The organism is Nocardia sp. NPDC047038 (assembly GCF_040644075.1).
In the GTDB taxonomy this organism is placed as follows: Bacteria; Actinomycetota; Actinomycetes; order Mycobacteriales; family Mycobacteriaceae; genus Nocardia; species Nocardia sichangensis.
The window spans coordinates 449885-680570 of record NZ_JBEYVQ010000003.1 but is presented as its reverse complement, the minus strand read 5'-3'; the positions used below and the strand labels follow the sequence as shown (position 1 = coordinate 680570).

Below are 230686 nucleotides of genomic sequence, written 5' to 3'. Positions count from 1 at the left end.
TTCGGCGCGCCGCGTCGCTATCCGCCCGCCGAGCAGCGCCGGACGGTGCGCGCCGCGACCGACGAGTTGATGCGCGAACTGGCCGCCCGCTCCGGCCGGTGCTACGTCGATCGTTACGCCGCAACCTTTCCGACCGCTGTTTCGCGCCCCTGACCTGCGCCCCTGGAAATGGGGTTAACGCTGGGCCACTATGGCGTGATAGTCGGGGGAGGCCGGTTCCCGGCAACGGTTGGTGATGGAGGAGTTGGGACTTTGAGCAGATTCACCGACGAGATGTATGCGACCGCACAGACCTCCGAGCGCGGCCTGGTGACCGGCGAGCCCGGCGCCCCGCTGCGGCGCACATGGTCGGAGATCCACCGGCTCGCCCGGCGCATGGCGGGCGGGCTGGCCGAAGCCGGTATCGGGCACGGTGACGCGGTCGGCGTGCTCGCGGGCATGCCGGTCGACATCGCCCCGGCCTGCCAGGCCATCTGGATGCGCGGCGCGTCGATCACCATGCTGCACCAGCCGACTCCGCGCACCGATCTGGTGGTCTGGGCGCGCGACACCGAAACCGTGCTGACCATGATCCGGGCGCGCGCGGTCGTGCTCGGCGCGCCGTTCGAGGCGGCCGAGCCGCTGTTGCGCGAACGCGGCATCACCGTCGTGCGCATCGACCAGCTGCCCGGCGGCCCCGACATCGATCCGGTGCCCACCGCCGAGGGCGATATCGCGTTGCAGCAGTTGACTTCCGGCTCGACCGGCTCGCCCAAGGCGGTGCGGATCACGCACGAGAATTTCTTCGTCAACGCCTACGCCATGTTCGACCGGGTGAAATTCCAGCTCGCGGACGATGTGATGGTCAGCTGGCTGCCGCTGTTCCACGACATGGGCATGGTCGGATTCCTCAGTGTCCCCATGCAATTCGGCGCCGAAGTGGTGTGCGTGACGCCGCTGGACTTCCTCACCAAGCCGCTGCTGTGGGCCGAGCTGATCAGCAAGTACCGTGGAACTGTCACCGCCGCACCGAATTTCGCCTATTCACTGCTCGCCCGGCGGCTGCGGCAGGCCGACGAAGGCGCGTTCGACCTCAGCAGCGTGCGATACATGTGGAACGGGGCCGAACCGGTGGACCCGGACACCATGGAGGCGCTGGCCGCGGCCGGAAAACGCTTCGGACTCAACCCGATGGCGCTCACCCCGGTCTACGGCATGGCCGAGACCACGCTCGCCGTGTCGATCCCCGACCCCGGGCACGGACAGGTGCTCGATGTGATCGACGCCGACCTGCTCGAGGCGATCGGCAAGGCGGTGCCCGTGCCGGTGGAGCACGGCCAACCGGCCAACATCCGGCGATTGCCCACCCTCGGCTATCTGGTCGACAACCTGGAGGGCCGGATCGTCGACAGCGAACGTCAACCGTTGCCCGCCCGCTCGGTGGGCGTGATCGAATTGCGCGGTCCCGCGGTCACTTCCGGCTATGTGACGGTGGACGGATTCCAATCGGCCCGGGACGACGAGGGCTGGCTGGACACCGGCGACATCGGCTACTTCACCGACGAGGGACTGATCGTGGTGTGCGGCCGGATCAAAGACGTCATCATCATGGGCGGCCGCAACATCTACCCCACCGACATCGAGCGCGCGGCGGCCAGGGTGGCAGGCGTCCGGCCGGGCAACGCGGTGGCGGTGCGCCTGGACGCGGGCCAGAAGCGGGAGAGTTTCGCCGTGGTGGTGGAGAGCGGCAGCCACCAGGATCCCGACGAGGTCAAGCGCATCGAGCGCGAGATCGTGCACTCGGTGTTCGCGGAGGTCGGCGCGCGGCCACGCACCGTCACCGTGCTCGGTCCCGGCGCACTACCGAAGACGTCTTCCGGCAAACTGCGCAGGGCCGCGACCGCGATGCATCTGCCGCGCGGCTGAATACGTCCGGAGCTACGGTCATCGAACGGCTTTTCAGCGGTTGCCCCGCCGATCGGCACGACGTCCGACGGCTTGGACCGCCGGGAACCGTTCGGCGAAACCGCGCAGTAGCTCGAGTGCGCCGGTCATGGGTTTGCCGACCGTGAGCTCGTCTATTGTTCGGTACAACCGCTCTTCGACCTCGGCGACACGGGAGGAGAGCTGCTCTCCGGCAGGCGTCAGCGAGAGCGTGACTCGCCGACGATCGTCCGTCGCGGATTCTCGCTCGATGAGGTCCATGGCGACGAGGCGATCAACCAGCCTGCTGGGACTTCCACCGGTCTCGCAGACCAGAAGTTCCCCGAGTCCGACCAGAGTCAGGGGTTGATGGTCGGCCAGCACCCGCAGAACCTCGGCCTGAGAGGGAGTCAGCCCCAACGGCCGCAGTTCGGCCGCGAGCATTCGATTACCTTCCCGCTGGACAGCCAATACGAGGTAGCGCAACTCTTCGGCCTGCCGCATCGAAAGGCCTCCTCACCACGTGACTCGAAGTATTGATGCCGTGTAATCGGATCACACGGCACCCACCGCCTGAGACCGGCCCCTCGCGACGGCGGACATCGGCCGCGCCACGAACACCCTTCCTCAGCGACAGTCCGGGTAGTACCGCGGCTGCGGCACTACCCAGCGCCGGATCCTTCCGACTCATGCGGGTGTGAAACTCCGCCGGGTCAGGCCGACCTCCTGGAGGAACTTCTCGACTGTCTGCGCGTAGGTTCGCGGATGAGAGAAGCGGAACATGTGTCCGGTGCGGTCCAAGACGACCTCGCGGGCGTCCGGGATTCCTTCGCGCAGAATTGTCGCGGCTTCCGGACCGATCAGCACGTCGTGCGAAGGAGTCAAAATCAGCGTCGGCACCTGGACCCGACCGAGACCAGCGGTGTAGTCGGCGTTCAGTGCGGCGACCGCGCGGGCGCCGAACGAGGCTGCGGGCGTGTTCTCCAGGAAGAACTGGCGACTATCGCTTTTACTCCAGGGGATCTGACCTTCGTTGTCATGCGGCGATGCCAGATTGTGCGCGTGCGCGCGAAGCGCCACCTGACGATAGAGGGGGCCGCGCATCTTCCCCATCACGCGCATGGCCGCCTTCAGCACCGGGGAGGAGATGGGATTGGCCGCGAATCCACCGGACAAGACCAGGCCCCGCAGGCCCCGGGGTCGGCGCACCGCGAGCGCCAAGGCGACATTGGCCCCGAACGAGTCGCCGACCAGCACGTACTCATCCAGATCCGCCACTTCGGCGGCGACCGCGTCGGCATAGATTTCCATGTCCGCCACGGCCTCGGGAAGTCGCATCGTGCGCATGGGCCGGTCGGCCAGCGGGACGAGCTGTTCGAGCTCCCACGGTGCGCCGGAGAAACAAGGAACGAAAACAAGCGTTGGATTACTCATGCCATTAGATTACACGACATACATGTCGTGTAATCTAATATGTGAGCAGCGTCATGCCCGGCGTCCCGCGAGATTGAGTGTCGGATAACTTAATGACACGACATGCAATTGGGGGATACGCGTCCCCGGATCGGATGCAACGGACGTCATCGTGCGCGATCGACACGTTCGCGATCCTCGGTGGAACCGGAAGGTCCGCTCAGCGGCCACTCGCGGTTACCGGAGCCGCCGTCATCGGCGTCTCGAACGGTGGATCATCGCGAAGTGCCGTCGGCCTTCATCGCCGAGGTCGGCAAGAAAGTCCACGAGCCGAGGGCGCCGCAGGACGATCGCTCCCCTGTCGTGATCATGCGGCCGAGTCCTTGCGAAGGTTGACCCGTTCCCGGTCCACAGCGCTTGCGGCTCAGTGCAATTGGTTTTGCGCGGTCTCGAGCCCGACGCGCAGCAGCAGTTCCACCGCGTCGGCGGCCTGCTCGATGATCACCGGGACCTCTTTGCGCTCCGGCGTGGAGAACGGCTTCAACACGTAATCGGCCGGGTCCTGGCGGCCCGGCGGACGGCCGATGCCGATGCGGGTGCGCAAGTAGTCCTTGGTGGTCAGGGCGCTGGAGACGGAACGAAGACCGTTGTGCCCGCCCTCACCGCCGCCGCGCTTGAGCCGGATGGAGCCGAACGGCAGGTCGAGTTCGTCGTGCACGACGATCACCTCGGTCGGCGGCACGGAGAAGAATTTCGCCAGCGCGGCCACCGGCCTGCCGGACAGGTTCATGAACGAACGCGGCTTGGCGATCAGCACCTGACGCCCGTCCAGCCGCGCCTGCAGCAGGTCGGCGCCGGATTTCTTGTGCACACCGAAACGGCCGCCGACGCGCTCGGCGAGCACGTCGGCGACCAGGAAACCGACATTGTGCCGGGTGCGCTCGTATTCGGGACCTGGGTTGCCCAGTCCGACGACGAGCGCGGGCCCGGCGGACGATTCGGTACTACTCAGCGCTCTCGCCCTCGGCCTCGCCCGCACCCTCGCCCTCGACGGGCTCGGCGGCCGGGGCGGCGATGACGTTGACGATCAGGGTCTCGGCATCGGCGGCCAGGTCGACGCCCTCGGGCAGCTGCAGCTCGCCCGCGGTGATCTGGGTACCGGCCTCGACGCCCTCGACGGAGACCTCGATGGCCTCGGGCAGCTTCAGCGCGTCGGCCTCGACGGAGACGGTGGTGGCTTCCTGGGTGACCAGGGTGCCGGGGGCGGCGTCGCCGGTGACGGTGACGTTCACGTCGGCGGTGACCTTCTCGCCGCGCTTGATGATCAGCAGGTCGGCGTGCTCGATGTAGCGGCGGATCGGGTGCACCACGACGGACTTGGTCAGCGCAAGCTGCTTCTTGCCGTCGATGACGAGGTTCAGCACCGCGTTGGTGCCGTGCTCACGCAGGATGGCGGCGAAGGCCTGGGCGTTCACCGACAGATGCTGCGGGTCGGCCTGGTGGCCGTACAGCACGGCCGGGACGTTGCCCGCACGACGGGTGCGGCGCGCTGCGCCCTTACCGAACTCGGTGCGTACGGATGCTTCGAGAAGGTTGACGTCGGACATGACTGGATCTACTCCTACGGCTCTTCCGGGCTGTCAGTTACACGTCAGGGGTGCTGCACACCTGACGGATGGTCTATTCGTCGGGGCGAAGACCGAACAGGGACGGCCGGAAGCCGCGCCGCGTCGATCACGGTGTCGCAAAACTGGTCTGCGGTCACCCTCGCCGAGACAACCCGAACACCATACCCCAGCGCAGAGGCGCTCTTTGAATCGGGTGGTCACCGGCGGTTCGGCCCGCGCTCGAGCGAGTCGCGTACGCTGGCGGGGTTGCCGATCGGTCGTCTGCGAAAGGTTGTCTTGCGTTGAGCGCCTCCCCTGAGGGTGTTGTCGCGCCCGCACCCCGTGGGTTATCCGCCGAGGTAGCCCGCCGGCGCACGTTCGCGGTGATCTCCCATCCCGACGCGGGCAAGTCCACGCTCACCGAGGCGCTGGCCCTGCACGCCAGGATGATCTCCGAGGCGGGCGCGATCCACGGCAAGGCCGGGCGCAAGTCGACCGTCTCGGACTGGATGGAGATGGAGAAGGCGCGCGGCATCTCGGTCAGCTCGACCGCGCTGCAGTTCAACTACCGGGCCAAGGGCTCCGATGTGGACAGCGTCATCAACCTGGTCGACACCCCCGGCCACTCCGATTTCTCCGAGGACACCTACCGGGTGCTCACCGCCGTCGACGCCGCGGTGATGCTGATCGACGCGGCCAAGGGCTTGGAGCCGCAGACGCTGAAACTGTTCCAGGTCTGCCGCCACCGTGGCATCCCGGTGATCACCGTGATCAACAAGTGGGACCGGCCGGGGCGGGCGCCGCTGGAACTGCTCGACGAGATCAACGAGCGGATCGGACTCACCCCCACCCCGCTGTTCCTTCCGGTCGGCATCGCGGGGGACTTCCGCGGCCTGCTGCGCCGCGGCCCGGACGGCGTCCCGCTCGAATACATCCACTTCACGCGCACGGCGGGCGGCGCGACCATCGCGCCCGAGGAGTCGATCACCCCGGAGGCCGCGGAGGCGCGCGAAGGCGAGCCGTGGAGCACCGCCGCGGAGGAGAGCGAACTGCTCTCGGCCACCGGCCAGGACCACGACCAGGAACTGTTCCTCGCCGGGCAGACCTCGCCGGTCATCTACGCCTCGGCGATGTTGAACTTCGGCGTGCGGCAACTGCTGGAGACCTTGGTCGCGCTCGCGCCTGCGCCCGGTTCGCGTCGTGACGTCGACGGCAAGCCGCGCGAGACCGGCGACCCGTTCAGCGCGGTGGTGTTCAAGGTGCAGGCGGGCATGGACGCCGCCCACCGCGATCGCCTAGCGTTCATGCGGATCGTGTCCGGCGAATTCGAACGCGGCATGGTGGTCACCCACGCGCAGACCGGTCGGCCGTTCGCCACCAAGTACGCGCTGACCGTGTTCGGCCGTGAGCGCGCCACCGTCGACACCGCGTACCCGGGTGACGTCGTCGGCCTGGTCAACGCGACGGCGCTGGCACCGGGGCACACGCTGTTCGTGGACAAGAAGGTGGAGTTCCCGCCGATCCCCTCGTTCGCACCGGAACACTTCGCGGTGCTGCGGGCGCGCAGCGCGGGCAAATACAAGCAGTTCCGCAAGGCCGTGGACCAGCTCGATTCCGAGGGCGTCGTGCAGGTGCTGCGCAACGACATCCGCGGCGACGCGTCTCCCGTGCTGGCCGCGGTCGGCCCGATGCAGTTCGAAGTGGTGACCGCGCGCATGCTCGCGGAGTTCAACGTCGAGACCACGATGGAACACCTCGCCTACACGCTGGCCCGGCGCACCGACGCCGCGTCGGCGGACGAACTCGGGCGGCAGCGCGGGGTGGAGGTGTTCACCCGCTCAGACGGTGCGCTGCTCGCGTTGTTCAGCGACAAGTGGCGGCTGCAATACATCGAGAAGGAGCACCCGGCGCTCACCCTGGAGCCCCTGGTCGCTACGGCCGACTGAGTCAGCCGGCCTCGGACTCCGGCCGCAGCGGCGCGGCGCCGGGGTCGCGTTCGATCGATGAGATGCCGTCCTCCTTGGCGATCAGGCCCCAGCGGCTGGAGGTCAGGCGCAGGCTGGGCAGGTCGCTGAGGGAGAGCACCACTTCGTAGGTGCGTTCGTAGCCGGTGTGCGAGATCCGCCACCGCCCGTCGTCGCAGCGCACGTAGCGGTCGGTGTAGAAGGCCGCGCCGCGCAGCAGCATGTTGTGGCCCGGAATGAGCACCGTGTCGGCGAGGTACCAGGTGCCGGTGGCGGTGTCGCCTTCGACATCGATCTCGGGGTGGTCACAGCGGTGTTCGGTGATCACGTGCGGCCCGAGCGTGTTGCGCATGAACGCGATGAAAGCCTCGCGCGATTCGAACTGGAGATATTCGCTGTAGGTCGCGGTCGCCTCGGGGATCATGGTGTCGGCGAAATCATCCCACGACTTGGTGTCGAGAGTCCGTAGGTACCGGTATTTCAACCGCGAGATCGCCGACACGTCGTCCGGCTCCCGCTCCTCGCCGCGAGTCAGGCGCGGGTCGTCGCGCACCCGCCCGAAGTCGATCGGCCCCGCGTCGAAGGGCAGCCGCTCGTCGGCGCGCAGGTCGCCGGGATCTCGTTCGCCGGTGCTCGCCGCCCGCTGACCACGGCTCGGCGCGGGACCGGCCGTGCCGATATCTCGCTCCTCGGGCTCTGGTCCGCTCGAATCTATGTCCACCCCGCCGCGCTCCTGCCGGCCCGGGGGAAAACCCGGGTCGTCGCGCTGCTGATTACCGGGACCCTTGCCCCGGTCGTTACGCGTTTGCCCAGCGATACCCAAACCTGGGTCGCCGCGCCCCTGCCCGCCGGTTCGCTGATCCATACCCTCAACAATCCCATCCCGAGTGCCGGATTGGGAGAGTTGTATCAGATTGCTATCGCGACGAGAGAGAACATTCCGACGAAGATCAACTTCGGGGTGTCAGCTTCCGATCGTGAAGCAGGTGCGGCAGAAGTCCTCACCGAACTCGGTCAGCCGGAGACTCTTGCGGACGATCTTCGGCGCCCGGCCCGCCTTCTTCAGCGCCGCCTCCACCACGGGCTGCACCTCCAGCACCATGTAGCGGCTCAGGACCACCGGATCGTCCGAGGTCAGCGTCAGCCCGAGGCGATTGAGGTTGATCAGGTAGGACCGCGACCGGTCCGGGTAGCGCACCCCGGCCTGCTCGGGCACCGAGGTGAGGTCGCCCTGCACCAGTTCCGAGCCGATCCCCAGCGGACGGTTGGTGCGCACGTCGACCGACGGCTGCGGGCCGTTGAGCGCCATGAAGCGCAGGATGCGCGCCTCGTCGGGAGCGATCTCGTCGAGGATGCGGTCGTAGGCCGGGTGCACGTCCTCGGTGAAGTAGACGTCGGCGGACCTGGCCAGCAGCGCGTCGCCGCGGCGGCGCAACTCCTCCGTGCTCGCCGAGCGCAGGTACGGCCCGACGGCCAGCGCTTGCTGCGAGGTGGGACCGTTGGAGGTCGGGACATAGCTGACGATCTCCCGGACCGACCCCTCGGTGACGCCGAGCGCGCTGCGAGCGATGGAGCGCAACGCGTTTCCGGTCCGCTCGGCGATCTCGGCCGAGGACTCCCCGTCCAGCGCGGCCTGGGTGATCTCCCTGGTGACCTCGTAGGTCGTGCCGACCGCCCATTGGCTTCCGCGCACGACGGTGCCCGCGGCCACTCCGGCCGCGCGGAACACACCGCGGATCAGCCGTGCCTCATTGCTGATCTGCCGCTGTTCGACATCCGAACTGCGCTCGACGGCGCGGGGACCTGGCCTTACCACGTCCTGTCCGGTCCTGTCGTCTGCCACGTTTTCTCCGATATCGCCGGGGGGAAACGAATCCGTCCCACAGATTACTTCCCCTTGTGTCGCGGGGCATTCGCACCGCCTGACTCGGACAGTGCGACCGGCACGCGGCGCGCAATAAGGTTTCTTCGCCGAGGGGGTGCTAGTTTTGGTTGCCGGTGAGGCGGCGATCACCGGTGTATCGGCAGGAGGGTGTCGTGTTAGAGAGCGTTTTCGGAATCCACCCGACGATCCTCCTCGAGCTCGTGACCATACCGCTTTTCACCGGCGTGATCGGCTACATCACCAACTGGACCGGCGTGCTCATGCTGTTCAAGCCGGTCGCCTTCCACGGCATCCGAGTTCCCGGTCTGCGCGCGCTGTATCCGTTCCTTCCCAAGCGAATTCAAGTTCTCCCGCTACTGAGCTACGACGGCCGGTTCGGCTGGCAGGGCATCGTCCCGTCGCGCGCGGACAAGATGGCCAGCATCGCGGTCGACAAGGGCCTGGCCAAACTCGGCAGCGTCGCGGACTTCTATCGGGAACTCGAGCCGGACAAGCTGGCCGAGCACCTAGCGAGCATCGCCGACGCGCAGATCAAGGACATCGTCGAGGACATCCTGCGCCGCGAGCATCCGCAGCTCTGGTACAACCTGCCCGCCCAGGTGCGCGACATGGTGCACGCCAGGGTGCGCCAGCAACTGCCGGAGATCCTGCGCGAGCTGACCGAGGAATTGGGCGCGAATATCGATCAACTGCTCGATGTGAAGCAGATGGTGATCCGCTACTTCCAGGCCCGGCCGCATCTGCTCAACACGCTGTTCCAGGTGCTCGGCGCGAAGGAACTGCGTTTCATGCAGAACTTCGGTTTCTACTTCGGCGCGCCGATGGGTGTGCTGCTGGTCGCCATCCTGCATCTGACCGGCTGGTCCAGCCTGGTCGTGCTGCCGATCGGCGGCGTGATCATCGGCTGGGTGGTCAACTGGATCGGCATCAATATGATCTTCGCGCCCGCGTATCCGAAGTGGTGGGTCCCGTGGCGGCAGGGCCTGCTGATCAAACGCAAGTCCGAAATCACCGACGGATACGCGGAATTGGTTTCCAGCCAGGTGATCACGGTGGCGAATATCGGCGACGAGTTGCTCAACGGCCCCCGATCGGACCGCACCATGCAGATGCTGGAGGACACGCTGCGCCCGGCCGCCGACCGCGCGCTCGGTCCCGCGCGTCCCGCGGTCAAGTTCGTGCTCGGCAGCCGCGAATACGACTCGCTGCAATCGACGTTCACCAGCGAAGCCATGGCCATCGCGCCGATCGCGTTCGCCGACCCGGAATTCAACGTCCGCCAGGGCAGGCAGATCAACGAATACATCGCGAGGCAGATGGCGATGTTGTCGCCGCCGGACTTCGTCGACATGCTGCGCGCGGCCATCAAGCAGGATGAATGGCTCCTTTTCGTCCATGGCGGCGTGTTGGGGCTGTTCGCCGGATACGCTCATATCCTGATCTTCGGAACGGGAGTGGCGACATCATGGCTGTAGCGGGTCCGGACGACGGCGATATCCAGGCCGTCGAGCACCTCGACGCGACGGCGGCGAATGCCGAGCCATCGCGGGAGATCGCCCGGCGGCCGGCTTCGGACATCGCGCACACCGACGAATTACCCAGACGGGTAACGGTTCCCCTCGCCACCGTGCGTGCGGCGACAGGCGTCGCGCGGGTCGCGTGGACCGCGGTCACCGGGGTGACGTCCTGGAGCGTCGGCACCGCGGTCGGCGTCACCTCGACCGTCGTACGGCGCAGCATCGAGGGAGCGCCGCCGCGAGAAGTGCTGGCCGAGGCCGAGTCCGAGGTCCGTGACGCGATGCGCAAGGCGCTCGGGATGCCCGCCGCCACGGAACCGTCCACGCAGGAAACGGTGCCGACGCTGCGCGAGCAGGGAGCCGCGCTGTTGCGATTGTCGGCCAGCCCGCACGGCGAGGACGACAACCATCCGGCCTTCGCGGGCATGCTCGCCGAGCTGACCCCGGACGAAGCGCGCATCCTGCGCTTCCTGCATCTGGACGGGCCACAGCCCTCGATCGACATCCGCACCGGCCGCCCGCGCGCGCTCGGCTCCGAACGCCTGGGCTCGATGCTGACGCTGATCGGCGAGCACGCGGGCCTGCGCTTTCCGAACCGGATCCAGCAGTACCTGACCAACCTGCGCAGGCTCGGTTTGATCGAGCACGCGCGCGAGCCGGTCGGCAATCCCAACCGGTACCAGCTGCTGGAGGCGCAGTCACCGGTGCGGGAGATGCTGAAGCGCTCCGGCTTCGGCACCAAGGTGATCTACCGCAGCGTGGTGCTCACCGACTTCGGCGCGGACTTCGTGCGCACCTGCCTGCCGGTGGTCGTGCAGGACGGACGCGCCTCGGGCCACTAGGGCCCCCAGCCGCGCAGCGCCATCTCGGCCACCCGCTCCAATTCGCCCCGGCCTGCTCCGTCGCGCGCCGCCTGGGACATACCCTGCATCACCGTGCCGACGTAGCGGGCCAGCGTGCGCGCGTCGAGGTGGCTCGGCAGGACGCCCGCGTCGATGTCGGCCTGGATGCGCGCGGCGAACGTGTCGATGTTCCGATTGCGCATATCGCGCAGGAGATCGGCGATCTCGGCGCTGGTGGTGTTGACGCCCGCGCTGATCACCAGACAGCCGTGCGGGCATTCCGGCCGGGTGTATTCCGTCGCCGCCTCGCGCAGAATCCGCCGTACCGCCGCCTCCGCGGTGTCCTCCTCGGCCAGCGCCCGCGCGACGAATCCGCCGTAGCGGTCGCCGAATTTCGCGACGACCTCGCCGAACAACGTCTTCTTGTCCCCGAACGCCGCGTACAGGCTGGGTGCGCCGATGCCCATGGCCGCGGTCAGGTCCCCGATCGAGGTGGCCTCGTACCCCCGGGCCCAGAACAGCCGCATGGCCTTGTCCAGCGCCGCGTCCCGATCGAAGGATCGCGGCCGCCCTCGGGTCGTCGTGCTCATGGCGCAATTTTATAGCGATCACTAGAGAATGTGCTACCTTACTTTCTGTAGCGGTCGCTAGAGAAAGGGGCGCGCCATGGGCGCACTGACGGGCAAGACGGCACTGGTCACCGGGAGCAGCCGGGGCATCGGGCGAGCGATCGCCGAACGACTGGCGCGTGACGGCGCACGCGTCGCGGTCCACTACAACCGCGACGAACAGGCGGCGAAGGCGACCGTGGCCGCGATCGAGGCTTCGGGCGGCGCGGCATTCGCGATCCGCGCCGAACTGGGCGTGCCAGGCGACGCCGAGACGCTGTGGGCGGCCTTCGACGCGCACGCCGACGGGCTGGACATCCTGGTGAACAACGCGGGCACCGACGGGATCAGGGAGCCGATCGCCGGAACCGACGAGGCGGCGTTCGACCGGGTCTTCGCGATCAACGCCAAGGCCCCCTTCTTCATCACCCGCCTCGGCTTGGACCGGTTGCGCACAGGCGGGCGGATCGTCAACATCTCCACCGGACTGACCCACGGCGCGTACATGCCGCAACTGATCGCCTACACCATGACCAAGGCCGCGCTCGATAGTTTCACCAGCGTGCTCGCGAAGGAGGTCGGCGCGCGCGGCATCACCGTGAACGCGGTCGGGCCGGGGATCATCGACACCGACATGAACGCGAACTGGCTGCGCAACGCCGAAGCCCAGGCGTCGGTGGCGACGATGTCCCCGCTCCACCGCGTGGCGCAGGCCGACGACGTCGCCGACGTCGTCGGGTTCCTCGCCTCCGACGACGCCCGGTGGGTGACCGGGCAGTGGATCGATGCCACCGGCGGCGCGCTGCTGTAAGCGCCTTTCTCGCGCGCGAGCTACGGACCCGCATCGCCCGGCCGCTCCTATCAGGCGTACCTCCGCCTTCGCTGCGGCCATGCGCAGGCTGAGGACGGACTCCGTCCCACTGCACCTATTAGGCGTACCTTCGCCTTCGCTGCGGCCATGCGCAGGCTGAGGACGAACTTCGTCCGACTGCTCCTATCAGGCGTACCTCCGCCTTCGCTGCGGCCATGCGCAGGCTGAGGACGGACTCCGTCCGGCTGCAGCTATTAGGCTTTAGCACCGTGCTGTCAGTTGTGCCGAGTCCCGTCACCGTGCGGGCGCCGTCGAAGGTGAACCTCCATCTCGGAGTGGGCGACCTGCGGGCCGATGGCTACCACGACCTGACCACGGTGTTCCAAGCACTGTCCCTGAGCGACGATCTGGAGATCGCGCCGTCGGCTTCGCTGGCCGTCCGGGTCACGGGCGAGGGCGCCGCGGAGGTGCCGACCGACCGGACGAATCTGGTATGGAAAGCCGCCGTCCGGCTGGCGCACCTCGGCGGCCGCGCTCCCCTGGTGGAAATCGCCATCACCAAAGGCATTCCGGTGGCAGGGGGCATGGCGGGCGGCAGCGCCGACGCCGCCGCCGCGCTGGTCGGGCTGAACGAACTGTGGGACCTGGGACTGTCCAGGGAGGAACTCACCGCGGTGGCGGCCGAACTCGGCAGCGACGTGCCGTTCGCCCTGCACGGCGGCACCGCGCTGGGCACCGGCCGCGGCGAGCGCCTGTTGCCGGTGCTGTCCCGCAACACGTTTCACTGGGTGCTCGCGTTCGCCAAAGGCGGCTTGTCCACTCCCGCGGTGTTCGCCGAACTCGACCGGTTGCGCGAGCACGGCGAACCGCCCCGGCTCGGCGAGCCGCAGCAACTGATGCAGGCGTTGGCCTCCGGCGATGCGCGGCAGCTCGCACCCCTGCTCGGCAACGATCTCCAGGCGGCGGCGGTCTCGCTGAAGCCGGAACTGCGCCGCACGTTGCGCGCGGGCATCACCGCGGGTGCGCTGGCCGGATTGGTCTCCGGTTCCGGGCCCACCTGCGCGTTCCTCTGCGAGAGCGAGGAGTCGGCGATCTCGGTGGCCGCCGAACTCGCGGGCGCGGGCGTCTGCCGCAGCGTGCGGACCGCCAGCGGACCCGTGCCGGGCGCGCGCGTCCTCAGCGGCGACGCACCCGGTAAGCACTGACCGCCATTGGCCGCGAACGGGCGCGGCGGCTTGCGGCCGACGCCGCAAGCCGCCGCGCGGGCACTTCAGGCACGGTCCCTGCCGAACCGTCCGTAGCTCCGGCGGGGTGTCCACTGCGCGGTGGCGATGCCGACACTGCGGCGAGCACGAAACCCTACGTGGCCTGCCGATACGCGCGGGAACGCTCGGCATCACGGCCCTGCGCGCGACCGTTGCGGTACGCGGGTCGGCGAGCCGATCAAGCGGGAACGCTCGGCATCGCCGCATCCGTGTGACCGATGCGCGGCCTCGCTCAGGCCAGCAGGTCGGCGAGCCGATCGACCTGATCGGCGTCGTGACCGTAGCAATAGAACATCACCTCGTCCGCGCCGAGATCGCCGAATTGCGCCATGGCGGTGCGGATCCGCGCGGGCGTGGTGAGCATGCCTTCGAGCATGCCTTCGGCGCGGCCGGTGAACGCGTAGTAGGCGCCCATCGACGCGCGTGCGTCTTCGATGACGTCGTCCGGACCGAGCGCGACGTTGACCTGGGCGACGATCCGCGGCGCGCCCGGTCGGCCGTGGTCGGTCCAGGAACGGCGCACGGTGTCGAACAGCCCGCCCGCCCACGACGGCGGTGCGGCGGCGAGAAAGCCACCGCCCCAACGGCCGACGCGCTCGAGTGCGGCGGGCTGGAAACCGCCGAACAGGATCTCGGGCCCTTCCGGGCGCAGTGGCGCGGGGCCGATCGGCCCGCACTCCTCGCCGTAGGGCTCACCGGCCCACAGGCGGCGCATGAGCGCGACTTGCTCGTCGAGGCGGCGGCCCCGGGTGCGCAGGTCGGTGCCCGAGGCGAGGTGGTCGTCGGCGCGGCCGCCGACGCCGAGGCCGAGCACCAGCCGCCCGCCGGACATCCGGTCCAGCGTGGCGGCCTGTTTGGCGAGCAGCACCGGGTCGCGCAACGGCGCGAGCAGTACTTCGGTTTGCACTCGGACGCGGCTGGTCGCGCCGGCGATCGCGGCCAGCGCGATCAGCGGTTCGGGATTGTCGTAGACCAGCCGGTCGAGCAGGCCGAGCGTGCGGAACGGGCCCGCGTCGGCGCGCCGAGCCCAGTCGAGCAACGCGGCGGGATCGGAGATGGGCAGGCCGAGGCCGACGTGCATGAGAATCCTCCAGAGAGCATGCGGAATGGGAATAGTGCCGCCCGCCGACGCCTTCGGATAGGAGGCGGGCGTCCCACTCTGCGGCTGTACTTCTGGGGAGCGCCGATTCGGTTGCATGAGAACGAACAGCGTTCGTTCGCGATCAATCTAAACGAACATTGTTCGTACCGCAAGCTCGCCGCCGTTCGCCGGGACGACAGGCGGTCCGCCCCCATCGGTACGCTGGCCCGGGGCCCCAGGGCCGCGACAGGTAGGTCTCATCGGACCGCCCCCGCAAGACACGGAAGGATCCATGTCCAACCTGATCAATCTCGAACAGGTCCACAAGAGCTTCGGGATCAAGCCGCTGCTGGACAACGTCTCGCTCGGCGTGCACGCGGGCGAACGGATCGGAGTCGTCGGCCTCAACGGCGGCGGCAAGACCACCCTGCTCGAGGTGCTCACCGGCATCGAGGAACCCGACAGCGGCCGGGTCAGCAGACTCGGCGGCCTGCGCATGGCTGTGGTGACGCAGCGCGGTGTGCTGCCCGCGGGCGCGACGGTCGGATCGGTGGTGCTGGCAGGGCTGGCCGACGACGCCATGACCGACGAGGTCGCCGAACACGAATGGGCCGCCGACCCGCGCATCCGCTCGGTGATGGACGGCATCGGCATCGCCGGCCTCGGCATGGACACCCTGGTGGACAACCTCTCCGGCGGCGAGCGCCGCCGGGTCGCGCTCGCCGCCGCGCTGGTGCGCGAACTCGACCTGCTCGTGCTCGACGAGCCGACCAACCACCTGGATGTCGAGGGTGTGCAGTGGCTGGCCGCGCACCTGCTCGGCCGCCGCAGCGCGCTGGTCGTGGTGACCCACGATCGCTGGTTCCTCGACACCGTCGCCACCAACACCTGGGAAGTGGTCGGCGGCAAGGTCGAAAGCTACGAGGGCGGTTACGGCGACTGGATCTTCGCCCGCGCCGAGCGCGCCCGCCAGGCCGATGCCTCCGAGGCCCGGCGGCGCAATCTGGCCCGCAAGGAACTGGCGTGGCTGCGGCGCGGCCCGCAGGCGCGCACGTCCAAGCCGCGCTACCGGGTCGAGGCCGCCGAAGCCCTGATCGCCGACGTGCCGCCGCCGCGCGACAGCGTCTCGCTGGCCGCCTTCGCGCGCAAACGCCTCGGCCGCGTGGTCGTCGAGCTGGAGGACGTCACGCTCACCACGCCGGACGACCGGGAATTGGTGCGCGACCTGACCTGGCGGCTGGCGCCGGGCGAGCGCGTCGGCCTGGTCGGCGTCAACGGCTCGGGCAAGACGACGCTGCTGCGCGCCCTTGCGGGCGACGCCGACGCGACCTTGGCCGCGGGCAAGCGCATCCAAGGCCAGACCGTCCAGATCGGCTGGCTGCGCCAGGAACTCGACGACCTGCCCACCGACCTACGCGTGCTGGAGGCGGTGCAGCAGGTGGCGCAGCGAATCATGCTGGGCGACAAGGAGATCTCGGCGGGACAGCTGGCCGAGCGACTCGGTTTCACCCCCGCCCGCCAGCGCACGCCGGTCGGCGACCTGTCCGGCGGCGAGCGGCGACGCCTGCAGCTGACCCGCATCCTCATGTCCGAACCGAACGTGCTGCTGCTCGACGAGCCGACCAACGACCTGGACATCGACACCCTGCAACAGCTGGAGGACCTGCTCGACAACTGGGCCGGCACGCTGGTCGTGATCAGCCACGACCGGTACCTCATCGAACGGATCTGCGACTCGACCTGGGCGTTGTTCGGCGACGGAAAGCTCACCAACCTTCCGGGCGGCATCGAGGAGTACCTGACCAAGCGCGCGGCCCTCGCGGCGAACCAGACCCGCACCGCCGCACCGGATGCCAAGCCCGCCGACGCCCCGGCCACCGATTCCGCGGCCTACCGCGCGGCCCGCAAGGAGCTGACCCGGTTGGAACGCGCCATCGACAAGCTGTCCGAGCGCGAGCAGCGCTTGCACGTCGCGCTGGCCGACGCCGCCACCGACCCGGACAAGCTGGTCAACCTGGGCGCGGAGCTCAAGCAGGTGCTCGCGGAGAAGGAAACGGCCGAAGAGCGCTGGATGGAACTGGCCGAAGGCGTGTGAGGCCCGGCCGCCTCTTGCGGACTATACCCTGAGGGGGTATCTTTCGAGTGTCGGGGTACCCCCCGCCCGTATGAATGATATGGATGTGAAGGAGTCGGACATGCCCACCACCACCACTTACACCGTCACCGGGATGACCTGCGGGCACTGCGTCAGCTCCGTCAAGACCGAGATCGGCAAGATCGACGGCGTGACCGGCGTCGATGTGGATCTCGCCAGCGGCGCCGTCCGCGTCGACAGCACCGCGCAGATCGCCGACGCCGACATCGTCGCCGCCGTGGACGAAGCGGGCTACGAAGTCGCCGTCTGACCGGTCGCCACCAGTGGTTCCGCGCACCGGCCGACGCCGGTAGCGGAGCCACTGTTCTGTGCGACGCGCTACGCCTGGGCCGCCAGCCGGACGAAGGCGGCGGTGTCGAGGGTTTCGCCGCGAGCCGTGGGAGCGATGCCCGCGGCGAGCAGACGGCGCTCGGCTTCGGCAGGCGAACCGGCCCAGGCGGCGAGGGCGGCGCGCAGCGTTTTGCGCCGCTGCGCGAATGCGGCGTCGACGACTTCGAAGACGCGGCGGCGGTGCTCGTCGTCCATCGGCCACGGCGGCTCGGCGAAGCGGTCGATCCGGACCAGGCCCGACTCGACCCGCGGCACCGGCCAGAACACTTGCGTGCCCACCGCCCCCGCACGCCGGACGGTCCCGAAGAAGCCCGCTTTCACGCTGGGCACGCCATAGATGCGGCCGCCGGGCTCGGCGGCCAAGCGATCGGCCACCTCGGCCTGCACCATCACCAGAGCGACCGCGATGCCGGGCAGTTCGGCGAGCAGATGCAACAGCACCGGGACGGCCACGTTGTACGGGAGATTGGCTACCAGCGCGGTCGGCGCGGCGGGCAGGTCCGCCGCGGTGACGCGCAGCGCGTCCGCCTCCACCACCGACAGTCGCTCCGCGAGTTGCGGAGCCCGGTCCGCGACGGTCACCGGAAGATGGCGCGCCAGCACGGGATCGATTTCGACGGCGACCACCGAGTCCACCACGTCCAGCAGCGCGAGGGTCAGCGAACCGAGACCGGGCCCGACCTCGAGCACCACGTCCCCGCGCCCCACCCCGGCGGCCGCGACGATCCGCCGCACCGTGTTCGCGTCGTGCACGAAGTTCTGCCCGAGCTGCTTGGTCGGCCGGACCCCGAACCGCTCGGCGAGCACCCGCACTTCGGCGGGCCCGAGCAGCGCCGCACTCCCGCGGGCGGAAATATCAGGTTCGGACACCTCGAGAATCTATCAACCGGCATACCCGGCCTGCCGCGACGTCTCCCCCGCGTCAGCTGATGCCGAGGCGACCGGTGCAAGCGGGCCAGGCGCCCCAACCCTGCCGCTGCCGGGTGATCTCCGCGATGGCGATCTGTTCTTCCCTGGTGGCCAGGTCCGCGCGGGGGGCGTACCGCAGCCCGCCCTGCCGCTCCCAAGTGCCTTGGTCGAACTGCACACCGCCGAAGTAGCCGTTGCCGGTGTTGATCGACCAGTTGCCGGTCGACTCGCAGCGGGCCAGCGCGTCCCAGATCGCGCCGTCGCGCACCGGGGGCACCTCGGTGCCAGGCTTGGCGCCCTTGCGGACGGTCTTCGGCTTCGCCGCCACGGTGACGGTCGAAGCGACCGGTTTACGGTCCACTTCCTGGCCGTTGACCATGGTGACCGCGAAGGTGACGTTCTGCACGCCGGGAGCGCCGGGCGACTCCACCACCGTGCGGCTCATGTTCATCTCCGGGTCTTCGATGACGTTCTCCGGCGGGTCCAGCGGCATCGTCTCGGTCTGCTGTTCGACCCGCTTGCGCGTCACGGTGACGTGCAAGCCGTTCGTCAGGGGCGTGGCCGCGGCCGGTTCGACGGAGTCCTGCTCGAGCAGCGGGATGCCGGTGACCTCGAGGAATTTGCCGACGGTGGGCGCGGCGGCGCGCACGTCCACCGGATTGCCGATGCCGTCGACCAGCGAGACCACGCGCGGAGTCGCGATGGTCAGCGTCCCGCCCTGCAGCGGGAGCCGCTCGTCGCGGGCGGGCGAGACGTACACCTCTTTCGGGATCTTCAGCTGTTCGAGCGCCTCCCCCGCGGTCACCCCGGTGGTCCAGACCTTCTGCGTCATACCGTCGACCGACAGGTCGACCTCTTTCGCGCGGTTGAGCGTGATGGTCGCGCCGTCGGCGATGTGCGCGGCCAGTGCGGGCGCCACCTTGTCCCGGTCGGTCACCGCGAAGCCCGCGGCCTTCAACACGCCGCGCACGTCACGCGACATCGTGGTCTGGAAGAGCTTCTCGCCGTCCACGACGACGGTCACCGTCTTGCGATTCACGATCGCGAGACCGGCGCCGACGATCAGCGTCAGCAGCAGTGCGCCGACCGCGATGTACAGCAGCGGCGAACGCGACTGGTTGATCCGCATGAAGGGGGACATGGTCACAGCACGATAACGAGGGGGCAGGGCGCCGACAACAGCAAGCTCCGGAACAGGGCCTTTTCAATGTCACGATCGAATATCGACCCCGCAGGTAAATCACAAAACGGAACGCCGAAAGTGACATAGGACACATTTCGCATACAGCGATGCATTCCGGGCATCCGTGACGCCCTCGGGTACGCGCCCCTTGGCGGGCGCCCCGCTCAGATCCGGTAGACGCGACGCGCGTTGGCGGTGGTGATCTCGGCCAGTTCCAGCGGATCCTGCTCGCGCACCTCGGCCAGCGCCCGCACGGTGTACGGCAGGCAATACGGCTCGTTCGGCGCTCCGCGGAACGGATGCGGGGTCAGATACGGCGCGTCCGTCTCGACCAGAATCTGGTCGTCGGGCACCACCTTGGCCGCCTCGCGCAGTTCGTGCGCGTTCTTGAAGCTCACCGTCCCGGAGAAGCTCAGGATGTAGCCCTCGGCCACGCACGACAGGGCCATGTTCGTGTCCGAGGAGAAGCAGTGGAAGATCACCCGCTCCGGCGGACCCTCGTCCAGCAGCACGGTCAGCAGGTCGTGGTCGGCCTCGCGGTTGTGGATCATCAGCGGCTTGCGCACCCGCTTGGCCAAGTCGATGTGCCAGCGGAAGCCCTCGATCTGGGTCTCGATGTCGGCGCAGCCGTCCAGCTTGCCCGGCCAGTAGTAGTCCAGGCCGGTCTCGCCGACAGCGACCACCCTCGGGTCCTCGGCCAAGCGCTCGAGCTCGGCCTTCGCCTCGTCATCGAGCGCGTTCGCCCTGGTCGGATGCAGCGCGACAGCGGCGAACACCCGATCGTCCCAGTGCGCGGCCCGCACCGCCCACCGCGCGGCGTCCAGATCGTCGGCGACGGTGACCACCCGGCCGACCCCGACCGAGGCGGCCCGGTCGACGATCGCGACGGTCGACGCCGCGTCGGTCGCGCCGCAGGCGTCCAGGTGGGTGTGTGCGTCCACGATCGGCGCCAGCGGCTCGGGCAGCTCCGGCGCGGAACGCTTCGCGCTCATCGGCGGCCACCCCGCGGCGCGGACGCGGGGACCCGCGAATCGACGAGGGGCATATTCACGCGAGCGGAAGAATGCACGCGCATTACAGTAGACACACCATGAGCGAAGTCGACCGCCCCGCCTTCTACATCACCACGGCCATCGCCTATCCGAACGGCGCGCCGCATATCGGGCATGCGTACGAGTACATCTCGGCCGACGCCATCGCCCGCTTCAAGCGCCTCGACGGCTACGACGTCTTCTTCATGACCGGCACCGACGAGCACGGCCAGAAGATGCAGCAGGCCGCGGCCGCCGAGGGCATCCCGGTGGAAGAGCTCGCGGCCCGCAACTCCGACGTGTTCGAGGCGCTGGACAAGACGCTCGACATCTCCTTCGACCGGTTCATCCGCACCACCGACGCCGACCACCAGGCCGCCAGCGTCGCCATCTGGGAGCGGATGCTGGCCAACGGCGACATCTACCTCGGCAACTACTCCGGTTGGTACTCGGTGCGGGACGAGGCGTTCTACACCGACGAGGAGACCACGGTGCTGGAGGACGGCACCCGCATCTCCACCGACTCCAAGACGCCGGTCACCTGGACCGAGGAGTCGAACTACTTCTTCCGGCTGTCGGCCTACCAGGACAAGTTGCTGGCGCTCTACGACGAGCATCCGGAATTCATCGCGCCGGCGACCCGGCGCAACGAGATCGTCAGCTACGTCAAGGCGGGTCTGAAGGACCTGTCCATCTCGCGCACCACCTTCGACTGGGGCGTGCCGGTGCCCGACCATCCCGACCACGTCATGTACGTGTGGGTGGACGCGCTCACCAACTACCTCACCGGCGTCGGCTTCCCGGACACCTCCTCCGCCGCCTTCGGCAAGTATTGGCCCGCCGACGTGCACATCATCGGCAAGGACATCACACGCTTCCACACGGTGTACTGGCCCGCGTTCCTGCTCTCGGCCGGAGTGGAGCTGCCGAAACGCGTATTCGTGCACGGATTCCTGTACAACAAGGGCGAGAAGATGTCCAAGTCGGTCGGCAACGTGGTCGACCCGCTGGAGCTGGTCGACAACTACGGCTTGGACGCGGTGCGGTTCTTCCTGCTGCGTGAGATCTCCTACGGCCAAGACGGCAGCTACAGCCACGAGGCCATCGTGAGCCGGATCAACAGCGACCTGGCCAACGAGTTCGGCAACCTGGTGCAGCGCAGCACCAAGCTGGTCGCGCGCGACTGCGGCGGCGTGGTGCCGACACCCGGCGAGTTCACCGACGACGACCGCGCCCTGCTGGATCTGGCGGGCGGTCTGCTGGAGCGCTGCCGGGCCGAATTCGACGCCCAGCAGATGCATTTGGCGCTGGAGGCGATCTGGCTGACCCTGGGCGAGACGAACCGGTACTTCTCCGCGCAGGCGCCGTGGGCGCTGGCGAAGTCGGGCACCCCGGAGGATCTCGCTCGCGAGGCCACCGTGCTGTACGTGACGCTGGAGGTGCTGCGCATCGTCGCGATCCTGGTGCAGCCGGTGCTGCCGGGGTCGGCGGGCCGCATCCTCGACCAGCTGGGGCAGCGGAGCCGGACGTTCGCGGACATCGCGACGCCGATCGAGCCCGGGTTGGCGTTGCCCGCGCCGGAACCGGTGTTCCCGAAGTACGTCGAACCGAAGGACTGACCGCCTCCGGCCTGCCGTAACGGTAAGGCGCACAACACTTTAGCGGTGTTCCACGGCGACATGCCCACGAGTGGATCCACCTGCCTTCCCGCCGTGGAATGTGTTGTCGGATAATGAAACACCGGTTCGCGGCCTGGCGACGCCCCGGACCGTGTGCGATCGGTACGACGACGTTCCGTTCGGAATCGGTTCCGGCACAGAGAGGGCACACATGGGCCAGCAGCACGCGACGGCATCCGTTCACCGGTCCGGTTTCGCCGAGCGGCATCGGGCGGCACGCGAAGCCGTGCTCACGTCGCAGCGCGGCAGGCTGGTCGAGGCGATGGTGGAGTCCGTCGACAACAAGGGATACCCGGCCACCACCCTCACCGACATCGTTGCCAGGGCCAGGGTTTCGCGGACGACCTTCTACGACCACTTCGCGAACAAAGAGGAGTGCTTCGCCGAGGCGGTGCACACCGGCGTCGACATCATGGCGACCCGGATCGTGGACGAACTCGCCCAGCTGCCGCCGGACGCCGACGCCTACGCGAAGATCGAGTCCATCGTGGTCACCTTCTGCCAGACCGTCGCCACCGAGCCCGATTTCGCCCGATTGGTGCTCGTGGAGTCGTTCAAGGTGAACCAGGAGGCCGTCGGCTACCGCGACTTGGCCGTCGACCGGTTCGCCCAGCTGTACCGGGTGTTCTACGACCAGGCGCGGGCGGCGGACCCGACGCTCCCCGAACTGTCCGACGGGCTGATCGCCCTGATCCCGGACGCGATCGGCGAGCGCACGCGGCGGGTCATCGTCTCGGACGGACCCGCGCGCGTGCCGGATCTGGCGCCGCTGTTCGTCCAGTTCGTCATGAGCGCCCTGGGGCTTCCGGTTCCCTCCTAGAAGGCACGGCGACCGTCACCGGGATGGCGTCTTCGCCGCTACCCGACGCACCGCCGCCCCACCGGTCACCCGGTGGGGCTCGGGCACCGTCGTCGCGGCGACCGGATACCGCTCACACAGCTGTTCCGCGATGTCACTTCCAGCGGTCGAGCAGGGTATTGATCTCCTTGGTCAGCGCGGCCTGCAGGAACGGACCGAAGGTGATCCGCGCGACGCCCTGGTCGGCGAGGGCGGCCTTGTCGGCCTGATCCGGGAGGACGGTCGCGCTGATCGGCAGCGGCAGCTCGCCGGTCAGGCGGCGCATGTCGGCGTCGGCGTGGCGGCCCACCGGGAACAGCACGTCCGCACCCGCCTCGGCGGCCAGCCGCAGCCGCTCGATGGCGCGGTCCACCCGGTCGGCCTCGTCTCCGTCCTGGCGCAGGAGCAGGTCGGTGCGCGCGTTGATCACCAGGTGCACACCCGTCTCGTCGGCGGCCTTGCGCAGTCCGTGCACGAGGTCGGCGTGTTCCTGGCCCGTGCGCAGGCGCTTGCCCTCGCTGTGCACGGTGTCCTCGATGTTCAGTCCGATCGCCCCTGCCTCGAGCAGGCCCTCGACCAGCCGCGCGGGCTCCTGTCCGTAGCCGGACTCGATGTCGACCGACACCGGGACGTCCACCGCCGCCGTGATCTGCCGTACCCGGGTCAGCGACTCGTCGAACGTCATCCCTTCCCCGTCCGAGCGGCCGATCGAATCGGCCAGCGGATGACTGCCCACCGTCAAGGCCGGAAAGCCCGCCGCCACGGCGACTTTCGCGGACCAGGCATCCCACACCGTCGGGAAGACGCCCGGATCACCCGGCACGTGCAACCCGAGAAACGTCGTGGCCTTGCTCTCCAGAGAAGTCATACCGATGATCATGCCCGCCACCCCGCTTCGGGTCGACCACCCGCGCGGAGCGAACCGCACAGCCGAAGTCGCGGTCGGCTAGGAAGTGCGGCGCGCGGCGAGAACCGCGTCGTAGAGCTCGCGACGCGACACGGCGTGGGCGGCGGCGACCTCGGCGCAGGCGTCTTTGAGGCGCAGGCCCGCGGCGGTTCGGGATTCCACGGCGTCCACCAGGTCCGCTGGATCGGCGGCGGCGGGCTGGGCGCCCGCGAGCACCACGGTGATCTCGCCGCGTGCGCCATCGACGGCCCACTCGGCCAGTTCGGCCAGGGTCCCCCGGATCACTTCCTCGTAGGTCTTGGTCAGCTCCCGGCAGACGGCGGCGCGGCGGTCCGGGCCGAGGATCTCGACCGCGTCGGCCAGGCAGTCGGCGAGCCGATGCGGCGCCTCGAAGAAGACGCAGGCGCGTGGTTCGGCGGCCAAGGTACGCAACCATTCCCGGCGCTGGCCGGATTTGCGCGGCGGGAATCCGTCGAAGCAGAACCGCTCCACCGGCAGGGCCGACAGTGCCAGCGCCGTGGTCACCGCCGAGGGACCGGGCAGGCAGGTCACCGGCAGATCCCGCTCGACGCACGCCGCCACCATGCGGTAGCCGGGATCGCTCACCGACGGCATGCCCGCGTCGGTCACCAGCAGCACCGTACGGCCGTCAGCGATCTCGTCGAGCAGCATCGGAATCCGGGCGGTCTCGACGTGATCGTAGAAACTGACCACCCGGCCGGAGATCTCGACACCGAGCGCCTTGGCCAGCGCCCTGGTGCGGCGGGTGTCTTCGGCGGCGACGACATCGGCCGTCGCCAGCGCTTCGCGCAGGCGCTGCGAGGCATCGCCGACATCACCCATCGGCGTCGCCGCGAGCACCAGCCCGCCCGCCGTCTCGTAAGCCACCGCACTCCTGTCCGCATCACGTATCCGGCGACAACCGCCAACCCGCAGCCTATCCACCGACGCCACCGGCCCCAGCAGCTACCGGCGGCAACGAGGTTCGGCCGCACCGGCGGAAGCGATCCCGCATGCCTTCGAGACGAATCTCACTCACGCCGGCAGCCGACCGCGAATCCGCCGGGCTCGTTCTCGACACGTACAGCCGATCTCGTGAGCACATGGGTAACTCACCGGGTACGCCCAAAACTACAGCGGCACTCACGCAGGACCTGAACGCGAATCCCGAACCACCCAACTAGTACGGCCTGAAGACCCGGAGAGGCGGAGGAGCATACGATCGGGGCGTGACCCAGGTGACCGACCAGCGCGCGACCGCACGGTTCGGAACCGTGCCATCCTGGTCGAGCCCGGGGCCGCTGCGGCCGCCACGCGACTTCGGGCCGACCGACCGCGCGCGCGGCTGGCTGGTGACCGCGTTCCTCACCGCGATCGCGGCGGTGACGCGCTTCACCATGCTCAACTACCCGACCGACGCGGGCACCCCCGTGTTCGACGAGAAGCACTACGCTCCGCAGGCTTGGCAGATGCTCACCGGCGGCTGGGTGGAGGACAACCCCGGCTACGGGCTGGTGGTGCATCCCCCGGTCGGCAAGCAGTTCATCGCGATCGGCGAGGCGATATTCGGCTACAACGGCTGGGGCTGGCGTTTCACCGCCGCGCTCGCCGGAACGGTGCTGGTGCTGCTGGTGATCCGGATCACCCGGCGGATGACACGCTCCACCCTGATCGGCGCGATCGCGGGCATCCTGCTGATCGCCGACGGGCTGACCTTCGTCTCCTCGCGCATCGGCATGCTCGACATCTTCATGGCGTTGTTCGTCACCGCCGCCTTCGGCTGCCTGATCGTCGACCGCGACGAGGTGCGTGCTCGGTGCGCGCGCGCCGACGCGGAGGGCCGGATCGGCGTGACCGACTGGGGACCGCGCCTCGGGGTGCGCTGGTGGCGCTTCGGCGCGGGCCTGCTGCTCGGGCTGGCCTGCGGAACCAAATGGTCCGGCATCTATTTCATCGCCGCCTTCGGCTTGATGAGCGTCTACTTCGACCTCTCGGCGCGGCGGCTCTACGGGGTACGCCGTCCGTGGCTCGGGGTCGCGCTGCGGGACATCGGGCCCGCGCTGTACGCGCTGGTGCTCGTGCCGCTCGGCATCTATCTGGCCAGCTACTGGGCCTGGTTCGCGAGCGAGACCGGCGTGTACCGGTACATGCCCGGCAATCCGTCCGCGCCGACGGACCCGATCGGCACCGGAGGATTCTGGTCGCATGTGGTGCCGGGCGCGCTGCGTTCGCTCTGGTACTTCAACGCCAGGTCGCTGGAATTCCACACCGAACTGACCAATTCGGCGGGCAACCATCACCCTTGGGAATCCAAGCCGTGGACCTGGCCCATGGGCCTGCGCCCGATGCTGTACTACTACGCAGACAGCGGCGTCACCGGTTGCGGGCAGACCCAGTGCGTGAAGGCCGTGATGCTGATCGGCACGCCCGCCATTTGGTGGGTGGCTTTTCCGGTGCTGGCCTGGATGCTGTGGCGCGCGGTGGTCCGTCGCGACTGGCGCCACGGCGCGGTGCTGGTCGGCTACGGCGCCGCGCTGCTGCCCTGGTTCGCCACCCTCGACCGGCAGATGTACTACTTCTACGCCGTCCCGATGGCTCCGTTCCTGGTGATGGGCGTGGCGCTGGTGCTCGGCGACGTGCTGGGCCCCGCGCACCCCAGCACCATCCCGCGCAGCCCCGCCGGGATCTACCTGCCCACCCCGCCGAACGAACGGCGCAGCCTCGGACTACTCGCGGTCTGTCTCTACCTGGGCCTGGTGATCGCCAACTTCATCTGGCTGTGGCCGATTCTCACCGCGCTACCGATCACCCCGGGCAACTGGCACGACCACCTCTGGCTCCCCAGCTGGAGATAAGAGGTCAGGCCTCGAGTGCCGCCTGCACATAGCGCAGGGCGGTGGCGTCGTCCAAGCCCAATCTGCGCACCGTCGCGACGTAGGCGGTGGCCGCGCGGCCCGCCACGTCGCGGGTCGGGTCGCCCGAGGAGGCGATGAACGAGCCCTGCCTGCCCCGGGTTTCGACCACGCCGTCCGCCTCCAGCTCGCGGTAGGCGCGTGCCACCGTGTTGGGGGCGAGGCCGAGTTGAGCCGCAAGGGCGCGGACGGTCGGGATCTTGGTTCCGGCGGTCAGTTCGCCGGAACGCACTTGGGCGATGATGCCGAGGCGTAGCTGCTCGTAGGGCGGCACAGTCGAGTCGTGCGAGACGGTGATGGTGAACATGCCCGCGCTCACAACTCGTCGCGGGACAGCGGGCAGGACAGGCAACGCGGGCCGCCCCGGCCGGAGCCGAGTTCGGAGCCGGGGATGCGCAGCACCTCGATGCCTTCGTCCTCCAGCCTGGCGTTGGTCATCTCGTTGCGCTCGTAGGCGACCACCACGCCGGGCGCGAGCGCGAGGGTGTTGTTGCCGTCGTCCCACTGTTCCCGTTCGGCGGTGACGCCGTCCAGTCCCGTGTCGATCACCCGCAGCTTGCCGATGCCCATCGCCTCGGCGGCCGCGGGCAGGAACGGGTCGGGACCGCTGATGCCGACCCGGCCGCTGCCGAGCCGTCCGCCGTAGTCGTCGGCCTTGCGAATGGTGAAGGCGCACAGCGATTCGCGCACCGCCGGATACATCACGACGGCGTCCGCGTCGACCATGGTGCACACCGTGTCCAGGTGCATCGTCGCGCGGGTTTGCGCGATCGGCACGACGAGCACGGTGTGGGCGAGGTCATCGTCGAACAGGCTGCGCGCCAAGGCTTCCGCGCCGGCGGGCGAGGTGCGCTCGCCGACGCCCACCGCGACGACGCCCTCCGAAAGCAGCAGCACGTCGCCCCCTTCGATCGGCGCGGTGTGCGATTCGTACGCCCGGCGCACCCCGAGGAAACGCGGATGGAACGCGTAGATGAGATCGGTCAGCGAGGTCTCCCGGCTGCGGGCGGGCAGCGCGAGGGAGGTGATCGCCACGCGCGGACCGACCCAGAACGAGGAATCCCTGGTGAACAGCAGATTGGGCAGCGGATCGATGACGAAGTCGCCGCCGTGGTGCATGCGGCGCACCAGCGAGGTGGCGTCGGGCCCGAACGGCAACTCGTCGAAGGTCATCCCCGCCATGAGGATGTCGGCCAGTTCCCCTGCGGGCACGCCGCGCAGGAAGGCGGCCAGTTCGTCGGCCAGCGTGTGTCCGAGCCTGCGCGCGTCGACGGCGGCCGAGATGCCCTGGATCCGGGCGGCGCCGCTGACCTGGATGGTCTCGGCGAGCAGGTCCGACAGCAGCAGCACCTCGGTGCCGCGGCCACGCAGGACTTCGGCGAACGCGTCGTGCTCCTGCTGCGCGCGCTCCACCCACGGGATGCCGTCGAACAACAGCTGATCGTTGTTGCGCGGGGTCAGCCTGCGCAGCTCGTTGCCCGGCCGGTGCAGCAGCACCGTACGCAGCGTGCCGACTTCGGACGTGACGGCCAAACGCGCACCCTCCCGCGCGGACACAGCATCTGCTCCCATGATCGAACCGTAGTGCGCCGCGGCCGGAAGAGCACGGAAATCCCGGCTTCGGCGTGCGGATCGGTGCGCGATCGCCGAATCCGGTCCCAGCACACCCTAACCTCAAGTATTGTTGAGGTGATTGGGAGGAGCGTGCATGTCGACAGCAGCCGATTGGCGGGCGAAGGAGCTGACCCCCGGGCAGCTCTCCGAGCGTAGTGGAGTCGCGGTCTCCGCGTTGCACTTCTACGAACGCGAAGGGCTCATCACGAGCAGACGCACCAGCGGGAATCAGCGCAGATATGCCCGCGAGACCTTGCGCCGCGTCGCGTTCATCCGCATCTCCCAGCGCGTCGGCATACCGCTGAGCGAGATCAGGGCAGCCCTCGATCAACTACCGGAAGGCCGCACGCCCACCCGGCGCGATTGGGAGACCTTGTCCACCACGTGGCGCGCCGACCTGGACGACCGGATCACCCAGCTGATCCGATTGCGCGACAGCCTCACCGGCTGCATCGGCTGCGGCTGCCTGTCCCTCGGCACCTGCCGCTTGGTCAACGAGCACGACCGGCTCGGCGCCGAAGGTCCCGGCGCGCGCGTGCTCGACGTGCAGCTCAATTGCCCGTCGAAGCCAGCAGCCTGCTGAACCGGGCGCTGGTGCGCCGCATCGCGAACTCGTAGGGAAAGGCGAACTTGCGCTTCCACCAGTAACCGAAGCGGATGTCGAACGAGCTGTAGATCAGGAACCGGTTGCGTTCGATCCCGCGCAGGATCGCCGTCGCCACCCGCTCCGGCGGCACCGCGTGCTCGGTGAACGCGGCGGTGAGCCGCTTGATCTTCGGGTCCTCTTTGTTCACTCCGACCAGCTCGACGCTGCGCACCAGCGGCGTGTTCACCGCGCCGGGCGCCACCAGATGCACCGTGATGCCGTGTTGCGCCAGATCCACCCGCAACACCTCGGATACGCCGCGGATGCCGAATTTGCCCGCGCTGTAAGCCGCGTGCCAGGGCAGCGCGAGCAGGCCCGCCGCCGACGACACGTTCACCAGCGCACCGCCCTTGCCCGCGCGCACCATGGGCGGCACGAAGGTCTCGATGACGTGGATCGGCCCCATCAGGTTGACCTCCACCATGCGCCGCCAGTGCTGGTGCTCCAGGTTCTCCACGGTCCCCCAGACCGACGTGCCCGCGATGTTCATGACGACGTCCAGGCTGCCGAGTTCGGCGTGCGCCCGGTCGGCGAAGGCGCGCACCGCGTCGTAGTCGGTGATGTCCAGCGCTTGCGCCAGAGCCACACGTCCGCCCGCGGCGCGGATGTCCGTCACCGTGGCGTCCAGGCCCTCGGCATTGACATCGGTGAGCACCAGTTCGGCGCCGTCCGCGGCGGCGGCCAGCGCGGTGGACCGGCCGATGCCGCTCGCCGCGCCCGTGACCAGAACCTTCGCATCGCGCACCGTCGTTCGACCCGCTCGCCCGCGACCTCTACCCAGCACTGCGCATCCCATCTCGAATCGCCGAATCGGTTCCCCGCAGGGTAGTCCAGTCGGCGGCCGCCGACCGGGACGCCGCTAACGACCCAGAACCGCGAGCATGCCCGCGACGGCTCGCGGCCAGGTGAATTGCTCGGCCCGGCTGCGCGCGGCGCTGCGCCTGCGGGCCTGCGGCATGGCCAGCACGTCGCTGACCGCCCGCGCGAACGCGGACGGATGGTCGGCGGCCACCGCGCCGCAGTCGGCGGTCACGATGTCGGCCAGCGCGGAGGATCGGCTCGCCACCACGGGCGTGCCCGCCGCGAGCGCTTCCAGCGCCGCGAGGCCGAAAGTCTCGTGCGGACCGGGCGCCAGCGAGACATCCGCCGTGGCGAGCAGTTTGGCGACCATCGCGCGCTCGGCGATGAAGCCGGTGAAGTGCACGGCGGGCACCCCGCCGGGCAGCGGGGCCAGCGTGCGGGCCCGCCGCTGCAACGCGTCGCGGCGCGGGCCGTCCCCGGCGACGACCAATCGCGCCTCGATACCCGCCTCGCGCAACGCGCCGACCGCCTCGATGCTGCGATCCACCCGCTTCTCGACCGACAACCGGCCGCAGTGCACCAGCAGCGGATGACCCGGCACCCCCAGATCGGCGCGCAGCCTGCGATCGCGCCGGTGCGGGTTGAACAGATCGAGATCGACGCCGAGCGGGACCAGCTCCACGTTCCGCGCGTCGATGCGCAGGAACTCCTCGCGAGCGAAGCTGGTGGTGCACACGACGATGTCGTAGTCGGTGGCGGTGTGCCGGTTGGCCACGTCGGCGCAGCGCCGCGCCACCGGGCCGGGCAGCACCTGCCCCAGCAGCCGGTCGAGCCGCTCGTGCGAGATCATCACGCCTGCCACGTCGCGCCGCCGCGCCCAGCGGCCGAATCCGCGCAGCGTCAGCCGGTCGGAGACCTCGAGCACGTCGGGCCGCAATCCGTCCAGGACGTCGGCCACCCGGCGTGGATCCGCGGCACGATAACCCCCGGTCCACGGAATGGCCAACGCGGGCAGTGTGATCCGTACGACGCCGGTGGGCAGGATCTCCTCGGACCGGCGCGGGCCCGGCACGATCAGTACCACGTCGTGTCCCGCGGCGACGTAACCCTCGCCCAGATGGTGCAGCGCCGTGCGCAGCCCACCCGACCGCGGGCCGTAGAAGTTCGCAAGCTGAACTATGCGCACGTGGCCGATCGTGCAGCGGATCGGGTTACCCGCGCCCAACGGCGCGTGAACGGCCGTGAAAGAACCGGATAACCGGCGGCTGTCGCGGTGATCTCAGTGCGCGGGCAGCCCGCGCCCGGCCCGCGGAAGATCGAGATCAAGCGGGATCCGGCCCGCGGTGAGGTGCGTCTCGACCTGCTCGGCGGGCATCGGCTTCGCGATCAGAAAGCCTTGCGCGCGGTAGCAGCCGAGGCCGACCAAGGTGCGCGCGGCGACCGCCGTCTCGACGCCTTCCCCGACGACGCCCAGCCCGAACGAGCCGGCCAGGCCGATGATGGATTTCACGATGGCCAGATCGTCGGTGCTGGCGCCGAGGCGCTGCACGAAACCCCGATCGATCTTCACCGCGTCCACCGGCAGCGCCTTCAGATGCGACAGCGAGCTGTAGCCGGTGCCGAAATCGTCGATGGCGATCTGCACGCCCATCCGCTTGAGTCCGCGCAGCGTGACCTGGGTCCGGGCCAGGTCCTGGACCACGACGTGCTCGGTGATCTCCAGGCACACCGAGCTGCCGTCGATGCCGAACAGGCGCAGGATGTCCTCGATGCGCTCGACGAAATCGAGGCTCACCAACTGCACCGGCGACACGTTGATCCGCATCACGACGTTGCCCGCCAGACCGCGCCTGCGCCATTCGGCGAATTGCGCGCACGCCGACCGGATCACCCAGCGGCCAAGTTCGCCGGCCAGGTTGGTGGCCTCGGCGACGGTGACGAACGCGGCGGGCGGCAGCAATCCCCTGGTCGGGTGCAACCAGCGAACCAGCGCCTCCAACGCGACGATGCGGCCCGTGCGCAGATCCACCTCGGGTTGGTAGTGCAGCAGCAGCGAGCCGTCCGACACCGCGCCGCGCAGGTTGAGCTCCACGTCGTCTTGAAGTTCGAATTGCGCGCGCATGGTGTCGGTGAACACCGCGACGCCGTTGCCGCCGCCCGATTTCGCCGACAACAACGCGTGATCGGCGCGGCGCAGCACGTCGGCGACCGTCGTCTCACCGGGGAAACCGAGCGCGACGCCGACGCTGGCGCCCCGGCTGACCGACTCGCCGCCGACGGTGACGCGCCGCGCGATCAACTGCTGGATGCGGTTCGCCTCGTACTCGGCGGCCACCGCATCCATCGGCTTGGCGGGAACGATGACGAATTCGTCGCCACCCAGTCGGGCGATCATGTCGTTCGGGTCCAGGTTCTCCCGCAGGCGCGTCGACAAGGTGCGGATGAAGTTGTCCCCTGCGGTGTGACCGAGGAAATCGTTGAGTGCTTTCAAGCGGTCCAGGTCGAGGAAGAAAGCGGCCACCGGGCCGGGGCTTCCCGCGCGTAATCGCTCCTCCATGTGCTCGAGCAGCGCGCGCCGGTTGGCCAGGCCGGTCAAGTCGTCGTGCAGCGCGATGTATCGGAGACGTTCCTCCGCGACCACCCGCGCTTGCAGTTGCGCGAACAGCGCCGCGATGGCTTTGAGCACGTTGAGTTCGCGATTGCTCCACTCCCGATCGCCCGACTTGACGAACCCGAGCACACCGGTCGGCTCGCCACGCGACATCAGCGGTACCGCCGCCGAGGTCACCCCGACGATGCCGGAGCCGCGGCGCACGGTCTCCTGGTAGTCGGCGAATTCCGGCGTCGGGCGCGCGACCATCGGCTCGGTCGCGTTCTCCAGGGCGCGGAACACCGGGTCGGCGCCGTCGAAGTAGATCACGCCGAGCGGATCGGGATCCGGAATGTTCTGCCGGTGCGGCCACTCGGCGATGAGCACGGTTGCCCGGCGTTCGCGGTCGGTGTGCCGCACGTAGCTGAAATCCACGTCGAAGTACTCGACCAGTTGCGCGAGCACGCGTTCGGTGGCGGCGACCATGGTCGTGGCGTCCACACCCATGAGCTCAGAGGCGACCTGGGTCACCAACGAGTCGAGTGTCCGCCGTGGCACATTGTCTCCGATCGCGCTAACTACTGGTGTCCACACCGAGCACCGGACGCCGCCTGCTGCGTACGGTGGCGGCGGAGGCGTAGCTCAGGCGAAGCACCAACGCCATGGTCTCATGCTCGGGCACTTCCAGCAGGTCCAGGAAACGGCCCTGAAGTGACGTTAGTGTATCCGTGAAGTCGGGGGAAATCGCTGCAAGTTCCGCATGGCGTCGGGCGTAGAGGTATACCGGGGAAATCGGCTGCACGCACAATCCGAGGCGCTCGGCCCGCACCCAAACCCGCGCGACCGCCGCGCCCGCCGCCGCGTAGTCGGTCAATCGAGGGTCGGCCGCGTCGAATGTCACGGCCAGAATGGCGGAGCTGGACCGCACCCGGTCACCGGTGTATTTCCCCAGCGCCGCTCCACCCGACCAGGACCGCAACTGCGCCATGACGTCGGCGCGGGTGGTGATCTGGAATGCCGCCCATTCGTCGTCGGTCAGTTCCAGGCTGCGCGCATCGATTCCGGTCTCCGGCGTGTCGTCCGCCCAACGGACTTCGGCGAGCATTTCCTCGTATAAGCGGGGCGTGAGATAGCGGACCCGATCGGAATCCCCCAGCAACCTCGCAGCTTCCTCAATGTCCTCCCGTTCCACGACGGCGCGCACATGCGCACCGGCCGCTTCGGCGGCCGCCGTGAGCGCGTCGAGTACGCCGTCTGCCAGCGGGGCCCCGGTGCCGACCCTGCGGTTGGTCTCGCGTCGCAGGACGGCGGGATAGTCGGCCGCCAGCTCGGCACTGCGATCGTTCCCCAGCCGCAAGCTGGCGACGAGACGACCGGACCCCGGCGCTCCTTCGACGAACTCGTGCGGGCCGAGGATTCCGTGCGCGGCCGCGGCGACCCGCGCGTTGTAGACGGCCGCGCCGAGTGCGACGGCGCTGCCGCGATAGCCGATGTCCATCGCCGTGCTGCACTCGGGCGCCAGCTCGATGGCGATGTGCTCCGCGCCGGCCCGCAACGACCAAGGCTGCATGTTTCCCCCGGATGGAGCCCGTTGCGCGCAGGCGAGGACGCTTGCGATGGGCCCGGTGACGGGCTCGGGCGGCGCATCGGCCCACACCGGCTCGTCGTTCGGCGGCGGGTCGGCCAGCTCGTCGAGATGCCGTTCCACATCGATCCGGACGCGACCGGAATCCAGCTTCAGCCCCAGTCCGATGCGCCGCACGGCGGCGGCCACGCTCGCGGCGCCGAGGCCGACGTCACCGGCCAGCTGCGGCCAGCTGTTCACCGTCTCGCCGACTTCGACCAGGCTCGCGCCCAGCCGCGGCGACAGCCCGGAGGCGCCGAGCAGCTTCACCACGTACGGCGCCTTCTCCCGCGAGGTCAGCCCCCGCAAATCCCGGGCGCTGACCTCGCCGAGTAATCCGTGGAACGCGGGACGGCGGGCTTCGAGATCGAAACGCTCGACGTCCAGCAAACCACGGTCACTGGTTTCCATCAGTACGGGAATGCGATGCCGGGCCGCCGCCTCGCGAATCACGAGTTTCATATCGAGCGAATCGCATTCCTCGACCACGATCGCGAGTCCGTCCAGGAATTCGTCCACCGAATTCTCGTCGACCCCGGTCGCGAAGATCTGCACCGGGAGATAAGGGTCCAACTCGGCGATACGGCGTGCGGTTACCACCGCTTTGTTGACGCCGATGTCGAACAGCGTCCCGGCGACCCGGTTGAGATTCGACAACTCGATATCGTCCAGGTCCGCCAAGCGCAATCCGCCGCAAACGCCCTCCATGGCGAGCAGATGCGCGATCGCGTGCCCGGCGCTTTGTCCCACGATCCCGATCGTGCGTTCGGCCAGAAGGTCCTGTTCGGCTCTGGTCAGTTTGTTCCGATTACGATCCAGCCGGATCATCCGGAAAGTACGCGGCCCCGGCAATCCGACCACCGCGGCGCGCCACGGATAGTAGATCCAGCGATCCGCTTCGGGCCCCTCCGGAATATCGGGCGCGGCAACCATTCTGCTGTATTCGGCGCGCAACGACGCACGCAGATCGAGGATTTCGATGCGCGGGTCGGCGCGCAGGGCGGCGAGTATCCGCGCGTCCTCCGGATCGGCGGGGTCGATGATCAGCGGCCGGTGGTCCGCCGCTCGGCTCCGGTCATCGCCCATGTCCGCGCCGGCCCTCCGTCGGCCGCCCGATCCCGCATCGCACATCGGGCGTACGCGCGGTCGACAGGCCGAGCGCGTCCTGTTCGCGCTGGGTCAGGGATCGCTGCGCTTCCTCGGCTGAGGCGGCATAGCTCCGGGTATCCCACCACAGCGGAACGGTTCGGTAGCGCTCGTCCGGATACGGCACCGCGGGAATGCGCTCGGCCGCAACCGCACCGCACGCCTCGTGGCGGGCCACGGTGAAGGAGGCCACCGTCGCGAAGCCGTAGCGGGCGCCGAGCAGGCGCGCGCCGTGCAGCACGGTGCGCGAGATCGCCGCGCTGAGTTCGCCCCGGTTGGCGGCATCGCGAGCGACCCACGCGCCTTTGGCCTCGATCACGCCCTGCGGTATCCGGTCGGCGATCATCTGTCGCAAGTCGTCCGCGCCCGGCTGACCGGCCCATTCGACCAGCGCGTGCGCCTGCCGCGCGTCGGTGTACGGACCTTGCATCCGCACCCCGGCGACCATGTCGCCGTCGGCGTCGAGCGCGGCGAAGAACAGCGCCGATGACGCACCGTCGGCGACCGTTTCGTATTCGAGCGCGTGTTCGACTCCGAAATGCCGGTAAACGTCACGCGCCCCGTGCAGATACCGGTCCCAGAGTTCCGGCTGCACGCCCGGTTCGGAGACAAAGAACGCACACTCGGATTGCGCGTCGTAATACCGTCGCACTCCCCGCCCACGGGAGTTCCTCGGCACGACTGCAATCAGATCCACAGTCATGTTGTTCCTACTCCATCGCCGCGCTGCCATGCGCGATAGTCCAGCCCGATGCAGCCCTCCGCGGCCCCGAGCCGAGACGAAGTTGCCCAGGGCAGTATCCGTCATCGGACAGGAATTGACCAGCCGTCCGGTTAATCTTCCGAAAACTCTGTGGTACACGCCATATTTTCGCAGGTCAGAACCGGCGTATTCGAAATCGGAAATAACATGGAGACCAGTCGGTCCGAGGCCAGTTACCGATTAGCAATTTAAACGAGGATAGAAATGAACAACTCGACCGATTCCGGGGCGTGCCAGATCTCGATCTCTTCACGGTAGGCCCGGGTGATCTCGGCCGACGCCGTCGCGTCGTCGACCTGCGCCCAGACATCCTCTACCGGATCGTGATAGTCGCCGTTCGGCGCGAACCGGGCATAGACGCCTTTCGGGACACGCACCAAGACGTCACCCACCGGCACCGCGTCCGGCGCGGGGTACTCGAAACAGACCACAGCGTTGTAGTTCCCGGCCGGATCCGGCACGTACACCGTGTACATCGGACGGTCCACGCCGTCCCCCCGGTCCCGCAGGCGGTCCTTGAGGAACTCGATGAGGTCGCTGTTGCTGACCTTGAAGCTCGGGCGCACGCGCGGGACGACCAGCCCGCCGTAGACCGCCTCGGCACGCACCACGATCGCATAACTCATCGCGCGTCGACCGCCAGGTACAGATCGATCTTGTAGGCGTGCGGGTAGCACTCGAAATCGCCGGTGTAGGTCCGCTTGATCTGGTTGTGTTCCTCGGCGTAGGCGATCTGCGTCCACAGGTCGGTCATCACCTGCGGGAAGTTACCGACCGAGGAGAACCGTGCGTAGGCGCCGCGCGGCAGCCGGGCGACCAGGTGACCGCGGGTGACGTCGGCGAAGGACGCGCACTGATAGCCGACGATCTGGGTGTTGTACGTGCCCAGCTCACCGGTGTAGTCGGTGTAGGCGCTGGCCAACGGGCCGCCGAGTTCCTGGTGCAACACCGCCGCCCAGGCGGCCTCCAGATCCCGGTCACGCAGTTCCCCGAGCGCACGTTTGGGGCTGCGTACCGGCAGCCCGGCAACCCACGTCTCGTCCCGCTCGACGATCTCAAACTGCATGGAAAGACTCTTTCGAAAGAAGCCGGAGGTGAACCACCGCATCCGGTCGGTCGGAACCGCCATGCTACCAACCCCGACCGGGTGGTACCGATCACATATCGCGCCCGGCGGCCGCTCGATCACCCCGCTGAACTGGACAGATGTCCGAAGCGGTACCGTCCGGACGGGACCGATCAACGATCGACGGCACCGGCCGGTCGCGTCGGCGCACCGTGGGCACGATCGCCCGGTTCGTCCCTCCCCTGGGACCACCGAAGGGAGCTCTGATGCACGAGACACCGATCTCCGACCGACGCTGCCACGCCCTCGGGCGCCGCACGGTATGGGCGGTCTACGCCACCGCCTCGTACGGCCGGTGCTGACGTGTGCCGGACCATCGCCGAACTCGACGCGGCGGTCGCCGACTGCTTCGCCTGCCCGCGTCTGGTCGCCTGGCGCGAGCTCGTCGCGCGACAGAAACGCGCCGCCTTCCGCGACCAGACGTATTGGGGCCGTCCCGTGCCCGGCTTCGGTCCGGCGGACGCGCGGATGCTGCTCGTCGGACTCGCGCCCGCGGCGCACGGCGGCAACCGGACCGGCCGCATGTTCACCGGCGACCGCAGCGGCGACGTGCTCTTCGCGGCGCTGCACGCGGTCGGTCTGGCCAACCAGCCGACCGCGATCAGCGTCGACGACGGCCTGCGGCTGCACGGCGTGCGGGTCACCGCTCCCGTGCACTGCGCGCCGCCGGACAACAAACCGACGCCGGAGGAGCGAGATCGCTGCGGACACTGGCTGGTGACCGAACTGCGACTGCTGACGCCCGCCGTCCGCTCGGTCGTTGTGCTCGGCGCGTTCGGCTGGCAGGCACTGCTTCCGGTGCTGGCCGAAGCGGGCTGGGCCGTGCCGCGCCCGCGACCGAGATTCGGCCACGGCACGCACGTCGAACTGGCCGCCGCCGAGGCGGGCCGCGGTCCGCTGCACTTGTTCGGCTGCTACCACGTCAGCCAGCAGAACACCTTCACCGGACGACTCACTCCGGCGATGCTCGAAGCGGTGCTGGCCGAAGCGGCGCGGGTCGCGGGGCTCGAGGTGCGGCGAAGCCACGCGCCGCGCGGGTGATCGGTCGCGCATCGCCGCTCGGCAGCGGGTTCAGACGTGATCGACCAGGGCGGGATGACCCGCTTCGTGGGCGCAATGCGCGCAGCAGAAGTAGTCTCCACGCGCCTCCACACCGTGCCCGACGATCCGGCAGGAACAGTGCGTGCAGGTCGGGGCCATGGCGGTGATCGCGCATTCGAAGCTGTCGAAGGTGGCGGACTGGCCGTCGCGGGTGATGGTGAACGTTTTGTCGTACTCGTTTCCGCACGTATCGCAGGTGGCCATGAGATGTGGTCCTCTCGCGTCGATGGGCTCGAATATCGCAGTTCGCGGTACCCAGCGCCGAGGACGCGAAACGAGCCGGGAGACCTCAGCTCAGCCGCAGCGCCGCGACCGGGCAGCTGTCGACGACGAGCTCGAGCAGCTCCCGATCGCTCGTGACGGTGTCGGGCGGCACGACGATCCCGTCCGCGCCGACCCGGAACAGATCCGGCGCCAGCGCTTCGCACATGCCGTGCCCCGCGCAGACGATTCGGTCGGCGATGATCCTCATCGGACGATCCGCTCCAGCCGGATGGGCAAACCATCGGCGGGCACCGGTCCGGTTCCGGCGACCAGGGGCAGCTGGTAGCCGTCCGGCACGCTCCAGCGATACCGCAACAGCATTTGATGCACTACGGCTTTCACGGTCATGCCGCCGAAGTAGAGGCCGATGCACTTGTGCGCCCCGCCACCGAAAGGCGCCCAGGCGAAGCGGTGCGATCTGTCCTCACGACGGTGCTCGGCGAAACGTTCCGGGTCGAAGGTATCGGGATCGTGCCAGTACTCCTCGTTGCGCATCAGCCCGTACGTGCCACAGAGGATGAACGTCCCCTTCGGCAGGTAGTAGCCGAGGATGTCGGCGTCGGCGATGGTTTCGCGGACCTGCTGGGCCACCGGCGAGTAGACCCGCAGCGCTTCCTTGAACGCGAGATCGAGCGAGGGCAGGCGGTCGAGATCGTCGTAGTCCAGCGCCGGCTTGCCCAGCGCGACGGATTCGGCGCGCAGCCGCTCCTGCCATTCGGGGTGCCTGCCGAGTTCGTAGACCAGCATGGACGCGGCGATGGTGCTGGTGTCGTGGGCCGCCATCATCACGAAGATCATGTGCTCGATCACCTCGGCGTCGGTGAAGGTCTCGCCGTCGGCGGTGCGGGCCCGGCACAGCACGCTGAACAGATCGCTGCCGCCGCCCGCGCGCTTCGCGGGCAACTCGCGGCGGAAGTGCTCCTCGAGCACCCGGCGGCCGCGCACGCCGCGGGCCCACACACCGCCCGGCACGTTCGCCCGGATCAAGGCGGCCCCGCCGCGCACCGCGTCCTCGAAGGCGCGCTCCAATCGGGCCGAGCCCGCGCCGGATTCGGCGCCCGCGAAGACTTCGGTGGCCTGCTGGAGCAGCAGTTTCTTGATCGACCGGTAGACCGGGAAATCGTCGGCGGGCTCCCACTGCGCGATGCCGCGGGTGATTCGAGGCGTGGTTAGGTCGAGGTACCCGATCAACCGCGGCCGCGTGAAGGCCTGCTGCATCACGCGCCGATGGAAGAGGTGGTCGTCGAAATCGCGCAGTAGCAGACCTCCGCGGAAGAACGGGCCGATCAGCCACTCCCAGCCGCGCTGCGCCGACAACACCTTGTCGCGGTCCAGCATCACCGCCTCGTAGCCCTCCGGACTACCGAAGGTGACCATGCGCCGACCGAGCATGCCGAACCACTGCACCGGGCCGAAGCGGTCGAAACGCTTCCGCGCGAATTGGATCGGGTCGGCCAACGCGTGCAAGGTGTATCCGATGCCGGGGAGCCCGAAGTCACCGAGCACCGGTTTCAGTCCGCTGCCCGGCGGCGGATCGGCCAGCGGCCGCACCTGCGCCGGGTAATGCGCGACCGCGCGCGCGGCCGCGCGCTGCGCGTGCCACGCCCAGGTGGTCCGCGCCTGGCGGATCGTGCCGGAGATCTCATCGAACGACTGGGGCACAAGCAGACTCATGACCGTCTTCCCTTCGCGACACTGCGATAGTCCGACGATAGAGGAAACCATCGTTTCCGTAAACGGTTGTTTCCCAATTTTGGCTGTGCCAAGCTGGCGTGGTGACCCGTACCGTCAGCGGCACCTACCGCGGAGCCTCCACGGCCGAGCGCCGCGAGGACCGGCGCAGGCGGTTGCTCGACGCCGCCCTCGACATCATCGGCACACAGGGACTGTCGGCGTTGACCGTGCGCGGGGTGTGCGAACAGGCCAAGGTCGGCCCGCGCTTCTTCTACGAGGCGTTCCCCGACCGCGATGCGCTGGCCTCCGGGGTGCTGGTGGAGATCCAGCAGGCGGCGCTGGACCGGGCGAAGGCCGCCGTCGCCGAGACCACGGGCACGCCCGCCGACCGGATCCGCGCCGGAGTGGCGGCCCTCATCGTCGAACTCACCGACGATCCGCGACGCGCGAAAGTTGCGTTCGCCCAGACCTACGGCGACGAGGCGCTCATGCGCAGCCGGTTCGCGGGCATGCGCCAGGTCGCCGACGTCATCATCGAGCAGACCCGCCTGGTGCTCGAGCTGCCCGAAGGGCAGGACACCGCGATCGCCGCGACTTCCCAGCTGATCACCGGCGGCGCGGCGGAACTGGTTCTCGTCTGGCTGGACGGGGGGCTCGACGTCGACCGCGACGGGCTGATCACGCTGCTGGCCGATTTCACCGTGGCGATGCTGGATCGGCTGCCCGCGGTCGCCGGACGACTGTCCGGCCTCACACCAGATTCCTGATCAGCGACGACATCAGCGGCTCGCGCAACCCGGCCAGCGCGGCGAAGTCCCCTGCGACGACGCGGTTGGTCGCCAGCGAGACGACCGCGCCGATCACCGCCTCGCCCGCCAGCTGCTGATGCGGGCGCGTCGCGCCGAGCGCCTCGGCGAAACCGTCCACCAAAGCCGCCTGGGTCGCCAACCGCCGCTCCAGCACCGGCCTTCCTGCCGCGTACACCTCCACCAAGAAGACCTTCGCCACCTGTGGTTCTTGCGCGAGGGTGGAGAAGTAGGCGTCGAGTGCCCGATCGATCCGCTCGAGCGGCGTGCCGCCAGCGGCGAGCGCGCCCGTGATCCTGGTCATCACGATCTCCACGGCCATGTCGTAGGCGGCGAGGAAGCACGCCTCCTTGTTCGCGAAGTGCTGGTAGAAGGTCATCCTGGACACCTCGGCCCGCTTCAGCACGTCCGCCACCGTCGCCGCCGCGTAGCCCTTGTCCGCGGCCGCTTCGATCATCGCCACCAGCATGCGGGCCCGCTGCGCGGCCACCACCTCTTCCGGCGCGATCCCGTGATTGCCGCCGTGCAGTTTCCCGCCGGCCCGAGCCTTCAGCAACGATCCTCGCTCCACACTCCGATGCTATGCGTGCGTGCGCGGCTCGCGTGCCGGGTCGACACGCGACGACGTGGCGCGCGATCGAACCGCGAACGCCGACGAACGGGGCACAATGACCGTCCGAGAGTGCTCGATTCGACGAAGAAGGAGCGTGATCGGCAGTGCGAAACAGGCAGTTGGTCGGACGAAGCGCCCTGATCGCGGCGCTGTGCGTCGGCGGGTTCGCGGCGTCGGCGGGTCCCGCGACCGCGGACGAACCCGCATTCGTGAACATCGGAGTCATCCGCACCTTCGGCGACACCTGCTACGGCGAAGGCCGAGCGGGCGTCTCCTCGCCCGCCGGAATGCCCGGGGCGGCCCGTTTCGGCATCAGCTTCGTCAGCGACACGCCGATGGGCATGCCGTGCACCTTCACGGCGTTCGCCAATTGGCGCAACCTCGACACCGGCGCGGCAGGCACGGTGGCCGTGCCCGTCAGCGACAAGACCGCTCGGAACCAGCCGGCCGCGACCGTCTTCGCCGCCCTGCCCACCGGCCCGGGTCGAGTGCGGGTCGACGTGACCACCGACTATCCGCACGTAGCGGCTCCGCCGGTCGAGATACGGATCAGCTGAGCGGCGGTTGCGCCCGCCATGCCCCCGCTTCACCGCCGCGTCCGATATCGCTGGCGCCGAGGCGGTTTCGGCCAGTAGGCTGCTCGTCGAGCGCCTGGGGACGGCGTGCCGTAAGGGGGGAACACCGTGTCAAAGGAAAACGCTGCTCTCGATACGGGGGCGAGGTATCGCGCGCGAATACTGGTCGTCTGCGCCATCGCCGGTGCGTTGGCGACCTCGGCATGCGGCGGCGGATCAGGCCCGAAGCATCCCGCGCACGCCACGCCGTCTCCCCTCCCCCCGCCCACCTCCAGCAGCCAAGCGGTAGGCAGCGAGAACATGGGTTATCTGTGGCCACTCACCGTCGACCACGGCACCCTGGAATGCCGCCCCGGCGATGTCGCCGTGTTCATCGCCCCGGACGGCACCGTCTACGCCCTGAACGACAACGCCTCCAATGCGGGATTCGCCGACATCGAATCCCTTCGCGCCACCGGCGCGGGCGGCGACAAGATCAGCCTCGGAGCTCTGCGCAGCAAGACCCTCGGACTCTGCCGTCTGCCCGGCTGATCATCACCCTGCGCCTGCTTTTCCTGCCTCCATGTTCCGTGAACCGAGGCGGAAGATGCCGATGCGCGGGCGGTGCCCGGCTCCTAGACTGGGGAACTGCGGCACGGTCGACCGTAGAAGCGCCAGGGCGATTCCGCGATCGGCACACCACGAAGTCCCGATCCAGCAAAGGGCCGTCTACTCACGGCCCGTCCCGATGGAGGAGGGCCGCATGCCCGATTCGTTCCACATGCGTGTCTGTCTGCTCGGCCAGGGCTGCGTCTGCCCGACGGTCACCCTGTTCCTCGCCCCGGAGCCACTGATTCCCGGCGGCAACATGCTGCACCTGCTCGAACAAACCCCGATCGCCGAGGACACCGGAACACCGAGCGTCGATCCCGAGCTGATCGACGTGGTCGAGAGCGAGCCCGCCGGTCCAGCGCTGCGCGCCGAAGTCCACCGATTCCGCTCCGGCCGCCCCGACCCGCACCGGATCCACGACATCCTGCACGACCACCACATCACCGACGCCGCACCGATGGGCCTGGAAGTCACCGATCCCACCGAACTCGCCCGCCTGGAGCTGCTGCCCGAGCACCCGATCGGGTACCGCCGCATCGACGACTTCCAGCAGGAAGCGACCGCCCGCGCCATGCTCGCGGTCTATCGCCTCTTCGAAGTCGATCAGCGAGTGCGCCTGATGTACCACGGTTACGCCGACCCCGGCACGGGATGGTTCGCACTGCGAACCGCCATCGCCTGAGACCGCTGGCAGGCGCGGGATTCCTCGGCCCCTTCGCCTACGCGAGCAGGCTGCCCGGTATCAGAACCACCTCGTCCATGAGCGCGCCTTCTTGGGCGCTTCCCTCGGCCGAGTCACGGCGGAAGGTCGTTCGCGCTGCGGGCGGCGGGTCACCAAGCGGTCCAAGTCGGCGCTGATCGAGTCGCAGAAGGAACCGGGTGCTACCTGGTCGTATCCGCGATGGCCCCGTTCCATCGCCACCACGTGCTCGACGGCTCGACTCTGGCGCACGAGGTCAGCATGCCTTCGTTCCAGGCCGTTGAATTCCCAGCCGCGTCCTCGGACAAGTGGTCCATCGTCATCCCTCACGGTTCCCAGTGCCACGACGCCGCTCGTATGCTCCCCGCAGCCCCGCACCAGCCCGCTTGGCCACACGCTGCGCCTGCTGACCACGTTCCGATGCGATCGCCCGCCGAGCCGACTCCGCGGTCCGACGACCGACGTCTTGCCCGAGTTCGCGCAGTTGCGCGGTCCGTTCGGAATCGCGCAGCTGCCGCATCTGCTCGGGGGTGGCAAGCTGCGCTATCTGCCGTGTCGCCGTTTGGATGTGCTCGATCCCATCCTGCGCGCCCTGAATTCCGCGCTGCACAACCACGTGATCCCTGGCCGTTTCCAACGACTTCCGCAACACTCCGGCCTGCACGACGACAGTTCCCGCGACCCGATCGACCAGGGAGCGGCGGCTCGAACCGAAGACGCACACCGCGTTGATCACCAAGACGACGATCGCGATCAGCCACAGCACGAAGGACAGAAGGAAATGGGCCGCCAATAGCGCGATGCACGCGCACGAGTACAGCCCGACGTCGGTCATCGTGCCCACTAAAGCGCGCCGCGCCGCCTGCCCCCGCCCCAGTCGGTCCTCGCCGCCGCGCACCGACCCTACTCGGAGATCGAGCAGGACTTTGCCCAAAGTCCGTCCTTGCCAAGCCAATCCAGCGAATTGATAGGCGAACGTCGCCGCGATCAACGCGCCGAATGCTTCGATGATGAAGACGAGCACCGTATGCACGACGTCCATACCGAACGTCTTGCCTGCCCCACCCCAGTTCCCATTCGACTGAATCACATCCCACACACCGGCCCCAGCGAGATCCGCCCAGCCCGAGAGGTAATCGGCGATCCGATAGTGCGTCACCGCCCCCAACAACACCGCCAACCCCAGCACGAGACCGAAATCCACCCCCCAAGCCGCCGCCCGCCGCCCTGCCGGAACCAGGTCCCCAGCCCCCTGCCCGTCGGCCATCCCGAGCACCTCCATCGCGATTCGACACGGCACCCGTTCCTGGGCGACTCCGGCACGAATCTTCGCAGCTCACAACGTTGTTCCGGTATCCATCGTTCGACCGACGGTCAGCGAGCCGCCCCGGTTCGACCGCGTTTCGACCTGCCGCCCATGGGCCCGACGGCGGCTCCCGACGCACTGCGCATCTCCGAGAACGACAAGCGCCGAACGTTATTCGTGCGCAGACTGTCGGCCGACCTCGGTGAGTGATCTCGACTCCGACGCCGGTGAGACCTGCGGACGGCACTTTGTGGAGCGGATCACCAAGGCCCGTCCCGAGTGGTACCCCGACGTACCCCTTGGTAGGTTTCGGCTTGTTCGCGCAGCGTCGCGCACCACCTCCAGCCTTTGACTCGCGGAACCTTCCTTCGATCCACAGTTCGCACGCCTCTTCCGTCATGGAAGGAGGCGGGAATCGTCATACCCACGGCATCCCCTCATGCCTGCCACCCTGCCCCGCAGGCGTGGCCGTCCGTCCCATCAAGCCTTGGAGCACCGGTGATTACTGCCCTACCGCACCAGTCCGTGGAACTCGACGCGGTCATCTTCGACTACAACGGCGTCATCGGCCTGCAGCCCACTGTTCCCATGTGGAGCGAGCTCGCCGAACTCGCCGGATGGCACGCAGACCAGCTCGAGCTCTTCCAAAATGTCTTCTGGAGCGCCCGCGAACCCTACGATTCCGGCGACTTCGACGACGCGGACTTCTGGACCACCGTGCTCGGTCATCGCCCGAGCCCGGAACTGCTCACCCAGTTGCGCGCCGTCGACACCGCACTGTGGACCCGAACCGACGACCGCGTCGTAGCCCTCCTCCACCATGCCCGCCGGGCAGATCTCCCGATGGTGCTGCTCTCCAACGCACCCCACCCGGTCGGCGATGCCCTCGACGCCTCCGACTGGCGCACCCTGATGACCGACGCCCTCTACTCGGCCCGCCTCGGCATGAACAAACCCCACCCCGACACCTACCGAAACGCCCTCGCCGCAACCGGAGTTCGCGACCCCGGCCGCGTCCTGTTCGTCGACGACCGCGCCGACAACTGCCAAGCCGCCGCAAGCCTCGGCCTACGCACCCTCCACTACACCGGCTCCCCCACCGATATCGCGGCGCACCTCCGCGTCACCACCATCGCCGCGTAGGTCCTGCGGGTTCACACAGCATCGCCGGGATCGGCACAACACCGCTGCCGCTCGGTGGTGGACACGAGCCCGGCCAGACGCCACACAGAAACAAAAAGGCGAGTGCTCTACCCGAGCACTCGCCTTTGGTGGGCCTGATGCTGCACAACCCGAACCTGCTGACGGTCGCAGGGCCGGCTATTCGAATCACACCGGTAGGTACTCGGCGAATGTGAGCGGTCGTGTGCCAGGGGCGCGCCGCGGGCCAGGTCGTAGGCGGCGAGAAAGCACGCCATCGACCCATCAGACCTTCACCAACCGCATTCGACGCACGATACCTCGCATCGGCTGCTGCCGATGCGGCGCGGAACGAGTGGCACGAAATCCCCTTGGAAAGTACGCTTCTCGAAGTTGCAGCAATGGTTCGGCGACCGAAAACAGGGATGCGCTGAAGACCGCGTCCCCAAAACAGCACACACGAACATCTGGAGCACCATTCTTGAGTACGCCACGGTCCCGACTGGAAACCCCGGCCTGTCCAGTCGTCCACGGCTCGCCGATGGCTACCGAAGGTCCGAGGGTGTCGCTGTACTCGTCGGAATTCGCCGCGGATCCGCACCGTGTTTACGACGAAATGCGAGCACAATACGGCTCTTTGGCTCCGGTTGAGCTGGCGCCGGGCGTGCCGGCCACGTTGGTGGTCGGGTATGACACCGCGCTGCGGATCCTCAACGATCCCGAGCACTTCCCTGTCGATCCGCGCACCTGGCAGCAGAACATCCCGGCCGACTGCCCCGTCCTGCCGCTTATGGAGTGGCGCCCCACCGGGAGTCGAAGCGACGGAGCGGCCCTACAGCGCTACCGGCAGGCAATCACCACGAGTATCAACGCGGTAGATCTGTACGCTCTCGATGCCACGGTGGAGAAGATCGCCATCCCGCTGGTCAACACCTTTTGCCAGGCCGGTACAGCCGATCTGATCAGTCAGTACGCGTTGCCGCTCGCATTCGCGGTCACCGATGCTCTGCTGGGCTGCCCGCCGGAGATCGGACAGCGGGTCGCCGCAGGCATGGCCGCGATGTTCGAGGGGATCGATGCCGAGGACGGCAACAAGATGATCATCGAGGCGCTGCTGGAACTGCTGGCCCTCAAACGGACCCATCCTGGCAACGACATCACCTCGCTACTACTGCGGCATCCGGCCGAACTCGATGAACTGGAGATGATCCACCAACTGAACAGCGTCTACGGCGCCGGGATCGAACTGCAACAGAACCTGATCGGCAACACCCTGCTGCTGATCCTTACCGACGAACGCTTCGGCGGAAGTGTCGTCGGCGGGAACCTGTCCACCCGAGACGCCTTGGACGAAGTCTTGTTCAAGAACCCGCCGCTGGCGAACCTCCTCACCACCTACCCCCGTCAGCCGATCCTCATCGACGACGTCTGGCTGCCCGCGCACCAGCCGATCCTCATCAGCATGGCCGGCTGCAACAACGACCCCAAGATCCGGACCGAGACTCACACAGGCAATCGCTCCCATCTGGCGTGGGGCATCGGCCCACATGCCTGCCCCGCGCAGTCGGTGGCCTACCTGCTCGCTCAAAGCGCCATCGATCAGCTTCTCGATGCGCTGCCCGAGATCCAGCTGGCCATACCGGCCGACGCACCGACCTGGCGGCCTGGCCCCTTCCACCGGTCCTTGGCGGCTCTACCGGTCACCTTTCCCCCCTCTGCTCCGTTGAACGAGTACTGAGAATCTCGCAATCTCCCACGCGCGTCGGAAGCGACTGAGCGACCGTCTCGATGGCCCGCAGTGATACCCGCCGCCAGGCCAGCGACCTGAATTCCGTGGAGCGCGGTTGGAAACGACTCGTCCTGCCGCGGCTCGGTGCGGTGATCCACCACTGATCCGTGTGGAGGACGGCCGATGACTGAACCGCCGCAGGGTGTTCGCACGATGCCGAAAAACAGCGAAGCCACAGGCCAATGACCTGTGGCTTCGCCATTCTGTGGAGCTAAGGGGAATCGAACCCCTGACCTTCTCGATGCGAACGAGACGCGCTACCAACTGCGCTATAGCCCCGTGCGGTTCCGGGGAACCGCGCTGTGACACTGTATCAGGCCAGCCCCCTAGACTCCGAATCGGTATCCTGACCTGCGGAAATGCGGTGCCCTACGCGCCCGCCGCGCGGCGGATGTCGCCGCTGGTGCGGGTGCGCAGGGCGCGGGCGGTGGCCGGGTCGAAGGGGTCGAGGTGGGCGAACATGGGGTCTTCGTCGTCGGGCTCGATCAGGGTGGAGCGGCGACGGATCGCGCGGGCGGTGTCGCGGTCCATGGTGCCGCGCCCGGCGCGGCCCCGGCGCGCGCGTGGATCGGCTTCGTCTTGGTGGCCGCGGTTGAGGCGGGCCGCCCGATTACGGCGGATCTCCTCCTCCATCCGCACCTGCTTGCGAAGGTAGGCCAGATAGGTCGCCAACACCGTGAGGGCGAGTCCGCACCCCCACCACAGCATGGGGGTGAACACGAACGCGAGGGCGCCGAAGAGGATGGCGGTGAGCAGCAGGCCGAGCACGGCGCGCTGCCGGAAGGTGTAGCGGGCCGCGCGGGCGATGGCGTCGGCCTCGGGATCGTAGCCGCCACGACCACGGCGGCTGGGGACGAAATCCGGCTCGTCCGGGCCCGCGTCGTCGTAGTCGTCGTACTCGTCGTAGTCCAGGATGGCGGGCGCGGTGGAGCGCGCAGGCGGGATTCTGGCCGCGACCGGCTCGGGGTGGTGTGCGCCCACGCGGTCATCATCGGTCCCCGCGTCGATCTTCGCAGCGACTTCGGCGGCTTCGTCGTCGTCCGGCTCGTCGTAACGCGTCTCGCGGTCCTCCGCTTCGTCCTCCTCCGGTGCGGCGGAGGCGAAGTCGTCGATCTCGATGTCGTCCGTTTCGGCGGCAGCGATGTCGGATGCCACGGCGTCGTCGGCCGCGGGTGTGTTCTCCTCGTCGGTCTCGGTGACGGGCTCGTCGGCCGGTGTCGTCATCCGGTCCTCCGCATCATCGCTGTGGGGATACTCTCTCGGTACGCGGCGTCCATCGTGTCGCCCACGGGGCCGCCAGTTCGGATCGGTTTCGTGCCCGGCGGCCGGGCCTTTCTTCAGACGTCGTTTGCCGCCGCCGCGGTGCAGGACCCTGGTTGCCAGCGCGGCGTCGGTGGTCCGGCGGATTCTGGGGTGACGGTCGGCGAGGATCGGGAACAGGACGAAGACCCAGAGCACGACCAGACCGATCCACAGGATCGAATTCGGCATCGCGTCAACACCTCCGTCCCGCCTGGATTTCCTCCGGCTCGGCCCGCCAGCGGCGCGTCACACGCCCCGCGCTCGGCCGGCCCCCGTCCGACGCGACGGCGCGGACGCCGATCCCCTCGCAGGCTCACTGCCGATGGCACAAGACGCACCATCGACGTCCGTAGGCTAATTCCGGGTAGCACCAAGTTCCGGCAGGCGCGCCGTGCACATCCGCCACACCTGTCACATTCCCACCAATGTCACCGCGATCCGGTGGCCGGTTCTACAGCAGGGTGACGCGCCCCTCTCGCACCAGCCGGTCCAGGACCGTTCCGGCGAGTTCCTCGACGGTCATGCCGACCAGCAGGTGATCCCGCCAGGCGCCGTCCACGTCGAGGTAGCGCCGCAGCAGCCCCTCTTCCCGGAAACCGACATTGCGCAACACCGCCTGGCTGGCCAGATTCTCGGGTCGAACGGTCGCCTCCACCCGATGCAGGCCGACCGGCCCGAAGCAGTGGTCGAGACCGAGCGCCAGCGCCGCCGTCGCGACGCCTTGCCCACTGAGATCCTTGGCCACCCAATAGCCGATCCAGGCCGAGCGCAGTGCGCCGCGCACGATATTGCCAACGGTCAGCTGCCCGCCGAACGCGCCGTCGACTTCGATCACCAACGGGATCATCGCGCCGCGCCTGGCCTCCGCCTTCAGGCTCGACCACAGCGACGGCCAGTTGGAGGCGTGGTTGCGCGCCTCCCACGCCCCGCGGCCGGTGGGCTCCCACGGCTCGAGATGCGCTCTGTCCCGCAACCGGATCCGGCTCCAGGCCGCCGCGTCGCGCAGCCGCACCGGACGCAAGGTCACCTGCCCCGCCGCCACCCGAACCGGGCCGAGTCGCGCGGGCCAACCCGGATGCTGCGTGGCCCGGAAAACGTTCATAGCTTCCACGTCTCAGCCGCGCTGTGCGAGAAAGGCGACCTGGACTTCGTCACCGGTGCGGATGTCGGTGTCGTCCGGGTCTATCACGATCAGGCTGTTCGCTTCGGCGAGCGTGGCGAGCAGGTGCGAGGACGAGTTCCCGTTGCCGAGCGGCTGCACGAGGTATTCGCCGGTGGCTTCGTCCCGCATGAGCTGCGCGCGCAGGTACCCCTTGCGCCCCTCCATGGAACTGATCGGCGTGATGGTTCGCGCGCTGATGATCCGGCGCATGGGATGCCTGCGCCCCAACGCGATTCGGATCAAAGGCCGCACCATCACCTCGAACACCACCAGCGCGCCCACCGGGTTGGAGGGCAGCAGGAACGTCGGCACCTCGTCGCGGCCGAGCCGCCCGAAGCCCTGCACCGATCCGGGATGCATGGCCACGCGGGTGATTTCGAGCTCGCCGAGGCCTTCCAGCGCCTCTCGGACCTGTTCGGAAGCCCAGCCGCCGACCGCGCCCGCGATGACGACCACCTCGGAGCGCACCAGCTGCCCCTCGACCACGTCGCGCAGCCTGCGCGGATCGGAACTCACGATGCCCACACGGTTGACGTCCGCGCCCGCATCCCGCGCGGCCGCGGCCAGCGCGTAGGAGTTCACGTCGTAGACCTGGCCGGGGCCCGGGGTGCGGTCGATATCGATCAGCTCGCCGCCCACGGAGAGCACCGATAGTCGCGGACGCGGGTGCACCAGCACTTTGTCTTGACCGACCGCGGCGAGCAGCCCGACCTGCGCTGCGCCGATGATGGTTCCCGCACGCACCGCCACATCGCCCGGCTGGACGTCGTCACCGATCCGCCGCACGTAGTCGCCGGAGCGCACCGGCTCGTACACCTTGATCCTGGCCCGCCCGCCATCGGTGAAATCCAGCGGGAGCACGGCGTCGGCGAGCGTAGGCATCGGCGCGCCGGTGTCCACCCGGACGGTCTGGCGAGGCTGCAAGCGGATCGGCTGACGTGAACCGGCGACCACCTCGCCGACCACCGGAAGGGTCAGGTCGACGAGTTCGCCTTCTTCGTCTCGAATGTCGGCCCCCGCGGAGGCCACGTCCACACTGCGCACGGCATAACCGTCGATGGCCGCTTGGTCGAAGCCCGGCAACGGCCGTTCGGTGACGACGTCCTCGGCACACAGCAGGCCCTGGGCCTCGGAGATCGCGACCCGGACCGGCCGGGGCGCGACCGCCGCGGCGGTCACCTTGATCTGCTGATCCTCAACCGAGCGCATCCAGCCCTTCCTGATCCTCTCCGCACTCCATCCGATCTCGCCCGCACGCGCGATCCCGCCGCGGCGCAAGCGCATTCGCGCGCACCGCGGTGACCATCATTCGTACCCGACGGTCCACTCTCGGCGAAACCCCCGGCCGGGTCCGTCAGTCGTCGGTCGTCAGCTGCGGATCCCAGTCCGGACCGAGGCGGTGCTGCAGCCACTCCCGCAGAGCGGGGCCGTATTCCTCTCGTTCCAGTGCGAAATCGACCGCAGCACGAAGATAACCGCCCGGGTTGCCCAAATCGTGGCGCGACCCACGGTGCACCACCACATGAACCGGATGCCCCTCGGCGATCAACAGTGCGATGGCGTCGGTGAGTTGCAGTTCGCCGCCAGCGCCGGGCTCGATGCGGCGCAGCGCGTCGAAGATCGCGCGATCGAGCAGGTACCGGCCCGCGGCGGCGAACGTCGACGGCGCGTCGGCGAGCGCGGGCTTCTCCACCATGCCCTTGACGCGCAGCACATTCGGGTTCACCGCGTCGGGCACGGGCGCGACGTCGAAGACACCGTAGGCGCTGACCTCGTCCTTGGGGACGTCGATGGCGCACAGCACCGTTCCACCGCGCTTGCGGCGCACCCGGCACATCACATCCAGCACGCCGCGGGGCAGCACGAGGTCGTCGGGCAGCAGGACGGCGATGACGTCCTCGTCGTCGTCGAGGGCCCGCTCGGCCTGGGCCACGGCGTGCCCGAGCCCGAGCGGCTCCTCCTGCACCACCGAGGTGACATCGAGCAGTCCCGGCGCTTTGCGGACCTTCTCCAGCAGCTTGAACTTGCCGCGCTCCTCCAGCGTGCTCTCCAGCACCAGGTCCTCGACGAAGTGCGCGACGACGCCGTCCTTGCCCGGAGACGTGACGATCACCAGCCGCTCCGCGCCGGAACCGGCCGCCTCGGCGGCGACCAACTCGATGCCGGGTGTGTCCACCACAGGAAGAAGTTCCTTGGGCACCGTCTTCGTCGCGGGCAGGAACCGCGTTCCGAGCCCGGCAGCGGGCACCACGGCCGTGCGGAAGCACGACACCACTGCGGCGTCACCGGGCTGTCCGGCCTTTGCTGTCATACGCATACCCTATCCATCCATCACGCCGCCGGATCGGCGTCGCGCCGACCGGTCCCGGGGTGAGCCTATGGTGATCACTGTGAAGATGCCCGGCGAGCGCGACAAACATGCATGGCGCACCGAACTCCTCGCCCGCCGAGCTGTGATACCTGCCACGGAACGCGAAAAGGAAGCGTTCGCCCTGGCCGCAGCGGTCGAAGCGGTCAGCGCTCGCGGGTGGGTCTGCGCGTATGTACCGGTGGCGGGCGAACCGGGATCGACCGCGATGCTGGACGCGCTGCTGGCCGGTGGTGCGCGGGTACTGCTGCCGGTCACCGGGCCGCCGGGACCGCTGAGCTGGGCCGAATACACCGGAGCGAGCGCCATGCGCCGCGCACGCTACGGATTGCTGGAACCCACCGGCGCCGTGCTGCCGCCGGAGACCGTCACCCGCGCCGAACTGATCCTCGTCCCCGCTCTCGCCGTGGACCTGCGCGGCGTGCGGCTCGGCCGCGGCGCGGGTTACTACGACCGCACGCTGCCCTCCGCACGGCCGGACGCGCGCCTGGTCGCGGTGGTCCGGGACGACGAATTGGTCGACCGATTGCCGGAGGAACCGCACGACCTGCGCATGGGCTGGGCGCTCACGCCGCGCGGTGGCCTGCGCCGGCTGGGCGACGATTACCCTGGGGAATGAAACACCGACTGGCGGTGTTGGCACTGTCGGCTGTAGAGTGCCAGATCGACGAACACCGCGGAGGATCCTGTGCCTACTTACTCGTATGCGTGCACCCAGTGTGACAACCGCTTCGACATCGTTCAGTCGTTCACGGACGAAGCGCTGACCGTGTGCTCGGAGTGCTCCGGGAAGCTGCGCAAGCTGTTCAACTCGGTCGGCATCGTCTTCAAGGGCAGCGGCTTCTACCGCACCGACAGCCGCGGTGGCTCCTCCACCGCCAGCGAGCCCGCCAAGTCCGACAGCAGCTCGAGTTCGTCTTCCACTTCTTCCGACTCCGGCTCGTCGAGCGGGTCGACCGCGTCCACCAGCACGGCCGTAGCCAGCTGATTCGACGGTTTTCCACAGCCGGTCACCTATCCACAGCCCACCTTGATCCTGGCCGGGCGAGCGCACGTCCGGCCATAGGATCCGGCCATGACTCGCGCACTCGCCGATCTCGGCCGCGGCTGGAATGTCTCCGGGTGGCAGCGCCCGCCCTGGGCCGACGCCGTCCTCGCCCGACGATTGCTGGCCGCCGTTCTCGCCGCGCTCGCGGCGTTCCTCTTCCTTCGTGGTGATCCCGGCGCCGAACGCACCACGGTGCTCGTCGCGGGCCGGGACCTCGCGCCAGGACGACTTCTCGAGGCAGATGACCTGCGCGCCGTCCCGCGCGAGGCGGGCACGCTACCGGCGGGCGCGGTCACCGATCCCGGCGCGCTCGTCGGCGCGACGCTGACCGGCGCCATGCGCCGAGGCGAGGTATTCACCGACCTGCGCGTCGTCGGCCCGCGCTTGGCCGCGGCGGCGGCCGGTTCCCGCGAGGCGCGGATCGTGCCCGTCCGCCTCGCCGATACGGCGGTGGCCGACATCTTGCGCGCGGGCGATCGCGTCGACGTGATCGGCGCCGAAGACGCGGGTGGGCCCGGCGCCCGTCCCGCCCGCACGCTCGCCACCGATGCCGCCGTAGTGCTCGTCTCAGGCGCCGGCGCGGGGAGGGGAGCCGCCGAACGCGTGGTCTTGGTCGCGATGGACGCCGAGCACGCCACCGCCGTCGCGGGCGCGTCCCTGCGCACCGCACTCACCGTCGTCTTTCACTGACCCGCCGATCATGCTTCGCCGAATATTCGCCGATGGCTCATTAGCATCGGGCCTACCGGCGCGCGGGTACCGCCGAGCAGGACTGCCCAGCTCCACGGAAAAGAGGAGACACCGGCCATGCTCAAAGAGTTCAGAGATTTTCTGTTCCGCGGGAATGTGATCGACCTGGCGGTCGCCGTGGTCATCGGTACGGCGTTCGTCGCGATCATCACCGCGATCAGCAACGGAATCATCAATCCGCTGCTCGCCGTCATCGGCGGGCCCGGCGATATCGGCCTGGGTTTCCGGTTGGTGGCCGACAAGCCGGCGACCTTTGTCCAGGTCGGTCCCATCATCACGGCCGTGATCAATTTCCTGATCATCGCCGCGGTGCTGTTCTTCGTGCTGGTGCTGCCCGCCGCGCGATTGAAGAAGCGCTTCCGGCCCGACGACACCACACTCACCGATTCGGAGGTGCTGATCCAGATCCGCGACCTGCTCGCCGAGGGCCAGACCAGCTCGGGCGGGCGGCACGAATTCTGAGTTCGACTGTGCCGCATGCGAAACGGGCCCGTCGGCGACGGGCCCGTTCGTATGAGTATCCCGCGCTCAGCCGAGGCTGAAGGGCTGTCCCCACAACGTCACCCACGTGATGACATTGTCGGTCTCGACCTCGACGCTGACAAAGGCCCGCGCCTGGGCATAGCCGCCGCAGCCGTTCAAGCCGATGGTCTCATCAGCCCACGTCACCGAACCACTCGTGCCCTTGAAAGCATTACGGGTCTTGTGCGTCTCGTTACCGAAATCGTCGGCCTGCTCCAAATCGAGCACATAGAACGACTTCGCCTGACCCGGACCCAACGACAAGTTGCCACCGGAGTTGGCACCCACGCCACCGGTGACATTCTGGCCGTCGCTCCAGTCCAGATTGCCATCCACACCACCGGTGGCACCGCCACCAGCGATATTCACCTGGCAGCCCACGGTGTAACCCGGGAAGATCTTGCCCCCGGCCGTACCCGACAGGTCCACTTGCGCACTACCGGACACCCATGCGTTGCGGTGCAACGGCGTCGCGCCCATGGACGGACTGATATTGGCCGATTCGCCGACCAGACGGATGGTCACAACGGTGCCATCGGACAACGTCTTGGTCAGCTCCCCACCCGGCAACGGAACGAAGGTGTCGGCATTCGCCGCACCCGTCGAGAGCAGGCCTACCGCGATGGCCGCGGACGCGCACAGCCCGGCCGCGCGTGCCGACATTTTACGATCGAACATGACGGTGATTCCCCTAAAGATTCGAGTTCGCTTCAGCGAAAAGAGATTGATGGATCCGACCCGCGTCAGCCGATGCTGAACGGCATCCCGTAGAGGGTGGTCTTCGAGTAGTGATCGCCGATGATCTCGACGACCGTGTACGAACGCGCCTGCGCGTAACCCGCGCAGCCCTGGATCTGGATCTCGGCATCCTGATACTCCACCGAGTACACACCCGGCTTCAGGATGTCCTTGTAATCGATCTGAACGAACTTGACCTCGCCGGGACCGAGGTTGACGCCGATCGAACCACCGGCGCTCGCGCCGCTGAGATTCACGCTGCCCGACACACCGGCGGAGATCGCGTCGTCGGCGATGCTGACCTGGCAGCCGACGACGTAACCGGTGCTCAACTGCGAGGCACCGTGAGTGGACGAATTATTCGTTCCCGGATTCCCGGTCGGACCGTTGTTCGGCCCGATCGTTCCTTCGGGGGTGACGGCTACATCGGCGATAGCGTTCCCCGAAACCCACACGACACGGCCGGCACCGTTCGCGGCAAGGGATGGGGAGATCAGGGCGCGCTCACCGGTGCGAGCGATGTTCACGCCAGGTCCTGCCTTGTGACCGTCCGGCAACGGCACGAAGGTATCGGCATTGGCAGCGCCGGTCGACAACAGACCGGTAGCTACGGCCGCCACGGCGGCGGCGCCCGCGACGCGGACGCCTCGAGACAGACCGTTGATGCGGTACTTGCTCATGTTTTTCCTCATCAGGTTGCATCCGCCCGCCCCAGGGTGTCGAGGCGGGACGTGTCCCTCCAAAGCCGACGGCACGCAGTGGAATGTGTTGTCCACCAGACGTTCCGCTGGCCCATCGCGTCATCGAGCGATCTCGGACGAAACAATGCTATTCGGTATCAACCAGACTTTTCCGGAAATTCAGGCAATTCGTCTCGCGAAGTAACGGATCCGACTAGGATCGCGCAGCCCATGCGGCACAGTTGAATTCATGACGAAATGGACCCGCCGCGCTGCGAGGGGTCCATTTCATCTGTCGCTATGGGTTTTTCACCCGCGGTTCACTCAGCCGAGGCTGAAGGGCTGTCCCCACAACGTCACCCACGTGATGACATTGTCGGTCTCGACCTCGACGCTGACAAAGGCCCGCGCCTGGGCATAGCCGCCGCAGCCGTTGAGACCGATGGTCTCATCAGCCCACGTCACCGAACCACTCGTGCCCTTGAAGGCATTACGGGTCTTGTGCGTCTCGTTACCGAAATCGTCGGCCTGCTCCAAATCGAGCACATAGAACGACTTCGCCTGGCCGGGGCCGAGCGAGAGGTTGCCACCGGAGTTGGCACCCACGCCACCGGTGACATTCTGGCCGTCGCTCCAGTCCAGATTGCCATCCACACCACCGGTGGCACCGCCACCAGCGATATTCACCTGGCAGCCCACGGTGTAACCCGGGAAGATCTTGCCCCCGGCCGCGCCGGAGAGCTCGACCTGCGCGCTGCCCGAGACCCATGCGTTGCGGTGCAAGGGTGTAGCGCCCATGGACGGGCTGATGTTGGCCGATTCGCCGACCAGACGGATGGTCACAACGGTGCCATCGGACAACGTCTTGGTCAGCTCCCCACCCGGCAACGGAACGAAGGTGTCGGCATTCGCCGCACCGGTGGAGAACAGGCCCATGGCGATGGTGGCAGCGGCGCCGAGGCCGGCCATCCGCGCCAGGTTCTTACGGTTGATCATGGTTTGATATCCCTCGAGGGTTGAGTCCGCTTCAGCGGGAAGATGGTTCGTTGGATTCGACAGACGTCAGCCGATGCTGAACGGCATCCCGTAGAGGGTGGTCTTCGAGTAGTGATCGCCGATGATCTCGACGACCGTGTACGAACGCGCCTGCGCGTAACCCGCGCAGCCCTGAATCTGGATCTCGGCATCCTGGTATTCGACGGAGTAGACACCGGCCTTGAGGATGTCCTTGTAGTCGATCTGGACGAACTTCACTTCGCCGGGACCGAGGTTGACGCCGATCGAACCGCCCGCGCTCGCGCCGCTGAGGTTCACGCTGCCCGACACACCGGCGGAGATCGCGTCGTCGGCGATGCTGACCTGGCAGCCGACGATGTAACCGGTGCTCAACTGCGACGAACCATGCGTCGAGGAGTTGTTGGTTCCGGGGTTGCCCGTCGGACCGTTGTTGGGGCCGACGGTGCCTTCCGGCGTCTCGGCGACATCGGCGACGGCGTTGCCCGACACCCAGACCACCCGGCCTGCGCCGTTGGCCGCCAGCGACGGCGAAATCAGGGCCCGCTCTCCGTTCCGGGTGATCGTCACGCCCGGCCCCACCTTCTGGCCGTCCGGCAACGGCACGAAGGTATCGGCATTGGCGGCACCGGTCGAAAGCAGGCCCATGGCAACAGCCGCGGCAGCGCCTACGCCCGCGACGCGGGCACCGCGGCGCAGACCTTTGGTGCGGTTCTCGCTCATACTTCCCCTCATCAGGTTCAAACAGTCAACCTCGACCATCGAGGCTGGACAGTGGTCCTCTCAGGCCCAGCTCAGTGTGTCGCCCCTTTGTTGCCGATGTGTAACCGGTTGTTATTTCGGCGCAACGGGCAGGGAGGCAACGGAACCGAGCCGGGTTCCGCCGAGTGGGCTTTCACGCGTGCCGGCACCCACGACCGCGGGTCCCATTGTGAATGGCTCGATGGGAGATTAAACGGTTCGTAACGACCGCCGCAACGAAAAGTTTCGTAAAGTTCAAGGTGACCCGCATCACACTTGCGCACATCCGAATATGGCTTGACGTGCATAAATACCGGTTCGCTACAGCCGGTTCAGGTGAGAAAACCGAGATGGCGGCACAGAAGGGCCAGCGTACGGATACGGGACACGACCGTAAGGATCTCGTCCGGATTACTTCCGGTCAGAAATGATCACTGGCGTGTTTCGAAGCCGGGACAAGGACTACGTAGCTACTACGTAGATAACGGTCTCAGCCGTGATGTGGGGGAACCTGGGCGCGCAGCCAGTCGTCAGCGGACCGGACGTCGTCGCGTTCGTCGCGCTCGTCGGCGGTGGTGTCGGGCAGCGCGTCGCCGAAGACCTTCGCCAAGCGCGCGGCATCCCTCGCCCGGCGAGCCGCCGGGCGAGGGTGTTCAGAAGGCGTGGGGGCGGTGATTACTCGACCAATCCGGAGAGTTCACCGATCACCCGGCTGGCGAGAGGGCCGAGCGTCGCCATGCCGTCGCGAACGGCGGAACGGGTGCCGGGCAGGTTGACCACCAGGGTGCTTCCGGACACGCCTGCCACACCGCGGGAGAGGCCCGCGTCCAGCGAGCCTGCCACCCGGCCGGAGGAACGAAGGGCTTCGCTGATCCCCGGCAACTCGCGGTCGAGCACCTGCGAGGTGGCCTCCGGCGTCACGTCGCGCGGGGACATGCCCGTACCGCCGACGGAGATCACCAGATCGACGCCGCCGATCACCGCCGTATTGAGCGCGTTGCGGATCTCGACCTCGTCGGCCTGCACCGACACCGACGCGTCCACGAGGAAACCCGCTTCGGTGAGCAGCTCGGTGACCAGCGGGCCGAGCGAGTCAACACCTCCATGCGCCGTCCGATCGTCCACGACCACCACCAGAGCACGCCCCGCCACAGGAGCATCGATTTCCATGGTGCTCACCGTAGCGCCTGCGTCCAGCAACTCGGCGGCCGCACCGAGAACGTCGGCGTCCACATCGATCATCGGCCCAGGCCCGCCGGGCACCGCGCGCATCACCGGCCGCCGTCCGCCGGCGCGCCGGAGAGAGTCACCTCGACGGTCTTGGCATTGTTGCCTTGATCATCGGTATAGGTGACTTTCACCTTGTCTCCCGGTTGATGCGAGCGCACCGCGGCGACGAGCGCGTTCCCGGAATCGATCGGGCGGTCGTCGACCTTCGTCACGACCGCCCCCGGGGGGATGCTCGCGCGCGCGGCGGGGCCGTCCGCCGTGACGTCGCGAACCTTCGCGCCGGAAACCTGCTGTGCCGGGTCCTGCTGCCGCGACACCGTGATCCCGATCTGCGCGTAGGTGGCCTTGCCGGTCTTGATCAGTTCGTCGGCCACCCGGCGCGCCTGATCGACGGGGATCGCGAACCCGAGTCCGATCGATCCGGTCTGGCCGCCCGCTGTCTCGGCGGGCCCGAGCGTCGCGATGGCGGTGTTGATGCCGATCAGCTTGCCGCTGCCGTCCACCAGCGCGCCACCCGAGTTGCCCGGGTTGATCGCGGCATCGGTCTGGATGGCGTCGATCACCGGGCTGACCGCGGCGCCCGCCTCGCTTCCGTCGCCGGTGGTCATGACGGGCCGGTTCAGCGCCGACACGATGCCCGTGGTGACCGTGCCCGCAAGGCCGAGCGGCGACCCGATCGCGACGACCGGCTGGCCGACTTGCAGATTCGCCGAGCCACCCAGCTCGATGGGAGTGAGGCCGGTCTTCCCGGATACCTTGATGACGGCCAGGTCGGAAACCGGATCGGCGCCGACCAGCGTGGCGGGCGCGCTGCTGCCGTCGGAGAACACGACCTCCATCTTGGCGCTGGGCCCGCCGCCCGCGGCGACGTGGTTGTTGGTCAGGATCAGGCCGTCGGAGGACAGGATCACCCCGGAACCCTCCCCCTCGGCCTTACTGCTGGCCACCTTGATCATCACGACGCTGGGCAGCACCTTCTGCGCGACCGCCTGGGTGGAACCGGCCGGAGCGTTCACGGCGTTGCTCACGTTCGGCTTCGGAGCGTCCAGCGCGTTGGTCACCGGTGCCCGACCGTCGTCGCCGTGCGTGACCAGCGCACCGACCGCACCGCCGATACCGCCGCTGACCAGCGCGAGCGCGACCGCGCCCGCGGCGAGGCCCGCGCGGAACGGACGCCGGGCCGGTGCGGGCGGCGCGCCGTAGGGGCCGTGCGGTTGCGTGGCGTCGGCCGGTGGACCGAAGGACGCCGGATACCCGGGGAACGGCGCGGCCGGATGGTGCTGGGGAGGGAACTGCGCGGTGGGATGCTGCGCTGCCTGCGGGCCGTAACCGGGGGCGTGCGCCTCCCCCGGCCCGAACGCGCTCGCGTCCGGCGCTCCCGGCTCCCGGCGATCCTTCGAATCCTCGGTCATGGACTCCTCGTTTCTGCTCACGTCTCGTCCAGGTTGGCCGCGGGGACTGAGAGCGGACTGAGACCGCGCTTTCAGTTTTCCGAGAGCTGCCAAGGAGCCGGTGCTAAATAGAATCACCAGCAACTTGATGTCTCAAATCCTGCCGCAAACCAATCGGAGCATTGTCCGAAATACCTCACCGACGACGAATATTCCGCACAGAACTCGAGATTGTGTCGGAAATGGAGTTCCGCCGCTCGCTATTGCGTCAATCGGATACCGGCGCGCCCGGCTCGCCGGGCAACACGATGCGAACGACGGCGCCGCCGCGTTGCGAGGTATCAATGGCGATCGTACCGCCGTGTTTCGTCACCACCTGTTTGACGATCGCCAGGCCGAGGCCCGAGCCCGGCATCGATCGCGACGACATGACCCGATAGAAACGCTCGAACACCAGCTCGCGTTCCCCCGCCGGAATACCGGGACCGGCGTCGTCGATGGACAGCTCCAGCAACCCCGGGCCGCTCTCCCGCATCAGAATGCGCACCTGCGCGCCCGCCGGGCTCCACTTGGCCGCGTTGTCGAGCACGTTCAGCACCGCACGCTCCAAGCCCGCCTCGTGCCCGTAGACGAACCACGGCCGTAGGTCGGCGATGAACTCGATGCCGGTGCGGCGACGGCGGGCGCGCTCGAGCGCGCGTTCCACGACCTCGCCCAGATCCACGCGCTCGTAGACGGTCTCCGGCGCGTCCTCCCGCGCGAGATCGACCAGGTCGCCCACGAGCGTGGACAACTCCTCGATCTGCGCCATCACGTCGGCGCGCAGTCCGGCCATGTCCTCGTCCGGGATGCGCGGAGCGCCGGGACGGCTCGACGCGATGAGCAGTTCCATGTTGGTCCGTAGGGACGTCAGCGGCGTGCGCAGCTCGTGCCCGGCGTCGGCGACGAGCCTGCGCTGCCGGTCGCGCGACTCCGTGAGCGCGCGCAGCATCGTGTTGAAACTCTCTGTGAGCCTTGCCAGTTCGTCGTCACCGGTCACCGGGATCGGGGTCAGGTCGTCGGTCCGGGCGATGCGCTCGGTGGCCGCCGTCAGCCGCGCGATGGGCCGCAGGCCCGTGCGGCCGACCGCCGTGCCCGCCGCGGCGGCCAGTATGACGCCGCAGCCGCCGACCACGAACAACAGCCAGGCGAGCCGGTCGAGCACCTCCCTGGTGCGGTCCAGGCGCTGGGAGATGACCAGCGTCGCACCGGAGTTGGTATAGACCGCGAGCACGCGCTGATCGCCGTCGGTGCGCAGCGACGAACTGCGTTCCCCGCGGGCCACGGCCACCTCCTGCGGCCCCACCGGCGGATCGGTGGACTGCGGCGGCAGCCAGCGCCGCAGATCGGGATAGATCAGCGCGATGCCGGTGTCGTCGTAGAAGGCGGCGGCGACCATCAGATTCAGGTTGTTGAACCCGTACGGGTTGCTGGCGATCACCGCCGTGGACCGGCTGCGCAACTGGGCGTCCACGTCGGCGTACAACGCGCGCGCCACCAGCGCGTACGCCGCGATCGAGGTGACCGCCACCGCGATCGCCACCACGGAGGCGGCCAGCAGCGTCACCCGCCACCGCAAGGAGACCGACCGCGTCAACGGCATGGGCGGCCGCATGTCCACGGACTCGGACGGACGCTGGCCGAGTGCGGCGACGGCGGGACGCTTGGGAGGTGTTCGTGCCATGACCGAGACCTACGGCGGCGTTTCACGCAGCACATAGCCGACGCCGCGCACCGTGTGGATCAGCCGCGGCTCGCTCTCGGCCTCGGTTTTGCGGCGCAGATAACCGATGTAGACCTCGAGCGCGTTACCCGAGGTCGGGAAATCGTAGCCCCAGACTTCCTCGAGAATGCGGCTACGGGTGAGCACGCGGCGCGGGTTCGCCATCAGCATTTCCAGCAGTGAGAACTCGGTACGAGTGAGACTGATCTGCCTGGCGCCGCGGGACACCTCGCGGGTCACCGGATCCAGCGACAGGTCGGCGAACTTCATCGCCTCCGACGCGTCCCCCGGGCCCGCGGCCGTGCGCCGCAACAGCGCGCGCAGCCTGGCCAGCAGTTCCTCCAGCGCGAACGGCTTCGGCAAATAGTCGTCCGCCCCGGCATCGAGCCCGGCGACCCGCTCCGATACCGAATCCCGCGCGGTGAGAACCAGTATCGGCAAATCATCGCCCGTGCTCCGGAGACGGCGGCAGACCTCGAGCCCGTCCAGCCGGGGCATCATCACGTCCAGGACGAGCGCGTCGGGTCGCTGGACAGTTGCCTTCTCCAGCGCGTCCACACCGTCCACCGCGAGATCGACGGAGTAGCCGTTGAAGGTGAGCGACCGGCGCAGCGATTCCCGGACCGCCCGATCGTCATCGACCACCAGAATGCGCATGCCACCAGTTTGACCGCACCGACTGAGAGGTAACTGAGAGGGCGCTCCCGACACGCCGTGGTGAGCAGCCACGACACGCCACGGCGCGTCGCCCCCGTCAACCGGGGGTGACCAGGGTCTTCCAAGGCCCCGCGGAGAAGTTGACGCGTCCCTTACGCATTCCACCGCGAAACTCGTTCTCTATAGCCATATTCGGTAATTTGCGCAGCGGCTCCCCCGGATTGCCGATGACCACTCTGCACGGTATGTTCCGTGCGGTAAAAAGAAGACCTCTAGTTGGTTCTTTGCGGGTTGAATCAATACCGAACAGCCACGCGCGCCCGAGGTCACTGGTGAAGCGGAGGCGACGGAAGCGGATGGAAGCTGCACCGCGGTCCTGGCAATTCAGCCTGTCGAACTGGTCGGTCACCCGCAAGGTTGGCGTGGTGCTGGTGCTTCCGGTGCTGCTGGCGACGGTCTTCGCCGTGCTCCGAATCAACAACGAACTGCGTACCATGTCGCAGTTGGACGCGGCGACCGAACAAGCCATCATCATCCGGCCGATCGTCAAGTTCGGTTCGGCCACCGAGCAACTCGGCGTCACCGCGACCGCCACCTGGGGCAACGCCGCGGACCCGCAGACCGACGCCGCGCTGACGAAGTTCGACCAGGCACTGGCCGAACTGGAAGCCGCCTTGCAGACCACCAAGGTCAGCGGCCGGGTCACCTCCGAACTCGCCTCGGCCATCGCCACCGGCACCACGATGCGCAACAGCCTGCGCAACGGCTCGCCCGCCATGGTCGGCGAGCAGTCCGACGAGATCATGGTCCGCATCGGCAACGCGCTCGCGCTCTCGCCGTCGGTGGACGACCTGGTCATCCAGCGGTACTTCCTGCAGCTGGCTTCGGTGCAGACCGCGCGGCGCGTGCTCACCCAGCAGCGCATGCTGATCGGCTCGCCGGACGCGGGCCGCAACCCGAGCGTGCGGCCCCGCGTGCTGGTCGCCGCGGGCGCCGAGATCACGATGATCTACCAGTACGCGCAGATCCTGCCGGACTACGCGGGCAACATGCGCCCGCTGCTGGACGCGGTGCAGACGCGTCTCGGCACCTTCAGCCAGAACGCCGCCGATCCGGCGACCAATCCCGCTGTCGTCGATTCGCTGCTGATCAGCTCGGACACCTATGAGAAGACCACCGCGCAGCTGATCGACACCATCGACAGCGCCTTGGCCGCGCGCACCACCGAAGCGCAAGCCGGTGCGCTGCGCGAGACGACGATCGTCATCGGCATGCTGCTCGCGGGTCTCGCCCTGGCGCTCTCGGTCGCTCGTACCCTGGTCGTCCCGGTCCGCCGCCTGCGGCGGGACGCGCTCGAGGTCGCGCACATCAAGCTGCCCGACGAACTCGCCGTGGTGCGCGCGGGCGGCACCACGCCCGAGATCACCCCGGTCGCGGTGCACTCCACCGACGAGATCGGCCAGCTGGCCCGCGCCGTGGACGAGATCCACGAGCAGGCGCTCAACCTCGCCGCCGACCAGGCCCGTCTGCGCCTGCAGATCGGGAACATGTTCGAGACCCTCTCGCGCCGCAGCCAATCGCTGGTCGAGCAGCAGCTGGCGCTGATCGAGGACCTCGAGCACGACGAGGACGACACCGACCGGTTGCAGAGCCTGTTCCGCCTCGACCACCTGGCCACCCGCATGCGCCGTAACGGCGACAACCTGCTGGTGCTCGCCGGTACCGCCTTGCGCCGCGGCCAGCTGCACCCGGTGCCGCTGTCGGACATGCTGTGGAGCGCGGTTTCCCAGGTGGAGGACTACCAGCGCGTCGAGATCGGCGCGGTGCCCGACGGCATCGTCGCGGGCGAGCCGGCCGTCGACATCGAGCACCTGCTCGCCGAGTTGATCGACAACGCGCTGCGGTACTCCCCGCCGACCACGCCGGTCACCGTGATGGTTTCGCGCGCGGTGGACGGCGGCTACCTGATCGAGATCACCGACCGCGGCCTCGGCATGTCCCTGGAAGACCTGCAGACGACCAACGACCGGCTCGCCTCCGGTGGTGAGGTCACCGTCGAGACCGCGCGCCGCATGGGCCTGTTCGTCGTGGGCCGCCTCGCCAAGCGGCACACCATCACGGTCAGCCTGCGCCGCACGTCCACGATGGCGCAGCAGCCGGGCATCACCGCAAGCGTGCACCTACCCGGCGCGCTGGTCGCGCCGCCGATGGACGTCACCGATCCGGCGGGCAAGCCGCTCGATATCACCGCAGAGCACCAGCTGCCCTCCCTGGTCACGCCGCCCACCGGCGCGCAGCCGCGCAACCTGGTTCCGGTGCCGAGCCTGCCCCAGCGCGACACCGCGCGTTTCGGCGTGACGAGTTCCGGCCTGCCGCAGCGCCGTCCGGCCATCCGCGTCGCCGACACTCCCGACCAGCCCACGGTCTCCACGCCGGTCGGGCGGGCGGTCAACCCGGCGGATCAGCCCGCCACCCAGCCGTGGCCGGTGCTCACGCCGCGCGCGGACGACCGCACACCCACCGGTCCGTTCGCCGCGGTGACGCCCACCGCGGGAGAGCACGCCGTCGAGCAGCAGCCCACCCGCACCGATCTGTGGACCGAGGTCAAGGACGACGAGCCGACGACCGGTCCCACACCCACCGTGCCGAGCCAGCCGCCCGCGCCGCAGACCACCGCCCGCTCCGGTCTGCCCATCCGGAAACCGGCCGCGCCCGCCGAGCCACCGCAGGAGGCGGCGCCGGAACCCGCGACGGTGACTTCCTCCCGGTTGCAGCCGGTCGCAGGCGCCTCCCCGACCCCTATCTATCAACGCATGGTCTCGGAATGGCTGGTCGAGCCCTCGACCTCGCAATCGCCGGAAAGCTCGTGGTCCTCGCCTGGTGACGCGGGCTGGCTGGCCGCCGAGGATGCCAGCCATCCGACCACCACCGCACGCACTGTCGGCGGGCTGCCGATTCGCAGGCCGGGCGCCCAGTTGGTGCCCGGCGGCCTGGCGCCCGCGGACGACGCGGGCCCGCGCGATCCGGAAGAAATCCGCAACAATTTGACCAGGCATCTCAGTGGGGTCCGCAGCGGGCGGGCCAATGCGCAGTACAACGACGGAGGGCTTGCATGACCAACGCGAAAAACAGCACCACGGACGAGAATCTGAACTGGCTGGTCGCCCGCTTCACCCGCGATGTGCCCGGCGTGTCCCATGCGGTGCTCGTATCGGCGGACGGCTTGTTGCAGGCCACCAGTCCGCACCTGCCCAGCGACCGTGCCGAACAGCTCTCCGCCGTCACCGCCGGACTCGCCAGCCTTTCCATGGGCGCGGCGTCGCTGTTCGACGGCGGCAAGGTGATGCAGTCCATCGTGGAGATGCAGCGCGGCTACCTGCTGGTGATGAGCGTCGGAAACGGCTCGCATCTGGCCGTGCTGGCGAACAAGACGCACGACATCGGCCGGATCGGCTACGAGATGGCACTGCTGGTCGATCGGGTGGGCTCGGTGGTCACCGCCACCGCGCGCACCGCTGTCTGAGCGTGAGATGTCCAACCCATACGGTCCCGGACCACGACCCACCACGCGCGTCCGGCCTTACGCCCTGACCTCGGGGCGCACCGAACCCGCGATCGACCTGCCGTTGGAGGCGGTCATCGAAACCTTGTCGTACACTGCACATCTCGACTGGCCGACCGGCGACATCCGTACCGAGATACTGCGACTCGGCACGCATCGGTTGTCGGTCGCGGAGATCGCGGCACATCTGGACCGGCCGCTCGGCATGGTCCGTGTGGTGATCGGCGACCTGGTCGTCGACGGCACCATGCGCGTGCATTCGACCCTGACCGAAGAGGCGAGCTATGACGAGCGCCGTTCCCTGATGGAAAGGACATTGCGTGGACTCCGCGCCCTATAGGAATCCGGGGCCCAGTGGACACCCCGGGCCAAGTGGAAATCTCGGATCGGGCAACGCCCCCGGCCCGGATGGCTTCGAGAACCGGGTCGCCTCGACGAAGATCGTCGTCGCGGGTGGCTTCGGCGCGGGTAAGACCACGTTCGTCGGCGCGGTCTCGGAAATCGTTCCGCTGCGCACCGAGGCGATGGTGACCCGCTACTCCGACGGCATCGATGATCTCGCCGAGACGCCGGAGAAGGAGACCACCACGGTCGCCATGGACTTCGGCCGGATCATCCTGCCCGGCAACCTGGTGCTCTACCTGTTCGGCACGCCCGGCCAGCGGCGGTTCTGGTTCATGTGGGACGATCTGATCCGCGGCGCGATCGGCGCCGTGGTGCTGATCGACACCAGGCGGCTGGAGGACAGCTTCGCCGCGGTCGACTTCTTCGAGGCGCGCAAGCTGCCGTTCCTGATCGCGGTCAACCGCTTCCCCGACGCACCGCGTTTCCCCATCGCGGAACTGCGCGAGGCGCTCTCGGTGCGCGAAGGCGTCCCGATCGTGGACATCGACGCGCGCAACGCGATCGAGGTGCGCCAGGCGCTCGCCGCGGTCACCGAGTACGCGATCGCCCAGCTGAAGGCCAGCGAACTGGAAGGAACGGCCCGCCATGCGTGAGGTCGCGGTGCTGGCCGCGGGTAGTGCCGCCACCACGTCCGTCGACCAGTTCGCGCTCGGCTATTGGCTGGTCGGGCTGTCGGTGGGCATTTCCGTCCTCGGCGCGGTGGTCGGCCTCGCCTGCATCTTGCACGGCGCGCGCTCGGTCCAGTTCCGGCTGGTGTGGCTGGTTTCGGCGGCGATATCGCTGGGCGGCGTCGGTGCGTGGCTGGCCACCTCGGTGGCCATGCTGGGCCTGAAAGTGCCCGGCAGCGCGATGCGTTACGACCCGGGCAGGCTGGTCGCGGCGCTGGTGGTGTCCATCGTGGCCGTCTTCGCGGCACTGCTGATCATCGGGCGCACGCCCCGGCTCGCGCTGCTGCTGCCCGGCGGCTTGGTACTCGGCCTCGGCATCGGCGTCACGCACTACCTCGGCATCGGCTCACTGGAGATCCAGGGTTCGGTGGGCGTGACGACCTGGCTGGCCGTCGTCTCCGCCGTGATCGGGGTGATCACCGCGACGGCGACGTTGTGGCTGTTCCAGACCTTGCGCTTCCCGATGGCCCGCGCCGCGACGGTGCTGTTGTTCGGCGTCGGCGTGGCCGCCACCTACTACACGGCGGTGGCCGCGTTGCATTTCGACGTCAATCGGTCGGCGAAGGTGCCCGACGGCGTGGAGCTGTTCGACTTCGTGTTCCCGATGTTCGTCATCGGCTTGCTCGCGCTGACGGTGCCGATCTCCGCGGTGCTGATCGCACCGGATCGCCGCGAGTTGGCCGCACCACCGAAGCCGCGCAGGCCGAAGCTGGAGCCGGCCCGCTGATCCGGTTTCGCGGCGCGATTCGGGGCGGATCGACCGTTTTCCGCTGAGCGATCCCCGTGGGCGGGCTGGATTCGGCGATGCCACGGATTCACTCGCCCGGCCCACTTACAGTGGAAGCCATGCGTTTCGGTCTCGATTACGCCGCGGGTCGTCCAGGGGGCGCGGCGATTCGGGCGGCAGGGTACGACTTCGTGGTGCGGTATCTGTCCGACGGCGGCCCGAGCCTGCCCGGCAAGCTGCTCACTCCGTCCGAAGCGAACGATCTGCGGGCGCATGGTATCTCGCTCGTCTCGAACTGGGAGACCACGGCCGCGCGGATGCTGGACGGCTACGGCGCGGGCATCGTCGACGCGCGTGCGGCCCTCGCCCAGGTGCTGCGCTGCGGCGGCCGGGTGGACCGGCCGATCTATTTCTCCGCGGATTTCGACGCGACCCAACAGGACCAGTTGCGCGTCAACGCCTATCTGGACGGTGCCGCGACCGTGCTCGGCCGCGCGAACGTCGGTATCTACGGCGGGTATTGGGCGGTCAGCCGCGCACTGGACGCCGGGTACGCGACCTGGGCGTGGCAGACCGACGCCTGGTCTGGCACGAACGTGGAGACCAGGCGTGCCATTCATCAGACGCGCCGCCAGGTGACGGTCGGCGGCGTGCGCTGTGACGTGAACGAGGCCGAGACGATCGATTTCGGCCAGTGGGATTTCGTGGAACAGGAGGAGCCGGACGTGACGCCGGAACAAGAGGCAGTGCTGCGCGACATCCAGATTCAGCTGCGCGGACCCGACTTGTCCGGCTGGCCGCAGCTGGGCGCCGACGCGGACGGCCGGAATCGGACGCTGGTGGACGGACTGGCCGCGGCGCTGACCCGAATAGCCGCGCTGGAGCGCGAATCCGTCGAGTTGCGAACGCAAGTAGGCGAATTGCGTACCGAGATCAGCGAACTGGAGGCGACGACGGCTGAGCTGACCGAGCAGGTGGAGCGCTGGAACGGACGACACTGGCCGTGGCCGCTGTCGCTGATCGAGGGTCCCGCGGCGCTTGTCGGTGAACAGCTGGCCCGCCTCGAGGCTCTGCTGCCGGACTTTCCCGGCCTGCCCGGACACGACGGCGAGCGGCGCGCACCGGGCGGCGACGCCGGGCCTACGGCGTTGACCTCGAAAGACCGAACCCACACCGGCGCGATCGACGAACGCGCGCGGCTCGGTGAGCGGGAGTGACGGGGCGAGCGAAACCGGCTGAACGGCCCCGAAATTGGCGATGAGCGGGTTCTCTCGGAAACCAAGAGAACCCGCCCTCGACGACGAGGGTACCGGTATCGGGCTGCGCGCGCATCATTTTCGGCGAACTTTTCCTCGGCCGAAAACCGACCGATAGTCCGGGATTCCACGTATGGCTATCCAGCCGCAATCACTTCCGGCGCAATAGTGCGACGTGATGCGGGCCACATTGATAGCTAGAAGATAGCTACATGGACGATAACCGACCGGAAATTTTTTTCCGAAGGGCACCGACGTGCCCGTTTCCGGACAGTAGACCAGCATCCGGCCCGTTCGAGGCGAAGTCGGCATCGGTCGAGCAATCGGCCGTCGCTCGTAGCCTCGGGCACGGAAGCTCCTACGATCTCCGTGCGGGCCTACCGCTCAGAGTTTCTCGACGTCGATCAAGCCGCGCCGCACGGCCGCGACCAACCTGCGCGGCACCCGACGCACGACGCCTCCGACGGTCACCGCCACCAGATCCACCGGTGCGGCCTTCCAGTTCGACCGGCGGCTACGGGTGTTCGACCGCGACATCTTCCGCTTCGGCACGGCCATCTCAGGCCTCCTTCCGCACGCGCTTGCCGTATTTGCGTTCGAACTTCTCCACCCGCCCCTGGGCGTCCAGCACGCGGTGCGCACCGGTCCAGAACGGGTGCGAATCGGCGGTGACGTCCACCGTCAGCAACGGATAGGTGTTGCCGTCGGCCCACTCCACGGTGCGCGTACCGGTTGCCGTGGACCGGGTGAGAAACCGCTTGCCGGTGCTCACGTCCTCGAAGACCACCGGGTGGTAGTCCGGATGGATACCCTTCTTCATTTCGCCTCTCCTTTCGGGGTTTTCAGGTCCTGCACGGGCTGCTGCGCCTCCCCGTCACTCGCGCACGGATCGGCGTGCCACTCGCCGAACGGGTCCTCCCACCGGGCGACCCGCTCCGGCGCGCGCTCGACCAGGCGCAGTTCGTCGTCCTCCACCAGCGCCCAGTGCAGCGCCTCCCGGATCTGTGCCGGATCGGCGTCGTGGACCAGGATCGACAGCGAGACATCCCGGTCGCCGAATCGCTCGTCCCAGCGCAGGGCGGCCATGGCGAGACGCTCCGGGTGTGCCTCGGCCCGTTCCGCTTCCGGCATCGCGGCCAGCCAGCGCCCCGCACCGCCCACCCGCAGGCCACCGCCGGCGGATTCAAGCCACACCACCTCGTCGGGCTGGGTGGCCAGCCACAGGCGGCCGCGCGCGGTCACGACGCCGTCGAACAATACGTCGAGCGCCTCGTGCAGGCGGGCGGGATGGAACGGCCGCGCCGCGGCGAACTCCACGAGTTCGACGCCGTAGTCACTGGTCAAGGGCGGCCGGCCACGCAGAAGCGGTGCGTGCGCGTCGAAGACCCGCCCCCGGCGCGAATCGGCGGGGACGCGCGCGAGCAGCGTTTCGACCAGCGCGGGCGTGACGGAACCCGGCTCGTCCACCCAGGCGATCGGCGCGCCGGGAACCAGCCTGGCCAGGACCGCGGCGAGCTTGCCTCGCTCGACCGCCGCGTCGACGAGCAGCGCTCCGTCCGCGGCGGCGCCGAGGACGAGGACGGCATCGGCGAAATCCACCTGCCCGACCGCGACCTGCGCCACCGTCCGGTCATCCTCGGCGGCCGCGAGACCGCGTTCGGCGAGCGTCTCGTCGCCGGTCGCGTCGGCGAGCCAGACGCCGGCGTCCAGGCAGGTCAGGACCGCGTCCACCCGGACGTCGCGCCCGGCCGGGCCGTCGATGCGACCGTGCACGCCGGTGACCACTACGTGCTCGATGGCACGGCACACCGCCTCGGCCTCGAACGCGGGGTCGAGGGCGAGCACGATGCGATCCACCGACTGCCGCTGGGAAAGGGTGCACAGCAGCGGAAGCAGATCCATCCGCAGGGTGCAGGAGACACAGCCGTGCGCGAGCTCGAGCACGGCCGAGGTCTCCTGCGTCGCGGTGCGCACCGTGCGACGCACGACGCCCTCCCGCAGCTGGGTCAGATCGTGGCGGACCACGACGGTGCCCGCGGCCGCACCCAGCACCGCGGCCGCGCGATCCACGCCCGCCGCGGCGAGTCCGGCGAAACCGGCGAGCACCAGCACGGGCGTTCTGCGGTCGGAGCCGGGTGGGACCAGGGTGGAATCCGCAGCCACCGGGAACCCCTTTCAGTAACGATTTTCATTTGCTGTACGGCAACGGTACATTGTCGAGCAGTCGTTGTCGAAAATGATTATCATCTACTGGAGGGAGTCCGGATGTCGGCCCACTGCCAGGTCACCGGGCGCAAGCCCGGATTCGGCAAGTCCGTGTCGCACTCGCACAAGCGGACCAGCCGCCGCTGGAACCCGAACATCCAGCGCAAGACCTACTACCTGCCCAGCGAAGACCGGCGCATCACGCTGACCGTCTCCGCCAAGGGCATCAAGACCATCGATCGGGACGGGATCGAGGCCGTGGTGGCGCGGCTCCGGGCCCGTGGCGACAAGATCTGAGGAGCGACCCATGGCGTCGAAATCGACCGACATCCGCCCGATCGTCAAGCTGAAGTCCACGGCAGGCACCGGGTACACCTACGTGACCCGCAAGAATCGCCGCAACGACCCCGACCGCCTCGTGCTGCGCAAATACGATCCGGTGGTGCGCCGGCACGTCGACTTCCGTGAGGAGCGCTGAGATGGCCAAGAAGTCGAAGATCGCGCGCGATCAGCAGCGCAGGACGATCGTGGCGCGATACGCGGGCCGCCGCGCCGAACTCAAGGAGCTCATCCGGAAGCCGGGTACACCGGAGGCCGAACGCACGGCCGCCCAGGCCGAACTGCGGCGGCAGCCGCGCGACGCCAGTCCGGTACGATTGCGCAATCGGGACGCCGCCGACGGACGACCGCGCGGTCACCTCCGGAAGTTCGGACTCTCCCGTGTGCGTGTGCGCGAGATGGCCCACCGGGGCGAGTTGCCCGGTGTGCACAAATCGAGCTGGTAGACAACCACTGATCTCGTGAGAAGGAACTCGTCATATGGCAGTCAAGCGAGCACCGTCGAAGAAGGTTCGCGCAGAGCAGGCCCGCCGTCCGAAGAAGAACCCGCTCATCGCCGCCGGCATCGAGACGGTCGACTACAAAGACGTGAACCTGCTGCGTACGTTCATCTCCGATCGCGGCAAGATCCGCAGCCGCCGGGTCACCGGGCTCACCCCGCAGCAGCAGCGCCAGGTCGCCGTCGCGGTGAAGAACGCCCGTGAGATGGCGCTGCTGCCGTTCACCAGCCGCTAGGCGCACTCCGCGACACGAGCGAACCGGAAAGACCCCCGATGCGCGAGCACCGGGGGTCTTTGTCGTCGTCGCTACCGAACCGGCCGGGTCACGGGATGGTCAGGACCTGGCCGGGGTTGATCGCGTCCGGGTTCGGGATGCCACTGGCGTCCGCGATCTCCTGGTAGCGGTTGCCGTCGCCGTAGAAACGCTCGGCGATGGCCCACAGGGTGTCGCCCGGCTCGACGGTGTAGGTGCGCGGCTCCGGCGCGGGCGGCGGAGGCGGCACCTCCTCGGCGGCGGGAGTCGCGACCTGCTCTTGCACCGGTTCCGCTTCCGGCTCCGGGGCGGGCAGCGGAGTGTCGGTGTCGGTGCCGGAAGCCCACAGCGCGCTGCCGTCGGTGCCGTACAGCACGACATTGCGATCCGCTTGCACGACCAGCCGATCGGCGGCCTGGTCGTTGGTCTCCGTCGCCCAGACCGCGCCGTCGCTCTTGTAGAGGACGAAGTTGCCGTCGTGCTGCAGCACGGCCCGCTCCACGCCTTGGTCGTGCGTCTGGGTGGCCCACACGACATTCCCGCCCGGCTCGGACAGCACTAGATTGCCGTCGTCCTGGAGGGTGAGGGTGTAAGCCCCGCCCTGGAGGGACTGCCCTCGCCCGAGTTCTTCGCCTACGCGCAGCGTGTCGACCACGATACTTCCTTTCCGGAAATAGCTGGTAGAGCATCCGACATGATGAGCGCCGCAACGGCTCCGGCGCGCATCTCCGCAGAACTTACTGCCCCCGAACGACTTTGGGAGCTATTACGCGCAGGGTTCGCGGAACGTTCACTGTGGGGTTCGTCCCAGTGCACGACGCACCCGCTGTGCGGTAGGTGAACCGACGCCGGGACTAGGGTGTCGGTATGGATCGGATCCAGGCCGGACGCGCCGCCACAGCTGTCGCCGTAGTGCTCGCCTGTCTTGCCGCCGCGGGCTGCGGCGGCTCGGACGACGAAGGGAAAACGCCGAGCACGAGCGCCTCTTCGAGCGCGGCGGCGCGCACGCCCACCGAGGACCCGCGCGGGAACCAGGGCAACGAATTCACCGCCGACCCGTCCATCGTCGGCGCGCATCCGATCCCATTCCAATCGTGGACACGATTGGGAGACAACAAGATAGCCGTGAACTTCGAAACCGGTTCGCCGGAGTGCTACGGCGTGGATGCCACGGTCACCGAGACCGCGTCGACGGTCACGGTCGAACTGCGCTCCGGCAGCCGCGCCGAGGCGGTGGGCCGGATGTGCGCGATGATCGCGATCTTCGGCACCCTGGAGGTACCGCTGAAAGAGCCACTCGGAAACCGCACGGTGCTCAGCGCGGTCTAGCGCTCGGTGCGCACGACAGGCTGGTCCCGCACTGTTCACTCGTAACCGAATAGCTGCCGGCTTGCGACGGGCCGCCTCGCACGACTCCTGATGCGCCCGAGCACAGTTCTCGGAGGGGACCACCGAAACCCTTGCCCGACCGCGCGATACGGGCGGGAATCGAACGAAGAACGCCGCGCCGGATCCTCGATCCGACGCGGCGTCGCGGAACCATCGAACTCAGTGGGCGAAGTGGCGGGCCCCGGTGAGATAGAGGGTGACGCCCGCCTCGCGGGCGACGTCGATGGTCTCCCGGTCGCGCACCGAACCGCCGGGCTGCACGATGGCGCGGACACCGGCCGCGATCAAGGTCTGCGGACCGTCCGGGAACGGGAAATAGGCGTCGGAGGCCGCCACCGACCCCTTGGCCCGGTCCCCGGCCCGCTGGACCGCGAGACCCACCGCGTCCACGCGGTTGACCTGGCCCATGCCGACACCGACCGAAGCGCCGTCGTGCGCGAGCAGAATGGCGTTCGACTTCACGGCCCGGCAAGCGCGCCAGGCGAACGCCAGATCGGCGAGCGTTTCCGCGTCGGCGGCCTCGCCGGCGGCCAAGGTCCAATGAGCCGGGTCGTCGCCCGGCGCGTCCAGCACGTCACGCTGTTGCAGCAGGGCGCCGCCGCTGATCGGACGCAGTTCGGCGCCCGCGCGCGTCGGCGGCTCGGCCACGAGGATGCGCACGTTCTTCTTGCGCTGCAACACCTCCACCGCGCCGTCGGCGTAGGACGGCGCGACGATCACCTCGGTGAAGATCTCGGCGACCTGCTCGGCCAGTTCCACGGTGACCTCGCGGTTCGCCGCGATCACCCCGCCGTACGCGCTCACCGGATCGCAGGCGTGCGCCTTGCGGTGCGCCTCCGCGATGTCGGCGCCGAGCGCGATGCCGCACGGGTTGGCGTGCTTGATGATCGCCACGGCCGGAGCCTCGTGGTCGTAGGCGGCGCGCCAGGCCGCGTCGGCGTCGACGTAGTTGTTGTACGACATCTCCTTGCCGTGCAACTGCCGCGCCTGCGCCAGCCCAGGGCTGCCGTCGCCGTTGGTGTACAGGGCCGCGGACTGATGCGGGTTCTCGCCGTAACGCAGCACCGCCGACCGCTCCCAGGTGCCGCCGAGCCACTCGGGGAACCGGACCGCCGTGTCCTCGGCCGTGTCGCCCGCGCTCAGCACGTTGGTCATCCAGCTCGCGACCGCAACGTCATAACTCGCGGTGTGCTGGAAAGCCTTGGCCGCCAGAGCTGTGCGTTCGGCCAAGGTGAAGCCGCCGGACTTCACCGCGGCCAGCACGTCGTCGTAGTCGCCGCTGTCCACGACCACCGCCACCGACGGGTGGTTCTTCGCCGCGGCGCGCACCATGGACGGGCCACCGATATCGATCTGCTCCACGCACTCGTCCGGCGTCGCACCACTGGCCACGGTCTGCGTGAACGGGTAGAGGTTAACCACCACCAGCTGGAACGCCTCGACACCGAGCTCGACCAGCTGATCGACGTGCTCCTGCTTGCGCGAGTCCGCCAGGATGCCCGCGTGCACCCGCGGGTGCAGGGTTTTGACCCGGCCGTCGAGGGTCTCCGGGAACCCGGTCAGGTCCTCGACCTTGGTCACCGGTATGCCCGCGCCCGCGATCCTGCCCGCGGTGGACCCGGTCGAGACCAGCTCGATGCCCGCCGCGTGCAGACCGGTCGCGAGCTCCACGAGACCCGTCTTGTCGTAGACGCTCACCAGCGCCCTGCTGATCGGCTTGCGTTCACTCACCGGAGAACTCGCTCATCTGGGATAACTGCCTTTCGTCCATCGGAGACAATGCCTCGCGTCGCGACGGCGGCGACGACCTCCGCCAGCAACCGTCGCTCGACGATCTTGATGCGCTCGTGCAGGGTGGCCTCGTCGTCACCCGGCAGCACCGGCACCGCCTCCTGCGCCAGGATCGGCCCGGTGTCCACGCCCTCGTCGACCAGGTGCACGGTGCAGCCGGTGACCCGCGCACCGTAGGCGAGCGCGTCCCGCACGCCGTGCGCGCCGGGGAACGCGGGCAGCAGGGCGGGGTGGGTGTTGATGATCCGTCCGCCGAACCGGTCCAGGAAAGCGGGACCGAGCAACTTCATGAAGCCCGCCGACACCACCAGATCCGGCTGGTGCTCGGCGACCGCCTCGGTGAGCTCGGCATCCCACGCGGCGCGGTCCGGAAAGTCCTTCAGCGCCACCCGGAAATGCGGTACGCCCGCGGCGTCCGCATGGGTGGTGGCCGCGCACAGCCGGTCGACGCCGACCGCGACGACCTTCGCCGGATAGCCGGGCGCGGCCGCGGCGTCCAGCAGGGCGTGCAGCAGCGAACCGGTGCCCGACGCCAGGACGACGACGGTGGCCGGCGTCGTCACGGGCTTCCACGAGGCATACGGGGACGTCAGCGCTCTACTCCCTGATCGATCGGATAGCGGACGGATGCGGCACCGCCGGGTTAGAGCCTAACGACCGTCCACCCGGTCACTATCCGGCAGGTCCGCCTCGACCACTTCGGCGTCGACGATGTCGCCCGCGGCGTGGTCGTGAGACCGACCGATGGTCTCGATCGCGGGCGGCTCGTCGACGAGTTCGGCGTCCAGCGGGGCCTCCAGCTCGGGCCGGTCGTAGTCGTCGTAGTAGTCGTCGTCCTCGTAGTAGCCGTCGTCGGTCTCGTAGTAGTCGGCGTAGTCGGCGTCGTCGTCAGGGTAATCGTCGTACGGATCGGTGTAGTCCGCCGGTGGGACGCCGACCGGCACGAGGAACCAGCGGGCGAACACCAGGCCCGCGTAGCCGGGGATCGCCAGCCAGGCGAACGTGACCGAGGCGAAGATCGGCAGGTGCAGGCCGACCCGGCCCACCTCGCCGAGTTCGCCGCCCGCGACCGCGCCCGCCACGGTCAGCGCGAGCGCGGCGAGCGCGGCGGAGACGAGCGTGGCCCACGGCGCGCCGATCCGGTCGGTGGAAGTGCGCGCGATGTCCAGCCCGCCGAGCACGCCGACCGCCGCGGGGATCAGCAGCACCACCGGCCACCAACCCGCCGCCGGACCGGTCGGCACCGCCGCGAGCAACGGAAACGCCGGTATCGGTCCGCCGACGACGGAGAACACCCCGAACGAGGCGACGCCGATCTGCGCGCTGGAACCGACCAGCACACCGACGGTGTGGATCACCAGGTTCGGCAGATACGCCAGCGAGAGCAGCGTCAGGCCGAGGACGCCGCCGACATTGCCCGCCGACTGATACATGTCGCCGAGCCGCGAAACGTGGGCGAGGAACGAAACCACCACCACAGCGCTCGCGCAACCCAGCAGGCGCAGGACGGACCGGCCCGCGCCGTAGAGGCCGGAGACCGCCCAATCGGGCAGCCGCAGCAGCACGAACAGCTCGCGCCGGAGACGGACGGCGATGCCGATGGCGGCGGCGAGCAGATACAACGCGGCGACCCACACGAAGGCGGCGAGGGTGTTCGGCGGTTGCAGCGCGATGACACCGGAAGCGTCTTCGGTGACCGCGAGGCAGACGATGGTGACCAGCAGCGGACCGCCCACCGCGGCGCCGACGATCCACCCGAGATCCGCTCGAGTGCATTGCGGCTCCACGGCGCGCGCGCATTCCCGCGCGGCCAGCCAGACCAGCAGGGCGGTGGGCAACAGCGGAAGCAAGCCGAGCGAGGTCTTGCCGATCACCAGCGGAACCTGGTGCACGCCCAACCAGGAGGCGGCGATCGCGCCGGAGGCGCCGTCCAGATCGCTGCCCGCCGCCAGGAGCGTGGCGAGCACGAGGACGACGAGGGTGGTCAGCCCGAAGGCGGACGGGCGGCCCGCTACGGCGATGAGCACCCTGGACCGCTCCGGGGTGAGGGACAGAAACCCGGCTTCGTCCGCGTCGGGGTGCGGCTGCGACGAGCGCGGCCCGCCGATCCGGCGGGCCGAGGAGTTTCTGGAGGAGCTCATGGCATTTCAGCGTGGCATCCTCCCCGGCGCGAACGGGTCAGGCGCGCCGCAGGCACGCGATCGCCGCACCGGGGAGGACGCCGCTGAGTTCTCTACTTGTTCTTGTCGTCCGAAGGACGGAATGCCTGGGTGGCGTCCGAGGACGGGTCGCCGCTCTGCTCGCCGCCGAACGGACCGCTCTGCTGGCTCGGCTGGCTCGGCTGGCTGGTCTGCGCCTGCTGCTGGCCGTAGCTCGGGGAACCGTAGGGCGACTGCTGACCGGACTGCTGCTGGCCGCCGAAGTGCTGAGTCACGCTCTCGTCGGGGCGCGGCTGCGCGCCGTACGGCGAACCCGGCTGCTGGGGCGCGCCGTAGGCCGTGGTCGGCTGGCTCTGGCCGTAAGGCGACTGCGGCTGTCCGTACGCCTGGCCCTGCTGGCTCTGCCCGTAGCTCGGCTGGCTCTGCCCGTAAGGCGACGGCTGCCCCTGCTGGGACGGGAACTGCGGCGGCGCGGACTGCGCGCCGTACCCGGCTTGCCCGTAGGGGCTCGCGCCGTAGCCGGGCTGCTGACCCGGCTGCCCGTAGGACTGCTGCCCCGGTCCGTACGACGGCTGCTGGCCGTAGCCGCCCTGACCGAACCCGCTCGGCGCGGCAGCGGGGCGCGGCGCGGGCGCCTTGAGGATGCCCACCTCGAACAGCGTCGCGGCGATCGCCACCGCTGCCTGCACGAAGGACAGCACGAGCAGGACGAACGCACCGACCTTCAGCTCGCTGCCCGAACCGAAGTTGAACGACTGGAACAGCAACGCGACGAAGCCGGCGGTCGAAGCCGCCGCGGCCGCACCGGTCCAGTTCTGCTTGGGCAGCAGCGACAGTCCGGCGAGCAGACCGCCGAGCAGCAGCAGGCCGAGCAGCGGCGAGCCGGACGCGACCTCGAAGAGGTTGGCCGTCTCCGTCGTGCTGACCGTGCGGCCGCCGATATCGATCGGCTTCCTGCCCAGGAACGGCAGGAAGCCGAGCAGGAAGTTGATCACGCCGAGCGCCGCTACGCCGACCACCAGGAAGAACGGCAGACCTTTGGCATCGGAACCGGTAGCGCTCGAACCTGAAGTGGCACCACCCGCGGCCGAACTCTGGCTGGATGGCGCTGAGGGCGAGGGTGTGTTGTACCCAGAGCCCCCGGTCGGGTAGGACATGTCGTCGTCTCCTAAATCGAGTCGTACATGGTCTTCACGGCTGGATTACTTCTGACGCTACTGCACTCCCTCGCCGAGGTCATCCCGCCGCGACGGCCGCGGCGAGCGGATTCGCCCGCATCACGGCAGGTCGCGGCGGTGTCCGGCGCGAAGCTCCTAGCGAGACCACCTACCGCTCCTTGAAACTGTTGCCCGCGATGGCGCTTTTCACACCACACGGATTCTCAATAGCGGGGAATTCCCGGTGACAACGAGATGAACCATCCGCCCGGCTGCCTCGTGATGGATAGCGAGGAGAACCGCGAGTGGCTGGACCGGACGCTCGGCTTCTGCCCAAGCCTGAGCCCCCGCCACACATGACGAAGGCCGCCCCCCGAATTCGGAGGCGGCCTTCGTGCACGGCGCGGAGATCAGGCGCTGATGCTGGCCTTCTCCAGGATCTCGCGAGCCAGCGCGGCGGTCTCGGACGGCGTCTTGCCGACCTTCACGCCCGCGGCCTCCAGCGCGTCCTTCTTCGCCTGGGCGGTGCCCGACGAGCCGGACACGATGGCGCCCGCGTGGCCCATCGTCTTGCCCTCGGGGGCGGTGAAGCCTGCCACGTAGCCGACGACCGGCTTGGTGACGTTGGCCTTGATGTAGGCCGCGGCCCGCTCCTCGGCGTCGCCGCCGATCTCGCCGATCATCACGATCAGCTTGGTCTCCGGGTCCTTCTCGAACGCCTCGATGGCGTCGATGTGGGTGGTGCCGATGACCGGGTCGCCGCCGATGCCGATGGAGGTCGAGAAGCCGAAGTCGCGCAGCTCGTACATCATCTGGTAGGTCAGCGTGCCCGACTTGGACACCAGGCCGATCGGGCCCTTGCCGGTGATGTTGGCCGGGGTGATGCCGACCAGCGACTCGCCGGGGGTGATGATGCCGGGGCAGTTCGGGCCGATAATCCGGGTCTTGCCGCCCTTCTCCACGTTGTAGGCCCACGCGTAGGCGGTGTCCTGCACCGGGATGCCCTCGGTGATGACCACCAGCAGCGGGATCTCCGCGTCGATGGCCTCGATGATGGCGTCCTTGGCGAACTTCGGCGGCACGAACGCGATGGACACGTCGGCGCCGGTCTCCTTGATGGCCTCGGCGACGGTGCCGAACACCGGCAGCTCGACCGCGTTGCCGTCCTTGTCGGTGTGCGCGACGGTGGTGCCCGCCTTGCGCGCGTTCACACCGCCGACGATCTGGGTGCCCGCCTTCAGCATCAGCGCGGTGTGCTTGGTGCCCTCGCCGCCGGTGATGCCCTGGACGATGACCTTGGAGTCCTTGTTCAGGAAGATAGACATTTCTTTTCGTCCTTACTCGGCCGTCGTTATCGGGCGGCTGCCAGTTCGGCGGCCTTGTCGGCGCCTTCGTCCATTGTCTGCGCCAGCGTCACCAGCGGGTGGTCGGCGTCGGCCAGGATCTTGCGGCCCTCCTCGACGCGGTTGCCGTCCAGGCGGACGACCAGCGGCTTGTTGGCCTCGTCGCCCAGGATCTCCAGCGCCTTCACGATGCCGTTGGCGACCGCGTCACACGCGGTGATGCCGCCGAACACGTTGACGAACACGCTCTTGACCTGGCTGTCGTTCAGGATGACGTCCAGACCCGCTGCCATCACCTCGGCCGAGGCGCCGCCGCCGATGTCCAGGAAGTTGGCCGGCTTCACGCCGCCGTGGCCCTCGCCCGCGTAGGCGACGACGTCCAGGGTGGACATGACCAGGCCTGCGCCGTTGCCGATGATGCCGACCTCGCCGTCGAGCTTGACGTAGTTGAGGTCGTTCTCCTTGGCCTTGAGCTCGAGCGGGTCGGTCGCGTCCTTGTCCGCGAACGCCTCGTGCTCCGGGTGGCGGAATCCGGCGTTCTCGTCGAGGGTGACCTTGCCGTCCAGCGCGAGGATCTCGTCCTGCGGGGTGCGCACCAGCGGGTTGACCTCGACCAGGGTGGCGTCCTCCGCGACGAACACCTCCCACAGCTTCTGGATGGTCACGGCCGCGGCGTCCAGCACGTCGGCGGGCAGGTGGCCCTGCTCGGCGATCGAGCGCGCGAACGCCAGGTCGACGCCCTTGACCGCGTCGACCGGAACCTTCGCCAGCCGCTCCGGCTTGGTCGCGGCGACTTCTTCGATCTCCATGCCGCCCTCGACCGAGCACATGGCCAGGTAGGTCCGGTTGGCCCGGTCCAGCAGGAAGGAGATGTAGTACTCCTCCGCGATGTCCTTGGCCTCGGCCACCAGGATCTTCTTGGTGATGTGGCCCTTGATGTCCAGGCCGATGATGTTCTGCGCGTGCGTGAGCGCGTCGTCCGGGGTCGCGGCGTACTTGACGCCACCGGCCTTGCCACGGCCACCGGCCTTCACCTGGGCCTTGATCATCACCGGCTTGCCGATTTCCTCCGCGATGGCGCGGGCGTCCTCGGCCGTGTCCGTGACGCGGCCCTCGGACGAAGGCACTCCGTGCTTAACGAAGAGCTCCTTCGCCTGATATTCGAAGAGATCCATGTACTCACCGTCTCGTCTGCGTTGTGATGACAACGTCTTTGTTGGCGGCCCGACGTCGGAAGCGGGTCGGGTCGGACTCTAACCAGTCACATGGAGGGCCAATCGGCCACGTTCATCCTAAGTGGCGCAGGTCACCCGGCGTCGTTCGGAGCGGCAAAACCGCTGGCCAACACTACTGGCGAGTAGGTTGCTGGCACCGCGCCAGGTAGAGGACGGAACCCGGGAGCGCGCCGGAATCTACTACAACTTGTCGTTGAACGACCTCTCAGGGGTGCCCATACCGCAGTGAGATATTCCGCGGGCTAAGCGTGATGAATCTCACATGTTTGTTACGGAAGCGGCGCACCGCTTGTCGCGGCTCAATCGTTTCGTTACCGTCAATGCGGTCGATGTCACAACACGGTCACGACTAGGAGGACGGCAAGCTTTGACGCAGCACAGCGCTCCGCAGACGGAGAGCCGCTCCGCATTCGACCGATCGACGCCGCTGGTCAAGCGGCTTTCGAGTTCCACCAGCTTCACGATGTGGCACCGCCGATGAACCACAGTTCCACCTTCGCTCCCACTGATCGCTCGCGGACGGGACATCGTTACCGCCCCGACGACGAGTCCTTCGCCCCGGCGAGCTACGCCGAGCCATCGTTCGACCCGCACTACGCCGGGTACGAGGCTCCGCAGGGCGAGTACGACTTGCAGGCCGCCGGCGCCGGATACGGCTTCGAGACCGAGTCGCCCGTCCACGACGGGGGCTACGACCAGCCGGCCCACGCGAACGCGGCCTCCGACAACTCCTGGGCCACGAACAACGCCTGGCCGCAACAAGATTGGGCCCAGCAAGAGGCCTGGTCCGATGGTGCGGCATGGAACTCCGGCGAGTCCTGGAACTCCGGCCAGGCGTGGAATTCCGGCGAGGCATGGGCCGAAGAGGAGACCTGGGCGCCCGACGAGCGAGCCTGGGTGTCCGACACCGGCTGCTGGGCTCCCGAGGAGTCCTGGGCGACCGAGACCGCCGAGCCCGAACCCGAGTCCGACGAGGAGCCGGGCGCACGTGCTCTTCCGACCGTCATCCCGGGGCGCCGTGCCACGAACAAGCGCGGTGGCGCGCACCGGGTGGCCGCGCCGCCCGCCGCGCTCAAGGGACGCGCCGCGGTGGCGGCCGTCGCCGCTGGCGCTGTCGTAGCGGCCGGACAGGCCGCGTTCGCCTCGCCCGACCAGCCCTCGCAGGCGGTCGACTACGAAGCCGCCGGACAGATCCACGAGATCGCCGCGCAGTCGATGAACGTGGCCGATCCGACGGCGGCGCCGGACTCACCGCAGGTGCTGAGCGTCTCCGCGCCGGCCAACCTCGATCAGTTCAACGACATCCTGCAAAAGGGCCAGAAGTACGCCGAGGACCTCGCCGCCCAGGAGGCCTCGAAGCTTCGGCCGCTGTTCACCAGGTTCGCCGCGGGCACTTTCACCTCCGGCTTCGGCGCCCGCTGGGGCGTGCAACACCTCGGCATCGACATCGCGGGCCCGATCGGCACCCCGATCTACGCCGTCGCCGACGCCACCGTGATCGAGGCCGGTCCCGCGTCGGGCTTCGGCATGTGGGTCCGCCTGCTGCACGACGACGGCACCGTCACCATCTACGGCCACATCGACACCGCCACGGTGTCGGCGGGCCAGCGTGTGCTCGCCGGTGACCAGATCGCCACGATCGGCAACCGCGGGTTCTCCACCGGCCCGCACTGCCACTTCGAGGTCTGGTTGAACGGCACCGACAAGGTCGACCCGCTGCCCTGGCTGGCCACCCGTGGCATCAGCCTCGGCCCGCAGCGCGACTGAGCGACGCCTCGACGCGTGCCTGACGCGCCTTCCCAGTCGGCTGGCCGCGACCCAGGCGGACCATGGATCGCACACGCCAGAGGTGGATGTACGCTCCTCCGCTGTGTTGGCGCACAATGAGCGCAGGTGCGAAACCGGTTACAGCGCATAGCTGCTCGCAGCAGTCCGGCCAGCCCGTGCTCGCCCATCGCAGCGGGCTGCTCACCATGAACGCGGGCGTGCGGCCCGGCTTCGGGTGCGAAACTTCGCCTCGTGCGCGGTCGCCTCATCCGTTCGGTAATTGCAAGTCGCGAATCCGCAATGGCCCGACGCGACCCCCTGTGGCGCGAGACTTCGCCCGCGCAGCCTGGCCAGCGCATTCTCGTTGAGTCGAGGTGTGTCGCGGTACATGACGATGCACACGATTCCCCCGTGGCAGACATCGGATTAGCGTCGAGCCCATGGCACGACGTACAACGACGTACACACAATTCATCGCGTTGCCTGCTGAACGGATCTGGGAGGTACTCGCCGATCCGCCGCGATGGCCGGAATGGAACCCGGGGATCGCGTCGGTGCGGCTGGACAGTCCGGTCGCAGTGGGCAGTACGGGAAGCTATGTGCCGCAGGGGCAGGCGCACCGCGCTTTGCACGGGCGCGCCGTGCTGCCGTTCATCGTCGCCGCTGTCCGGCCGGAACGGGAGCTGCGGATCGAGCAACCCGAACCGCTCGGGCGGATGCGGCTGACCTGGACCCTGACGCCGCGCGACGGCGGCACCGAAATCACCCAGCGGTTGACCTTCCTCGGCGCGTCGGCCGGTATGGCCCGGCTGCTCGACGCCGCGTTCCTGGAAACCGATGTGCGGGTGTGTTTCGCCCGCTTGGCCCGCTCGGCCGGACTCGAGCCCGCCGCCGACGCGCTCACGGTGATCATTCCGGGCGGCACCGGCGGGCTGGGCAGGCATGTCGCCGCCGACCTCACCTGTCGTGGGCATCGCGCCGTCATACTCACCCGCCGTCGCGATCCCCAGCTGCCGTTCGATCAAGCGGAGTGGGACGGCAAGTCGGTCGGCGAATGGGTTGCGGCACTCCGTAATCCAGGACGGACCGCGATCGTCAACCTCGCCGGGAAGCTGGTCGACTGCCGACCGACACCGGAGAACATCGCCGAATTACGGGCCAGCCGAGTGGATTCCACCCGCGCTCTGGTTGCCGCCGCCGCGACGCTGGACGCGCCGATCGACTACTGGGTGCAGGCGAGCACTACCGCGATCTGGTCCGATGCGGGCGAAACCCATTGCACCGAAAGCACTCCCCTGCCGATCGGGCTGCCGCAGATGACCGGCGTCGCCGAACCGTGGGAGCGCGCCTTCGACTCCGCCCGCGCAGCGCACTGGACGATTCTGCGCACCTCGATCGTGCTCGACTCACAGGCGCCCGCCCTGAAACGTCTCACTCAACTCACCAGAGCCGGGCTCGGCGGTCGAGTCGGGCCCGGCCAACAATGGTTCAGCTGGATCCACATCGAGGACTGGCTCGCGATCGTTCGCGCCGCACTCGGCCTCGATCCGGCGCTCGAACTGCCGAACGGAATCCTGGTAGCCGCCACCGATACACCGGTTCGCAACCGCGAGCTGATGCGCATCCTCCGCAAGCGCCTGCACCGGCCGCCCGCGCCGCCGACCCCGGAATTCGTGCTGAAGCTAGGCGCGCTCCTCCTGCGCTCCGATCCGGCCCTCGGTCTGACCGGCCGTCACGCCACGTCGGAGGTACTGCGGAAGGCAGGCTTCACCTTCCGTTATCCCACCCTCGACAAGGCGTCGACAGACCTGCTGCCGCATTGACACCGCGAAACGGACCGGTCATGCGGCCTCTCCGGCAGGATGGTCCACGCCAGGGAAGTACGGACCGTATCGCTCACGTCTACGCAGCGTCGGAGCCTCCGGACTGCTCGCCTACGATGCGTCCCGGGGAGCCCACTTGGACCGGACAGCGGAAACGAACGCAGCCGCTCCGCCCCAGCCCGGATCGATGACGATTTCGTATTCGGTGCTGTCGAACGCGTCCAACTGAACCACAGTGGTGTGGTTCTCATCGGTCGCGACAATCCGGCCATCGATCATCTGATCAACACCGTCCGCGAACTGTTGGATTCCATCCCAATCGAATGCCACTGCACCGGCGGACACCATCTCGTGGAACTGTGCCCAGGCGGGACGAGTGATTCCGGTGGACAATCGACCGAACGTCCCGTCGAACTCCTCGACCACCCACCGCCAGTTGTTCGGCGGGAACAACTCGAGCAAATCGCGCAGGGGGACCATTGTGCGCTGGGAGGTCCACATGGGAATCGTTTCGCTGATCATCAGGCGTCCTCGACGGTACAAGCGGGCTACGTCGCGAAGGCTACGACCATACGAGCAAGCCGTCACCCGATTTACTGGCGCGGCCGATCTGGGTGCCGCACCCAGTCCGGCATGCCGACGTGCGCCGAACCCATCCGGGCGGAGTTCACGGCCACTGGTCTGGGCTGGAGAGCGTTGAGCAACGGGCCGCTAGCAACGTCCTGTGCGCTGTCACGTTGCCGTGCTGGCGAGCAATTCCGGAGCGACCTTTCACATAACCTTTGCGATGTCGGCGCGGCGGCACCGGGCTCACAATGCGGGGGTGCCGGTGGGGGCTGTGTCCTCGAATAGTTCGGGGGCCGTGCGGCGAATCTTGCACAAGGCAGTAGTGGTACGGGCGGAATCGACGGCGTGCAACGCGGGAAAGGCGGAGCGCCACATGTCGACGGCATCGGTGTGCTTGCCGCGTTTCCAGTGCAGCAACCCGGTTTCGGCAGCGCTGAGCGCCCACACGCGGGCATGAGTCTCGCGATCCCAGATGCCGGTGGCGAGTTCGCAATAACGTTCAGCATTGGCGAGGTCACCCAGAGCAAGGAACGTCTTTGCGACCTGGTCCACGACCGTGCCCTTGTTCGGGCACCACATCGACACCCAGCGGGGTTGTTCGCTGGTCAGGTCAGGAGTTACGTGTGGTTCAGCGGTCCGCAGGGCAGCCAGCGCTCTGCCGTGGTCGCCGGTTTCGGCGTGACAGCGGGCGACAGCGATAGTGAGCAACGCTGTCGCATCCGGTCCGAGTTGGCCGCCGTCCCGAGTTACGGCCGCTTCGGCGAGGGCGGGACTGAAGTGAGGCTGGCCGATATCGGTTCCTTGCATGGCGAGGATGCGCAGCACCCATGCGTCTTGGCCGGGCATCTGGCTTTCCTCCGCCAGACGCAACGCCGACAGGAAATACCGCTGCGCGATACCGTCCGCCCCGGCGTCGTGCGCTTTGAAACCGGCCAAGTATGCCAATTCGGCGGCGGCGCTGAAGGCGGCGGAACGGACCGTCGAATCGGCGAACCGCGATCGCAGCAGGGACGCGACGTCGGTGCTCAGGAACTCCGCGACGGCGGTTCGGCCGATGCCGCCGCCCTTGACTTCGTCCATGCGCAAGAAGGCATCCGTGATTCCCTGGACGGCACGGACTTCCGGCATGCCTACGTGCGCGGATTCGTCGATGCGCATCAACCGGGCCACATCGGACTGTGACACCAGCGCTGTCGCGGATAGCGCGGCGCTGTAGACGGATGTGCGCAGGAACGACCGCCGGTCGACGTCCGCTCGGCCCAACATACTGACCAGTGTGACAGGGTCACATGTCATTTCGCCGCATGCGCGCAGGTAGGCGGCGACCACATCAGCCGAGGCGGCGCGCGTTCCGGTCTCCACATGCCCCAGGTAGCTGCGCGAGAACGGTATGCGGGCAGCCAGTTCGGCCAGTGAGAGCCCCGCCGCCTGCCTGGCTGCTCGCAGACGTTCCCCGATGTCAGGAGCAAATCCCCCGTCCGTCCCCATGCGTGGATCGTATGCGGATCGGTAGACGCGCTGTAGCCATTTTCCCAGTCCAGAGCGAAGTTTTTCGCGCGACGCTGGCAGCCGCACCCACCCGGCGGGCGCGTCCCTCGTTCCGAACGGACGCATCGCGAGCTGTGAGCGGCTCCGCGGTGACCACCACCCCGCCGGGTGGCGTGCGTCCACATGACGAACGAGAACAGCAGGGGTGAACGCGATGGGGTTCAACTGGTGGCGAGACGGCGAGCAAGACGACATGTCAGCGCAAGCGATCATCGATCGCGTAGCCGCCGAGTGGCGCGCCGCACGCGAACGCGAACGGATCAGCGCCGAGCGGCCCGACGCCGGGCTGTGGCCTACCGGTTGGCCGCACGAAGCTCCCGAAACGCCGTTGAGCGTTCCGGAAGCGCATCAGACCATGCAACGGCACAGGGCATGCCGAGCCGATCAATGCCCGCGTAAGGCAGCGGCCCGGCAGACGCTCATCGACGCCGGGCGTATGAAGCCGGACACCTCGCGAGAGCCGCGCTGACACGATCTCGAGGCGGGTCGTGCCGAGCTGTCGGGCTGGCGAATTTCGGCTGACTGGTGCGCGCTCCGCTCATCCCACGAGGAGCGCGGTATGGACGGAATGCCCGGACCACGGCGACGACAAGCGAAGTCCCTGGCTGAGCTACGGCGGCGGAAATCGACGCATCTGCTCCGTCGATGATCGGCGTTGCCTACGGCGCCGCCGTGATCGCGAGGGCGACCAACGCGACGACCTTGACGACCTCCAGGCCGATGTACCAATAGTGCGCGTGGGAGCGCGGCAGTTCCTCGCCTGCCAGCACGCGATCGGAGCGGCGTGAGAGCGGCGGGCGCACCACCACGATTTGAACGGCCAGCACTGCCGCGGCGACGCCCAGCCACGCCCACGTCGCCGCGCCGGGTCCGACGATCACTGCGGCGAGCACCAGCAGCACCGCGAGCACGGCCTCCACGGTGTTCAGCGCGCGGAACACGAGGCGGCCGATGCCGAGCCCCAGCGGCAGCGTGACCCCCGGGGCGCGGAATTTCAGCGGCGCCTCCAGGAACGAGATGGCCAGCACCATGCCGAGCCAGAGCATGGGCAGGAACCACAGGAGATGCTGTGCGATCGTATCCACGTCGCGGACGCTACCGGCGCGACACCGGCAAGGGCAGGGTCGAAAGGCCCACTCGGCTCATAGCTTGACCAACGTCCGGCTGTACTGCGGGATCAACCGGATCTTGCCCGCAGTGCCGAAGTCGATGGTCACCGTGGCCAGTGGGCCGAAGCCCTCCGCCGCGATCACGCGGCCGAGACCGTACTTGTCGTCGCTGACCCGATCGCCCACGGCGAGGACCAAATTCGTGTTGTTGCGGGTCGCGCCGCCGGGAGCGGGCCTGCGCGGACCGCGATCACGCAAGCCGGGACGCGGCTCCGCCCAGCCGTCGCCGCGGGTCCAGTCCCGCTCCAGCCCGTCGTCGTCCCCGCCACGCCGCCGCAGACCCCTCGTCGCGGGTGAACCGGCGGGCTCGAGCCGACGCCAATCGATGAGATGACCCGGAATCTCCTGCAGAAAACGCGATTCCGGGTTCGACACCGGCTGGCCCCAGCCGGAACGCACCACCGCCCGCGTCAGATACAGCCGCCGCCGGGCCCTGGTGATGCCGACGTAGGCGAGGCGGCGTTCCTCGGCCAGCTCGGTCGGATCACCGAGTGCGCGCATGTGCGGGAACTGCCCGTCTTCCCAACCCGTCACGAACACCACCGGGAATTCCAGCCCCTTGGCGGTGTGCAGCGTCATCATCGTGACCACCCCGGAGCCCTCGTCCGGAATCTGGTCGGTATCGGCCACCAGCGAGACCCGCTCGAGGAACGCGGCGAGCGAACCGGGATCCGGCTCGCCTTCGCCCACCTCGGGCAACAGCCCCTCCTGCCTGGCGGCCTCCGCGTTGTTGCGCGCCTCGGAGCTGAACTCGCGCGCGACGCTGACCAACTCGTTGAGGTTGTCCAGCCGGGCGCCGTCCTGCGGGTCGTCGGACGCCTCCAGCTCGGCGCGATAACCGGTGCGCTCGAGCACCGCGTCGACGACGTTGCCCAGGTCGGGGAAGTCGGACTCCGCTTGTTCGCCCGCGGCCCTGATGTCGTCGAGCAATTCCAGGAAGCCGGCGATGGCGCGCTGAGCGCGCGTGTTCAGCAGCGCCACTTTGCCTTCGGCGGCGTCGCGCAGGGCGGCGGCGAAACCGATCCCGCGTTGTTCGGCATGGACAGCCACGCAGGCTTCGGCTCGGTCACCGATGCCGCGGCGGGGCGTATTGAGGATGCGGCGCATGCTCACCGCGTCTTCCGGGTTCTCCAGCACGCGCAGGTAGGCGACCACGTCGCGCACCTCTTTGCGCTCGTAGAAGCGGACGCCGCCGACCACCTTGTAGGGCAGGCCCATCCGGATGAAGATCTCTTCCAGCGCGCGAGAGTTGTTGTTGGTGCGGTAGAACACCGCGACGTCGCCGTAGTTGGCCTCGCCCTGGTCGACCAGCCGGTCGATCTCGCGGGCGACGAAGGACGCCTCGTCGTGCTCGTTGTCGGCGACGTAACCGGTGATCAGGTCGCCTTCGCCGGAATCGGTCCACAGCTTCTTCTCGCGCCGGTTCTCGTTGCGCGAGATCACCGCGTTGGCGGCGGAGAGGATGTGCTGGGTGGAGCGGTAGTTCTGCTCCAGCAGAATGGTTTCGGCGTCGGGGAAGTCGCGCTCGAACTCCTCGATATTGCGGATCGTCGCGCCGCGGAAGGCGTAGATGGACTGATCGGCGTCACCCACCACACACAGTTCGCTCGGCGGCACCCGGTCCTCGTCGCCGCCTTCCACGTGGTGGCCGACCAGCTCGCGGACCAAGACGTACTGCGCGTGGTTGGTGTCCTGGTACTCGTCCACCAGCACGTGCCGGAACCGGCGGCGGTAGTACTCGGCGACCTGCGGGTGGTGCTGCAGCAGCGCCACGGTCTCGCCGATCAGGTCGTCGAAGTCCAGCGCGTTCGCCGAGCGCAGCCTGCGCTGATATTCGGTGTAGACCTTGGCCACCAGGCCGGGCAGCTCCGTGTCGTCCGATTCCGCGTCGGCGGTGGCGCGGGCCGGGTCGATGAGTTCGTTCTTGAGGTTCGAGATCGCCGTCGCGAGCAGGCGCGCCGAGTACTTCTTGGCGTCGATGTCCAGGTCGCGGCTGATCATGGTGAGCAGGCGCCGCGAATCGTCCGCGTCGTAGATCGAGAAGTTCGAGTTCAGGCCGGGCAGCAGCGCCGCCTGGGTCCGCAGGATGCGGACGCAACTGGAGTGGAACGTCGACACCCACATGGCGTTCGCCCGCGGGCCGACCAGCCCGGTCACCCGCTCCCGCATCTCCGCGGCGGCTTTGTTGGTGAATGTGATGGCCAGCACCTGGCCCGGCGTGACACCGCGGGCGGCCAGCAGGTAGGCGATGCGGCGGGTGAGCACGGCCGTCTTGCCCGAGCCCGCGCCCGCCACGATGAGCAGCGGGGATCCGGTGTGCACCACCGCCGCGCGCTGCTGTGGATTGAGGCTGTCGAGCAGGCGCTCGGCCTCCTCGGCGCGCCGCTGTTCCCGCTCGACGCGCTGCCGTTCGCGCTCGGCGTCCGTTGGCGGCGCCTCGGGAACGGAGGCAGGCTGCCGCCCCTCCGCCGCGTTACCGCCGGCGAGCTGCGGTTTCGATGTCGGATCCGGGTGCACGACCCGACCGCCCTGCGTCTTGGGAGCCACCGTGATGTCCATCGTCCATCCACGCTACCGGCGGGCACCGACAGAGATGAAGCCCCGGGTGACATCGGTATCGGTTCGGCGCCGGTCGACTGAACGGCGGGTGAACTCCCCCTGATGGGAAGGGCGGGCGAAACGACCTGCGTTTCTCGCGACATTGCCAAACGTATACGTTTTGCATACCCCCCTACCCGTGGCACACTGGCGACATGCTCAGCGCTTTCGCAAGACATCCGATTCGGCTGCCAGCCGAACGCCGGGATCGCGGAGCCTGTACCTGAGCACGCCTTCTGGGGGGACAATACAAGGCCCCACCAGGTCTGTTTCACGGTGAAAGAACTGATCGGTAACGAGCCTTCGGCACCCGCCGATCCATGTTCTGACACGAGGAGATGAATGATGAGCACCCCTGCCACGACGACCGGGTCCGAATCCGCGCTGCCGCAGACCGAGGCCGAGATCGACAAGCTCCGCAAGGAGATCGACCGTCTCGACGCGGAGATCCTGGCCGCGATCAAGCGCCGGACGGAGATCTCCCGGATCATCGGCCGGACGCGCATGGCGTCAGGCGGGCCGCGCCTCGTGCACAGTCGCGAGATGAAGGTGCTGGAGCGCTTCAGCGAGCTCGGCCAAGAGGGTCACACCCTCGCCATGCTGCTGCTTCGCCTCGGCCGCGGTCGTCTCGGCCACTGATCTGACCCCAACGCGGCGCTCGCGAGACCGTCGCTTTCGAATAGACCGCCCCGGGCTATGCCACCCGGGGCGGTCACTTCATGTCCGCCCCCGGAGGGAGCGCGGAAGGTTTCCAGACCGTCGGCTTGATGGAAGGCGTCCACCGACGCTATCCGGGTTCGGCGGCCGGTCCCTCGCCTGCGGGGGAATCGTTCAGGACACGCAGGTCGGCCCTCAACTCGGCTCCGAGACGTTCCGCTTGCGAGCGGATAGCGGGATGCACATGGCGAAGATGCTCGAGGTCCTGACTCGTCCGTTCGATCGCGGCCGCTCGTTCCGCGGGAGTGCCCTCCGCCGCGATCGTGCGATTGGTCAGAACACGCCAATCTATTCCCGATTGGTCCAGCGCCTGTCGCAACGCCGCACCGGGTGGCTGGTGCAACCCGATGAAATCTATGTCCGCGGTCGTGAGATCGAACATCTGGGCTTCGAAGAAATGGCCGGCGCGAAAGTCCGCTCCCAGATAGTCGCGGCCGATGGGAGCCATACCGTGCGCTCCGGCGCCATAGGAGTATTCCGACGGGTTTTCCACGGGGGAGGGTATCACCAGGTCCCTCTCCACCATCGAGTCACCGAGCGTGATGGTCGTTCGTGACCGGACCTCGGGCTTCAGGTAGATCTGATTGTCGCCGTAGTTCAGCTCCGACAAGGCATCGATCAGGCCGTCTTGTGAAGGGCGCACACCGTCCATGGCAACGTAGCCGTAGACGGGCGGGTTGTCGTGGACGTGCGGGCCGAACCACTCGGCTTCGGCATGGGCGCGATCGCCCACGGGGTCGCGGATGCCCCTGATTCGCCCTTCCTCGAGAATTGCCACGAGTTCGTTGTCGCGGACGCGGATAGCGAGCGGTTTCCCGTCGAGCGCGTCCGTCAGTTCACGCCGCATCTGCTCGCGTACGTCGGCGCTGTCCCGGCCGAGAGAAGCCGCTGTTTCCTCGATTCTCCGGTCGATGATGGCGTATTGCTCCAGCCGGGACAGCCGACGGCGAGCTATGAAGTCGCCCAATTGCTCGTTGGTCGGTCCGTTCTCGCCGAAACGTCGATTCAGTTCGGCCTCGAGTCTCTGTCCGGCCCGGCTCAGCGACGCTCGGTCCGGCGGCGGGGGGCACAGATCCCGCCCGGGACCGGCATCGCCACCTGCCGCACGTCGGATCGCGAGCGCACCGTCGGCGTCACCGTGCGTGTGCACATCGACGACTTCCCGGGAAGCGCGGGCCGCGCCTGTTTTCATGTCCGCAAGGCCCTCGGCTTCCCTCTTGGTCAGCCGTTTCAGATCGTCCACGGCCCGCAAGAAGGCTCTGACGATGCCGTTGCTCAATCAGTCGTCACCGGCACCCGCACCTTCTCACGATCAGCCCCTTCGCCTCCTCGGACCCCAGGTAGAGGCTAGTGTCGATGATCGACGAAGTCGTCCCCCGGAAAGCAGGGGGCTGGGCGGTCGGCGCCGACAGGCCGGATTCGACCCTCAGGTGCGCGATCGATCGCCTTCAGTGGCGCGGAATCCGCGGCACGCTCTCACGTGAGCGCGATGTATTTGGTGGAGAGGTATTCCTCGATGCCCTCGGTGCCGCCCTCCCGGCCGAAGCCGGACTCCTTGACGCCGCCGAAGGGGGCGGCGGGGTCGGAGATGACGCCGCGGTTGACGCCCACCATGCCGGATTCCAAACCCTCGGCGATGCGCAGCGCGCGATCGAGGTCGCGGGTGTAGACGTAGCTGACCAGCCCGAATTCGGTGTCGTTGGCGGCGGCGAGCCCCTCTTCCTCGGTGTCGAAGCCGACGATCGGCGCGACCGGGCCGAAGACCTCCTCGCGCAGGATCCTGGCTTGCGGCGGGACGTCGCGCAGCACGGTGGCCGGGTAGTACCAGCCGGGGCCGTCGGGCGCCTTGCCGCCGATCAGCACCTGTGCGCCCTTCGCGACGGCGTCGTCGACCAATTCGCCGACCGTGCGCAGTTGCTCCTCGTTGATCAGCGGGCCCAGCGTCGTGTCCGGGTCGGCGCCCGGCCCGAGCCGCACACTGCTGGATATCGCCTCGACCAGCTTGGTGGTGAACTCCTCGAGCACGCTGTTGTGCACGTGGAAACGATTGGCGGCGGTGCACGCCTCGCCGCCGTTGCGCAGTTTCGCCAACATCGCGCCCTGCACCGCGGCATCGACGTCGGCGTCGGCGAACACCACGAACGGCGCGTTCCCGCCGAGTTCCATCGAGGTGCGCAGCAACCGGTTCGCGGATTTCTCCACCAGCTTCTTGCCCACCTCGGTGGAGCCGGTGAAGGTGAGTTTGCGCAGCCGGGCGTCGTCGATCAACGGTTGGGTCACCGCGCCGGAGTGGCTGGAGGTGAGCACCGAAAGCACGCCGTCGGGCAGTCCCGCCTCGCTGCACAGCTTGCCGAGCAGCAGCATGGTCAGCGGCGTCGCCGAGGCGGGCTTGACGATCATCGTGCAGCCCGCCGCCAGCGCGGGGCCGATCTTGCGCGTCCCCATCGCGAGCGGGAAATTCCAGGGCGTGATCGCCAGACATGGGCCGACCGGCTGCTTGTGCACCATGATCCGGCCGGTGCCCGAAGGCGCGTGCAGATAGCGCCCGTGCACGCGGGCGGCCTCCTCGCTGAACCAGCGGAAGAATTCGGCGCCGTAGCGCACCTCGTTGCGGCTCTCCGGCAGCGCCTTGCCCATTTCCAGGGTCATCAGCAGGGCGAACTCCTCCGCGCGGGCGGTGATCTGCTCGAACACCGCCCGCAGGACCTCCCCGCGCTCCCTGGCGGGCGTGGCCGCCCACTCGTCCTGCACCGCGACGGCCGCGTCGAGTGCGCGCAGCGCGTCCTCCGGCGTCGCGTCCGCGACGTTCGCCAGCACCTCCCCGGTCGCCGGATTGTGCACCGGGAAGGTACCTGCACCGGTGGCGTCGACGGCCCGCCCTCCGATCCACAACTGCGTCGGCACGGATTCGAGAAGTTCACGTTCGGACACCATGCGGCCAGCCTATGCCGCGAGACCTCATCCTGGAACGGACGCGGACCCCGGATCGGACCCACGTCCACCGCATGGCTCGCGCGTTGCGCCCTCGGGTACACGGTCGGGGTAAGTCCGGTGTGGCAACGGGTGTCCACTTTCGACGCCGATTCGACCGACTCTCCGCGCCCGCAGCCGTGCGCGCGGCGGTGCCTGCTTGTAGTCTCGGCGAACGTGAGCAGCGACATCACCGCGACGGCGGCATGGCGGAAACTGCACGATCACCACGGCACCGTCGCGGGACGACACCTGAGGGAGTTCTTCGCCGACGACCCGGCCCGGGGCAGCGAGCTGACCGTCCAGGTGGCGGACCTGCGCATCGACTACAGCAAGCACCGCGTGAACCGCGAAACCCTGCATCTGCTGGTGGAATTGGCGCGCGAGGCGGGCGTGCCCGATCGTCGCGACGCGATGTTCCGTGGCGAGCACATCAACACCTCCGAGGACCGCGCGGTCGGCCACGTCGCGCTGCGGTTGCCCGAAGGCGAGACCATGGTCATCGACGGCGTCGACGCGGGCGCCGAGGTGCACGAGGTGCTGCGGCGGATGGGCGAGTTCACCGACGCGCTGCGCTCCGGCGCGTGGCGGGGAGCGACCGGCGAGCGCATCACGACGGTGGTCAACATCGGCATCGGCGGATCGGATCTGGGTCCGGTCATGGTGCACCAGGCGCTGCGGCACTACGAGGACGCGGGCATCGGCGCCAGGTTCGTCTCCAACGTCGATCCCGCCGACCTGGTCGCGAAGCTGGCCGGGCTCGACCCGGCCACCACCCTGTTCATCGTCGCGTCCAAGACCTTCTCCACCCTGGAGACGCTCACCAACGCGACCGCGGCCCGGCGCTGGCTGGTCGCCGCGCTCGGTGAGGACGCCGTGGCCAAGCACTTCGTCGCGGTGTCCACCAATGCCGAGCGGGTCGCGAGGTTCGGGATCGACACCGCGAACATGTTCGGTTTCTGGGACTGGGTCGGCGGCCGCTACTCGGTGGACTCCGCGATCGGCCTGTCGGTGATGGCGACCGTCGGCAAGGAGCGCTTCGCGGAGTTCCTCGCCGGTATGCACGCGGTGGATCGGCACTTCGCCGAGGCGCCGCTGGAGGCGAACGCTCCGGTGCTGCTCGGCCTGCTCGGTGTCTGGTACTCGAATTTCTTCGGGGCGGAATCGCATGCGGTGCTGCCGTACTCGAACGATCTGGCCCGCTTCCCCGCCTACCTCCAGCAGTTGACCATGGAGTCGAACGGGAAGTCGGTCCGCGCCGACGGCACCCCGGTCTCCACCTCCACCGGCGAGATCTTCTGGGGCGAGCCGGGCACCAACGGCCAGCACGCCTTCTACCAATTGCTGCACCAGGGCACCCGCCTCATTCCGGCGGATTTCATCGGATTCGCCCAGCCCACCGACGATCTGGCGACCAGCGACGGCACCGGCAGCATGCACGACATCCTGATGAGCAATCTGTTCGCGCAGACCAAGGTGCTCGCCTTCGGGAAGACCGCGGAGGAGATCGCCGCCGAGGGCACCGATCCGGCGATCGTGCCGCACAAGGTGATGCCGGGCAACCGTCCCTCCACCACCATCCTCGCGCCGCGACTCACCCCGTCGGTCGTCGGTCAACTGATCGCGCTCTACGAGCATCAGGTGTTCGTGGAGGGCACGATCTGGGGCATCGACAGTTTCGACCAATGGGGTGTCGAACTCGGCAAACAGCAGGCGCTGGCCTTGGCGCCGCTGCTCACGTCGGCGGAAGAGCCCGAACCGCAGGACGACTCGTCGACCGATTCGCTCATTCGCTGGTACCGCGCCAACCGCTGATCGCGTGCGACGCTCGGCGCTAGTCGCCGCCGCCCGTGGGACGGTTGCGTTGCGCCTCGTCCAACTGCTGGATGATGTGTGAGGTCGATATCGCGATCAGGATGCCGATGACGCCCAGGTCGAAGGCGACCTGCACCATGGTGGCCACCTTGGCGGCGGTCCCGACCGCGTGCACGTCGCCGTAGCCGACCGTGCCCAGCGTGACCATCGTGTAGTAGAGCGCGTCGGTCCGCGTGTGCAGGCCCTCGAACTGGCCGGGTGCGCGCTGTTCCAGCACGTAGTAGTACAGGGCGAAGAACGTGACGACGACACAGACCACGAGCAGCACGTCGTTGATGCGCCCGACGGTCGCGCGCGGATCCCTGATGTACCGCCGAATGCGCCACCGGGCCAACCAGATCAAGCCCGCGACGCCGACGACGAACGCGAGCAACGCCGACACGCCGGCCAACCGGTCCAGATGCAGGGCCTTCAGCGGCAGGAAGTAGTAGAACAGCAGAGCGCACACCACGGCCAGCAGGTTGTGCAAGGCACGCGACAACCTGCCGACTGCGCGATTCTCCGTCATTCCTCCATCATCGGCCCAGGTGGAGCCCAAGAGACGCCACACGCGCCGGACGATGCGCGTGGCGATCCCAGAAACGCGTCGACTACGAGACGCTCGGATCGACTGCTGCTGCCCGGGGCGGACCGGCCACCGCATAGCCTCCCGCATGCCAGCGCAGCAAGAGGTCGGCGCGCTCGCGGGTGGTCGCGACCAGGTCAGCGTTGCGCAAGTCGCTGTGGTGCACTTTGTCGTGTGCCGCCGCGGGGGTGCGGCCACCGCGAACGTGCCGGTCCAGCAGGCGATTCTCGATCACGTCGCGCGCGGCGTCCAGGTACCAGCACTCGTCCAGCAATGGGCGAACCGCGGACCACCGCCGCGTCCCGAAGTCGTCGAGCAGCAGGTAGTTGCCCTCGGTGAGGACGATGGACTGCCGGTCGAACACCACGCCACCGGGAACCGGGGCATCAATGGACCGGTCGAATGTGGGCCACGGCACCGGCTCGCCTACCGGCGTGGTGCGCAGGCGGCGCAGCTCCGAAACGTAACCGTCGACATCGAAAGTGTCCGGCTCACCTTTGCGCGCAAGGCTTCCTGCCGCCCGCAGGACGTCGTTGGACAGGTGGAATCCGTCCATGGGCGCGATTTCGGCGACCGCTCCGTCCGCCTCGGTATTGATCGCGTCGCGCAACGCGATCGACAAGGCGGATTTGCCCGCGCCGGGCGGCCCCGTGATGCCGAGCAGATACCTTCCCCGCCCGGCCCGATCCAGCACCCGCCGGACCAACCAGCTCAACGGTCTGTCGACGAACTGCCCTGCGACCGCCGCCACACTACCGGCGGTCCGCCGCTTCGGATCGCCACTTCCGCTGACCGGCGCTCGCGCCTCGCAAAGGTATCCACACTTGTCCACAGAGTGATGGCACGCGCGCTTGCCCGGCTCCAGCCTGGCAAGGCGCGGATCACGCTCCAGGAGGGCGGGAGCGGACGCGTATGCGGCGCGGGCTTGTCGCCGTGTCCGTGCGTGGCGCTGCCCCCGTGGTCCGGTCCACGAGAACAACGCGGCGATCAGCGAAGGCGCTGGCGTACCTGGGCGGACAAGTCGGCCGCTCGGTCGCGCAGCGCTTCGGCGAACGCACCGCGCGAATCGGCGGCTCCGCGGTCGCCACGATGCGCGATGACCGTGCGCCGAACCGCGGCGGGGTGGTCGATGCGCAGCAGCGCGACGGTCGGCGGCAGCACGGGGACGGCGATGCCGGGGACCACCGTGATACCGAGTCCGGCCGCGACGAGACCGAGTTTGGCGAACCAATCACGCGCGACGAACGCGATGTCCGGCTCCCAGTCCGGGTCGTGCCAAGCACCGAGGAGGGTGGCGGACGGCTCCTGGCTGCCCGCGATCCATCGCTCATCGCGCAATACCTCGGGGGTCGCACTGGTGGCGCCCGCGAGCGGATGCGTGGGCGGGACCGCGACCAGCAACGGATCTTCCACCAGGGGTTCGATCTCCACGCCGGAGGGCAAGGGGTCCGGCGCGGTCACCACGGCGAGGTCGAGGCGTCCGCGCGAGACGGCGGTGAGCAGTCTGGGACTGAGCCCCTCGCGCAGCGAGATCCGCACCTGCCGGTCACGGGTCGCGGAGATCGCCCCGGGCACCAAGGCGGCCATCGCGGTGGAGAACGCACCGACGCGCAGGCGGCCCGCCGGGCGCGCCGTGAGATGACGGATGTCGTGCCGAGCCTGCTCCAGTTCGCCGAGGATCACGTCCGCGTGCCGCAGCACGATCCGCCCCGCCTCGGTGGGCTGCACGCCGCGGGCGTGTCGCTCGAACAGCGCGCGGCCAGCCGCCCGCTCCATGAGCGCGATCTGCCTGGACACCGCGGACTGGGTGTAACCGAGGTTCTCCGCGGCCGTCGAGAAGGACCCGCAGGCGGCGGCTTCCCGCACCACGCGGAGACCGGAGACGGTGAACTCATCCATGCGCAACGCTCATATCACATATGCGAGACAGTCGCTTGTCGCATACCACGGACGGCCCTAGCGTCGTGGGCATGACCGCGATCGACAACAAGAGGCTGCTCACCGACATCTTCGAGCAGATGTCCCTCGGCAACACCCGCGCACTCAGCGACGCCATGGCCGACGACTTCCGCTGGGTCTTCCCCGGCGACTGGTCCTGGAGCGGTACGTGGCAGCCGAAATCAGCTGTGCTGGAAGGACTCCTGCGTCCGCTGATGGCTCAGTTCACCGCATACCGCTCGACCGCGGACACGATCGTCGCAGCCGACGACCGCGTCGTCGTGCAGGCCCGCGCCGAGGCCGTGACCACGCGCGGGGAGACCTACAACCAGACCTATTGCTTCGTCTTTCGGGTCGCCGACGGGAAGCTGCGCGAGGTGGTCGAGTACTGCGACACCGCGTTGGTCGAACGCGTGCTGACCCGCCCCGCCTGAGAGTCAGGACTCAGCCTCGCCAACCCGCGATGAGCAAGTCGGTGAGCCGGCCCAAATAATCCGGCTCGATCGGGATCCCCACGATCATCAGCCGCCAATAAAGCGGTCCGGCGAGCACGTCCAGCGCCAGATCGATGTTCAGATCCGCGGGCAGCTCGCCGCGGGCGATAGCCCGCCGCAGCATGTCGGCGGCCCGCTCGCGCCGCGTGTCCCGCGCACCGACCAGAAGCGACTGCGCCAGTGTCGGATTGCGCGACGCCTCCGCCAACAGATCGGGAATAACCCTGGCTGCCAACGGATGTGACAGCATGCTCGCCGCCGACTCCAGATAGGCCCGGACATCACCGCGCAGGGTGCCGGTGTCCGGAGTCTCGGCGGCCGCGACCGCCAGAGTCGAGGCGAGAGCGGCCACCATCTCCTCCTTCGATCGCCAACGCCGGTAGACCGTCGGCTTGCTGACGCCGGCCCGCCGCGCCACCGCCTCCATCGAGAGCCGGCCGTAGCCGACCTCTGCCAATTCGGCGAGCACCGCTTCGGCGATGGCCTCCGTCACCTGCGGTTGCATTACGGCGGCCCCGGCGGGACGGCGTCGTTCGGCTGTCATGCCCCCATCATGCCACGACGATACGGTTGCGTTTACACGTAGTTGTAATCTACGGTTTCAACGTCGATACGCCATCGTGTTGACGTAGTCGGATAGACGTAGGAGATTCCGGTGAAGTTCCTGTTCGATGACGAGTCCTTTGCCTTCGAGGCGCTGCGGACCGCCTGCTTCGCCGAGTTCGGCGGCGCCGATCTCGGCGAGGTGCTGGCTGTCGCACGCGCCGTTCCCGACGGTGACGAGGAGGCATGGTGCACACAGTGGACCGTCGCGGGAGACCGGGCGCGCGCGCTCGGAGGTAGACAGGCGCTGCTGCGCGCCTCGAACTACTACCGCACCGCCGAGTTCTTCCGCCGCGACGATCCGTTCGACGATCCCGTCGCGAAGGACCTGTTCGCACGGGCCCAGGACACCTTCGCCGAAGCCGCCCAACTCATGGACACGCCCGTGGAGGCAGTCGAGATCCCTTACCAGGACACCCATCTGCCCGGCCTGCTGTTCCTGGCCGACGACTCCGGCGCACCCCGGCCGACCATCATTCTCACCAGCGGCTTCGATTCCCCGGCCGAGGAGGCGTACTTCGCCCTCGCGGCCGCGGCACTGCCGCGCGGCTACAACGTCCTCGCCTACGACGGCCCCGGCCAGGGCGCCGCGTTGCGGCATCAGCGATTGTTCTTCCGCCCCGACTGGGAAGCGGTCCTCACCCCGGTCGTGGACTACGCGTTGACGCGGGCAGAAGTGGACGCCGAGCACGTCTACCTCTACGGCTACAGCCTCGGCGGCTTCCTGACCCCGCGGGCCGCCGCCTTCGAACACCGCGTCGCCGGACTGATTCTCGACGGCGGCATCTACAGCTACTACGACGTGAACTTCGCGAGCATCCCGGCCGTCGCCGCCGAGTGGGTCATGGCAGGCCGCGATGACGTCGCGGATCCGGTCGCGCATCTGATGATGGCCAACCACACCGGCACACGGTGGGCGCTGCGCAACGGCCCGTGGTCCTTCGGCACCGCCACTATTTCCGAATACTTGCGCTGCACAAGGGAATACACCCTCGACGGCCTCGCCGATCGCATCACGGCGCCCACCCTCATCTTCGCCCCGGACAACGACCACTTCTTCGCGGGCCAGCCCGAGCGCCTACACCGCGAATTGACCTGCCCCACAACGTTGGTTCCCCTGCACAGTGTCGATGGCGCCGGGGAGCACTGCGCCTACGGCGCCCGTTCCACCCTGCTCCACCACATGTTCACCTGGCTCGACGCCCTCTGAGATCTGCGGCGTGGGGGCTACTGGGCCGATTCGGACATCTCGCCTCCGGGGACCGCTTCACCTGAACCGGTCCCCGGTTGCTCGGCAGGCTCAGACGAATGCCCGTTCGATGATCGCGCCGGTGTCGACGCCGGTGGGCAGTGTGCCGAACGCGATACCCCAGTCGTCGCCGAGCCGGGTCGCGCAGAACGCGTCGGCGACGGCGGGATGACCGTGCCGGACCAGCTGCGCGCCTTGCAGCACCAGCGCCATCAGCTCGACGACGCGCCTCGCGCGGTACTCGATGTCGTTGAGGTCCGACAACTCCTTGCCGACCCGGGCGATCGCGTCGTCCAGGCGCGGATTCTCGCCCTTGGCGAGCGACACTTCGTTGAAGTACGCCTCGACCGTCTCCGGCTGACGCCCCATGGCACGCAGCGCGTCCAGCGCGGCGACATTGCCCGACCCCTCCCAGATCGACATCAGCGGCGCCTCCCGGTACAGCCGTGGCATACCGGATTCCTCGGCATATCCGTTGCCGCCGAAGCATTCCAGCGCCTCGGCCGCATGCGCGGGCGCCCGCTTGCACACCCAGTACTTGGTGACCGCGAGCGCGATGCGCCGCAGTGCCGCCTCGGCCGGATCGCCGCCCGCCCGGTCGGTGGCCCCGGCCAGCCGCATCATGACGGTGGTCGCGGCGTCGGACTCGATCACCAGGTCGGCCAGCACGTTGCGCATGGCGGGCTGGTCGATCAGCTCGGCGCCGAACACTTTCCGGTGCCGCGCGTGGTGCACCGCGTACACCGCGCCCGCCCGCATACCGGTCGCGGAGCCGATCACGCAGTCCAGCCTGGTCATGTTCACCATCTCGATGATGGTCTTGACGCCCGCGCCCTCCGCGCCGACCAGCCAGCCCGAGGCGTTCTCGTACTCGATCTCCGAAGAGGCATTGGACTTGTTGCCCAGCTTGTCCTTCAGTCGCTGGATGCGGATCGGGTTGCGAGTGCCGTCCGGCAGCACCCGGGGCAGCAGGAAACAGGACAGGCCGCCGGGCGCCTGCGCCAGGGTGAGGAACATGTCCGACATCGGCGCGGAGGTGAACCACTTGTGGCCGACGATCCGGTAAGAGCCGTCCGGCTGCGGCGTCGCGGTGGTCGTGTTGGCGCGCACGTCCGAGCCGCCCTGCTTCTCGGTCATCGACATGCCCGCGATCAGCCCGGCCTTGGTGGACGGCTCGCGCAACCCGAATTCGTAGACGCGAGAGCCGAGCAGCGGCTCGTATTTCGCCGCCAGTTCCCGGTTGTGCCGCAACGCGGGGACCACCGCGTAGGTCATCGAGATCGGGCACATGTGGCCCGCGTCGGCGGTGCCCCAGGTGTAGAACTTCGCCGCACGCGCCACGTGCGCGCCCGGCCGGTCGTCCAGCCACGGGGCGCCGTGCAGGCCGTGCTCGACGGCCACGCGCATCAGGCCGTGCCAGTGCGGATGGAACTCGACCTCGTCGATGCGGTGCCCGTAACGGTCGTGCGTGCGCAGCACCGGCGGGTATTCGTTGGCCAGCCTGCCCCACTCCTGCGCCTGCGCGCCGCCTGCGAGCGCGCCCAGTTCTCGCACTTCGGCTTCCGCCCAGCCCGCCCCTTCCCGGTGCAGGCCCTCGAGCAGCGCCGGATTGCGCGACACGTCGAACGGCACGATGTCGGGCACCTGGTTGAAGACTTCATGCGTCTGCATCTGACACTCCTGTTTCCAGCCGGGCGCCACCCGCGCCCGGGTCGTCGCGCACGCCGAGTGCGCGCATCGCGAAAGCGGTGAGCTCGGGGACGACGGATTCGCCGTGCGGCGCGTCGGCGAGCGGCCCGACCAGCACCTCGCCGATCGCGCCGACCAATGCGGCCGCGCTGATCCTCGGGTCCTGCGGCGGGATCTCGCCCCGCGCGATGCCCTCGGCCACCGCCGATTCGAAGGTCTCGGCGAACGCCCGCCGGAAGTGCAGGCGTTCACTGTCCACGGCCGCGTCGACCGGCTCGGCGAGCAGCACGTAGGCCAGGTTCGGGTTCTTCAGCGCGCGGCCCGCGAAGGTCTCCACGGCCGCGGTGACCCGTTCGACGGCCGTTCCGAGCGCGCCCGCCGCGGCCACGGCGGCGACCTCGCGGGCGACCACCTTCCGGAACACCGCCCGCACCAACGCGGACTTGCCGTCGAAGTTCTTGTAGACGGTGCCGGTGGCCAAGCCCGCCTCGGTCGCGACCGCCGCCATGGACAGCGCGGCGTAGCCGCCGCGCGAAAGCACCTTCGTCGCGGCCTGCACGATCAGCCCCGCCTGAGCGTCCAGGCGGGCCTGCACAGCGGGAGTTCTGCGGTAGGCCACCCAAGAAGTGAAGCATGAATTCATTTCTTCACACAAGGGTGCTTTTACGGCGTATGGTCGAGCGCGTGACGGTACTCATCGAACGCAACGGCCCCGTGACGACCGTGATCCTGCACCGGCCCGAAGCACGCAACGCCGTGGACGGGCCGACCGCCGCGGCGCTGGCCGACGCCTTCCGTGAGTTCGACGCCGACCCCGATGCGGCGGTCGCGGTGTTGTGGGGCGACGGCGGCACCTTCTGCGCGGGAGCCGACCTGAAGGCACTCGGTACCGAGCGCTCCAACCGGGCCGCCGAGGACGGTGACGGCCCGATGGGACCGACCAGGATGCGGCTGTCCAAGCCGGTGATCGCCGCGGTCTCCGGCTACGCGGTGGCGGGCGGGCTCGAGCTCGCGTTGTGGTGCGATCTGCGGGTCGCCGAACAGGACAGCACGTTCGGCGTCTTCTGCCGCCGCTGGGGCGTCCCGCTGATCGATGGCGGCACCGTCCGGCTGCCGCAGATCATCGGCGCGGGCCGCGCCATGGACCTGGTGCTCACCGGCCGCGCGGTCGCCGCCGAGGAGGCGCTGCGAATCGGGCTGGTGAATCGCGTGGTGCCCACCGGCGAAGCCCGCCGCGCGGCGGAGGCGCTTGCCGCCGAACTGGCCGCGCTGCCGCAGACCTGCCTGCGCTCGGACCGGATGTCGATGCTGGAGCAGGAGGGGATGACCGAGGAGTCCGCGCTGCGCAACGAATTCCGCCACGGGCTGACGGCGCTGGCCGACGGCGCGCTGGACGGCGCGCAGCGCTTCGCGGCCGGCGCGGGCCGGCACGGCGCTCGCGCCTGAGTCCATGGGCCGGCTGAGCGTCGTCGACGAGATCTTCCTGCGTAGCCACCGGGGGCTCGGCACACCCATCGCCTTGCAGGGGCTGTGGCGGACAGCCGACCGGGTGGACCCCGCACTGCTGGCGCGGGTGCACGAGGCGTTGCGGTCGGGCCCGTTGGGACGCAGAGTGGTTCGCCCGCGCGTGCCGGGAGCTCGCCGGGCCTGGCGGCCGAATGTCCGGGCGTATCCGATACGCCGCGCCGAGGGCGTCCTCCCGGTCGCGAACCTGCTCGACTGGGCCGACGCGCAGGGCGCCGGGCTCGATCCGGAATACGGCCCTGGGTGGCGGCTTTCGACCGCGGCGCTGGATGACGGCGGTTCGGTCGTCTCCCTCACGTGCTCGCACGTGCTGGCCGACGGGCGCGCGCTGGTGCTCGCGGTGGACGACGCACTGGGCGGCGCTCGGGTACGTCCGGCGGATCTCTCCGCACGGGAATCGGACTGGGCCGACGCCCGCCGCCAGTGGTCGATCGTCCTGCGCGGTACCGCGGCGGCGCTACGGCACGGAGTTCCGCGGCAACCCGCCGCGCCGAGCCGGGACGAACGGACGCGCAGGGCCGACAACGCGACGCACAGCGCGATCCTGCAATGCCCGGCCGCGGAGTGGGATCGCGTGGCGGCGCGCGACGGCGGCACGGCCAACAGCCTGTTCATCCACCTCGTCGCGAGCGTGCTCTGGGACAGCGGGTTTCCAGGAGACACGATCGAGACCAGTCTGCCCGTCGACACCCGCGACGAACCCCGCGTCGACAACGATCTCGCCATGACGCGCATCCCGATCACCCGCGCCGACACCCCGGCGACAATCCGCGCGCTGGCCCGTTCCGCCTATGAGCACCGCATGTCCGCGCCGAACGACATGCCCGAAGAACTCCTCCAGGTGATTCCGGACCGCTGGGCCTACGCACTGTCCAAAGGTGCGGGCGAACGGGACGTTCTGTGCTCCAACATCGGCACGCTCCCGGCCTCGTTGCTCGAACTCGGCCCACACCGCTGCACCGGCGTCGCCGCTCGCGCCATCCATCCCGGCCTCACCAGTTCGCGACTGCCCCGCACCCGCCTCTCGGGCTACCTCTGCCGTATCGGCGACGATTACGTACTGAGCTTGGTCTCTCTCGACCCGGAGCGGATCGAGTCCGCCGGTGTGCTGCGGGAACTGGCGGTGCGCGCGGTGAAATCCGCGGGCTTGCACGCCTCCGCGTGGTGAATCCCGCGGACTGACGCGCCGAGCCACGGGCGCGCCCGCCGAGCGGCGGGCATATCCACGGGCGCGCAGCCGACTCACGGATTTTCGCGCGGCGAGTTCACCCGACACGCGCAAAATTTCGGCGAACAGCGGTGAGTTTTGTCGACCTGGTATGAAATCCGATAGTTTCGCTCGCCGGTCACGGCGAATCGCGCGAATGCCGACGACCGCGATCGGTCGGGTCGGCCGACTCGCCGTGTCGGCAGGATCACCGCCGTCGGCGGCACTGCCCGATAAAGTCTGCGGCGTATGCCGAGCGAGGGCCGCGACGACCCATTTGCCGTGCAAGTCCGTTTCGCGCAAGAAGTTCCGATTCCATCGATACTCGACTGGAGCATGATGAACCGAAGGCATTCGCGTACTCTTGCCGCGATCATCGCGGTGGTTGTGACCGCTACCGGCGCTTTCGCTGTTTCCGATTCCGCAGCGGGCGCCGCGCCAGGAGAGATCAACGCCGGTGGACTGCATCTGATCGCGTCGGCGAACGCCAACAACTTCGCGGCCGCCGGTGACATCGCGCCGGGAATTCCGTTCGTGCACTCGGTGCGGGTGTCCGGAGACTTCTCGGTGTCTCTCGACGGCCCCACGGCGCTGCGCGGCGGAGAGATCGCCGTCGGATATCTGGTCGGCTGCGCGGTCGACATCTCCAACGGCATCTCGATCGGTATCTCACCCAGCGTCGGAATCAACGCCGGGATCGCGCCCTCCTTCGGCCTGGAGGGGTCCCTCACCTTCGAGGCGCCCTCCCTGCAGATGAACATGCCCGATCAGCACATGATGATGCCCTCCCTGCAACTGATGGCGCCGCCGAGCGTCAGCGTCGGCGCCGCCGTCGCCATCCAGCCCAGTATCGGCGTCGAGGCGGGCGTCGCCGGCGAACTCGCGGTGAATCTGGCCCCCGGTTCGGTCACGGCGGCGGTGGTCGGCGCGGCGGAAATCGACGGGGAATCCGAATTCCCTTACACTTTCGCGCACACCAATACCCCGTTGAATATCAGCGGTTGCCTTTCACCGGCCTCGGCCATGCCTTTTGTCACCGTACGGGCCGATTCGAAAAGGGCAACCGCGCAAACGACCGGCTATGGCGCCCCGTTCTGGTTCTGACCGTCGCGCCGCACCAATCCGTCCAGCAGCGCGCGCAGTCCCCAGTCGAATTGCGCGTCCGAGATCCATTGCGCCAGTACGGCGGCACTCGCCCGGGTGCGCGGCCAACGATCACCGTCGACGGTGTCGAAGGCGGCCGCGCGCCCGGCGATCCGCTCGGATTCCGGCGCCAGCGGTGGTCTTCCGTCGGTTTCCGCGACTTCCATGGCGAGCGAGCCGATGACCTGGACCACCACGGCGTAGGCCGCGCGGGCGCAGTCCTCTTCGGAGAGGCCGGTTCTGGCCAGACAGTTCAGCAACGCCTCCCCGACGTCTCGTGCGGCATCGCCGTCCATGGGCGCGCTCATCATCAACCCCGCCACCGCGGGATGTCTCCGCACCTCGGTTCGTAGTCCACGCGCGAATTCCAGGACGGCCGCGCGGGGTTCGACGCCCGGGTCGGCGAGCACGGCGACCGGCACCGCTCCGAGCACCCGTTCGACCACCGCGCGCTCCAGGTCGGCCCGGCTCGCGACGTAGGTGTAGACCGCGTTCGGATTCACGCCCAGCCGAGTCGCGACCGATCGGATCGACACCGCGGCGACACCGCCCTCGTCCATGAGTTCCATGGCGGCATCGACGATCTGCGTGTCGCTGAACGCCCGTCGCTCGGGTCTGGTCCTGCGTTCTCCTGGTGTTGACTTCGCCGTTGCCACGCGGTTGACTGTACCCCGTACAGCTACCTGTACCCCGTACAGCCAGAATTGAGACGCCATGCCCGCACGCCCCTGGCCCGCCATCGCCCTGCTGGTGGCCGCGCCGATCACCCTGAACGTCGCCTTCGCCGGACTCGGCTCGGCCTTCGACTATCCGCACGTGTTACGCGAACCCGCGGCCGAAGTGCTCACCCTGTTCCGGCACAACCAAACCGCCGTCGTCGCCTGGTTCGTCGTGCTGGCCGTCGCAGCCGCCGCACTGGCGCCGCTGGCGGTGCTGATCGGCAGGCTGGACCGCGCACCGGCCATGCGCGCCGCCGTCGCGGCGGGCGTCGCGGCCGCCGCCGTACAGGCGATCGGCTTGCTGCGCTGGCCCCTAGCGGTTCCGGCGCTGGCGGCGCGGGCCGCCGAGGAAGGCCCCGGCTCCTCGGCCGTGCGCACTTTCGAGGTGCTGGGCGCGGTGCTCGGCACCGGCCTCGGCGAGACGGCCGGATACACCCTCACCGCCGCGTGGACGGCCCTGGTCGCCATCGCGTTGCGGCACAGAATGCCCGCGGCGTGGAGCGTGCTCGGTTGCGTCTGCGCCGTCCTGGTGCTCAGCGGAGTACTCGTCCCGCTGGACATCCCGCTCATGGCGCGGACCAACTTCGTGGGCTATGTGCTGTGGAGCATCTGGCTGCTGGCCTTCGCGGCGCTGCTCGCCTGCCGCCCAGCCGCCTCGGCGGCCCGCCACGAGTCCACGCCCGCGCAGCCGATCGACGTGCCGCACCCGCTGTGACGCGCACGAAAACGCGACGCGGCCGTGCGGATCACGCTCAGCGGTCGATCTCGCCGCCACCTCCGGACTCGTGTTCGTCGTCCACACCCCACAAGCGGTCAGCGGACGGAGGCCGAGCGCTCCAGGACGTCCGCGGGGACCGGGACGCCGGGGTCCAGGTCCGTGGAGTCGATCGGGGAATCCCAAGCCTGGCGCAGCGGGAGGACACCGGCCCACACGCCGCCGTTGTCGATGTCCGACGGGTCGTCCTTCGGGCCGCCGGCGCGGACCTTCACCGATGCCTCGGTGAGGTCGAGAGCGAGCACCTTCGTGGCGGCGAGCTCCTTCTTGCTCGGAGGCCGCACGCGCGACCACGCGCCCGGTGCGGCGTGCTCGACGATCACGCGCAGCCCGTGCAGGCGTTCGTCGTGCTCGGTCACCTCCCGCGCCCGGCCGAGCACGACCGCGGAGCGGTAGTTCATCGAGAAATGCATGGCCGAACGCGCGTAGACCACGCCGTCGACCAAGGTCACCGCCACCGAGATGTCGGCGGCGAGCGCCGCGCGCAGGTTTCCCGCGCCGGTGGAGCCGTGCAGGTATAGCGTGTCGCCGTCGCGGCCGTAGGCGGTCGGCAACACGACCGGCGTGCCGCCGAGCAACACACCGAAGTGGCAGATCAGCCCGGCGTCGAGCACCGCGTCCAAGTCGGCGCGATCGGTGCGGGCACGGTCGGTCAGCCGGGTCGGCGTGCTGCGCGGCGTCGGCGAGAGGGGAGCCCGTGGGCTGACTGTTTCGGTCATGAACCCAGCATCGATCCGCTAATGGCATTATCAAAGTGCCAATTCAAATGATTCTCAGCAGTCCACTTCGAGGAGGAGCCGTGCTGGACGACCTTCCCCTCGACCTCGATCGCGACCTGGCGCGACCGCTGTCGGTGCAGATCGCCGACCAACTGCGCCGCGCGGCGACCAGCGGGCCGCTGCGCGGCGGCGACCGGTTGCCGTCCACTCGCGCGCTGGCCGGGCGGCTCGGCGTGAGCCGCACCGTGGTCGCCGCCGCCTACGACCAATTGCACGCGGAGGGCTGGCTCGACGGCAGACGCGGCTCCGGAACCTACTTGACGACCGCACCGGCCGCCGCGCCCGCGCGCACCGACCCCGTGGACGACACCGACGCCGCGCCGCAGCTGTTCGACCTCGCCCCCGGTGCGCCGTGCGTCGACGCCATCGATCCGGCCGCTTGGCGCCGCGCCTGGCGCGCCGCGGCGGACCACTCCCCGCTCGTGCGCAAGGACCGCGCGGGCGAACCGGAGTTCCGCACGGCGGTCACCGAGCATCTGCTGCGCCACCGCGGGATCGGCGCGGGCAGCGACACCGTGCTGCTCGCGACGGCGGGAACCAGTTCCGCCGTAGGCGAATTGGCCGTGGCGCTGCTGCGGCCGGGCGATGCCGTCGCCATGGAGGATCCCGGCTATCAGCGCGCCGCAGGGGCATTCGCGGCGGCCGGTCTCGATGTCGTCCCGGTTCCCGTCGACGCGCACGGACTGCGCGTCGACGCGCTGCCGTCCCGGATCAAAGCGGTGTACTGCACTCCGGCGCACCAATTCCCACTCGGCGCGCGGATGCCCGCGGCGCGACGGGTCGAGCTGGTGGAGCATGCGCGCCGCTCCGGGATCTTGGTCATCGAGGACGACTACGACGGCGAATTGCGCTACGACACCGCGCCGCTGCCGCTGCTGGCCACCATGGCTCCGGACGTCGTCGTCCACCTGGGCACGACCAGCAAGATCCTGTCCCCCAGTCTCGGTGTCGGCTGGTTGCTCGCCGCTCCGGAGATAGCCGGGGCGGTGCTCGCACACCGCGAGCGGACCGGCACCGGCCCGAGCACGGCGGGCCAGCGCGTGCTCGCCGCTTTCGCCGCACACGGTGATCTGGCCAGGCACCTGCGCAGGCTGCGCCGCATGCTGCCGCCGCGCCGGGCGCTGGTGGTGACCGAACTGCGCCGCCGCGGACTCGGCGTGCTCGGCGACGACGCGGGTTCGCACGTCGTCGTGCCGGTGGAGTCGGCCGAGGACGAGCTGCGCGTGGTCGCGGAAGGCCTGGCGCACGGTGTCGCGCTGGACGGGTTGGCCAGACATCACCTCGGATCGCGCCGGGACCACTTCGGCGTCGCGCTCGGCTACACGGCGCTGTCCTGGCCGGAACTCGCCGCGGCCGTCCCGAAGGCCGCCGCGTGCCTCGCCCGGCCGTAGCATGGTCGGGGTCAGCGAACAGGCCCGGAGGCGGCAGCGCAGCGTGATCACGCGGAGCCCCGCACCTGCCGGAAAGGACGGACCATGAGCGAACAGGACATCTTGGCGCGCATCAAGGAACTGGTCGACCAGGAGCACCAGCTGCGCTCGCAGGCGACTCGCGGCGAATTGGACCCGAGGACCGAACGCCAGCGCCTGGCCGAACTGGAAGTGATGCTGGATCAGGCCTGGGACCTGCTCCGTCACCGCCGGGCGCGGATCGATCAGGGCCAATCCCCGGACGCGGTCCAAGCCAATACGGTCTCGCAGGTCGAGGGCTACCTGCAGTAGGCGCGGCGATGTCGAGCACACCAGCCGACTACGACGTCATCGTGATCGGTGGCGGACCGGCGGGCGAGAACGCCGCCGCCTACGCCGTCGCGGGCAGCGACCGCACGGCCGCCATCGTGGAGCGTGAACTCATCGGTGGCGAATGTTCCTATTGGGCCTGCATCCCGAGCAAAGCGCTGTTGCGACCGGGCCACGTCCTGGCGGCCGCGCGGGCGATGCCGGGCGTTTCGGCCACCGGCCTCGACGTCGAGGCGGTGCTGCGGCGGCGCGACGCCTTCGTGCACGACCATGACGATTCCGCCCAGGTCGACTGGGCGCGCGGCAACCACATCGACGTCGTTCGCGGCACCGGCCGCCTGACCGGCACGCGCTCGGTCGAGGTCGACGGGCGGCAGTTGCGCGCCCGGCATGCCGTGGTGCTCGCCACCGGCACCACCGCGAACGTGCCCGATGTGCCCGGCCTGCGCGCCGCGCTGCCGTGGACCTCCCGCGACGCCACCAATCTGCACGAGGTCCCGCGCCGGGTCGCCGTGGTCGGCGGCGGCGTGGTGGCCAGTGAGGCGGCGACCTGGCTGGCCGCGCTCGGGGCCGAGGTCACCCTGCTGGTGCGCGGCTCGGCGCTGCTGGTCGCCAACGAGCCGTTCGCGGGCGAACGGGTGGCGGCGGCGCTGACCGACGCGGGCGTGCGAGTGCGTTTCCGCACCGAGCCCACCTCCGTCGAGCGCCCGGTCGCGAAGGACACCGGTGAAGGCCGGATCCACGGCGGTTCCGTCACGGTCCGGTTGCGCGGTCCCGAAGGCGAGTCGGCGCTGGAGGTGGACGAGATCGTGGTGGCGGCCGGGCGCGCACCGGCCACGAAAGGGCTGGGCTTGGACGCGGTCGGGCTGTCCGACGGTTACATCGCGGTCGACGACCACCTCACCGCGCGCGATGTCGAGGGCGAGTGGCTGTATGTGGTCGGCGACCTCAACCACCGCGCCGCGCTCACCCACATGGGCAAGTACCAGGGCCGGGTGTGCGGCGACGTGATCGCCGCGCGGGCCGAGGGCAAGCCGCTGGAGGATCCGCGGTTCGTGGCGAGTTCCGATCACGGCAAGGTGCCGCAAGTGGTGTTCACCGCGCCGGAGGTCGCGGCGGTCGGCCTGACCGAGGCGGCGGCCAGGGACGCGGGGCACTCGGTGGAGACCGTCGAACTCGACATCGAGGTGGCCGGGTCGGCGTTGTCCCGGGACGACTACGCGGGCCACGCGAAACTGGTGATCGACCGCGCCACCGACACGCTGCTCGGCGCCACCTTCGTGGGCCCCGACGTGGGCGAGCAATTGCACGCGGCGACGATCGCCGTGGTCGGCGGGGTGCCGCTGTCCACCCTCTGGCACGCCGTGCCAGCTTTCCCGGCGGTCAGCGAGTTCTGGCTGCGCCTATTGGAGGCGCGGCGCGCGTAGCTACCATTTCTAAATGGTGGCAACAATGGATATCGCGACCGCCGACGGAGTCGTCCGCGGTCGCAGGGGCCGCCGCGTCCTGCGCTGGCGGTCCATTCCCTACGCGGCTCCTCCCATCGGAGACCTGCGGTTTCGCGCTCCGCAGCCGGTCGAACCCTGGTCCGGCGTTCGGGCGGCGACGGACTTCACCTCCGCGGCGATGCAGCATCGCTCCGGGGCGCGGATCGGGCCGCGCGCCTATCAGCCGACCAGCGAGGACGCGTTGACACTCAATGTCACCATGCCCGCGACACCGGCAGCGAGCCCGCGCCCGGTGCTGGTGTTCATCCACGGCGGCGGCTATCTCATCGGAACCTCCGCGCTCGGGCTGTACTCCGGCGCGCGACTGGCACTGCGTGGCGATGTGGTGGTGGTCTCGCTGAACTACCGGCTGGGTGCGTTCGGCTACGTCGACTTCAGCGAATTCGGCACCGCGCAGGAACCGTTCGACTCCAACCTCGGCTTGCGTGACCAGCTCGCCGCATTGGAGTGGGTGCGCACCAATATCGCGGCCTTCGGCGGCGATCCGGGCAACGTGACGATCTTCGGCGAGTCGGCCGGGGCGCACGCCGTACTCGGTCTCCTGGCCACACCGAAGGCCAAAGGGCTTTTCCATCAGGCCATTTCCCAGAGCCCACCCGCGGACTGGGCAGTGACCGCCGAGGAAGCCCGCGGCTTCGCGCGCCGCTGCGTCGCCGCGCTGGGCGCTACGCCGGACACCGCGCACACCGCCCTGCGAACTGCGGGCGCAAACGACATCCGCCGCGCGGTCGATCGCACCATCGCGCAGGTGGTGCGGGAACAGCCCGGCGCGTTTCCGGTGTGCCCGGTCGTTGACGGCGAGTTCCTGCCGGTTTCCCCGGTCGACGCGATCACCGACGGCTCCGCGCACCGGGTGCCGCTGATCATCGGCACCAACCGGGACGAGGGCACGCTGTTCGCCAGGTTCGCCGACGAACTGCCCACCACCCCGGACCGGCTGCGCTCGGCGCTCGGTAACTCCACCGAGGCCGAGTCCAGGATCGCCGCGGCGTATCCCGGCTATCCCCAGCCGAAGGCCGCGGTGCGAGCGGGCGGCGACTACACCTTCTGGCGTCCCTCGGTGACGGTCATGGAAGGGCACAGCAGGCACGCGCCTACCTACGCCTACCGCTACGACTTCGCCCCGCGCGCCCTGCAACTCGCCGGGATCGGCGCCACGCACGCGACCGATCTCATTCCGGTCTTCGGCGTGACGGATACGCCGATCGGCCGGGCCTTCACCGCCGCGGGCGGCAGACGCGGGCTGCGGGCGGTCACCGAACAGTTCCAGGACAACTGGCTTGCTTTCGCCCGCACCGGAGCTCCGCTGCCGTCCTGGCCCGCTTACACGGAGGCACGCAGGTCAACCCTGATCATCGACTACCCCACGCGCGTGGAACACGACCCGGACCGGGCGAAACGACTCGCGTGGCAGGGCGTCGAGGTCCCGACGCTGACCTGAGCCGGGCCGCTACTTCAGCAAGCGCGACATCCGCCGGTCCGCGAGGATCTTGCCGCCGGTCTGACAGGTCGGGCAGTACTGGAAGGACCGTTCGGCGTAGGAGACCTCGCGGACCGTGTCGCCGCAGACCGGGCAGGGTTGCCCGGTCCGCGCGTGCACCCGCATACCGGAGCGCTTCTCGCCTTTGAGGCGGGCGGCGTCCTGTCCGACCGAGCGCCGCACCGCGTCGGTGAGCACGGTGCGCATGGCGGTGTACAGCTCGGCCACCTTGTCCGCCGGAAGGGTCTTGGTGTTCGCGAACGGCGAGATCCGCGCCGTGTGCAGGATCTCGTCGGAGTAGGCGTTGCCGACGCCCGCCAGCAGCGCCTGGTCCACGAGCGCGGACTTGATCCGCTGGGAGGTGCCGTGCAGGATCTCGGCGAACTGCGCCTCGGTCACCTCCAGCGCGTCGGGGCCCAGGCGCGCGATACCGGGCACCGCCTTCGGGTCCGCCACCACGTACACCGCGAGCCGCTTCTTCGTGCCGGCCTCGGTGAGGTCGAACGCGGGTGTCGCCCCTTCGGGCGTGAAGAAGTGCACCCGCAGCGCCAGCGGGCTCTTGCCGCCCGGCTTGGGCGGCGTCGGGCTCGGCTCATCGATCCAGCGCAGCCATCCACCCCGCGACAGGTGCGTGACCAGCCACAGCCCGTCGCATTCCATGCCGAGGAATTTGCCCCAGCGCCCCGCGCCGGTGACATCTCGACCGGACAGTGCGGTGACGGGGGGCTCGAACGTTTTGACTGCGCTCAACGCGGCCACGTCGACGCGGCCGACCACGGCGCCGACCGCATGCTCCCGGAGGAACTGAGCCAACGCCTCCACTTCCGGTAGCTCAGGCACGGGGTTCAGACTACCCAGCCCTACCGACAACCTGCCGGTTCGCGCACGGCAGCGGGCGGATCACTCCCCGCGGCGCAGCAGATAGATGTCCATGATCCAGCCCTTCCGGTCGCGCAGCTCGGCGCGGCGGCGCACGATCTCCTCGCTCACCTCCGACAGCGGCCCCTCGATCAACGTCTCGTCCGGCATGCCGAGGTAGGCGCCCCACCAGATGTGCGCGTCGGGGGCCGAAATCGTGGTGAACGAGCAGTCGCCGTCCAACATCACCAAGGCGTTCTCCGCGCCGAGTCCCTCGTCGCGCAGGCGACGGCCGGTGGTGATGCGTACCGGCTCACCGATGCCGTGCAGCACGATCCGATGCCGGGCGGCCAGCGCCTGCGCGCTGGTGATGCCGGGAATCACCTCGTAGTCGAAACGCACCACGCCGCGGGCGAGCACCCGCTCGATCATCCGCAGCGTGCTGTCGTAGAGCGCGGGATCACCCCAGACCAGGATGCCGCCGACGCCGTCGGCCGCGGCGAACGCCGATTCCAGCAGTGCCGAGCGGCGATCGTGCCAGTCGTCGACCACGTCCACGTAGTCGGCGGGCGTGCGGTCCCGCGGCGGGTCGGCGATCGGCACGATCCGGTACGGCCGATCCATGTGTTCGGCCAGGATCGCCGTCCGCACGTCGACCAGTTCCCGCTTGGCCTCCCCCTTGCCGATGACGAAGAACGTCTCGACCTGCCGCATCGCCTTGACCGCCTGCACGGTGACCTGGTCGGGGTCGCCTGCACCGATGCCGATCACGTAGAGCTTGCGCATGGGCTCGAGCTTGCCAGGGCCGCGGCGGGCCACCGTCGTCAGGCGTGGCCCGGGACGCGCCCGATCGGCTCGCCGAGGGTGCGAGCACGAAGACTAGAGTTGCCAGACGTGGCTCATGACGCGCTCGATCCGGCATCGGCTCCCGACACCCAGTACGAGGACCTGTTGCGACTGGTGCTGACGTCCGGCACGAAGAAAGCCGATCGCACCGGCACCGGAACGCGCAGCGTCTTCGGCCACCAGTTGCGCTACGACCTCGCGGCGGGCTTCCCGCTGATCACCACGAAGAAGGTGCACCTCAAGTCGATCGTCTACGAGTTGCTGTGGTTCCTGCGCGGCGACTCCAACATCGGCTGGCTGCGCGAGCACGGCGTCTCCATCTGGGACGAATGGGCCGACGCCCACGGCGAACTCGGCCCGGTCTACGGCGTGCAGTGGCGGTCGTGGCCCGCGCCGGACGGAACGCACATCGACCAGATCTCCCAGGTGCTGCACACGCTGCGCACCAACCCCGACTCCCGGCGCATCATCGTCTCGGCGTGGAACGTCGCCGACCTGGACAAGATGGCGCTGGCGCCCTGCCACGCGTTCTTCCAGTTCCACGTGGCCGACGGGAAGCTGTCCTGCCAGCTCTACCAGCGCAGCGCCGACCTGTTCCTCGGCGTGCCGTTCAACATCGCCAGCTACGCCCTGCTCACCCACATGGTCGCCCAGCAGACCGAGCTGACGCCCGGTGACTTCATCTGGACCGGCGGGGACTGCCACATCTACGACAACCACCTGGACCAGGTCGCCGAGCAACTCGCCCGCGACCCCTACCCGTTCCCCACGCTGCGGCTGCATCCCGCGCCGACGCTGTTCGACTACCGCTACGAGGACGTCGAGGTGATCGACTACCGGCACCATCCGGCCATCAAGGCCCCGGTGGCGGTGTGAGCGAGCGGACGGTCGGGCTGATCTGGGCGCAGACCCTGGACGGGGTGATCGGGTCCGGCAACACCATCCCCTGGCGGCTGCCGGAGGACATGGCGCACTTCAAGGACGTCACCTGGGGACATCCCGTGGTGATGGGCCGACGGACCTGGGATTCGCTGCCGCCGCGGTTCCGGCCGCTGGCCGGGCGGCGCAATATCGTGGTGACCAGACAGCCGGACTGGTCGGCCGAAGGCGCCGAGCGGGCGTCGTCGGTGCCGGAGGCGCTGGCCAAGTGCGCCCCGGACGCGGTCTGGGTGGCCGGTGGCGGCGAGATCTACCGCGCCGCACTCGAGTTCGCGACCGACCTGCGCGTCACCGAGATCGATACCGCGGTCGAGGGCGACGCCTTCGCGCCGTCGATCGGACCGCAGTGGCGGCCCGACGACCCGGAGCCGTGGCGCACCTCGGCCACCGGCCTGCGCTACCGCATCCGGCACTACACCCGGCGGCCCGCCTAGCGCGCCACGCCAAGAGGCTCCGCGAACGCCGCCCCCACGGGCGGGACGGTCGAACCCGGCCCGCGCCGCGACGGACTCGGGCATACTCCTCGATATGCGGGCGGCCGGACCCGCGTCCGGTCGCCCGCCTCGAGCCGTTGCCACCAGCCCGGCACCGGCTGTGGTGCTCTGCGAAAGGCGGTCCATGGAAAAGAAATCGCTGACTGCGGTAGCGCGCCAGCAACTGAAGCTGGCCGCCCTCGCCACGAGCGGGCGCAGTTCACAGACAATCTATGGCGGCCACACGCATACGCTGCGGCAAACGGTGGTCGGCCTGATCGCCGGGCACAGCCTGGCCGAACACGACAACACCGGCGAAGCCACGTTGCAGGTGCTCAGCGGCACCCTGGTGCTGCTCAGCGGCGCCAACGAATGGAAAGGCTCCGAGGGCGACCTGATCGTGATACCCAAGGCGCGCCACAGCGTCAAGGCGATCGACGACGTCGCGTTCCTGCTGACGGTGGCGATGTAGCCACCACGATGCGGGTCCGTAGCCCGGCCGGACCGGTCGGGCATTAGGGTGTCGATCATGGGTGAGCCGCAGCCGATCCTCGAACCGCTCACACCGTCCGCGATCTTCTTGGTCGCCACGATCGACGAGGGTGGCGAAGCGACGGTCCGCGACCTGCTCGCCGACATCACCGGCCTGCGCCGCTCGGTGGGCTTCCGCCTGCCGGGCGCGAACCTCACCTGCGTCACCTCGATCGGCTCCGACGCATGGGACCGCCTGTTCGCCGGCCCGAAACCGGCTGAGCTGCATCCGTTCCCCGGTTACGTCGGCGCACGCCACACCGCGCCCGCGACGCCGGGCGACCTGCTGTTCCACATCAAGTCCGAGGTGCAGGACGCCTGTTTCGAGCTGGCCATGGCGATCGGCGATCGGCTGGCCGGTGCGGGAACGATCGTGGACGAGACGGTCGGCTTCCGTTACTTCGAGCAGCGCGATCTGCTCGGTTTCGTGGACGGCACGGAGAATCCGGAGGGTCGCGCGGCCTACTCGGCGGCGCTGGTGGGCGAGGAGGATCCGGACTTCACCGGCGGCAGCTACGTGATCGTGCAGAAGTACACGCACCCGCTGGCGGACTGGCGCGCGCTGTCGGTGGAAGAGCAAGAGCGCGTCATCGGACGCACCAAACTGGACGACTTCGAACTCCCCGACGAGATCAAGCCAGCCGACTCGCACGTCGAGGTCAACACGCTGATCGATCCGGACGGCACCGAACGCCAGATCCTGCGCGGCAACATGCCCTTCGGCAGCGTGCGCGAGGGCGTGTTCGGCACCTACTACATCGCGTACGCGGCCACGCCGAGCGTCACCGAACGCATGCTCACCCGGATGTTCCTCGGCACCGACGAGGCGGCCTACGACCGCATCCTGGATTTCTCCGTCGCCCACACCGGCACCTCGTTCTTCGCACCCACCGTCGATTTCCTCGACGATCTGCCGCCTGCCCCGTGGGAGGCGGCGGAATCCGTGGTGTCCGTGGACACCGACGGCGCTGGTCCCGCAGATCCGCCCGGCATCGCCGCGCCCGCGGGCGACGGCGCCCTCGGTATCGGCTCGTTGAAAAGGAGCATCCGGTCATGAACAACCTCCATCGCGAACTAGCGCCGATCACCTCCGAGGCGTGGGCGGCCATCGAGGAGGAGGCGACGCGTACGTTCAAGCGGCACATCGCGGGCCGGCGCGTCGTCGACCTGTCCGGCCCGCACGGCGTCGACTACTCGGCGGTGGGCACCGGGCACACCACGGCGATCGACTCGCCGGACGCCGGGGTGTTCGCCCGTCAGCGGGTGGTCGCGCCGCTGGTCGAACTGCGCGTGCCGTTCACGCTCGACCGCGAGGAACTCGACAACGTGGAGCGCGGTGCGCAGGACGCCGACCTGGACCCGGTGAAGGACGCCGCGAAAAAGATGGCGTTCGCCGAGGACCGGGCGATCTTCGAGGGCTATCCGACCGCGCACATCACCGGCATCCGCGCGAGTTCGTCCAACGATCCGATCACGCTGCCCAGCGACACCCGGCTGGTCCCCGAGTCGATCGCGCAGGCGTTGACCGCGCTGCGGCTTGCCGGTGTCGACGGGCCGTACTCGGTACTGCTCAGCGCCGATCTGTACACCGCGGTGAGCGAGACCTCCGACCACGGCCACATGATCCGCACGCACATCGAGCGCCTGATCCCGGGAGGGGAGATCATCTGGGCGCCCGCCATCGACGGCGCGATCGTGCTCACCACCCGCGGCGGCGATTTCGATCTGCGCATCGGCCAGGACCTGTCCATCGGCTATCTGTCGCACGACAGCACGTCGGTGCAGCTGTACTTCCAGCAGAGCCTGACGTTCCTGGTGTACACGGCCGAGGCCGCGGTCCCGCTGACCCTCTGAGCGCCGGTCACATCTGGGAACGGACAGGTGCGCGGCCGGAGCGCGAGACGGTACGGTGGCCCGATATGCGCCATGAACAGGTAGGTGAGATGACAACGGTGCGGGCGGGTGTCGTTCCGACGCAGCGGGCCGTGTTCTACAGCGTGCTCGGCATCCTTGCCACCGTCACGATCTGCGGTTCGTTCGTCGCCGCGTTCGGGGTGAACCGGGTGTTCACCGGCCTGCTGGCCGGGGCCGTCGTCGGTATCGCGGTGCTGGTCGCCCTGTTCACCCGGGACGCCGTCGTACTCACCGATCACGCCATCTACCGGCGCAAGCCGTGGACGATCTCCAGCATCTCGTGGGACCGCGTGGTGGCCGGGCGCTTCACCCTGGACGAGCGCGCCCGGTGGTCGCTGGCGCTGGACCTCATCGGCGGCGACGAACCGCACGGCGAACTGGTGCTGTTGTCCATTCCCCCGGTGGTCCGCCCGGTCGCGGGAGCGTACGACCTGCGCAAACGCGACCAGGTGACGGAGATCCGGGCGATCCTGCGGCGCAAGCGGATTCCGGTGACCGTGTTGCCGCAGATCGCGGGCGCGTTGCAGGAGCATTGGCAGATCGCGCCGCCTACGCACTGAGCCGGATCTTTGGTCTTTCGGCTCAGCGCAACTCGCGGATCAGCACATCGAAACGCGGGGCGTCAGGCCACGATGGGCGAAGCCACCCGACTCTTTCCCAGCCCCAACGCAGATAGCGCTCGTAGGCGCGCTCGTTGCCCGCCTCGACGAGCAGTGTCGCGCGCTGTTCGGTTCGGGAACCGAGTAGTTCGTCATGCATCGCCCGCGCTATGCCGTGCCCGGCATATTCCGCGCACACCATGATCTCGCTGAGCCCGAACGTGCGCGCGCCGTCTTCGGTGGTGAACTCCTCGAGGTCGCCGCTGTCGAGATGCAGTCCTCTCCACCATCGCGCGTTCGGGGGTAGCGGCCACCCCCAGATTTGACCCGCAGGTTCGCCGTCGACTCGGGCAAGCACATATGCAAATCCGCTGCCACGAGGACTGGTGTAGGAATCGAACCGGCGCATGAACTCCGAAGGCGAATCGAACGGATCTCCGGAGGCGATGGCGTCGACGTATGAACGGCGGTAGACATCCTCGACGATCTCTCTTCGCGAACGTGCTTCGGCAGCTGTGCAGTGCTCGAATTTCAGGCCATCCGGCAAGCCGGTCACGCGGTCACCGCCTTCCGCGTCAGGGAGTCGTACAACTCGCGGAACTCGGCACCGGCGGACACCCGATCGACTGCTGTTCGAACCGGCTCGAGACGGCGCAGTGTGCGTGTCGATGCAATGGCAGACAGTTCTGACAACGCCGGGAACCCATGCTCGAGCGCGCCGGTGATATCGCCGAGGCGAGCCCTGGTAGCGGCCGACCATGCGCGGACGATTGTGGCGTTACGCATCGCCGCAGGGTGATCGACGGCAGCCGCGTACAACTCGACAGATCGACGCAGGTCGCCGATGTCGGCATAGCCGCGAGCCTCGTGGTCGGCGATCTCCGAGAAAGTCACGAATCGCAGCCACTGCGGAACTTCTTCCAGCGGTTCGGACTGCATGGCTTGATCCAACTCTCGCCATGCTGTCGCGATAGCACGCCCGAATGCCATTCGATCACCGAGTATTCCGTACGCCTGTGCCTCACGAACGGCTATCAAGGCATGTATCCGACCTGGTGGCCGACCGCGCATCAAGGTGCGGGCACGATCAGACAGTTGCAGTGCTTTGTGCGGGCTTCCTCCTCGGCCGGCGCGCGCAAGGGAGCTGGATTGATTCGCCGCATACAGACAAGTGTGTGCGATGAGATCATCATTATTTGCCTCGGTGCCGAGCGCCATGGCGTCAGCAAAGCACCGGCGCGCAAGGCGGTGCCGGTCCGCGTCGTAGGCCAACCACCCGGCGAGCACGGCAAGTTCTCCGGTCGCCCTGGTGAAGGCGCTGCCAGTAGTGGAATCGAATTCACCGGTTTGAAGCCGGTCCAGGGAGTGCGTCAGCTTCTCGATGGCAAGACCGATCAGTTGTGCACCGCCTGTGCGCTGATCCTCCTGATCGAGTGCATCGATATCGGCCAACAGCCGCTGGACGTCACTCATGCCGATTCGGCCGGAGCTGTCCGGGATGAGCACCGTTACAGCACCTACCGCGGCTAGCTTGTTGAACTCACGCCGCTTCACCTCGTCCTCGACTTCCCGCACACGCAGACCGACCGCACCGTCTCCAGCGTTGGCCGGTTCGGACTGGTAGGTTTCCGCGCCGCCCAGAACAGGATGCCTCGCGGTCTGCGAAGGTGCACCTGCCAACTGATGCCAGAACCGCTCTCGCTGCGTCGGTTCGAGGCAGTCGTAGACCGTGTCGAGCGCTTCGGCCGACCGCCCCTTGACCGGACGCTCAGTTGTGGCCTTCTGCTCCCACTTCTGCACAGTCGCAGTCTGAAATCCGACTTTCTCCGCGAACTCCTCTTGTGTCATGCGCAAAGCAACTTCGCGCAGCGCTCGGACTTCTTTCCGTGTCCACGTGCTGACGATCATTTACCCGCCCCTCGCCCGTGCCTCCAACGGTCCGTACGAGAAGCGTACGACCTCGAGTCGAGTTCTGTGCCTGGGATCACATGCTCAGCGCGGACAAGCTGGAAGAGCCCCGCCGCCGGGTTGAACCCACACCGAGCAACCTGACCAAGAGGTCTGAAACCGATGGAGCACACACCTTTCGGGGATACACCCGCGTCCCGCTGCCACTTCTACCGGCGCGTTTGTGACTTGCCCGCTGTGATCGACCCGCCCGAGCTGGGGCGCATCATCATGCGCGCGTCGTACGTTGGAGCGTTGACCATGCCCGCTCCGCTAGGGCGGGCCGTCAGGCAAGTCATGCAGCGCCGCAGGGATGCGATAGGGCCGATCGTGGCGCATCCTCGCTCGAACAGGTGGACCTACATTGTGCGGCAGGACCTTCCAGACGACACACGGCTTTTCGCGGAGATGTTCCGGCTCGACGTGTCGATTGTCCGGGAGGGAGGCACGGTTGCACTGCCGTCGCCCACAGCTGAGTCCGGCGCTGTCAGGCATTGGATAGAGGCACCCCGGGACCGGTTTCGTCCGTCCGGAATGGTTGTGGTCGAGTCCATCCGGGCATGTAGCGCTCCGGGTAGTCGGCAACCCGGGGGCAAAGCGCGATGACTTCCCCGCTGCCGAACGATCCGGATGTGCATCTGTCGGTGTTCCTGCACGGCGTCCGGCTCGACTTCACGGCCTGCCTTACTGCCGCGTTGACGTTCATCGAAGACCACCGGAAACGCCACTACGTCGACGCGGCGCACATACTCCCTGATAGTGCCGAGGGCTGGCCTAGGTTACCGAACGAGAAGTTGTACTTAGAGCGATGAGGTTCTTGTCCCGTGACCGGTGCACGCGCGACACTGACCTGTTCGGGCCATGACGAGAAGGAGCTGGGCGTGGGGAATGACGAGCAGTTGACCATGGATCTCGGCGTACCCGTCGAGCAGACCGCATGGGGTAAATGGGTCGACCCGGACCGCCGCGCGGCGCAGGTCCAGAAGTTCATGGACCATGCAGGAATAAGCCGCCTTCCCTCGGAACCGTGGCCAGAAGGATCGGCGGAGGTGCAGCGTCTGAACCCCATCGTCGCGGAATTGTTCCCGAATATGGCTACCGCGATGGACCCCGAGAACGCCGACATGGTAGACGCTTTCATCTGCTTCGTCGGCGAATGTTTTATCAGGTTCGCGGGCGCACGATGGTTCGATTGCGAATGGTTCGGCCGAGAGCATTCCTTCTACCCGCGCGTGAATCCCGCAGTGGAATGCGACACCTACGACGAAGACGAAATCGTGATGTGGCGGCTGGTGGACAGCATGATCGGCTACGACCCGGAAGACCATGACGGCATGTTCTCCTACATTGCCGCAGCGGTGCGCGAATATGCGTCCTATCACGAAGAGAAACGGCAAGAGGAATCCGCGAACCGCACGTGAAGGCTCGCTTCTCTATATCTTCTCACCAGGACACTACGCACACCGGGGGGTGTGTCCAGCTATGCCGGATGGATACGACCGAGACCGCGACAAGGTCAGGAACCATGAACGCGGCAGAATATTCGAAAACGGCACCGACCGGTTCTTCCGCGACCACGAGAACGGATACGTTCATCAGTCGCGGTTGTACCGCGTCGAAGGCGTGGGTAAAACTCGATTCGACAAGATCAAAGACGATCGGGGAAAAGTCAGCTCCATCGAAGAGAAATCCGGCAGAATCGAGGGAGATAAGGACGAAACTCAGCTCAAGGTAATACGTGCGCTTCTCGCCAATCGTGAGGTGCATCAACATATATTGCGATCCGTCGAAGGCGAGTTCGTATCGAGTAAGGCCCAAGAACTCATCAGAGGATTGATTCGGGATTTCGGGGATCGGTTCACGCACCAGGTCATATCGCGGGCCGACGCTCGCGAAATCTGGGCACGTGGACTGGCATTGGAGCGAGGCCAGCAGCTCGAATTGCCCGGTGTCGGCGAGAAGGCGCGGCAGCAGAAGACGCAGCAGCGCGAGCATAGGTCGAAACTCGCGGAGCTGGCGAACAAGGCACGTGAACGAGCGGAGAAGTTCCGGAATATGCTGCGGTTTCGGGAAGGCGCCACTCGTGGCCGGGCGGAAGCACCCCAGCGAGCCGAACACGCCAGGCAGGTCCAGGAGCAAGCCGAACGAGCCAGGCAAGTACCCCATGCGCCGGAAACCGAGCGTGCACGGGTTGCACGTGAGGCCGCCGAGCGGGTCGCGCGGGAATTCCCAGCGCCCGACCAGCACCAGGAGCGACCGGCCGCCGACACCGGGGAACGGGCGGCCCGAGAGGCGGCCGAGGCACGTGCGGCAGCGGAGAAGCAACACGCGGCAGCCGAGCAGGAACGCGCGGAACATCTGGCGCGGCTGCAAGCACAGGGAATACCACCAGAGGTGGTGAAGATTCTCGGGCTCGGTCAAGCGGAACCGCCGTCGGCGGCGGTGCGGGAGCCGCCGGGTCATGCTCCGCCGGTCGTGCGGGGCTACTTGCACAGCCAGGATCGGAGCCGGGGGATCGAGCGCAATCGGTAGCCGTACCGTCTCATGGGGTGGGCATTGCCAGGCGGTCCAGAAGCAGAATCGCCTCGGCCCGGATCGGGTCGAGATCTCCGGGCCAGCCGAGCGTGCGCAGTACCGCCCCGGGGATCGTGCGCTCGGCGTACCTGGGCGCGGCTCCTTCGTCGGAGCGGATGCTGATCACCGTCTCCACCAACCGGAACGGCAGCAACTGCGTACCCGGCACGCTCACCGCGCCTACCTCGGCGAGTACCTGGGCGGCCAAAGTCTCGTAATGTCCGCGCAATTCGTCGCGGCGCAGGCGGAACGCGGCGAATCGCTCGGTGCGCAGTTCCGGGAGCAGATACAGCGCACCGAGATTCCAGCGCGACGCGCACAGTTGCCGCACGTCGAACAGGGCCAGCGCGTACAGCCGGACCGGTACCGGTTCGGACGCCGCGCGCAGTCGCTCGGCCAGTTCGATCGGGGCGGCGACGGTTTCGGCGAGCAGCGCGTCGAGGATGTCGTCCTTGGCGGCGAAGTGGTGGTAGAGCGAGGCCTGCCGGATGCCGACGGCGTCGGCGATCGCGCGGGTGGAGGTGTTGGCGTACCCGTTGGTGGTGAACAGTTCGCCTGCGGCGTCGAGGATCTCGGCGCGCGGCGTCGATCCGCGCCTGCGTCGCTGTTCGAGACGCGGCCGTCCGGGCCCGAGGTTTGCCACGGGTTCATTCTGGCAGGTCGGCGTGGGGATGCTCCGGCGCGGTGGTCGAGCGCTCAGTTGGCCGACGGCACACGGTGCGTTTTCTGTCACTTGATAGAAATAGCCGCAACACAGAAGTTACCGAAGGTCTCGAAAGCGATACACGCAGGTCACCGAAAGCGCGATCGCGGCGGCAAAACTGTCGTCTGATAGTTATTGGCCGCCACGCCGAAGGACCACCCCATGGCCACCACGCTCGCCCCGACCCCGCCACCCGATCTCACCGGTGACAGCGCCGACCTCGCCCGGTTCGGCTATCAGCCCGTGCTGCACCGCAAGCTCGGCCGCTACGCCTCCTTCGCGGCAGGCTTCTCGTTCGTCTCCATCCTGACCACGATCTTCCAGTTCTTCGGCTTCGGCTATTCGTTCGGCGGAGCCGCCTTCTTCTGGACCTGGCCGATCGTGTTCGCCGGACAGTTCCTCGTCGCGCTCAACTTCGCCGAACTGGCCGCGCGCTACCCGATCTCGGGCTGCATCTACCAGTGGTCCCGGCGACTCGGCGGCGAACTCGTCGGCTGGTTCGCGGGCTGGATGATGATCATCGCGCAGATCGTCACCGCCGCCGCGGCGGCGATCGCCCTGCAGGTGGTGCTGCCATCGATCTGGACCGGATTCCAGCTCGTCGGCACCGACACCGCGCTCACCTCGCCGTCCGGCGCGACCAACGCCGTGCTGCTGGGCAGCATCCTGCTGGTGGTCACCACGCTGATCAACGTGATCGGCATCGACCTGATGGCGCGAATCAACTCGATCGGCGTCACAGTCGAGATCGTCGGCGTGCTGGCGATCATCGCGCTGTTCTTCACCCACACCGAGCGCGGGCCCGGCGTGGTACTGGAGACCGACCAAGCCGCGCCGGGTCCCTACTGGGCCGCGTTCCTGGTGTCGGGATTGATGGCGGCTTACGTCATGGTCGGATTCGACTCCGCGGGTGAGCTTTCCGAGGAGACCAAGAACCCGCGCCGGGTCGCGCCGCGCACCATTCTCACCGCGCTGTCGGTCTCGGCGCTGGGCGGCGGGCTGATGCTGCTTGGCGCGCTGATGGCCGCGCCGAGCCTGTCCGACGGCGCGCTGGCCTCCGACGGCCTGGCCTATGTGCTCACCGCGAAGCTGGACAGCCCGGCGGGCAAGGTGCTGCTGGGGTGCGTGGCGGTCGCGATCACCGTGTGCACCTTGGCTATCCAGACCGCGGGCTCGCGACTGATGTTCTCCATGGCGCGGGACGGGAAGCTGCCGTTCGCCCGCAGGCTCGCCGCGGTGCACCCGCGTTACGGCACGCCGGTGCTGCCCGCGATCGTGATCGGCGCGCTCGGCATCGGCCTGCTGGTGCTGAATCTCGGCAACGCCGCCATCTTCGCGACGCTGGCCAGCGTCTGCATCGTCACGCTGTACCTGGCCTACCTGCTGGTGACGGTGCCGCTGTTGATCCGCCGGTTCACCGGCCTGCCGGACGCGGGCACCGACGCGCGGCTGTTCGGCCTGGGCCGGTTCGGCATTCCGGTCAACGCGCTCGCCGTGGCCTGGGGCATCGCGATGGTGGTGAACCTGGCCTGGCCACGGGCGGAGGTATACGCACCGGCCGGCGGCGGCTGGTGGATGCTCTGGGCCGCACCGCTTTTCGTGCTGCTGGTGCTCGCCGTCGGCGTCGTGGTGCACCGCTTCGTGGTCGGCTGGTCGCGCGGCGTCACCGCGGGTGAGCCCGCACCGCAACCGGCCTGAGCGCCTTGATGCGGCGGTGCGCTGCCAGGCACCGCCGCATTCCCCCACATTCGGCATCCGAAAGGAATCATCGTGACAAGCACTGCGGACACCTCCAGCGCACGAGCGCACGCACGGGCGCAGGCCGCGGCGGCGACGATCGCGAATCCCGCGCTCCCCGCCGACATCCCCGCCTCGAAGATCACCTTCGCCCAGCGGATTCCGGCGGGCGGTTACGCGAACATCGCGCTCGGACGCGGCACCCGCGTCCGCCTCTCCGACCCGCACGGCGCGGCCTGCGCGCACCTGCTGCTGGTGCGCGCCGACGCGCCGTGGGAGCGCCTGAACGTCGCCGACACGGTCAAGGTGCCGTGGCAGGCGTACCTGGGCGGCGGTCACCCGCTGCTGTCGGACCAGGGCCGTGTGCTGGCGACCGTACTCGCCGACACCTCCGGCCACCACGACACGCTCTGTGGACCCACCGACCAGGCCCGGCACTCGCTGCGCCTCGCGGGCGCCAAACACGGCCTGGAACCACGGGACATCGGGCCGACGGTCTCGTTCTTCCGCGGCGTGCGTGTCGCGCGGGATGGCGCGCTCGTCTCGACCGGCAGCGCCGCCCCCGGCTCCTCCGTGGATCTGCTGGTGCACCTGCCGGTCACCGTGCTGGTCGCCAACTCCGCGCATCCGCTGGACGACCGGCCCGCGACCGACCTCGACTTCGTCGCGTGGGCCGCATCGGAAGACCTCGCCGCACCCGGCAACGAGGACCCGGAATACCGACGGGCACTGGAGAACACCGAACAAGCCTGGACCGCCGCGCTGACCTTGGAGGCAACCGCATGACCACGGCACGCGCCATCGTGCTCGACGAGACCGTCCCCGCCCGCTCGCCCTGGTCGGCGGTGGTCCGGGCGGGCGAATACCTGGAGATCATCGATCTGCACGGCAACCAGGCGGTGGACTGCCTGCTGTACTCGGCGGCCGATCACTCCGAACGCTACAGCGCGCAGGCCACGATCACCGCCCAGCGCAACATCTTCCTCACCACCGGCAGCGTGCTGCGCACCGACACGGGCACGGCACTGATGACGGTGGTAGCCGACGAGGTCGGCAACCACGACACCATCGCGGGCGCGTGCTCGCAGGAATCCAACACTCTGCGCTACGGCCACCACACCCGCCACCAGCACGCCTGCGTGGAGAACTTCCTCACCGAGGCCTTGCGCTGGGGCCTGGGCAAACGCGACCTGGTGTCGAATATCAACTGGTTCATGAACGTTCCGGTCGAGGCGGACGGCACGCTGGGCATCGTGGACGGATTGTCCGCGCCGGGCAAACGGGTCACGTTGCGCGCCGAGATCGACACGCTGGTGCTGGTGTCGAACTGCCCGCAGATCAACAACCCCTGCAACGGCTTCGACCCGACCCCGGTGCGCATGGTGGTGTCGCGATGACCGTCGCCGAGCTACCGGTGGCCCGGGTCGCGCAGGACGAGTCCGCGCGACCCGGCCGGATCGAGGTCGTTCGCCCCGGCATGCTCACCACCGTGCAGGACTGGCCGGGCCGGGTCGGGTATTGGCACATCGGCGTCCCGCCGTCGGGGCCGATGGACGATCTGTCCTTCCGTCTGGGTAATCGCGCGCTCGGCAATGCCGAGGGCGCCGCCGGACTGGAATGCACCCTCGGCGGCCCCGCGCTGCGGTTCACCGCACCGGGCTGGGTCTGCGTCACCGGCGCTCCGGCGGAGGTGACCGTGGACGGCGTCGCCGTGCCGCAGTGGCGGACGGTGCGGGTGCCCGCGGGCGGTGTGCTGGACGTGGGCGCGGTGCGCGGACCGGGGATGCGCTGTTACGTGCTGATCGCCGGCGGTATCGACGTGCCCGAATATCTCGGCAGCGCAGCCACCTTCACGCTCGGCCGCTTCGGCGGCGGCACCGGCGCCGCGTTGCGCGCCGGAGAGTCGCTCGCGCTCGGCACCCACCACGGCCGCGTCACGGCGGCCGTGCCGATGGACGAGCAACCCGTGCTGACCCGGCGCTGGGAACTCGCCGTCACCGAGGGCCCGCACGGTGCGCCCGAGTTCTTCACCCGCGCCGACTTCGAGACCGTCGTCGGCACCGACTACGAGGTGCACTTCAACTCCGACCGCACCGGCGTCCGGTTGATCGGGCCGAAACCGGAATGGGCCCGCACCGACGGCGGCGAGGCGGGACTACACCCGTCCAATATCCACGACACCCCGTATTCCGTCGGCGCGCTGGACTTCACCGGTGACACGCCCATTCTGCTCGGTCCGGACGGACCCAGCCTCGGCGGTTTCGTCTGCCCGGTCACCGTCGTCGCGGCCGACCGCTGGAAGCTCGGGCAGCTCTCGCCGGGCGACCGCGTGCGATTCGTGCCGGTCCGCGGTGACCGGGCGGCCTCGATCCGGGAGCTCGGGCTCGCGCGCCGGGCCGGGTGGCCGACCGTGTTCTCGTCGGGCGGCGACGGCGACGACGGCGTGTTGCGCCGTTGCGAAGCCGACGACGAGACCGCGGTGACCTACCGTCGCGCCGGCGACGACGGCGTACTCGTCGAATACGGCGCCATGACCTTGGATCTGGGCCTGCGCGCCCGCGTGCACGCGCTGCACCAGCACCTGCTCGCCGCCGGAGTGCGCGGCGTGACCGAGCTGACCCCCGGCATCCGTTCGTTGCAGATCCGGGTCGACCCGCACGTGCTGTCCGTGGCCGCGCTGCTCGACCTGCTCGCAGAGACGGAGGCGCAGTTGCCCGCCTCCGATCAGCTGGTGGTGCCCAGCCGGGTCGTTCATCTGCCGCTGTCCTGGGACGATCCGTCCACGCGCGAGGCGATCACCCGCTACATGCACGGTGTGCGCGCCGACGCGCCGTGGTGCCCGTGGAACATCGAGTTCATCCGCCGCATGAACGGCTTGGCTTCCGTCGCGGACGTCTACGACACCGTGTTCGGAGCCGAGTACCTGGTTCTCGGTCTCGGCGACGTCTACCTCGGCGCGCCGGTCGCCACACCCACCGATCCCCGGCACCGGCTGGTCACCACGAAGTACAACCCCGCCCGCACCTGGACGCCGGAGAACGCGGTCGGCATCGGCGGCGCCTATCTGTGCATCTACGGCATGGAAGGGCCGGGCGGATATCAGTTCGTCGGACGCACCACGCAGGTGTGGAATCACCGAGCCGGTGCGGGCCCGGTTCCCCCCGGCGCCGACCGGGCCGCATCGGGCGTCGAAACACCTTGGCTACTGCGTTATTTCGACCGGATCCGCTGGTATCCCGTCGAAGCGGAGGAACTGCTCGACCTGCGCGCCGACTTCGCCGCGGGCGACGTGCGGGTGCGAGCCGAGGACGGCGAATTCCGCCTGGCGGAGTATCGGGCGTTCCTCGCCGAGAACGCCCGATCCATCGACGCTTTCCGCGCGAAGCAGGCGGAAGCGTTCACCGCGGAACGCAATTCCTGGCGCTCGGCTGGTGAGCTCACGGGTTGAGTTATGAGCGCAGAGGTCGCGAACCATGTGTGCTATCTGCGCAGGAGCTCACCGATTGAGTTATGAGCGCAGGTTACGAACTGCGTGGGATTTCTGCGCAGGAGCTCACCGGTCGACTCGTCAGCGCAGGTCGCGGAAGAACTCGCGGATGTCGGCGGTGAGCAGCGCGGGTTCCTCCATGGCGGCGAAGTGGCCGCCGCGATCGACGTCGTTCCAGCGCGTGATGGTGTTGGCTTCCTCGGCGTAGCGACGAATGCCGACGTCGTGGGCGAAGACCAGCACGGCCGTCGGCACGCCGGAGTTGCGCTTCGGCTCGCCCCACGGGGCGTCCTGGGCGTAGCCGACATAGGCCGAAGAGCCCGCGGTGCCGGTGAGCCAGTAGATCATCACGTTGGTCAGCAGCCGATCCCGGTCGAGGATCTTGTCCGGCTCGACGGCCCGTGGATGGGTCCACTCCCGGAACTTGTCGATGATCCAGGCCAGTTGCCCCACCGGAGAATCGGTCAGTCCGTAGGCTAAGGCTTGCGGGCGGGTGGACTGGATGGCGACGTAGCCGTACTCCTCCCGCATGAACGCATGCATCCGCCGGACGCGATCGCGCTCCAGTTCGGTCAGGCTCGCCGGCTCCGCCTCCGCGCGCGGCAGCGGCGGAAGACCCGGCGCCCCGTTGACGTGCACGCCAACGACCCGATCGGGCACCGTTCGGCCCACCTCCGGGCTCACCGCCGCTCCTATGTCGCCGCCTTGCACGCCGTATCGCTCATACCCCAGCCTGCGCATGAGCTCGGCCCACGCCGCGGCGATCCGCGTGATGCTCCAGCCCGTCTCGGCGACCGGGCCGGAGAACCCGAATCCCGGCAGCGACGGGATGACGAGGTGGAACGCGTCGGCCGGGTCGCCGCCGTGCGACCTCGGATCGCTCAAAGGCCCGATGACGTCGAGGAATTCGGCCACCGAGCCGGGCCATCCGTGGGTCAGCAGCAGCGGCAGCGCGCCGGACTCGGGCGAGCGCACGTGCAGGAAGTGGATGGTCTGCCCGTCGATCTCCGTCGTGTACTGCGGATAGGAGTTGAGTCGCGCTTCGGCCGCGCGCCAGTCGTATCCGGTACGCCAGTGGTCGACCAGCTCGCGCAGCCACGCGGTCGGCACACCGGTGTCCCAGTCGTCCCCGGGCAGGGGGGCAGGCCAGCGGGTCGCGTCCAGACGGGTACGCAGGTCGTCGAGTTGCCGCTGCGGGATTTCGATGCGGAACGGAGTGATTTCGTCGGTCATGTCATCGACGGTATGGCCGGCCTAGGACAGCTTCCGCCCTAGCTTTCGGGCAGACTTTTCCCATGTTGGAAACCTCGGCGCGCCTGCTTCGTCTGCTGTCGCTGTTGCAGACCCCGCGCGATTGGACCGGCGCCGCACTCGCTGAACGACTCGGTGTCGACGTGCGCACCGTCCGCCGGGACATCGACAAGCTGCGCGCGCTGGGCTACCCGGTGGACGCGACACCGGGCGTGGCGGGTTACCGGCTCGGCGCGGGAGCGAAGCTGCCGCCACTGCTCCTGGACGATGACGAGGCGGTGGCGGTGGCACTCGGCCTGCGCACCGCGGCGGGCGGCACCATCGCGGGCATCGAGGACAGTTCGCTACGCGCGCTGGCCAAGCTCGAGCAGGTGCTGCCCGCACGGCTGCGCCATCGTGTCGGCATGCTCCATGAGGCCACCGTCGCAGTGCCCGCGGGCGGCCCGACCGTCGACCCGGACGTGCTGACCGCTGTCGCGGCGGCCATCCGCGACCACCACCGCCTTCGCTTCGACTATCGCGCGCACGACGGCGCCACCTCGCTGCGCGTCACCGAACCGCATCGCCTCGCCCACACGGGCAGGCGGTGGTACCTGATCGGCTGGGACGTCGACCGCGCGGACTGGCGCACCTACCGCGTCGACCGCCTGCGGCCGCGCATCCCCACCGGTCCCCGCTTCACCCCGCGCGAAGCGCCCGACGCGGACCTGCCCGGGTATCTCTCCCGCGGCGTGTCGACCGCGCCGTACCGCTACGCGGCCCGCATCACCCTGCGCGTCGCCGCGGAAGTGGCCGCCGAGCGGATCGCCCCGACCGTCGGCGTGATCGAGGCGGTGGACGCGGAAAATTGTGTGCTGCGAACGGGTTCCGACTCGCTGGACGAATTGGCGATCTACGTCGCCGGCTTCGGCTTTCCCTTCCGGGTGCACGAACCGCCGGAACTCGTCACGCACTTACGCGAACTCGTCGCGCGCCTCGGCGCGGCGGCCGACTGACCCGGCGCAGGCGGGCACGGCGCAGGCGGCACAGCACCGGCGGCACGGCGCAGGCGGCACAGCACCGGCAGCACGACACAGGCAGCACAGCACCGGCAGCACGACACAGGCAGCACAGCACCGGCAGCACAGCACAGGCAGCACAGCGCAAGCGGCAGAGCACCGGCGGCACGGCGGAGGCGGGCACGGCCGCAACGGCCTGGATCTCGCAAACGACGCCCGGCACGGCGAAGCCCGCCGCCTGCGCGACCGTGCCCGGCGGGCGGCTCCGGCTCCAGCTTGCCGCCCGATCTGCGCCGCCTCTTCCGCACTGGTGCGCCGCCCTCGACCTCGTGCACACCGGAGGCGAGGGCGAACTCGCGGTGTGAGAGATCGTGCACACTGTGGCCTGTTCGTCGACGCCCCGCATCCCGGCCGCCGCTGGTGCTCGATGGAACTCTGCGGCGACCTCAGCGGGATCCGCCGGTATCGCGGCCAGGAGTGACGCGGCACAGGTGTCACAGTCCGCGCCCGCACGTCGTCGTCTCGGTGAAGCGATGGGAACGTCCCATCGGCACCGACGAGATCGGAGACAGTCATGACCGCGAAGATCCTGGTCACCGGTGGCACGGGCACCCTCGGCCGCGAAGTGCTCCCGCTGCTGCGCGCGACCGGCGCCGACGTGCGCGTGTTGAGCCGCACCGAACGTCCGTCGGACGGCGGCGTCGAGTTCGTCGCGGGAGACCTGCTGCGCGGCACCGGCATAGCCGCCGCGGTGGCGGATGTCGGCACCATCTTGCATCTGGCGGGCGACGCGAAGGGCGACGACGTGGCCACCGCGAATCTGTTGCGGGCCGCCACCGCCGCGGGCGTCGGGCACATCGTCTACATCTCGGTCACCGCCGCCGAACTGCTCCCGATGACGTACTTCCGCGCGAAGTTCGCCGCCGAGCAGGCCATCGCGGAGTCGGGTATCCCGTGGACCACGCTGCGTGCCGCGCAATTCCACGATTTCGTGCCGAAGCTGGTGGACACGATGCTGAAATCGCCGGTGCTCCCGGTGCTCGGTGGGGTGCGCCTCCAGCCGGTGCACGTGCGCGAGGTGGCGGCGCGGCTGGCGGAGCTGACTGTCGGCGCGCCCGCCGGGCGGGTCCCGGATCTGGTCGGGCCCGAGGTGATCGGCATGCGCGAGCTGTTCCGCGACTACTTGGCGCTGCTGGGCAAGCGGCGGGCGTTGCTGACCGTCCGGGTGCCGGGCAAGGCGGGCCGGGTCTATCGCGCGGGCGGAAATCTGGTGACCGACGGCGCCGACGTCGGCGAGCTGACCTGGGCGGATTACCTGGCGCAACACCGGGGCGCGGTCCTGGCCGGATGACCCGTCCCGGCTGCCGACCCGGCTCGGGTGGCGGTGGCGACCAGGCCTCGGCCACCGCTCGGACGACGATCACCGTCTTACCCTGGGCGTGCCCGTCGGCGACATGGCCCACCGCCGCCGCTGCTTCGGCCAGTGGATGGCGCCGCTCGATCGACGGGCGCAGCCGATCAACGTCGACCCCGCGATGCTGCGCTACATCGACGCCACCGTGGGCTGCCTGCGCGCACCGGCCGAATACGTCGCTGCGGCACAACAGTTCCTGCCGCGCATCCCAGCCGAGGAGTATCCGCACATGAACGCGCTCGCTCAGTTGGGGATCGACGGGAAGCATTCGGGCATCGCCGATTTCGATCTCCGCCTCGACTTGATCCTGGACGGCCTGGAACGGTTGCTCGCCGCGAGCGCCTGACGCTCAGTCCATGCGAAACGTGGCCCCCGGGTTCGCGGTGTCCCGCACGATCCGCAACGCCTCGGACAACGCCGCGAGCTGTTCGGGCGTCAACAACCCGACGAACCAGCGGTCGACAGCGGCGAGATAGTCCGGCAGCACCTGCGCGAGCCGCGCCGCGCCCGCCTCGGTGAGCACCGCGTACGCGCTGCGCCGATCCCCAGGGTCGAGCTCGCGTTCCACCAGCCCGGCGCGCGCCAGTCGATCGACCAGCCGGGTGACGCCGCTGGTGGACAGCGCGGTCTGCACCGCAAGTTCCGTCATCCGCAGCCGCCGCCCCGGCGAACGGCTCAGCCGCATGAGCGCGTTCATATCCAGCCCGGACAGACCGTGCGCCTTCCAAACCTGTTCCAGCTTGGCGACCACACCGCCGTGGGCCTCGAACAGCAGGCCCATCGTGGTCAGGCGCGGATCGTCGAACAGCTCGGACACGTCCATACCGGAAACCTACCTGAATGTTTCTCTGCGGATAGTTGACATGAGGATTAAGTCGTCGTAGAAATATGCATACGCAATATTCCTCGCGTCAACTACTGGAGGTTCCCATGTCGCAGACCGCCTGGATCGCCGGATTCCGCTCCGCGGTGATCCGCCCGGACGAGCAGATCAAACTCGCGGAGTCGCGCGCGTTCACCGACCAGACCGTGCGCCAGGTGCTGCACTTGGCGGGCGGCGGCGCGCAGGTGCGGGTGCGGCTGACCAATCGCTATGGGAAGACACCGCTGGCGATCGGCGCCGCCCGGGTCGCCCTGCGCAAGAGCGGCAGCGAGATCGTCGCCGAGACCGAGGCCGCGTTGCGGTTCGACGGGGCCGAACAGGTGATCGTGCCGGTAGGCGGCGAAGTGCTCAGCGATCCCGTCGATCTGGCCGTCCCGGCGGGAGCGGATCTGGCGTTGAGCCTCTACCTGCCCGGCCCCACCGGCCTGGCCACCTTCTCCCACCAGCCCGGCGAAACCGCTTACATCGCGGACGGAAACGTCGCGAGCGAGGCCGCGCTCACCACCGTCGACGAGGTGCCCGCGCGGTTCTACGTCGCCGGTGTCGACGTGCTCGCGCCGGTAGCGACGCCGGTGGCCGTCGCGTTCGGCGATTCGTGGTTCGAAGGCGTCGGCACCACGCTCGGCGCCAACCGCAGGTCGGTGGATTTCCTCAACGCGCGACTGGACCACGGCTGGGTGGTCAACCAGGGCATCGCGGGGAATCGGCTGCTCACCGACGAAATCGGCGAGCCGGGCCTGGATCGTTTCGAGCGCGACGCGCTCGCCGTGCCCGGCGTGACGAGTGTGCTGATCAACTTCGGCATCAACGACCTCATCCTGGGCGGGATGGCGAGTCAGCCGCCCGCGACCGCCGAGGAACTGATCGCGGGCTTCACCACGCTCGCGCGGCGGGCGCACGCGGCGGGGCTCACGATCCACGCCGCGACGATCGGGCCCTACGGCGGCTGCGTCTACGAAGGCCTGCCGATCGTCGAGACGTTGCCGACCCGTCAACGCGTGAACGAATGGCTGCGCGGCACCGACGTCTTCGATTCGGTGTTCGACGTGGCGCGAGCGGTCGAGGACCCGCAGCGGCCCGACTTCATCCGTCCCGGATTCGACTGCGGCGACGGCATGCACCTCAACGACGACGGTGCTCGCGCCATGGCCGAATCGGTGGATGTCACCGCCCTTTTCGGCTAGAGAACGGCCCGACGGTCGCTAGGGCTCGAGACCCCGCAGCACGATCTCGACCCCGCCACGGAATTCGTCGTCGGCCGACATGCCCTTGGCCTGACCGGCGGTCTGCGCCAGATGCGGGTATTGCTCCGCGGGCAGGTCGGCCAGCACGATCGTTCCTTGCCCGCGCAGCGGCGCGTAGTGCTTGTTCTGGAGATAGCCGATCAGGAAGGCGATCAGCGTGCGCTGGGCGATGACGCGGGCGCGACCGGTGAAACCCCCCTCGGTGAGCACGGCGAGCATCGTCTCCATCACGCGCAGCGATTCGACCGACGACTGCCGACGCCGCAGCACGATCGGCACGGCGGCCGGATGGGCCGAGAACCCGTCCCGGATGTTCTCGAGCAGGGCCGTCGCACGCTCCCGCCAGTCGCTTCCCTCCGGAAGCGACGTATCGATCGCGGCGAACACCTGGTCCGCCACCAGCACCTCGAGCTCGTCGCGGTCGCGCACATAGCGGTACAGGGCCATGGTGGCCATGCCCAGTTCCTTGGCCACCGCGCGCATCGTCAGCGCCGGCAATCCCTCTCGATCGAGCACGGCGAGGGCCGCCGCGGCGAGATCGGCGGTGGTCAGCGAGCGGGGGCGGGGCACGGATTGACAGCGTACGCGTTACGCGCATACTGGTCGTAGGCGTACAAGATACACCTACGAAAGGAACCCGATGTCGCTGCCGACCGCTGTTTCCGACCTGACCCTGGTCACCGTCTCCGGCGCCCAGGTCCTCGTGCCGGACCCGGACCGCTTGATTCACTTGCAATTCCGGCGCTTCGCCGGATGCCCGGTGTGCAACCTGCACCTGCGCTCGATCGTCACGCGCCACGCGGAGATCGCCGCGGCGGGCATCCGCGAAGTGATCGTCTTCCATTCCAGCGCAGCCGAATTGCGCAAATACACCGCCGACCTGCCGCTGGACGTGATCGCCGATCCGGACCGGAAGCTCTACCGCGAATTCGGCGTCGAGACCTCACCTCGCGCGCTGCTCGACCCGCGCGGCTGGCCCGCCATCCTGCGCGGTGTCGCCCACGACGCTTACGCGACCTTGCGCCGAAAGCAGTCCGCCCCACCCACCAAGCCCGAGGGCGGCAGTCTCGGGCTGCCCGCCGATTTCCTGATCGCACCCGACGGACGGGTGCTCGCCGCGAAGCACGGCGCGCACGTCTACGACCAGTGGTCGGTCGACGAACTCCTCGCGCTCGTCCCAGCGGAGCGGCGCGCATGAGAATCGCCGAAAGACCCTTGGTGGCACGTGCGTTCGCGCTGGTTCCCGGCGGGCTGCTCGCCGGAGCGTTCGGTTACGGCGCGGTGAATGTCCTCTACGCGTTCCGCAGAGTCCCTTTGGATGTGCGCTTCACCTTCCACACCGCGCTGATGAGCGTGAACGGCGTGGTCATGCAAACACTGATGGGCCTGACCATTCTGAGCGCATTGGTGCTGGCCGCGCGCTCCACCGGCCGGTCACGCCTGCTCGCCGCGAGCGCAAGCCTGCTCGCCATGGCCGCGTTCCTGATCACACGCCTGGGCAACGTCCCGATCAACCAGAAGATCAAGATATGGGCGATCAGCGGCCCACCCGCCGACTACGCCGAAATCCTCACCCGCTGGGAAACCTTCCACGTCGCCCGCACCGCCTGCGCCGTCCTGGCCTTCCTTCTCATCGCCTCTACGACTCTCCTCCCCGCGAAATCATGACCACCAGTGGCACATGGCGGAGAGGGCTTCTCGCGCTTCGCCGCAACCATGTGCCACTCGCGGTGGTGTTTCCGGCTAGTCCGGGCGGGTGGGTCTGCTGCGGAGGTGGTTCACGCCGAAAGCGAGCATGGAGGTGAGTACCGCGACGCATCCGATCACGGCGGCCAGGGCGATCATGGAGTTGAGCCCGTCGATCGACGCGGAGGTCGCGATGTGCGACAGGTCCGACGCGATCGGCTGGAACTGCGCGGGCAGCCCGTCGGCCACCGAACGACCGGCGCCCGAGCCCGCCGCCTCCAGGAACTGCTCACGCAGCACCGGCGGGACGGCTCCGGGCAGGGCGTCGAGTCCGTCGGCCGCGGAACCGCGCGCCGAGTGGTTGAACATCGCGCCCAGCCCGGCCACGCCCACCGCAAGGCCGACCTGCCGAAGGGTGCCGAAGGTCGCGCTGGCCATGCCCGCGTTCTCATCGGAGGCGAAGGTGAGCGAGGCCGCCTGGTTGACGGCCGTGATCGCGCCGAGCCCGAGGCCGCCGATCACCATTCCGGGCAGGAAATGCGTCCAGGAGTCGTCGGAACCGAAGTCGCCCATCAGCCAAGTGCCCAGCGCCACCATGCCCATCGTGACCGGCAGCGAGACCGCGAACGGGACCCGCTTCGCGAAGACCATCGCCAGCGGCGCGCTGATCAGCGCGGCCACGCTCACGGGCAGCAACCGCAGGCCCATCTGCAACGGCGTGTATCCGAGCGTGTTGATCAGGAACACCGCCAGGTAGTTGCTCGCGGCCATCAGCGTCGCCATGTGCCCGATCGAGACGATGGCCGTGCCGGTGAATCCGCGCTTGCGCACCATGGCCACGTCGAGCAGCGGGTGCGCGGCCTTGAACTGCCATGCCGCGAACCCGGCCAGGAGCACCGCGGCGGCGGCGCCGAGCCCGAGCACCGTCGCCGAGGTCCAGCCGAGCGAGTTGCCGCGGGTCAGCGCGAACACACCCGTCACCAGGCCACCGGTGAGCAGCAGCGACCCCGGCCAGTCGGCCTTGCGCCCTTCCATGCGCGCCGACTCCGGCATCCGCAGCACGGCGAGCACGCCGATGAAGATGCCGATCGGGACGTTGATGATGAAGATCGACCGCCAGCCGAACTGGGTGACCAGCGCGCCGCCGAGTACCGGACCCGCGACGGTCGCGCTCGCCATGACGGCGCCGTAGATACCGATGGCCTTCGCGCGCTTGCCCGCGTCGGGATAGGCCACCGCGAGCAGGGGCAACGCCGTCGCGAAGATCATCGCCGAGCCGACGCTCTGGACCGCGCGCAGGACGTTCAACTGCAAGATGCTGCCAGCCAGCGCAAGTGCCAGCGATGACGCGGTGAACACCACCATGCCCGCGATGAAAAGGCGCTTCCGGCCGAACCGGTCGCCGAGCGTGGCGAAGGTCAGCAGCAGTCCCGCCATCGGGATGGCGTAAGCGTCGATGACCCACTGCAGTCCGTCGATGGACGTGTCGAAGTCGGTGCGGATATCGGCGAGCGCGGCGGAGACCACGGTCAGGTCGAGCATCATCATGAAGATGGCCCCGCTGACCATGACCAGCACCAGCCCGGCGTGTAGCGGACTTGCGGAAGAGTCGTCCGGCTTGCTGCCGGACGAGGTTGCGATCGTGGACATGTCTTCCTTATGAAGTATCGCGCACCGTCCGCGAAATGCGTGCGGGCGAGTCCATTACGGACCGAAGGACGGGACAAATGTGACCGAAGCCACGTCCCAGACACTATCGATCCCCACAACCGGCGTAAATGACGTATCAAGACAAACAATCGCGCGCTGCTCTACGAGTGGCACATGTGCCACTCGCGGGCAGCGCGCTGGGTGGTCAGGGCTGTTCGAGGACGTCGAATGGGATGGTTGCCTCGACGGGGTCGTCGAGTAGCAGTACGCGTCGGTGGACCGTGTGGGCGAGATAGCGGCGGCCGGACCAGTCGAGACGGTATTCCTCGATCTCCTCGATGCGTTCTTCCTTCTGATCGAGCCGGACGATCAGGTACCGAGGAATGCCGGCGGCCGCGTATTGGATTCGCTTGTCGGTGATATCGGCGTCGATGGTCGATTCGGAGGTGACTTCGACTACCAGCAAAATGTGCTCACGCACAGTGTTGACGTCATAAGGTTCGCAGTCCCGGATCCAGATGTCGGGGTATCGGATGTTCAACCGCCGATCCGCCGCTGTGGATTCCGCGTCGGCGAATCGCGCTGCCACATCGGAGTCCACGACCATGCACGGCCCGCCGTCACGTCGGGCCGCCTCCAGCATTCCGGCCAGCCGCCGGACCACACGGCTGTGCACGGGGCTCTGTGCCATCAGTCGCACTACGCGCCCGTCGACGATCTCGATGTCACCGAGCCCGGCAGTAGCCCCATCGGCGAACTGCTCGGCCGTCACACGAAGTACCTGTTGCTCGTCGGGAGCGCTCATGACGGACATCATCGCAGTTCGAGTCGGACCGGACCACGGACCCGGCTGACGGTCACCACGGCAGCGAATTCAGCTGGCGGGGAAATTCCACTACTGCGAGGTCAGAGCAGCAGCGTTGCCGGGTTGATGGTGAATTCGAAGGGGCTGCGGAGGGTGACCGTATTGCCGGCGGACACTCGGTGTGTCAGTTCGTAGGAATGGTCGGCACCGAGTTCGTGTGCGAACAGTACGGGCAGAGATGCGTAGGGCACGAGTTGCCCCGTGCCCTACGCCAGCAGTAGCCGTCGCGTCCTACTCCGCGATCACGATCGTGATCTCCTCGCCCGCGGCGTCGGTCGATTCGCCCGGACCCGCGAACCAGTGGGTGACCTCGCCCTCGGTGAGGTCGGTTTCCAGGTCGCCGGTCGGGACGACGGACAGGGCTCCCGCGGTGGCGGAGGTCAGGAACTCCAGCAGCGCGGGGCGGCCGGACAGCGCGGTGGTGTACGTGGTCGACTCGTAGTCGATCTCGTGCTCATCGCGCACGCGTTCGGCCTCGTCCAGTGCCTCGGACTGGGTGATCGCGACGACTCCGTTCGCCGTGGTGACGACGAACGCCGGGTGTTCCTCGCCGAGCGGGCGGACCCGGTCGGCGTAGGACACCGGATGCGCGGCCGCCGCGGCGATGTCGTCGCGCACCTGGGCGTCGTCGAGTGCCAGCCAGCGAATGTCGCTGTCGGCCACCGACTCCGAGCCGATGCCGAACCCGGCGCCCGCAGCGGTCAGTTCCTCGGCGGTGAGATCGCCCGCGAACAGGCATGCCGCACCGGCCTTCTGCACCGCCCAGGCCGCGACCACCGCGTCCACCGAACGCGGCAGCGTCACCGCGACCACGTCGCCGGGTCCGGCGCCGCGGTCGATGAGCACCCGGGCCAGCTGCGACGAACGCCGATCCAGCGTGTGGAAGGCGACCTCGTCCTCGCCTGCCAGCAGCGCGGGCGCGTCCGGGTCCTCTTCGACGACCTCGGCGAGCACCTTGGACACCGTGCGAGCGCCGACCCGGCCCACCGGCTCCGGCGTGGAAGCCGCGGCCGTGACACCGGATTCGACCAGCAGCCTGGCCCGTTCGCCCTCGTCGAGGATGTCGATGTCCCCGACCAGCGCGTCCGGATCGCCCAGCAGCGCGTCGAGCACCCGCACCAGCCGTTCGGCGAGGGTCTCGACCTCTTCGGCGGTGAACCGGCTGCCCAGGTACTTCAGGGTCAGCTCGATCGTGGCCTCCGACATCACCAGCAGGGTCATCGGGTAGTGCGTGGCGTCGTTGACGCCGACACCGGTCACCGACATTCCGTCGATCGAGCTGGCGGCCGAGATCGCTTCCTTGTCCATCGGATAAGACTCGAACACCAGCAGCGTGTCGAACAGCGCTCCGGTGCCCGCCACCCGCTGGATGTCGGTGAGCCCCACATAGTGGTGCTCGAGCAGACCCGCCTGGTCGCCCTGCAAGCGCCCGAGCAGCTCGCCGATGCTCTGGCGGTCATCGATGCGCAGCCGCACCGGCAGCGTGTTGATGAACAGACCCACCATCGACTCGACACCGGGCAGCTCGGCCGGACGGCCGGACACCGTCGCGCCGAACACCACGTCGCCGCGGCCGGTCAGACGTCCGAGCAGGATGCCCCACGCGGCCTGCACCAGCGTGTTCACCGTGACGCTGAGTTCGGCGGCGTGCTTGGTGATCCGGCGGGTGCGGTCGGCGTCGAGTTCGGTGACGACCTTGCCGATCTCGTAGTTCTCGGCGCCGCGCGGCTGCGGCGCGAGCTGGGTGGGTTCGTTGACCCCTTCCAGCGCCGTCGCCCAAGCGCGCAGCGAGGCGTCCCGATCGCGCCCGGCCAGCCAGCCGAGGAAGTTGCGGTAGGAGGCCACCCGCGGCAAGGCGGTCTGGTCGCCGCGCACCGCGTACAGCACCAGCAGATCCCGCATGAGCAGCGGCATCGACCAACCGTCCAGCAGGATGTGGTGGGTGGTGATGGCCAGGTGCCATTGCGCGGCGTCGCTGCGGAACAGCGTGAACCGCATCAGCGGCGGCGTGGCCATGTCGAAGTGCGTCGCCTGATCGGCCGCGACCTGCCTGCGCAGTTCCGCGGTCCGCTCGTCGGCGGGCAGCCCGGTGAGATCCACCTCGCGCCACGGCGCCTCGACCCGATCCAACACCACCTGCACGGCCTGGCCGTCGGCGTCGGTGACGAACGCGGTGCGCAGGTTCGGGTACCGGTCGACGATGCCCTGAGCCGCCGCACGCAGCCGCGCCACGTCCAGCGTGCCGCCCAGGTCCACCACGGCCTGCATGGTGTAGACGTCCACGGTGGACTGGGTCATCATCGCGTGGAACAGCAGACCCGACTGCAGCGGCGACAGCGGCCACACCTCGGCCAGCGCCGGGTAGCTGCGCTCCCACTGCTCGAGGTCGGGCTGCCGCACCCGCACCAGCGGCATGTCCGACGGCGTGAAGCCGCCCGCGTCCGGCCGCCGCGCGTGGGTCGCCAGCGCGGTGAGCGCCTCGACCCACAGGTCGGCGAACTCCTGGACCCGCTCCCTGCTCAGCAGACCGGTCGGGAAGGCGAACGACGCGCCCAGGCTCGGCCCCTCGTCGGAGTCGGTGACGATGGCGTTGATGTCGATCGTCGCGTTGGCGGGCATGTCGAGGTCCATGTCGACATCCAGCTGACCCAGGTCGGCCACCGGCACCCAGCCGATCTCGGCGAGCTGCTCGGGGATCTCCCCGGCCGACATCCGGCCCAGGTAGTTGAAGCTGATCTGCCCGGACGAACCCAGGGTGGGCGCGGTCTCCGGATTCAGCTGCCGCAGCAGGCCGTAGCCGAGGCCCTTGTCGGGTACCGCGAGCAGCTGCTCCTTGATCGACTTCACGATCTCGCCGAGCGCGGCGCCACCGGCGAACGCGTCGGTGAGATCCGCACCGGCCAGGTCCAGCCGGACGGGGTAGGCCGAAGTGAACCAGCCGACCGTGCGCGACAGATCCGCGCCCGGCACGACGTCCTCTTCACGACCGTGGCCTTCCAGCTTCACCAGCGCCGCGTCCGAACCGTCGCCGCGCCAACGGGCGATCGTCATGGCCAGCGCCGAGAGCAGACCGTCGTTCACGCCGCCCCGGTACAGGCCCGGGATCGCGGTGAGCACCGCGTCGGTGACCTCGGCGGGCACGGTGACCTCGACCCGCTCGACGGTGGCGAACGTGTCCACCGCCGGATCGAACGCACGCTCGCCGAGCAACGGATCCGCTGTGGCCGAAACCTGCTGCCAGAACGGCAGTTCCGCGACCCGATCCGGCGCGCTCGCCGCCTGGACCAGGCTGTGCGCCCAGCGCCGCATGGAGGTGCCGTTGGCCGGCAGCGCCACCGGCTGACCGGCGACCAGCTGCGACCAGGCCACCGCCAGATCCGGGATCAGGATGCGCCAGGACACGCCGTCGACCACGAAGTGGTGCGCGACGATCAACAGCACGTCCCGCCGCTCGCCTTCGAAGGCGAACCAGACGAACTGCGCCATGGCGGCCTCGGCCGGATCCAACCTGCCCAACGCACCGTCGAGCGCTTCGGTGGCCACGCGCGCCAGCTCCGCCTCGTCGGCGTCGGCGGCCAGGTCCACGCGGCGCACCAGCGCGTCGACGTCCACCGCGCCGTGCGGCAGGGCCTCGAACGTCCAGTCCCCGCCCGTGCGGCGCAGCCGCGACCGCAGCACGTCGTGGTGGTCGAAGACCGCGGCGATGGTGGCGACCAGTGTCTCCCGGTCGATGCCTTCGGGCAGCCGCAGCGCCATGGTCTGCGAGAACCGCTGATACGACGAGCCGCTCGCGAGGATCTGCCGCATGATCGGGGTCAGCGGGATCTCGCCGACACCGCCGCCGGGCAGTTCCTCCAGCCGCACCTGCTCCGTGCCCGAGCCCAGCGCGGCGATCTCGGCCAGCGAGGCCACGCTGCGCCGCTCGAACACGTCACGCGGAGTGAACAGCACGCCACGCGCCTTGGCCCGCGAGACCAGCTGGATCGACAGGATGGAGTCGCCGCCGAGCGCGAAGAACGAGTCGTCCAAACCGATCTGGTCGACGCCGAGCACCTCGGCGAACACCTCGGCGATGACGGCCTCGACCTCGCTGGCAGGCGCGCGGAACTCGCGCGGCGCCAGCTCGGGCTCGGGCAGCGCCTTGCGATCCAGCTTGCCGACCGGGGTCAGCGGGATCTCGTCGATCACCACGATCGCCGTCGGCACCATGTGCGGCGGCAGCGTGCGCGAGGCGTACTCGGTCAGCCGTGCGGTGTCGATCTCCCGGCCCGGCGCGGCCAGCACGTAGGACACCAGGATCGTCGCGCCCGCCTCGGTCTTGCGGCCGATGGTGATCGCGTACTCGACGTCCTCGTGGCTCGCCAGCACGGTGTCGATCTCGCCCAGTTCGATGCGGAAGCCGCGGATCTTCACCTGGAAGTCCGAGCGGCCCACGTAATCGAGGTGCCACGGCACCGACGCCAGCGCGGCGTTGCCGGCCCGCTCGCCGGGTTCGGCGAACCAGCGCACCACGTCACCGGTGCGGTACATGCGCGCGCCCTCGTCGCTCCACGGGTTGGCGACGAACCGTTCCGCGGTGAGGTCGGGGCGGTTGTGGTAGCCGCGCGCCAGCGCGCCACCGGCCAGGTACAGCTCGCCCGCGACGCCCGGCGGCACCGGGTTGAGGCGGTTGTCCAGCACCAGCGCGGACATGCCGCGCACCGGACGGCCGATGGTGATGTGCCTGCCCGGGGTGAGCTGGGCGTAGGACGAGATGATCGTCGTCTCGGTCGGGCCGTAGGCGTTGAAGTACTTGCGGCCCGGCCACCACTTGGCCAGCAGCTCCGGCGTGGTGACGTCACCGCCGACCGACGCCACCTCGAGCGCCTCCATGCCTTCCGGATCGACTGTGCCCAGCACCGCGGGGGTGATGATCGTGTGGCTCACCCGCTCGGTGCGCAGCAGCTCCGCCAGGTCCGGGCCGCCGATGATGGTCGATGGCACGACCACCAGCGTGGCGCCGGTGTAGGCGGCGCACAGCCATTCCAGCACCGACGGGTCGAAGCTCGGCGAGCAGATGTGCAGGAACCGGTGGTGCGATTCCAGCTGGTAGAGATCCGCCGCGACGCCGACCAGGCCGCCCATGCCCGCGTGGGTCACGGTGACGCCCTTGGGCATACCGGTCGAGCCGGAGGTGTAGATGACGTACGCCGGATGACGCATCGCCAGCACGGCGTTCCGATCGGTGTCGGTCACCTGCTCGGCGGACTGGCTCTCGATCAGCTCGCCCAGTGCCGGGTCGTCGATCCGCAGCCACTCCACGTCGCGCGGCAGCCGGTCGACGTACTCGCTCGCGGTGATGCCGATGACCGCGCCGGAGTCGTTGACCATGTGCCGCATGCGATCTTCGGGGTAGGTCGGGTCGACCGGCACGTGCGCGCCGCCCGCCTTCGCCACCGCCCAGAACGCCGCGACCATCTCGTAGGAGCGCGGGAACGACAGCGCCACGATGCGCTCCGGTCCCACACCGCGCGCGATGAGCACCCGCGCCAGGCGCGAGGAGTACTCGTCCAGTTCGCGGTAGGTGATCGAGCGGCCCTGGTAGCGCACCGCGATCTGGTCCGGATCCAGCCGCGCGCCGTGCTGCAGCAGGTCCGGCAGCAGGCCGGTGGCCATGACGTCCTCGCCCGCCACGTGCGTGAGCAGGTGGTACTCGGCCACGTCCAGCAGCGGCAGGTCGCCGATGGGGGTTTCCCGGTCGGTGGCGATCGCGGTGAGCAGCCTGGTGAACCGCTCGGCGAACACCCGCACCGTCTCGTCGTCGAACAGGTCGCGCGCGAAGGAGAACTCCGCGTACATGCCCGCGTCGTCGGGGTTCTCCCCTGCCTCGCGGATGGTCAGCGACAGGTCGAACTTGGCGGTGTCGACGTCGAAATCGACCGCGCCCACGTGCAGTCCGGGCAGCTCGAAGCTGCTCTCGGGCAGGTTCTCGAACGACAGCGCCACCTGGAACAGCGGGTGCCGCGCGGTGGAGCGCTCCGGGTTGAGCAGTTCCACCAGCCGCTCGAACGGCAGGTCCGCGTGCGCGAACGCCTGCAGATCGGCGTCCTTGGTGCGGGCCAGGAACTGGTCGAAGGTGAGGTCGCCGTCCACGTGCGAACGCAGCACCAGGGTATTGACGAACATGCCGATCACGTCGTCGAGTTCGGCCTCGCCGCGGCCCGCGATGGGCGTGCCGACGGCGATGTCGTCGGTGCCGGACATACGCGCCAGGAACAGCGCCAGCGCGGCGTGCACCACCATGAACAGCGTCGCGTTCTGCTGCCTGGCGATCTCGGTGAGCCTGCCGTGCAGCTCGCCGGAGATCGGGAACACCACTCGCCCACCGGCGAACGACTGCGTCGTCGGACGCGGCCGGTCGGCGGGCAGGTTCAGCTCGTCGGGCAGCCCGGCCAGCGCGGCACGCCAGTATTCGGCCTGCTGGGAGATCAGGCTCTGCGGGTCGTCCTCGGAGCCGAGCACGTCACGCTGCCAGAGGCTGAAGTCGGCGTACTGCACCGGCAGCGGCGCCCAACCCGGTTCCACACCGGCCGAACGGGCCGCGTAGGCCAGCATCACGTCGCGGGTCAGCGGGCCCATCGACCAGCCGTCGGCGCTGATGTGATGCGCGACGAACACGAGCACGTACGCTGTGCCGGCTCCCGCCCCGCCGCTCGCATCCGTGACGCGGAACAGCTTGGCCCGCAACGGAACCTCGGTGGTCACGTCGAACCCGGCGGAGATCACCTCGATGATCCGGTGCCGGATGTCCTCGGGCGCGACCGCTTCCGGCCGCAGGTCCGGCAGTGCCCGCTCGACGGGCACGATGACCTGGTGCGCCGCGCCGTCCTGTTCGGGGTAGACGGTGCGCAGGGTCTCGTGCCTGGCGATGACATCCCCGACCGCCGCTTGCAGCGCTTCGACATCCAGCTCGCCGGTGAGCCGCACGGCCACCGGGATGTTGTTCACCGCCGAGGCGGTGTCGAACTGGTTGAGGAACCACATGCGCTGCTGCGCCAGCGACAACGGGATGTGCTCCGGACGCGGACCGGCCACCAGCTCGCGGCGGCCACCGGCACCCGCGTGCTGCTCGACCTTCGCGGCCAGTCCGGCGACAGTGGAGGCTTCGAACAGCACACGCACCGGCACACGGGCATCCAGTGCCGCCCCGATACGCGCCGCGACCTGCGTCGCCAACAGCGAATTACCACCAAGCGCGAAGAAATCGTCATCCGCGCCCACCCGCTCGACACCCAGCACCTCGGCGAACACCGACGCCACGATCTCCTCGATCGGAGTCGACGGCGCACGGAAGGCTTGAATCTCGAACTCCGGCTCCGGCAGCGCCTTGCGGTCGAGCTTGCCGTTGACGTTCAACGGCAACGCATCCAACACCACGAACGCCGACGGCACCATGTACGACGGCAACCCAGCAGTGAGCTCGGACTTCACCCGCGCCACATCGACACCGGCCTCGGCATCCGCAGCCACCAGGTAGGCCACCAAACGGTCACCCGTCTTCGGATCCGACTTCGCGATCACCGCCGTCTGCGCAATCTCCGGCAACGCGAGCAACGCTGCTTCGATCTCACCCAGCTCGATACGGAAACCACGAATCTTCACCTGGAAATCCGTACGACCCCGATATTCCAGTTCGCCGGTGCTCGTCCAAGCCACCAAATCACCAGTGCGATACATCCGCGCACCCGGCTCGAACGGATTCGCCACGAACCGATCCGCGGTCAGATCCGCACGACCGAAGTAACCGCGCGCCAACTGCGCACCGGCGAGGTACAGCTCGCCGGAGACGCCGTCGGGCACCGGCCGCAGCCGGGAGTCGAGGACGTAGACCCGGCTGTTCCATTCCGGCGCACCGATCGACACGGAGGTCTCGTCGGCGAGAGTGACCCGGTGGCTGGTGATGGACACCGCCGCCTCGGTCGGACCGTAGAGGTTGAACAGTTCCGTGCGCGGGTGTTCCCGCAGGAACCGCTGCGCGACCGAACCCGGCAGGGCTTCACCGATGGCCAGCACCCGCCACAGCGAGTTCGGCATACCGGCGGTCAACAAGGCGTCCAGCATCGACGGCACCACATGCAGCGTGGTGACCCACTCGCGAGCCATCAACTCGTTGAGGTACGCCGGGTCTCGGTGACCGTCCGGGGAGGCGATCACCAGGCGACCACCGCAGACAGCGGCCGACCAGAACTCCCACACCGACAAGTCGAACGTCGCCGCCGTCTTCAGCAGAATCGCATCCGCCGCGTCCAAACCGAATTCGACGTTCTTCCACTGCAACTGGTTCGCGATAGCGCCGTGCGGCACCGCGACACCCTTCGGGCGACCCGTCGAACCAGACGTGAAGATCACATACGCCGTGTTCTCCGGACGCAGGGGTGCGACCCGATCCGCATCCGTGACCGGCGTGGCATCCACACCCGACAAGTCGAGCTCATCGATCCGCACCACCGGCGCGACATCGGTACTGAACTCCGCCTCGGCGTTGCTCAACACACACACCGGTGCCGCCGTCTCGAGGATGTAGCTCGTGCGCTCGGCAGCCTGATCCGGATCCACCGGCACATACGCGCCACCGGACTTCGCCACCGCGTACATCGCCACGATCAGATCCACCGACCGACGCAACGCCAGCGCCACTCGCGACTCCGGACCGACGCCCAACGAAATCAGATGCCGCGCAAGACGATTCACCCGAACGTCGAGTGCGCCATAGGTGATCGACTCGCCGTCCTCGGTGACGAGCGCGACTTCCTTCGGCCCGGCCGCCACCGTGGCGTCCAGCAGCGACACCAGCGTGGCGGAGGTGTCCACCGGCTGGTCGGTCGCGTTGCGCGCGGTGAGCAGCTGGGTCCGTTCGGCGGCGTCGAGCAGTTCGAGGTCACCGACCGGGGTGCGCGGCGCGGCGATGATCTCACCGAGCAGGCGCGCGAACCGGTCCACGAAGCCCTGCACCGTCGCGCGGTCGAACATGTCGGTCGCGTAGGTGAAGAAGCCGGTGATGCCCTCGGGCGCGCCGGCGTCGTCGTAGCGGTCGGTCGCGATCAAGTGCAGGTCGAACTGGGACAGCTCGGTGTCGATGTCCAGGCCGGACACGCTCAGGCCGGGCAACTCCAGCGCGGACTGCGCCAGGTTCTGGAACGACAGACCCACCTGGAACAGCGGGTGCCGCGCGGTCGAACGCACCGGGTTGAGCACCTCCACCAGGCGCTCGAACGGCACGTCGGCGTTGGCGAACGCCTGGATGTCGGTCTCGCGCTGGCGGGCCAGCAGATCGGTGAACGCCTCGCCCGCCTCGACCCGGGTGCGGAACACCAGGGTGTTGACGAACATGCCGATCAGATCGTCCAGAACGGCTTCGCCACGGCCCGCCATCGGCGTGCCGATCGCGATGTCGTCGGTGCCAGACAACCGGGCCAGCAGCACCGCCAGCGCGGTGTGCACGACCATGAACAGCGTCGCGCCCTCCGCACGCGCCAGCTCGATCAGCGCCTGATGGGTTTGCGCGTCCACCCGCAGCTCGACCTTGCCGCCCGCGAACGACTGCACCGCGGGGCGCGGCCGGTCCGAGGGCAGGTCCAGCTGATCGGGCAGCTCGGCCAGCGCCTGGCGCCAGTAGGCGACCTGCTTGGCGGCCAGCGACTCCGCATCCGCCTCGTCGCCGAGCAGTTCGCGCTGCCAGATGCTGTAGTCCGCGTACTGGACCTGAAGCGGCGCCCAGTTCGGCGCCTCGCCCGCCGACCGCGCGGCGTAGGCGATCATCAGGTCCCTGGTCAGCGGGCCGACCGAGGAGCCGTCACCGGAGATGTGGTGCACGACCATGGCCAGCACGTAGTCCACCGACCCGTCCGCCGGAGTCTGCGCGCCCTCCCCGGCGATCTGGAACAGCGCGACCTTCACCGGCACCTCGGTCGTGACATCGAAGATCGTCGAGGTCAGCGCCACCACGGCGGACTCGATCTGCGACGGTGCGACCACCCGCACCTCCAGGCGCGGCACGGCTTGGGCGGGCGGCAGGATGACCTGCACCGGGCCCGCCTCGGTCTGCGGGTAGACCGTCCGCAGGATCTCGTGGCGGCTCACCAGGTCCGCGATCGCGGCACGCAGCGCGGCCACGTCCAACGCGCCGGACAACCGCACCGCGATCGGCACGTTGTAGGCCGCCGACTGGGTGTCGAACCGGTTGAGGAACCACATGCGCTGCTGCGCCAGCGACAGCGGGATGTGCTCCGGCCGCGGACCCGCCGTCAGCGCACGGCGGCCGCCCATGTCGGCGTGCTGCTCCACCCGCACCGCCAGCGCGGCGACGGTGGACGCCTCGAACAGCAGACGCACCGGCACCCGCGTGTTGAGCGCCTCACCCAGGCGGGCGGCGACCTGCGTGGCCAGCAGCGAGTTACCGCCCCAGGCGAAGAAGTCGTCGTCGAGGCCGAGACGCTTGGCTTCGCCGCCTTCGCGATCGGACAGCCGCAGCACCTCGGCGAAGGTGTTCGCCACGATCTGCTCGATCGGCGTGACCGGCGCGCGGAACACCGCCTTCTCGAAGGTGGGCTCCGGCAGCGCCTTGCGGTCCAGCTTGCCGTTGGCGTTGAGCGGCAACGCCTCCAGCCCGATCAGCATCGACGGCACCATGTACGACGGCAGCTCGGCCGACAGCGCGGACTGCAGGGCCCGCTTGTCCAGCGCGCCCGTGCGGGTCACCACGTAGGCGACCAGCCGATCGCCGATGCTCGGATCGGTGTGCGCGACGACGGCCGCGGCGCTCACCGCGTCCTGCCGCAGCAACGCGGCCTCGATCTCGCCGAGCTCGATGCGGAAGCCGCGGATCTTCACCTGGAAGTCGGTGCGGCCGCGGTAGTCCAGCTCGCCGGTGGCGCTCCAGGCCACCAGGTCGCCGGTGCGGTACATCCGGTCGCCCGCCGCGCCGAACGGGTCGGCGACGAACCGGTCCGCGGTCAGGTCCGCACGACCGAAGTACCCGCGCGCCAACTGCGCACCGGCCAGGTACAGCTCACCGGAGACGCCGACCGGAACCGGCCGCAGGCGGGAGTCGAGCACGTAGACCCGGCTGTTCCACTCCGGCGCGCCGATCGACACCGACGCCTCGTCGGCATCGGTGACCAGGTGGCTGGTGATCGACACCGCCGCCTCGGTCGGACCGTAGAGGTTGTGCAGTTCGGCGGCGTTGTTGCGGCGCAACCGCTGGGCGGTCGCGGCGGGCAGCGCCTCACCGATGGCCAGCACCCGCCGCAGCGAGTCCGACAGGCGGCCACCGGATTCGGTGAGCAGCGCGTCCAGCATGGACGGCACCACGTGCAGCGTGGTGACGCCGGTGGCGCGCATCAGCTCGTTCAGGTACGCCGGGTCGCGATGCCCGTCGGCGGACGAGATCACCAGGCGGCCGCCGGAAACCGCGGCCGACCAGAACTCCCACACCGAGAGGTCGAACGTCGCCGCCGTCTTCAGCAGCACCGCGTCGTCCGCGCCCAGCTCGAAGACAGATGTCTCCCACTGCAACTGGTTGGCGATCGCCGCGTGCGGGACCGCGACGCCCTTCGGCTGACCGGTGGAACCGGACGTGAAGATCACGTACGCGGTGTTCGCCGGGGTCAGCGCACCCGTGCGCTCGGCCGCGGTCACCGGAGCCGTCGGGTACTCGGCGAGGTCGAGCCCGTCGATCTGCACGACATCGGCCGCCGCGGTGTGGAACCCGTCGCGGCCGGTGGTCAGCACGCACACCGGCGCGGCGGTGCCCAGGATGTAGTCGGTCCGCTCGGCGGGCTGGTCCGGATCGATCGGCACGTACGCCGCACCGGCCTTCGCGACCGCGTACATGGCGATCACGAGGTCGCTGCTGCGGCGGATCGCCAGCGCGACCCGGTCCTCCGGGCCCACGCCGCGGCCGATCAGGTACCGGGCCAGTCGGTTGACCCGCGCGTCCAGCCCGGCGTAGGTCAGCTCGCGACGGCCGGTCGGCTCGTCGGCGACCAGCGCCACGGCCGCCGGGGTCGCGGCCACCGTGGCGTCCAGCAAGGACACCAGCGTCGCGGTCGTGTCGACCTCGTGCTCGGTGGCGTTCCACGCGGTGAGGATGCGCTCGCTCTCCTCGGCCGCGAGCAGGTCGATCTCGCCCACCCGCACCGTGGCGTCGGCCGCCACCGCGTCGAGCACCCGCAGGAACCGGTCGGCGAAGCCCTGCACCGTGTCCTCGTCGAACAGGTCGGTGGCGTAGCCGAATTCGGTGATGATCTCGGCGGGCGTGCCGTCGTCGGCGTACCGGTCGTACAGCGTGACGTGCAGGTCGGTCTTGGCCAGCTGCGAGTCGAAGTTGACCGCGCTCACCGTCAGGCCGGGCAGCTCGAAGCTGGTCTCGGCCAGGTTCTGGAACGACAGGCCCACCTGGAACAGCGGGTTGCGCGCGGTCGAGCGCACCGGGTTGAGCACCTCGACCAGGCGCTCGAACGGCACGTCGGCGTTGGCGAACGCCTCGAGGTCGCGTTCCTTGACGTCGCCGAGCAGGTCGGCGAAGCGCTCGCCGGACGCCACCCGGGTGCGGAACACCAGGGTGTTGACGAACATGCCGATCAGGTCGTCGAGTTCGCGTTCACCGCGACCGGCGATCGGGGTGCCGACCGCGATGTCGTCGGTGCCCGACAACCGCGACAGCAGCACCGCCAGCGCCGCGTGCACCACCATGAACAGCGACGCGTTGTGCGCGCGCGCCAGTTCGTGCAGGCGGGCGTGCCGCTGCGGGTCGATCTCGAAGCGGATCGCCTTGCCCTGGAACGACTGCGCGGGCGGGCGTGGCCGGTCGGCGGGCAGCTCCAGCTGATCGGGCAGATCCGCCAGCGCCTGGCGCCAGTACGCCACCTGCTGCGCGGCCAGCGATTCCGGATCGTCCTCGGATCCGAGCACCGCGCGCTGCCACAGCGCGTAGTCGGCGTACTGCACCGGCAGCGGCTGCCACTGCGGCGCCTCGCCCTGCACGCGCGCCACGTAGGCGGCCATCACGTCACGCGCCAGCGGGCCCATCGAGGAGCCGTCGGCCGCGACGTGATGGACGGTGAACGCCAGCACATGGTCGTTGTCCGCGATGCGGAACAGCGCCACCGCCAACGGCACCTCCACGGTGACGTCGAAGGTGGTCAGCGCGAACCCGATGACGGCGCCGAGCAGGTCGTCCTCGGCCACGTCGATCGGGGTGAGCGCCGCCGCGGACCGGTCGGCCGGGCGGATCACCTGGTGCGGGCCCTCCGCCGAGCGCGGGTAGGTGGTGCGCAGCACCTCGTGGCGGGCGAACACGTCGCCGATGGCCTGCTCCAGGGCGGCCACCTCCAGCGTGCCGGACAGCCGGACGGCCAGCGGGATGTTGTCCACCGCCGAAGTGGCCGTGTCGAACTGGTTGAGGAACCAGTACCGCTGCTGCGCGGGCGAGAGCGGGATGCGCGCCGGGCGCTCCCCCGCCTCCAGGCGTGGCCGGTTCCGGCCGGACCCGGCGTTGCGCTCCACTCTGGCGGCCAGCGCCACCACGGTGGAGGCCTCGAACAGGTCGCGCACCGCGAGCCTGGTGTCCAGCGCGGCGCCCAGCCGCGCGGTCACCTGGGTGGCCAGCAGCGAGTTGCCGCCGAGTTCGAAGAAGTCGTCGTCCAGGCCGACCCGCGCGACACCGAGCACGTCGCCGAAAGTGCCCGCCACGATCTCCTCGATCGGGGTGGACGGCGCGCGGAACACCTTGGCCTCGAACACCGGCGCGGGCAGCGCCTTACGGTCCAGCTTGCCGGAGGCGTTCAGCGGGAACGCCTCCAGCACGACGAACGCCGACGGCACCATGTAGGCGGGCAGCTCGCCGCCGAGCTCGGAACGCACGCCCTCGATGTCCACCGAGCGGCCCGCGGTCGCGATGACGTACGCCACCAACTGGTCGCCCAGCCGCTCGTCCGAGCGCACCACGACCACGGCCTGGGCGATCGAGTCCAGCGCGGTGAGCGCCGACTCGATCTCGCCCAACTCGATGCGCAGACCGCGCAGCTTCACCTGGAAGTCGGTGCGGCCCAGGTACTCCAGTTCGCCCTTGTCGGTCCAGGAGACGAGGTCGCCGGTGCGGTACATCCGCTCGCCCGGCGCGCCGTACGGGTTGGCCACGAACCGGTCAGCGGTCAGATCGGGACGCGCGACGTAGCCGCGGGCCAATTGCACGCCCGCGAGATACAGCTCCCCCGCGACACCCACCGGCACCGGGTGCAGGCGCGAATCCAGCACGTAAACCTGGGTGTTGAACACGGGAGCGCCGATCGGCACCGACACCGTGTCGGCCTCGGTCACCTCGTGATAGGTGACGTCGACCGCGGCCTCGGTCGGGCCGTACAGGTTGTGCAGCAGCGCGCCGGTGAGTTCCTGCATCCGCTGCGCGGTGGCGGCGGGCAGCGCCTCACCGGAGGCGAAGACGTTGCGCAGACTGGTGCATTCGTCGGCGCGTTCCTCGGCCACGAACACCGACAGCATCGACGGCACGAAGTGCGCCGTGGTGACCTGCTCGCCGGTGATGACCTGCACGAGGTAGGCCGGGTCGCGGTGGCCGTCGGGCTTGGCGACGACCAGGCGCGCGCCGACCTGCAACGGCCAGAAGAACTCCCACACCGACACGTCGAACGTGGCCGGGGTCTTCTGCAACACCACGTCGGTGTCGTCGAGGCCGTACTCGTCCTGCATCCACACCAGACGGTTGACGATCGCCGCGTGCGAGACCGCCACACCCTTCGGGCGGCCGGTCGAACCGGAGGTGAAGATCACGTACGCGGTGTTCGACGAGCGCAGCGGCGCACGGCGATCCGCATCGGTGACCGGCTCGTCGGAATACCCGGCCAGCGAGACAACATCGATCTCGATCGCCGGGGTAGCGCCGGCGTCGAACTCGTCGCGCGAAGTGGTGAGCACGCACACCGGCTGCGCGGTGTCGAGCACGTAGCGGGTGCGGTCGGCCGGATGGTCCGGATCCAGCGGCACGTACGCGCCACCGGCGACGCTCACCGCGTACATGCCGACCACCAGCTCGATCGAGCGGCGCATGCCCAGCGCGACCATCGAGTCCGGGCCGACGCCCAGCGAGATCAGGTGCCGGGCCAGGCGGTTCACGCGCGAGGCGAACTCGGCGTAGGACAGACTCGTCCCCTCGAACGTCACGGCGGTCGCGTCCGGGGTCCGCGCCAGCTGCGCGGCGAACATCGACACCAGGGTGGCGTCCGGGTCGACCGGGTGCGCGGTGTCGTTCCACCGCTCGAGGACCTCGGTGCGCTCGACGCTGTCGAGCAACTCGACATCGCCGACGGCCACGGACGGATCGGCGGCTATCGCCGTCAGCATCCGCACCAGCCGCGACGCGACGCCCGCGATGGTGTCGGCGTCGAACATGTCGGTGGCGTAGGCGAATTCGGCGGTCATGCCGTCGGCCGAGCCCGAGGCGTCGAACCGGTCGGCGAGGTTGAGGTGCAGGTCGAACTTGGCGGTCACCACGTCCAGCGGCACCCCGGCCACTTCCAGGCCGGGCAGCTCGAAGGTGGCCTCACCGGTGTTCTGGAACGACAGCATCACCTGGAACAGCGGATGCCGCGCCTGCGAACGCGCCGGGTTCAGGATCTCCACCAGCCGCTCGAACGGCAGGTCCGCGTGCGCGAACGCCGCGAGGTCGGTGTCCTTGGTGCGCGCGAGCAATTCGGTGAACGCGATCGCGGGATCGACCGCGCTGCGCAGCACCAGCGTGTTGACGAACATGCCGATGGCGTCGTCGAGCACGGCCTCACCACGGCCCGCGACCGCGGTGCCGATGGCGATGTCGTCGCTGCCGGACAACCGGGCCAGCAAGGCGGCGAACGCCGCGTGCACCACCATGAACAGGCTGGCGCCGTTCGCGCGGGCCAGCGCGTTCAGCTCGCGCAGCAGCTGCGCGTCGAGCGCGAACTCGTACACGCCGCCGCGGTTGGACGCCACCGCCGGACGCGAGCGGTCCGACGGCAGATCCAGCTGATCCGGCAGCCCGGCCAGGGAGTCGGACCAGAACGCGACCTGCTGGGCGATCAGCGAGGCGGGATCGCCCTCGGAGCCCAGCGTCTCGCGCTGCCACAGCGCGTAATCGGCGTACTGCACCGGCAGCGGCGCCCACGCGGGCGCCTCGCCGCGCGAACGCGCCGAGTAGGCCACCATCACGTCGCGTGCCAGCGGGCGCACCGACCAGCCGTCGCCGGAGATGTGGTGCACCACGAACACCAGCACGTGGGTGTCGGGCTGCGAGCCGTCCATCGAGCCCGCGATGCGGAACAGCGCGGCGCGCACCGGCACCTCGGCGGTGACGTCGAAGCCGGTCAGCACCAGTTCGCTGATCCGCTCGGAGATCTCGGCCTCGGACACCTCGATCGGGGTGAGGTCGACCGCGCTGTGCCCGGCGGGCAGCACGACCTGCACGCCCTGGCCGTCGGCGGTCTCCGGGTAGACGGTGCGCAACACCTCGTGCCGGTCGACCACGTCGGCCACGGCCTGGCGCAGCGCCTCGGTGTCCAGAGTTCCGGTGAGCCGGACCGCGAGCGGGATGTTGTTCACCGCGGTCTGGTTGTCGAACCGGTTCAGGAACCACATGCGCTGCTGGGCCAGCGACAGCGGGATCTTCGACGGGCGCGGGCCCGCGGCGAGTTCCCGGCGGCGGCCGGTGCCCTGGTGCGCCTCCACCCGCACGGCCAACGCCGCCACGGTCGGCGCCTCGAACAGCGTGCGGACCGGGATCCTGGTGTCCAGCGCGGCGCCGAGCCGGGCCACCACCTGGGTGGCGATCAGCGAGTTGCCGCCCAGGTCGAAGAAGTCGTCGTCCAAGCCGACCGCGCGTTCCGCCTGTGCCAGGCCGAGCACCTCGGCGAAGACATCGGCGACGATCTCCTCCACCGGCGTCGACGGCGCGCGGAACTCCCGCGCCTCGAAGACCGGCTCGGGCAGCGCGCGGCGATCCAGCTTGCCGTTCGGGTTCAACGGCATGGCGTCGAGCACCACGATCGCGGCGGGCACCATGTAGGACGGCAGCTGCGCGGACAGATGCGCGCGCAACGCCTCGACGTCCACCGTCGCGCCGTTCGCCGGCACCACATAACCCACCAGCTGGTCGCCGGTGCGCGCGTCCGAACGCACCAGCGCGACCGACTGCGCGACCGATTCGTGCGCCGTCAACGCGGTCTCGATCTCGCCGAGCTCGATGCGCAGACCACGCAGTTTCACCTGGAAGTCGGTGCGGCCCAGGTACTCGATGGCGCCGGTGTCGTCCCGGCGCACCAAGTCGCCGGTGCGGTACATCCGAGCACCGGGCGCGCCGTACGGGTTGGCCACGAAGCGATCCGCGGTGAGGTCCGTGCGACCGAAGTAGCCGCGCGCCAACTGATCGCCCGCGAGGTACAGCTCACCCGCGACGTTCGACGGCACCGGGTGCAGACGCGAATCCAGCACGTACGCCTGCGCGTTCCACACCGGCAGGCCGATCGGCACCGCCCCGTCCACCTGCTCGGCGACAGGTGCGTGCGTGGCGTGCACGGTGAACTCGGTGGGTCCGTACAGGTTGTACAGCGCGGCGTCGCTGACGCGGCGGATCGCCACCACCGCGTCGGCTGTGAACGCCTCACCGGCGACGAACAGCGTGCGCAGCGAGGCGAGCGCGTCGGCGTCGGCCGGGTCGATCCCGGCCGCGAAGACGGTCAGCATCGAGGGCACGAACGAGGTCATCGTGACCCGCTCGGCCGCGATCACCTCGGCCAGGTACTGCGGGTCGCGGTGCCCGTCCGGGCTCGCCACCACGATCCGGCCGCCGGTGCTCAGCGGGCCGAACAGCTCCCACACCGACACGTCGAAGGTGGCGGGGGTCTTGAACAGCACCACGTCGTCGGCGTCGATGCCGTATTCGCCGGTGATCCAGCGGATCTGGTTGACGACCGCGGCGTGCGGCACGGCGACGCCCTTGGGACGGCCGGTGGAGCCGGAGGTGAAGATCACGTACGCCGGGTGCTGCGGGCGCAGCGGCGCGATGCGCTCGGCGTCGGTGACCGGGTCGTCCGCGTAACCGGACAACTCCAGCTCGTCGATGCGCAGCGTCGCGCGGCCCGCGCCGTCGAACGCGTCGCGCGCGGTGGTCAGCACGCAGACCGGGTCGGCCGAGTCGAGCACGTAGTGCACCCGGTCGGCGGGCTGGTCGAGATCCAGCGGCACGTAGCCGCCGCCCGCCGCCTGCACCGCGTAAGCGGCCACGACCAGGTCCACCGAGCGGCGCAGGCCCAGGGCGACCAGCGTCTCAGGCCCCACACCGGCTTCGATGAGTCGACGCGCCAATCGCCGCACGCGCGCGGCGAATTCGGCGTAGGTGAGCTGCGTCCCGGTGGCCGGATCGATCACCGCGACCGCGTCCGGCGTCGCCGCGGCCTGCGCGGCGAACTCCTCGACCAGCGTGCTCGCCGGGCCGAGGTCGCGGGCGGTGTCGTTCCAGCCGCGCAGCGCCTGTTCGGTCTCCGGCTCCTCCAGCAGTGTGAGATCGCCGATGGGGCGGTCCGGCTCGGCGGCGACGGCCTTCAGCAACCGGCCGAAGCGCCGCCCGAACTCGGCCACGGTGGCCGGGTCGAACAGGTCGGTGGCGTAGATCAGCTCGGCCGCGATGCCCGCGGGGTTCGCGCCCGCGGAATTCTCGGCGTCGCGTTCGGACAGCACCAGTTGCAGGTCGAACTTGGCGACGTCGATCGGCAATTCGACACCGCTCACCGTCAGACCGGGCAGCTCCAGGCTGTTCTGGCCGGTGTTCTGGAACGACAGCATCACCTGGAACAACGGGTGCCGCGCCTGCGAGCGCGCCGGGTTCAGGATCTCCACCAGCCGCTCGAACGGCAGGTCCGCGTGCCCGAACGCGGCGATGTCGGTGGCGCGCACCGCACGCAGCAACTCGGTGAACGTCGCACCGGACTGGACCGGGGTCCGCAACACGAGAGTGTTGACGAACATGCCGATCAGGTCATCGAGCGCGCGCTCGCCACGTCCGGCGACCGGAGTGCCGATCGCGATGTCGTCCTCGCCGGACAGCCGCGACAGCAGCACGGCCAGCGCGGTGTGCGCGACCATGAACAGCGTCGCGCCCCTGGTGCGGGCCAGTTCGGTCAGCTGAGCGTGGGTCTGCGCGTCGATCTCGAAGACGTGCGTGGCGCCGCGACCGGAGGCGACCGCGGGACGCGGCCGATCCGACGGCAGATCCAGCTGCTCGGGCAGCCCGCGCAGCGAGTCCGACCAGAACGAGATCTGCTCGGCGATCACCGAAGCCGGATCGTCCTCGGCGCCGAGCACCTGACGCTGCCACAGCGCGAAGTCGGCGTACTGGACCTCCAGCGGACGCCAGGCGGGCTCGCCGCCGTCGACGCGGGCGCCGTAGGCGGTCATCACGTCGCGGGTCAGCGGGCCCATGGAGAAACCGTCGGCCGAGATGTGGTGCACCACCAGGGCGAGCACGTGCTCGGTGGGGCTGATCTCGAACAGCCTGGCGCGGAAGGGCACCTCGGCGGTGACGTCGAAGGCCGTGCCGATCAGCTGCGAAAGCCGCTCGGGCAGTTCGGCTTCGGTGACGTCGACCGGCGTCAGGTCCGGGATGACCTTGGCCGTGGCCACGATCTGCTGCCGCGCGGCGCCGTCCACCTCGGGGTAGAAGGTGCGCAGCGACTCGTGGCGGGCCAGCACGTCGGCGACGGCGATCTGCAACGCCTGCCGGTCCAGCAGGCCCGACAGCCGCACGGCGGCCGGGATGTTGTCCACCGCCGAGTCGGGATCGAAGCGGTTGAGGAACCACATACGCTGCTGGGCCAGCGACAGCGGCACCAGCTCCGGCCGCTGCTGCGGCGCCAGCGGCGCACGACCGCCCACACCCGCCTTGGTCTCCGCGCGCGCCGCCAAAGCGACCACGGTGGAGGCCTCGAACAGCTCACGCACGCCGAGGTCGGTGTCCAGCGCGGCCGACAGCCGGGCGGCGACCTGGGTGGCCGACAGCGAGTTGCCGCCGAGGGCGAAGAAGTCGTCGTCCAGACCCACCCGCTCGAGGCCGAGCACGTCGGCGAAGGTGGCGGCGACGATCTCCTCGACCGGCGTGGTCGGCGCGCGGAACACCGCGGCCTCGAACACCGGAGCGGGCAGCGCCTTGCGGTCCAGCTTGCCCGAAGCGTTGAGCGGGAACTCCTCCAGCGCCATCACGATCGACGGCACCATGTACGCGGGCAGCTGCCGACCGAGGTCCTCGCGCACCAGGTCGGTGTCCAGCGCGGCGTCCGGCGCGGGGATGACGTACGCGACGAGCTGATCGCCCGCGTGCGCGTCGGAGCGCACCACGACGACGGCTTGCGCGATCTCGTCCAGGCCGGTCAGCGCCTGCTCGATCTCCCCGAGTTCGATACGCAGACCCCGCAGTTTCACCTGGAAGTCGGTGCGGCCCAGGTACTCCAGCTCGCCGTGTTCGGTCCACGCCACCAGGTCGCCGGTACGGTACATCCGCGCACCCGGCTCCCCGTACGGGTTGGCGACGAACCGGTCACTCGTCAGATCCGGGCGCGCGACGTAACCCCGCGCCAGCTGAACACCCGCGAGGTACAGCTCACCCGCGACACCAACGGGGACCGGACGCAAGCGCGCGTCCAGCACGAACACCTGCGTGTTGAACACCGGAGCACCGATCGGCACCGTCTCGGCGTCGGCGTCGACGACCTCGTGGAAGGTGACGTCGACCGCCGCCTCCGTCGGGCCGTAGAGGTTGTGCAGGGACGCGCCGGTCAGCTCGCGCAGGCGGTGCGCGGGCTTGGGCGGCAACGCCTCACCCGAAGCGAACACCAGTCGCAGCGAATCGCACTGCGCGGCGGCGGCATCGGCGACGAATACCGCGAGCATCGAGGGCACGAAGTGGGTGACGGTCACCTTTTCGGCGCTGATGATCTCGGCGAGGTAGGCCGGGTCGCGATGACCGTCCGGCTTCGCCACGACCAGGCGGGCACCGATCTGCAACGGCCAGAAGAACTCCCACACCGACACATCGAAGGTCGCGGGAGTCTTCTGCAACACCACATCAGCACCGGTCAACTGGTAGGCCGTCTGCATCCACACCAGGCGGTTGACGATCGCCGAATGCGAAACCGCCACACCCTTCGGACGACCCGTCGAACCCGACGTGAAGATCACATACGCGGTGTTCGACGGAAGCAGCGGCGCACGACGATCCGCGTCGGTGACCGGGGCCTCGGACAGACCCTTCAGATCCAGCAGATCGATGCGCACCTGCGCGGTGTCGATGTCCAGATCGCTACCGGAGGTCAGCACACACACCGGATCGGCCGTGCCGAGGATGTACTCCGTGCGCTCGGCCGGGTGATCCGGATCCAGCGGAACATACGAACCACCGGCCACGGCGACGGCGTACATGCCGACCACCAAATCGATCGAGCGCCGCATACCCAGCGCCACAAACGATTCCGCGCCCACACCGCGCGCGATCAGCCAGCGCGCCAGCTGGTTCACCCGCCAAGAGAACTCGGCGTAGGACAGACTTGTCCCCTCGAACGTGACCGCCGTCGCGTCCGGAGTGCGTTCGACCTGGTCATAGAACATCGACACCAACGTCGCGCCGGTGTCCACCGCATGCGCGGTGTCGTTCCACCCGGACACCACGAGCTCGCGCTCGGCGGCATCCAGCAACTCGATGTCACCGACCACCGCATCGGGTTCGGCGGTGATCGCGGTGAGCACCCGGACCAAGCGGTCGGCGATGCGGCGCACCGTCTGCTCGTCGAACAGGTCGCGCAGGTAGCCCGCGCGCACCCGCAGCCGCGAATCCAGCTGCGCGATCAGGGTCAGCGGGTAGTGCGTGGCGTCGGCCGCGTCCAGGCCGACCACGGCCATGCCGTCGATGTCCGCCGCCTGCGCCTGCAAGCCCGCGGCGTCGACCGGGTAGGACTCGAACACCACCAGGGTGTCGAACAGTCCGCCGACGCCCGCGACGGCCTGGATGTCGGCCAGGCCCACGTAGTGGTGGTCGAGCAGGTCGGCCTGCTCGCCCTGAGTGCGGACCAGCAGGTCGCGCACGGACTCCGACGGATCGAAACGCACCCGCACCGGCACGGTGTTGATGAACAGGCCGACCATCGCCTCCACGCCGGACAGCTGCGCGGGACGACCGGAGACGGTGGTGCCGAACAGCACGTCGTCGCGGCTGGTCATGCGGCCGACGAGGATGCCCCACGCCGTCTGCAACACGGTGTTCGGGGTGACGCCCAGCGAGCCGGCCAGCGCGGTCAGCCGCGCGGTGGTCGCCTCGTCAAGGTCGAAGAAGTACTCGCCGGACAGCGAGGTGATCTCGCGACCGGCGTCCGGCCGCGCCAGCAGGGTCGGCTCGCCGACGCCGCGCAGCGCGTGCGCCCACGCGGCCAGCGACGCCGCCTGATCCTGCTGCCGGGTCCAGTCCAGGAAGTGCCGGTAGGACCGCACGGCGGGCAGCGCGGAGACGTCCGCGTGCGCGGCGTAGAGCACCAGCAGATCCCGCATGAGCAGCGGCATGGACCAGCCGTCGAGCAGGATGTGGTGGTTGGACACCACGAACTGCCAGCGGTCGGCCGCGACCTGGATCAGCGTGAAGCGGATCAGCGGCGGCGCGGCCAGGTCGAACCGGCTCATGCGATCGGCCTCGATCAGGTCGTCGGCCGCACCGGATTCGATCCGGTCGTGCTCGGCCCACGCCACCCGGACGCTGTCCAGCACGATCTGCACCGGGTTGCCGTCGTGGTCGCTGACGAACGCCGTGCGCAGGTTCTCGTAGCGGTCCACCAGAGCCTGTGCGGCCGAGCGCAACCGGGCGGCGTCCACCCGGCCGGTGAGCGTCAGCACCGCCTGCGCGGTGTAGACGTCCACCGAGGTCGCCGCGAGGCGGGCGTGGAACAGCAGACCGGCCTGCAACGCCGACAGCGGCCACACGTCGGCCAGGGCCGGGAAGCGCCGCTCCCAGACGTCGATATCGCGTTGCGTGCTGCGCACCAGCGCGAAGTCCGACGGTGTATGCCCGCCCGCGCCCGCCGAATTGGCGTGCCGCGCGACAGCTTCCAGCGCGGCGGTCCACAGTTCGCCGAACTCGCGCACCTCGGCGGCCGACAGCAGGGTCGACGGGTAGCCGATGTTGGCGGTCAGCTTGTCGCCGACCACGATCGCGTTCACGTCCAGCGGCGCCATCGCGGGCATGTCCGCGTCGTAGGCCCCACCCAGCGCGCCGAGTTCCGGCGCGGGGATCCAGCCGAAGCCGCGCAGCGACTCCGGCACGTCACCCTCGGAGACGCGGCCGAGGTAGTTGAAACTCACCTGGCCGGGCAGCTCACGCGGCAACTCGGCCGCGGTCTCGGTGTTCAGGTACCGCAGCAGGCCGTAGCCGATGCCCTTGTCGGGCACCGACAGCAACTGCTCCTTGACCGCCTTCACGGCCGCGCCCAGCGCGGGGCCGCCGGTGAACGCGGCATCGACGTCGATGCCGGAGAGGTCGAAGGCGACCGGGTAGATCGCGGTGAACCAGCCGACGGTGCGCGACAGATCCGCACCCGGCACCACGTCTTCCTCGCGGCCGTGACCCTCCAAGCGGATCAGCAGCGAATCCTCGCCGCGAGCGGCCACCCGCCGCGCCCGCCACTTGGCGGTGGCCAGCGCCAGCGCGGTCAGCAGGCCGTCGTTCACACCGCCGTGGAACAGCGCCGGAACCGTGGTGAGCAGGGCCTTGGTGACCTCGGCGGACACCTCGACCTGGTGCTTGGCGATGACGCCCGAGGTGTCGAGAGCCGGATCCATCGCACGCTCGGTCAGCAGCGGATCGGCCGTACCGACCACCGAACGCCAGTAGTCCAGTTCGGCCACCCGCTCCGGGCTGACCGCTTCGCGCTCCAGCGCGTGCGCCCACGCCCGCATCGACGTGGCCGGGGCGACCAACTCGGGCGTCTGCCCGGCGGTGCGCTGCCCCCACGCGGCGACGAAGTCGGGCACCAGGATGCGCCAGGAGACGCCGTCCACCACCAAGTGGTGGGCGACGACGATCAGGCGTCCGGCGCGCTCGGCGGAATCCGGCTCGAGCCAGACGAACCGGATGACCACGCCCGCGGCGGGATCGAGCCGGTCCAGCGACTCGTCCAGTGCGGCCGAGGCGATCTCGACCAGGTCGGCGTCGGTGACGTTCGCGTCGAACTCGGTGCGATCGATCAGCGCGTCCACCGCGACCGTGCCCGGCGCGGCGGTCTCGACCACCCAGTCGTCGCCGTCGCGGCGCAGGCTCGCGCGCAGCATGTCGTGGCGATCGATGACCGCACCGACCGTCGCGGCGATGCCCGCCCGGTCGATGCCGATCGGCAGTTCCAGCGCCAGCGTCTGGTTGAACCGGCCGAACGAGCCGCGCCGCTCGGCCATGAACCGCACCACCGGCGTCAACGGCATAGCGCCGATGCCGCCGCCGGGCGGCTCGGCCAGCGTCGTCGCCGACGCCTCGGCCGCCTCGGTGGTCTCCGCGACCGAGGCCAGCCCGGCCACGGTGCGCTGCTCGAACACGTGCCGCGGCGTGAACACCACGCCGCGCGCCTTGGCCCGCGACACCAACTGGATGGAGACGATGCTGTCGCCGCCGAGCGCGAAGAAGGAGTCGTCCACGCCGACCCGCTCCACGCCGAGCACCTCGGCGAACACTTCCGCGATGGTCTGCTCGACCGGCGTGCGCGCCGCGCGGAACACGACCTCGGTCGCGAACACGGGCTCCGGCAGCGCCTTGCGGTCCAGCTTGCCCACCGGGGTGAGCGGCACATGGTCGATCACCATGATCGACGAGGGCACCATGTAGGCGGGCAGGCGCTCCTCGACGTGCGCGGTCAGCGCCGCGACGTCGATCGAATGACCTTGCGCGGCAACGACGTACGACACCAGCGACACGGCGCCCGCGGCGCTCTTGTGGCCTACGGTGACGGCGAAGTCGACGGTCTCGTGCGAGGCGAGCGCGGCGTCGATCTCGCCGAGTTCGATGCGGAAACCGCGCACCTTCACCTGGAAGTCGGAGCGGCCTACGTATTCGACAACTAGGGATTCGACTCCTCCAGCGGGCGCGGAGCCCGCGGAGTGCCCGACCCGGGTCCAGCGCACCACGTCGCCGGTGCGGTACATCCGCGCGCCGGGCACGTACGGGTTGGCGACGAACCGTTCCGCGGACAGGCCGGGGCGGGCGTGGTAGCCACGCGCCAGCTGGACGCCCGACAGATACAGCTCACCCGCGACACCCACCGGAACGGGCCTGAGCTGGGCGTCCAGGATCAGCGACTGCATGCCGCGGGTCGGGCCACCGATGGTGACCCGGTCGCCGGGCGCGAGCGCGTCGCTGATGTTGGTCATGATCGTGGTCTCGGTCGGGCCGTAACCGTTGTGGAAGCGGCGGCCCGAACCGTCCGGCGCGCCACCCCACTTGGTGACCAGATCGGCAGGCACGGCCTCGCCGCCCGCCACGATCACCCGCATGCCTGCCAGCGCGGCCGAATCCAGCGACGCGAGCACCGACGGGGTGATGAAGGCGTGCGTGACCCGCTCGGCGCGGATCAGCTCGGACAGTTCCTCGCCGCCGTACACGCCCGGCGGGCAGACCACCAGGGCGCCGCCGCGGCCGATCGCGAGCAGGAACTCCAGGATCGAGGCGTCGAAGCTGGGCGAGGCGAAATGCAGTGCGCGCGTGTCGGAGTCGACGTCATAGCGGGCGTTCTGCTCGTCGCGGAAGTTCGCGAGACCGGCGTGGGTGACCACGACGCCCTTGGGCACGCCGGTGGAACCGGAGGTGTAGATGACGTAGGCGGGGTGCTCCGGCCGCACCGGGCGCACCCGATCGGCGTCGGTCACCGGGGCGCTGTCGAACCCGTCGAGATCCAGCTCGTCGAGTACCAGCCACTCGACCGATTCCGGCAGTTCGGCGCGCACCGACGCCACGGTCAGGCCGATCGGGGAACCGGAGTCGGTGACCATGTGCGCGATGCGGTCGGCCGGATAGGCCGGGTCGATCGGCACGAACGCGCCACCGGACTTCGACACCGCCCACTCGGCGAAGTACGACTCGTCCGAGCGCGGCACGGCGATCGCCACCAGATCCTCGGTGCCGATACCGCGCTCGATCAGCAAGCGGGCCAAGCGGTTGGACCGCGCGTCCAGCTCGCCATAGGACACACTTCTCCCCTGGAACACCACGGCGGGCGCCTCGGGATCGATGGCGGCGGCCTCGGCGATCAGGTCCGGCAGCGTCCGCGCGGGCGTGGCGGGCGCGCCGGTGCGCGCGACCAGGTCGGCGCGCTCGGCGGCGTCGAGCACGTCGATCGCGCCGACGGCGACCGACGGATCGGCCGCCACCGCAGCGAGCACGCGCTCCCAGCGATCCACGATGGCCGCGGCGGTCGACTCGTCGAACAGCTCGGTGGCGTAGGTGAGCGCCAAAGCCATGGCGCCGGAACCGGTTTCACCACGCTCGGCGAGGGTGAACTGCAGGTCGAAGCGCGCGACGTTCTCTTCCAGGTCCAGCGCGGACACCGAAAGCCCCGGCAGTTCCAGGGTGGTGCGCTCCAAGTTCTGGAACGCCAGCATCACCTGGAACAGCGGGTTGCGGGCCTGCGAGCGCTCCGGCGCGAGCAGTTCCACCAGCCGCTCGAACGGCACGTCGGCGTTGCCGTAGGCGTCCAGGTCGGTGCGGCGCACCCGGCCGAGCAGGTCGGCGAACGACTCGCCCGGCTCGATTCCCGTGCGCAACACCAGCGTGTTGACGAACATGCCGACCAGGTCGTCGAGCGCGGCCTCGCCGCGGCCCGCGACCGGGGTGCCGACCGCGACATCGTCGCTGCCCGACAGCCGCGCCAGCAGCACCGCCAGCGCGCCGTGCATCACCATGAACAGCGACGCGCCGCGCTGCCGCGCGATCTCCTCGAGCGCGGCGACCAGTTCACCGGACAGCTCGCGGTGCAACGTCGCGCCGCGGTGCGAGGCGACGGCCGGACGCGGACGGTCGGTGGGCAGGGCCAGCTCGTCGGGGATGTCGTCGAGCGCGTGCCGCCAGTAGGCGACCTGCTTCGCCAGCAGGGAGTCGGAATCGTCCTCGGACCCGAGGATCTCGCGCTGCCACACCGCGAAGTCGGCGTACTGCACCGCCAGCGGCGCCCAGCCGGGAGCGCTGCCGGTGCTGCGCGCGGTGTAGGCGGCCATCACGTCGCGGGTCAACGGTCCCATCGAGAAACCGTCGGCCGCGATGTGGTGCACCACCACGACGAGCACGTGCTCGTCCGGCCCGGCCGCGTACAGCCGGGTGCGCAGCGGAACCTGTTCGGCCACGTCGAATCCGGTGGTGACGAACTCGGTCACCGTCTCGATCAACCGCGCCGGGTCCACCGCCACGGGACGCAGATCCAGGGCGATGTCCTCGGCGGGCACGATCACCTGGACCGGGGTGCCGCCGTGCTCGGGGTAACGGGTGCGCAGCGATTCGTGCCTGCGCACCACATCGGCCACCGCCAGCCGCAGCGCTTCGACGTCCAGCGCGCCGGTGAGCCTGATGGCGATCGGCAGGTTGTAGGCCGCCGAGGAGGTGTCGTACTTGTTCAGGAACCACATGCGCTGCTGCGCGAACGACAGCGGCACCAGTTCGCCCGCCGCGCGCTCGCGGGCGACGAGCCGGGCGCGGGCCGCGCCGTCGGCGTGCGATTCCACCCGAGCGGCGAGCGCTTCCACCGTCGAGGCCTCGAACAGGGTGCGCACCGCGACCGTCGTCCCCAGCGCCGCGCCGATGCGGGCGACCACCCTGGTCGCGATCAGCGAGTTGCCGCCGAGGTCGAAGAAGTCGTCGTCCACGCCGACCCGCTCCAGGCCGAGCACGTCGGCGAACACCGCCGCCACGGTCTCCTGCACCGGCGTGACCGGCGCGCGGAACGCGCGCGAGGTCGCCGTCGGGGCGGGCAGCGCGCGACGGTCCAGCTTCCCGTTGACGGTCAGCGGGATCCATTCCAGCCGCACCACGGCCGAGGGCACCATGTAGGCGGGCAGTTGCGCGGCCGCGCCGTCGCGCACCGCGTCCAGCACGGGCTCGGCATCCGGCTCGGACACCACGTAGGCGACGATCCGCTGATCGCCGGGCTGGTCCTCACGCACGATGACCGCGGCTTGGGCGATGCCCGGCTGGGCGAGGATCGCGGACTCGATCTCGCCGAGTTCGATGCGGAAGCCGCGCACCTTCACCTGGTCGTCGGCGCGGCCCAGGTACTCGAGTTCACCGAAGCGGTTCCAGCGGGCGAGGTCGCCGGAGCGATACAGCCGCCCACCCGGCGTGCCGCCCATCGGGTCGGCGACGAAACGGGTCGCCGACAGATCCGGGCGTCCGAGGTAGCCACGCGCCAATTGCGGGCCCGCCACGTACATCTCGCCCGCGACGCCGACCGGCACCGGGCGCAGCCTGCTGTCGAGGACGTACACCCGCAGACCGGCGATGGCGCGGCCGACCACGCTGCCGGAGGCGGCGGCGACGGTCGCGGCGTCCAGCGCGCGGTAGGACACGTGCACCGTGGTCTCGGTGATGCCGTACATGTTGACCAGCAGCGGCGCGGTGCCAGCCGTCGCGCCGGTGCCGTCGCCGTGGCGCGCCACCCAATCCGACAGCCTGCGCAGTTCCAGCGCCTCACCGCCGAACACCACATACCGCAGCGCCAGCGGCGCGGCGTCGGGCGCGGCGTTCCGGTCGGCCTCGGCCAGCTGGTAGAACGCCGACGGGGTCTGGTTGAGCACCGTGACCCGCTCGGCGCGCAGCAGTTCCAGGAACTGCTCCGGCGAGCGCGAGGTGTAGTAGTCGACCACCACGAGGGTGCCGCCGAACAGCAGCGGACCCCACAGCTCCCACACCGAGAAGTCGAAGGCGTAGCTGTGGAACAGCGTCCACACGTCGTCGGGTCCGAAACCGAAGTCGCGGTCGGTGTTCGCGAACAGCCGCACCACGTTGCGGTGCGCGACCGCGACGCCCTTCGGGCGGCCGGTCGAGCCGGAGGTGTAGATCACGTACGCGACGTTGTCCGGCGTGAGCGCGGAGTTGCGGTCGGCGTTGGTGATCGGGGCGTCGTCGGCGTCCTCGACGTTGCCGGTCTCCACCGCGAACCCGTCGAGCACGACCGACGGCAGCCCGGCGGGCACCTCGACCTGCACAGTGGAGTCGAGCACCACGCTGGTCGGCCGGGAATCGGCGAGCACGTAGGCGATGCGCTCGGCCGGGTAGGTCGGGTCCACCGGCACGTAACCCGCGCCGGTCTTCACCACCGCCAGCAGCGCCACGACCAAATCCAGCGACCGCGGCAGGATCACCGCGACCAGCGTCTCCGGCCCCGCGCCGTCGCTGATCAGCCTGCGCGCCAGCACATTCGCGCGCCGGTCCAGCTCGGCGTAGGTCAGCGTCTCCACGCCGAAGCGGGCCGCGACGCGATGCGGATGCGCGGCCACCGCCGCGTCGAACAGCCCGACCAGGGTGATGTTCGGATCGGCGAACAGCCCTGCGACGCTTTCGGAACCCGACGACACCCAGCGCTGCGAGACGTCCAGCCGCTCGCCCTCGCCGAGCAGATCGATATCGCCGATCGCCGCCCGCGGATCCTCGGCGACCCCGCGCAGGATGCGCACGAAACGATCCGCGAACGCGGCCACGGTCTCGGGATCGAACAGCTCGGTGGCGTAGTTCCACGACAGCGTCAACCCGCCGTCGGCGGCCTCGCCCACGGTGAGCTGCACGTCGAATTTCGCGGTGCCCGGATCGAACTCGACCGCGGCGACCTCGACGCCGCCGGGCAGCGCGACCGCACCGAGAGCGGCCGCCGAGGCCGCCTCGAAGGTCAGCGCGACCTGGAACAGCGGGTGGTGCGCCTGCGAGCGCGCCGGGCTGAGCACGTCCACCAGCCGCTCGAACGGCACGTCGGCGTTGGCGAAGGCGGCCAGGTCGGTGCGGCGCACCTGCTCGAGCAGCTCGTCGAAGCCGGCGCCCGGCTCGACCTGGCTGCGCAGCACGAGCGTGTTGACGAACATGCCGACCACGTCGTCGAGCGCGCGTTCACCGCGGCCCGCGATCGGCGTGCCGATCGCGACGTCGGTGCTGCCCGACAACCGGCCCGCCCACACCGCCAGCGCGGCGTGCACCACCATGAACAGCGTCACGCCGCTGGCGCGCGCCAGCTCGGCCAGCGCCTCGTGCACCTGCGCGTCGACCGAGAAGTTGTGCGTGCCACCGGCATTGGAGGCGATCTCCGGCCGGGGCCGGTCGGCGGGCAGCTCGATCTGATCGGGCAGGTCACGCAGTTGCTCGGTCCAGTAGGCGATCTGCCTGGCCGCGACGGACTCGGCGTCGTCCTCGGCGCCGAGCACCTCGCGCTGCCACAGCGCGTAGTCGGCGTACTGCACCTCGAGCGGAGCCCAGGACGGCACCTCGCCGCGAGCGCGCTCGGTGTAGGCGAGCACCACATCGCGCAGCAACGGCCGCAGCGAGAAACCGTCCGCGCTGATGTGATGCAGCACCAGCACCGCGACGTGCTCGGTCGCCGACAGCGACAACAGGCTCGCCCGGAACCCGATCTCGGCGGTCACGTCGAAGCCGACGCTCGCCAGCTCCACGATCCGCGCGGGCAGCGCGTCCGCGGCGACGGGCTCGGCGACCAGGTCGAAGGCGACCTCACCGACCGGCAGCACGTGCTGGTAACCAGTGCCCTCCACCTCGGGGTAGATCGTGCGCAGCGCCTCGTGGCGCGCGAGCACGTCGCCGATCGCCGCACCCAGCGCGTCGACGTCCAGCGCACCGCTCAGCCGCAGCGCCACCGGAATGTTGTTCACCGCGGTGCGGTTGTCGAACCGGTTGAGGAACCACATCCGCTGCTGAGCCAACGACAGCGGCACCAGCTCGGGACGCTCCCGCGCCACCAGCGGCGTCCGGCCGCCCGCTCCGGCGGCCGATTCCACCTTCGCGGCCAGTGCGACCACGGTCGACGCCTCGAACAGCGTGCGCACCGGCACCTGCGTGTTCAGCGCCTCACCCAGCCGCGCCGCCACCTGCGTGGCGACCAGCGAGTTACCGCCCAGCTCGAAGAAGTCGTCGTCCAGGCCGACCCGCTCCACGCCGAGCACCTCGGCGAAGGTCTCGGCCACGATCTCCTGCACCGGCGTGGCGGGCGCACGGAACACCTTGGCCTCGAACACCGGCTCCGGCAGCGCCCTGCGATCGAGCTTGCCGGAGGCGTTGAGCGGGAACTCGTCCAGCACCACATAGGCCGCGGGCACCATGTACCCCGGCAGCCGCGCGCCGAGTTCGGCCTTGACCGACTCGACGTCCACCACCCGGTCCGGGTCCGTCACCAGGTACGCGACCAGCTGGTCACCGGTCCGCTCGTCGGTGCGCACCACGACCACCGCCTGCGCCACCGACTCCAGCGCCGTCAGCGCCGACTCGATCTCGCCCAGCTCGATGCGCAGACCGCGCACCTTCACCTGGAAGTCGGTGCGGCCCAAGTACTCCAGCTCGCCCTTGTCGGTCCAGGCCACCAGGTCGCCGGTGCGGTACATCCGCTCGGCAGTGCCGAACGGGTTGGCCACGAAGCGCTCGGTGGTCAGATCGGGGCGGCCCACATAGCCGTGCGCCAGCTGCGCGCCCGCGAGGTACAGCTCGCCGGGCACGCCGACCGGAACCGGCCGCAGCCGCGAATCCAGCACGTACACCTGCGTGTTGAACACCGGGGCGCCGATCGGCACCGACACCGTGTCGGCCTCGGTCACCTCGTGGAAGGTGACGTCGACCGCGGCCTCGGTCGGGCCGTACAGGTTGTGCAGCCGCGCGCCGGTCAGCTCGCGCAACTTCTGCGCGGTCACCGCGGGCAGCGCCTCACCGGACGCGAAGACATTGCGCAGGCTCGTGCATTCGGCCGCGCGCTCCTCGGCGACGAACACCGACAGCATCGACGGCACGAAGTGCACCGTGGTGACCTGCTCGTCGACGATCAGCCGCGCCAGGTACGCGGGGTCGCGATGACCGTCCGGCTTCGCCACCACCAGGCGCGCGCCGACCTGCAACGGCCAGAAGAACTCCCACACCGACACGTCGAACGTCGCGGGCGTCTTCTGCAACACCACGTCGTAGGCCGCCAGGCCGTACTCGGCGTGCATCCACACCAGACGGTTGACGATCGCCGCGTGCGAGACAGCGACACCCTTCGGGCGGCCGGTCGAACCGGAGGTGAAGATCACGTACGCGGTGTTGGCCGGACGCAGCGGCTTGTGCCGGTCGGCGTCGGTCAGCGGCCCGTCGGAGAACTCCGACAGGTCGAGCTGATCGATGCGTACCTGCCGGGAAACCGTGGTCTCCAGGTCCGAACCGGAGGTCAGCACGCACACCGGGCGCGCGGTCTCCAGGATGTAGTCGATGCGCTCGGCCGGATGGTCCGGATCCAGCGGCACGTACGCGCCGCCCGCGGCGTTCACCGCGTACATGCCGACCACCAGGTCGATCGAGCGGCGCATGCCCAGTGCCACATACGATTCCGGGCCGACGCCGTTGACCTTGAGCCAGCGCGCCAGTCGGTGCACCCGGCGGGCGAACTCGAGATATGTCAGCGTCGTTTCACGACTCGGTGAGGGGTGGTGGTCGGGCGACGGGTGGGCCGGACCTGTCCCCTCGAACGTCACCGCTGGACTGTCCGGGGTGCGCGCGACCTGGGCCTCGAACAGCGAGACCAGGGTCGCGGCGGCGTCGCCGACCGGCGAGGTGAGCGCGGCGTCGACCGGGAATTCGGTGGCGTTCCAGCGCTCGATCACCAAGGCGCGCTCGGCGTCGTCGAGCAGGTCGATGTCGCCGACGGTGACCGACGGATCGGCGGCGATGCCGTGCAGCACGCGCACGAACCGCTCGGCGAACGTCCCGGCGAACACGCCGTCGAACAGGTCGGTGGCATAGACGAGCTCGGCGTCCATCGCCGTCTCGGCCCCGGGGACCTCGCTGAGTGTGAGCTGCAGGTCGAACTTCGCCGTCGGCTGGTCGATGCCCAGCTCGGAGACGGTGAGACCGGGCAGTTCCAGCGCGGTGCGGCCGAGGTTCTGGAACGACAGCATCACCTGGAACAGCGGGTGCCGCGCCTGCGAACGCGCCGGGTTGAGCACCTCGACCAGCCGCTCGAACGGCACGTCCGCGTGCGCGAACGCCTGCAGGTCGCGTTCGCGGACCCGGGCGAGCAGATCGGCGAACGGCTCGGCGGTGTCCACCTCGGCGCGCAGCACCAGGGTGTTGACGAACATGCCGACCAGATCGTCGAGCGCCTGCTCACCACGACCGGCGACCGGGATGCCGATGGCGATGTCCTCGGAGCCGCTCAACCGCGCCAGCAGCGCGGCGAAGGCGCCGTGCACCACCATGAACAGCGTGCTGCCGTGCGTCTGCGCGACCCGGTTCAGGTCTTCGATCAGCTCGCCGGGCACCCGGAACCGATAGGTGCCCGCGCCGTAGGAGGCGACGGCGGGCCGCGGACGACCGGCCAGGCGCAGTTCGTCGGGCAGCCCGGCCAGCGTCTCGCGCCAGTAGTCGAGCTGCTCGGAGATCAGCGAGGTCGGGTCGTCCTCGGAGCCGAGCGTGTCGCGCTGCCACAGCGCGAAGTCCACGTACTGCACCGCCAGCGGCGGCCAGCCCGGCTCAGCCGCCGAGGTCCGCGCCACGTAAGCGGTCATCAGGTCGCGCACCAGCGGACGCATCGAGAAGCCGTCGGCCGCGATGTGGTGCACCACCACGACCAGCACGTAGTCGTCCGGGGCGAGCCGGTAGGCGCGCAGGCGCACCGGCGGCTGGGCGGTCACGTCGAAGCCGCGCTCGACGAACTCGTAGAGCACGCCGAGCAATTGCCCCTCGGCCACCTCGACCACGTCCAGCTCGGGAATCGCCCTGGTGGCGTTCAACACCCGTTGGTAGGCCACGCCGTCGCGAGACGGGTAGATGGTGCGCAACGACTCGTGCCGTCCGACCACGTCGGCGACCGCGCCGCGCAGCGCGTCCAGATCCAGCGCGCCTTCCAGCCGCACCGCGGCCGGGATGTTGTAGGTGGCGGAGGCCGCGCCTGATGTGGTCGCTGCGCTCCCGATGTCGAAGCGGTTGAGGAACCACATGCGCTGCTGCGCCAGCGACAGCGGCGGATGCTCGGGACGCACCTGTGCCGTCAGCGCCTGGCGCGCACCGCTCCCCGCGTGCGACTCGATCCGCGCGGCGAGCGCGCCCACGGTCGGGGCCTCGAACAACACGCGCACGCCGACCTCGGTGTTCAGCGCGGCGCTGACGCGGGCGGTCACCTGGGTGGCGACCAGCGAGTTGCCGCCGAGCTCGAAGAAGTCGTCGTCCACGCCGACGCGCGGCACGCCGAGCAGGTCGGCGAAGATCTCCGCGACGATCTCCTCGATCGGAGTCGAGGGCGCGCGGAACACCCTGGCCTCGAACACCGGAGCGGGCAGCGCCCTGCGGTCCAGCTTGCCGGAGGCGTTCACCGGGAAGGCGTCCAGCACGACCAGCGCGGCCGGGACCATGTAGCCCGGCAGCGCCGCGGCCAGCGCGGACTTCACCTCGTCGATGTCCACGGCCACATACGGTTCGCAGACCAGGTAGCCCACCAGCTGATCGCCCGCGTGCGCGTCGGAGCGCAGCACGACCACCGATTGCGCGATACCCGGCTGCGCCAGCAGCGCGGCCTCGATCTCGCCCAGCTCGATACGCAGACCGCGCAGCTTCACCTGGAAGTCGGTGCGGCCCAGGTAATCCAGTTCGCCGTCCGGCGTCCAGGCCACCAAGTCACCGGTGCGGTACATCCGCTCCCCCGGCGCGCCGTACGGGTTGGCCACGAATCGGTCGGCGGTCAGGTCCGAGCGGCCCAGGTAGCCGAGCGCCAGCTGATCGCCCGCGAGATACAGCTCACCCGCGACACCCGGCGCGACCGGGTGCAGGCGGCTGTCCAGCACGAAGACGCGGGTGTTCCACACCGGGCGTCCGATCGGCACCGACACCGTATCGGCCTCGGTCGCCTCGTGGTAGGTCACGTCGACGGCGGCCTCGGTCGGGCCGTACAAGTTGTGCAGCCGCGCGCCGGTCAGCTCGCGCAGACGCTGCGCCGTCTGCGCGGGCAGCGCCTCACCGGAGGCGAAGACCTGCCGCAGCCGCGGCGCGGGCAGTCCGTCGCCGTTCTCGTTGCCGAGCGTGGAGACGAAGACCGAGAGCATCGACGGCACGAAATGCGCCGTGGTGATCTGCTTCTCGGCGATGATCTGGGACAGGTACACCGGGTCGCGGTGCCCCTCCGGGCGCGCCACGACCAGCCTGGCCCCGGTCTGCAACGGCCAGAAGAACTCCCACACCGACACGTCGAACGTGGCGGGCGTCTTCTGCAACACCGCGTCATCGCGACCGATCGGGTACTCGTGCTGCATCCACAGCAACCGGTTCACGATCGCTTCGTGGCTGACCGCGACACCCTTCGGGCGTCCGGTCGAACCGGACGTGAAGATGACGTACGCGGTGTTCTCCGGCCGCAGCGGGCGCGTGCGCTCGGCATCCGTGATCGGCGCGCCGCTGGTCTCGGCGAAACCGGGCACGCCCTCGATGCCTTCCACCGACAGCGCGGTCACCGCGGGCTGCGGGTCCAGGCCGAATCCGTCCGCCGAGCGGTACAGGATCATCCGCGGGCGGGCGGTCTCGATGATGTAGTTGATTCGGTCGGCGGGCTGATCCGGGTCCAGCGGCACGTAGGCCGCGCCGGTCTGCACCACCGCGTACATCGCGACGACCAGTTCGGTGGAACGCCGCAGCGCCAGCGCCACCAGCGATTCCGGGCCCACGCCCGCGCCGATGAGCTGGCGGGCGATGCGGTTGGCCCGCTCCTGGAACTGGCGGTAGGTCAGCCGCTCGCCTTCGAAGTCCAGCGCGATCGCGTCCGGCGTCGCCGCCGCCTGCGCGTCGAACAGCGAGACCAGCGTCGCGACCTGGTCCACCGGATGTCCGGTGTCGTTCCAATCGATCAGCACCCTGGCGCGTTCCTCGGACGCGAGCAGGTCGATGTCGCCGATCGGGACGTCCGGGTCGGCGGTCACGGCCGCGAGGATGCGGTCCAGGCGCCGGGCGAACGCCGCGACGGTCGGCTCGTCGAAAAGATCCAGGGCGTAGGAGAATTCGGCCGACATGCCCGCCGAATCGCCGTGGTCGTCCTGGGTCTCCGACAGGGTCAGCTGCAGGTCGAACTTGGCCAGCCGCGCGTCGTAGTCGATGCCGTTGACCGAGAGACCGGGCAGTTCCAAGCTGGCCTGCCGGGTGTTCTGGAAGGTCAGCATCACCTGGAACAGCGGGTGCCGCGCCTGCGAACGCGCCGGGTTGAGCACCTCGACCAGGCGCTCGAACGGTACGTCGGCGTGCGCGAAGGCGTGCAGGTCGGTCTCGCGGGAGCGGGCGAGCAGGTCGGCGAAGCTCATCGCGCCGTCCACCTCGGTGCGCAGCACCAGGGTGTTGACGAACATGCCGATCAAGTCGTCCAGCGCGGCTTCACCGCGACCGGCGACCGGGGTGCCGATGGCGATGTCGCTGGTGCCGCTGGCGCGGGCGAGCAGGACCGCCAGCGCGCTGTGCAGCACCATGAACAGCGACGCGTTGTGCCTGCGGCCCAGCTCGATCAGGGCGCGCTGCGTCTCGCCGGAGATCACGAACGGGTAGGTGCCGCCGCGGTAGGAGGCGACGGCCGGGCGCGGCCGGTCCGACGGCAGCGTCAATTCGTCGGGCAGATCGGCCAGTTCGCGCGTCCAGTACCGGATCTGGTTGGCGATCAGCGAACTCGGGTCGTCCTCGGAGCCGAGCACCTCGCGCTGCCACAGCGCGTAGTCGGCGTACTGCACCGGAAGCGCCGACCACGCGGGCGCCTCCCACGACGTGCGCGCGGCGTAGGCCACCATCACGTCACGGGCCAGCGGGCCCATCGACCAGCCGTCGGCCGAGATGTGGTGCACCACCATGCCCAGCACGTACTCGGTCTCGCTGATCTCGAACAGCCGGGCGTGCAGCGGCACTTCGCTGGTCACGTCGAACGCCATCGACGCCAGCTCGACCAGGTGATCGATCAGGTTGTGCTCGGTCACCCGCACCGGGGTCAGGTCCGGCACGATCTGCGCCGCGTCCAGCACCACCTGCACGGGGCCGGTCTTGGTCTCCGGGAACACCGTCCGCAGCGACTCGTGCCGATCGATCACGTCGATGACCGCGACCTGCAACGCGGCGATGTCCAGATCGCCGGACAACCGGATCGCGACCGGGATGTTGTTGACCGCCGAGGAGGTGTCGAAACGGTTGAGGAACCACATGCGCTGCTGCGCCAGCGACAACGGCACCTGCTCCGGACGGTGCCGGGCCACCAGAGCCTTGCGCGCGCCGTCCCCGGCGTGCGACTCCACCCGCGCGGCCAGCGCCGCGACCGTGGACGCCTCGAACAGCATGCGCACCGGCACCCTGGTGTCCAGCGCGATGCCGAGGCGGGAGGCCACCTGGGTGGCGATCAGCGAGTTGCCGCCCAGCTCGAAGAAGTCGTCGTCCACGCCGACGCGGGAGATACCGAGTACCTCACCGAAGATCTGCGCGACGATCTCCTCGATCGGCGTGGTCGGAGCGCGGAATTCGCGCACCTCGAACACCGGCGCAGGCAGCGCCTTGCGGTCCAGCTTGCCGGAGGCGTTCAGCGGGAACGCCTCGAGCACCACGATCGCCGAGGGCACCATGTACGCGGGCAGCGTGCGGTGCAGCGCGTTCTTGATGCTGTCCAGGTCGACGGGACCGCCGCCGGTGACCACGTAGGCGACCAGCTGGTCGCCCGCGACGGTGTCCATGACCAGCACCACGGCCTGGGTGACGGCCGGATGGTCGAGCAGGGCGGTCTCGATCTCGCCGAGCTCGATGCGCTGACCGCGGAACTTCACCTGGAAGTCGGTGCGGCCGATGTACTCCAGTACGCCCGCGCTGCCCACCTCCGGATCGCGCGGACGCACCCAGCGCACCAGGTCGCCGGTGCGGTACAGGCGGGAGCCGGGCGGGCCGAACGGGTCGGCGACGAAGCGCTCGGCGGACAGGTCGGGACGGCCGTGGTAGCCGCGGGCGGTCTGCACGCCGCCGAGGTACAGCTCGCCGGGCACGCCGACCGGAACCGGGGCGAGGCCCTCGTCCAGCACGTAGGTCTGCGCGTTCCACACCGGGCGGCCGATCGGCACCGACGTGGGCGCGACCTCGTTGAGCTGCCAGGCGGTGGCGTGCACGGTGAACTCGGTCGGGCCGTACAGGTTGTGCACCGCGGCGGTGGAGAACTGCCGGAACGCGGTGACGGTCGCGGGCGGCAGCGCCTCACCGGCGACCAGAACCGCGCGCAGCGAGGCGCATTCGGCTGTGTCGGCGGACCCGGCGAACACCGACAGCATGGACGGCACGAACGAGGTCATGGTGACCCGGTGCCGTCCGATGATCTCCGACAAGTAGATCGGATCGCGGTGGCCGTCCGGCGCGGCGATCAGCATGCGGGCGCCGACGGCCAGCGTGCCGAACAGCTCCCACACCGACACGTCGAAGGTGACCGGCGTCTTCTGCAGGATCACGTCGGCCGGGCCGATCCGGTATTCGGCGGTGATCCAGGCGATCTGGTTGACCACCGACGCGTGGCTGACCGCGACGCCCTTGGGGCGGCCGGTGGAGCCGGAGGTGTAGAGCACGTAGGCGGTGTTCGCGGCGCGCAGCGGGGCGCGGCGCTCGGCGTCGGTGACGGGCTCGTCGCCGAATCCGCTCAGGTCCAGGGTGTCCAGCGTCAGCACCGGGATGTCGGCGGCGGTGACGTTGTCGCCGGTGGTGGTGAGCACGCACACCGGAGACGAGCTGTCGAGCACGTATTCGGTGCGCTCGGCCGGGTGGTCGGGGTCGATCGGCACGTAGCCGCCACCGGCGGTCAGCGTGGCGTAGATCGCCACCAGCATGTCCACCGAGCGGCGGATGCCGACCGCGACCAACGTCTCCGGGCCGACGCCCGCGTCGATCAGCTTGCGCGCCAAGCGGTTCACCCGCGCGGCGAACTCGGCGTAGGTCAGCTCGATCGGCGCGCCGAACTCCTCCGCGCCGCGCGTGCCGCCGTCGAACAGGACGGCCGGGTCGTCCGGCCTGCCCCGCACCTGCTCTTCGAACAGCTCGAGCACGGTGGCGGCGGGCACGTCGTGCCCGGTGTGGTTCCACTCGGTCAGCACCCGGGCGCGCTCGACCTCGTCGAGGATCTCGATGTCGCGCACCGTGGTTCCCGGCGCGGCGACGGCGGCTTCCAGCACGCGCAGGTAACGGCGGCCGAACTCGGCGACGGTGGGCGCGTCGAACAGGTCGGTGGCGAAGGAGATGACCGCGCCCATGCCTGCGGGCTCACCGTTCGCGCCGCGTTCCTCGGTGACCGTCCATTGCAGGTCGAACTTGGCGATGTCGACCTCGAGCTCGTCGGCGGTGACCGAGAGCCCGGGCAGTTCCAGGGTCGCGTGCGACATCTCCTGGAACGACAGCATCACCTGGAACAGCGGGTGCCGCGCCTGCGAGCGGGTCGGGTTGAGCACCTCGACCAGCCGCTCGAACGGCACGTCCGCGAACGCGAACGCGGCGAGATCGGTTTCCCTGGTGCGGCCGAGGAATTCGGCGAACGACTCGCTGCCGTCCACTTCCGAACGCAGCACGAGCGTGTTGACGAACATGCCGATCAGGTCGTCGAGCGCTTGCTCGCCGCGCCCGGCCACCGGGGTGCCGATCGCGATGTCGCTGGTGCCGGACAACCGGGCCAGCAGCACGGCCAGCGAGGCGTGCATGACCATGAAGAGGCTGACGCCCTGCGCGCGGGCCAGCGCGACCAGCCGCCGGTGCAACTCGGCGTCGATGTCGAAACTCACCCGGCTGCCGTGGAAGCTCTGCACCGGCGGGCGCTGGCGGTCCGCGGGCAGGTCGAGCTGATCCGGCAGACCCGCCAATGCCCTACGCCAATAGGCGATCTCGCGCGCCGCCATGGACGCGGGATCGGATTCCGCGCCGAGCAGCTCGCGCTGCCACACGCTGAAGTCCTGGTACTGCACCGGCAGCGGCGCCCAGCTCGGCGCCTCGCCCGCGCTGCGGGACAGGTAGGCGGCGGCCACGTCGCGCGCCAGCGGGCCGAAGGAGAAGCCGTCGGCCGCGATGTGGTGCACGACGAACGCCAGCGCGTAGTCCGCCGCGCCGTTGCCACGCCCGCCGGTGACCGCGAAGACCCGCACCCGGATCGGCAGCTCGGTCGAGACGTCGAAGCCGCGCGCGGCGAATTCGGCCAGCGCGCCGTGCAATTCGGCCTCGTCGATCGGCTGCACCTCGATGCCCAGATCGACCTGGTCGACCGGGAGCACCTGCTGGTAGCCGCCGTCGCCGGACTCGGGGAAGATCGTGCGCAGCGACTGCTGCCGCTCGACCACGTCCAGCAGCGCCGACTGCAACGCTTCCAGGTCCACCTGGCCGCGCAACCGCACCACGAACGGCAGGTTGTAGGTCGGCACGGTCGGGTCGAACTGGTTGATGAACCACATTCGCTGCTGTGCCAGCGACAGCGGCACCCGCTCCGGCAACCGCTGGGCCACCAGCGGCGGACGCGATTCGCCCACGGGCGCGGCGTTTTCCGCGCGCGCGGCGATACCGGCGACGGTCGGGGTCTCGAACAGCGCGCGCACCCCGATCTGGGTGCCGAACGCGGCGCCGATGCGCGCCACCACCTGGGTGGCGACCAGCGAGTTGCCGCCCAGGTCGAAGAAGTTGTCGTCGATGCCGACGCGGTCCTGGCTGAGCACGTCGGCGAAGATGCCAGCCACGATCTGCTCGGCCTGGGTGCGCGGCGCGCGGAAGTCGCCGGCGTCGGCGCTGAACACCGGCTCCGGCAGCGCCTTGCGGTCCAGCTTGCCGCTGGTGTTGAGCGGGAAGGCGTCCAGCACCATGATCGACGCGGGCACCATGTAGCTGGGCAACTGCTCGGCGGCGAACCTGGTCAGCTCCACCGGTTCCACGCTGTGACCGGGAGCGGGCACGACGTAGGCCACCAACTGCTGACCGGTCGCGGTGTCCACCACCAGCACGACGGCCTGGCTGACCGCGGGGTGGGCGAGCAGATCGGTCTCGATCTCCCCCAGCTCGATGCGCTGGCCGCGGAACTTCACCTGGAAGTCGGTGCGGCCGATGTATTCCAGCGTGCCCGCTTCGTTCCAGCGCACGAGGTCGCCGGTGCGATACATCCGCTCACCCGTGCTCGACAGCGGGTTCGCGACGAAGCGATCCGAGGTCAAGTCGGGACGGCCGCGGTAGCCGCGGGCGAGCTGACGCCCGCCCAGGTACAGCTCACCGGGCGCGCCGATCGCGGCCGGGCGCAACCGCGAATCCAGCACGTAGACCTGGACGTTCCACTCCGGGATACCGATCGGCACGGTCACCGTGTCGGCGGCCGTCGCCTCCCAGTAGGTCACCGAGACCGCGGCCTCGGTCGGGCCGTACAGGTTGTGCAGCCCCGCGTCGGTGATGGCGCGGAAGCCCGCCGCGGTCTCCGGCGGCAACGCCTCGCCGATCACGAAAACCGCTCGTAGCGTGGCGCATTGGGCCTGCGTGGCGTGTGCGACGAACACCGTCAGCATGGAGGGGACGAAGTCGGTCACGGTGACGCCGTGCCGCTCGATCATCTCCGCCACGTACAGCGGGTCGCGGTGCCCGTCCGGCGACGCGATGACCAGCTTCGCGCCCACCATCAGCGGCAGGAAGTAACCCCACAGCGACACGTCGAACGTGGTCGCGGTCTTCTGCAGGTACACGTCTTCGGCGGTCAGCCGGTACTCGTCGAGCATCCACAGCTGCTGGTTGACGATCGCGTGGTGGGTGACCGCGACGCCCTTGGGGCGGCCGGTCGAACCCGAGGTGTAGATGACGTAGGCGGTGTTGTCCGGACGCAGCGGGGCCAGGCGGTCGGCGTCGGTCACCGGGTCGGCGGAGTACGCCGAGGTGTCCAGGGTGTCGATCTCCACCCGCCGCACCGCCTGCGGCAGCTCCAGCTCGTCGGCCGAGTGCGTCAGCACGCACACCGGCGCGGCGCTGTCGAGGATGTAGGCGGTGCGCTCGGCCGGATGATCCGGATCGATCGGCACGTACGCGCCACCGGCCTTCAGCACCGCGTGCATGCCGATCACCAGCTCCAGCGAGCGGCGCATGCCCAGCGCGACCAGCGACTCCGGGCCCACGCCGTCGGCGATCAGGAAACGAGCCAGCCGGTTGACCCGCGCGTCGAACTCCGCGTAGGTCAGGGTTGTGCCCTCGAAGTCGAGGGCGATGTTGTCCGGGGTCCGCGACATCTGCGCGTCCAGCAGCGCCGCGAGCGTGGTCTCCGGAACGTCCTGCTCGGAGTCGTTCCACTCCAGCAGCGTCCGCTCACGCTCCTCGGCGGTGGCGACCGGAAGCCCCCACACGCCGGCGTCCGCCTCGGCGGCGAGGAAGCGATCGAAGAACTCCAGGAACCGGCCGTGGTGGCGGCGCGCCTCGTCCTCGGTGTAGAGGTTGGGGTTGGTCTCGAAGTCGATGTGCGATCGCGTGCCCGCGACCGACTGGTAGAAGTTGACGCCGAGATCCTCGATGCTGCCGGTCGACAGCACGCTGAGCTGGCCGACCATCGGGCCGAGCGCGATCTCGTCACCGAACAGCATGATGTTGACCCACGGCCCGAAGAACTCCGTGGTCACCACACCGTCACCGGCCGCGTCGCGGCGGATGTCCTCGTGCCGGTACCGCTGGTGCCGCAACGCGCCGGACACCTCGACCGCCACCTGCTTGAGCAGCTCCGACACCGTCGTGTCGTGGCCCACGTGCAGCCGCAGCGGCACGATGTTCGACGACACGCCGCCCGAGCGGCGCATCGCCGCGGTGGTGCGCGCGGTCACCGGCAGGCTGAGAATGACGTCCTCGACGCCGTTCCACTGCGCCAGATACGCGGCGAAACCGGCCAGCAGCAGACCGGCGGGCGAGGAATCGTGCCGCGCGACCGCCGCGTCCAGCAGGGTGTTCTGCTCGTCCGACAGCGCGGCGCTGGCGATGCCGTTGATCGCGGCGGGCGGCGCGGAACGGCCGGTCAGGCTGGTGCCTTCCTCCAGCCCCGCTACCCGCTGCGCCCAATACTCCTTGTCGGAGGCGAAGCGGGAACTCTCCCGATAGGCGATCTCCTGCTCATACAGCGTGTGCAGGTCGGTCGCCTTGGAAACAGCCGGTTCGACCCCGTCGACATAGGCGGTGTAGAGCTCAGCGATGCGATTCACATAGGTCATCGCGCCGAAGCCATCGAGCGCGACGTGATGCGAGCGGGAATACCAGTACCAATGATCGTCGGCCAGCTGCAGCGCCGCGACCTTGATCAACCGGTCGTTCAGCAGGTCGAACGGACGGCTGTACTCCGCGCGCATCCACGCCATCGCGGCGGCGGCCGGATCGGCCTCGCCGCGCAGATCGACGTACACGACCTTGTCGTAATCGGCGATCGAGTGGTCGACGAACTGCAGCGGCTCGCCATCGCGCTCGACGATCCGCAGGAACCCGGAACCCAACTCGTGCGACGCGTCGATGCTGGCCCGCTCGAGCACATCGACATCCAGCTCACCGTGCAGGTCGACGTACTGCGCGATCGTGACCGGCACCTGCGGGTCGACGTGCTGCGCGTACCAGATGCCCAGCTGAGCGGGAGACAACGGGAACGCACCCGACAGGTCGGGTGCTACCCCAGACGCAGCGTGTGCCCGTTCGCCACCAGTTTCGCCGTTTCCGCCGAAATCCAGCCGGTCCAACCGTAACCTCGCTTCCGGAACACCACGCAAGCGCTCCCCGACCACACCCGGAGAGGGCGCTCCACCTATCCGAGCGTGGCGCCTGCGTCTCCAGGTTCAGTTCTCACATCAAATCAGGCAAAAATGTTCAATTGAACTATCTGTCCAACCGGCCGGGCTCGTTACATGGGCTCGCCCGTGCCCAGCACCCACCGACCGGCTCCGCCGGGACCTTCTTTGCGAATCACCGGATCAATCTACCGTCGCCCCCGGCAGCCGACCAACCAATCGTCATAGCCACTTCACATCAACGCAGGTAGGTAGGTCGTAAGAGGTTTGCCAGGAGGATGTTGCGGTTCTCACATGCGTCACCCCCGCCTCAAACCGGCGCTTTCGCGCCGCGGGAGGCGGCCGCCTATGGCACCCGCCGTCACGACCCGCGCACCCGCGCCGGGTCATAGAGGTGGGATTCCGCGCACGACACCGCCGGCGTGAGCGCGCGGCCAACCAGGATCACCGCGGCCTGCCGCAGTCCGGCGGCCTCGACCTGGTCGGCGATGTCGGCCAGGGTCCCACGGAGGATCAATTGCTCGGGCTGGCTGGCGCGGTAGACGACAGCGACCGGGCAGTCCGGGCCGTACTCGGCGGCCAGTTCGGCGGCCGTCGCGCGGGTGCGGGTGACGGCCAGGTGCAGCGCGAGGGTGGCGCCGGTGGCGGCGAAATTCGCCAGCGCTTCGGACTCGGGCATCGCGGTGGAGCGAGCCTGCGCCCGGGTCAGCACGACCGACTGGACCAGCTCCGGCACGGTCAACTCCGCACCGAGCACCGCCGCCGCGGCGGCATAGGCGGGCACGCCCGGTGTGACATCCCACGGCACCCCGTGCGCGTCCAACCTGCGGGTCTGCTCGGTCAGCGCCGAATACAGCGACGGGTCGCCCGAGCACAGGCGGGCCACGTCCTGTCCGGCCCGGTCCGCGCGCACCAGACGCTCGGTGATCTGGTCGAGGTCCAAGCGCTGGGTATCGACCAGCTCGGCGTCGGGCGCGCAGTACGCCAGCACGCCGGGATCCAGATAGGTCCCCGCGTACAGGCACACCGGCGACGCGCGGAGCAACTCGACCGCGCGCACCGTCAACAAATCGGCCGCGCCCGGCCCGGCCCCGATGAAGTGCACGGTCATGCGCGCGAGTGTATTGACCCCCGCTCAGGCGGTGGCGTCGAAGTGGGCGATCACCTTCTCGGGGCGGAGGCGGACGACGAGTTCGCCGGGGACGCCGTTGCGCTTGCCGAATTCCTCGGCACGGTCGGCGCCCATGTAACGGCCGCCGATCTCGGTGGCGGTGCGCAGCAGATCGTCCGGGTCTTCCGAAAGCGTCACCGTGCCCCGCAACTGGACCGACGCGTAGGGCGGTTCCTCCAGGTCGACGCACACCGAGACGCGGCCGTCCCGGGCGAACGCCTTGCCCTTCGCGGTGGACTTGCCGGTGTTGAACACCAGTTCGTCGCCGTCGACGATGAACCACACCGGCGTCACCATCGGCCTGCCGTCAGCCGTCACGAACGCCACCTTGCCGGTGCGGGTGCCATGGGTCAGAAACTCGCGCACTTCGGGATCGGAAAGAGAGGCCATCCGCTCACCCTAGGTGGTGACTCCCGACAGCTCGGCTCGGTTGGTTCGATCGGCTCCGTTCGGCTGAGTTCGGTCGCGCGATTCACTCGTTGCGTCGGTATCGACCGCGGTGGAAGGCGATCAGCGCGCACCGTGCCGGACTGCCGACCCACTGGCTGTCTCCGGTGGACTTTCGTCAGCGCTGCCAGTTGGGGTTGGGAGCGGGCTGCTGGGGCCACTGGGCGTTGGGGCCGCCCGCGGCGGGCTGCTGGTACTGGGCGGGGCCCATGCTCTCGGCGTTCGCGCGGGCGAGGAGGTCGGGCACCTGCGGTCCGGCGACCGGTGACGATGCGCCGCACCACGTGCACTCCAGGTGATGCTTGGTGCTGAGCGGGAAGAGCGGAATGAAGAAGAGCGTGAACTTCGTGACGAGCTTGCGCAGCGCGTGCGCGGCGGGATTGCCGCAGCGGCCGCAGATCAAGGTGATCATGGCGAGCGTGTGGATACGCTTCTGCCAGCCCCAGATCAGCATGTGAAACCCCCGAAGATAGAAAATCCGATGTCGGTCACAGTAGTCGATCGGCGGAGCTTCGGCTCCGGTGAAGAACGGCCGTTCCTGCGCGCGTCCGCGTCACAGCATGCCGCGCTCGCGGGCCCGCGCCACCGCGGAGGTGCGCGAGCGCACGCCGAGTTTTCCGTAGATATGCACCAAGTGGGACTTGACGGTGGTCTCGCTGAGGAACAACTGTTTGGCGATCTCGCGGTTGGACCGGCCGTCGGACACCAGCCGCAATACCTCGATCTCGCGCCTGCTCAGCGTGGTGTCGGCGCGGCGCACCCTGGTCATCAACTTGGACGCGACCGCGGGCGAGAGCACGCTGTCGCCCGCCGCGGCCGACCGCACCGCGGAGAGCAATTCGCCGGGCGGTGTGTCCTTGAGGATGTAGCCGCACGCGCCGGCCTCGACCGCGCCGAGGATGTCGGCGTCGGTGTCGTAGTTGGTGACCACGAGGACGTTCGGCGGGCTCGGCAACTCACGCAGCCGCGCGGTCGCCTCGACTCCCGACCGGCCGGACCCGAAACTCAGGTCCATCAGCACGAGGTCGACCGGCGTGGTCGCGCAGAACGCGACGGCGGCCTCCGCGGTGGCCGCCTCGCCGACGACGGTGATGTCATCGGCGACGTCCAGCAGCGCGCGCAATCCGGCGCGGACGATCGCGTGGTCATCGGCGAGCAGCAGGCGGATCACTCGGAACCCTCCGCGCCGAGGTCGCGCGAGTCCGCGCCTCGGGTGTCCGTTCCGCCCTGGCCGGGCGGACCGGTCTCGGGCCCGCCTTGACTGCCGGACACCGGCCCGACCGGGTCCGAGGCAGTTGATTCCGTCCGGGCCGGTTCCGTGCGCGGCGGATGTGCCATGGCGAGCGGCACCGCGCCATGTTCGCCCGCTTCGAGTTCGGCGCAACCCGAGACAGTGTCGAGTGGAAAGGACACGGTGACTGCCGTGTGCCCCGGCTCGGACTCGACCGCCATGACTCCGCCCTGCTCGTGTACCCGCGATCGCATGGCGGCCAGCCCGAACGATCCCGACGGGCTGCGCTCGAGTACTTCGGGAGCGATGCCGACACCGTCGTCGACCACGTCGAGATGAATCGCGTCGTCCGCATACGTGAGCGTCACGCGCATCCGGCCCGCACCGGCGTGCCGGATCACGTTCGAGACCGCGCCTTGCGCGATCCGGACCAGCGCGGCCTCGATCGGCATGGGCAGTCGCTCCGGCGGACCCTCCACAACGAACCTGGTATTCAACCCGGGCGCGGCGGCGCGCTGAGTGATCCGCTCCAGCGCCTCGGCCAGTGACTGTCCCTCCAGCGCGGCGGGAGCCAGTTCGGCGATGAGTCGCCTGGTCTCGGCGAGGTTTTCCGCGGCCGCCTCCCTGGCCAGCCGGATCCGTTGCAGCGCGGGGTGATCCGGCGCTTCCCGCTCGGCCGCGTGCAGCAGCAGTTGAATGGAACTCAGCCCCTGCGCGACCGTGTCGTGGATCTCGGCGGCCAGCCGCTCCCGCTCGGCGAGCTTGCCCGCCGTGCGTTCCCGTTCGGCCAGTATCGCTCTCGTGCTGAGCAATTCGTCGATCAGTCGCTGTCGTTCCGCTGCCTCGCGGAACAACGCCTGATAACCGAGCCCGATCCCGACCGCGACGGCGGCTCCGATGACCGGGCCGACCACACCGGCCACCGACCAGCCCCGATGCAGGCCGAAGCCGACTACCGCCACGGCGGTCGCGGCGGCCACGGCGCAGAGATTCCACGGGCGCGGCAGCAGGTGCAGGTACAGGAAGAACAGGCCGAACGCGAGATAACCCGCGTCCGGCGCAAGTACGGTCAGCCCGAGCCACAGGGCCGTCAGCGCACCGAGCCACACCGGAATCGCGCGCCGTTTCCCCGCGAACCCCGCACCCGCGAAATAGGTCACGAGGAAGGCCGCGGCGAGACCGACGGTTGCGGCCGGATGTGCCGCGCCGGGCAGCACCGCGCGCACGGCGACCACTACCGCCAAACCGGTCATCAGCACGTGCAGACCGAGCCGCAACGTGGTGAAAACCGGGGTCAACGGGGACGAGTGCACGGTGTCAGCTTATGTACGGCTATCGCCGGGGCATCCATCGAAAGGTGGAAAACCGCCGCCGACTTTCGCTCATCCGCGCTTCCTCCCTCGGCGCGATGGAAACGGCCCGGCGCGGCGTGAGGGTGGAGACATGTTCGTCGCACTCCGAGACCTCCGCGCCGCCCGCGGCCGGTTCGCACTGATCACACTCGTCGTCACGCTGGTTGCGGTGCTGGTGAGCTTCCTCAGCGGGCTAACGGCCGGGCTCGCGCACCAGAACGTCTCGGCCGTCGAGTCGTTGCCCGGCGATACCGTCGTCTTCGCCGACACCGGCGGCGCTCCCTCGTTCGACGGGTCCATGCTGACCGGAGAACAGATCGCGACTTGGCGCGCCGCCGCCCGCGGCGTGACACCGGTGGGCATCGCCCGCGGCAAAGCGAACGGTGACGGCTCAGCCCCCGCGCAGGTCGCCCTGTTCGGCACGGACACGGCATTCGGCAACCGCCCGGCGACCGATGCGGGCACGGTGCTGCTCAGTACCGGCGCGGCCGCCGATCTCGGTGCCATGCCCGGCGGTTCCGTGGTGATCGGCGGCCGCGCGTTCGTCGTGTCCGCCGTGCGCGGCGACGACTGGTACAGCCATACGCCCGTGGTCTGGATGACGCTCGCCGACTGGCAGGCGCTCAACCCTCGTTCCGGCGCGGCCACCGTGCTCGCGGTGTCGGGGGCGACCGATCCGGAAGCGGTGAACGCCACCGCGCACACCCGGACCACCGACTTGTCGGGAGCGCGCTCGGCGATCGGCTCCTACCAGGCCGAAAACGGCTCGCTCACCCTGATGACCGCCCTGCTGTTCGCCATCTCCGCGCTGGTGATCGGCGCGTTCTTCACCGTGTGGACGATTCAGCGGATGCCCGACATCGCCACACTGAAAGCGCTGGGGGCGACTTCGGGGTCGCTCGTCCGCGACGCACTCGTCCAAGCCGCCACCGTGCTCACGGCCGGTATCGCGACCGGCCTCGGGATCACCGTCGCCGCGGCGGCATTGCTCGGCGACGCGGTGCCGTTCGTGCTGAGCCCGGCCACCACGCTGCTTCCCTCGCTCGCGCTGATCCTGCTCGGCTCGCTCGGCGCGGCCTTCGCCCTGCGCTTCCTGTTCACCGCCGACCCGCTCACCGCGCTCGGCGCGGGCCGCTGAACCGCAGGCCTCCGCACGGCACGATCGCCAACCGCCGCACCCGGATCGCCTCATCAGCGCACCCGAACCGCCCGACCGCCCTCAGCACGGAGTTCCGATGACATCCACCACCACGCTCACCCTCGCGGACGTGACGCTCACCTACCCCGACGGCACCGGCCGGCTCACCGCCCTGGACCGAGTGAACCTGCGGGTCCGCGGCGGCGAGATCGCCGCCATCACCGGCCCGTCCGGCTCCGGCAAGTCCAGCCTGCTAGCTGTGACAGCCACTCTGATCCGCCCGGAATCCGGGCGCATCCGTCTCGTAACACCCCGGGACACAATCGATCTCGCTGACGTGACCCGTCGCGAAGCCGCCGCACTGCGTCGCTCGTCGATCGGCATCGTCTTCCAACAACCGAACCTGATCCCGGCACTCACCGCCGTCGAGCAACTCGAGGCGATGGCGCATCTCGGGCAGCGGATCATCACGTCACGCCGACACCGCCGCACGACCCGCGAACGCGCACTGGCACTACTGGATTCGGTCGGGCTCGCCGACCAGCGAGACAAGCGCCCCGCGCAACTGTCCGGCGGTCAACGGCAACGAGTGAACATCGCCCGCGCCCTGATGAACGCACCGTCCCTCCTGGTGATCGACGAACCCACCAGCGCACTGGACACCGAACGCGGCGCCGCGGTGATCGACCTGATCCTCTCCGTCGCCCACGAACACGAGGCCGCCACCCTCCTGGTCACCCACGACCGCACCCACCTGCACCGCATGAACGCCGTCTACCAGATGGTCGACGGACGCCTCACTCCGGAAACCGTTCCAGCCGCCGCCCTAGTGACCCCATAGGTCGCCAACCGACGGACCACCTCGGTGCCGACAACAGAACCCAGCGGTCTCCGGACTCGGGATACTGGCTGAGCTGACCGAGGACAAGCGGCGTGCACCTGCGGGCGAATGACATTAGTGCTCAGCCCGCGGACTGGGCTATCTTGTCGCCCACGAAGGAAGAGGCTCACGCGCGAGCAGCCACTGTTGTGGTATTCCGCGGACGTGATCTCGATTCCCTGTTCCCGTATGGGCCGCCACGATGCCACCGACGATCGCTGCTGTGGTGTCCACATCCCCACCCGCCTCGACACATGCGGTGATGGCGGCCGGATAGTCGGCGAGATAGGTTGCTGCCGCCCACAAGGTGAACGGCACCGTGTCCTGAGCGCTGACCTGGGCGCCGTTGCCGAGTTCGTAGGCCGCTTCGGCTACCGTCCTGCCCAATAGTTTTCGAGCTCGGCGGACACTTGTCGCGGTTAGTCCGTCGACCAGGTATGGCTCGACGGCGGATAGCAACTCCATTGATGTACAGCCAGTTTCGCGAGTGGCTGCGGCATGGCTCGCCGCGACGGCGATCGCCATGGCGCCGATGATCGCTTCGGGATGCCGATGGGTGACTTCGGCGGACAACGCGGCCTGCGCTGCGGCCCGGTCCAGGTTCCCGGCGAAGTACGCCCCAAGTGGGGCGACCCGCATCGCGGCTCCGTTTCCCCACGAACCACGACCGTCGAACGATGAGCCTGCGGCCTCGGCCCAGGGGCGTCCGTCACGTATCTGGTGCAGCACGACGACTGTGCCGCCACCGTAGCCGCGATAGGGCTCGCAGCGGTCGGCGAATACGGCCGCGAGCGCATCGCGGTCTATGTAGCTGCGGTTGCGGATTTCCGCATAGACCGAGCAGGCCATCTCGGTGTCGTCGGTCCATTGCCACGGGGCCGTCGGCGGGCGCCCGGCGAGAAGGTCGGATAGGGAACGGTCGGGCACGAAGAACTGGGCGCCCAATGCGTCGCCAACGGATAGACCGTCGAGGCTGTCGAGGGCGATATCAGGAGTCAGGGGCATACGGAAGCAATAGTGCCGACTCTGACCGACTACAGCAAGACGCCCGCTGTGCGACCACTCGGATCCAGTCGATCGATGGACAAACCGGAGCACTGCCGGTGGTAGGCGCGGGACGGTGCGGGTTCGATTACCGCCGGCCGCGAAGATCAGAAGGTAAGGGTTGGCAATTCAATAAGCGTGTGCATATCATCTACTCATGCTTACTAACTCTAGCGAGAACCGTTCCGGCGACCGGCACAGCGGCACGGATGAACAGCCGTTTTCCGACGGAACCGTGCTGATGCCCTGGCAGGCCGGGCCGCTGCACGACAGCCGGGGCCCGGTGTTCGTCAGCGTGACCGACTTTCTGGCCGCCTCCGAAGAGGACGTCCAGGCGATCTACAAGACGGGAATGCGGCTGGGCCGGAACTGGCCGGTGATGCACGGCGCGGTCGGCCTGTGGTTGTGGGCCCGGCCGTCGGAGTCGCGCGGCGGCTCGATCTCGGTGTGGGAAACCGAGCAGGACATGCGGCGGTTCGTGCGCTGGCCGGTGCACGCCGACATCATGCGGAAGTGGCGCGGCCGAGTCGGTCTGGCCACCGACTCCTGGCAGGCCGCGGAATTCGAAGCGGAGGAAGTGTGGGCACGGGCGCGGAACACGATCGAACGCCGCCCGCACCCGCAGGCCGGATGATCCAGCGGATCAGGGTGGCAAGACCCTGGCGTCGGCCGGGATCATGCCGAGCTCGCGTATTTTCTCCAGCCGGGTCACCGCACCGTTGACGGCATTCTCGTGCAGACCGGCGTCTCCGAGCGCCGCTCGAAATCGGTCCATATCCACGCCTTGGACCGCGCGGAGCACATCCCCTTCGAGGCGCTCACCCTTCTGCGCCATGACGAAATCGGAATCGATATTGATCTCCAGCGGTCGGGTCGACAGCGGAAACGATCGACCGTGGTCGATGGCGACCACTTCCAACTGCCCGTCACGTTCCACGGTGCGATAGTTGCCGGGATGCCGATCCATGGCACCGATGATGTAGTCGAGCACCGCGACCTGCTGTTGCTGCGGTTTCGGGTACTCCCCCACCGGCCGGGCGGGCTTGGACTCGACGAACTGCTGAATCATGCCGGGCCCGGACGCTCTGCCGTCGGGCCCGATCACGCCGTCCGTCCGAGCCGTCGGAGGCACCCTGCCGAAGCCGAGTAGTTCATCGACCCGATACGCCGCGATCTCCCGGCTCGTCAGCGCGCCCGGAGCGTGCACGAAGTGCAACCCAGCGTCGTATTGCTCACCGTGGATAGGTTTGTACACATTCAGTTCTCCGTCGTCGGAGCGCATCTTCCGCACTGTGGTCGAGCTTTTCGCCACGACTTCCCTCATGTCGCCGTCGAAACCGACATCGGTGGTCAGCCGGCGCGCGCTCATAGCCGATTCGCGCGCACTGGGCCGGTAGTCCCACGTTCGCTGCCGAGCCACCTGCGCCGGATGCGGCCGCAGCTGGGTGCGCGCCTCTTCCACCAGGTGCGAGGACCGCTCGTCGACGTCCCGGAACTCGCGAGCGCCGAGGTCCAGCGTGCGGCTGGTGCGCCGGTAGGTGCCTGCCGCGCTCTGGGTGCCCAGATCGAGAGTTCTGGTCAAGCGCCGGGTGATGTTGCGAAGTAGAGGGGTGACAGCGTCTCTCACCGAGAGGGCGGCGGGGCCGCGCCATCCGAACCCGGTGCGGGCAGCGCCGACCAAGGCGTGCGGACGCCGGGTCGCTTCGGCTCGTCCGAGGTTTCATCGACGACGCGGTAGTAGCTCATCCCGGGCGCGTCGAGCAGCGCGCGCAGGAAGTGCGGACCTTCGTCCGGCGTTATCCGCCCGGGCGGGTCGAAAACTTTGACACCGCGCTCGTACAACCTTTCGGCGATCGCGCATCCGTCACGATCGGTCACCGTGAGCGTCACGCCACCGCCAGGAACCAACCTGAATTCGGCTACTCGGCGCTCCGGCGAATAACCGACGTCATAGATCGCGACCAGAGTCGGCGTGCACTCGGCCATGAACCCTCACCTTCACCTGCGACGAACCGCCCGGCAGCGGCCCGGCATCCGGCCGGAGCAAAGCTCCGGCCGGATGCCGACGTCTCATGAAGGGCAACCTACTACCGAACGGTCTGTTTCTCGCGGCGAGGGCTCGCGCCCGCGCGGGCCATGAGATTCGGGTACCAGCGACCGCGCGATGAAGCAGAGCCGAAGTGCTTTCGATCGACTACGCGCGGCCAGGGAAGCCACGGTGTGGTGCGGAGGGCGGACGCCGAGCGAAACCACGCGGCGGGGCGTGCCGCGATTCGAGAGTGATCAGCGCGCACACCGCCATGATCTCGTCCGCACGGAATTCCACATGGTCGAGCGCGGGAGTGATCACCGCGAACGCACCGACGCGGCCGACCACGGTGAGCAGCGCAGCGAGCGAAGCGGGCGCGGTCGGGCCCGCGACCAGCGTTCGTGCCAGGTCGAAGCCCGACGCCTTCGCCAGCGCCCGGATTTCCATTTCGTGCCTGCGCGTGCGCTGACCGGAGATGTCGCGGCGCAGGTACCCGACCACTTTCGGCTTCATGATCACCTCTCGTTCGATGGGGAGCGCCCGCCGCCGGGGGCTTTCGCCACCGCTCGCGGCTCACCGCGTCCGGAGTGCCGTGCCGCGCACGGCATCACCCCGGCGGCGCGCGCACCTCGAGCCTCGAAGAACGGAAGGGACACCGCCACGGTGTCAAGCGCACGAGACCAAGTGCGCGATATCTGCGGTTGCCCCTCCTCGCCTGCGCGACCGTGCTTAAAGTCCGCTCAGGACATCGAATTTCGAGTCAGGGGGATCGAAGGTGACGGACAAAGAGATCGACGGCGTATGGGAGTCGCCGCAATTCCGCAAGTTGCTCGCCGAAGGACGGCCCGGTCAGGCCCTCGCCCTCGTCCGCAAAGAAATGGGCCTGTCCCAAGCCGATTTCGGAGCACTGCTGCACTGGGACCGCACCCACGCTGGACGAGTCGAGCGCGGAGAAGTAGGAACCATCTTCGACATCCGGGAACTGGTCCGTGCCGCCGACGCGCTGGGCGTGCCGCGCACCGCGTTGCTGCCCCTCTTGCTCGCTACCCCCGATACGGGGACCATCGACAACGGGGCCTGCGAAGGAGTCGATGACGTGGACCGCAGACAATTCGGCCTGGCAGCGACAATGACGGCGGTGGCGGGTGTCTCCATACCGCCGACCAGGAACGCGGAACCGATTCGGGTCGGCACCGGGCATATCACGTATATCCGCATGCTCACCGAACGACTCTGGGAGCACGATCATCATCGCGGTGGCGGCGCGATATTCCACTACGCAGCAGGGCAATACGCCTCCGTACGGCGGCTACTGGACTCGAGGTCCTACGGCCACCGCATAGGTGCCGAATTGGTCAGTGCGACGGGATGGCTGTCGAATACCGTTGCATGGTTGGCTCGCGACAGTAATCGCCCCGGCACGGCCCGGCGGCACCTCACGGAATCGGTCTTGCTCGCCGAACAGTGCGGTGACAATGCCTTATTGGCCGCCGCCCTCGGTGATCTCGCGAATCTCGCCGCGTCCTCGCCCGCTTCCTTCGCCGAGCCCGTGCGCCTCGCACGACGTTCGACAGAACTCGTCAGGGGAATACCGTCGGCTCGTATGAACGCACTGAAGGCCGCCGAGGAGGCAACGGCCTACGCGGCCGTCGGCGACGAGCAGGAGTTCAGCCGCGCGATGGTGCGAGTCTGGCGCGAAGCCGATCGCGGGCTCGACAGCCCGGACGACCCGGCATGGCTGGAGCACGTCACCGAGGCCGAACTGCGCGCCCACGAGGCGCGAGGACTCGGCATGCTCGGACACCACAGCCGGGCGGTGCAGCTGTACCGCGAGAGCGTCGGCCATGAGAGCTGTTTCCCCCGCGACGAAGCGTCGTACCGCGCCTACTACGCCGCAGCCCTCGCGGGCCTCGGCGACACCACCTCCGCCATCACCGAAGCACACACCGCCCTCACCCTCCTCGAAGGCCCCGTCAACTCCCCACGCCTTCTGGCCGAACTACGTCCCGTCCGCGCCGCCGCCACCCGCACCCACGGCGAGGACGCCGAACACCTCCGCCACCGCTTCGACACACTCGCCCGAACGGCGTGACCTGGCTCGACAAGACATGTAACTGCGCAGCGCAGCCGCCGAGACCAAATGCGTCAGATCGGCGGTTGTCCCTTCAACGTGCACGATTGTGCTCAAAGACCGCTCATGACACCGGGTTCGGGGCAGGAGGCCGAAGTGGCGGATAGTTCAGTGTTGCACCAGAATAATAATCCGTAGCTTTCTTGCAATGTTTCTCCGAAATGTAGCATACTGTGCCAGTCGGCATGCATTCCGAGACAACCGCAGGGAGGTGCGCAGGATGCCAAGGCAGGACCCCCGCTCCGCCGACACACCGTTGCGGCGCCATCTCGACGGCACCGCGACGTCGCGTCCGACCGCTCTCGACGCCTTCCGCGAAGCCCGCAAAACCTTCCTCGCCGGCGACCGTGTGGACATGCAAGCGCTGGCCAAGGAGCTCGCCGTTGACCGCGCCACCCTGTATCGCTGGGTCGGCTCCCGCGACCAATTGCTCACCGAGATTCTCTGGTCGCTGATCGAACCGACCCTCACCCGCTCGCGGAAGACCCACTGCCACTCCGGACCTCCCGCCGCGCCCGGTCAGTCCCCCGCCGCAGCCGTCATGAACGAGGCCATGCGCGCCGTCAACACGAATCCGGGCATGCAGCGCTTCATCGACCGCGAGGGCGAACTGGCCCTGCGCCTGCTGACAACCAAAGCGTCCGGTTTCGAGGCTCGACTGATCGAGCTGATCGCCGAGATCGTGCGCGAGGAGACCGCCGCCGGTCGCCTGCAGTCGTCGATTCCTTCCGAAGATCTGCCGTACGTACTGGTCCGCGTCATGGAGTCCTATACCTACCTCGGGCTCATCACCGGCCAGCAGCCCGACCATGATCGTTCCGCCAGGGTTGTCAACGCACTCCTACCCTGCGGGACGACCAGCGGTCCGGATGCGGAGTAGGCCACCGGAAGCTGCGTGACGACAGGTGTACACCTCTTCAGCGGAATCCCCGCTTCCCCGCGAACCCGACGTCCACATCAGGTTTACCGGACCTGCCGGCGTATTCGACTACGTAGCTTGTCGAACAGCAGTCCGAAACCTCTTGCGAAAGTGGTCCGAGAGTCACTGTCCGGAAGTATCGGCATTCGAAGTCGGCGATCCAGGCATTGAATATGATCGGCTGCCTTGTGAACGACTGTGGCTACTTCCCTGACTCACTCCTATCGCGCCTACTACGCCGCTCCGGTACCACGAGGAGCTGACCAGACTGTCGCGGCATAGGGAGCCGCACTGACAGTTCACTCAGCGCGTCGCAGCTTCTACCGCTGTCGCGTGCGTCCTCGGCTAGTTGCCGTATTGCTTGGTTTCCGGCCGTTCGATCATGATCGCGTGAGCTGGTTCCTCGGCCACCGGTCGGTGTTCGACTCCGCGAGGAACCACGAAGATCTCGCCGGGACCAAGTGATACCGCCGCATGGTCCTGCATTTCGATGCGGAAAGTGCCGTTCCAGCAGAGGAACAGCTCGTCTTCGTCGTGGTGATGCCAGGGGAATGCGCCGTGCAGGCGAGCGATGCGCACCACGGCGTCGTTGGCGGTGGCCAGGTCGCGCGGCTGCCAAGGACCGCTCAGGTCGTCGACGACATCGGTAATGGAGATCTTGCTCATGGGTTCATCGTGGCCGTGGCGAGGTCGGGACCCTAGAGCCAATCAGGCAGAATTGGTTTGCATATGGAGCCAATGGAACTTGCTGATCGGCTCGGTCGCTGGTCGACCGACCGAGGTCCGCTCTATGTCCTGCTGGCGCGGCGACTGCGGGCGTTGATCGATGACGGTGAGCTGCGGTCGGGCATGCGGCTGCCGCCCGAGCGCAAACTGGCGAAGGCTCTCGCGGTCGGGCGCAGTACGGTGGTAGCGGCATACGATCTGCTCGGCGCGGATGGTCGCGTGGTGCGCCGCCAGGGCAGTGGCACCCGGGTCGCGGGAACCGAGACGGTCCCGGCTCGCGAGACCACCCATTCCCCGGCCTTTTTGCAACTGCTCGAGCCGAGCGCCGATGTCATCGCGCTCGCTTGTGCCGCTCCGGGGAAACCGCCGCCCGAGTTGGCCCAGGCATATCGGCACATCGCGCCCGAGCTCGCCGCGGTCGAGGGCGACATCGGGTACCACCCAACCGGACATCCGCTGTTGCGCAGGGCGATTGCCGACCGATATCGAGCGCGTGGCGTGCCAACCGATCCGGAGCAGATTCTCGTCACCGGCGGCGGACAACACGCGCTGTCGCTACTCGCCCGCGCACTGCTCCGGCCCGGTGACCACGTCCTGGTCGAGGCGCCGACGTACCCGGGCGCGCTAGAGGCGTTTCGCGAGGCCGCGACGGTACTGCGGACAGGCCCGGTCGGCTTGGGCACGGTAACCTCGGCGGCGCTCGCGTATGTCGTTGCGACATGCCACAACCCCACAGGTACGGTGCTTCCCGCGCCGGGACGGCGGGCCCTGGTCGAGTCGGCGAGAAGGGCCGCGGTGCCTTTGGTCGATGACGAGGTGCTGGCCGATCTCGGATTCCCTGGCACCGATCCGCCACCACCGCCGTTGGCCCACTATGACGAATCGGTGATATCCATCGGTTCGCTCAGCAAAGTCGTCTGGGGCGGGTTGCGTGTCGGTTGGGTGCGGGCACCGGTCCCGGTGATCGCCCGGTTGTCTCGGCTGCGCGCGGTGCACGATCTCGGCGGCAACATCCCAGCACAGTTAGCCGCCACCTGGCTGCTCCGCGATCTCGACCGATTGCGGGAACGAATCTCGCAGCAGCGCAGCGAAGGTCACGACCTGCTGGTGGCCGAACTGGCCGCGCGTCTACCGAATTGGGACATCCCCACGGTGTCCGGTGGCCAGACGCTGTGGATCCGACTGCCCCATGGGGATGGCGCCTCCTTCGCTCAGCGCGCACTGCGACACGGGGTCGCGATCTTGCCCGGTGCCGGGCTGGATGCCTCCGGCGGCAGCATCGACCGCATACGGATCAGTTTCGTCGCCGAACCCCACGACCTGCGCGAAGCCGCACGCCGATTAGCCGAGGCATGGCGGACCTACGAACCACCTGACCAACCCGTCGCGGTGTCACCCCCGCTCGCTATTTGAACGGACTTCCGTTCGGGCTGCGCTGCACCGTCCGAGTGGCGCGAACGCGTGCCGACTCGCACGCACGGCGTAAGCGGCCGACCCGCACTCACTCGTTCCGCATACCGGAGCGGTTTTCCGGCCGCGCGGTCGAGTGGGTAGGTCGCGGGCGGCGAACGTCGTGGTCCGACGGGCCGCCGCCCGGTTGCCGACGCGGACCCCGGCCGCGGCCCAGCCGACGACCTCGCGGCGGGGTCGTCCGCGACTCGCCGACGTCCACCGCGTCCGCCGAAAAGGGAAGCAGGTCGCTCGGCCATCGCGCCGCAGGTGGGGCGGCCACCGTGGCCCTTGCCGGTCGAGGTATGAGGGTCGCGGCGAGTGTGGCGCCCGAGGCGAACAGGGCCGAGCAGATCCACATGGCCGCGCGGTAGCCCGCGCCGAACGCGACGCCGTCGGTGAGCGGCGTACGGGAGATGCCGACCAGGCCGGGGATCGCGGCGATGGCGAGTAACTGGGCGATGCGGGCGATCGCGTTGTTGACCCCGGAGGCGATGCCCGCCTCCTCGGTCGGCACCGACGCGAACACGGATTCGGTCAACGGAGCCACGAACACCGCCATGCCCGCGCCGAGCAGGAGGACACCGGGCAGCACCGCGGTGGCATACGAACCGTCCGCACCGATTCCGGCCAACGACATCGCTCCGGCGGCGGATAGCAGCAGGCCGATGGTCATCGGCAGGCGCGCACCGTGCCGCTGCGCCCACCGCCCGATCCAGCCTGACGACAGCAACATGATCGCGGTGATCGGGATCGTGGCGGTCCCGGCGACCAGAGGGGAATACCCCGCGACGATCTGCAATTGGAGCAGCAACAGGAACAGCACACACCCCAAGGCGGCATACACCGGCAACGTCACCAGATTGACCGCGGTGAATTGCCGCGACCGGAACAGCGCGGGCGGGACCAGCGGGTTGCGGACGCGGGTCTGCACGATCACGAAGACGGCCACGAGCGCGGCGCCGGGAACCTGCATCCCCGGGTGTCCTGCGATGAACCCGTAGGTCAGCGTCACCAGGCCCGTGACCACCACCGCCGTGCCGATGAGGTCCGGCCGCGCCGGCGCGTACGGATCTCGGGACTCCGGGACGCGACGCATCGACACGACGGCCACGGCCACGGCCAACGGGACATTGATCAGGAACACCGAGCGCCATCCGGCCAGTTCCACCAGCCAGCCGCCGACGATCGGCCCCACCGCACCCGCCACGCCCCCGAGACCGGACCACATGCCGATCGCCGCGCCTTGATCGCGCGGATCCAGCGACGCCGCGATCAGCGCGAGACTGCCGGGCGTGATCAGCGCACCCGCGACCCCCTGCACCACCCGCGCCGCCACCAGCGTCGCGACGTCCGGCGCGACTCCGCACCACGCCGAGGCCAGCGCGAAGACCACACTGCCCCAGACGAATACCGCGCGACGGCCGTACCTGTCACCCAACGCCCCGCCCACCAGGATCAGCGACGCCAACGCGAGGGTGTAGCCGCTCACCACCCATTGGAGATCCACCATGTCGGCGCCGAGGTCCGCCCCGATCCGCGGCACGACGAGATTGACCACGGTGGTGTCGAGGGAGACCAGCGCCGAACCGAGCACGGCGGCGGCCATGATCCACCGGCCCGTGCCGGAGCGCAGCCGGGGACGTTCGGCGAACGTCGCCCCGCCCGCCGCGATGACGTCGCTCATCTGCCCGCGAGCACCACGGCGAAGCGCTCGGCGGGATCGGTCCAGGATCGCTGCGCCGGGAGCCCGGCAGCGGCCAGCTCGGCGTGGAAGTCCGCCAGCCGGAACTTCGCCGAGATCTCGGTGCGCATCTGCTCACCGGCGGCGAACTCGAGCACCAGATCCAGGTCCGCGACGGTCACCGTCATGTCGGCGGTGGCCTCCAACCGCATCTCGATCCACCGGTTGCCTGGATCCCACACGGCGACGTGCGCGAACCGCGAGGGTTCGAAATTCGCGCCGAGCCGGTTGTTCACCACGTGCAGGATGTTCCGGTTGAACTCGGCCGTTACGCCCGCGGCGTCGTCGTAGGCGGGCACCATGACGGCCGGATCGGTCACCAGGCCCACGCCCAGCAGCAACTGTTCCCCCGGCTCGAGCACGTCGTGCAGGCGCCCGAAGAACTCGGCCCGCTCCGCCGGGACGAGGTTGCCCAGCGTGCCGCCGAGCAGCACGACGATCCTCCGCCCACGGCGTGGCAGCCAGTCGAGCCCGTTGGTGAAATCACTGACCAGGCCGTGCACCTCGAGCCGGGGGAACTCCGCGTTGATCCACCCGACCGCGTCCCGCAGAGCGGACTCGGAGACGTCCAAGGGCACATACGAGCGCAACGAGCCGTGTTCACTGAACGAACGCAGCAGCAGACCGGTCTTCTCCGAGGATCCCGAACCGAGTTCGATCAGCTCCGTCGCGTCGGAGGCCCCGACCGCGATCTCCTGAGCGCAGGCGTGCAGCAGCGCGCGCTCGGTGCGGGTCGGATAGTACTCGGGCAGGCCGGTGATCGCCTCGAACAGTTTGCTGCCACGGGTGTCGTAGAACCACTTGGGCGGCAGCCATTTCCGCGGTCCGGACAGTCCGGTCATGACATCCGTGCGCAGTGCTTCGGCCAGATCCGCCTCGGTGATCCGGATGCCGATCGTCGCTTCCATCGGGATGGTTCCTTCCAATGCCAGTACCGGGGTTTCGCGTCCGGCTTCACGACGCCGGAGCGAGCGCGTACCTGTCGCGGGCCGATTCGGCCCAAGCGACGACGAGGGGGGAAAGCAGCCCGGCGGCCAGCAGGACGAATCCCGTGATGTACCAGCCGACGACGCCGACATCGACGCACAACCAAGCGAGCAGCGCCGGGCCGACGGTGTCGGCCATTCGTAAGCCGATGCTGAAAACACCCAGATAAGCGCCGATTTCCTGCGGCGAGGCGAGCAGGTTCGACGCTTCGAAGCCGCCCGCCGTCTGCCACAGCTCCCCCACGCTCAGGATCGCGCCGCCCGCGACCAGGATGAGCACCGCGATCCATCCCCCGTGGCCGCGCGCGGACGCGAACAGGACGCAGGCGATCAGGAACGCCCAACCGCAGCGCCGCAGCGCCGCGCCCGCCGCTGCGACGTCGAGGACGCGCCTGCTGGCGCGTACCTGGAACAGCACGACGATGGCGATGTTGAGCATGTCGAGCGTGGCGATCGACCAGCGCGGCGCCGTGGTCGCGCCGATGATCCACAAGGGAATGGCGACCGACTGGACGCGGTACTGCAGCGACAGCACACCGTCGAGCGCCGTCAATGCCAGATACGGCCGGTCGCGTAATGCCGCCCACCGGCTGCGGCCGCCGGGCGACTCGGCATCGACGGGTCGCAGCGCGGGCAGTCGGCCGACCAGCAGCGCCGCCAGGGCGAGAAATACCGCTCCGACGACGATCGCCGCGCGATAGAGCAGGGCGGAGTCGAATTGCACCGCCAGCGCGGACATCCCGATGCCGACGGCGATGCCGACGTTGAGCACCGACCGCGTGTACGCCCGGAATTCGTTGGCCCGGTCGGTGCCGATCTTGGTGATGATCGCCGTGGTCAGCAATTGCACGCAGGCCTGCCCCGCGGCCGCCGCGGGAACGACGAGCAAATACATCGCGAATCCGTCGACCGCGAGAAATCCGAGCGTGGCGACGGCCGCGACGATCAGGCTGCGACGCAATACCAGCAGCGGATCGTGCCGATCCGAGAGTTTGCCGACGAGTACTCCGCCGACAACGCAGGCGGCGCCGGCGATGCTGAGCCCCACACCGACCCGCATCGGCGAAATCCGCACGATCCTGGTGAAATACAGGACCACGGTGGACAAATAGATTCCGCTGGAGACAGCGGACGCCGCGGTGATCAGGGTCAGCATGCGCTGCGGACCCGGCGGCGGTAGAGCTACGGAGAGCCGAGACACGAGAGAAGTCCGAGCAGATCAGGCGACCGCCGCCGCGACAGGTGAATCGAGCGCCGTGCACATCATTCGGAACCCGGCCACGGTGCGCCGCACCGATTCCAGTACTTCCGCGGTCGACTTTCCGCGGATGCGGAATGCCGCACCGATATCGGCATAGCCGAACGTTTCGGTGATCACCGACCCCACCTGCGGAATCGAGCAGTAGTACGGGGCGTAGGCCTCCGGGACCGCCCAGTGCACGTCCACCACCCGGCACGGCGGCGTCACCGGCGGGTGGATGAGCAGTTCGGCGACCACCTCGCCGTCGGTGAGCGGCGCCGTGGCGGGCGTCCGGCCGAGCTGGATGTCGACCGCCGCGCCGAGCAGGTCGTATCGGTGCACCTCGCGCCACATGTGGGTGGTTTGCCCGCCGCACGCGCGCGCCGCGACCTCCAGAAACTGGACGCGGGGAGAATCGCCGTCTCCGCCGACGAAGAATTCCAGATGGAATACGGTCGGGACACCAGGGCTGAGTGCGGAAAGAACCGACTCGGCGAACTCGGTCAAGGTACCGGTCAATACGGGATCGTCGACCTCGACATAACCCAAACTTAACGCGTCGTTGGCGAAATCGAGGCATGTTCCGAGATATTTCGAAGCGCGCCACGGCCCGAGTTGGGAACCCGTCCACACGCCGTCGATGGCGCCGACTTCGTCCGGGCAGAATTCTTGGACCAGAAATGGTTCGGACGCGAGGTCCGGCAATGCGGCGAGATCCGCTTCCGAATTCAGCTTGACCACATCGCGGCTGCCGGCGCCGAATCTGGGCTTGACGACGATCGGGAAACCGGACTCCGCGGCGAATTCGGCGACCGAGGACAGGTCGGGTGCGGCGCGGAATGCGGGAACGGAGACGTTCCGCGCGGCGACCGCTTGGGCCATCGTCAGCTTGTCGCGGAACCGGGTGACGTATTCCGCCCGGTCGCCGGGGATGCCGAATTCCGCGCGCAGTTCCGCCGCCGGGAGTAGGTCGAACTCGTGCAGTGCGACAATGCGTTCCGGCGTGCCGAACCGTGCCGCGAGATCGCGCACGGCACCGTGCACCGGAGTCGCGCCGTCGAGAACCGTGACCGCCGCCGCCTGCTCGGGTATGCCGTCGGGCAAGCCGCTCGCGCAAACATAGGTGACAAGATTGCGAACGTGATCGATACGCTCGGTATACGGAACATCGACACCACGTACGCGGTGGATCACGGTCACGTGTGGTAGCACAGATTCCTCCGTTTGAAGTCGGCTCACTGAACTCAAATAAGGCGCCGGAGACGAAGACAGAGTTACGACTCCGCCAACGCCCGGCAGCGCGGCGGAGAAACATCTGGTCAGGAGAATGATTGTGCGTTCACGTAGCGCGTGATCTATGCCTCATACTGCTGAGTATGCACCTTCCCAACACTGGCAATTCTTCCCCGAAATGAGAAATGCCCGCATATCTGACCACGTTGTACGCTGGCCTGTTCACCTCACCGGCGTCGCTGGCGGCGACAGCTGGAAAACATCTGTTCAGCGATTGCTGTGAGTTTTCTTTGAGATAGCTGTGCGCTGTCCAGATGGTCGGAAACCAGTAATTTGGATCACAGCGCCGCCAAGCCGGACACCTCGCCCCGCTGAGCCACCGAAGCCGCACGGGCAGGAGTGAGGCCGAGGATGCCGCCAGAAGACGAAGACGAGTCGCATCGCCCCCCGGGGCCGGAGTCGACCGTCAGTGCCGACGACCGAGGAGGATGTCGCGCTGATCGGCGACCACGGCGCGGATCGCGGCGACGACGGCGGCCACTTCCGGGCGGCGAAGGGTTTCGGTGCGCGCGACGAGCCAGTAGCCGAGGGTGATGGTCACCGAATCGGCCAGCACGCGAACGAGGTCCGCGTGGCGATCGGCCATGAAGCACGGCAGCAGGCCCAGGCCCGCGGAGGCGCGCGTGGCCTCGACGTGCACGAAAACATTGGTGGACGTGACCGATTCGCGCATCGCGGGTACGAAGCTGGAGGCCAAGTCGAGATCGTCGACTTGCAGCATGGAATCGATGAAGTAGACCAGCGGATACCGGGACAGGTCGTCGATCGTCGCGGGTGCGCCGTTCTCGTACAGGTATTCGCGGGAACCGTAGAGGCCGAGACAGTAGTCGGCCAGATGCGTGGCGGTGGCGCGGTGCACTTGCGGCTCGCCCACCACGATCTCGAGATCCAGCCCGGAACGCTGTTGCGAGGCGCGGCGGGTGATCGCCACGATTTCCACCGAGATCTTGGGGTGCCGCCGCTGCACCTCCGCCGCCGCGGGCGCGGCGATGTAAGCGCTGAAGCCGTCGGTCGCCGAGAGCCGGACCACCCCCTCCAGCACCCGGTTGCCGTCGGCGTCCGCGGCCAGCGACTTCACCGCCGACTCCACCGCCTCGGCCGCGGCCAGGGCTTCCCTGCCGAGATCGGTCAGCTCCCAGCCACCGGTCACCCGGGTGAGCACCCGGCCGCCGAGGGTGTGCTCGAGCGCGGCGATGCGCCGGGAGATGGTGGTGTGGTTGATGCCGAGTTCGTCGGCCGCCGTCACGAATCGGCCGGAGCGCCCGACGGCCAGGAGGACGAGGAGGTCGTCCGCGCTGGGACGACCAGGAGTGGCCGGGCGCATATCTGCATCTTTGCAGAGACGCACTGCACAAATGGTCATTGCGGCGTAATTCCTCTGCACCAATACTCGGTGCAGCCAAAGCATTGTGGGGGCCGTCACATCGGGAACGAAGTGTGGCCCCGGGCACGAAGGAGAAGTGCGATGAGGGAGCACAACGCCGTAGCGGCGGATTCGGGCGGCACGACCAGCGGCCTGCGCCGCGTGGTGGCCGCGTCGATGGCGGGCACGGTGGTGGAGTGGTACGAGTTCTTCCTGTACGGCACCGCCGCCACGCTGGTGTTCAGCAAGGTGTTCTTCGCCAAGGGCACCAGCGACCTGGACGCCATCCTCGCCGCGTTCATCACCTACGCGGTCGGTTTCGCGGCGCGGCCGCTGGGCGGCGTGGTGTTCGGGCACTTCGGCGACAAGTACGGCCGCAAGAAGCTGCTGCAGTTCAGCCTGGTGCTGGTGGGCAGCGCGACGTTCCTGATGGGCTGCCTGCCGACCTTCGGGCAGATCGGCTACTGGGCGCCCGCGCTACTGGTGGCCCTGCGCTTCATCCAGGGCTTCGCGGTCGGCGGAGAGTGGGGCGGCGCGGTGCTGCTGGTCGCCGAGCACAGCCCGAGCCGCAGCCGCGGATTCTGGGCGAGCTGGCCACAGGCAGGCGTACCCGCGGGCAACCTGCTGGCGACGGTGGTGCTGCTGGTGCTCACCTCCACGCTGTCGGACGAGGCGTTCCTCGGGTGGGGCTGGCGGGTCGCGTTCTGGCTGTCGGCGGTCGTGGTGCTGATCGGCTACTACATCCGCACCAAGATCACCGACGCGCCCATCTTCGTCGCGGCGCAGCGGGAAGCCGAGCAGATCAAGGCGACCTCGCTGAGCGTGGTGGAGGTGCTGCGCCGCTACCCGCGCGGCGTGCTCACCGCGATGGGGCTGCGTTTCGGCGAGAACGTCATGTACTACCTGGTGGTCACGTTCACCATCACCTATCTGAAGACGCAGGTGCACGCCGACACCCAAGTGATCCTGTGGTGGCTGCTGGCCGCGCACGCGGTGCACTTCGTGGCGATCCCGCTGGTGGGCAACCTGTCCGACCGCATCGGCAGGCGGCCGGTCTACCTGATCGGCGCGCTCACCGCGGGCACCTGGGGCTTCTTCGCCTTCCCGATGATGGACAGCGGCCACAACGTGGTCATCATGTCCGCCATCGTCATCGGCTTGATCTTCCACGCCTTCATGTACGCCGGGCAGCCCGCGATCATGGCCGAGATGTTCCCCACGCGGATGCGCTATTCCGGTGTGTCCCTCGGCTACCAGGTGACCTCGATCGTGGCCGGTTCGCTGGCGCCGATCATCGCCGTCCGGCTGCTGAACACCTACCACTCCGCGGTGCCGATCGCCTGGTACCTGGCGGGCGCGGCGGCGGTGAGCGCGATCGCCGTGCTCGTCGCACGAGAGACGAAGGGACTGACCTTGGAGAGCATCGATCACGCCGATGCCGAGACCCTCGGCGCGCGCACCGAAGTGACCGTGCGATGAGCGATCTGGCGGGGCGCAGCGCCCTGGTCACCGGCGGCGCGGGCGGCATCGGCGCGGCGTGCGCCCGCGCGCTCGCGGCGCGGGGGGCCACGGTCACGGTGGCCGACGTCGACGACGTCGGCGCGAAGACCGTGGCCAGGGAGCTGGGCGGCAAGTCGTGGGCGGTGGATTTGCTCGACGTCGCGGCGCTGGAGGAGCTGGAACTCGACGTCGACATCCTGATCAACAACGCCGGGGTGCAGCACGTCAGCCCGATCCAGGACTTCGCGCCCCAGCGCTTCCGCGACCTGCTCACGCTGATGGTCGAAGCCCCGTTCCTGCTGGTGCGCGCGGCGCTGCCGCACATGTACCGGCAGGGCTGGGGACGGATCGTCAACATCTCCTCGGTCCACGGCCTGCGCGCCTCCGAATACAAGGTCGCGTACGTGACGGCCAAGCACGGCCTGGAGGGGCTGTCCAAGGTCACCGCGCTGGAGGGCGGCCCGCACGGCGTCACCAGCAATTGCGTGAATCCGGGCTATGTGCGGACGCCGCTGGTGGACAAGCAGATCGCGGATCAGGCCAAGGCGCACGGCGTGCCCGAGCAGGAGGTGGTGGAGAAGATCCTGCTCACCGAGAGCGCGATCAAACGGCTCGTCGAGCCGGAGGAGGTCGCGTCGCTGGTGGCCTGGCTGGTGTCGCCGGAGGCGGGCATGGTCACCGGCGCGGCCTACACGATGGATGGCGGGTGGAGCGCGCGATGAGGGCGCGCTCACCCGAGCGCGGTCAGCGCCATTCCGCGCAGCACCGGCCGGGCGCGTGCCGCGGTCGCCTCGCTCGCGCTGTGCGGGGTGGAGTTGATCAGGCCGAAGGCGGCGTGGGCCTGCACCCGCGCCGCCTCCTCGGGTAGTTCGGGATGCAGCTCGCGCAACACGCTCACCCAGATCTCCACGTACTGGCGCTGGGTGCGGCGGATCTCGCGGCGGGCCGCAGCGGGCACGTTGTCCAGGTCGCGGTCCTGGATGCGAATGAGTTCCGGCTCGCCGAGCGCGAAGTCCAGATGGTGATCGACCAGCCCGGCGAGTGCCTCCTCAGGGGAGTTCGTGCCCGCGACCACCTTCTTGCCGCCGTCGAGCAGGCGCTGACTCACCCCGACCAGCAACTCGATCAGCAGCGCTTCCTTGTTCGGGAAGTGCCGGTAGACCGCGGGGCCGCTGATGCCGACGGCGGCGCCCAGGTCGTCCAGGCGCATGCCGAGGAAGCCGCGATCGGCGATCAACCGCGCTCCCGCTTCCAGCAGTTGCATCCTGCGTTGCGCCTTCAATTGCTCACGACGCGTCGGCGCGACGGATTCGGCACTCGTCACACGCGGTCCTTTCGGCCGATCTGGACAACTCGGTTAATCAAGACTAACCTGAATTTCAGTTATCGTCGACTAACTGGACGACAGGATTACGTGATGACCGTTACCGAAGAGGTCGTCGGGAACCGCGCCGCGCACGCGGCGTTGGTCGACGATCTGCGCGCCCGGCTGGCCGCCGCTGCGCTGGGCGGGCCCCCGAAGGCGCGCGATCGCCACGTCGCGCGGGGCAAACTGCTGCCCAGGCAGCGCGTGGACCAGCTGCTGGACCCGGGGAGCCCGTTCCTCGAGCTGTCCCCGCTGGCCGCGACCGGAATGTACGGCGACGACTCCCCCGGCGCCGGGATCATCACCGGGATCGGCCGGGTGTCCGGCCGGGAATGCGTGATCGTGGCCAACGACGCGACGGTCAAGGGCGGCACCTACTACCCCATGACGGTGAAGAAGCATCTGCGCGCGCAGGAGATCGCGTTGCAGAACCAGCTGCCGTGCGTCTACCTGGTCGACTCCGGTGGCGCGTACCTGCCGCACCAGGACGAGGTGTTCCCCGACCGGGAGCATTTCGGGCGCATCTTCTACAACCAGGCGACCATGAGCGCCAAAGGGATTCCGCAGATCGCCGCGGTGCTCGGCTCCTGCACCGCGGGCGGCGCCTACGTGCCCGCGATGAGCGACGAGGCCGTGATCGTGCGCAACCAGGGCACCATCTTCCTCGGCGGCCCGCCGCTGGTGAAGGCCGCGACCGGTGAGGTGGTCACGGCCGAGGAACTCGGCGGCGGCGAGCTGCACTCGCGCACCTCCGGCGTCACCGACCACTTGGCCGAGGACGATCAGGACGCGCTGCGCATCGTGCGCCGCATCGTGGCCACGCTCGGCCCGCGCACGCCGGTCCCGTGGGACGTGCGGCCCGTCATCGCGCCCGCCGCGCCGGAATCCGAGCTCTACGACGTGGTGCCGACCGACCTGCGCACTCCCTACGACGTGCGCGAGGTGATCCATCGCCTGGTCGACGGGACAGTCGAGGGCGAGAGCGGGTTCCACGAGTTCAAGGCCGAATACGGCAAGACCTTGGTCACCGGGTTCGCGCACATCCACGGACATCCGGTGGGCATCGTCGCCAACAACGGCGTGCTGTTCAGCGAATCCGCCATGAAGGGCGCGCATTTCATCGAGCTGTGCGACAAGCGCAGTATCCCGCTGCTGTTCCTGCAGAACATCACCGGCTTCATGGTCGGCCGCGACTACGAGGCAGGCGGCATCGCCAAGCACGGCGCGAAGATGGTCACCGCGGTGGCCTGCGCCCGCGTGCCGAAGCTCACCGTCGTCATCGGCGGCTCCTACGGCGCGGGCAACTACTCGATGTGCGGGCGCGCGTATTCGCCGCGGTTCCTGTGGATGTGGCCGAACGCCCGGATCTCGGTGATGGGTGGCGAGCAGGCGGCGTCGGTGCTGGCGACGGTGCGCGGCGACCAGCTCGACAGCAGCGGGCAGCCCTGGTCGGCCGCGGACGAGGAGGCGTTCAAGGCCCCGATCCGGGACCAGTACGAGAGCCAGGGCAACCCCTATTACTCGACGGCCAGGTTGTGGGACGACGGCGTGATCGATCCCGCCGACACCAGAACCGTGCTCGGGCTGGCGCTGTCGGTGTGCGCGCAGGCCCCGCTCGAACCCGTCTCCTACGGCGTTTTCCGGATGTGATGACGATGCTGAACAGATCCGTTCCCGTCGGATTCGACACCGTGCTCGTCGCCAACCGCGGCGAGATCGCGGTGCGGGTGATCCGCACTCTGCGCGCCTTGGGAATTCGCTCGGTGGCCGTCTACAGCGACGCCGACGCCGACGCCCGCCACGTCCACGAAGCCGACACGGCGGTGCGTCTCGGCCCGGCCCCCGCCCGGGAGAGCTACCTCGCCATCGACCGGGTGGTGGCCGCCGCCGTGCGCACCGGTGCGCAAGCGGTCCACCCCGGCTACGGGTTCCTCTCGGAGAACGCCGCTTTCGCCGCCGCGCTGGCGGAGGCGGACATCGTCTTCCTCGGCCCGCCTGCCCGCGCCATCGAGGTGATGGGCGACAAGATCACCGCGAAGAACACCGTGGCCGCGTTCGGCGTTCCCGTGGTGCCCGGCATCGCCACCCCCGGCCTGACCGATGACGAGCTGATCGCCGCGGCCGGCGAAGTCGGCTATCCGGTGCTGGTCAAGCCGTCCGCGGGCGGTGGAGGCAAGGGCATGCGCCGGGTGGACGATCCGGCCCGCCTGCCGGAGGCGCTGCGCAGCGCCCGGCGCGAGGCCGCCGCCGCGTTCGGCGACGACACGCTGTTCCTGGAACGGTTCGTCACCCGGCCGCGGCACATCGAGGTGCAGATTCTCGCCGACCAGTTCGGCAACGTGCTGCACTTGGGCGAGCGCGAATGCAGCTTGCAGCGCCGCCACCAGAAGGTGATCGAGGAGGCTCCCTCCCCGCTGCTGGACGCGGCCACCAGGGCCAGGATCGGCGCGGCGGCCTGCAACACCGCGCGCAGCGTGGACTACGTGGGCGCGGGCACCGTGGAGTTCATCGTCTCCGCCGACCAGCCGGACGAGTTCTTCTTCATGGAGATGAACACCCGCCTGCAGGTAGAGCATCCGGTCACCGAGCTGGTCACCGGCGTCGACTTGGTGGAATGCCAGGTCCGGGTGGCGGCCGGGCAGAAGCTTGCGGTGGCGCAGGACGACATCCGCATGGTCGGGCACGCGATCGAGGCCAGGGTGTACGCCGAGGATCCGGGGCGCGGGTTCCTGCCCACCGGCGGCACGGTGCTCGACCTCGACGAGCCGGAAGGTCCCGGCGTCCGGGTCGACTCGGGCCTGCGGATCGGCACGCGCGTCGGCAGCGATTACGACCCGATGCTGTCGAAGGTCATCGCGCACGCCGGTGATCGCACCGCCGCGCTCGCGAAACTGGATCGGGCGCTGGCCGACACCGTGCTGCTCGGCGTGACCAGCAATATCGAATTCCTGCGCTTCCTGCTCGCCGACCCGGACGTGGCCGAAGGACGGCTGGACACCGCCCTGCTGGACCGGCGGGTCGCCGACTTCCGCCCCGCCGCCGTCGGCGACGACGAGTTCGTCGCCGCGGCGGCCTGGCACTGGGTGCGCCGCTGGCCCGCCGCGCCGCGCGACCCCTGGGAGGTGCCCTCCGGCTGGCGGATCGGGGCCGACGCGCCGACGCCGATCCGGCTCGCGGGCGGCGAGCGGGTCGAGCACGTCTACCTGTCCGGCACGCCGGACGACGGCACGGTGCGGGTCGACGAGGGCGAAAGCCGCGCACTGACGGCGGTATTCACCGCCTCCGGCGATCGATGCGCGGGCGAACTCGCCCTCACCCTGGACGGCCTGCGCCGCACCTACCGGGTCGCCGAGCAGGACGGCTTGCTGTGGGTGGCCGGACCGTCCGGCATCGCGGTGCTGCGCGAAGTGGCCGAGGTCAACGTGCGCGGCGGCGACGAGCACGTGGGCGACGCCGAGATCCGCTCCCCCATGCCCGGCTCGGTGATCGCGGTGCCGGTCGCCTCCGGCGCCGCCGTCGCGGCGGGCGATCCGGTGGTCATCGTGGAGGCGATGAAGATGGAGCACTCGCTCACCGCGCCGGTCGCCGGAACCGTCGAACTACTGGTCGAACCCGGCGCGCAGGTGCGCCTGGACCAAGTGCTGGCGCGCGTCGTCGCGCAGGCCGCAACGAAACCCACCGAACGAGAAGGAATCCCCGCATGACCGACTTCCTGTCCACCGGCACGCTGCCGGAGGAGTACCGCGATCTCGCGCTGACCGTGCGCGACTTCGCGCGGTCGGTGGTCGCTCCGGTGGCGGCCGAGCACGACGCGAACCACACCTTCCCGTACGAAGTGGTCGCGGGGATGGCCGAGATGGGCCTGTTCGGCCTGCCGTTCCCGGAGGAGTACGGCGGCATGGGCGGCGACTACTTCGCGCTGTGCCTGGCGCTCGAGGAACTGGGCAAGGTCGACCAGAGCGTGGCGATCACGCTGGAGGCGGGCGTCTCGCTCGGCGCGATGCCGATCTACCGCTTCGGCAACGACAAGCAGAAGCAGGAATGGCTGCCACAGCTGACCAGCGGCCGCAACCTCGCCGCGTTCGGGCTCACCGAACCGGGCGCGGGCAGCGACGCGGGCGGCACCAGGACCACCGCGGTCATCGACGGCGGCGAATGGATCATCAACGGCAGCAAGCAGTTCATCACCAATTCCGGCACCGACATCACCACGCTCGTCACGGTGACCGCGGTGACCCGGAACACCGGCGGCAAGAAGGAGATCTCGACGATCCTGGTGCCGACCGACACACCCGGTTTCGTCGCCGAGCCCGCGTACAACAAGGTCGGCTGGAACGCCTCCGACACCCATCCGCTCAGCTTCACCGACGTCCGCGTCCCCGAGGAGAATCTGCTCGGCGAGCGCGGGCGCGGTTACGCGAACTTCCTGCGCATCCTCGACGAGGGCCGCATCGCCATCGCCGCGCTCGCGGTCGGCGCCGCGCAGGGCTGTGTGGACGAGAGCGTGCGCTACGCCAAGGAGCGCGAGGCGTTCGGCCAGGCGATCGGACGCAATCAGGCCATCGCGTTCAAGATCGCCAGGATGGAGACGCGGGCGCACGCCGCGCGCACGGCCTACTACGACGCGGCGGCGCTGATGCTGGCGGGCAAGCCGTTCAAGAAGCAGGCGTCCATCGCCAAGCTGGTGGCCAGCGAGGCCGCCATGGACAACGCTCGCGACGCGACGCAGATCTTCGGCGGCTACGGCTTCATGAACGAGTACGCCGTCGCCCGGCACTATCGCGACAGCAAGATCCTGGAAATCGGCGAGGGGACGACGGAGGTGCAGCTGATGCTGATCGGACGGGAGCTGGGCCTGTGACCCGGCGGACGGTCGTGCAGCGCGGCCTGTGGTTCGAGGAGTTCGACACCGAGGTGGTCTACGAGCACCGCCCCGGCCGCACCATCACCGAGGCGGACAACGTCCTGTTCACCACGCTCACCATGAACACCCAGGCGCTGCACCTGGACGCGGCGTTCAGCGATCGATTGCCTCCGTTCAATCAGCGGTTGGTGAACTCGATGTTCACCCTGTCCACGTTGATCGGACTGTCGGTGGCGCAGCTGACCCAGGGCACCATCGTGGCCAATCTCGGCTTCTCGGAGGTCGCTTTCCCCAAGCCGCTGTTCCACGGCGACACCATGTACGCCGAAACCGTGGTCACCGACAAGCGCGAATCGAAGAGCCGTCCTGGCGAGGGCATCGTGACCTTCGCGCACACGGCGCGCAATCAGCACGGCGACATCGTCGCGACCGCGGTGCGCAAGACGCTGGTGCGCAAGGCTCCGGAGGGCGTGGCATGAGGCTTCCGGTCCGGGGGAGACAACCCAAGGTCACCACGAACAGCGATGCGGATGCCCACAACCGACACAGCATGAGCCGCCCGGCCCTGAGGCAGCACAGCGGCACTACACCGGGCTCCGTGGGTATCCACAACCGACACAGCATGAGCGGTTCGGCCCGGAGTCGGCGGGGTCGCGCTCATGCCGGAGGCGATGCCGCATGAATTGGCGGATGGCAGGTCCGGCCTGGTTGTTCTGCCCGGCCGATCGTCCCGAGCGCTTCGCGAAGGCGGCGGCTGCGGCCGACGTCGTGATTCTCGACCTCGAGGACGGCGTCGCCGCGCACGACAAAGCGGCGGCGCGCAAGGCGCTGCTGGATACACCGCTCGATCCGGCGACCACGGTGGTGCGCGTCAACGCGGCGGGTACCGAGGACCATGCGCTCGATCTGGCGGCGCTCGCCGACACCGCCTACCGCAGGCTCATGCTGCCGAAATGCGAGTCCGCCGAACAGGTCACCGCGCTGGCGGACTACGCGGTGATCGCGCTGATCGAGTCGCCGCTCGGCGCGCTCACCGTCGGCGCGGCCATGACGGCGCGCAACGCGATCGGCGTCATGTGGGGGGCGGAGGATCTGGTCGCCGGGCTCGGCGGCACGGCGAGCAGGCATGCCGACGGCGGCTATCGCGACGTGGCTCGCCACGTCCGCTCCACCGCGCTGCTGGCCGCCAAGGCGTACGGCAAGTTCGCGCTCGACTCGGTGTACCTGGACATTGGCGATCTGGACGGGCTGCGGGCCGAGGCCGAGGACGCGGTCGCGGTGGGTTTCGACGCCAAGGTGGCGATCCACCCGAGCCAGGTGCCGGTGCTGCGCGCCGCCTACGCGCCCTCGGAAGCAGAGCTCACCTGGGCCCGCCGAGTGCTGGCGGAAGCGCCGAACCACCGCGGCGTCTTCGCCTTCGAGGGCAGGATGGTCGATGGCCCCGTGTTCCGGCACGCCGAGCAGATCGTGCGGCGCGCCGACCGCGCCTGAACGCAGAGTTTCCCCAGTCGAGAGGACCGCGATGCAACCACAATGGGTGCCGACCGAAGAAGACATCGCCGAGGCGAGGATCACCGACTTCGCCCGATTCGTCGCGGAACGCACCGGTGTGCACGCGACCGACTATCACGCGCTGTGGCAGTGGTCGGTCGACGATCTCGCCGGGTTCTGGCACGCGCTGTGGGACTACTTCGGACTCGGTGACATCGCGGGCGAAGTGTTGGCGAGCGCGGAGATGCCGGGCGCGCAGTGGTTCCCCGGCACCCGGTTGAACTATGTGGACCAGGTGATCCGGCAGCTGCGCACCGACCGGCCCGCGATCAAGGCGGTCAGTGAGGACGCTCCGATCCGCGAGGTGTCCTGGGCCGAACTGATCGACCACACCGCCGCTTTCGCACAGACGCTGCGGTCGCTGGGTGTGCGGCCCGGCGACCGGGTGGCCGGGTATCTGCCGAACATCCCGGAAGCGGTGATCGCGTTCCTGGCCACCGCGAGCATCGGCGCGATCTGGAGCGCCTGCGGACAGGACTACTCGCCGAAAGCCGCGCTGGACCGTCTCGGGCAACTGGAGCCGACTGTCCTGGTCACCGCCGACGGCTACCGCTTCGGCGGCAAGGCGCACGACAAGCGCGACGACATCGCCGCGTTGCGTGCCGGCCTGGACTCGCTGAAGGGCACGATCGCGGTCTCCCGGCTCGGGCTGGACGTGCCGGACGCGACCTCGTGGGACGAGGCGGTGACCACCACCGACGGGCTGCCTCCGGTGATCACCACGGAGTCGGTGGATTTCGACCATCCGCTGTGGATCGTGTTCTCCTCCGGCACCACCGGCCTGCCCAAGGGCATCGTGCACGGCCACGGCGGCGTGCTGCTCGAACACCTCAAAGCCGTTGCCCTGCAATCCGACATCGGACCCGAGGACACCTTCTTCTGGTACACCAGCCCGAGCTGGATGATGTGGAACTTCCAGATCGCGGGCCTGCTGGCCGGGGCGACCATCGTCACCTACGACGGCAGCCCTACCGCGCCGACCCCCGACGCGCTGTGGCGGATCGCCGCCGAGGTCGGCGCCACCGTGCTCGGCGCCAGCCCCGGCTATGTACTGGCCTGCATCAAAGCGGGCTCGGTGCCGCGCACCGAGCACGACCTGTCGGCCCTGCGCACCGTCGGCATCACCGGCTCCTCGCTGCCCACCTCCTCGGCGCTGTGGCTGGGCGAGAACGTCGGCGAGCACGTCCAGGTGTCCTCGATCAGCGGCGGCACCGACGTGGTGTCCGCGTTCATCGGGGGCGCGCGCACCGTGCCCGTGTGGCCGGGTGAGCTGTCGGCGCCCTTCCTCGGCGTCGCGCTGGACGCCTACGACCCGGCGGGGCAGCCGGTGCGCGGCGAAGTCGGCGAGCTCGTCGTCACCGCGCCGATGCCGTCCATGCCGGTCTCCTTCTGGCGCGACGAGGACGGGAAGCGTTATCACGACGCGTATTTCGACATGTTCCCCGGCGTGTGGCGGCACGGCGACTGGATCACCATCACCGACCACCACAGCGTGGTCGTGCACGGGCGGTCGGACTCCACGCTCAACCGGCACGGCATCCGGATGGGCAGCGCCGACATCTACCAATCCGTCGAACGGCTCCCGGAGATCGCCGAAGCGCTGGTGATCGGCGCCGAGCAGCCCGACGGCGGATACTGGATGCCGCTGTTCGTGACCCTCGCGCCCGGCGCGGAACTCACCGACGAGCTGAAAGCGCGCGTCAACAGCACCATCCGCACCGAGGTATCCCCCCGCCACGTACCCGACGAGATCATCCTGGCCCCCGGCATCCCGCACACCCGCACCGGGAAGAAGCTCGAGGTTCCGATCAAGAAGCTGTTCCAGGGCGCCGACCCGACCCGCGTCGTCGAACGCAGCGCCGTGGACAACCCGGACCTGCTCGACTGGTACGGCACGATCCGGCCCGGCGGGCGCGGCTGAGGCCGCTCCCGACTTCGGCTGCGGACGATCCCGATCAGTTGCCGGACGCAGTGCCGGGAGCGCGCGAATAGGGCGCCGCGATCCAGAACGGACGCGGCTGTGTGCGTCGCGAGTTCGGCTGCGGCGCAGGATTCTATCGGCGGTAGCCGCGCCCGCCGATGGACGCGGTGAAGACCGCCGCCCGCGCGCCGCGGGCGGCTTCCAGGTTGCGCTTCTCCAGCGGGGTGAGCCGATAGCGCGCCGTGATCCGCCGTACCGCGGCGACCACGGCGCCGAGCACCGGGATGGGGTCCACCGGGCGCAAAGCCAACGCCATGACGAACTCCTTACCAGAAAGACGCACCGGTACAAGCGGTTTCGGACAAACGGAGTATTGGATGGTGAGCCGGGGTACGCGAGCGGCGGGCATCGGGCATGGACCGGCGTCCGGGTTTCTCCTAGCGTGGAGGCGACAGCCGGTTCGACATGCGCGTGGAGGTGGCATCGTGGCCGCACAGGACGTCCGAGAACGCACGGAGCCCGCGGGTTTTCCGCCGGGGCCCGCGCTGCCGCCGCTCGTGCAGAGCGCGTTGTTCCAGCGGGACCGGGCCCGGTTCCTCACCGCGATGGCGCGCCGCTACGGTGACGTCTTCACCCTGCGAATCCCGCCGTTCGCCGACCGCGTCGTGGTGTACTCCCGCCCCGAGCACATCAAGGAGATCTTCGCGGGCGATCCGCACGACCTGCACGCGGGCGAGGGCAACCAGATCCTCGGTGCGATCATGGGCCCGCACTCGCTGCTGCTGACCGACGAGGCCGAGCACGCGCGGGCGCGCAGGCTGCTCATGCCCGCGTTCAACGGCGCCGCGCTGCGCGGCTACCGGGCGCTGATCTCCGAGATCGCGGCCGCGGAGATCGGCGGTTGGGCGCCCGGATCCACGGTGCGCATGCTGGACCGGATGAACGCGCTCACCCTCGAGGTGATCACGCGGGTGGTCTTCGGCGTCACCGACGAGCGGACCAGGGCCGAGCTGAACCCGCGCCTGAATCGGATCGTCCACCTGAATCCGCTGGTGTTCCTGGGTTCGAAGAGCGACCGATTGCGGCGGGTCGGCCCGTGGAAGAGCTTCGCCGAGAACCTGGCCGCGGTGGACGCCTTGCTCTACGCGGAGATCGCCGAGCGGCGGCGGGCGACCGATCTGGCCGGGCGCACCGACGTGCTGTCGCGCCTGCTCGAGGTCGGCGCGGGCGACGGCGACGCGCCGCTCACCGATGCCGAACTGCGCGACCAGCTCATCACGCTGCTGCTGGCCGGGCACGAGACCACCGCCTCGGCGCTGTCCTGGGCACTCTACGAACTCGCCGCCGACCCCGAGATCCAGCGGCAGGCCTCGGAGGCCGCGCGCACCGGCGACGACCGATACCTGGACGCGGTGCTCAAGGAGGCCATGCGGTTGCACACCGTCATCTCCGGCACCAATCGAAAACTGACCAGGGACATGACGATCGGCGGACAGCGGCTGCCCGCGGGCACCGTGGTCGCCACGTCGATCGTCCTCGCACACCGCCGTACCGAGGCCTACCCCGACGTCGCCGTGTTCCGCCCGGCCCGCTTTCTCGACGGCGAAGTGGCGCCGAACACCTGGCTGCCGTTCGGCGGCGGTGTGCGGCGATGCATCGGCGCGGGGTTCTCACTGCTCGAGGGCACCACGGTGCTGCGCGAAATCCTCGTCCGCGACACGCTTTCGCTCCCGGCGGGCAGCGCGCCCGAGCGCGGCAAGATCCGCAACATCACCACGGTGCCGCGCGGCCGGGCGCGGGTGGTGGTCGACCGGCGGTCAACCAGTATGTGAACAATGATTCTGTGTTCGATCAGCATTTGTACTGGATTTATATTCGTGTAAGTTTATCTCTGTTCGACAGCTAGTCCCGGCACGGCGCGCATGGTGCCCCGCGCTTCGGCCGAGTCCGGCTGTCGATTTCCGGACGCACCGGCGCGCACATCCCGCCTCGTCGCATGCCGGCGCGCACCGGAGAACAGGTACAGCTCCCGGGGGCCGCTCATCCCCGGGAGCCGTATCCCGTGGCACGGCCAGCCCGGCCATACGGCCAGGTCGTTACGATGTTCGTCATGAGTGTCGACAATCGCCGTACGGCGCGGAAGGCGAGCAGCGGCGACTCGGCACCTCGCGAGATCCGGCGCAGACCGAAGAACCGCCGTGCCCAGATCGCCGCCGCGTCGGCCGCCGCGTTCGGCGCGCTCGGCTACCACGGCGTCAGCATGGACGACATCGCCTCCGGGCTCGGCATCAGCTCGGCGGCGCTGTACCGCCACTACCCGAGCAAATACGCGCTGTTCCGGGAAGAACTGCTGCGCGTCGGCCAGGCGATGACCGAATCGGTCGAGCTGCCCGAGGAGGCGGCCGACTGGCCCGCCGAACAGCGGCTGCGGCACGTGCTCGACGCGCTCATCGCGGTCACCATCGACAACCGCCCCACCGTCACGCTGGTGCGCTGGGAAGTCAGATACCTCGAGCCCGACGACCAGACCACGCTCAACGATCAGCAGGCCACGGTACTCGGCGCGCTGGGCAGCCAGCTGGCCGCGCTGCGCCCGGAACTCATCGAGGAGGACGTGCGCGTGCTGCGCGCCGCCTTGCTCAGCACGATCACCAGCATCGCCGACCATCACGCCGCCCTCCCGGCGAAACCCCTTGCCCGCCTGCTGCATTCGGCGTGCTGGTCGGTCGCCCACGCGAAGCTGCCCGCGACGCGCGCGGTCGAGCCGGTCGCGGTGGTGGAGATCCCGGATTCGTTCAAACACGAACTGCTGCTGCGCAAAGCGGTCGAGCTGTTCCACGAGCGCGGCTACCCCAACGTCAGCGTGGAGGACATCGCCACCGCCGCAGGGCTTTCGGCGGCCTCGGCGGTGTACCGCTTCTACCGCGGCAAGAGCGACATCCTGGCCGCCGCGTTCCGCCGTGCCGCCGAACGGGTTTCCGGCGCCGTCGGCCCGGCCGTGGCGGCGGCCGGCGATTCCGAGGACGCGCTCACCGCGTTGATCACGCAATACGTCGCCGGATCGTTCGCCGAACGCGCCCTCACCTTCGTGTACTACACCGAGTTCCAGCATGTCCCCGCCGAGGACCGCACGGTGCTGCGCAATATCCAGCGACTCAGCGTCGAGGAGTGGGCCCGGCTGCTGCGCGAGGTGCGTCCGGAGCTCGCTCCGGCGGAGGCGCGCATCCTCGTCCACGCGGCTTTCGCGGTGGTCGTCGACCTGGGCCGCGCCTTCGGCAACGAACCGCTGGCCGCCCAGGACCGGGTGCGCCTGCTGATGCAGCTGGTGCTCTTCGGACGGCCCGCGCGATAGTCAGGTAAGTTAGCCGATATTCTCGTTTCGATCGGCGAATTGTGCGACATTGAAGGCGGATCACCAGATTTTTGTGATCTACCATTCATTTCTTCCCGCGGGCGGGTAGCGTCGCTGTACCGAACGTTGTGTTGGGCTAACATCGCGGCATGGGTGCCCAGGACCGCCATGCCGCGGACAAGGCGGCCGACGGGACACCGGCACGCGTGATCCGGCGCCGACCACGTGACCGCCGCGCCCAGATCGCGGCGGCGTCGGCCGAGGCGTTCGGGGCGCTCGGCTACCACGGCGTCAGCATGGACGACATCGCCTCTCGGCTCGACATCAGCTCCGCGGCGCTGTATCGCCACTATCCGAGCAAATACGCGCTGTTCCGCGAGGAAGTGTTGCGGTTGGGCGCGGTCAGCGCCGAAGCGGTCCGGCTGCCCGAAGCCACGGACCTGTCCGCCGAGCAGCGGCTCGCGCGGGTGCTCGACGCCTTGATCGAGGCCGCCATCGTCAACCGGCGCAGCGCGGCGCTGTTGCGCTGGCAGCGGCGCTACCTGGAGGAAGACGACGCGGACACGCTGGCCGATCAGCTCGCGGGCGTGAACGCGACGCTCACCGCACTGCTCGCCGAGACCAGGCCCGCGCTGTCGAAGGCCGATCGCGCCGTGCTGGCCGCGGCGGAACTGAGCGTGCTCAGCAGCATCGGTGATCACCATGTGTCGATCCCGGTGCGGACGCTCACCGCGCGGCTCACCGCGGCCTGCCACGCACTCGCCGCGTGCGAGCTGCCGCCGCCCGGCAGCGCCGAGGCCGAGAACTTCACCGCGACCGAGATCCCGCTCACCTTCAAACACGAATTGCTGCTGACGCGCGCGGTGGAGCTGTTCCATCAGCGCGGGTACCCGAACGTCAGCGTGGAGGACATCGCCAACGCCGCCGGACTGCCCGCATCCTCGGCGGTGTACCGGTTCTACCGCGGCAAGGGCGACATCCTCACGGCGGCGTTCCGCCGGGCCGCGGACCGGGTGTCGGCCGCCATCGGGCCTGCCGTCTCCGCGGCCGAGACGCCCCAGCAAGCGCTCGACACCCTGATCGAGTTGTATGTGGCCGGCTCGTTCGCCGAGCGGGAGCTGACCTTCGTCTACTACGCCGAAATCAGCAACGTGCCGCCCGAGGAGCGCACGGTACTGCGCAATATCCAGCGTCTCAACGTCGAGGAATGGGCCAAACTGCTGGGCGGCGTGCGGCCCGAGTTGTCCGCCGCCGAAGCGCGGCTGCTCGTGCACGCCGCCTTCGCCCTGGTCGTCGACCTGGGCGAACGCTTCGGCTCCACCGACCCGGCCTGCTCCCCCCGGCGCGTGGTGCGCCTGATGCAGGCGATCCTCTTCGGCCACCTGACGCCGTAGCGCGGGTGGCCCACGGACGTGGGCGACAGCGCACCGTCGGTCCTAACGGCGGCCGACCGACCGGCGAACCGGCTCGACGCCTTCGTTCGCGAGTGGGCACACGGCCGCGGCGAATCGTGTGTGGCCACCGCGGCGAGGTGCCACTCGATGGCACGAGTATCGCCGAGTCGGCCGAGCGCGGGAGTCGGCGCGCGTTGTACCGGCGGAATCGTGGCGGAAGCTTTCGTTCGGGGCTGGTCGCTCGGGGTGCTCGATTCCCGAGTCCGAGTACGGTGGGATCCGTGCCGACTACGTGGGCGTTGCCGATAGGCCGGACATCGGGCGCGGGTCCTGGGCCAGTTCGAGGGCACGGCCGGTTTTCGCCACCGGCGAACGCCGGGGCGGAATCGGCCTCGGGGCAATGCTGTTGCGGTAGAAAGGCCCGCGTCCGGTCCCGGCGCGACATTCGCAGGGCATCGGCGCAGTCTCCGACTTCGGAAAGAAGATTCTCATGAGCACAGATCTCGACGCGCAACCCGCCGCGGCATCCGGAACCTTCGCCATCGGCGGCGATCTTCCGGTGCATCGGCTGGGATACGGCGCGATGCAGTTGACCGGCCCCGGCGTCTGGGGTGACCCCAAGGACCCGGACGAGGCGGTACGGGTGCTGCGCCGGGCGGTGGAGCTCGGCGTGAACTTCATCGATACCGCCGACTCCTACGGTCCGTTCGTCAGCGAGAAACTGATCCGCAAGGCCCTGCACCCGTATCCGGAGGGCCTGGTCATCGCCACCAAGGCCGGTCTCACGCGGCAGGGTCCGAACGAGTGGCGCCCGGTCGCGCGGCCCGAATACCTGCGCCAGCAAGCGGAACTGAGCCTGCGCCATCTCGGCGTCGACCGGATCGATCTGTACCAGCTGCATCGCATCGACTCGCAGGTGCCGCTGGCCGACCAGATCGGCGAGCTGGTCGCACTCCAGCAGGAGGGCAAGATCCGGCACATCGGCCTCTCGCAGGTGACCGTCGAACAGCTGCGCCAGGTGCGCGAACTCGCCACCATCGTCTCGGTGCAGAACCTGTACAACCTCGCCAACCGCGCCGACGAGGACGTGCTGAACTACGCCGAGCAGGAGAACATCGGCTTCATCCCGTGGTTCCCCATCGCCACCGGCGAACTCGCCGCTCCCGGCGGTCCGCTGGCCGCCATCTCCGCCGAGCACGGCGCGACCCCCGCCCAGCTCGCCCTGGCCTGGCTGCTGCGCCGCTCCCCCGTCATGCTGCCGATCCCGGGCACCTCCAGCGTCGCGCACGTCGAGGAGAACATCGCCGCCGCGCGAATCGAGCTGACGGACAAGGAATTCGAGGCGCTGTCGGCCGCCACCGGGTCTTCCGGGAACTGAGCGGTCCCGGCTGTCGGTCGGGAGTCCCCTACGTCGGGGCGACCAGCCGACAGCCGGACTGTCGCCCGGCCCGTACGTTCGATGACTGCTCGGCAACTCCGGCATAGGCGATCCTTGCGGATATCGTGGTTCTATGGGAGATCTCGAGTTCCCTCCGGGCTCCGGTTACGACTGCTGCGACCCTGACTGTGACTGTGGTGGCGATCGCCCTGCGGCACGATGCCACCACGCGGATACCACGACGGGCTGGGAATTCATGTCGCCGGAGCAGTACGAGCAGCGATGGGGCCGGCCTCCAGAAATCGACTGACTTCGCGAGTGGCACAGCGCTGCGGGGCCTACTCGGGATTCGCCGCAGCCGTGTACCACTCGTTCGGGTAGATGTTCCCTTCCGACATCGACTCGGCTCGGTGGGCACCGGGGAGTCCTCGTATCTCCGTCGTAGGGAGATACGAGGACTTCGGCGCTGCCGGGGCTCCCTCGCCGTAGTCCCGTGCAGGGGATGAACGTCGTTGGCGGGCGGATCACGCTGCCGGCAACGAGTTCGGTGCGCTGACAGTCGGTCAGCGCGAGTATCCGTCGGCCCTGCTGTCGGGGACGACGCGGCCGGATGCGACCAAGGTGCGGAAGGCCGCTCGTTTGCGGGGGCAGGCGTCGGCGCGGCAGGGGCGGTGGCCCTGCATCACGCGGTGCGCCTGCTCGACGGTGAACGGCTTATCGGGCGGTCGGTGCGCGTCCTCCGCGCCGCCGTGCGGCAGGCAGGAGCCGACGCCGACGATCGCGGCCACCAGCAAGGTGCACGCGCCGAGCATGCTCAGCAGCGGATTCACGGCCGCTCACTGGTCGGCGGCCTGCCGGGAACAGAACGCCGACGCGGTTAGGTATTGCCTGCAGTGCGCGCCGTGCCCGGCGTGGACGGCGCACAGGAACCGCGCGCGGTCATAGGTCAGGCCGAGCGGTTCCTGCGAGCAGTCGCGGCTCTGAATCAACCACAGCTCTCGGACATCCGAGTGCAACACGTCCATCGTTCACCTCCATAAGCGCAGTGCACCCGACACCGAGAAGGCGCCGCCGGAGCCGCGCTCGACACGGATGGATCGGGCCGTGTCGGGACCGTGCGCCGGGTTCCGGACAACGGGCGCCCTCGACAGGGTTTGGGCGGACCCCCGATGCCGGGTGCGATTCAACAGTGCGCGTTGCGATTCGGTAGATAACAGACCCGAATGCGGTAATTGCGAGTACTTTCCGTTTGTAGCGGCCTGGAGCGAGGAAGAGAGACCTATGGTGGAGGTCGACTGGACGGGCGAAGCTGTACATGCGCTTCGCACGGCGATGAAGCGAAGCCGTTACGAATTCGCGCGTCTGGTGGGCGTCACACCGCGCACCGTGGTCCTGTGGGAGAACGGCCGGACAACCCGGATGCACGCCGCTAGCCAGCGTCTCCTGGACAGGGTCTTGTCGGGCGTCGATTCCGTCGTCGCCGAACGATTCGAGCGCGCGATCACCACGCGCCAGGAGCCGGCCCCCGACTACGAACGCGCCGATTCGGCGCCCGAAAGGCACACCAAGCTCGGTAGGGAAATCGGGCTCGACAAGGAAGTCGAGGAAGACGACGTGAGAAGGCGAGAACTGCTGGCCTGCATCGGCGCGGGCATGGCAGGCCAGGCGGCGGACCTGGTGGCGAGCGAACCGGAGAGGATGCTGGCAACCCTCGACGCGGGGTCGATCAGCGAACGGCGACTGGCGTTCCTGGAGCAGTCGGCCGAGGTCCTGGGCACGCGGGTGGTGCAGGTTCCGCCCCACGAGCTGTTGCAGACGGGGCTCGAGCAATTCCGGCTGGTACGTGGCTGTCTCGGCGAACGGCAGCCCACCCATCAGCAGGTCCGATTGGTGCGCACGGCCGGACGGCTGGCGAACGTGGTGGGCGAGATCCTCTTCAACGAAGGGCATTTCGGTCAGGCGCGCATGTGGTATGCCACCGCGATCCACGCCGCGCAGGACATCGGCGACCGTTATTCGGAGGACATCGCCCTGGCCGGGCTCGCGTATTTGCCGACGTATAGCGATAAACCGAAGGAAGTTTTGCAGTTACTCGACGGCCGCTTGCAAGAAAATCCGTCCTACGGCCCGGCCGCCGCATGGTTGTGGGGAATGGCGGCGCGTGCGCACGCCAGTCTCGGGCACGCCGATGAATTCGCGCGGTGTATCGCACGATCGGCATCGGCTTTGGAAGACGTCGGGTCCGAAGACCTTTCGGTCGGTATTTTTTCTTTCCGCCCGGAGAAACTCGCTTTTTATCAGGCGATCGGATATTCCCGGCTCGGCCGCGCCGAGGAGACCGCCGTGGCGGCCGCCCGCGCGATGGCGTTGTACGACCCGTCGGAGACCATGGAGCCCGCCTTGGTCCGCTTCGAGCACGCCACGGCGCTGCTGGCCTCGGGCGAGGTCGAGGAGGCCTGCGCGGTGGCGACCAGCGCCATCACGAACGCGCACACCTACGTGGGGCTCACGGTCACCAAGCGCGCGAAACAGTTCGACTCGGCGCTCGGCGGCCTGCGCACCAGAGCCGTCGCGGAATGGCGGCAGCACGCGCACGCGGTGATCGACGCGGCGCACGCCGAGGTCTGAGCCCGGAGACGAGGCGGGGCGCACCGGTCGGCAGGGGGATGTGGACCGGCGCGCCCCGCGTATTCAGGTGGTCAGTTCGCCTCGGTGGACATGGCTTCGATGAGCGACTTGGGACGCATGTCCACCCAGTGGGTCTCGACGTACTCGAGGCAGGACTTGCGGTTGGCGGCGCCGTAGGCGATGGACCAGCCGCCGGGAACGGCGGCGAAGACCGGCCATAGGGAATGTTCGCCTTCTTGGTTGATCAGGACGTAGAACTTGGCGTTGTCGTCGTCGAACGGGTTGGTCATTTCGGATTTCCTTCTTCCTGGTCAGATCAGGTTGGGGGGTCTAAGGGCGGTCGGTGTCGGCCAGCGCCGCGGTGAGGACGTGGCCGATCCGTGCCAGCGCGGATTCGGAGGTCATCCGCCAGTGCGAGGCGTGCACCGCGTGGTTGTGCACGGTGCCGTCCACGGCGTCCGCCCAGCTCGCGGCGCCCGCGGCACCGGTCGGATCGTCCAGCGCGGCGGTGAAGTACACGAGGTTGCCCTTGTAGGGGCGGGGGCGGTAGCGCCGGATCAACTCCAGTGACCCCGCGCCCGCGCCGAGCACACGGTCGAGGCGGTCGGCGCCGAACGAGGCGAACGGCTCGGGCAGGTCCGCGAGCAGGCGCGCGAGCCGAGGCGGGTCGAGTTCGGCGTCCTCGTCGTCGGCCGCTTCGCCGAGCAACCCGCCGAGCAGATCGGCGACCGGCAGCGCGATGGCCGCGTGCGCGGCGACCCGCAGCGAGCTGTCCATCATGGCCAGTACCGCGACCCGCTGGCCCTGCTCCTGGAGCCGCACCGCGACCGCGTGCGCGAGTACGCCGCCGAGCGACCAGCCGAGCAGGTGATACGGGCCCTCGGGCTGCACGGCGCGGATCTCGCGCACGTAGCGGCTCGCCCAGTCGTCGATGGACTCCGGCATGGCCTCCGAGTTGAGCACCGGCGACTGGATGCCGTACACGTCGCGCTCCGGGTCCAAGTGCGCCGCGAGGCCCGCGAACGACCACGCGACGCCGCCGGCCGGGTGGAGGCAGAACAGCGGCTCCCGCGCGCCGCCGGTGCGCAGCGGAAGCACGACGTCGAACGCGGCGGTCGCGTCCACCCGGCCGCGACCGGACCGGTGCTGCTCCAGCTGGGCGATCAGGCGGGCCGGTGTCGGCGCGGCGAACAGCCACAACACGGGAATCTGTTCGCCGAGCGCCGCGCTCAGCCGGACGGCCAGGCGGGTGGCCAGCAGCGAGTTGCCGCCGCGCTCGAAGAAATTGTCGTCCAAGCCGACCCGCTCGACGGCGAGTATCTCGGCGAAATCCGCGCACACGGCATGCTCCAAGTCGGTGCCGGGGGCGCGGAATTCCCGGGCCTGTGTCTCGGGTCGGGGCAAGGCGGAGCGGTCGACCTTGCCGTTCGCGGTGAGCGGCAACGTCGCCAACCGCCGCAGCACGGCGGGCACCATGTAGCTCGGCAGGATCTCGGCCAGCGCGGCGCGCAACGCGGCCGGGTCGAGCCGCTCCGCGGCGGTGAAATAGCCCGCCAGCACGGCGTTCGCGCCGTCGGTGTCGTAGGCGACGACAATCGCCTCGCCGATCTCGGGCCGCGAGCGCAGGGCATGCTCGATCTCGGCGAGTTCGATGCGGTAGCCGCGGATCTTCACCTGGAAGTCGCGCCGCTCGACGTACTCGAGGTGGCCCCCCGCGGACCAGCGCACCATGTCGCCGGTGCGGTACAGGCGAGTGCCCGCGGGTCCGAACGGGTCGGCCACGAACCGCTCCGCGGTGAGCTCGGCGCTGCCGTGATAGCCGCGGGCCAATTGCGCGCCACCGAGATACAGCTCGCCGGTCACCCCGGCGGGCACCGGGTGCAGACGGTCGTCGAGCACGTAGACCCGGTTGCCGGATTCGGGTGTGCCGATGGGCACCAGCGCTTGCCGGTCGCCCGCGGCGGTGCGGAAGCGGGTCACCGACACCGCGGCTTCGGTGGGTCCGTAGAGGTTGTCGATCCTGGCCGCGGTGAGCGCCTGGACCCGCCGCACCGTCGCGGCGGGCAACGCCTCGCCGATGACCAGCAGTCGGCGCAGCGAACGTGGCAGGCGGCGCTCGCCGGACGCTTCGGCCAGCATCGCCAGCAGCGACGGCACCAGCGTCAGCGTCGTCACCGAGGCACGGCGCACCAGGTCGAGCAGCCCCGACGGATCGCGCTGCGCGCCCCGAGGTGCGAGCACGAGCCGCGCCCCGGCCCGCGGCGCCCACCAGTACTCCCACACCGACAGGTCGAACGCGGCCGAGGTCAGCACCAGCACCGCGTCGTCTTGGCCGAGCGCGTATTCCGACTGCATCCAATCCAGCTGGTGCGCGACGGCGGCGTGCGGCATCGCCACGCCCTTCGGCGCGCCGGTGGAACCGGAGGTGAAGATGACATACGCGGTGTTCGTGGGCGACAGCGCGGCGATCCGTTCGTCGTCGCGCACCGGACCGTCGGCCACCGTGTCGTCGACGGTGGAGATATCCAGCACCACGCTGTGTTCCGACGCCGTCGCGGGCAGCATCGGCTCCCGCGCCGAAGTGAGCACCAGCCGCGGCGCTGCGGCGGCCAGTACGCTCGCGGTGCGTTCCAGTGGATGCGCCGGGTCGAGCGGCACGTAGGCGCCACCGGCCGTCACCACCGCGTACATCGCGACGAGCAGGTCGACGCTGCGCGGAATAGCCAGCGCCACCAGCTTTTCCGGGCCGATGCCGCGCGCGATGAGCACCCGGGCCAGGCGATTGACCCGCGCGCCGAACTCCTGGTACGTGACCGTCGTGGCGTCGTCGACGATCGCGATGGCCTGCGGCGTCCTGGCCACCCTCGCCTCGAACGCGGCGGCCAGCGTGGCAGGCGCGAAGGCGCGCCCGGACTGGTTCCAGGTGACCAGCACGCGCTCGGTCTCCGCCGGGTCCAGCAGCGCGAGATCCCCGACCGGCAGTCGCGGGTCCGCGCACACCGCGCCCAGCAGCCGTTGCAGGCGAGTGGCGAAACCGGCCACCGTCGACTCGTCGAACAGGGCGGTGGCGTAGGTGATCGAAGCCGCCATGCCAGCCGGGGTTCCGTCGGGGCCGTAGCGATCGGTGACGATCAAATGCAGGTCGAACTGGGCGACTTCGGATTCGAAATCGGCGGCGGTGGCGGTCAATCCGTCCAGCGAGAAATCGGCCTCCGCCTGGTTGTGGAAGGAGAAGCCGACCTGGAACAGCGGGTGACGGGCGGTGGAGCGCTCCGGGTTGAGCACCTCGACCAGACGCTCGAACGGCACGTCGGCGTGCGCGAAGGCCGCGACGTCGGCGGCGCGCACGCGCGCGAGCAGGTCGGTGAAGCCCTCGCCCGCGTCCACCCTGGCGCGCAGCACCAGCGTGTTGACGAACATGCCGACGACGTCGTCGAGTTCGGCGGCGCCGCGCCCGGCCACCGGGGTGCCCACCGCGATGTCCGAGGTGCCCGACAGGCGGGCGAGCAGCACCGTGAACGCCGTGTGCAACACCATGAACAGCGTGGCGCCGCAGGACCGGCCGAGATCGGCCAGCCGCGCGTGCATATCCGGGGTGATCGCGAAATCGACGTGCCTGCCGCGCGTGGAGACGACGGCGGGACGCGGGCGATCGGTGGGCAGGCTCAGCTGCGCGGGCAGCTCGGCCAGCGTCTCGGTCCAGAATCGGATCTGCCGCGCCAGCAGCGAGGCGGGATCGTCCTCCGCGCCGAGTAGTTCACGCTGCCACACGCTGAAATCGGTGTACTGCACGGGAAGCGGTGGCCGGTCCGGTGCGACGCCGCGTTTGCGTGCTGCGTAGGCGGACATGACGTCGCGCGCCAGCGGCGCCAGCGACGAGCCGTCCGCGGCGACGTGGTGCACCACCACGACGAGCACGTGTTGGGTCCCCGCCGCGTCGCCGTCGACCGGCGCGAACAACCGGGCGCGGACCGGGACGGTCTCGGCGACGTCGAAGCCGCCGCCGACGAAATCGGCCACCGCCGCGGCCAGGTCGTCGGCCGGGACGGCGATGGGCGCGAGCACCGGGGTGGTGTCCGCGACGGGCAATACGACCTGCACCGGTCCGGACGCGTGCAGCGGGTAGACGGTGCGCAGCACGTCGTGGCGAGCCACCACGTCCCCGATCGCGGCGTTCAACGCCGCCACGTCCAGCGCGCCGGTCAGGCGCACCGCCAGCGGGATGTTGTAGGCGGTGGACTGCCGATCGAGGCGGTTGAGGAACCACATGCGCTGCTGCGCGAGCGAGAGCGGCACGGGACCGGTCACCGCGCGCCGGGTGAGCGCGGGACGCGCGGACCCACCTGAGGCGTCGTCCAGCGCGCGGGCCAGCGCGGCGACGGTCGAGTGCTCGAACACCGCGCGGACGCCGACGGCGACCGAGAGCCGGTCACCGA

The 230686-nt window shown here is 69.0% G+C and carries 183 protein-coding genes, 1 tRNA gene and 1 pseudogene (2 of these 185 cut by a window edge); 87 read left to right on the top strand and 98 right to left on the bottom strand.

The annotated features are described in order from the left end of the window. Positions 1 to 153: the end of a lysophospholipid acyltransferase family protein gene (locus tag ABZ824_RS16370; RefSeq protein WP_356963901.1), read on the top strand. It extends 519 nt beyond the left edge of the window; the window shows 153 of its 672 coding nt (coding positions 520-672); its start codon lies off the left edge, out of view; its stop codon occupies positions 151 to 153. Positions 154 to 252: 99 nt separating this feature from the next. After that, the gene (locus tag ABZ824_RS16365) at positions 253 to 1905 is read left to right on the top strand and encodes a fatty acyl-AMP ligase (RefSeq protein WP_355074525.1); all 1653 of its coding nucleotides are present in this window, start codon (positions 253 to 255) and stop codon (positions 1903 to 1905) included. Between the two features lie 33 nt (positions 1906 to 1938). Here the strand turns inward: ABZ824_RS16365 and ABZ824_RS16360 are convergent, their stop codons facing one another. The 4 genes from ABZ824_RS16360 to ABZ824_RS16345 form a co-directional block, all read right to left on the bottom strand. After that, complete coding sequence (locus ABZ824_RS16360; protein WP_356963868.1) at positions 1939 to 2406, bottom strand: MarR family transcriptional regulator; 468 nt, start codon at positions 2404 to 2406, stop codon at positions 1939 to 1941. 183 nt (positions 2407 to 2589) lie between these two features. Next, the gene (locus ABZ824_RS16355; protein ID WP_356963867.1) at positions 2590 to 3336 is read right to left on the bottom strand and encodes an alpha/beta hydrolase; all 747 of its coding nucleotides are present in this window, start codon (positions 3334 to 3336) and stop codon (positions 2590 to 2592) included. A 403-nt stretch (positions 3337 to 3739) separates the two neighbouring features. Then, positions 3740 to 4354, bottom strand: a complete 615-nt coding sequence (gene pth, locus ABZ824_RS16350; protein ID WP_355074526.1) for an aminoacyl-tRNA hydrolase — start codon at positions 4352 to 4354, stop codon at positions 3740 to 3742. Further along, on the bottom strand, positions 4320 to 4922 hold the full coding sequence (locus ABZ824_RS16345; protein ID WP_355074528.1) for a 50S ribosomal protein L25/general stress protein Ctc: 603 nt from the start codon (positions 4920 to 4922) through the stop codon (positions 4320 to 4322). Before ABZ824_RS16345 ends, pth begins: the two co-directional genes overlap by 35 nt. 302 nt (positions 4923 to 5224) lie before the next feature. Between ABZ824_RS16345 and ABZ824_RS16340 the strand changes: the two genes are divergently transcribed. Then, a complete protein-coding gene (locus ABZ824_RS16340) occupies positions 5225 to 6868 on the top strand; it encodes a peptide chain release factor 3 (RefSeq protein ID WP_355074529.1) in 1644 nt (547 codons plus the stop codon). 1 nt (position 6869) lies between these two features. Here the strand turns inward: ABZ824_RS16340 and ABZ824_RS16335 are convergent, their stop codons facing one another. Together ABZ824_RS16335 and ABZ824_RS16330 are read right to left on the bottom strand one after the other, a co-directional pair. Continuing rightward, positions 6870 to 7421, bottom strand: coding sequence for a nuclear transport factor 2 family protein (locus ABZ824_RS16335; RefSeq protein ID WP_355075029.1), 552 nt, complete (start codon positions 7419 to 7421; stop codon positions 6870 to 6872). A 429-nt stretch (positions 7422 to 7850) separates the two neighbouring features. After that, on the bottom strand, positions 7851 to 8729 hold the full coding sequence (locus ABZ824_RS16330) for an Abi-alpha family protein (RefSeq protein ID WP_356963866.1): 879 nt from the start codon (positions 8727 to 8729) through the stop codon (positions 7851 to 7853). Positions 8730 to 8865: 136 nt separating this feature from the next. Between ABZ824_RS16330 and ABZ824_RS16325 the strand changes: the two are divergent. Together ABZ824_RS16325 and ABZ824_RS16320 are read left to right on the top strand one after the other, a co-directional pair. Further along, positions 8866 to 10246 (top strand): annotated as a pseudogene (locus ABZ824_RS16325) (hypothetical protein). After that, entirely contained in the window at positions 10237 to 11130 is an 894-nt protein-coding gene (locus tag ABZ824_RS16320; protein WP_356963865.1) for an Abi-alpha family protein, read from the top strand. Before ABZ824_RS16325 ends, ABZ824_RS16320 begins: the two are co-directional and overlap by 10 nt. On the opposite strand, the gene ABZ824_RS16315 is transcribed toward ABZ824_RS16320, so the two are convergent. Then, the gene (locus ABZ824_RS16315; RefSeq protein ID WP_356963864.1) at positions 11127 to 11720 is read right to left on the bottom strand and encodes a TetR/AcrR family transcriptional regulator; all 594 of its coding nucleotides are present in this window, start codon (positions 11718 to 11720) and stop codon (positions 11127 to 11129) included. The genes ABZ824_RS16320 and ABZ824_RS16315 overlap by 4 nt on opposite strands. Before the next feature lie 76 nt (positions 11721 to 11796). Here ABZ824_RS16315 and ABZ824_RS16310 point away from each other — a divergent pair, with 76 nt between their 5' ends. Both ABZ824_RS16310 and ABZ824_RS16305 read left to right on the top strand, forming a co-directional pair. Beyond that, entirely contained in the window at positions 11797 to 12549 is a 753-nt protein-coding gene (locus ABZ824_RS16310; protein WP_356963863.1) for an SDR family oxidoreductase, read from the top strand. A gap of 269 nt (positions 12550 to 12818) precedes the next feature. Then, positions 12819 to 13754, top strand: a complete 936-nt coding sequence (locus ABZ824_RS16305; RefSeq protein WP_355074538.1) for a 4-(cytidine 5'-diphospho)-2-C-methyl-D-erythritol kinase — start codon at positions 12819 to 12821, stop codon at positions 13752 to 13754. A gap of 292 nt (positions 13755 to 14046) precedes the next feature. Here the strand turns inward: ABZ824_RS16305 and ABZ824_RS16300 are convergent, their stop codons facing one another. Then, complete coding sequence (locus tag ABZ824_RS16300) at positions 14047 to 14895, bottom strand: LLM class flavin-dependent oxidoreductase (protein ID WP_356963862.1); 849 nt, start codon at positions 14893 to 14895, stop codon at positions 14047 to 14049. Between the two features lie 292 nt (positions 14896 to 15187). Here ABZ824_RS16300 and ABZ824_RS16295 point away from each other — a divergent pair, with 292 nt between their 5' ends. Both ABZ824_RS16295 and ABZ824_RS16290 read left to right on the top strand, forming a co-directional pair. Then, a complete protein-coding gene (locus tag ABZ824_RS16295; protein ID WP_356963861.1) occupies positions 15188 to 16990 on the top strand; it encodes an ABC-F family ATP-binding cassette domain-containing protein in 1803 nt (600 codons plus the stop codon). Positions 16991 to 17090: 100 nt separating this feature from the next. Then, positions 17091 to 17300, top strand: a complete 210-nt coding sequence (locus tag ABZ824_RS16290; protein ID WP_355074544.1) for a cation transporter — start codon at positions 17091 to 17093, stop codon at positions 17298 to 17300. A gap of 68 nt (positions 17301 to 17368) precedes the next feature. On the opposite strand, the gene rsmA is transcribed toward ABZ824_RS16290, so the two are convergent. From rsmA to ABZ824_RS16275, 3 genes are all read right to left on the bottom strand, one after another. Next, on the bottom strand, positions 17369 to 18250 hold the full coding sequence (gene rsmA, locus ABZ824_RS16285; RefSeq protein ID WP_356963860.1) for a 16S rRNA (adenine(1518)-N(6)/adenine(1519)-N(6))-dimethyltransferase RsmA: 882 nt from the start codon (positions 18248 to 18250) through the stop codon (positions 17369 to 17371). 52 nt (positions 18251 to 18302) lie between these two features. Then, positions 18303 to 19430: a transglycosylase family protein gene (locus tag ABZ824_RS16280; RefSeq protein ID WP_355074547.1), complete on the bottom strand. Its 1128-nt coding sequence runs from the start codon at positions 19428 to 19430 to the stop codon at positions 18303 to 18305. A gap of 206 nt (positions 19431 to 19636) precedes the next feature. Continuing rightward, positions 19637 to 20464, bottom strand: a complete 828-nt coding sequence (locus ABZ824_RS16275; RefSeq protein ID WP_356963859.1) for a TatD family hydrolase — start codon at positions 20462 to 20464, stop codon at positions 19637 to 19639. Positions 20465 to 20535: 71 nt separating this feature from the next. Here ABZ824_RS16275 and metG point away from each other — a divergent pair, with 71 nt between their 5' ends. After that, entirely contained in the window at positions 20536 to 22122 is a 1587-nt protein-coding gene (metG, locus tag ABZ824_RS16270) for a methionine--tRNA ligase (protein WP_356963858.1), read from the top strand. A gap of 211 nt (positions 22123 to 22333) precedes the next feature. Further along, positions 22334 to 23002: a TetR/AcrR family transcriptional regulator gene (locus ABZ824_RS16265; protein ID WP_355074553.1), complete on the top strand. Its 669-nt coding sequence runs from the start codon at positions 22334 to 22336 to the stop codon at positions 23000 to 23002. A 133-nt stretch (positions 23003 to 23135) separates the two neighbouring features. On the opposite strand, the gene ABZ824_RS16260 is transcribed toward ABZ824_RS16265, so the two are convergent. Together ABZ824_RS16260 and rsmI are read right to left on the bottom strand one after the other, a co-directional pair. Beyond that, complete coding sequence (locus ABZ824_RS16260; protein WP_356963857.1) at positions 23136 to 23888, bottom strand: isocitrate lyase/phosphoenolpyruvate mutase family protein; 753 nt, start codon at positions 23886 to 23888, stop codon at positions 23136 to 23138. Between the two features lie 78 nt (positions 23889 to 23966). Further along, positions 23967 to 24815 carry a 16S rRNA (cytidine(1402)-2'-O)-methyltransferase gene (rsmI, locus tag ABZ824_RS16255; protein ID WP_356963856.1) on the bottom strand — a complete coding sequence of 283 codons (849 nt, stop codon included), beginning with the start codon at positions 24813 to 24815 and terminating at the stop codon, positions 23967 to 23969. Positions 24816 to 25165: 350 nt separating this feature from the next. Here rsmI and ABZ824_RS16250 point away from each other — a divergent pair, with 350 nt between their 5' ends. After that, entirely contained in the window at positions 25166 to 26782 is a 1617-nt protein-coding gene (locus ABZ824_RS16250; RefSeq protein WP_356963900.1) for a phospholipid carrier-dependent glycosyltransferase, read from the top strand. A gap of 4 nt (positions 26783 to 26786) precedes the next feature. Here the strand turns inward: ABZ824_RS16250 and ABZ824_RS16245 are convergent, their stop codons facing one another. Beyond that, entirely contained in the window at positions 26787 to 27146 is a 360-nt protein-coding gene (locus ABZ824_RS16245) for a GntR family transcriptional regulator (protein WP_355074559.1), read from the bottom strand. An 8-nt stretch (positions 27147 to 27154) separates the two neighbouring features. After that, the gene (gene arcA / locus ABZ824_RS16240) at positions 27155 to 28411 is read right to left on the bottom strand and encodes an arginine deiminase (protein ID WP_355074561.1); all 1257 of its coding nucleotides are present in this window, start codon (positions 28409 to 28411) and stop codon (positions 27155 to 27157) included. Between the two features lie 136 nt (positions 28412 to 28547). On the opposite strand from arcA, the gene soxR reads away from it, so the two are divergent. Next, the gene (gene soxR / locus ABZ824_RS16235) at positions 28548 to 29036 is read left to right on the top strand and encodes a redox-sensitive transcriptional activator SoxR (protein WP_067795363.1); all 489 of its coding nucleotides are present in this window, start codon (positions 28548 to 28550) and stop codon (positions 29034 to 29036) included. On the opposite strand, the gene ABZ824_RS16230 is transcribed toward soxR, so the two are convergent. From ABZ824_RS16230 to ABZ824_RS16200, 7 genes are all read right to left on the bottom strand, one after another. Beyond that, entirely contained in the window at positions 29005 to 29895 is an 891-nt protein-coding gene (locus tag ABZ824_RS16230) for an SDR family oxidoreductase (RefSeq protein ID WP_356963855.1), read from the bottom strand. The genes soxR and ABZ824_RS16230 overlap by 32 nt on opposite strands. 63 nt (positions 29896 to 29958) lie before the next feature. Then, a complete protein-coding gene (locus ABZ824_RS16225; protein ID WP_356963854.1) occupies positions 29959 to 31086 on the bottom strand; it encodes a glycosyltransferase in 1128 nt (375 codons plus the stop codon). 93 nt (positions 31087 to 31179) lie between these two features. Then, entirely contained in the window at positions 31180 to 32997 is a 1818-nt protein-coding gene (locus ABZ824_RS16220) for an EAL domain-containing protein (RefSeq protein WP_355075033.1), read from the bottom strand. Positions 32998 to 33064: 67 nt separating this feature from the next. Continuing rightward, entirely contained in the window at positions 33065 to 35200 is a 2136-nt protein-coding gene (locus ABZ824_RS16215) for an Rv1355c family protein (RefSeq protein ID WP_356963853.1), read from the bottom strand. Then, positions 35190 to 35963, bottom strand: a complete 774-nt coding sequence (locus tag ABZ824_RS16210) for a hypothetical protein (RefSeq protein ID WP_356963852.1) — start codon at positions 35961 to 35963, stop codon at positions 35190 to 35192. The genes ABZ824_RS16215 and ABZ824_RS16210 overlap by 11 nt, the downstream gene beginning before the upstream one ends. Before the next feature lie 248 nt (positions 35964 to 36211). Beyond that, complete coding sequence (locus ABZ824_RS16205; RefSeq protein WP_355074570.1) at positions 36212 to 36649, bottom strand: effector binding domain-containing protein; 438 nt, start codon at positions 36647 to 36649, stop codon at positions 36212 to 36214. Continuing rightward, positions 36646 to 37089: a GyrI-like domain-containing protein gene (locus ABZ824_RS16200; RefSeq protein ID WP_355074571.1), complete on the bottom strand. Its 444-nt coding sequence runs from the start codon at positions 37087 to 37089 to the stop codon at positions 36646 to 36648. The genes ABZ824_RS16205 and ABZ824_RS16200 overlap by 4 nt, the downstream gene beginning before the upstream one ends. 363 nt (positions 37090 to 37452) lie before the next feature. Here ABZ824_RS16200 and ABZ824_RS16195 point away from each other — a divergent pair, with 363 nt between their 5' ends. Beyond that, the gene (locus tag ABZ824_RS16195) at positions 37453 to 38190 is read left to right on the top strand and encodes a uracil-DNA glycosylase (RefSeq protein WP_356963851.1); all 738 of its coding nucleotides are present in this window, start codon (positions 37453 to 37455) and stop codon (positions 38188 to 38190) included. Positions 38191 to 38220: 30 nt separating this feature from the next. On the opposite strand, the gene ABZ824_RS16190 is transcribed toward ABZ824_RS16195, so the two are convergent. From ABZ824_RS16190 to ABZ824_RS16180, 3 genes are all read right to left on the bottom strand, one after another. Continuing rightward, positions 38221 to 38454, bottom strand: coding sequence for a hypothetical protein (locus ABZ824_RS16190; protein WP_039801014.1), 234 nt, complete (start codon positions 38452 to 38454; stop codon positions 38221 to 38223). Positions 38455 to 38539: 85 nt separating this feature from the next. Beyond that, entirely contained in the window at positions 38540 to 38722 is a 183-nt protein-coding gene (locus ABZ824_RS16185; RefSeq protein WP_355074575.1) for a ferredoxin, read from the bottom strand. Beyond that, positions 38719 to 40188 carry a cytochrome P450 gene (locus ABZ824_RS16180; protein WP_355074577.1) on the bottom strand — a complete coding sequence of 490 codons (1470 nt, stop codon included), beginning with the start codon at positions 40186 to 40188 and terminating at the stop codon, positions 38719 to 38721. Before ABZ824_RS16180 ends, ABZ824_RS16185 begins: the two co-directional genes overlap by 4 nt. 101 nt (positions 40189 to 40289) lie before the next feature. Here ABZ824_RS16180 and ABZ824_RS16175 point away from each other — a divergent pair, with 101 nt between their 5' ends. Next, positions 40290 to 40955, top strand: a complete 666-nt coding sequence (locus ABZ824_RS16175; RefSeq protein WP_355074579.1) for a TetR/AcrR family transcriptional regulator — start codon at positions 40290 to 40292, stop codon at positions 40953 to 40955. On the opposite strand, the gene ABZ824_RS16170 is transcribed toward ABZ824_RS16175, so the two are convergent. Further along, positions 40939 to 41565, bottom strand: a complete 627-nt coding sequence (locus tag ABZ824_RS16170) for a TetR/AcrR family transcriptional regulator (protein ID WP_356963850.1) — start codon at positions 41563 to 41565, stop codon at positions 40939 to 40941. The two genes, ABZ824_RS16175 and ABZ824_RS16170, sit on opposite strands and share 17 nt — an antisense overlap. Positions 41566 to 41711: 146 nt before the next feature. Between ABZ824_RS16170 and ABZ824_RS16165 the strand changes: the two genes are divergently transcribed. The 3 genes from ABZ824_RS16165 (at position 41712) to ABZ824_RS16155 (ending at position 43455) form a co-directional block, all read left to right on the top strand. Then, positions 41712 to 42164, top strand: coding sequence for a hypothetical protein (locus ABZ824_RS16165; protein WP_355074583.1), 453 nt, complete (start codon positions 41712 to 41714; stop codon positions 42162 to 42164). Between the two features lie 318 nt (positions 42165 to 42482). Beyond that, positions 42483 to 42713 carry a DUF2511 domain-containing protein gene (locus ABZ824_RS16160; RefSeq protein WP_356963849.1) on the top strand — a complete coding sequence of 77 codons (231 nt, stop codon included), beginning with the start codon at positions 42483 to 42485 and terminating at the stop codon, positions 42711 to 42713. Positions 42714 to 42924: 211 nt separating this feature from the next. After that, entirely contained in the window at positions 42925 to 43455 is a 531-nt protein-coding gene (locus tag ABZ824_RS16155; protein WP_356963848.1) for a hypothetical protein, read from the top strand. A 337-nt stretch (positions 43456 to 43792) separates the two neighbouring features. On the opposite strand, the gene ABZ824_RS16150 is transcribed toward ABZ824_RS16155, so the two are convergent. Beyond that, positions 43793 to 44740 carry an RDD family protein gene (locus ABZ824_RS16150; RefSeq protein WP_356963847.1) on the bottom strand — a complete coding sequence of 316 codons (948 nt, stop codon included), beginning with the start codon at positions 44738 to 44740 and terminating at the stop codon, positions 43793 to 43795. 537 nt (positions 44741 to 45277) lie between these two features. On the opposite strand from ABZ824_RS16150, the gene ABZ824_RS16145 reads away from it, so the two are divergent. Beyond that, complete coding sequence (locus tag ABZ824_RS16145; RefSeq protein ID WP_356963846.1) at positions 45278 to 45922, top strand: HAD family phosphatase; 645 nt, start codon at positions 45278 to 45280, stop codon at positions 45920 to 45922. A gap of 538 nt (positions 45923 to 46460) precedes the next feature. Beyond that, entirely contained in the window at positions 46461 to 47657 is a 1197-nt protein-coding gene (locus tag ABZ824_RS16140) for a cytochrome P450 (protein WP_356963899.1), read from the top strand. Between the two features lie 257 nt (positions 47658 to 47914). Here ABZ824_RS16140 and ABZ824_RS16135 read toward each other — a convergent pair. The 5 genes from ABZ824_RS16135 to ABZ824_RS16115 all read right to left on the bottom strand — a co-directional run bounded on the left by ABZ824_RS16135 (position 47915) and on the right by ABZ824_RS16115 (position 52483). Beyond that, positions 47915 to 47987 (bottom strand) — tRNA-Ala (locus tag ABZ824_RS16135). 90 nt (positions 47988 to 48077) lie between these two features. Continuing rightward, positions 48078 to 49199, bottom strand: coding sequence for a gephyrin-like molybdotransferase receptor GlpR (gene glpR / locus ABZ824_RS16130; protein WP_356963845.1), 1122 nt, complete (start codon positions 49197 to 49199; stop codon positions 48078 to 48080). A gap of 262 nt (positions 49200 to 49461) precedes the next feature. Further along, entirely contained in the window at positions 49462 to 50112 is a 651-nt protein-coding gene (locus tag ABZ824_RS16125) for a GNAT family protein (protein WP_355074593.1), read from the bottom strand. A 12-nt stretch (positions 50113 to 50124) separates the two neighbouring features. After that, positions 50125 to 51381: a gephyrin-like molybdotransferase Glp gene (gene glp, locus ABZ824_RS16120; protein ID WP_356963844.1), complete on the bottom strand. Its 1257-nt coding sequence runs from the start codon at positions 51379 to 51381 to the stop codon at positions 50125 to 50127. 145 nt (positions 51382 to 51526) lie between these two features. After that, on the bottom strand, positions 51527 to 52483 hold the full coding sequence (locus ABZ824_RS16115) for a UTP--glucose-1-phosphate uridylyltransferase (RefSeq protein WP_356963843.1): 957 nt from the start codon (positions 52481 to 52483) through the stop codon (positions 51527 to 51529). A gap of 67 nt (positions 52484 to 52550) precedes the next feature. On the opposite strand from ABZ824_RS16115, the gene ABZ824_RS16110 reads away from it, so the two are divergent. From ABZ824_RS16110 to mscL, 4 genes are all read left to right on the top strand, one after another. Beyond that, positions 52551 to 53159: a 5-formyltetrahydrofolate cyclo-ligase gene (locus ABZ824_RS16110; RefSeq protein WP_356963842.1), complete on the top strand. Its 609-nt coding sequence runs from the start codon at positions 52551 to 52553 to the stop codon at positions 53157 to 53159. 69 nt (positions 53160 to 53228) lie between these two features. Then, positions 53229 to 53528: an FmdB family zinc ribbon protein gene (locus ABZ824_RS16105; RefSeq protein ID WP_355074600.1), complete on the top strand. Its 300-nt coding sequence runs from the start codon at positions 53229 to 53231 to the stop codon at positions 53526 to 53528. Positions 53529 to 53615: 87 nt separating this feature from the next. Further along, on the top strand, positions 53616 to 54278 hold the full coding sequence (locus ABZ824_RS16100) for an SAF domain-containing protein (protein ID WP_356963841.1): 663 nt from the start codon (positions 53616 to 53618) through the stop codon (positions 54276 to 54278). Positions 54279 to 54395: 117 nt separating this feature from the next. After that, a complete protein-coding gene (mscL, locus tag ABZ824_RS16095) occupies positions 54396 to 54800 on the top strand; it encodes a large conductance mechanosensitive channel protein MscL (RefSeq protein WP_355074604.1) in 405 nt (134 codons plus the stop codon). A 66-nt stretch (positions 54801 to 54866) separates the two neighbouring features. On the opposite strand, the gene ABZ824_RS16090 is transcribed toward mscL, so the two are convergent. The 8 genes from ABZ824_RS16090 to ABZ824_RS16055 form a co-directional block, all read right to left on the bottom strand. Further along, positions 54867 to 55538 carry an MspA family porin gene (locus tag ABZ824_RS16090; protein ID WP_356963840.1) on the bottom strand — a complete coding sequence of 224 codons (672 nt, stop codon included), beginning with the start codon at positions 55536 to 55538 and terminating at the stop codon, positions 54867 to 54869. Positions 55539 to 55603: 65 nt separating this feature from the next. Then, on the bottom strand, positions 55604 to 56278 hold the full coding sequence (locus ABZ824_RS16085; RefSeq protein WP_355074608.1) for an MspA family porin: 675 nt from the start codon (positions 56276 to 56278) through the stop codon (positions 55604 to 55606). 324 nt (positions 56279 to 56602) lie between these two features. Next, positions 56603 to 57274 (bottom strand): MspA family porin, encoded by a 672-nt coding sequence (locus tag ABZ824_RS16080; RefSeq protein ID WP_356963839.1) that lies wholly within the window; start codon positions 57272 to 57274, stop codon positions 56603 to 56605. A gap of 66 nt (positions 57275 to 57340) precedes the next feature. Then, the gene (locus ABZ824_RS16075) at positions 57341 to 58015 is read right to left on the bottom strand and encodes an MspA family porin (protein WP_355074612.1); all 675 of its coding nucleotides are present in this window, start codon (positions 58013 to 58015) and stop codon (positions 57341 to 57343) included. Positions 58016 to 58708: 693 nt separating this feature from the next. After that, positions 58709 to 59275, bottom strand: a complete 567-nt coding sequence (locus ABZ824_RS16070) for a MogA/MoaB family molybdenum cofactor biosynthesis protein (protein ID WP_355074614.1) — start codon at positions 59273 to 59275, stop codon at positions 58709 to 58711. A 29-nt stretch (positions 59276 to 59304) separates the two neighbouring features. Continuing rightward, entirely contained in the window at positions 59305 to 60675 is a 1371-nt protein-coding gene (locus ABZ824_RS16065) for a trypsin-like peptidase domain-containing protein (RefSeq protein ID WP_356963838.1), read from the bottom strand. A 247-nt stretch (positions 60676 to 60922) separates the two neighbouring features. Continuing rightward, complete coding sequence (locus tag ABZ824_RS16060) at positions 60923 to 62308, bottom strand: HAMP domain-containing sensor histidine kinase (RefSeq protein WP_355075036.1); 1386 nt, start codon at positions 62306 to 62308, stop codon at positions 60923 to 60925. Between the two features lie 78 nt (positions 62309 to 62386). Further along, positions 62387 to 63073, bottom strand: coding sequence for a response regulator transcription factor (locus ABZ824_RS16055; RefSeq protein WP_356963837.1), 687 nt, complete (start codon positions 63071 to 63073; stop codon positions 62387 to 62389). A 356-nt stretch (positions 63074 to 63429) separates the two neighbouring features. On the opposite strand from ABZ824_RS16055, the gene ABZ824_RS16050 reads away from it, so the two are divergent. From ABZ824_RS16050 to ABZ824_RS16025, 6 genes are all read left to right on the top strand, one after another. Then, a complete protein-coding gene (locus tag ABZ824_RS16050) occupies positions 63430 to 66189 on the top strand; it encodes an ATP-binding protein (protein ID WP_356963836.1) in 2760 nt (919 codons plus the stop codon). Continuing rightward, positions 66186 to 66596: a roadblock/LC7 domain-containing protein gene (locus ABZ824_RS16045; protein ID WP_355074622.1), complete on the top strand. Its 411-nt coding sequence runs from the start codon at positions 66186 to 66188 to the stop codon at positions 66594 to 66596. Before ABZ824_RS16050 ends, ABZ824_RS16045 begins: the two co-directional genes overlap by 4 nt. A 7-nt stretch (positions 66597 to 66603) precedes the next feature. Continuing rightward, complete coding sequence (locus tag ABZ824_RS16040) at positions 66604 to 66975, top strand: DUF742 domain-containing protein (RefSeq protein ID WP_040782732.1); 372 nt, start codon at positions 66604 to 66606, stop codon at positions 66973 to 66975. Between the two features lie 100 nt (positions 66976 to 67075). Further along, on the top strand, positions 67076 to 67633 hold the full coding sequence (locus ABZ824_RS16035; protein WP_039801302.1) for an ATP/GTP-binding protein: 558 nt from the start codon (positions 67076 to 67078) through the stop codon (positions 67631 to 67633). Then, entirely contained in the window at positions 67626 to 68435 is an 810-nt protein-coding gene (locus ABZ824_RS16030) for an MHYT domain-containing protein (RefSeq protein WP_356963835.1), read from the top strand. The genes ABZ824_RS16035 and ABZ824_RS16030 overlap by 8 nt, the downstream gene beginning before the upstream one ends. A 119-nt stretch (positions 68436 to 68554) precedes the next feature. Beyond that, positions 68555 to 69652 (top strand): glycoside hydrolase domain-containing protein, encoded by a 1098-nt coding sequence (locus tag ABZ824_RS16025; RefSeq protein WP_356963834.1) that lies wholly within the window; start codon positions 68555 to 68557, stop codon positions 69650 to 69652. 423 nt (positions 69653 to 70075) lie between these two features. Here the strand turns inward: ABZ824_RS16025 and rpmF are convergent, their stop codons facing one another. Genes rpmF through ABZ824_RS16010 form a run of 3 tightly spaced genes read right to left on the bottom strand, consistent with a single transcriptional unit; the run spans position 70076 to position 71854 of the window. Then, positions 70076 to 70249 (bottom strand): 50S ribosomal protein L32, encoded by a 174-nt coding sequence (rpmF, locus tag ABZ824_RS16020; protein WP_355074628.1) that lies wholly within the window; start codon positions 70247 to 70249, stop codon positions 70076 to 70078. Position 70250: 1 nt separating this feature from the next. Next, positions 70251 to 70511 (bottom strand): type B 50S ribosomal protein L31, encoded by a 261-nt coding sequence (locus ABZ824_RS16015; RefSeq protein ID WP_356963833.1) that lies wholly within the window; start codon positions 70509 to 70511, stop codon positions 70251 to 70253. Next, positions 70508 to 71854: a GTP-binding protein gene (locus ABZ824_RS16010; protein WP_356963832.1), complete on the bottom strand. Its 1347-nt coding sequence runs from the start codon at positions 71852 to 71854 to the stop codon at positions 70508 to 70510. The genes ABZ824_RS16015 and ABZ824_RS16010 overlap by 4 nt, the downstream gene beginning before the upstream one ends. Before the next feature lie 102 nt (positions 71855 to 71956). Between ABZ824_RS16010 and rpmB the strand changes: the two genes are divergently transcribed. The 4 genes from rpmB to rpsR are packed head-to-tail and all read left to right on the top strand — an operon-like array spanning position 71957 to position 72970. Further along, positions 71957 to 72193, top strand: coding sequence for a 50S ribosomal protein L28 (gene rpmB / locus ABZ824_RS16005; protein WP_356963831.1), 237 nt, complete (start codon positions 71957 to 71959; stop codon positions 72191 to 72193). A gap of 10 nt (positions 72194 to 72203) precedes the next feature. Beyond that, positions 72204 to 72374, top strand: coding sequence for a 50S ribosomal protein L33 (gene rpmG / locus ABZ824_RS16000; protein WP_327110225.1), 171 nt, complete (start codon positions 72204 to 72206; stop codon positions 72372 to 72374). Between the two features lies 1 nt (position 72375). After that, on the top strand, positions 72376 to 72681 hold the full coding sequence (gene rpsN / locus ABZ824_RS15995) for a 30S ribosomal protein S14 (RefSeq protein ID WP_355074636.1): 306 nt from the start codon (positions 72376 to 72378) through the stop codon (positions 72679 to 72681). A 34-nt stretch (positions 72682 to 72715) separates the two neighbouring features. Then, on the top strand, positions 72716 to 72970 hold the full coding sequence (rpsR, locus tag ABZ824_RS15990; RefSeq protein ID WP_011211513.1) for a 30S ribosomal protein S18: 255 nt from the start codon (positions 72716 to 72718) through the stop codon (positions 72968 to 72970). 88 nt (positions 72971 to 73058) lie between these two features. On the opposite strand, the gene ABZ824_RS15985 is transcribed toward rpsR, so the two are convergent. Next, a complete protein-coding gene (locus tag ABZ824_RS15985) occupies positions 73059 to 73643 on the bottom strand; it encodes a LysM peptidoglycan-binding domain-containing protein (protein WP_355074638.1) in 585 nt (194 codons plus the stop codon). A 212-nt stretch (positions 73644 to 73855) separates the two neighbouring features. Between ABZ824_RS15985 and ABZ824_RS15980 the strand changes: the two genes are divergently transcribed. Continuing rightward, a complete protein-coding gene (locus ABZ824_RS15980; protein WP_356963830.1) occupies positions 73856 to 74317 on the top strand; it encodes a hypothetical protein in 462 nt (153 codons plus the stop codon). Positions 74318 to 74536: 219 nt separating this feature from the next. Here ABZ824_RS15980 and purH read toward each other — a convergent pair whose 3' ends face one another. The 6 genes from purH to sucC form a co-directional block, all read right to left on the bottom strand. Beyond that, positions 74537 to 76108, bottom strand: a complete 1572-nt coding sequence (gene purH, locus ABZ824_RS15975) for a bifunctional phosphoribosylaminoimidazolecarboxamide formyltransferase/IMP cyclohydrolase (protein WP_356963829.1) — start codon at positions 76106 to 76108, stop codon at positions 74537 to 74539. After that, positions 76105 to 76731 carry a phosphoribosylglycinamide formyltransferase gene (gene purN, locus ABZ824_RS15970; RefSeq protein ID WP_356963828.1) on the bottom strand — a complete coding sequence of 209 codons (627 nt, stop codon included), beginning with the start codon at positions 76729 to 76731 and terminating at the stop codon, positions 76105 to 76107. The genes purH and purN overlap by 4 nt, the downstream gene beginning before the upstream one ends. Positions 76732 to 76818: 87 nt before the next feature. Beyond that, positions 76819 to 78309, bottom strand: a complete 1491-nt coding sequence (locus ABZ824_RS15965) for a DUF6350 family protein (RefSeq protein ID WP_356963827.1) — start codon at positions 78307 to 78309, stop codon at positions 76819 to 76821. 92 nt (positions 78310 to 78401) lie between these two features. Next, complete coding sequence (locus ABZ824_RS15960; RefSeq protein WP_355074648.1) at positions 78402 to 79484, bottom strand: DUF5336 domain-containing protein; 1083 nt, start codon at positions 79482 to 79484, stop codon at positions 78402 to 78404. 410 nt (positions 79485 to 79894) lie between these two features. Continuing rightward, complete coding sequence (sucD, locus tag ABZ824_RS15955; RefSeq protein WP_355074650.1) at positions 79895 to 80809, bottom strand: succinate--CoA ligase subunit alpha; 915 nt, start codon at positions 80807 to 80809, stop codon at positions 79895 to 79897. A 26-nt stretch (positions 80810 to 80835) separates the two neighbouring features. Then, the gene (gene sucC, locus ABZ824_RS15950; RefSeq protein WP_355074652.1) at positions 80836 to 82002 is read right to left on the bottom strand and encodes an ADP-forming succinate--CoA ligase subunit beta; all 1167 of its coding nucleotides are present in this window, start codon (positions 82000 to 82002) and stop codon (positions 80836 to 80838) included. 537 nt (positions 82003 to 82539) lie between these two features. Between sucC and ABZ824_RS15945 the strand changes: the two genes are divergently transcribed. Then, positions 82540 to 83829, top strand: a complete 1290-nt coding sequence (locus ABZ824_RS15945) for a M23 family metallopeptidase (RefSeq protein ID WP_356963826.1) — start codon at positions 82540 to 82542, stop codon at positions 83827 to 83829. 440 nt (positions 83830 to 84269) lie between these two features. Next, positions 84270 to 85652: a DUF1731 domain-containing protein gene (locus ABZ824_RS15940; protein WP_356963825.1), complete on the top strand. Its 1383-nt coding sequence runs from the start codon at positions 84270 to 84272 to the stop codon at positions 85650 to 85652. A gap of 111 nt (positions 85653 to 85763) precedes the next feature. On the opposite strand, the gene ABZ824_RS15935 is transcribed toward ABZ824_RS15940, so the two are convergent. After that, positions 85764 to 86078: a hypothetical protein gene (locus ABZ824_RS15935; protein ID WP_356963824.1), complete on the bottom strand. Its 315-nt coding sequence runs from the start codon at positions 86076 to 86078 to the stop codon at positions 85764 to 85766. A gap of 384 nt (positions 86079 to 86462) precedes the next feature. Beyond that, the gene (locus ABZ824_RS15930; protein ID WP_356963823.1) at positions 86463 to 87707 is read right to left on the bottom strand and encodes a helix-turn-helix transcriptional regulator; all 1245 of its coding nucleotides are present in this window, start codon (positions 87705 to 87707) and stop codon (positions 86463 to 86465) included. A gap of 214 nt (positions 87708 to 87921) precedes the next feature. Between ABZ824_RS15930 and ABZ824_RS15925 the strand changes: the two genes are divergently transcribed. After that, positions 87922 to 88236: a hypothetical protein gene (locus tag ABZ824_RS15925; RefSeq protein WP_356963822.1), complete on the top strand. Its 315-nt coding sequence runs from the start codon at positions 87922 to 87924 to the stop codon at positions 88234 to 88236. 190 nt (positions 88237 to 88426) lie between these two features. Here the strand turns inward: ABZ824_RS15925 and ABZ824_RS15920 are convergent, their stop codons facing one another. Both ABZ824_RS15920 and pcrA read right to left on the bottom strand, forming a co-directional pair. After that, positions 88427 to 88852 carry a hypothetical protein gene (locus tag ABZ824_RS15920; RefSeq protein WP_356963821.1) on the bottom strand — a complete coding sequence of 142 codons (426 nt, stop codon included), beginning with the start codon at positions 88850 to 88852 and terminating at the stop codon, positions 88427 to 88429. Between the two features lie 57 nt (positions 88853 to 88909). Then, a complete protein-coding gene (gene pcrA, locus ABZ824_RS15915; protein ID WP_356963820.1) occupies positions 88910 to 91495 on the bottom strand; it encodes a DNA helicase PcrA in 2586 nt (861 codons plus the stop codon). Positions 91496 to 91879: 384 nt separating this feature from the next. On the opposite strand from pcrA, the gene ABZ824_RS15910 reads away from it, so the two are divergent. Beyond that, positions 91880 to 92173, top strand: coding sequence for a chorismate mutase (locus ABZ824_RS15910; RefSeq protein ID WP_062977356.1), 294 nt, complete (start codon positions 91880 to 91882; stop codon positions 92171 to 92173). A 148-nt stretch (positions 92174 to 92321) separates the two neighbouring features. Here ABZ824_RS15910 and ABZ824_RS15905 read toward each other — a convergent pair whose 3' ends face one another. Together ABZ824_RS15905 and ABZ824_RS15900 are read right to left on the bottom strand one after the other, a co-directional pair. Beyond that, positions 92322 to 93530 carry a hypothetical protein gene (locus tag ABZ824_RS15905; protein ID WP_356963819.1) on the bottom strand — a complete coding sequence of 403 codons (1209 nt, stop codon included), beginning with the start codon at positions 93528 to 93530 and terminating at the stop codon, positions 92322 to 92324. A gap of 197 nt (positions 93531 to 93727) precedes the next feature. Beyond that, complete coding sequence (locus ABZ824_RS15900; protein WP_356963818.1) at positions 93728 to 95185, bottom strand: NAD-dependent succinate-semialdehyde dehydrogenase; 1458 nt, start codon at positions 95183 to 95185, stop codon at positions 93728 to 93730. A gap of 213 nt (positions 95186 to 95398) precedes the next feature. On the opposite strand from ABZ824_RS15900, the gene pgi reads away from it, so the two are divergent. Next, positions 95399 to 97036, top strand: coding sequence for a glucose-6-phosphate isomerase (gene pgi, locus ABZ824_RS15895; protein ID WP_356963817.1), 1638 nt, complete (start codon positions 95399 to 95401; stop codon positions 97034 to 97036). Between the two features lie 19 nt (positions 97037 to 97055). On the opposite strand, the gene ABZ824_RS15890 is transcribed toward pgi, so the two are convergent. From ABZ824_RS15890 to ABZ824_RS15880, 3 genes are all read right to left on the bottom strand, one after another. After that, on the bottom strand, positions 97056 to 97604 hold the full coding sequence (locus ABZ824_RS15890; RefSeq protein WP_356963816.1) for a potassium channel family protein: 549 nt from the start codon (positions 97602 to 97604) through the stop codon (positions 97056 to 97058). 82 nt (positions 97605 to 97686) lie between these two features. Beyond that, the gene (locus ABZ824_RS15885; RefSeq protein WP_356963815.1) at positions 97687 to 98412 is read right to left on the bottom strand and encodes a nucleoside/nucleotide kinase family protein; all 726 of its coding nucleotides are present in this window, start codon (positions 98410 to 98412) and stop codon (positions 97687 to 97689) included. Positions 98413 to 98648: 236 nt separating this feature from the next. Beyond that, entirely contained in the window at positions 98649 to 99560 is a 912-nt protein-coding gene (locus ABZ824_RS15880) for a LysR family transcriptional regulator (protein ID WP_356963814.1), read from the bottom strand. A gap of 71 nt (positions 99561 to 99631) precedes the next feature. Here ABZ824_RS15880 and ABZ824_RS15875 point away from each other — a divergent pair, with 71 nt between their 5' ends. Further along, positions 99632 to 100033, top strand: a complete 402-nt coding sequence (locus tag ABZ824_RS15875; protein WP_356963813.1) for a nuclear transport factor 2 family protein — start codon at positions 99632 to 99634, stop codon at positions 100031 to 100033. A 10-nt stretch (positions 100034 to 100043) separates the two neighbouring features. On the opposite strand, the gene ABZ824_RS15870 is transcribed toward ABZ824_RS15875, so the two are convergent. Then, on the bottom strand, positions 100044 to 100637 hold the full coding sequence (locus ABZ824_RS15870) for a TetR/AcrR family transcriptional regulator (RefSeq protein ID WP_356963812.1): 594 nt from the start codon (positions 100635 to 100637) through the stop codon (positions 100044 to 100046). Between the two features lie 111 nt (positions 100638 to 100748). On the opposite strand from ABZ824_RS15870, the gene ABZ824_RS15865 reads away from it, so the two are divergent. Beyond that, entirely contained in the window at positions 100749 to 101906 is a 1158-nt protein-coding gene (locus tag ABZ824_RS15865; RefSeq protein WP_356963811.1) for an alpha/beta fold hydrolase, read from the top strand. Between the two features lie 90 nt (positions 101907 to 101996). Here ABZ824_RS15865 and ABZ824_RS15860 read toward each other — a convergent pair whose 3' ends face one another. Both ABZ824_RS15860 and ABZ824_RS15855 read right to left on the bottom strand, forming a co-directional pair. Further along, a complete protein-coding gene (locus ABZ824_RS15860; protein WP_356963810.1) occupies positions 101997 to 103616 on the bottom strand; it encodes an acyl-CoA dehydrogenase family protein in 1620 nt (539 codons plus the stop codon). Further along, positions 103603 to 104253 (bottom strand): TetR/AcrR family transcriptional regulator, encoded by a 651-nt coding sequence (locus ABZ824_RS15855; protein ID WP_356963809.1) that lies wholly within the window; start codon positions 104251 to 104253, stop codon positions 103603 to 103605. The genes ABZ824_RS15860 and ABZ824_RS15855 overlap by 14 nt, the downstream gene beginning before the upstream one ends. Before the next feature lie 65 nt (positions 104254 to 104318). Between ABZ824_RS15855 and ABZ824_RS15850 the strand changes: the two genes are divergently transcribed. From ABZ824_RS15850 to ABZ824_RS15840, 3 genes are all read left to right on the top strand, one after another. Continuing rightward, the gene (locus ABZ824_RS15850) at positions 104319 to 105080 is read left to right on the top strand and encodes a crotonase/enoyl-CoA hydratase family protein (RefSeq protein ID WP_355074685.1); all 762 of its coding nucleotides are present in this window, start codon (positions 104319 to 104321) and stop codon (positions 105078 to 105080) included. Positions 105081 to 105084: 4 nt separating this feature from the next. Next, complete coding sequence (locus ABZ824_RS15845; RefSeq protein WP_356963808.1) at positions 105085 to 106326, top strand: hypothetical protein; 1242 nt, start codon at positions 105085 to 105087, stop codon at positions 106324 to 106326. 375 nt (positions 106327 to 106701) lie between these two features. After that, positions 106702 to 107469: an MspA family porin gene (locus tag ABZ824_RS15840; RefSeq protein ID WP_356963807.1), complete on the top strand. Its 768-nt coding sequence runs from the start codon at positions 106702 to 106704 to the stop codon at positions 107467 to 107469. Here ABZ824_RS15840 and ABZ824_RS15835 read toward each other — a convergent pair. Continuing rightward, positions 107445 to 108164 carry a TetR/AcrR family transcriptional regulator gene (locus tag ABZ824_RS15835; RefSeq protein ID WP_356963806.1) on the bottom strand — a complete coding sequence of 240 codons (720 nt, stop codon included), beginning with the start codon at positions 108162 to 108164 and terminating at the stop codon, positions 107445 to 107447. The genes ABZ824_RS15840 and ABZ824_RS15835 overlap by 25 nt on opposite strands. Before the next feature lie 58 nt (positions 108165 to 108222). Here ABZ824_RS15835 and ABZ824_RS15830 point away from each other — a divergent pair, with 58 nt between their 5' ends. Further along, positions 108223 to 108942 carry a DUF4386 family protein gene (locus ABZ824_RS15830; protein ID WP_356963805.1) on the top strand — a complete coding sequence of 240 codons (720 nt, stop codon included), beginning with the start codon at positions 108223 to 108225 and terminating at the stop codon, positions 108940 to 108942. A 98-nt stretch (positions 108943 to 109040) separates the two neighbouring features. On the opposite strand, the gene ABZ824_RS15825 is transcribed toward ABZ824_RS15830, so the two are convergent. Then, on the bottom strand, positions 109041 to 109721 hold the full coding sequence (locus ABZ824_RS15825) for a pyridoxamine 5'-phosphate oxidase family protein (RefSeq protein ID WP_356963804.1): 681 nt from the start codon (positions 109719 to 109721) through the stop codon (positions 109041 to 109043). An 80-nt stretch (positions 109722 to 109801) separates the two neighbouring features. On the opposite strand from ABZ824_RS15825, the gene ABZ824_RS15820 reads away from it, so the two are divergent. From ABZ824_RS15820 to ABZ824_RS15805, 4 genes are all read left to right on the top strand, one after another. Continuing rightward, positions 109802 to 111172, top strand: coding sequence for a PLP-dependent aminotransferase family protein (locus tag ABZ824_RS15820; protein ID WP_356963803.1), 1371 nt, complete (start codon positions 109802 to 109804; stop codon positions 111170 to 111172). A gap of 84 nt (positions 111173 to 111256) precedes the next feature. Beyond that, the gene (locus ABZ824_RS15815; RefSeq protein WP_355074698.1) at positions 111257 to 111502 is read left to right on the top strand and encodes a DUF2630 family protein; all 246 of its coding nucleotides are present in this window, start codon (positions 111257 to 111259) and stop codon (positions 111500 to 111502) included. An 8-nt stretch (positions 111503 to 111510) separates the two neighbouring features. Further along, positions 111511 to 112947: an NAD(P)/FAD-dependent oxidoreductase gene (locus ABZ824_RS15810; protein ID WP_356963802.1), complete on the top strand. Its 1437-nt coding sequence runs from the start codon at positions 111511 to 111513 to the stop codon at positions 112945 to 112947. 13 nt (positions 112948 to 112960) lie between these two features. Further along, entirely contained in the window at positions 112961 to 114469 is a 1509-nt protein-coding gene (locus ABZ824_RS15805; RefSeq protein WP_356963801.1) for a carboxylesterase/lipase family protein, read from the top strand. A 9-nt stretch (positions 114470 to 114478) separates the two neighbouring features. Here the strand turns inward: ABZ824_RS15805 and ABZ824_RS15800 are convergent, their stop codons facing one another. Then, positions 114479 to 115348, bottom strand: a complete 870-nt coding sequence (locus ABZ824_RS15800) for a DNA-formamidopyrimidine glycosylase family protein (protein WP_356963800.1) — start codon at positions 115346 to 115348, stop codon at positions 114479 to 114481. Between the two features lie 60 nt (positions 115349 to 115408). Beyond that, a complete protein-coding gene (cobF, locus tag ABZ824_RS15795; protein WP_356963799.1) occupies positions 115409 to 116152 on the bottom strand; it encodes a precorrin-6A synthase (deacetylating) in 744 nt (247 codons plus the stop codon). A gap of 108 nt (positions 116153 to 116260) precedes the next feature. On the opposite strand from cobF, the gene ABZ824_RS15790 reads away from it, so the two are divergent. The 6 genes from ABZ824_RS15790 (at position 116261) to ABZ824_RS15765 (ending at position 120629) form a co-directional block, all read left to right on the top strand. Further along, the gene (locus ABZ824_RS15790; RefSeq protein ID WP_355074709.1) at positions 116261 to 117088 is read left to right on the top strand and encodes a thymidylate synthase; all 828 of its coding nucleotides are present in this window, start codon (positions 116261 to 116263) and stop codon (positions 117086 to 117088) included. Then, positions 117085 to 117585, top strand: coding sequence for a dihydrofolate reductase (locus tag ABZ824_RS15785; protein ID WP_355074710.1), 501 nt, complete (start codon positions 117085 to 117087; stop codon positions 117583 to 117585). The genes ABZ824_RS15790 and ABZ824_RS15785 overlap by 4 nt, the downstream gene beginning before the upstream one ends. A gap of 184 nt (positions 117586 to 117769) precedes the next feature. After that, positions 117770 to 118096 (top strand): cupin domain-containing protein, encoded by a 327-nt coding sequence (locus ABZ824_RS15780; protein ID WP_356963798.1) that lies wholly within the window; start codon positions 117770 to 117772, stop codon positions 118094 to 118096. A 57-nt stretch (positions 118097 to 118153) separates the two neighbouring features. After that, positions 118154 to 119212, top strand: coding sequence for a Dyp-type peroxidase (locus tag ABZ824_RS15775; protein ID WP_356963797.1), 1059 nt, complete (start codon positions 118154 to 118156; stop codon positions 119210 to 119212). After that, a complete protein-coding gene (locus ABZ824_RS15770) occupies positions 119209 to 120009 on the top strand; it encodes a family 1 encapsulin nanocompartment shell protein (RefSeq protein ID WP_356963796.1) in 801 nt (266 codons plus the stop codon). Before ABZ824_RS15775 ends, ABZ824_RS15770 begins: the two co-directional genes overlap by 4 nt. A gap of 89 nt (positions 120010 to 120098) precedes the next feature. Continuing rightward, positions 120099 to 120629 (top strand): hypothetical protein, encoded by a 531-nt coding sequence (locus ABZ824_RS15765; RefSeq protein WP_356963795.1) that lies wholly within the window; start codon positions 120099 to 120101, stop codon positions 120627 to 120629. Positions 120630 to 120651: 22 nt separating this feature from the next. Here the strand turns inward: ABZ824_RS15765 and ABZ824_RS15760 are convergent, their stop codons facing one another. Next, positions 120652 to 121224 (bottom strand): GNAT family N-acetyltransferase, encoded by a 573-nt coding sequence (locus ABZ824_RS15760; protein WP_356963794.1) that lies wholly within the window; start codon positions 121222 to 121224, stop codon positions 120652 to 120654. Next, positions 121221 to 122576 carry a hypothetical protein gene (locus ABZ824_RS15755; protein ID WP_356963793.1) on the bottom strand — a complete coding sequence of 452 codons (1356 nt, stop codon included), beginning with the start codon at positions 122574 to 122576 and terminating at the stop codon, positions 121221 to 121223. Before ABZ824_RS15755 ends, ABZ824_RS15760 begins: the two co-directional genes overlap by 4 nt. A gap of 863 nt (positions 122577 to 123439) precedes the next feature. Here ABZ824_RS15755 and ABZ824_RS15750 point away from each other — a divergent pair. Beyond that, positions 123440 to 124036 (top strand): hypothetical protein, encoded by a 597-nt coding sequence (locus ABZ824_RS15750; RefSeq protein WP_356963792.1) that lies wholly within the window; start codon positions 123440 to 123442, stop codon positions 124034 to 124036. 22 nt (positions 124037 to 124058) lie between these two features. Here the strand turns inward: ABZ824_RS15750 and ABZ824_RS15745 are convergent, their stop codons facing one another. Next, positions 124059 to 125036, bottom strand: coding sequence for a hypothetical protein (locus tag ABZ824_RS15745; protein WP_356963791.1), 978 nt, complete (start codon positions 125034 to 125036; stop codon positions 124059 to 124061). Positions 125037 to 125157: 121 nt separating this feature from the next. Further along, positions 125158 to 125832: a TetR/AcrR family transcriptional regulator gene (locus tag ABZ824_RS15740; protein ID WP_356963790.1), complete on the bottom strand. Its 675-nt coding sequence runs from the start codon at positions 125830 to 125832 to the stop codon at positions 125158 to 125160. A gap of 222 nt (positions 125833 to 126054) precedes the next feature. On the opposite strand from ABZ824_RS15740, the gene ABZ824_RS15735 reads away from it, so the two are divergent. The 4 genes from ABZ824_RS15735 (at position 126055) to ABZ824_RS15720 (ending at position 131077) form a co-directional block, all read left to right on the top strand. Continuing rightward, positions 126055 to 127590, top strand: coding sequence for an amino acid permease (locus tag ABZ824_RS15735; protein ID WP_356963789.1), 1536 nt, complete (start codon positions 126055 to 126057; stop codon positions 127588 to 127590). A gap of 72 nt (positions 127591 to 127662) precedes the next feature. Next, on the top strand, positions 127663 to 128415 hold the full coding sequence (locus tag ABZ824_RS15730) for a DUF1989 domain-containing protein (RefSeq protein WP_356963788.1): 753 nt from the start codon (positions 127663 to 127665) through the stop codon (positions 128413 to 128415). Further along, positions 128412 to 129026 carry an urea amidolyase associated protein UAAP2 gene (locus ABZ824_RS15725; protein WP_356963787.1) on the top strand — a complete coding sequence of 205 codons (615 nt, stop codon included), beginning with the start codon at positions 128412 to 128414 and terminating at the stop codon, positions 129024 to 129026. Before ABZ824_RS15730 ends, ABZ824_RS15725 begins: the two co-directional genes overlap by 4 nt. Continuing rightward, positions 129023 to 131077, top strand: coding sequence for a 5-oxoprolinase/urea amidolyase family protein (locus ABZ824_RS15720; protein ID WP_356963786.1), 2055 nt, complete (start codon positions 129023 to 129025; stop codon positions 131075 to 131077). The genes ABZ824_RS15725 and ABZ824_RS15720 overlap by 4 nt, the downstream gene beginning before the upstream one ends. Before the next feature lie 120 nt (positions 131078 to 131197). Here ABZ824_RS15720 and ABZ824_RS15715 read toward each other — a convergent pair whose 3' ends face one another. Then, positions 131198 to 132349 (bottom strand): epoxide hydrolase family protein, encoded by a 1152-nt coding sequence (locus tag ABZ824_RS15715; protein WP_356963785.1) that lies wholly within the window; start codon positions 132347 to 132349, stop codon positions 131198 to 131200. Between the two features lie 62 nt (positions 132350 to 132411). On the opposite strand from ABZ824_RS15715, the gene ABZ824_RS15710 reads away from it, so the two are divergent. The 4 genes from ABZ824_RS15710 to ABZ824_RS15695 all read left to right on the top strand — a co-directional run bounded on the left by ABZ824_RS15710 (position 132412) and on the right by ABZ824_RS15695 (position 135125). Continuing rightward, positions 132412 to 133362 (top strand): YafY family protein, encoded by a 951-nt coding sequence (locus ABZ824_RS15710; RefSeq protein ID WP_356963784.1) that lies wholly within the window; start codon positions 132412 to 132414, stop codon positions 133360 to 133362. 313 nt (positions 133363 to 133675) lie between these two features. Next, positions 133676 to 133846: a CGNR zinc finger domain-containing protein gene (locus ABZ824_RS15705; protein ID WP_356963783.1), complete on the top strand. Its 171-nt coding sequence runs from the start codon at positions 133676 to 133678 to the stop codon at positions 133844 to 133846. A gap of 93 nt (positions 133847 to 133939) precedes the next feature. After that, positions 133940 to 134716, top strand: coding sequence for an NAD(P)H-binding protein (locus ABZ824_RS15700; protein ID WP_356963782.1), 777 nt, complete (start codon positions 133940 to 133942; stop codon positions 134714 to 134716). An 88-nt stretch (positions 134717 to 134804) separates the two neighbouring features. Continuing rightward, positions 134805 to 135125 carry a hypothetical protein gene (locus tag ABZ824_RS15695; RefSeq protein WP_356963781.1) on the top strand — a complete coding sequence of 107 codons (321 nt, stop codon included), beginning with the start codon at positions 134805 to 134807 and terminating at the stop codon, positions 135123 to 135125. 3 nt (positions 135126 to 135128) lie between these two features. On the opposite strand, the gene ABZ824_RS15690 is transcribed toward ABZ824_RS15695, so the two are convergent. Then, the gene (locus ABZ824_RS15690; protein ID WP_356963780.1) at positions 135129 to 135602 is read right to left on the bottom strand and encodes a MarR family transcriptional regulator; all 474 of its coding nucleotides are present in this window, start codon (positions 135600 to 135602) and stop codon (positions 135129 to 135131) included. 107 nt (positions 135603 to 135709) lie between these two features. Between ABZ824_RS15690 and ABZ824_RS15685 the strand changes: the two genes are divergently transcribed. Beyond that, on the top strand, positions 135710 to 136846 hold the full coding sequence (locus tag ABZ824_RS15685; protein WP_356963779.1) for a GDSL-type esterase/lipase family protein: 1137 nt from the start codon (positions 135710 to 135712) through the stop codon (positions 136844 to 136846). 18 nt (positions 136847 to 136864) lie between these two features. Here ABZ824_RS15685 and ABZ824_RS15680 read toward each other — a convergent pair whose 3' ends face one another. Further along, the gene (locus ABZ824_RS15680) at positions 136865 to 137476 is read right to left on the bottom strand and encodes a TetR/AcrR family transcriptional regulator C-terminal domain-containing protein (RefSeq protein WP_356963778.1); all 612 of its coding nucleotides are present in this window, start codon (positions 137474 to 137476) and stop codon (positions 136865 to 136867) included. A gap of 70 nt (positions 137477 to 137546) precedes the next feature. Here ABZ824_RS15680 and ABZ824_RS15675 point away from each other — a divergent pair, with 70 nt between their 5' ends. Then, a complete protein-coding gene (locus ABZ824_RS15675; protein ID WP_356963777.1) occupies positions 137547 to 138104 on the top strand; it encodes a peroxiredoxin-like family protein in 558 nt (185 codons plus the stop codon). Beyond that, entirely contained in the window at positions 138101 to 138574 is a 474-nt protein-coding gene (locus ABZ824_RS15670; RefSeq protein ID WP_356963776.1) for a DUF1772 domain-containing protein, read from the top strand. The genes ABZ824_RS15675 and ABZ824_RS15670 overlap by 4 nt, the downstream gene beginning before the upstream one ends. 75 nt (positions 138575 to 138649) lie before the next feature. On the opposite strand, the gene ABZ824_RS15665 is transcribed toward ABZ824_RS15670, so the two are convergent. From ABZ824_RS15665 to ABZ824_RS15625, 9 genes are all read right to left on the bottom strand, one after another. After that, on the bottom strand, positions 138650 to 140242 hold the full coding sequence (locus ABZ824_RS15665) for an MFS transporter (RefSeq protein WP_356963775.1): 1593 nt from the start codon (positions 140240 to 140242) through the stop codon (positions 138650 to 138652). 205 nt (positions 140243 to 140447) lie between these two features. Next, positions 140448 to 141047, bottom strand: a complete 600-nt coding sequence (locus ABZ824_RS15660; protein ID WP_356963774.1) for a Uma2 family endonuclease — start codon at positions 141045 to 141047, stop codon at positions 140448 to 140450. Between the two features lie 101 nt (positions 141048 to 141148). After that, the gene (locus ABZ824_RS15655; RefSeq protein ID WP_356963773.1) at positions 141149 to 141298 is read right to left on the bottom strand and encodes a hypothetical protein; all 150 of its coding nucleotides are present in this window, start codon (positions 141296 to 141298) and stop codon (positions 141149 to 141151) included. A 40-nt stretch (positions 141299 to 141338) separates the two neighbouring features. After that, positions 141339 to 185009, bottom strand: coding sequence for a non-ribosomal peptide synthase/polyketide synthase (locus tag ABZ824_RS15650; RefSeq protein ID WP_356963772.1), 43671 nt, complete (start codon positions 185007 to 185009; stop codon positions 141339 to 141341). Positions 185010 to 185514: 505 nt separating this feature from the next. Next, positions 185515 to 186264 carry a precorrin-4 C(11)-methyltransferase gene (gene cobM / locus ABZ824_RS15645; protein WP_355074762.1) on the bottom strand — a complete coding sequence of 250 codons (750 nt, stop codon included), beginning with the start codon at positions 186262 to 186264 and terminating at the stop codon, positions 185515 to 185517. A 24-nt stretch (positions 186265 to 186288) separates the two neighbouring features. Beyond that, a complete protein-coding gene (locus tag ABZ824_RS15640; RefSeq protein ID WP_356963771.1) occupies positions 186289 to 186714 on the bottom strand; it encodes a PPOX class F420-dependent oxidoreductase in 426 nt (141 codons plus the stop codon). A 175-nt stretch (positions 186715 to 186889) separates the two neighbouring features. After that, on the bottom strand, positions 186890 to 187225 hold the full coding sequence (locus ABZ824_RS15635; protein ID WP_356963770.1) for a hypothetical protein: 336 nt from the start codon (positions 187223 to 187225) through the stop codon (positions 186890 to 186892). 99 nt (positions 187226 to 187324) lie between these two features. Further along, complete coding sequence (locus ABZ824_RS15630; protein WP_355074768.1) at positions 187325 to 187942, bottom strand: response regulator transcription factor; 618 nt, start codon at positions 187940 to 187942, stop codon at positions 187325 to 187327. Then, complete coding sequence (locus tag ABZ824_RS15625) at positions 187939 to 189315, bottom strand: sensor histidine kinase (protein ID WP_356963769.1); 1377 nt, start codon at positions 189313 to 189315, stop codon at positions 187939 to 187941. Before ABZ824_RS15625 ends, ABZ824_RS15630 begins: the two co-directional genes overlap by 4 nt. A 130-nt stretch (positions 189316 to 189445) precedes the next feature. Here ABZ824_RS15625 and ABZ824_RS15620 point away from each other — a divergent pair, with 130 nt between their 5' ends. Both ABZ824_RS15620 and ABZ824_RS15615 read left to right on the top strand, forming a co-directional pair. Beyond that, positions 189446 to 190492, top strand: coding sequence for an ABC transporter permease (locus tag ABZ824_RS15620; RefSeq protein WP_356963768.1), 1047 nt, complete (start codon positions 189446 to 189448; stop codon positions 190490 to 190492). 97 nt (positions 190493 to 190589) lie between these two features. Beyond that, complete coding sequence (locus ABZ824_RS15615) at positions 190590 to 191333, top strand: ATP-binding cassette domain-containing protein (RefSeq protein WP_356963767.1); 744 nt, start codon at positions 190590 to 190592, stop codon at positions 191331 to 191333. Between the two features lie 138 nt (positions 191334 to 191471). On the opposite strand, the gene ABZ824_RS15610 is transcribed toward ABZ824_RS15615, so the two are convergent. Then, complete coding sequence (locus ABZ824_RS15610; RefSeq protein ID WP_356963766.1) at positions 191472 to 192377, bottom strand: ADP-ribosylglycohydrolase family protein; 906 nt, start codon at positions 192375 to 192377, stop codon at positions 191472 to 191474. 196 nt (positions 192378 to 192573) lie between these two features. Between ABZ824_RS15610 and ABZ824_RS15605 the strand changes: the two genes are divergently transcribed. Next, positions 192574 to 193050 (top strand): hypothetical protein, encoded by a 477-nt coding sequence (locus ABZ824_RS15605; RefSeq protein WP_355074777.1) that lies wholly within the window; start codon positions 192574 to 192576, stop codon positions 193048 to 193050. A 9-nt stretch (positions 193051 to 193059) separates the two neighbouring features. On the opposite strand, the gene ABZ824_RS15600 is transcribed toward ABZ824_RS15605, so the two are convergent. The 3 genes from ABZ824_RS15600 to ABZ824_RS15590 form a co-directional block, all read right to left on the bottom strand. Then, the gene (locus ABZ824_RS15600; RefSeq protein ID WP_356963765.1) at positions 193060 to 193998 is read right to left on the bottom strand and encodes a hypothetical protein; all 939 of its coding nucleotides are present in this window, start codon (positions 193996 to 193998) and stop codon (positions 193060 to 193062) included. A 41-nt stretch (positions 193999 to 194039) separates the two neighbouring features. Beyond that, positions 194040 to 194402, bottom strand: coding sequence for a hypothetical protein (locus ABZ824_RS15595; RefSeq protein ID WP_356963764.1), 363 nt, complete (start codon positions 194400 to 194402; stop codon positions 194040 to 194042). A gap of 208 nt (positions 194403 to 194610) precedes the next feature. Further along, positions 194611 to 194958 (bottom strand): hypothetical protein, encoded by a 348-nt coding sequence (locus tag ABZ824_RS15590; protein ID WP_355074783.1) that lies wholly within the window; start codon positions 194956 to 194958, stop codon positions 194611 to 194613. Positions 194959 to 195220: 262 nt separating this feature from the next. Here ABZ824_RS15590 and ABZ824_RS15585 point away from each other — a divergent pair, with 262 nt between their 5' ends. Both ABZ824_RS15585 and ABZ824_RS15580 read left to right on the top strand, forming a co-directional pair. Beyond that, positions 195221 to 196537 (top strand): helix-turn-helix transcriptional regulator, encoded by a 1317-nt coding sequence (locus ABZ824_RS15585; protein ID WP_356963763.1) that lies wholly within the window; start codon positions 195221 to 195223, stop codon positions 196535 to 196537. A 259-nt stretch (positions 196538 to 196796) separates the two neighbouring features. Next, complete coding sequence (locus ABZ824_RS15580) at positions 196797 to 197456, top strand: QsdR family transcriptional regulator (protein WP_356963762.1); 660 nt, start codon at positions 196797 to 196799, stop codon at positions 197454 to 197456. Positions 197457 to 197840: 384 nt separating this feature from the next. Here ABZ824_RS15580 and ABZ824_RS15575 read toward each other — a convergent pair whose 3' ends face one another. Beyond that, positions 197841 to 198161 carry a cupin domain-containing protein gene (locus ABZ824_RS15575; RefSeq protein WP_356963761.1) on the bottom strand — a complete coding sequence of 107 codons (321 nt, stop codon included), beginning with the start codon at positions 198159 to 198161 and terminating at the stop codon, positions 197841 to 197843. 72 nt (positions 198162 to 198233) lie between these two features. Between ABZ824_RS15575 and ABZ824_RS15570 the strand changes: the two genes are divergently transcribed. Beyond that, entirely contained in the window at positions 198234 to 199634 is a 1401-nt protein-coding gene (locus tag ABZ824_RS15570) for a PLP-dependent aminotransferase family protein (RefSeq protein WP_356963760.1), read from the top strand. Between the two features lie 88 nt (positions 199635 to 199722). Here the strand turns inward: ABZ824_RS15570 and ABZ824_RS15565 are convergent, their stop codons facing one another. From ABZ824_RS15565 to ABZ824_RS15545, 5 genes are all read right to left on the bottom strand, one after another. Continuing rightward, a complete protein-coding gene (locus ABZ824_RS15565) occupies positions 199723 to 201357 on the bottom strand; it encodes an MFS transporter (protein WP_356963759.1) in 1635 nt (544 codons plus the stop codon). Continuing rightward, the gene (gene egtD, locus ABZ824_RS15560; protein WP_356963758.1) at positions 201354 to 202322 is read right to left on the bottom strand and encodes an L-histidine N(alpha)-methyltransferase; all 969 of its coding nucleotides are present in this window, start codon (positions 202320 to 202322) and stop codon (positions 201354 to 201356) included. Before egtD ends, ABZ824_RS15565 begins: the two co-directional genes overlap by 4 nt. A gap of 46 nt (positions 202323 to 202368) precedes the next feature. Then, positions 202369 to 203556, bottom strand: coding sequence for an MFS transporter (locus ABZ824_RS15555; RefSeq protein ID WP_356963757.1), 1188 nt, complete (start codon positions 203554 to 203556; stop codon positions 202369 to 202371). A gap of 63 nt (positions 203557 to 203619) precedes the next feature. Beyond that, on the bottom strand, positions 203620 to 204840 hold the full coding sequence (locus ABZ824_RS15550; protein ID WP_356963756.1) for a hypothetical protein: 1221 nt from the start codon (positions 204838 to 204840) through the stop codon (positions 203620 to 203622). A gap of 499 nt (positions 204841 to 205339) precedes the next feature. Continuing rightward, the gene (locus ABZ824_RS15545; protein ID WP_356963755.1) at positions 205340 to 206257 is read right to left on the bottom strand and encodes a LysR family transcriptional regulator; all 918 of its coding nucleotides are present in this window, start codon (positions 206255 to 206257) and stop codon (positions 205340 to 205342) included. Between the two features lie 141 nt (positions 206258 to 206398). On the opposite strand from ABZ824_RS15545, the gene ABZ824_RS15540 reads away from it, so the two are divergent. Together ABZ824_RS15540 and ABZ824_RS15535 are read left to right on the top strand one after the other, a co-directional pair. Further along, positions 206399 to 207775: an MFS transporter gene (locus ABZ824_RS15540; RefSeq protein ID WP_356963754.1), complete on the top strand. Its 1377-nt coding sequence runs from the start codon at positions 206399 to 206401 to the stop codon at positions 207773 to 207775. Then, positions 207772 to 208518, top strand: a complete 747-nt coding sequence (locus ABZ824_RS15535; protein WP_356963753.1) for a 3-hydroxybutyrate dehydrogenase — start codon at positions 207772 to 207774, stop codon at positions 208516 to 208518. The genes ABZ824_RS15540 and ABZ824_RS15535 overlap by 4 nt, the downstream gene beginning before the upstream one ends. Positions 208519 to 208526: 8 nt before the next feature. Here ABZ824_RS15535 and ABZ824_RS15530 read toward each other — a convergent pair whose 3' ends face one another. Next, the gene (locus ABZ824_RS15530) at positions 208527 to 209060 is read right to left on the bottom strand and encodes a TetR/AcrR family transcriptional regulator (protein ID WP_355075038.1); all 534 of its coding nucleotides are present in this window, start codon (positions 209058 to 209060) and stop codon (positions 208527 to 208529) included. A gap of 153 nt (positions 209061 to 209213) precedes the next feature. Here ABZ824_RS15530 and ABZ824_RS15525 point away from each other — a divergent pair, with 153 nt between their 5' ends. The 6 genes from ABZ824_RS15525 (at position 209214) to ABZ824_RS15500 (ending at position 217498) form a co-directional block, all read left to right on the top strand. Further along, on the top strand, positions 209214 to 210812 hold the full coding sequence (locus tag ABZ824_RS15525) for a carboxyl transferase domain-containing protein (RefSeq protein ID WP_356963752.1): 1599 nt from the start codon (positions 209214 to 209216) through the stop codon (positions 210810 to 210812). A 5-nt stretch (positions 210813 to 210817) separates the two neighbouring features. Further along, on the top strand, positions 210818 to 212866 hold the full coding sequence (locus ABZ824_RS15520; RefSeq protein WP_356963751.1) for a biotin carboxylase N-terminal domain-containing protein: 2049 nt from the start codon (positions 210818 to 210820) through the stop codon (positions 212864 to 212866). Further along, positions 212863 to 214023: an acyl-CoA dehydrogenase family protein gene (locus ABZ824_RS15515; RefSeq protein WP_356963750.1), complete on the top strand. Its 1161-nt coding sequence runs from the start codon at positions 212863 to 212865 to the stop codon at positions 214021 to 214023. Before ABZ824_RS15520 ends, ABZ824_RS15515 begins: the two co-directional genes overlap by 4 nt. Next, positions 214020 to 214505, top strand: coding sequence for a MaoC family dehydratase (locus tag ABZ824_RS15510; RefSeq protein WP_356963749.1), 486 nt, complete (start codon positions 214020 to 214022; stop codon positions 214503 to 214505). The genes ABZ824_RS15515 and ABZ824_RS15510 overlap by 4 nt, the downstream gene beginning before the upstream one ends. A 199-nt stretch (positions 214506 to 214704) precedes the next feature. Continuing rightward, a complete protein-coding gene (locus tag ABZ824_RS15505) occupies positions 214705 to 215517 on the top strand; it encodes a CoA ester lyase (RefSeq protein WP_356963748.1) in 813 nt (270 codons plus the stop codon). Positions 215518 to 215548: 31 nt separating this feature from the next. Further along, a complete protein-coding gene (locus ABZ824_RS15500) occupies positions 215549 to 217498 on the top strand; it encodes an acetoacetate--CoA ligase (protein ID WP_356963747.1) in 1950 nt (649 codons plus the stop codon). A 133-nt stretch (positions 217499 to 217631) separates the two neighbouring features. On the opposite strand, the gene ABZ824_RS15495 is transcribed toward ABZ824_RS15500, so the two are convergent. Continuing rightward, the gene (locus ABZ824_RS15495; RefSeq protein WP_356963746.1) at positions 217632 to 217814 is read right to left on the bottom strand and encodes a hypothetical protein; all 183 of its coding nucleotides are present in this window, start codon (positions 217812 to 217814) and stop codon (positions 217632 to 217634) included. A 169-nt stretch (positions 217815 to 217983) separates the two neighbouring features. Here ABZ824_RS15495 and ABZ824_RS15490 point away from each other — a divergent pair, with 169 nt between their 5' ends. From ABZ824_RS15490 to ABZ824_RS15475, 4 genes are all read left to right on the top strand, one after another. Then, positions 217984 to 219330, top strand: coding sequence for a cytochrome P450 (locus tag ABZ824_RS15490; RefSeq protein WP_356963745.1), 1347 nt, complete (start codon positions 217984 to 217986; stop codon positions 219328 to 219330). A 278-nt stretch (positions 219331 to 219608) separates the two neighbouring features. Further along, positions 219609 to 220850, top strand: a complete 1242-nt coding sequence (locus tag ABZ824_RS15485) for a TetR family transcriptional regulator (RefSeq protein WP_356963744.1) — start codon at positions 219609 to 219611, stop codon at positions 220848 to 220850. 149 nt (positions 220851 to 220999) lie between these two features. After that, a complete protein-coding gene (locus tag ABZ824_RS15480) occupies positions 221000 to 222244 on the top strand; it encodes a helix-turn-helix domain-containing protein (protein WP_355074828.1) in 1245 nt (414 codons plus the stop codon). A gap of 490 nt (positions 222245 to 222734) precedes the next feature. Then, positions 222735 to 223622 carry an aldo/keto reductase gene (locus ABZ824_RS15475; RefSeq protein WP_356963743.1) on the top strand — a complete coding sequence of 296 codons (888 nt, stop codon included), beginning with the start codon at positions 222735 to 222737 and terminating at the stop codon, positions 223620 to 223622. Positions 223623 to 224185: 563 nt separating this feature from the next. Here ABZ824_RS15475 and ABZ824_RS15470 read toward each other — a convergent pair. Beyond that, on the bottom strand, positions 224186 to 224452 hold the full coding sequence (locus tag ABZ824_RS15470) for a hypothetical protein (protein ID WP_356963742.1): 267 nt from the start codon (positions 224450 to 224452) through the stop codon (positions 224186 to 224188). 6 nt (positions 224453 to 224458) lie between these two features. After that, complete coding sequence (locus ABZ824_RS15465) at positions 224459 to 224647, bottom strand: hypothetical protein (protein ID WP_355074836.1); 189 nt, start codon at positions 224645 to 224647, stop codon at positions 224459 to 224461. Positions 224648 to 224954: 307 nt separating this feature from the next. On the opposite strand from ABZ824_RS15465, the gene ABZ824_RS15460 reads away from it, so the two are divergent. After that, positions 224955 to 226250: a hypothetical protein gene (locus ABZ824_RS15460; RefSeq protein WP_356963741.1), complete on the top strand. Its 1296-nt coding sequence runs from the start codon at positions 224955 to 224957 to the stop codon at positions 226248 to 226250. A gap of 71 nt (positions 226251 to 226321) precedes the next feature. Here ABZ824_RS15460 and ABZ824_RS15455 read toward each other — a convergent pair whose 3' ends face one another. After that, positions 226322 to 226540 carry an MbtH family protein gene (locus ABZ824_RS15455; protein WP_355074840.1) on the bottom strand — a complete coding sequence of 73 codons (219 nt, stop codon included), beginning with the start codon at positions 226538 to 226540 and terminating at the stop codon, positions 226322 to 226324. A gap of 40 nt (positions 226541 to 226580) precedes the next feature. Continuing rightward, positions 226581 to 230686: the 3' end of a non-ribosomal peptide synthase/polyketide synthase gene (locus ABZ824_RS15450; protein WP_356963740.1), read on the bottom strand. 21343 nt of this gene lie beyond the right edge of the window; only the last 4106 of its 25449 coding nucleotides appear in the window; its start codon lies off the right edge, out of view — the gene reads right to left on this strand; it ends in the stop codon at positions 226581 to 226583.

Coding starts and splice junctions, on each gene's coding strand:
- ABZ824_RS15555 (WP_356963757.1), bottom strand. CDS start 203,556: ATGCTGACCCTGATCACCGCGGCGTCCGCTGTCTCCAGCGGAATCTAT.
- ABZ824_RS15495 (WP_356963746.1), bottom strand. CDS start 217,814: ATGGCGTTGGCTTTGCGCCCGGTGGACCCCATCCCGGTGCTCGGCGCC.
- ABZ824_RS15525 (WP_356963752.1), top strand. CDS start 209,214: ATGACCGTTACCGAAGAGGTCGTCGGGAACCGCGCCGCGCACGCGGCG.
- ABZ824_RS15565 (WP_356963759.1), bottom strand. CDS start 201,357: ATGAGCGACGTCATCGCGGCGGGCGGGGCGACGTTCGCCGAACGTCCC.
- ABZ824_RS16260 (WP_356963857.1), bottom strand. CDS start 23,888: ATGACTTCTCTGGAGAGCAAGGCCACGACGTTTCTCGGGTTGCACGTG.
- mscL (WP_355074604.1), top strand. CDS start 54,396: ATGCTCAAAGAGTTCAGAGATTTTCTGTTCCGCGGGAATGTGATCGAC.
- ABZ824_RS15770 (WP_356963796.1), top strand. CDS start 119,209: ATGAACAACCTCCATCGCGAACTAGCGCCGATCACCTCCGAGGCGTGG.
- rpsN (WP_355074636.1), top strand. CDS start 72,376: ATGGCCAAGAAGTCGAAGATCGCGCGCGATCAGCAGCGCAGGACGATC.
- glpR (WP_356963845.1), bottom strand. CDS start 49,199: ATGCCGAATTCGATCCTGTGGATCGGTCTGGTCGTGCTCTGGGTCTTC.
- ABZ824_RS15615 (WP_356963767.1), top strand. CDS start 190,590: ATGACATCCACCACCACGCTCACCCTCGCGGACGTGACGCTCACCTAC.
- ABZ824_RS16040 (WP_040782732.1), top strand. CDS start 66,604: ATGTCCAACCCATACGGTCCCGGACCACGACCCACCACGCGCGTCCGG.
- ABZ824_RS15640 (WP_356963771.1), bottom strand. CDS start 186,714: ATGGCCTCTCTTTCCGATCCCGAAGTGCGCGAGTTTCTGACCCATGGC.
- metG (WP_356963858.1), top strand. CDS start 20,536: ATGCACGCGCATTACAGTAGACACACCATGAGCGAAGTCGACCGCCCC.
- ABZ824_RS16045 (WP_355074622.1), top strand. CDS start 66,186: ATGACCAACGCGAAAAACAGCACCACGGACGAGAATCTGAACTGGCTG.
- ABZ824_RS16185 (WP_355074575.1), bottom strand. CDS start 38,722: ATGAGGATCATCGCCGACCGAATCGTCTGCGCGGGGCACGGCATGTGC.
- ABZ824_RS15530 (WP_355075038.1), bottom strand. CDS start 209,060: ATGCAACTGCTGGAAGCGGGAGCGCGGTTGATCGCCGATCGCGGCTTC.
- ABZ824_RS15870 (WP_356963812.1), bottom strand. CDS start 100,637: ATGACAGCCGAACGACGCCGTCCCGCCGGGGCCGCCGTAATGCAACCG.
- ABZ824_RS16310 (WP_356963863.1), top strand. CDS start 11,797: ATGGGCGCACTGACGGGCAAGACGGCACTGGTCACCGGGAGCAGCCGG.
- ABZ824_RS16055 (WP_356963837.1), bottom strand. CDS start 63,073: ATGCGCATTCTGGTGGTCGATGACGATCGGGCGGTCCGGGAATCGCTG.
- ABZ824_RS15520 (WP_356963751.1), top strand. CDS start 210,818: ATGCTGAACAGATCCGTTCCCGTCGGATTCGACACCGTGCTCGTCGCC.
- ABZ824_RS15980 (WP_356963830.1), top strand. CDS start 73,856: ATGGATCGGATCCAGGCCGGACGCGCCGCCACAGCTGTCGCCGTAGTG.
- ABZ824_RS16355 (WP_356963867.1), bottom strand. CDS start 3,336: ATGAGTAATCCAACGCTTGTTTTCGTTCCTTGTTTCTCCGGCGCACCG.
- ABZ824_RS15860 (WP_356963810.1), bottom strand. CDS start 103,616: ATGCAGACGCATGAAGTCTTCAACCAGGTGCCCGACATCGTGCCGTTC.
- ABZ824_RS16160 (WP_356963849.1), top strand. CDS start 42,483: ATGGGTTATCTGTGGCCACTCACCGTCGACCACGGCACCCTGGAATGC.
- ABZ824_RS16030 (WP_356963835.1), top strand. CDS start 67,626: ATGCGTGAGGTCGCGGTGCTGGCCGCGGGTAGTGCCGCCACCACGTCC.
- ABZ824_RS15710 (WP_356963784.1), top strand. CDS start 132,412: ATGTTGGAAACCTCGGCGCGCCTGCTTCGTCTGCTGTCGCTGTTGCAG.
- ABZ824_RS15485 (WP_356963744.1), top strand. CDS start 219,609: ATGAGTGTCGACAATCGCCGTACGGCGCGGAAGGCGAGCAGCGGCGAC.
- sucC (WP_355074652.1), bottom strand. CDS start 82,002: ATGGATCTCTTCGAATATCAGGCGAAGGAGCTCTTCGTTAAGCACGGA.
- ABZ824_RS15880 (WP_356963814.1), bottom strand. CDS start 99,560: ATGGATGAGTTCACCGTCTCCGGTCTCCGCGTGGTGCGGGAAGCCGCC.
- ABZ824_RS15540 (WP_356963754.1), top strand. CDS start 206,399: ATGAGGGAGCACAACGCCGTAGCGGCGGATTCGGGCGGCACGACCAGC.
- ABZ824_RS15475 (WP_356963743.1), top strand. CDS start 222,735: ATGAGCACAGATCTCGACGCGCAACCCGCCGCGGCATCCGGAACCTTC.
- ABZ824_RS15930 (WP_356963823.1), bottom strand. CDS start 87,707: ATGGGGACGGACGGGGGATTTGCTCCTGACATCGGGGAACGTCTGCGA.
- ABZ824_RS15765 (WP_356963795.1), top strand. CDS start 120,099: ATGACAACGGTGCGGGCGGGTGTCGTTCCGACGCAGCGGGCCGTGTTC.
- ABZ824_RS15825 (WP_356963804.1), bottom strand. CDS start 109,721: ATGACCGAAACAGTCAGCCCACGGGCTCCCCTCTCGCCGACGCCGCGC.
- ABZ824_RS16100 (WP_356963841.1), top strand. CDS start 53,616: ATGACTCGCGCACTCGCCGATCTCGGCCGCGGCTGGAATGTCTCCGGG.
- ABZ824_RS15775 (WP_356963797.1), top strand. CDS start 118,154: ATGGGTGAGCCGCAGCCGATCCTCGAACCGCTCACACCGTCCGCGATC.
- ABZ824_RS16190 (WP_039801014.1), bottom strand. CDS start 38,454: ATGGCCACCTGCGATACGTGCGGAAACGAGTACGACAAAACGTTCACC.
- ABZ824_RS16155 (WP_356963848.1), top strand. CDS start 42,925: ATGCCCGATTCGTTCCACATGCGTGTCTGTCTGCTCGGCCAGGGCTGC.
- ABZ824_RS15685 (WP_356963779.1), top strand. CDS start 135,710: ATGTCGCAGACCGCCTGGATCGCCGGATTCCGCTCCGCGGTGATCCGC.
- ABZ824_RS15910 (WP_062977356.1), top strand. CDS start 91,880: ATGAGCACCCCTGCCACGACGACCGGGTCCGAATCCGCGCTGCCGCAG.
- ABZ824_RS16065 (WP_356963838.1), bottom strand. CDS start 60,675: ATGACCGAGGATTCGAAGGATCGCCGGGAGCCGGGAGCGCCGGACGCG.
- ABZ824_RS15725 (WP_356963787.1), top strand. CDS start 128,412: ATGACCACGGCACGCGCCATCGTGCTCGACGAGACCGTCCCCGCCCGC.
- ABZ824_RS16220 (WP_355075033.1), bottom strand. CDS start 32,997: ATGGGTGTGGACGCCACGACCATGGTCGCCGCCACCGAACGCGTGCTC.
- ABZ824_RS16075 (WP_355074612.1), bottom strand. CDS start 58,015: ATGAGCGAGAACCGCACCAAAGGTCTGCGCCGCGGTGCCCGCGTCGCG.
- ABZ824_RS15605 (WP_355074777.1), top strand. CDS start 192,574: ATGCTTACTAACTCTAGCGAGAACCGTTCCGGCGACCGGCACAGCGGC.
- ABZ824_RS15575 (WP_356963761.1), bottom strand. CDS start 198,161: ATGAGCAAGATCTCCATTACCGATGTCGTCGACGACCTGAGCGGTCCT.
- ABZ824_RS16080 (WP_356963839.1), bottom strand. CDS start 57,274: ATGATCAACCGTAAGAACCTGGCGCGGATGGCCGGCCTCGGCGCCGCT.
- egtD (WP_356963758.1), bottom strand. CDS start 202,322: ATGGAAGCGACGATCGGCATCCGGATCACCGAGGCGGATCTGGCCGAA.
- ABZ824_RS15690 (WP_356963780.1), bottom strand. CDS start 135,602: ATGGACGTGTCCGAGCTGTTCGACGATCCGCGCCTGACCACGATGGGC.
- ABZ824_RS15780 (WP_356963798.1), top strand. CDS start 117,770: ATGGAAAAGAAATCGCTGACTGCGGTAGCGCGCCAGCAACTGAAGCTG.
- ABZ824_RS15545 (WP_356963755.1), bottom strand. CDS start 206,257: ATGCGCCCGGCCACTCCTGGTCGTCCCAGCGCGGACGACCTCCTCGTC.
- rpmF (WP_355074628.1), bottom strand. CDS start 70,249: ATGGCCGTGCCGAAGCGGAAGATGTCGCGGTCGAACACCCGTAGCCGC.
- ABZ824_RS16275 (WP_356963859.1), bottom strand. CDS start 20,464: ATGAGCGCGAAGCGTTCCGCGCCGGAGCTGCCCGAGCCGCTGGCGCCG.
- ABZ824_RS15875 (WP_356963813.1), top strand. CDS start 99,632: ATGACCGCGATCGACAACAAGAGGCTGCTCACCGACATCTTCGAGCAG.
- ABZ824_RS16015 (WP_356963833.1), bottom strand. CDS start 70,511: ATGAAGAAGGGTATCCATCCGGACTACCACCCGGTGGTCTTCGAGGAC.
- glp (WP_356963844.1), bottom strand. CDS start 51,381: ATGCGCTCGGTTGAGGATCAGCAGATCAAGGTGACCGCCGCGGCGGTC.
- ABZ824_RS16050 (WP_356963836.1), top strand. CDS start 63,430: ATGGAAGCTGCACCGCGGTCCTGGCAATTCAGCCTGTCGAACTGGTCG.
- ABZ824_RS15665 (WP_356963775.1), bottom strand. CDS start 140,242: ATGTCCACGATCGCAACCTCGTCCGGCAGCAAGCCGGACGACTCTTCC.
- ABZ824_RS16150 (WP_356963847.1), bottom strand. CDS start 44,740: ATGGCCGACGGGCAGGGGGCTGGGGACCTGGTTCCGGCAGGGCGGCGG.
- ABZ824_RS15890 (WP_356963816.1), bottom strand. CDS start 97,604: ATGACGGAGAATCGCGCAGTCGGCAGGTTGTCGCGTGCCTTGCACAAC.
- ABZ824_RS15815 (WP_355074698.1), top strand. CDS start 111,257: ATGAGCGAACAGGACATCTTGGCGCGCATCAAGGAACTGGTCGACCAG.
- ABZ824_RS16085 (WP_355074608.1), bottom strand. CDS start 56,278: ATGAGCAAGTACCGCATCAACGGTCTGTCTCGAGGCGTCCGCGTCGCG.
- ABZ824_RS15840 (WP_356963807.1), top strand. CDS start 106,702: ATGATGAACCGAAGGCATTCGCGTACTCTTGCCGCGATCATCGCGGTG.
- ABZ824_RS15900 (WP_356963818.1), bottom strand. CDS start 95,185: ATGGTGTCCGAACGTGAACTTCTCGAATCCGTGCCGACGCAGTTGTGG.
- ABZ824_RS16345 (WP_355074528.1), bottom strand. CDS start 4,922: ATGTCCGACGTCAACCTTCTCGAAGCATCCGTACGCACCGAGTTCGGT.
- ABZ824_RS16360 (WP_356963868.1), bottom strand. CDS start 2,406: ATGCGGCAGGCCGAAGAGTTGCGCTACCTCGTATTGGCTGTCCAGCGG.
- ABZ824_RS15580 (WP_356963762.1), top strand. CDS start 196,797: ATGCCAAGGCAGGACCCCCGCTCCGCCGACACACCGTTGCGGCGCCAT.
- ABZ824_RS16115 (WP_356963843.1), bottom strand. CDS start 52,483: ATGACAGCAAAGGCCGGACAGCCCGGTGACGCCGCAGTGGTGTCGTGC.
- ABZ824_RS15455 (WP_355074840.1), bottom strand. CDS start 226,540: ATGACCAACCCGTTCGACGACGACAACGCCAAGTTCTACGTCCTGATC.
- ABZ824_RS15755 (WP_356963793.1), bottom strand. CDS start 122,576: ATGATCGTCAGCACGTGGACACGGAAAGAAGTCCGAGCGCTGCGCGAA.
- ABZ824_RS16210 (WP_356963852.1), bottom strand. CDS start 35,963: ATGACTGTGGATCTGATTGCAGTCGTGCCGAGGAACTCCCGTGGGCGG.
- ABZ824_RS16315 (WP_356963864.1), bottom strand. CDS start 11,720: ATGAGCACGACGACCCGAGGGCGGCCGCGATCCTTCGATCGGGACGCG.
- ABZ824_RS15700 (WP_356963782.1), top strand. CDS start 133,940: ATGACCGCGAAGATCCTGGTCACCGGTGGCACGGGCACCCTCGGCCGC.
- ABZ824_RS15535 (WP_356963753.1), top strand. CDS start 207,772: ATGAGCGATCTGGCGGGGCGCAGCGCCCTGGTCACCGGCGGCGCGGGC.
- ABZ824_RS15670 (WP_356963776.1), top strand. CDS start 138,101: ATGAGAATCGCCGAAAGACCCTTGGTGGCACGTGCGTTCGCGCTGGTT.
- ABZ824_RS16090 (WP_356963840.1), bottom strand. CDS start 55,538: ATGTTCGATCGTAAAATGTCGGCACGCGCGGCCGGGCTGTGCGCGTCC.
- ABZ824_RS15715 (WP_356963785.1), bottom strand. CDS start 132,349: ATGACCGACGAAATCACTCCGTTCCGCATCGAAATCCCGCAGCGGCAA.
- cobM (WP_355074762.1), bottom strand. CDS start 186,264: ATGACCGTGCACTTCATCGGGGCCGGGCCGGGCGCGGCCGATTTGTTG.
- ABZ824_RS16205 (WP_355074570.1), bottom strand. CDS start 36,649: ATGAGTTATGCGATCGTGGTGCGTGCCGAGGCGGTCTACGGCGGGCTG.
- ABZ824_RS15460 (WP_356963741.1), top strand. CDS start 224,955: ATGAAGCGAAGCCGTTACGAATTCGCGCGTCTGGTGGGCGTCACACCG.
- ABZ824_RS16200 (WP_355074571.1), bottom strand. CDS start 37,089: ATGCAGTTTGAGATCGTCGAGCGGGACGAGACGTGGGTTGCCGGGCTG.
- ABZ824_RS15610 (WP_356963766.1), bottom strand. CDS start 192,377: ATGCCCCTGACTCCTGATATCGCCCTCGACAGCCTCGACGGTCTATCC.
- ABZ824_RS16125 (WP_355074593.1), bottom strand. CDS start 50,112: ATGAACGTTTTCCGGGCCACGCAGCATCCGGGTTGGCCCGCGCGACTC.
- ABZ824_RS15635 (WP_356963770.1), bottom strand. CDS start 187,225: ATGCTGATCTGGGGCTGGCAGAAGCGTATCCACACGCTCGCCATGATC.
- ABZ824_RS15960 (WP_355074648.1), bottom strand. CDS start 79,484: ATGTCCTACCCGACCGGGGGCTCTGGGTACAACACACCCTCGCCCTCA.
- ABZ824_RS16320 (WP_356963865.1), top strand. CDS start 10,237: ATGGCTGTAGCGGGTCCGGACGACGGCGATATCCAGGCCGTCGAGCAC.
- ABZ824_RS15480 (WP_355074828.1), top strand. CDS start 221,000: ATGGGTGCCCAGGACCGCCATGCCGCGGACAAGGCGGCCGACGGGACA.
- ABZ824_RS16245 (WP_355074559.1), bottom strand. CDS start 27,146: ATGTTCACCATCACCGTCTCGCACGACTCGACTGTGCCGCCCTACGAG.
- ABZ824_RS15500 (WP_356963747.1), top strand. CDS start 215,549: ATGCAACCACAATGGGTGCCGACCGAAGAAGACATCGCCGAGGCGAGG.
- ABZ824_RS16265 (WP_355074553.1), top strand. CDS start 22,334: ATGGGCCAGCAGCACGCGACGGCATCCGTTCACCGGTCCGGTTTCGCC.
- rpmG (WP_327110225.1), top strand. CDS start 72,204: ATGGCGTCGAAATCGACCGACATCCGCCCGATCGTCAAGCTGAAGTCC.
- ABZ824_RS15595 (WP_356963764.1), bottom strand. CDS start 194,402: ATGGCCGAGTGCACGCCGACTCTGGTCGCGATCTATGACGTCGGTTAT.
- ABZ824_RS16295 (WP_356963861.1), top strand. CDS start 15,188: ATGTCCAACCTGATCAATCTCGAACAGGTCCACAAGAGCTTCGGGATC.
- ABZ824_RS15570 (WP_356963760.1), top strand. CDS start 198,234: ATGGAACTTGCTGATCGGCTCGGTCGCTGGTCGACCGACCGAGGTCCG.
- ABZ824_RS15620 (WP_356963768.1), top strand. CDS start 189,446: ATGTTCGTCGCACTCCGAGACCTCCGCGCCGCCCGCGGCCGGTTCGCA.
- ABZ824_RS16230 (WP_356963855.1), bottom strand. CDS start 29,895: ATGGGATGCGCAGTGCTGGGTAGAGGTCGCGGGCGAGCGGGTCGAACG.
- ABZ824_RS16290 (WP_355074544.1), top strand. CDS start 17,091: ATGCCCACCACCACCACTTACACCGTCACCGGGATGACCTGCGGGCAC.
- ABZ824_RS16215 (WP_356963853.1), bottom strand. CDS start 35,200: ATGGGCGATGACCGGAGCCGAGCGGCGGACCACCGGCCGCTGATCATC.
- ABZ824_RS16060 (WP_355075036.1), bottom strand. CDS start 62,308: ATGCGGCCGCCCATGCCGTTGACGCGGTCGGTCTCCTTGCGGTGGCGG.
- ABZ824_RS15735 (WP_356963789.1), top strand. CDS start 126,055: ATGGCCACCACGCTCGCCCCGACCCCGCCACCCGATCTCACCGGTGAC.
- ABZ824_RS16070 (WP_355074614.1), bottom strand. CDS start 59,275: ATGATCGATGTGGACGCCGACGTTCTCGGTGCGGCCGCCGAGTTGCTG.
- ABZ824_RS16280 (WP_355074547.1), bottom strand. CDS start 19,430: ATGTCCCCCTTCATGCGGATCAACCAGTCGCGTTCGCCGCTGCTGTAC.
- ABZ824_RS15505 (WP_356963748.1), top strand. CDS start 214,705: ATGAATTGGCGGATGGCAGGTCCGGCCTGGTTGTTCTGCCCGGCCGAT.
- ABZ824_RS15675 (WP_356963777.1), top strand. CDS start 137,547: ATGTCGCTGCCGACCGCTGTTTCCGACCTGACCCTGGTCACCGTCTCC.
- rpmB (WP_356963831.1), top strand. CDS start 71,957: ATGTCGGCCCACTGCCAGGTCACCGGGCGCAAGCCCGGATTCGGCAAG.
- ABZ824_RS15515 (WP_356963750.1), top strand. CDS start 212,863: ATGACCGACTTCCTGTCCACCGGCACGCTGCCGGAGGAGTACCGCGAT.
- rpsR (WP_011211513.1), top strand. CDS start 72,716: ATGGCAGTCAAGCGAGCACCGTCGAAGAAGGTTCGCGCAGAGCAGGCC.
- ABZ824_RS15830 (WP_356963805.1), top strand. CDS start 108,223: ATGCCCGCACGCCCCTGGCCCGCCATCGCCCTGCTGGTGGCCGCGCCG.
- pcrA (WP_356963820.1), bottom strand. CDS start 91,495: ATGGACATCACGGTGGCTCCCAAGACGCAGGGCGGTCGGGTCGTGCAC.
- ABZ824_RS15465 (WP_355074836.1), bottom strand. CDS start 224,647: ATGGACGTGTTGCACTCGGATGTCCGAGAGCTGTGGTTGATTCAGAGC.
- ABZ824_RS16025 (WP_356963834.1), top strand. CDS start 68,555: ATGCGTTTCGGTCTCGATTACGCCGCGGGTCGTCCAGGGGGCGCGGCG.
- ABZ824_RS15845 (WP_356963808.1), top strand. CDS start 105,085: ATGGGCCGGCTGAGCGTCGTCGACGAGATCTTCCTGCGTAGCCACCGG.
- ABZ824_RS16180 (WP_355074577.1), bottom strand. CDS start 40,188: ATGAGTCTGCTTGTGCCCCAGTCGTTCGATGAGATCTCCGGCACGATC.
- ABZ824_RS15805 (WP_356963801.1), top strand. CDS start 112,961: ATGGTGGCAACAATGGATATCGCGACCGCCGACGGAGTCGTCCGCGGT.
- ABZ824_RS16140 (WP_356963899.1), top strand. CDS start 46,461: ATGGCTACCGAAGGTCCGAGGGTGTCGCTGTACTCGTCGGAATTCGCC.
- ABZ824_RS15945 (WP_356963826.1), top strand. CDS start 82,540: ATGAACCACAGTTCCACCTTCGCTCCCACTGATCGCTCGCGGACGGGA.
- arcA (WP_355074561.1), bottom strand. CDS start 28,411: ATGGGAGCAGATGCTGTGTCCGCGCGGGAGGGTGCGCGTTTGGCCGTC.
- ABZ824_RS15925 (WP_356963822.1), top strand. CDS start 87,922: ATGGGGTTCAACTGGTGGCGAGACGGCGAGCAAGACGACATGTCAGCG.
- cobF (WP_356963799.1), bottom strand. CDS start 116,152: ATGCGCAAGCTCTACGTGATCGGCATCGGTGCAGGCGACCCCGACCAG.
- ABZ824_RS15940 (WP_356963825.1), top strand. CDS start 84,270: ATGGCACGACGTACAACGACGTACACACAATTCATCGCGTTGCCTGCT.
- sucD (WP_355074650.1), bottom strand. CDS start 80,809: ATGTCTATCTTCCTGAACAAGGACTCCAAGGTCATCGTCCAGGGCATC.
- ABZ824_RS15720 (WP_356963786.1), top strand. CDS start 129,023: ATGACCGTCGCCGAGCTACCGGTGGCCCGGGTCGCGCAGGACGAGTCC.
- ABZ824_RS15965 (WP_356963827.1), bottom strand. CDS start 78,309: ATGAGCTCCTCCAGAAACTCCTCGGCCCGCCGGATCGGCGGGCCGCGC.
- ABZ824_RS16300 (WP_356963862.1), bottom strand. CDS start 14,895: ATGCACGTCGGCCTCGGCCTGCCCATCTCCGATCCCGCCGCGTTGCTC.
- ABZ824_RS16110 (WP_356963842.1), top strand. CDS start 52,551: ATGGTGATCACTGTGAAGATGCCCGGCGAGCGCGACAAACATGCATGG.
- ABZ824_RS15660 (WP_356963774.1), bottom strand. CDS start 141,047: ATGAGCGCTCCCGACGAGCAACAGGTACTTCGTGTGACGGCCGAGCAG.
- ABZ824_RS15810 (WP_356963802.1), top strand. CDS start 111,511: ATGTCGAGCACACCAGCCGACTACGACGTCATCGTGATCGGTGGCGGA.
- ABZ824_RS15590 (WP_355074783.1), bottom strand. CDS start 194,958: ATGAAGCCGAAAGTGGTCGGGTACCTGCGCCGCGACATCTCCGGTCAG.
- soxR (WP_067795363.1), top strand. CDS start 28,548: ATGTCGACAGCAGCCGATTGGCGGGCGAAGGAGCTGACCCCCGGGCAG.